Origin of the sequence: Paenibacillus sp. EKM212P, assembly GCF_011066115.1 — a bacterium.
In the GTDB taxonomy this organism is placed as follows: domain Bacteria; phylum Bacillota; class Bacilli; order Paenibacillales; family Paenibacillaceae; genus Paenibacillus; species Paenibacillus polymyxa_B.
Genome location: NZ_JAAMNR010000008.1, coordinates 1 through 214,551 on the forward strand (window position 1 = coordinate 1; position 214,551 = coordinate 214,551).

General features: G+C 46.1%; 199 protein-coding genes, 1 rRNA gene, 3 pseudogenes and 3 riboswitches. Of the genes and pseudogenes, 47 read left to right on the plus strand and 156 right to left on the minus strand.

Translation table 11 applies throughout. The features are described 5' to 3' along the window. Positions 1–512: 512 nt before the first annotated feature. Complete coding sequence (locus G9G54_RS20325) at positions 513–1,199, minus strand: TetR/AcrR family transcriptional regulator (protein ID WP_165179385.1); 687 nt, start codon at positions 1,197–1,199, stop codon at positions 513–515. A gap of 138 nt (positions 1,200–1,337) precedes the next feature. Here G9G54_RS20325 and G9G54_RS20330 point away from each other — a divergent pair, with 138 nt between their 5' ends. Beyond that, the gene (locus G9G54_RS20330) at positions 1,338–2,690 is read left to right on the plus strand and encodes an MATE family efflux transporter (RefSeq protein ID WP_165179386.1); all 1,353 of its coding nucleotides are present in this window, start codon (positions 1,338–1,340) and stop codon (positions 2,688–2,690) included. A 125-nt stretch (positions 2,691–2,815) separates the two neighbouring features. Here G9G54_RS20330 and G9G54_RS20335 read toward each other — a convergent pair. Next, a pseudogene (locus G9G54_RS20335) lies at positions 2,816–3,250 on the minus strand (SUMF1/EgtB/PvdO family nonheme iron enzyme); the annotation flags it as partial. Between the two features lie 282 nt (positions 3,251–3,532). Further along, positions 3,533–4,171, minus strand: coding sequence for a glycoside hydrolase family 11 protein (locus G9G54_RS20340; RefSeq protein ID WP_061831741.1), 639 nt, complete (start codon positions 4,169–4,171; stop codon positions 3,533–3,535). Between the two features lie 441 nt (positions 4,172–4,612). On the opposite strand from G9G54_RS20340, the gene G9G54_RS20345 reads away from it, so the two are divergent. Beyond that, positions 4,613–4,831, plus strand: coding sequence for a DUF6809 family protein (locus tag G9G54_RS20345; protein WP_165179387.1), 219 nt, complete (start codon positions 4,613–4,615; stop codon positions 4,829–4,831). A 167-nt stretch (positions 4,832–4,998) separates the two neighbouring features. Here the strand turns inward: G9G54_RS20345 and G9G54_RS20350 are convergent, their stop codons facing one another. The 5 genes from G9G54_RS20350 to G9G54_RS20370 form a co-directional block, all read right to left on the minus strand. Further along, positions 4,999–5,604, minus strand: a complete 606-nt coding sequence (locus G9G54_RS20350; RefSeq protein ID WP_165179388.1) for a TetR/AcrR family transcriptional regulator — start codon at positions 5,602–5,604, stop codon at positions 4,999–5,001. Between the two features lie 6 nt (positions 5,605–5,610). Beyond that, positions 5,611–6,216: a VC0807 family protein gene (locus G9G54_RS20355; RefSeq protein ID WP_165179389.1), complete on the minus strand. Its 606-nt coding sequence runs from the start codon at positions 6,214–6,216 to the stop codon at positions 5,611–5,613. A gap of 270 nt (positions 6,217–6,486) precedes the next feature. Further along, a complete protein-coding gene (locus tag G9G54_RS20360) occupies positions 6,487–7,239 on the minus strand; it encodes an amino acid ABC transporter ATP-binding protein (protein WP_023987213.1) in 753 nt (250 codons plus the stop codon). Positions 7,240–7,254: 15 nt separating this feature from the next. Further along, on the minus strand, positions 7,255–7,914 hold the full coding sequence (locus G9G54_RS20365) for an amino acid ABC transporter permease (RefSeq protein ID WP_023987212.1): 660 nt from the start codon (positions 7,912–7,914) through the stop codon (positions 7,255–7,257). Positions 7,915–7,954: 40 nt separating this feature from the next. Then, on the minus strand, positions 7,955–8,722 hold the full coding sequence (locus G9G54_RS20370) for an amino acid ABC transporter substrate-binding protein (protein ID WP_165179390.1): 768 nt from the start codon (positions 8,720–8,722) through the stop codon (positions 7,955–7,957). Between the two features lie 318 nt (positions 8,723–9,040). On the opposite strand from G9G54_RS20370, the gene G9G54_RS20375 reads away from it, so the two are divergent. The 4 genes from G9G54_RS20375 to G9G54_RS20390 all read left to right on the plus strand — a co-directional run bounded on the left by G9G54_RS20375 (position 9,041) and on the right by G9G54_RS20390 (position 13,139). Next, complete coding sequence (locus G9G54_RS20375; RefSeq protein WP_165179391.1) at positions 9,041–9,967, plus strand: ABC transporter permease; 927 nt, start codon at positions 9,041–9,043, stop codon at positions 9,965–9,967. A 1-nt stretch (position 9,968) separates the two neighbouring features. After that, entirely contained in the window at positions 9,969–10,919 is a 951-nt protein-coding gene (locus G9G54_RS20380) for an ABC transporter permease (protein WP_165179392.1), read from the plus strand. A gap of 196 nt (positions 10,920–11,115) precedes the next feature. Next, positions 11,116–12,759 (plus strand): peptide ABC transporter substrate-binding protein, encoded by a 1,644-nt coding sequence (locus G9G54_RS20385; RefSeq protein ID WP_165179393.1) that lies wholly within the window; start codon positions 11,116–11,118, stop codon positions 12,757–12,759. Then, a complete protein-coding gene (locus G9G54_RS20390; protein ID WP_165179394.1) occupies positions 12,759–13,139 on the plus strand; it encodes a DUF3899 domain-containing protein in 381 nt (126 codons plus the stop codon). Before G9G54_RS20385 ends, G9G54_RS20390 begins: the two co-directional genes overlap by 1 nt. A 326-nt stretch (positions 13,140–13,465) precedes the next feature. Here G9G54_RS20390 and G9G54_RS20395 read toward each other — a convergent pair whose 3' ends face one another. The 19 genes from G9G54_RS20395 to G9G54_RS20485 all read right to left on the minus strand — a co-directional run bounded on the left by G9G54_RS20395 (position 13,466) and on the right by G9G54_RS20485 (position 34,845). After that, positions 13,466–14,011 (minus strand): hypothetical protein, encoded by a 546-nt coding sequence (locus G9G54_RS20395; protein WP_061831749.1) that lies wholly within the window; start codon positions 14,009–14,011, stop codon positions 13,466–13,468. A 338-nt stretch (positions 14,012–14,349) separates the two neighbouring features. Next, the gene (locus G9G54_RS20400) at positions 14,350–15,450 is read right to left on the minus strand and encodes a toxic anion resistance protein (protein ID WP_165179395.1); all 1,101 of its coding nucleotides are present in this window, start codon (positions 15,448–15,450) and stop codon (positions 14,350–14,352) included. Positions 15,451–15,547: 97 nt separating this feature from the next. Further along, positions 15,548–16,228 (minus strand): hypothetical protein, encoded by a 681-nt coding sequence (locus G9G54_RS20405; RefSeq protein ID WP_165179396.1) that lies wholly within the window; start codon positions 16,226–16,228, stop codon positions 15,548–15,550. Positions 16,229–16,286: 58 nt separating this feature from the next. Beyond that, on the minus strand, positions 16,287–17,318 hold the full coding sequence (locus G9G54_RS20410) for an ATP-grasp domain-containing protein (RefSeq protein ID WP_134903222.1): 1,032 nt from the start codon (positions 17,316–17,318) through the stop codon (positions 16,287–16,289). A 17-nt stretch (positions 17,319–17,335) separates the two neighbouring features. Then, positions 17,336–18,172, minus strand: a complete 837-nt coding sequence (locus tag G9G54_RS20415; RefSeq protein ID WP_165179397.1) for an HAD family hydrolase — start codon at positions 18,170–18,172, stop codon at positions 17,336–17,338. Next, a complete protein-coding gene (locus tag G9G54_RS20420) occupies positions 18,169–19,320 on the minus strand; it encodes a cysteine protease StiP family protein (protein ID WP_165179398.1) in 1,152 nt (383 codons plus the stop codon). Before G9G54_RS20420 ends, G9G54_RS20415 begins: the two co-directional genes overlap by 4 nt. Further along, positions 19,317–20,663, minus strand: a complete 1,347-nt coding sequence (locus G9G54_RS20425) for a phosphoribosyltransferase family protein (protein ID WP_165179514.1) — start codon at positions 20,661–20,663, stop codon at positions 19,317–19,319. Before G9G54_RS20425 ends, G9G54_RS20420 begins: the two co-directional genes overlap by 4 nt. A gap of 52 nt (positions 20,664–20,715) precedes the next feature. Continuing rightward, positions 20,716–21,903: an HpcH/HpaI aldolase/citrate lyase family protein gene (locus G9G54_RS20430; RefSeq protein ID WP_165179399.1), complete on the minus strand. Its 1,188-nt coding sequence runs from the start codon at positions 21,901–21,903 to the stop codon at positions 20,716–20,718. Between the two features lie 167 nt (positions 21,904–22,070). Next, positions 22,071–22,805: a TerC family protein gene (locus G9G54_RS20435; RefSeq protein WP_023987196.1), complete on the minus strand. Its 735-nt coding sequence runs from the start codon at positions 22,803–22,805 to the stop codon at positions 22,071–22,073. Between the two features lie 26 nt (positions 22,806–22,831). Next, positions 22,832–24,088, minus strand: a complete 1,257-nt coding sequence (locus G9G54_RS20440; RefSeq protein WP_165179400.1) for a TerD family protein — start codon at positions 24,086–24,088, stop codon at positions 22,832–22,834. A 102-nt stretch (positions 24,089–24,190) separates the two neighbouring features. Then, entirely contained in the window at positions 24,191–24,772 is a 582-nt protein-coding gene (locus G9G54_RS20445) for a TerD family protein (protein WP_023987194.1), read from the minus strand. Between the two features lie 32 nt (positions 24,773–24,804). Continuing rightward, entirely contained in the window at positions 24,805–25,380 is a 576-nt protein-coding gene (locus tag G9G54_RS20450; RefSeq protein ID WP_013308970.1) for a TerD family protein, read from the minus strand. 46 nt (positions 25,381–25,426) lie between these two features. Further along, positions 25,427–26,020, minus strand: coding sequence for a TerD family protein (locus G9G54_RS20455; protein ID WP_013308969.1), 594 nt, complete (start codon positions 26,018–26,020; stop codon positions 25,427–25,429). Between the two features lie 28 nt (positions 26,021–26,048). Then, positions 26,049–26,495 carry a tellurite resistance TerB family protein gene (locus G9G54_RS20460; RefSeq protein ID WP_013308968.1) on the minus strand — a complete coding sequence of 149 codons (447 nt, stop codon included), beginning with the start codon at positions 26,493–26,495 and terminating at the stop codon, positions 26,049–26,051. A gap of 431 nt (positions 26,496–26,926) precedes the next feature. Next, complete coding sequence (locus tag G9G54_RS20465) at positions 26,927–30,139, minus strand: chromosome segregation protein SMC (RefSeq protein WP_165179401.1); 3,213 nt, start codon at positions 30,137–30,139, stop codon at positions 26,927–26,929. After that, positions 30,136–30,849 carry a hypothetical protein gene (locus G9G54_RS20470; protein ID WP_165179402.1) on the minus strand — a complete coding sequence of 238 codons (714 nt, stop codon included), beginning with the start codon at positions 30,847–30,849 and terminating at the stop codon, positions 30,136–30,138. Before G9G54_RS20470 ends, G9G54_RS20465 begins: the two co-directional genes overlap by 4 nt. Next, positions 30,803–32,203 carry a hypothetical protein gene (locus G9G54_RS20475; RefSeq protein ID WP_238808289.1) on the minus strand — a complete coding sequence of 467 codons (1,401 nt, stop codon included), beginning with the start codon at positions 32,201–32,203 and terminating at the stop codon, positions 30,803–30,805. The genes G9G54_RS20470 and G9G54_RS20475 overlap by 47 nt, the downstream gene beginning before the upstream one ends. Beyond that, positions 32,188–33,312 (minus strand): Toprim sub domain-containing protein, encoded by a 1,125-nt coding sequence (locus G9G54_RS20480; protein ID WP_238808291.1) that lies wholly within the window; start codon positions 33,310–33,312, stop codon positions 32,188–32,190. Before G9G54_RS20480 ends, G9G54_RS20475 begins: the two co-directional genes overlap by 16 nt. Positions 33,313–33,813: 501 nt before the next feature. Further along, positions 33,814–34,845, minus strand: a complete 1,032-nt coding sequence (locus G9G54_RS20485; protein ID WP_165179405.1) for a WXG100 family type VII secretion target — start codon at positions 34,843–34,845, stop codon at positions 33,814–33,816. 198 nt (positions 34,846–35,043) lie between these two features. Here G9G54_RS20485 and G9G54_RS20490 point away from each other — a divergent pair, with 198 nt between their 5' ends. After that, positions 35,044–35,826, plus strand: coding sequence for a Cof-type HAD-IIB family hydrolase (locus G9G54_RS20490; protein WP_165179406.1), 783 nt, complete (start codon positions 35,044–35,046; stop codon positions 35,824–35,826). Positions 35,827–35,915: 89 nt separating this feature from the next. Further along, positions 35,916–36,704: a formate/nitrite transporter family protein gene (locus G9G54_RS20495; protein WP_039272492.1), complete on the plus strand. Its 789-nt coding sequence runs from the start codon at positions 35,916–35,918 to the stop codon at positions 36,702–36,704. Positions 36,705–36,780: 76 nt separating this feature from the next. On the opposite strand, the gene G9G54_RS20500 is transcribed toward G9G54_RS20495, so the two are convergent. From G9G54_RS20500 to G9G54_RS20670, 35 genes are all read right to left on the minus strand, one after another. Next, positions 36,781–37,026 carry an HPr family phosphocarrier protein gene (locus tag G9G54_RS20500; RefSeq protein WP_023987189.1) on the minus strand — a complete coding sequence of 82 codons (246 nt, stop codon included), beginning with the start codon at positions 37,024–37,026 and terminating at the stop codon, positions 36,781–36,783. Positions 37,027–37,116: 90 nt separating this feature from the next. Beyond that, a complete protein-coding gene (locus G9G54_RS20505; RefSeq protein WP_165179515.1) occupies positions 37,117–38,031 on the minus strand; it encodes a DL-endopeptidase inhibitor IseA family protein in 915 nt (304 codons plus the stop codon). A 111-nt stretch (positions 38,032–38,142) separates the two neighbouring features. Then, a complete protein-coding gene (locus G9G54_RS20510; protein WP_023987187.1) occupies positions 38,143–38,376 on the minus strand; it encodes a hypothetical protein in 234 nt (77 codons plus the stop codon). 174 nt (positions 38,377–38,550) lie between these two features. Beyond that, positions 38,551–40,416, minus strand: coding sequence for a rhamnogalacturonan lyase (locus tag G9G54_RS20515; RefSeq protein ID WP_446723026.1), 1,866 nt, complete (start codon positions 40,414–40,416; stop codon positions 38,551–38,553). Positions 40,417–40,573: 157 nt separating this feature from the next. Further along, positions 40,574–41,131, minus strand: coding sequence for an SLOG family protein (locus tag G9G54_RS20520; RefSeq protein ID WP_165179407.1), 558 nt, complete (start codon positions 41,129–41,131; stop codon positions 40,574–40,576). A gap of 209 nt (positions 41,132–41,340) precedes the next feature. Then, the gene (locus G9G54_RS20525; protein WP_165179408.1) at positions 41,341–41,682 is read right to left on the minus strand and encodes an iron-sulfur cluster biosynthesis family protein; all 342 of its coding nucleotides are present in this window, start codon (positions 41,680–41,682) and stop codon (positions 41,341–41,343) included. Between the two features lie 217 nt (positions 41,683–41,899). Then, positions 41,900–43,822, minus strand: coding sequence for an IucA/IucC family protein (locus tag G9G54_RS20530; protein ID WP_165179409.1), 1,923 nt, complete (start codon positions 43,820–43,822; stop codon positions 41,900–41,902). Beyond that, positions 43,782–45,035, minus strand: a complete 1,254-nt coding sequence (locus tag G9G54_RS20535) for a type III PLP-dependent enzyme (RefSeq protein WP_165179410.1) — start codon at positions 45,033–45,035, stop codon at positions 43,782–43,784. The genes G9G54_RS20530 and G9G54_RS20535 overlap by 41 nt, the downstream gene beginning before the upstream one ends. Next, positions 45,032–45,808, minus strand: coding sequence for an HpcH/HpaI aldolase family protein (locus G9G54_RS20540; protein ID WP_165179411.1), 777 nt, complete (start codon positions 45,806–45,808; stop codon positions 45,032–45,034). The genes G9G54_RS20535 and G9G54_RS20540 overlap by 4 nt, the downstream gene beginning before the upstream one ends. Further along, positions 45,805–47,589 (minus strand): IucA/IucC family protein, encoded by a 1,785-nt coding sequence (locus tag G9G54_RS20545; protein WP_165179412.1) that lies wholly within the window; start codon positions 47,587–47,589, stop codon positions 45,805–45,807. The genes G9G54_RS20540 and G9G54_RS20545 overlap by 4 nt, the downstream gene beginning before the upstream one ends. After that, positions 47,577–49,292 (minus strand): IucA/IucC family protein, encoded by a 1,716-nt coding sequence (locus G9G54_RS20550; protein WP_238808294.1) that lies wholly within the window; start codon positions 49,290–49,292, stop codon positions 47,577–47,579. The genes G9G54_RS20545 and G9G54_RS20550 overlap by 13 nt, the downstream gene beginning before the upstream one ends. A gap of 82 nt (positions 49,293–49,374) precedes the next feature. Continuing rightward, positions 49,375–49,590, minus strand: a complete 216-nt coding sequence (locus G9G54_RS20555) for a hypothetical protein (RefSeq protein WP_165179414.1) — start codon at positions 49,588–49,590, stop codon at positions 49,375–49,377. Between the two features lie 9 nt (positions 49,591–49,599). Continuing rightward, the gene (locus G9G54_RS20560; RefSeq protein ID WP_165179415.1) at positions 49,600–50,625 is read right to left on the minus strand and encodes an ATP-grasp domain-containing protein; all 1,026 of its coding nucleotides are present in this window, start codon (positions 50,623–50,625) and stop codon (positions 49,600–49,602) included. A 330-nt stretch (positions 50,626–50,955) separates the two neighbouring features. Continuing rightward, positions 50,956–51,738 (minus strand): IucA/IucC family C-terminal-domain containing protein, encoded by a 783-nt coding sequence (locus G9G54_RS20565; RefSeq protein ID WP_238808296.1) that lies wholly within the window; start codon positions 51,736–51,738, stop codon positions 50,956–50,958. Continuing rightward, entirely contained in the window at positions 51,707–52,528 is an 822-nt protein-coding gene (locus G9G54_RS20570) for an ABC transporter ATP-binding protein (protein ID WP_165179416.1), read from the minus strand. The genes G9G54_RS20565 and G9G54_RS20570 overlap by 32 nt, the downstream gene beginning before the upstream one ends. Before the next feature lie 13 nt (positions 52,529–52,541). Beyond that, complete coding sequence (locus G9G54_RS20575) at positions 52,542–53,585, minus strand: FecCD family ABC transporter permease (protein WP_165179417.1); 1,044 nt, start codon at positions 53,583–53,585, stop codon at positions 52,542–52,544. Further along, on the minus strand, positions 53,582–54,595 hold the full coding sequence (locus tag G9G54_RS20580; RefSeq protein ID WP_165179418.1) for a FecCD family ABC transporter permease: 1,014 nt from the start codon (positions 54,593–54,595) through the stop codon (positions 53,582–53,584). The genes G9G54_RS20575 and G9G54_RS20580 overlap by 4 nt, the downstream gene beginning before the upstream one ends. 93 nt (positions 54,596–54,688) lie before the next feature. Further along, complete coding sequence (locus tag G9G54_RS20585) at positions 54,689–55,690, minus strand: ABC transporter substrate-binding protein (RefSeq protein ID WP_165179419.1); 1,002 nt, start codon at positions 55,688–55,690, stop codon at positions 54,689–54,691. Positions 55,691–56,038: 348 nt separating this feature from the next. After that, positions 56,039–56,167, minus strand: coding sequence for a hypothetical protein (locus G9G54_RS26080; protein ID WP_274597356.1), 129 nt, complete (start codon positions 56,165–56,167; stop codon positions 56,039–56,041). 315 nt (positions 56,168–56,482) lie between these two features. Then, complete coding sequence (locus G9G54_RS20595) at positions 56,483–58,000, minus strand: glycoside hydrolase family 30 protein (protein WP_165179420.1); 1,518 nt, start codon at positions 57,998–58,000, stop codon at positions 56,483–56,485. Between the two features lie 176 nt (positions 58,001–58,176). Then, a complete protein-coding gene (locus G9G54_RS20600; RefSeq protein WP_165179421.1) occupies positions 58,177–60,906 on the minus strand; it encodes a beta-glucosidase in 2,730 nt (909 codons plus the stop codon). 508 nt (positions 60,907–61,414) lie between these two features. After that, positions 61,415–62,398: a Gfo/Idh/MocA family protein gene (locus G9G54_RS20605; RefSeq protein ID WP_165179422.1), complete on the minus strand. Its 984-nt coding sequence runs from the start codon at positions 62,396–62,398 to the stop codon at positions 61,415–61,417. Between the two features lie 141 nt (positions 62,399–62,539). Further along, a complete protein-coding gene (locus G9G54_RS20610) occupies positions 62,540–63,034 on the minus strand; it encodes a GNAT family N-acetyltransferase (RefSeq protein WP_165179423.1) in 495 nt (164 codons plus the stop codon). A gap of 230 nt (positions 63,035–63,264) precedes the next feature. After that, a complete protein-coding gene (locus G9G54_RS20615; RefSeq protein WP_165179424.1) occupies positions 63,265–68,232 on the minus strand; it encodes a DUF4132 domain-containing protein in 4,968 nt (1,655 codons plus the stop codon). A gap of 15 nt (positions 68,233–68,247) precedes the next feature. Further along, entirely contained in the window at positions 68,248–68,667 is a 420-nt protein-coding gene (locus tag G9G54_RS20620) for a hypothetical protein (RefSeq protein ID WP_061830603.1), read from the minus strand. 345 nt (positions 68,668–69,012) lie between these two features. Then, complete coding sequence (locus G9G54_RS20625) at positions 69,013–69,870, minus strand: MetQ/NlpA family ABC transporter substrate-binding protein (RefSeq protein ID WP_165179425.1); 858 nt, start codon at positions 69,868–69,870, stop codon at positions 69,013–69,015. Positions 69,871–70,147: 277 nt separating this feature from the next. Further along, positions 70,148–70,819 (minus strand): methionine ABC transporter permease, encoded by a 672-nt coding sequence (locus tag G9G54_RS20630; protein ID WP_013308947.1) that lies wholly within the window; start codon positions 70,817–70,819, stop codon positions 70,148–70,150. Next, the gene (locus G9G54_RS20635; RefSeq protein WP_013308946.1) at positions 70,812–71,537 is read right to left on the minus strand and encodes a methionine ABC transporter ATP-binding protein; all 726 of its coding nucleotides are present in this window, start codon (positions 71,535–71,537) and stop codon (positions 70,812–70,814) included. The genes G9G54_RS20630 and G9G54_RS20635 overlap by 8 nt, the downstream gene beginning before the upstream one ends. Positions 71,538–71,676: 139 nt before the next feature. Next, positions 71,677–72,468 carry an energy-coupling factor transporter transmembrane component T family protein gene (locus G9G54_RS20640; protein ID WP_165179426.1) on the minus strand — a complete coding sequence of 264 codons (792 nt, stop codon included), beginning with the start codon at positions 72,466–72,468 and terminating at the stop codon, positions 71,677–71,679. After that, a complete protein-coding gene (locus G9G54_RS20645; protein WP_165179427.1) occupies positions 72,443–73,894 on the minus strand; it encodes an ABC transporter ATP-binding protein in 1,452 nt (483 codons plus the stop codon). Before G9G54_RS20645 ends, G9G54_RS20640 begins: the two co-directional genes overlap by 26 nt. After that, a complete protein-coding gene (locus tag G9G54_RS20650) occupies positions 73,894–74,490 on the minus strand; it encodes an ECF transporter S component (protein WP_165179428.1) in 597 nt (198 codons plus the stop codon). Before G9G54_RS20650 ends, G9G54_RS20645 begins: the two co-directional genes overlap by 1 nt. A 249-nt stretch (positions 74,491–74,739) precedes the next feature. Further along, positions 74,740–74,849: riboswitch (TPP riboswitch) on the minus strand. A gap of 43 nt (positions 74,850–74,892) precedes the next feature. After that, positions 74,893–75,690 (minus strand): TatD family hydrolase, encoded by a 798-nt coding sequence (locus G9G54_RS20655; RefSeq protein ID WP_165179429.1) that lies wholly within the window; start codon positions 75,688–75,690, stop codon positions 74,893–74,895. A gap of 19 nt (positions 75,691–75,709) precedes the next feature. After that, positions 75,710–78,319, minus strand: a complete 2,610-nt coding sequence (locus tag G9G54_RS20660) for a polynucleotide kinase-phosphatase (RefSeq protein ID WP_165179430.1) — start codon at positions 78,317–78,319, stop codon at positions 75,710–75,712. Further along, the gene (locus G9G54_RS20665) at positions 78,316–79,770 is read right to left on the minus strand and encodes a 3' terminal RNA ribose 2'-O-methyltransferase Hen1 (protein ID WP_165179431.1); all 1,455 of its coding nucleotides are present in this window, start codon (positions 79,768–79,770) and stop codon (positions 78,316–78,318) included. Before G9G54_RS20665 ends, G9G54_RS20660 begins: the two co-directional genes overlap by 4 nt. Positions 79,771–79,792: 22 nt before the next feature. Further along, positions 79,793–80,596: a nucleotidyltransferase domain-containing protein gene (locus tag G9G54_RS20670; protein WP_238808298.1), complete on the minus strand. Its 804-nt coding sequence runs from the start codon at positions 80,594–80,596 to the stop codon at positions 79,793–79,795. Between the two features lie 332 nt (positions 80,597–80,928). Between G9G54_RS20670 and G9G54_RS20675 the strand changes: the two genes are divergently transcribed. Then, positions 80,929–82,254, plus strand: coding sequence for a helix-turn-helix transcriptional regulator (locus tag G9G54_RS20675; RefSeq protein ID WP_165179432.1), 1,326 nt, complete (start codon positions 80,929–80,931; stop codon positions 82,252–82,254). Beyond that, positions 82,229–83,029 (plus strand): WYL domain-containing protein, encoded by an 801-nt coding sequence (locus tag G9G54_RS20680; protein ID WP_165179433.1) that lies wholly within the window; start codon positions 82,229–82,231, stop codon positions 83,027–83,029. Before G9G54_RS20675 ends, G9G54_RS20680 begins: the two co-directional genes overlap by 26 nt. Before the next feature lie 147 nt (positions 83,030–83,176). Here G9G54_RS20680 and G9G54_RS20685 read toward each other — a convergent pair whose 3' ends face one another. Both G9G54_RS20685 and cysK read right to left on the minus strand, forming a co-directional pair. Further along, a complete protein-coding gene (locus tag G9G54_RS20685) occupies positions 83,177–84,154 on the minus strand; it encodes an aldo/keto reductase (protein WP_165179434.1) in 978 nt (325 codons plus the stop codon). A 132-nt stretch (positions 84,155–84,286) separates the two neighbouring features. Continuing rightward, positions 84,287–85,210: a cysteine synthase A gene (gene cysK, locus G9G54_RS20690; RefSeq protein ID WP_028542041.1), complete on the minus strand. Its 924-nt coding sequence runs from the start codon at positions 85,208–85,210 to the stop codon at positions 84,287–84,289. 216 nt (positions 85,211–85,426) lie between these two features. Between cysK and G9G54_RS20695 the strand changes: the two genes are divergently transcribed. From G9G54_RS20695 to G9G54_RS25825, 3 genes and pseudogenes are all read left to right on the plus strand, one after another. Then, entirely contained in the window at positions 85,427–86,635 is a 1,209-nt protein-coding gene (locus G9G54_RS20695; protein ID WP_165179435.1) for an MFS transporter, read from the plus strand. A 195-nt stretch (positions 86,636–86,830) separates the two neighbouring features. Continuing rightward, a pseudogene (locus G9G54_RS26265) lies at positions 86,831–86,983 on the plus strand (DUF1036 domain-containing protein); the annotation flags it as partial. A 19-nt stretch (positions 86,984–87,002) separates the two neighbouring features. After that, positions 87,003–87,155 carry a hypothetical protein gene (locus G9G54_RS25825; protein ID WP_238808300.1) on the plus strand — a complete coding sequence of 51 codons (153 nt, stop codon included), beginning with the start codon at positions 87,003–87,005 and terminating at the stop codon, positions 87,153–87,155. 354 nt (positions 87,156–87,509) lie between these two features. Here G9G54_RS25825 and G9G54_RS20705 read toward each other — a convergent pair whose 3' ends face one another. The 3 genes from G9G54_RS20705 to G9G54_RS20715 form a co-directional block, all read right to left on the minus strand. Further along, positions 87,510–88,508: a glycosyltransferase gene (locus G9G54_RS20705; RefSeq protein ID WP_165179437.1), complete on the minus strand. Its 999-nt coding sequence runs from the start codon at positions 88,506–88,508 to the stop codon at positions 87,510–87,512. A 54-nt stretch (positions 88,509–88,562) separates the two neighbouring features. Then, entirely contained in the window at positions 88,563–89,600 is a 1,038-nt protein-coding gene (locus G9G54_RS20710) for an aminoglycoside phosphotransferase family protein (RefSeq protein ID WP_185156320.1), read from the minus strand. A gap of 146 nt (positions 89,601–89,746) precedes the next feature. Continuing rightward, positions 89,747–90,439 carry a pectate lyase gene (locus G9G54_RS20715; protein WP_061830632.1) on the minus strand — a complete coding sequence of 231 codons (693 nt, stop codon included), beginning with the start codon at positions 90,437–90,439 and terminating at the stop codon, positions 89,747–89,749. 554 nt (positions 90,440–90,993) lie between these two features. On the opposite strand from G9G54_RS20715, the gene G9G54_RS20720 reads away from it, so the two are divergent. Next, positions 90,994–91,566, plus strand: a complete 573-nt coding sequence (locus G9G54_RS20720) for a shikimate kinase (RefSeq protein ID WP_023987143.1) — start codon at positions 90,994–90,996, stop codon at positions 91,564–91,566. 103 nt (positions 91,567–91,669) lie between these two features. On the opposite strand, the gene aroD is transcribed toward G9G54_RS20720, so the two are convergent. From aroD to G9G54_RS20735, 3 genes are all read right to left on the minus strand, one after another. Further along, positions 91,670–92,434: a type I 3-dehydroquinate dehydratase gene (gene aroD / locus G9G54_RS20725; protein WP_160789095.1), complete on the minus strand. Its 765-nt coding sequence runs from the start codon at positions 92,432–92,434 to the stop codon at positions 91,670–91,672. A 103-nt stretch (positions 92,435–92,537) separates the two neighbouring features. Continuing rightward, positions 92,538–93,803, minus strand: coding sequence for an MFS transporter (locus tag G9G54_RS20730; RefSeq protein ID WP_165179438.1), 1,266 nt, complete (start codon positions 93,801–93,803; stop codon positions 92,538–92,540). 130 nt (positions 93,804–93,933) lie between these two features. Continuing rightward, positions 93,934–94,845 (minus strand): LysR family transcriptional regulator, encoded by a 912-nt coding sequence (locus tag G9G54_RS20735; RefSeq protein WP_165179439.1) that lies wholly within the window; start codon positions 94,843–94,845, stop codon positions 93,934–93,936. A 215-nt stretch (positions 94,846–95,060) separates the two neighbouring features. On the opposite strand from G9G54_RS20735, the gene G9G54_RS20740 reads away from it, so the two are divergent. After that, a complete protein-coding gene (locus G9G54_RS20740; RefSeq protein WP_165179440.1) occupies positions 95,061–96,251 on the plus strand; it encodes an MFS transporter in 1,191 nt (396 codons plus the stop codon). A 29-nt stretch (positions 96,252–96,280) separates the two neighbouring features. Next, a complete protein-coding gene (locus G9G54_RS20745) occupies positions 96,281–97,171 on the plus strand; it encodes a shikimate dehydrogenase (protein WP_165179441.1) in 891 nt (296 codons plus the stop codon). A 116-nt stretch (positions 97,172–97,287) separates the two neighbouring features. Here the strand turns inward: G9G54_RS20745 and G9G54_RS20750 are convergent, their stop codons facing one another. The 12 genes from G9G54_RS20750 to G9G54_RS20805 form a co-directional block, all read right to left on the minus strand. Continuing rightward, on the minus strand, positions 97,288–98,514 hold the full coding sequence (locus G9G54_RS20750; RefSeq protein ID WP_165179442.1) for an RtcB family protein: 1,227 nt from the start codon (positions 98,512–98,514) through the stop codon (positions 97,288–97,290). Positions 98,515–98,725: 211 nt separating this feature from the next. Continuing rightward, positions 98,726–100,159 carry a purple acid phosphatase family protein gene (locus G9G54_RS20755; RefSeq protein WP_165179443.1) on the minus strand — a complete coding sequence of 478 codons (1,434 nt, stop codon included), beginning with the start codon at positions 100,157–100,159 and terminating at the stop codon, positions 98,726–98,728. Between the two features lie 256 nt (positions 100,160–100,415). Further along, positions 100,416–101,624 (minus strand): M20 family metallopeptidase, encoded by a 1,209-nt coding sequence (locus G9G54_RS20760; RefSeq protein ID WP_165179444.1) that lies wholly within the window; start codon positions 101,622–101,624, stop codon positions 100,416–100,418. Between the two features lie 64 nt (positions 101,625–101,688). Beyond that, a complete protein-coding gene (locus G9G54_RS20765; RefSeq protein ID WP_165179445.1) occupies positions 101,689–102,576 on the minus strand; it encodes a MetQ/NlpA family ABC transporter substrate-binding protein in 888 nt (295 codons plus the stop codon). Positions 102,577–102,619: 43 nt separating this feature from the next. Further along, entirely contained in the window at positions 102,620–103,282 is a 663-nt protein-coding gene (locus G9G54_RS20770) for a methionine ABC transporter permease (RefSeq protein WP_069291173.1), read from the minus strand. Further along, a complete protein-coding gene (locus G9G54_RS20775) occupies positions 103,272–104,297 on the minus strand; it encodes a methionine ABC transporter ATP-binding protein (protein ID WP_165179446.1) in 1,026 nt (341 codons plus the stop codon). Before G9G54_RS20775 ends, G9G54_RS20770 begins: the two co-directional genes overlap by 11 nt. Before the next feature lie 325 nt (positions 104,298–104,622). Next, positions 104,623–105,624, minus strand: a complete 1,002-nt coding sequence (locus G9G54_RS20780) for a Gfo/Idh/MocA family protein (protein ID WP_061830653.1) — start codon at positions 105,622–105,624, stop codon at positions 104,623–104,625. 197 nt (positions 105,625–105,821) lie between these two features. Then, on the minus strand, positions 105,822–106,463 hold the full coding sequence (locus tag G9G54_RS20785; protein ID WP_013308920.1) for a deoxynucleoside kinase: 642 nt from the start codon (positions 106,461–106,463) through the stop codon (positions 105,822–105,824). After that, positions 106,460–107,083: a deoxynucleoside kinase gene (locus tag G9G54_RS20790; RefSeq protein ID WP_165179447.1), complete on the minus strand. Its 624-nt coding sequence runs from the start codon at positions 107,081–107,083 to the stop codon at positions 106,460–106,462. The genes G9G54_RS20785 and G9G54_RS20790 overlap by 4 nt, the downstream gene beginning before the upstream one ends. A gap of 145 nt (positions 107,084–107,228) precedes the next feature. Then, positions 107,229–107,828 (minus strand): response regulator transcription factor, encoded by a 600-nt coding sequence (locus G9G54_RS20795; RefSeq protein ID WP_025683815.1) that lies wholly within the window; start codon positions 107,826–107,828, stop codon positions 107,229–107,231. Next, positions 107,825–108,958: a sensor histidine kinase gene (locus G9G54_RS20800; protein ID WP_069291170.1), complete on the minus strand. Its 1,134-nt coding sequence runs from the start codon at positions 108,956–108,958 to the stop codon at positions 107,825–107,827. Before G9G54_RS20800 ends, G9G54_RS20795 begins: the two co-directional genes overlap by 4 nt. 67 nt (positions 108,959–109,025) lie before the next feature. Next, entirely contained in the window at positions 109,026–110,087 is a 1,062-nt protein-coding gene (locus tag G9G54_RS20805; RefSeq protein ID WP_165179448.1) for a fatty acid desaturase, read from the minus strand. A gap of 213 nt (positions 110,088–110,300) precedes the next feature. Continuing rightward, positions 110,301–110,385, plus strand: a riboswitch (ZMP/ZTP riboswitch). A 111-nt stretch (positions 110,386–110,496) separates the two neighbouring features. On the opposite strand from G9G54_RS20805, the gene G9G54_RS20810 reads away from it, so the two are divergent. The 3 genes from G9G54_RS20810 (at position 110,497) to G9G54_RS20820 (ending at position 113,691) form a co-directional block, all read left to right on the plus strand. Next, positions 110,497–111,363 carry a bifunctional 5,10-methylenetetrahydrofolate dehydrogenase/5,10-methenyltetrahydrofolate cyclohydrolase gene (locus tag G9G54_RS20810; protein ID WP_165179449.1) on the plus strand — a complete coding sequence of 289 codons (867 nt, stop codon included), beginning with the start codon at positions 110,497–110,499 and terminating at the stop codon, positions 111,361–111,363. Continuing rightward, positions 111,360–111,995 (plus strand): cyclodeaminase/cyclohydrolase family protein, encoded by a 636-nt coding sequence (locus G9G54_RS20815; RefSeq protein WP_165179450.1) that lies wholly within the window; start codon positions 111,360–111,362, stop codon positions 111,993–111,995. Before G9G54_RS20810 ends, G9G54_RS20815 begins: the two co-directional genes overlap by 4 nt. Positions 111,996–112,188: 193 nt before the next feature. Beyond that, positions 112,189–113,691, plus strand: coding sequence for a stalk domain-containing protein (locus tag G9G54_RS20820; protein WP_165179451.1), 1,503 nt, complete (start codon positions 112,189–112,191; stop codon positions 113,689–113,691). 120 nt (positions 113,692–113,811) lie between these two features. On the opposite strand, the gene G9G54_RS20825 is transcribed toward G9G54_RS20820, so the two are convergent. Together G9G54_RS20825 and G9G54_RS20830 are read right to left on the minus strand one after the other, a co-directional pair. After that, entirely contained in the window at positions 113,812–114,804 is a 993-nt protein-coding gene (locus G9G54_RS20825) for an ABC transporter substrate-binding protein (RefSeq protein WP_165179452.1), read from the minus strand. Positions 114,805–114,999: 195 nt separating this feature from the next. Next, complete coding sequence (locus tag G9G54_RS20830) at positions 115,000–115,392, minus strand: winged helix-turn-helix transcriptional regulator (RefSeq protein WP_165179453.1); 393 nt, start codon at positions 115,390–115,392, stop codon at positions 115,000–115,002. Between the two features lie 143 nt (positions 115,393–115,535). Between G9G54_RS20830 and G9G54_RS20835 the strand changes: the two genes are divergently transcribed. Beyond that, positions 115,536–116,210 carry an NAD(P)H-dependent oxidoreductase gene (locus G9G54_RS20835; protein WP_061831600.1) on the plus strand — a complete coding sequence of 225 codons (675 nt, stop codon included), beginning with the start codon at positions 115,536–115,538 and terminating at the stop codon, positions 116,208–116,210. Positions 116,211–116,317: 107 nt separating this feature from the next. On the opposite strand, the gene G9G54_RS20840 is transcribed toward G9G54_RS20835, so the two are convergent. The 4 genes from G9G54_RS20840 to G9G54_RS20855 all read right to left on the minus strand — a co-directional run bounded on the left by G9G54_RS20840 (position 116,318) and on the right by G9G54_RS20855 (position 122,381). Continuing rightward, a complete protein-coding gene (locus tag G9G54_RS20840) occupies positions 116,318–119,230 on the minus strand; it encodes an S-layer homology domain-containing protein (protein WP_165179454.1) in 2,913 nt (970 codons plus the stop codon). Positions 119,231–119,611: 381 nt separating this feature from the next. Continuing rightward, positions 119,612–120,334: a hypothetical protein gene (locus G9G54_RS20845; protein WP_165179455.1), complete on the minus strand. Its 723-nt coding sequence runs from the start codon at positions 120,332–120,334 to the stop codon at positions 119,612–119,614. Between the two features lie 299 nt (positions 120,335–120,633). Beyond that, a complete protein-coding gene (locus G9G54_RS20850) occupies positions 120,634–121,575 on the minus strand; it encodes a hypothetical protein (protein ID WP_165179456.1) in 942 nt (313 codons plus the stop codon). A gap of 389 nt (positions 121,576–121,964) precedes the next feature. Further along, positions 121,965–122,381: a MerR family transcriptional regulator gene (locus G9G54_RS20855; protein WP_028542028.1), complete on the minus strand. Its 417-nt coding sequence runs from the start codon at positions 122,379–122,381 to the stop codon at positions 121,965–121,967. A gap of 340 nt (positions 122,382–122,721) precedes the next feature. Here G9G54_RS20855 and G9G54_RS20860 point away from each other — a divergent pair, with 340 nt between their 5' ends. Further along, on the plus strand, positions 122,722–123,762 hold the full coding sequence (locus G9G54_RS20860; RefSeq protein ID WP_165179457.1) for an NAD(P)-dependent alcohol dehydrogenase: 1,041 nt from the start codon (positions 122,722–122,724) through the stop codon (positions 123,760–123,762). Positions 123,763–124,006: 244 nt separating this feature from the next. After that, positions 124,007–124,213, plus strand: a complete 207-nt coding sequence (locus G9G54_RS20865; protein WP_238808310.1) for a DUF3953 domain-containing protein — start codon at positions 124,007–124,009, stop codon at positions 124,211–124,213. A gap of 125 nt (positions 124,214–124,338) precedes the next feature. On the opposite strand, the gene G9G54_RS20870 is transcribed toward G9G54_RS20865, so the two are convergent. The 3 genes from G9G54_RS20870 to G9G54_RS20880 all read right to left on the minus strand — a co-directional run bounded on the left by G9G54_RS20870 (position 124,339) and on the right by G9G54_RS20880 (position 127,214). Then, positions 124,339–125,718 carry an amino acid permease gene (locus G9G54_RS20870; RefSeq protein ID WP_028542026.1) on the minus strand — a complete coding sequence of 460 codons (1,380 nt, stop codon included), beginning with the start codon at positions 125,716–125,718 and terminating at the stop codon, positions 124,339–124,341. Positions 125,719–126,251: 533 nt separating this feature from the next. After that, positions 126,252–126,698, minus strand: a complete 447-nt coding sequence (locus G9G54_RS20875) for a GNAT family N-acetyltransferase (RefSeq protein WP_165179459.1) — start codon at positions 126,696–126,698, stop codon at positions 126,252–126,254. A gap of 48 nt (positions 126,699–126,746) precedes the next feature. Then, positions 126,747–127,214: a MarR family winged helix-turn-helix transcriptional regulator gene (locus G9G54_RS20880; RefSeq protein WP_165179460.1), complete on the minus strand. Its 468-nt coding sequence runs from the start codon at positions 127,212–127,214 to the stop codon at positions 126,747–126,749. A 199-nt stretch (positions 127,215–127,413) separates the two neighbouring features. Here G9G54_RS20880 and G9G54_RS20885 point away from each other — a divergent pair, with 199 nt between their 5' ends. The 6 genes from G9G54_RS20885 to G9G54_RS20910 all read left to right on the plus strand — a co-directional run bounded on the left by G9G54_RS20885 (position 127,414) and on the right by G9G54_RS20910 (position 132,771). Continuing rightward, the gene (locus G9G54_RS20885; protein WP_165179461.1) at positions 127,414–128,289 is read left to right on the plus strand and encodes an SDR family NAD(P)-dependent oxidoreductase; all 876 of its coding nucleotides are present in this window, start codon (positions 127,414–127,416) and stop codon (positions 128,287–128,289) included. Positions 128,290–128,454: 165 nt separating this feature from the next. Continuing rightward, positions 128,455–129,135 (plus strand): hypothetical protein, encoded by a 681-nt coding sequence (locus G9G54_RS20890; RefSeq protein ID WP_165179462.1) that lies wholly within the window; start codon positions 128,455–128,457, stop codon positions 129,133–129,135. Further along, on the plus strand, positions 129,132–130,547 hold the full coding sequence (locus G9G54_RS20895) for a phage baseplate assembly protein V (RefSeq protein WP_165179463.1): 1,416 nt from the start codon (positions 129,132–129,134) through the stop codon (positions 130,545–130,547). Before G9G54_RS20890 ends, G9G54_RS20895 begins: the two co-directional genes overlap by 4 nt. A gap of 12 nt (positions 130,548–130,559) precedes the next feature. After that, positions 130,560–131,822, plus strand: a complete 1,263-nt coding sequence (locus G9G54_RS20900) for a pentapeptide repeat-containing protein (protein ID WP_165179464.1) — start codon at positions 130,560–130,562, stop codon at positions 131,820–131,822. Further along, the gene (locus tag G9G54_RS20905; protein WP_185156321.1) at positions 131,819–132,349 is read left to right on the plus strand and encodes a hypothetical protein; all 531 of its coding nucleotides are present in this window, start codon (positions 131,819–131,821) and stop codon (positions 132,347–132,349) included. Before G9G54_RS20900 ends, G9G54_RS20905 begins: the two co-directional genes overlap by 4 nt. A gap of 5 nt (positions 132,350–132,354) precedes the next feature. Then, positions 132,355–132,771 (plus strand): DUF4280 domain-containing protein, encoded by a 417-nt coding sequence (locus G9G54_RS20910; RefSeq protein ID WP_165179465.1) that lies wholly within the window; start codon positions 132,355–132,357, stop codon positions 132,769–132,771. Positions 132,772–132,875: 104 nt separating this feature from the next. Here the strand turns inward: G9G54_RS20910 and G9G54_RS20915 are convergent, their stop codons facing one another. Both G9G54_RS20915 and G9G54_RS20920 read right to left on the minus strand, forming a co-directional pair. Further along, complete coding sequence (locus tag G9G54_RS20915; RefSeq protein ID WP_165179466.1) at positions 132,876–134,354, minus strand: protein adenylyltransferase SelO; 1,479 nt, start codon at positions 134,352–134,354, stop codon at positions 132,876–132,878. A gap of 97 nt (positions 134,355–134,451) precedes the next feature. Next, entirely contained in the window at positions 134,452–134,901 is a 450-nt protein-coding gene (locus G9G54_RS20920) for a VOC family protein (protein WP_165179467.1), read from the minus strand. 112 nt (positions 134,902–135,013) lie between these two features. Here G9G54_RS20920 and G9G54_RS20925 point away from each other — a divergent pair, with 112 nt between their 5' ends. Next, complete coding sequence (locus G9G54_RS20925; RefSeq protein WP_165179468.1) at positions 135,014–135,952, plus strand: helix-turn-helix transcriptional regulator; 939 nt, start codon at positions 135,014–135,016, stop codon at positions 135,950–135,952. Between the two features lie 91 nt (positions 135,953–136,043). Here G9G54_RS20925 and G9G54_RS20930 read toward each other — a convergent pair whose 3' ends face one another. From G9G54_RS20930 to G9G54_RS20940, 3 genes are all read right to left on the minus strand, one after another. After that, the gene (locus G9G54_RS20930; protein ID WP_231109497.1) at positions 136,044–136,415 is read right to left on the minus strand and encodes a hypothetical protein; all 372 of its coding nucleotides are present in this window, start codon (positions 136,413–136,415) and stop codon (positions 136,044–136,046) included. 160 nt (positions 136,416–136,575) lie between these two features. Further along, positions 136,576–138,750 carry a 1,3-beta-galactosyl-N-acetylhexosamine phosphorylase gene (gene gnpA, locus G9G54_RS20935; RefSeq protein WP_165179469.1) on the minus strand — a complete coding sequence of 725 codons (2,175 nt, stop codon included), beginning with the start codon at positions 138,748–138,750 and terminating at the stop codon, positions 136,576–136,578. A gap of 12 nt (positions 138,751–138,762) precedes the next feature. Further along, positions 138,763–139,782, minus strand: coding sequence for a glycoside hydrolase family 88/105 protein (locus G9G54_RS20940; RefSeq protein ID WP_165179470.1), 1,020 nt, complete (start codon positions 139,780–139,782; stop codon positions 138,763–138,765). A gap of 317 nt (positions 139,783–140,099) precedes the next feature. Between G9G54_RS20940 and G9G54_RS20945 the strand changes: the two genes are divergently transcribed. Next, complete coding sequence (locus G9G54_RS20945; protein ID WP_165179471.1) at positions 140,100–141,041, plus strand: AraC family transcriptional regulator; 942 nt, start codon at positions 140,100–140,102, stop codon at positions 141,039–141,041. 305 nt (positions 141,042–141,346) lie between these two features. Beyond that, entirely contained in the window at positions 141,347–142,777 is a 1,431-nt protein-coding gene (locus G9G54_RS20950; protein ID WP_165179472.1) for a pyridoxal phosphate-dependent decarboxylase family protein, read from the plus strand. Between the two features lie 196 nt (positions 142,778–142,973). On the opposite strand, the gene G9G54_RS20955 is transcribed toward G9G54_RS20950, so the two are convergent. From G9G54_RS20955 to G9G54_RS20985, 7 genes are all read right to left on the minus strand, one after another. Then, a complete protein-coding gene (locus G9G54_RS20955) occupies positions 142,974–143,543 on the minus strand; it encodes an SF0329 family protein (RefSeq protein ID WP_165179473.1) in 570 nt (189 codons plus the stop codon). Positions 143,544–143,597: 54 nt separating this feature from the next. Then, complete coding sequence (locus tag G9G54_RS20960; protein WP_165179474.1) at positions 143,598–144,587, minus strand: tRNA dihydrouridine synthase; 990 nt, start codon at positions 144,585–144,587, stop codon at positions 143,598–143,600. 359 nt (positions 144,588–144,946) lie between these two features. Next, complete coding sequence (locus G9G54_RS20965; RefSeq protein WP_446723027.1) at positions 144,947–145,243, minus strand: N-6 DNA methylase; 297 nt, start codon at positions 145,241–145,243, stop codon at positions 144,947–144,949. 13 nt (positions 145,244–145,256) lie between these two features. Beyond that, positions 145,257–147,053 carry a 23S rRNA (uracil(1939)-C(5))-methyltransferase RlmD gene (gene rlmD, locus G9G54_RS20970; protein WP_165179475.1) on the minus strand — a complete coding sequence of 599 codons (1,797 nt, stop codon included), beginning with the start codon at positions 147,051–147,053 and terminating at the stop codon, positions 145,257–145,259. Positions 147,054–147,275: 222 nt separating this feature from the next. Continuing rightward, positions 147,276–148,157, minus strand: coding sequence for a diacylglycerol kinase (locus G9G54_RS20975; RefSeq protein WP_013308843.1), 882 nt, complete (start codon positions 148,155–148,157; stop codon positions 147,276–147,278). A 173-nt stretch (positions 148,158–148,330) separates the two neighbouring features. Then, complete coding sequence (locus G9G54_RS20980; protein ID WP_165179476.1) at positions 148,331–149,119, minus strand: sirohydrochlorin chelatase; 789 nt, start codon at positions 149,117–149,119, stop codon at positions 148,331–148,333. Then, complete coding sequence (locus tag G9G54_RS20985) at positions 149,119–149,409, minus strand: YerC/YecD family TrpR-related protein (RefSeq protein ID WP_007428885.1); 291 nt, start codon at positions 149,407–149,409, stop codon at positions 149,119–149,121. Before G9G54_RS20985 ends, G9G54_RS20980 begins: the two co-directional genes overlap by 1 nt. Before the next feature lie 228 nt (positions 149,410–149,637). On the opposite strand from G9G54_RS20985, the gene G9G54_RS20990 reads away from it, so the two are divergent. Further along, entirely contained in the window at positions 149,638–150,153 is a 516-nt protein-coding gene (locus tag G9G54_RS20990; protein ID WP_061830840.1) for a hypothetical protein, read from the plus strand. Positions 150,154–150,159: 6 nt separating this feature from the next. Here G9G54_RS20990 and corA read toward each other — a convergent pair whose 3' ends face one another. The 7 genes from corA to G9G54_RS21025 form a co-directional block, all read right to left on the minus strand. Next, the gene (corA, locus tag G9G54_RS20995) at positions 150,160–151,119 is read right to left on the minus strand and encodes a magnesium/cobalt transporter CorA (protein WP_061830842.1); all 960 of its coding nucleotides are present in this window, start codon (positions 151,117–151,119) and stop codon (positions 150,160–150,162) included. 171 nt (positions 151,120–151,290) lie between these two features. Next, positions 151,291–151,719, minus strand: coding sequence for a GNAT family N-acetyltransferase (locus tag G9G54_RS21000; protein WP_235307303.1), 429 nt, complete (start codon positions 151,717–151,719; stop codon positions 151,291–151,293). A gap of 316 nt (positions 151,720–152,035) precedes the next feature. Continuing rightward, on the minus strand, positions 152,036–152,764 hold the full coding sequence (locus G9G54_RS21005; protein WP_165179478.1) for an amino acid ABC transporter ATP-binding protein: 729 nt from the start codon (positions 152,762–152,764) through the stop codon (positions 152,036–152,038). Then, complete coding sequence (locus G9G54_RS21010) at positions 152,757–154,205, minus strand: amino acid ABC transporter substrate-binding protein/permease (protein ID WP_165179479.1); 1,449 nt, start codon at positions 154,203–154,205, stop codon at positions 152,757–152,759. Before G9G54_RS21010 ends, G9G54_RS21005 begins: the two co-directional genes overlap by 8 nt. A 239-nt stretch (positions 154,206–154,444) precedes the next feature. Then, positions 154,445–155,434: an inorganic phosphate transporter gene (locus G9G54_RS21015; protein WP_039272398.1), complete on the minus strand. Its 990-nt coding sequence runs from the start codon at positions 155,432–155,434 to the stop codon at positions 154,445–154,447. 14 nt (positions 155,435–155,448) lie between these two features. Further along, positions 155,449–156,063, minus strand: a complete 615-nt coding sequence (locus tag G9G54_RS21020; protein ID WP_007428879.1) for a DUF47 domain-containing protein — start codon at positions 156,061–156,063, stop codon at positions 155,449–155,451. Between the two features lie 188 nt (positions 156,064–156,251). Next, the gene (locus G9G54_RS21025; protein WP_165179480.1) at positions 156,252–157,346 is read right to left on the minus strand and encodes a DUF3048 domain-containing protein; all 1,095 of its coding nucleotides are present in this window, start codon (positions 157,344–157,346) and stop codon (positions 156,252–156,254) included. Between the two features lie 249 nt (positions 157,347–157,595). Between G9G54_RS21025 and G9G54_RS21030 the strand changes: the two genes are divergently transcribed. Continuing rightward, positions 157,596–158,114 (plus strand): DoxX family membrane protein, encoded by a 519-nt coding sequence (locus tag G9G54_RS21030; protein ID WP_023987083.1) that lies wholly within the window; start codon positions 157,596–157,598, stop codon positions 158,112–158,114. Between the two features lie 155 nt (positions 158,115–158,269). Here the strand turns inward: G9G54_RS21030 and G9G54_RS21035 are convergent, their stop codons facing one another. The 3 genes from G9G54_RS21035 to G9G54_RS21045 all read right to left on the minus strand — a co-directional run bounded on the left by G9G54_RS21035 (position 158,270) and on the right by G9G54_RS21045 (position 160,550). Continuing rightward, entirely contained in the window at positions 158,270–159,061 is a 792-nt protein-coding gene (locus G9G54_RS21035; RefSeq protein WP_061830852.1) for a dioxygenase family protein, read from the minus strand. Positions 159,062–159,153: 92 nt separating this feature from the next. Beyond that, entirely contained in the window at positions 159,154–159,978 is an 825-nt protein-coding gene (locus G9G54_RS21040) for an alpha/beta hydrolase (RefSeq protein ID WP_068938549.1), read from the minus strand. Positions 159,979–160,250: 272 nt separating this feature from the next. Then, on the minus strand, positions 160,251–160,550 hold the full coding sequence (locus G9G54_RS21045) for a hypothetical protein (RefSeq protein ID WP_165179481.1): 300 nt from the start codon (positions 160,548–160,550) through the stop codon (positions 160,251–160,253). 197 nt (positions 160,551–160,747) lie between these two features. On the opposite strand from G9G54_RS21045, the gene G9G54_RS21050 reads away from it, so the two are divergent. Further along, complete coding sequence (locus tag G9G54_RS21050; RefSeq protein WP_165179482.1) at positions 160,748–161,179, plus strand: hypothetical protein; 432 nt, start codon at positions 160,748–160,750, stop codon at positions 161,177–161,179. A 162-nt stretch (positions 161,180–161,341) separates the two neighbouring features. On the opposite strand, the gene G9G54_RS21055 is transcribed toward G9G54_RS21050, so the two are convergent. The 9 genes from G9G54_RS21055 to tlp form a co-directional block, all read right to left on the minus strand. Next, positions 161,342–162,289 (minus strand): ABC transporter substrate-binding protein, encoded by a 948-nt coding sequence (locus tag G9G54_RS21055; protein ID WP_165179483.1) that lies wholly within the window; start codon positions 162,287–162,289, stop codon positions 161,342–161,344. A gap of 129 nt (positions 162,290–162,418) precedes the next feature. Continuing rightward, complete coding sequence (locus G9G54_RS21060) at positions 162,419–163,444, minus strand: FecCD family ABC transporter permease (protein ID WP_165179484.1); 1,026 nt, start codon at positions 163,442–163,444, stop codon at positions 162,419–162,421. Beyond that, positions 163,444–164,529: a FecCD family ABC transporter permease gene (locus G9G54_RS21065; RefSeq protein ID WP_165179485.1), complete on the minus strand. Its 1,086-nt coding sequence runs from the start codon at positions 164,527–164,529 to the stop codon at positions 163,444–163,446. The genes G9G54_RS21060 and G9G54_RS21065 overlap by 1 nt, the downstream gene beginning before the upstream one ends. A 192-nt stretch (positions 164,530–164,721) precedes the next feature. Continuing rightward, entirely contained in the window at positions 164,722–165,696 is a 975-nt protein-coding gene (locus G9G54_RS21070) for a glycoside hydrolase family 43 protein (protein WP_165179486.1), read from the minus strand. A 220-nt stretch (positions 165,697–165,916) separates the two neighbouring features. After that, positions 165,917–167,203: a threonine ammonia-lyase IlvA gene (gene ilvA, locus G9G54_RS21075; RefSeq protein ID WP_061830889.1), complete on the minus strand. Its 1,287-nt coding sequence runs from the start codon at positions 167,201–167,203 to the stop codon at positions 165,917–165,919. A 332-nt stretch (positions 167,204–167,535) separates the two neighbouring features. Beyond that, a complete protein-coding gene (locus tag G9G54_RS21080; protein WP_029517136.1) occupies positions 167,536–168,375 on the minus strand; it encodes a carbohydrate ABC transporter permease in 840 nt (279 codons plus the stop codon). 3 nt (positions 168,376–168,378) lie between these two features. Beyond that, positions 168,379–169,341, minus strand: a complete 963-nt coding sequence (locus G9G54_RS21085; RefSeq protein WP_023987071.1) for a carbohydrate ABC transporter permease — start codon at positions 169,339–169,341, stop codon at positions 168,379–168,381. A gap of 27 nt (positions 169,342–169,368) precedes the next feature. Then, complete coding sequence (locus G9G54_RS21090; protein WP_165179487.1) at positions 169,369–170,661, minus strand: ABC transporter substrate-binding protein; 1,293 nt, start codon at positions 170,659–170,661, stop codon at positions 169,369–169,371. 240 nt (positions 170,662–170,901) lie between these two features. Continuing rightward, the gene (tlp, locus tag G9G54_RS21095; RefSeq protein ID WP_013308822.1) at positions 170,902–171,126 is read right to left on the minus strand and encodes a small acid-soluble spore protein Tlp; all 225 of its coding nucleotides are present in this window, start codon (positions 171,124–171,126) and stop codon (positions 170,902–170,904) included. 170 nt (positions 171,127–171,296) lie between these two features. On the opposite strand from tlp, the gene G9G54_RS21100 reads away from it, so the two are divergent. After that, entirely contained in the window at positions 171,297–172,505 is a 1,209-nt protein-coding gene (locus tag G9G54_RS21100; protein WP_165179488.1) for a chromate transporter, read from the plus strand. A 163-nt stretch (positions 172,506–172,668) separates the two neighbouring features. Here G9G54_RS21100 and G9G54_RS21105 read toward each other — a convergent pair whose 3' ends face one another. Beyond that, positions 172,669–173,295 (minus strand): alpha/beta hydrolase, encoded by a 627-nt coding sequence (locus G9G54_RS21105; protein WP_165179489.1) that lies wholly within the window; start codon positions 173,293–173,295, stop codon positions 172,669–172,671. 218 nt (positions 173,296–173,513) lie between these two features. Between G9G54_RS21105 and G9G54_RS21110 the strand changes: the two genes are divergently transcribed. Next, positions 173,514–173,825 (plus strand): autorepressor SdpR family transcription factor, encoded by a 312-nt coding sequence (locus G9G54_RS21110; RefSeq protein ID WP_165179490.1) that lies wholly within the window; start codon positions 173,514–173,516, stop codon positions 173,823–173,825. Next, positions 173,822–174,475 carry an SdpI family protein gene (locus tag G9G54_RS21115; RefSeq protein WP_069012871.1) on the plus strand — a complete coding sequence of 218 codons (654 nt, stop codon included), beginning with the start codon at positions 173,822–173,824 and terminating at the stop codon, positions 174,473–174,475. The genes G9G54_RS21110 and G9G54_RS21115 overlap by 4 nt, the downstream gene beginning before the upstream one ends. Positions 174,476–174,565: 90 nt before the next feature. On the opposite strand, the gene G9G54_RS21120 is transcribed toward G9G54_RS21115, so the two are convergent. Both G9G54_RS21120 and G9G54_RS21125 read right to left on the minus strand, forming a co-directional pair. Then, positions 174,566–175,390, minus strand: coding sequence for an aldo/keto reductase (locus G9G54_RS21120; protein WP_165179491.1), 825 nt, complete (start codon positions 175,388–175,390; stop codon positions 174,566–174,568). Between the two features lie 44 nt (positions 175,391–175,434). After that, positions 175,435–175,728 (minus strand): putative quinol monooxygenase, encoded by a 294-nt coding sequence (locus tag G9G54_RS21125; protein WP_069012869.1) that lies wholly within the window; start codon positions 175,726–175,728, stop codon positions 175,435–175,437. Positions 175,729–175,909: 181 nt separating this feature from the next. Between G9G54_RS21125 and G9G54_RS21130 the strand changes: the two genes are divergently transcribed. From G9G54_RS21130 to G9G54_RS21150, 5 genes are all read left to right on the plus strand, one after another. Next, positions 175,910–177,562: an ATP-binding protein gene (locus G9G54_RS21130; protein WP_446723028.1), complete on the plus strand. Its 1,653-nt coding sequence runs from the start codon at positions 175,910–175,912 to the stop codon at positions 177,560–177,562. Beyond that, complete coding sequence (locus G9G54_RS21135; RefSeq protein WP_023987065.1) at positions 177,555–178,283, plus strand: response regulator; 729 nt, start codon at positions 177,555–177,557, stop codon at positions 178,281–178,283. The genes G9G54_RS21130 and G9G54_RS21135 overlap by 8 nt, the downstream gene beginning before the upstream one ends. 201 nt (positions 178,284–178,484) lie before the next feature. Then, on the plus strand, positions 178,485–179,465 hold the full coding sequence (locus G9G54_RS21140) for an ABC transporter substrate-binding protein (protein ID WP_165179493.1): 981 nt from the start codon (positions 178,485–178,487) through the stop codon (positions 179,463–179,465). Beyond that, positions 179,462–180,466: a FecCD family ABC transporter permease gene (locus G9G54_RS21145; protein WP_069012865.1), complete on the plus strand. Its 1,005-nt coding sequence runs from the start codon at positions 179,462–179,464 to the stop codon at positions 180,464–180,466. The genes G9G54_RS21140 and G9G54_RS21145 overlap by 4 nt, the downstream gene beginning before the upstream one ends. Further along, positions 180,463–181,440, plus strand: coding sequence for a FecCD family ABC transporter permease (locus G9G54_RS21150; RefSeq protein ID WP_165179494.1), 978 nt, complete (start codon positions 180,463–180,465; stop codon positions 181,438–181,440). The genes G9G54_RS21145 and G9G54_RS21150 overlap by 4 nt, the downstream gene beginning before the upstream one ends. Positions 181,441–181,480: 40 nt before the next feature. Here the strand turns inward: G9G54_RS21150 and G9G54_RS21155 are convergent, their stop codons facing one another. The 16 genes and pseudogenes from G9G54_RS21155 to purM all read right to left on the minus strand — a co-directional run bounded on the left by G9G54_RS21155 (position 181,481) and on the right by purM (position 197,274). Beyond that, positions 181,481–182,734 (minus strand): serine hydrolase, encoded by a 1,254-nt coding sequence (locus G9G54_RS21155; RefSeq protein ID WP_165179495.1) that lies wholly within the window; start codon positions 182,732–182,734, stop codon positions 181,481–181,483. 183 nt (positions 182,735–182,917) lie between these two features. Continuing rightward, entirely contained in the window at positions 182,918–183,343 is a 426-nt protein-coding gene (locus G9G54_RS21160) for an OsmC family protein (RefSeq protein ID WP_023987060.1), read from the minus strand. Between the two features lie 54 nt (positions 183,344–183,397). Next, positions 183,398–184,147, minus strand: coding sequence for an amino acid ABC transporter ATP-binding protein (locus G9G54_RS21165; protein ID WP_013308809.1), 750 nt, complete (start codon positions 184,145–184,147; stop codon positions 183,398–183,400). A gap of 14 nt (positions 184,148–184,161) precedes the next feature. Continuing rightward, on the minus strand, positions 184,162–184,809 hold the full coding sequence (locus G9G54_RS21170; protein WP_069291124.1) for an amino acid ABC transporter permease: 648 nt from the start codon (positions 184,807–184,809) through the stop codon (positions 184,162–184,164). Positions 184,810–184,894: 85 nt separating this feature from the next. Beyond that, complete coding sequence (locus tag G9G54_RS21175; RefSeq protein WP_165179496.1) at positions 184,895–185,752, minus strand: transporter substrate-binding domain-containing protein; 858 nt, start codon at positions 185,750–185,752, stop codon at positions 184,895–184,897. Between the two features lie 99 nt (positions 185,753–185,851). After that, on the minus strand, positions 185,852–186,529 hold the full coding sequence (locus tag G9G54_RS21180; protein ID WP_069291123.1) for a TetR/AcrR family transcriptional regulator: 678 nt from the start codon (positions 186,527–186,529) through the stop codon (positions 185,852–185,854). A gap of 325 nt (positions 186,530–186,854) precedes the next feature. After that, on the minus strand, positions 186,855–187,853 hold the full coding sequence (locus tag G9G54_RS21185) for an NADP-dependent oxidoreductase (protein ID WP_165179497.1): 999 nt from the start codon (positions 187,851–187,853) through the stop codon (positions 186,855–186,857). Positions 187,854–187,963: 110 nt separating this feature from the next. Beyond that, positions 187,964–189,046: an alkene reductase gene (locus tag G9G54_RS21190; RefSeq protein ID WP_165179498.1), complete on the minus strand. Its 1,083-nt coding sequence runs from the start codon at positions 189,044–189,046 to the stop codon at positions 187,964–187,966. 49 nt (positions 189,047–189,095) lie between these two features. Next, positions 189,096–189,882 (minus strand): annotated as a pseudogene (locus G9G54_RS21195) (SDR family NAD(P)-dependent oxidoreductase). Then, complete coding sequence (locus G9G54_RS21200) at positions 189,879–190,580, minus strand: SDR family oxidoreductase (protein WP_025723270.1); 702 nt, start codon at positions 190,578–190,580, stop codon at positions 189,879–189,881. The pseudogene G9G54_RS21195 and the gene G9G54_RS21200 overlap by 4 nt, the downstream one beginning before the upstream one ends. A gap of 361 nt (positions 190,581–190,941) precedes the next feature. Next, positions 190,942–191,520, minus strand: coding sequence for a TetR/AcrR family transcriptional regulator (locus G9G54_RS21205; protein WP_165179499.1), 579 nt, complete (start codon positions 191,518–191,520; stop codon positions 190,942–190,944). Positions 191,521–191,932: 412 nt separating this feature from the next. After that, a complete protein-coding gene (locus G9G54_RS21210) occupies positions 191,933–192,388 on the minus strand; it encodes a DinB family protein (protein WP_069010461.1) in 456 nt (151 codons plus the stop codon). A gap of 216 nt (positions 192,389–192,604) precedes the next feature. Next, positions 192,605–193,870, minus strand: a complete 1,266-nt coding sequence (gene purD, locus G9G54_RS21215) for a phosphoribosylamine--glycine ligase (protein ID WP_165179500.1) — start codon at positions 193,868–193,870, stop codon at positions 192,605–192,607. Positions 193,871–193,941: 71 nt separating this feature from the next. Continuing rightward, positions 193,942–195,489: a bifunctional phosphoribosylaminoimidazolecarboxamide formyltransferase/IMP cyclohydrolase gene (gene purH / locus G9G54_RS21220; RefSeq protein ID WP_165179501.1), complete on the minus strand. Its 1,548-nt coding sequence runs from the start codon at positions 195,487–195,489 to the stop codon at positions 193,942–193,944. Positions 195,490–195,619: 130 nt separating this feature from the next. Continuing rightward, positions 195,620–196,234, minus strand: a complete 615-nt coding sequence (gene purN, locus G9G54_RS21225) for a phosphoribosylglycinamide formyltransferase (RefSeq protein WP_069012413.1) — start codon at positions 196,232–196,234, stop codon at positions 195,620–195,622. Beyond that, positions 196,234–197,274: a phosphoribosylformylglycinamidine cyclo-ligase gene (gene purM, locus G9G54_RS21230; RefSeq protein WP_165179502.1), complete on the minus strand. Its 1,041-nt coding sequence runs from the start codon at positions 197,272–197,274 to the stop codon at positions 196,234–196,236. Before purM ends, purN begins: the two co-directional genes overlap by 1 nt. A 90-nt stretch (positions 197,275–197,364) precedes the next feature. Here purM and G9G54_RS21235 point away from each other — a divergent pair, with 90 nt between their 5' ends. Beyond that, positions 197,365–197,658: a hypothetical protein gene (locus G9G54_RS21235; protein WP_238808303.1), complete on the plus strand. Its 294-nt coding sequence runs from the start codon at positions 197,365–197,367 to the stop codon at positions 197,656–197,658. Positions 197,659–197,728: 70 nt separating this feature from the next. Here the strand turns inward: G9G54_RS21235 and G9G54_RS21240 are convergent, their stop codons facing one another. Genes G9G54_RS21240 through G9G54_RS21265 form a run of 6 tightly spaced genes read right to left on the minus strand, consistent with a single transcriptional unit; the run spans position 197,729 to position 203,549 of the window. Further along, entirely contained in the window at positions 197,729–197,923 is a 195-nt protein-coding gene (locus G9G54_RS21240) for a hypothetical protein (protein WP_165179504.1), read from the minus strand. Positions 197,924–197,982: 59 nt separating this feature from the next. Continuing rightward, complete coding sequence (gene purF, locus G9G54_RS21245) at positions 197,983–199,464, minus strand: amidophosphoribosyltransferase (RefSeq protein WP_023987052.1); 1,482 nt, start codon at positions 199,462–199,464, stop codon at positions 197,983–197,985. After that, the gene (purL, locus tag G9G54_RS21250; protein ID WP_165179505.1) at positions 199,449–201,692 is read right to left on the minus strand and encodes a phosphoribosylformylglycinamidine synthase subunit PurL; all 2,244 of its coding nucleotides are present in this window, start codon (positions 201,690–201,692) and stop codon (positions 199,449–199,451) included. The genes purF and purL overlap by 16 nt, the downstream gene beginning before the upstream one ends. After that, positions 201,670–202,359: a phosphoribosylformylglycinamidine synthase subunit PurQ gene (purQ, locus tag G9G54_RS21255; RefSeq protein ID WP_165179506.1), complete on the minus strand. Its 690-nt coding sequence runs from the start codon at positions 202,357–202,359 to the stop codon at positions 201,670–201,672. The genes purL and purQ overlap by 23 nt, the downstream gene beginning before the upstream one ends. A gap of 4 nt (positions 202,360–202,363) precedes the next feature. Then, positions 202,364–202,609: a phosphoribosylformylglycinamidine synthase subunit PurS gene (gene purS, locus G9G54_RS21260; RefSeq protein WP_013308797.1), complete on the minus strand. Its 246-nt coding sequence runs from the start codon at positions 202,607–202,609 to the stop codon at positions 202,364–202,366. Between the two features lie 58 nt (positions 202,610–202,667). Further along, a complete protein-coding gene (locus G9G54_RS21265) occupies positions 202,668–203,549 on the minus strand; it encodes a phosphoribosylaminoimidazolesuccinocarboxamide synthase (RefSeq protein WP_025719826.1) in 882 nt (293 codons plus the stop codon). Between the two features lie 114 nt (positions 203,550–203,663). Between G9G54_RS21265 and G9G54_RS21270 the strand changes: the two genes are divergently transcribed. Both G9G54_RS21270 and G9G54_RS25830 read left to right on the plus strand, forming a co-directional pair. After that, complete coding sequence (locus G9G54_RS21270) at positions 203,664–203,801, plus strand: hypothetical protein (protein WP_165179507.1); 138 nt, start codon at positions 203,664–203,666, stop codon at positions 203,799–203,801. A 330-nt stretch (positions 203,802–204,131) separates the two neighbouring features. After that, the gene (locus tag G9G54_RS25830) at positions 204,132–204,305 is read left to right on the plus strand and encodes a hypothetical protein (RefSeq protein WP_238808305.1); all 174 of its coding nucleotides are present in this window, start codon (positions 204,132–204,134) and stop codon (positions 204,303–204,305) included. A 41-nt stretch (positions 204,306–204,346) separates the two neighbouring features. Here the strand turns inward: G9G54_RS25830 and purB are convergent, their stop codons facing one another. From purB to G9G54_RS21295, 5 genes are all read right to left on the minus strand, one after another. Then, entirely contained in the window at positions 204,347–205,645 is a 1,299-nt protein-coding gene (purB, locus tag G9G54_RS21275; protein WP_013308794.1) for an adenylosuccinate lyase, read from the minus strand. 2 nt (positions 205,646–205,647) lie between these two features. Then, on the minus strand, positions 205,648–206,823 hold the full coding sequence (gene purK / locus G9G54_RS21280; RefSeq protein ID WP_165179508.1) for a 5-(carboxyamino)imidazole ribonucleotide synthase: 1,176 nt from the start codon (positions 206,821–206,823) through the stop codon (positions 205,648–205,650). Continuing rightward, a complete protein-coding gene (purE, locus tag G9G54_RS21285; protein ID WP_165179509.1) occupies positions 206,820–207,305 on the minus strand; it encodes a 5-(carboxyamino)imidazole ribonucleotide mutase in 486 nt (161 codons plus the stop codon). The genes purK and purE overlap by 4 nt, the downstream gene beginning before the upstream one ends. Positions 207,306–207,452: 147 nt before the next feature. Beyond that, positions 207,453–207,554, minus strand: a riboswitch (purine riboswitch). A 350-nt stretch (positions 207,555–207,904) separates the two neighbouring features. Further along, positions 207,905–208,339 carry a universal stress protein gene (locus G9G54_RS21290; RefSeq protein ID WP_165179510.1) on the minus strand — a complete coding sequence of 145 codons (435 nt, stop codon included), beginning with the start codon at positions 208,337–208,339 and terminating at the stop codon, positions 207,905–207,907. A gap of 144 nt (positions 208,340–208,483) precedes the next feature. Then, positions 208,484–208,747 (minus strand): DUF1294 domain-containing protein, encoded by a 264-nt coding sequence (locus G9G54_RS21295; RefSeq protein WP_025719814.1) that lies wholly within the window; start codon positions 208,745–208,747, stop codon positions 208,484–208,486. 194 nt (positions 208,748–208,941) lie between these two features. On the opposite strand from G9G54_RS21295, the gene G9G54_RS21300 reads away from it, so the two are divergent. Next, positions 208,942–209,070, plus strand: coding sequence for a DUF4023 family protein (locus G9G54_RS21300; protein WP_081112528.1), 129 nt, complete (start codon positions 208,942–208,944; stop codon positions 209,068–209,070). A gap of 351 nt (positions 209,071–209,421) precedes the next feature. Then, entirely contained in the window at positions 209,422–210,588 is a 1,167-nt protein-coding gene (locus tag G9G54_RS21305; protein WP_165179511.1) for a type II asparaginase, read from the plus strand. A gap of 181 nt (positions 210,589–210,769) precedes the next feature. Here G9G54_RS21305 and G9G54_RS21310 read toward each other — a convergent pair whose 3' ends face one another. From G9G54_RS21310 to rrf, 4 genes are all read right to left on the minus strand, one after another. After that, a complete protein-coding gene (locus G9G54_RS21310; RefSeq protein ID WP_016819760.1) occupies positions 210,770–210,907 on the minus strand; it encodes a hypothetical protein in 138 nt (45 codons plus the stop codon). A gap of 97 nt (positions 210,908–211,004) precedes the next feature. After that, positions 211,005–213,140, minus strand: coding sequence for a DNA topoisomerase III (locus G9G54_RS21315; RefSeq protein ID WP_165179512.1), 2,136 nt, complete (start codon positions 213,138–213,140; stop codon positions 211,005–211,007). Between the two features lie 129 nt (positions 213,141–213,269). Next, positions 213,270–214,262 carry a ketoacyl-ACP synthase III gene (locus G9G54_RS21320; protein WP_165179513.1) on the minus strand — a complete coding sequence of 331 codons (993 nt, stop codon included), beginning with the start codon at positions 214,260–214,262 and terminating at the stop codon, positions 213,270–213,272. 214 nt (positions 214,263–214,476) lie between these two features. Then, positions 214,477–214,551: ribosomal RNA gene (gene rrf / locus G9G54_RS26270) — 5S ribosomal RNA — on the minus strand; the annotation flags it as partial.

Sequence of the window (214,551 nt, forward strand, 5' to 3'; positions counted from 1 at the left end):
ACGAGATAAAATATCTCTTGTTTGATTTTGCGAACAAAATCGTTTTACTCACTCGTTGTTCAGTTTTCAAAGATCAATCATTTCCGGCCATATCAACGCCCGGAATAATAATATATCATACTTCGATGATTCATGCTACTGGTAAATAATACCTCGTAGGTAATCCTTTGAATTTTTGAAGTCCATCTAACTATTACATCACAGCCTATCTTACGGCCGGATACATAATATATCATTTAGGTCTGCTGATTACTACATGTAAATTACACCAATTAATAACCAAGTTATCAAAATCAGTTCTATTACTGTACTGCTTATACTTTCGAATTTGTTTTTCTTCATTAAAGGTACCGTGAATCTTTGACCAGATCTACTGCATCCGATAAATGCTTTTCATGAATAGCGGTTAGATATCTTGCGACGACTTTTTGGGCATCTTACTCTTGTACTAACAATTTAGGGTAAACGTAACCTAATTGAAACCGCCCATCCAATAACCGGATGGGCGGTTTTTACATACTACTTTCCTGCTCCTTTATCACCTGCCCAATCCCCAACAGAATCAGCTTCAATCCGAACTCAAACGCTTCGTCGGTCCCCATCAGCTCGAACAGCCCATTCGTGAACATCCTCCGGAATAGTCCCACTTCTGTCTCGCTCATGGAATTCAGAAGGTGAACCATCTCCTCACCCGGAAGTGCTCCCTGATCCTTGAGGATAGCGGAGACATTACGCTCATGCTGATAATCGTCTAGGACGAAGTAGGAGACATAGTTCACAAGCGTAGTAACCACTTGCATTTTCTGCTCTTGCTCAAGCGGTGTCGACTCCACGCAGAGCAGCATACGGTTGGTAAACCGGATGATGTCCGGTTCGTGGGGCAGCGTCATCATCATGAGCTGCGTGGAGCAGGGGTATCGGTAGAGCACACTCCGCATTGTTACCGCAAGCCCCGTCAGCTGCTCCTTCCAGTCCCCCTCGGAATGAAACTCCTCCAGAATCATTTTTGATACCTGGTTGGCCAAGCGCTGATAGAGATTCTGCTTGCTCTTGAAGTACCAGTACAAAGAGGGAGCCTGAATCCCTAGCCGGTCGGCCAATCGTCTCATACTGAATTTCTCGATACCCTCCTCTCCAAGAAGCTCCCACGAGGCTTCCAAAATCTTATCCTCCGAAATTTGAGGCTGCTTTTTTTTCATCGGTATCCGCCCTTTTATCTAACAGTGTAAGTTTATGCTTTACAGGTTCATAGGTTCATGATATCATCTAACACTGTAAGGCACAACCTAACAGTGTTAGACTGAAGGACAAAATAAATAAAGAAAGTAGTGACTCGCATGGATGCAGAAAACCTCCATTACTTTGAAAAAGCACCGGTCGCAAAAGCCGTAGCTCACTTCGCTGTACCGATGATGCTAGGTACGTCAATGAATGTCATCTATTCCATCTTAAATGCCTATTTCCTTGGTACACTGGGCAATACTACCATGTTAACCGCACTCGCACTAACCTTGCCGTTATTCGCGATCATTATGGCGCTAGGCAACTTGATAGGCATGGGTAGCGGCACATTCATCTCTCGTTTGCTGGGAGAGAAAAAATATGACGATGTGAAGCATGTGTCTTCATTCGCCTTTTACAGCAGTTTAGTTCTCGGTCTTATCATGATGGCGGTCGGTCTCCCGTTGATTGATCCAATCGTTCATGGCCTCGGGGCAACAACTGACTCCTTCGGATTCACGAAGGACTATGTCACGATTATGCTTATTGGTTCACCATTCGTCGTATTATTCTTCACTCTGGAGAATATCGTGCGCTCCGAGGGTGCAGCAATCACGTCGATGATCGGTATGATTCTCAGTGTTGTCGTGAATATTATTCTCGACGCGCTAGTCATCTTCGTCTTCCATTGGGGCGTGATCGGCGTTGCGTCTGCTACGGTCATCTCTAACTTGGTTGCGAGTGCATTCTACGCCTTCCATATGGGATATAAGAGCCAATTCTTAACTGTCTCCGTTAAATGGTTTAAGGCTACCACGGATATTCTGAGCAATATATTCAAAATCGGAGTTCCCGTCTTTGTTATGAGTATCTTCTTGGGTGCAATGTCGCTCATCTTTAACCATTTTCTTGTCGATTATGGGGATCAGGCCGTAGCGGCTTACGGAATTTCATCACGCCTATTGCAATTTCCTGAGTTTATTCTGATGGGCTTATGCGAGGGAGTTGTGCCGTTGATTGCCTTCTCTTTTACAGCGAATAAATTACGCATGAAGCATACCATTGGATTTACAATCAAAGCTATTGTGGCGTTAGCAATCGTGTTTGGTGTTATCGTCTATCTGATTTCCGACCACTTAATTGGTTTATTTACGAGTGACCCGCAATTAATTGAAATGGGTAGCTACATTCTACATGTGACGTTCTTATCCTTGTTCATTACAGGAATGACCTCGCTGTTTACCGGTATCTTTCAAGCAACAGCGCAAGGAACCGCCGCGTTTATTATGTCAGTTATTCAAGGAGTTACTCTGATTCCTGTGTTGTATATTGCTAATCGAATGAACGGATTCCACGGGGTGGTCTGGTCGCTTGTCATTTCGGATGCCGTCGCGTTCCTTTTTGGTGCCATCATGCTGTATGTTCTGCGGACCAAATTGCAGCCGGATTTGGATAATTTAGTACAGTAGAAAACATATAACATGCAAGAAGGCAGGATAAGGACACTCCCCGACCCTGTCTTCTCGGTGGGGTAGAACTGTATTAACCTAAACTGCCCGTTAGTTTAACCTTCATTTGTTGTGCCTTGTTCCGACTATTCTCTACGAGCTATACGAAACCCTTGATCGGGACCAAAGCCATTCGCATCGAACTTACCTCGGAAAGATATCTCGTTGTTGCTGACGTTGCCGGACATATCGTAAATTCCTAACTCGTTGGGTTTCCGGGTACCGATCGATTTTGTTTTATTATAGTTGCTCTCTATGATAGGCCAGTTCCAGTCTCCAGATAAGTATTTGTCTCCGGCGTTTTTCCAATACCATGCGACCTCGTCGGCATTATTGCTTCCACTGTATGTGTAGCCCTTGCTCGCCTGACCTCCGCCTGCAGCATATTCCCACTCCACTTCTGTAGGCAATCGGTAACCGTTAGCTCCCTCATTAATCGTTACTGTCCATTTTATATTATCGTTATCATTCTTATTGTTGCTATTAAAATAAACATTAATAGCTTTCTCATGGATAGATCTCCTTTAAGCTGATAGGAAAAATAGTAGGCCGTGATGGCCTTGCAACTCGCCTCCAGCAGCGTCGAAGGCCGTTCGCCTGGCAGGAAACGGCCTTCAACGCATCCGCACTGACGGATAGACTGGAGGGGAACGGTCATCGGCCTGTCTACAATACTTAGGGCTCGGTGAGTCCTCCATGATCGATTCATTTAAACCCTATCTATCAGACAGCTCTCAAAACCCGCTTATCCCGTGAGACAGTCCCAACCGCGCCTGTTCGTTGAACAGCTTGCAGTTGAGTGGTTACCACACCGTTACGTTAGAGCTCCCGCTACTCTGATACCCCTCTGTCGCCAACACCTGGTAAGACCAGTTACTTCCCAGATTCATTCCTTTGCTCGCCCATGCTTTCACGTGGTTGCTGAAAGTGATTGTGGAGTTGCCCCCGGTCGGTCTCTTCGACTGTCGAACACTCCAGTACTGAATAAACGTCGTTTTTTCGCCTTCAATGGAAGGTGCGTCGTATCGCATTGTTGTGTAGATATCATATGTGCCCCCATCACTGGTCACCGTACCTTTATACGTACCGGTAGGTCGATAAGTACCCCAGCTATCAACGACGTAATATTCGATGAGTGAGTTTCTCGTCCACCCGTAGAGAGCCAAATATCCATTACCGGACGGCGCCCAGACACCGGCATTGTAGTTGATCGTTCTGTTTGGCGATCCAGTAGTCCAGCCTTTGCCGACAACAAAATTCCCGGTATCCTTCCATGTTACGCTGTAATTACCGCCTGATCCATTAACAGCATTGACCGTCCCACCACCATCGGTCCAATTTTGCCAATAGTCTGTCGCTGCACTTGAGGTTGTTGCAAATAATCCAAAACTCATGGAAGCTGCAAGAACTACCGTCATCATTTTCTTACTAAAATTAAACATACTCTACCTCCTAAAATTTTGTATTTGTCCCATACACTTGCTTGTTGGTTGATTCTCTTTGCAGTATATCACCTATACGTTCCATATTCCGTATTTTTTTACTTTAACCTCCTTTCTGAGTGAAATTATAGAATAATAGCGTTTGCATATAAACCTAGCAAATTAAAGCTTTAACTCTATTATGTTTAGCTCTCTTTGAATTTTATAAAATAATTCCAGTATTTCAGCGATGGGAAGCACCACCCGACAGCCTAGTGGCATCTCATGTACATTTTTAACTCAGCTTATATACTAAAAAAAATTTATGCAAATAACGCATAAATATCAATATGCATCCATCACATACAGTAAAATGTGCTTGGGTGATTAGCAGTGCATAATGGGAAATCTCGATTCACGTGAGGACAAACACTTAACTTTTCATAGGAGGTTTGATAAAAAATGATTTTAGAGGATATGTATTATGGGGAATGGCGTCCTAGTGAACAGATAAATTCAACCGACCCTGAATCTCAAAAAGTGAATCAAAAAATTAGTGATCTCATGGAGATGTTGAAAAGCAAATTACCAGCAGCATTCATTCACGGGTACCGGGCGGGGGCATTAACGATGATTGAAGTATTTAGCGAGGACAAAGGAATTGTTGATCCTAATAGATAGATAATGGAGGAGTTATGGTGGTGAGCCCGCTACGCATGCAGATTGTTCTTCCGATCGCTGTTATCCCTAGATTTCTCCTCAGTAGAATATAAACTTAAAGGTAAAATCCAGGGATAGCTGAACGAATGGAATACTTTAAGAGAATTTCAGACGAATGGAGGGGCTGCCTAGCCTCTTCCTGCGCCCAGCGCATTCATCAAGAACTCGTAAATTTCCAGTTCGTTGATTTTATCGCCATCGGTCACTATGTTATGCTGAACTTGCAGTCCGTTCTTGAACACGGTGAACATCCGAGCTGTCCTGTCCGCATCGATTGAAACAGGGATAGCTCCATTCTGCTGTCCGACTTCGATCCACGTTTTGGCAGTGAGGATAGATGCTTCATGATAACGTTTCAGAATGCCAGCCACGGCGGGCTTATCCTGTTGGCTGAGTAGATAAATAAAAATCAGGCTGGCAGCGCTGTCCCCACTACCGATGTTACGAAGCCGATCAGTTAAGGTGTTAAGCGGGGATTTGATTCCTTCTGGTCCTGCGGGAGTCCGGGCGACAGATTCAAAAAAGCGCTGATTGGTTTTCTCCATTCCCGCCTCCAGAATCATACCGAACAATTCATCTTTGCTTTTGACATAATGGTAAATGGCTCCTTTAGTCAGTCCGCTGCGATCCGCAATATCCTGTAGTGTCGTCGCCCGACAGCCTTTCTCCATAATCATCTTTTCGGCAATCTCAAGCAGCTTTTTTAGACTGTCGTTCATCGCTTTATCTTGCATAATCTTTTACCTCCCGTTTGTCTGTCTTTTTATTCGTTTAATGAAACCTATATTCCACCAGATCGTCAAACCAATAAGCCCGTAGGTGAAGAACGGCGATACGACCAGAAAGATCGGTATGGTCAGCGAATATACCAGCACTACTTTGATGAAGGCTTCCAGCAGCAGGCTGAGTCCCCACACCGCCGTTATCAGGCGGAAGTTAAAGCGATAGCGTGGAAGCTTCTCCCATTTATCGTTTATCTGAGGATTATGACCTGTGAATCTTTCCGCAAAATAATAAATTAATGGTCGACCAAAGAGCAGCGAGCCTAGAAACACCAACCCCATAATACCGGTTACATAAGACTCCCGTAGCAAAATGAAGCGTTCGTCACCGCCCAAGAGAACGGCCACCACGCCCAGAATCAGACCAAGAAAGATAAAGCCAGAGAACACATCTGCTTTGCGCGTCCGTATAAGATTGTAGAGTGAGTCGCATAGTGGTACAAGAGCAGCGAAAGACAGAGCCACCACACTGCTCGTATACGGAATTAGCAGGCGATAAGCCAAATAAGGCAATACAAGATTGATGATTAGCGTAAAGATGATTTCGTTGCGAGTTTTATTCATGGTCGACTCATCCTCTCATCATTTAAAACCTACCTTCGGTAGGTATCTTTCATTCTACATACCTTCGGTAGGTATGTAAAGATTAAAAATAATAATCTGTATACGAACCTCAATCTACATATTGCCCAAATGTGGTTACACAGTTCGCATACTCTATAACTACAAAAAGGAGATGGCGTTTGCCATCTCCCTTGCTTTTATTCTTCCCTCATACTTCCTGCTTAAAAACATATTGCTCACGGACACACACTCTAACAAGCAACTATATTTTTAATCCCCCACCCGATTCAAAAACACCTTCGTCCGTTCCAGCTGAGGATTGCCAAAAATCTGCTCTGGTGTACCGGATTCTGCAATTTCGCCATTATCCATAAAAATAACACGATCCGCCACATCTCTCGCAAAGTTCATCTCGTGGGTCACGATGACCATCGTCATATGTTCCTCAGCCAGCTTTTTGATAACTCGCAGCACCTCACCCGTCAGCTCGGGATCAAGGGCCGAGGTCGGCTCATCAAACAGTAAAATATCAGGGTTCATCATCATTGCCCGGGCAATCGCCACGCGCTGCTTCTGTCCTCCCGACAGTCGGGATGGATACGCATCTGCTTTATCTGCTAATCCAACTTTAGCCAGCAACTCAGCGCTTTGGCGACGTAGCTCAGCCTTGCTCACCTTCTTCACCAGCTTCGGAGCCAGCTCCAGATTATCCTGCACCGTCAAGTGAGGGAACAGATTAAAATGCTGGAACACCATGCCCATACCGGTGGTAATGCCTTTAATGTCACCTGCCGGAGCGTACTGACCGTTTTCCACCAGTGCTTTATCATGAATGCGGATCGTCCCGCCCGTCACATCTTCCAGGTGTACCAAACTACGGAGCATGGTACTTTTTCCTGAACCTGAAGGACCTATGACGGCTACAACCTCGCCCGCTTTAACGTTAAAGCTCACTCTTTTCAGAACGTCGAGCTTGCCGAACGATTTTTTCAAATCGGTTACTTCTATTGCATTAGTATTCATATCCCGACATTCCTTTTACTCGAATTTAAAACGTTTTTCCAGCGCCCTGAAGAATAGCGTCAGCACCAAAGCTAACAACAAATAAATAACCGCCGCTACAACATAAGGTACAATCGAGAAATCACGGTTTACAGCCGTATTGGCAAAATGCAGCAGTTCCGGTACCGCTACTGCATACAGTAGTGCCGTATCTTTTACCAGTGTTGTCGCTTCATTGGTTACCGCAGGCAAAGCGATCCGTACCATTTGCGGCACAATGACTCTAATCAGCGTCTGCGACTTGCTCAAGCCCAGCACTTGCGAAGCCTCGTATTGCCCTTTATCAATCGACAACATTCCGCCTCTAAAAATTTCTGCAAAATAAGCCGCATAATTCAGTACAAATGCCAGTACCGCAGCCGTTGTCCGGTCCAAGACCAGATACTCCCCAATGACAGGCAACATCGGCAGACCAAAACAAAAGAACAATAATTGCAGCAATAGCGGCGTACCGCGTATAACATAAATGTACGTATGCATCAGCCAGGCGATTGGCTTAATCCGGCTTTTGGCCAGCAACGTAACGATAAAACCCAATGGAATAGACAAGATGAGCGTGATGAAAAATAAAATAACCGTCATCTGTGCCCCTTCAAGCATAGGCTTCATAATTCGCAAAATATATTCCATACTCATGACCTTCGACTCCTAAACCCTTAGTTCAATACACTACGTATTAATTTAATACTTTATCTTCACCAAACCACTTTTTCGAAATTTCAGCAGCTTTTCCGTTCTTGTGCAGCTCATCCAAAGCAGATTGCAGCTGCATCAACAACTCTTCATTTCCTTTTTTCACACCGATGCCGTATTCCTCAGGGGCCAATGATTCATCAAGCAGCTTATACGTCCCTTGTTCCTTCGACATATAATACTTGGCTACGACCTCATCAATGACAACCGCATCCAGACGTCCGGTTTTCAAGTCCGTCAAAGCCAGAACATTATCCGGGAACTCGGACACTTGCTTCAATTTACTTTTGATCGGATTTGCATCCAATGCATCGGCTGCTGAAGACAGCGTCTGGAGTCCGACCGTTTTGCCCGTCAGATCAGCCAGCTTGGATAGACTGGAAGTAGCCGGAATGACAATCACCTGACTGTTTTTCAGATATGGCTTTGTGAACAGCACTTTTTCCTTACGCTCATCCGTAATGGTGTATCCATTCCAAATGAGATCAATACGTCCGCTGTTCAGCTCGGATTCTTTGGCAGACCAGTCAATCGGCTGAAATTCCACCTGTTTACCCATTTGTTCCCCGGCCGCTTTTGCATAATCAATATCAAAGCCGGTCAGCTCGTTATTTTCATCTCTAAAGCCCATCGGGGCGAATTTATCATCAATTCCAATAATCAATTTACTGTTATCCTTACCGCCGGAACATCCGGCCAACACGATCATCATCAATCCAATTAACATCGTAAACATGGCTGCTTTTCTCATCTTATTCCCCTCCAACAATGGTGACCCCCGTATCCAAGAACAGGTGGCAAACGCTTTAGTTCGTTAACACGTTATCAGAGTATCATCATAACATACCGCAGGATACTCGTCGAGAGGAATAAGCGGAATCTTAGCCTTATATAAATGGAAAACCTGTGACGAAAATTTGACCTGTGTTCTATAATGTAAAACCTTACCTTGACATGTCACCTAAACCGTCTTATCATTTCCTAGTATTCTTATATACTTTTATTTATTTTAAAATTTCAGCAGCCGTAGTATGTAAATCAGCTTGATAGACAGGAGAAATAAAACCCCATGTACATTTTAAAACGTCTCTTTACGATGTTCATTACGTTGTGGATTATCGTCACTTTAACGTTTATCATCATGCACATCATTCCGGGTGATCCGTTCTCGAACGATTCCAAAACCATTCCGGAAGCGGTATTGCAAAATATGCGTGCCAGATACAATCTGGACAAGCCGCTCGCTGTGCAGTATGTGTTGTATCTCAAAAATCTGCTAGTGCTGGACATGGGCCCGTCTATTCAATCGAAAACGACGGACGTCAATATGCTCATTGCCCGAGGTTTTCCACCTTCTGCATTGCTGGGTATTCAATCCATCGTGGTCGCGATTATTGCCGGTATTTCGCTCGGAACACTGGCTGCTCTACACCATAATCGACCACTGGATTATATCTCGATGTTTATCGCGATTGTTGGTATTTCCGTACCCAGCTTCATATTGGCACCGCTGTTAATCAAGTATGTTGCCGTCCAATGGCACCTGCTTCCGGTCGCCTCATGGGGAACCTGGCAGCATACGGTACTTCCGTCGCTGGCTCTCGCTGTTTCACCGCTTGCCGTTATCGCCCGCTTTATGCGGACGAGTATGCTGGAGGTCATGCATGAGGAGTACATACGCACTGCCAAAGCGAAAGGGTTGTCCTCTTGGGCAGTAGTCCTTCGTCACGGATTACGCAATGCGTTGATTCCGGTGCTTTCCTTTATCGGACCGCTATTCGCTTCCGTCATTACAGGTACCTTTGTCGTCGAAAAAATATTCGCCATTCCCGGCATCGGTAAATACTTCGTAGATAGTATCTTTAATCGGGATTATCCAGTGATTATGGGGACGACCATTTTCTACAGTGCTATTCTGGTCGTTACTTTATTTTTAATTGATATATCCTATCGCCTTGTCGATCCGCGAATCAAATTAGACAGCAAAGGAGATTAACATGAAAGCAGCACCTACTGTCGAAAAGGACAGCCTGTTCAGTCTTGTAGACCGTAGCCAGATCCCCACCTCCAAATTGACCAGACCCAAAGAATCACCCTGGCGGGATCGGCTACGCAGACTTTTTAACAACAAGCTTGCTCTGTTGGGGCTTTCCCTACTAATCATGATTATTGTGCTGGCGATTATTGGACCTTCCATGGTTCCCTATGCACCCAGTGATCAATCCCTTTTGAAGACGAATCTTTCTCCTTCGGGAGAGCACTGGTTTGGCACGGATGATCTGGGGAGGGACGTATGGGCACGGACATGGGCCGGAGCTAGAATTTCACTCATGATCGGCTTTGCCGCTGCCGCCATTGATTTGGTACTTGGTATTCTCGTCGGCTGCATTGCTGGCTATTGTGCCGGGCACGGCAAAACGGGCGACAGGATCGACAGCATTCTCATGCGTATTATTGAAATTTTGTATAGCATTCCTTATCTGCTGGTCATCATTCTGCTGCTCGTCATTATGAAGCCGGGACTGCTCACAATGATTATTGCATTATCCATTACTGGCTGGGTCGGTATGGCCCGTGTAGTGCGTGGGCAAATCTTACAGCTGAAGCAGCAAGAATATGTGTTAGCAGCCCGCAGCTTGGGGACATCTCATTCACGTATTATCTTCAGACATTTGCTACCGAACGCAGCGGCAATCATTATTGTAAATTTGACGTTCACTATTCCATCGGCTATTTTTGCCGAATCGTTTCTGAGCTTTCTCGGTCTGGGGATTCAGTCTCCTTCGGCCAGCTGGGGGACGATGGCTAACGATTCACTTGGCGTTATTTTAAGCGGTCAATGGTGGCGCCTATTCTTCCCCGGGCTGATGATATCGCTCACCATGCTGGCGTTCAATACACTTGGAGACGGGCTTCAGGATGCACTTGACCCGCGCTCACAACATTAACAATATAGAGATCGAAATTGGACAAGGAGGGGTGTCACCATGATCCGCAGCTTCTCGCCTAACCACAGGAAAAACGGCAGTTCCTTTATCGAAGTGCGCACACGCGGCATACCTGCGGGAAAGGAGGATGAATAAATCCCGGTACGGTGTACCTTATTTTTAGCATAACTAATCACAGTAATGGAGGAAAACCACGATGAAAAAAATGCATTGGATGACGATCATCTTACTTTTGGTCGTAACGGCTTTGGCTGGATGCTCTGGCACTGCGGACAAAACAGCAAGCAACGACCCGTCCGCTGCGCCTCAAGCAGATATCCCGCAAGAAATTACTGCCAACCTGGCAGGTGGCGAGCCTTATACGCTAGACCCTGCTTTCGCATCAGATACAACGTCCTACTTTGTGATTGATAACTTGTACGAAGGGCTGTATACATACGATAAGGCCGGTAAAATCGTAGAAGGCGCTGCCAGCAAAGTAGACGTATCTCCTGACGGCAAAACCTACACCTTTACGATCCGTGACGGTGCAAAATGGTCAAATGGTGACCCACTGACAGCTAAGGATTTTGAATACTCCTGGAAACGGGTACTGAATCCAAAAACAGCTGCCTACGATCCTTCTGCCCTCTACTACATCAAAGGTGCCGAAGCGTACAACACAGGCAAAGGTAAAATTGAAGACGTGGGTGTTACAGCCAAAGATGATAAAACTCTTGTAGTTGAGCTGAAATCACCGCTGAGCTTCTTCCCAACGATCGCAGTGGGTCATGCCTATCTGCCAGTAAACCAATCGGTTGTTGAGAAAAATGACAAATGGGCAGCTGAAGCGGGCACAATGGTCGGCAACGGTGCGTATGTAGCCAAGGAATGGAAACATAACGAGCAAATTACGCTGGCTAAAAACGATCAATTCTGGAACAAAGATGCTATTACGATGGCAACGATTAATTTTAAAATGGTTCAAGACTCCACAACTTATTATCAAATGTATAAAACGGGCGATCTGGATCTGATTTTGAGCCTTCCCGTGGATACACTGGATCAGGAAAAGAGCAACAAGGAATTCCTGTCGCATCCATCTTTCAGTGTGTACACCTATTCTTTTAACGTAAAACAAAAGCCGTTTGACAATAAAAAAATCAGACAGGCCATCGCCTACGCGATTGACCGCGAAGCACTGGCTACCAGCGTAACCAAAGGTGGCGAAACTCCGGCTTACGGTTATGTTCCATACGGAACAACAACGCCATCCGGCAAAGACTTCCGTGATGAAGCACCGAAAAAATACTATGAGTTTGACGCTGCAAAAGCGAAACAATTGCTGGCCGAAGGTCTGAAAGAAGAAGGTTTGACCAAGCTGCCACCGATTACCTTCAAATACAACACTTCGGACAAGCATAAAAAAGTAGCTGAAGCGATTCAGGAAATGCTGAAAACGAACCTGGGCGTTGCAGTGACACTGGAGAATCAGGAATGGAAAACGTACATTGATACCTTTAAACAGAAGAACTTCCAGATCGCCCGTATGGGCTGGGAAGGAAACTTCCTGGATCCACTTGGCGTATTGGGGCATTACACTTCCAAAAATTCGAACAACTTTACCAACTGGAGCAACCCGGAGTATGACAAACTGATCGAATCCTCAACCTTTGAGCTTGATCCGGCAAAACGCTTTGAACAGCTCCATCAGGCAGAAGACGTATTGATGGAAGATCTGCCGATTATTCCGATCCAGTTCTCTGCGGACACGGCATTAATCAGTCCTAAGATTCAAGGTATCGTATTTGATGCTCGTTCGAACCCAGACCTGCGCTTTGCGAAGCGGGTCGAAAAATAATGATTTTACGTTTCGGACTCACTGCCCTGATTGTCGGTACTTTAGGATTTCTGTACGCCATCCCCCATCTCTTGTATGGTCGTGAAAACATGGCTACTGCAAATCTGCTATTCCTGTTGGGGTTGCTGGGCTTGGTGATCGGTGCAATCTTCCACGTTCTGCAAAGCGGTTTTCTAACCCTCTTCCTGCGGGGATTTGCCGACATCAGACAGTTGTTCATTCGTCAATCCAAGGCATTACGGGAGGAAAATGAACGTTTGCGTTCCGATGAATCTCTGTCAGCCTGGAAAACATCCATGTTCCGCCACCTCAAGGTATATACTTCGGGGTGCGGGACGGGGCTTATCCTTTGCTCGATGATATTAATGGGGATAAGTTAGGGTGGTATGAGAAGCTTTCTTGCGGTTGATGGGCGCTGCGCGTGCAGATTGTTCTTCCGATCGCCACCGCCCTCGGATTTTTATTATTGTACACAACCAGTAAAGGTTAAAATCCGAGGACAAAAGCGAACGCTTCGCTTCTTCAGAACAATTCTGCCCGCTCCGCTGGCAACCGCCGTAGAGCTTCTATACGTTTTAGAGGTGTGCAGGAGTGAAAAGATTAGTGGGCCAAGTGATTTAACTTGGCCTAACCCCTAGACAATACAAAAAAGAGAGAGTACCGCGGAGTTAATTCGGGGACTCTCTCTTTTTTTGTTTCAATAAGTCTACCATCTGCGTCGTTCGTCGCCTCTCAGGGGAAAGTCGCTCAATTCTCCGAGTTGGTCATGTGCAGCCTTATAAATGCGAAGAATAGCTTGCACCTTGTTAAAATCATTGTCTTCCGGGCCGAATCCTTCCATATACATTTTTTGAATGATGTTTTGGAAGAAATCTATACGCTCGCGAACGGAATCCTGCTCGATTTGCAGTACCTCTTCAAAGCTGTGTGTCTCAGCAAAATCAGACAGCTCATCAAATTCCTGTTCCTGATATCGATCTCCCCGAGTTTCAGGATTGAGATCAATAGAGGTACGCAAGGTTGACAATAAAATATTTTCACGCGCCAGCATGACATGAAAATCTTTGTTCTTAAACAGATCCGTAACGATCAAACGGCACATTTCCTTGTTCTGCAGCAGAATCCCGTCAAAAGGATGCAGCGTCCACACACCGTAGTTAAAAAACAAATTAAAATTGAAGCTACTGCTTCCATACTGATATACAATGTTGATTTTCGATTCGTCGATGATTTCAAATGAAAATTCCAGCATGCATTCTCCTTTGGGATTCCAATATTTAACTCTATCCTATCAGAAAATGCATGATTTTCAATAAAAAAATTTATTTCACAGAATCATTTAACTCCACAATTGAATCTGCTTTTTCGCTACTGGCAGCCACAAGTAAATAGACAATCACACACCCGAAAATAAAGGACATCATACGCTCGCTCTCTCCTTTTGTCATTCGCTTTTTAAGAGTTTATGCACGAGAATGCTATGTATGTTCATCATGTCCTTTATTAGCTGCTGCCAAACCAAAAAAAGACGCCTTTCGGAGTCATCCTGGCGTCTTTTTCATAGATTGGGTCTATTATTCTACATTGTCATCAGTTCAAAAACGAGCTTAAACCCTCAGAGGAATTGCTATCCTTCAGCGGTTTGGATGGTTCTTTCCCTTCGATCCCCAGACGTTGGCTAAGGTTGGCATTGATTGCTGTCATTTTACTTGTATAATCGTGGCAGCTTTCAATAATCCGACGGTTTGATTTTTCAGACAGATCCAAAGCAGATACCAAATCACCAATCGCCTGATTCACAGCCTCCAGTGACATTGAAGGCTTACTAAGCAAATCTGTCGTTCTCTCGGTCGTCGTTTTGAGAAGCTTCGCATTTTCCTTGAATTGATCTTCAATCGTACGGTTGGTCGCATCGACGGCTGAAATGATTTTATCTTGATCCGCCAGCGCCATCGCGATCATAGCCGATACAGTGATCAGATTCGATGTTTTATCAATCGCATTATTTACAGAATCAATCAGTTTATCATTGTTATCATTAATAATATCCGTTGCTGCAATCGCCTGATTGTATAACAAAATCATTTCTGTCATTGACTGCGTACGAGTAACCACCTTGCGTAATCCCCGCTCCAGATGAGGCTTACGGTTTTCGTTTTCCGACTTGGCAATCTCGGTCTCAAACAGTTCTTTCAAGCGATTACCAAAGGCAATCTTCGTCTGTAAATTGTAGATTTCTTCAATGGAAGCCTTCTTCAACTGTCTCATGCTGACAATGTTTTCTTCCAGATTATCTTTACCATCTCTCAAGGCAGTAATGATTTTCTCGATGTTCGTCTTCACCGACTGATACTTGTAAATGTAGTTTTTTAACGGGCTTTTACGCAGAAGCTTGCCAAAAAAGCTCACATTTTTGCTCTGCTGGAGCGTTTCGCATTCATCACGCAGCTTTAAGATCATATTGGATACCTCAGCCCGATCACCGGACATGAGGTCGTTTACCGGACGATCCAGCATTTTTAGAGTCTGCCCCGCACGTTCCTGCGTTTTAACCCCCAGCTTACCGATATCATCCATTAAGGTATCCAGGCTCATGACATCGCTTTGTGATACCTTCTGAATCAGCTGTGAAGCCTCCTCAGTCACCTTTTGTTCATCTTCTTTTTTCAATTCAGCCCATGGGGTCGCCATACGCTACCTCCTATTCTGAAAACAACTGTTACCCAAATCTAATCGTTGTTATTCAGAGCAGCTATTCTGCTACTTTTTTATTTTCTCAAAAAATCGCCTACAATTCGGAACTGCTATATCGCTGGTGAATAAGCTCCGCTTTGCTCTGTAATTCCAGCAGATCCTTATGCTCCACCGTGGACACAATTACCGATATTTTGCTGTCCACATCCCGTAATCCGTTTAATAACGTCCTCCGGTTGGTCCGCTTCGCATCGCCGCTGAGCCGAAGAAACGGATTAATCAGTCCGTTCAAATCCTTCAAAATCAATCTCCGAACCGTATGATTCACTTCACTGTTGTTCAGTTCATGCAAAAGCGGAATGACCCGCTGCAAACGTGCAAATAGAGCCAGCGCCTTCTCGACAATCTCGTTATCAAGCGCATCCTTCTGTCCCTCGGAGATCACCATATCCTCCAGTACCTCCAAATACTCCATCACCTGAGCAAATTCACTACTCACCTGAACTGGTTGACGTACTTGTCCTGTTATAGCCTCCGGTCGAACGGCAGCTTCCTTTTCATGCTGCTGTGTCTCACCGACCTGCTCCTGCACCACCGGAATCACGGAACCGGTCAGATTGGGGCGAGGATGGCGAACAGCCATGATGGCGCTGTATCCTCCCAAACCAATGATCGGAATCGCCAAACACACAAACAGTGGCAACCAAAAACTTAGTAAAAGCGCAATCAGGTAGCTAACCACAGCAATCGTGGCACCCCACATTTTTGACGTCATAGCTTGTACCTCCTGACGTAAACCCTTACCATATTGTAGAAAACAATATTTGTGTGTGTCAATGTACGGATTTACGTATGGTGATTGGCTGCTCGATATGACTGGCTAAAATGTCGTATTGCGGATGAAGTGAACCGATCTCATGACCCAAAGCCGACTTCACCGCTAGATAAGGAAAATTGATACCCGACAAACATGATACATGAAGTCCTCCGGACATCCGCGGATTGATCTCTAGCAGCTTGGCATGCTCGCCGTTATATTTTACCTGAATGTTATAATTGTACGGAATGTGATACGCCTCAGCGACCTTCTGTGCCACCTCCAACAGCTCGGGATGCTGCTCCAGCAGCCGTAATCGTCCTCCTGCCTTCCTACGCGGAACTGCCGCTAGCAGCTTTCCGTTCCGGTCGGCCAGGCAGTCAATACTGTATTCGTATCCCTCCAGCAGCTCCATCACCATCAGATTGGGAAATGATTCTGTGGATGACAATACGCGATGTGCCTCCTCGAACGAAATATGATTCAGCGCATGGCCGAACAGCTCCTCCAGCGGATTACGTTCATTGTTAATGATACGAAAGCCCATCCCGCCTTCTGCATTACATGGCTTGAAGCATACCTTATGCCCAAGTGCTATTAACGACTCATAAGCCTGTTTAAACTGCTCGGCATTGCTGGCAATGGCATAGTCGGGAATCGTGACAATGTCCTTTTGACGAATGGATTCATAAAACAGATCCTTTTCCATCAGTTGCTCCAGCAGTTCGGTATCTTGGCATACCATCACTTTTGTCCCAATATCATCAAATAAATAAAGATGCTTGCTAATATCGAGCATATTCCACCGTGGGATAAAGACATCAATTCCGTGCCGCCTGCAAAAATCAGCGCAAAACCGTGCGTACTCCACACCACTGGTGCGAGGCTCTACTTCAGCTATATCACTGGCCTGTAGCGCCATGTGCTGCGGATCTGAGTGCGTCGCATAGATCTCGAACGGAATACCGTCCTCATTGTTACGAATAGCATTCATATAATGATACGCCACTGAAAACCAGCGGTTAAAATACACCTTAACCTTCTTCACAGAGCCACGTCCCCTATCTATTCTGAAAATGAAGTTTGAGCTGCGAATACACTCCGGTGTATTGCATGAACATACGCCATGATTTCGTCCGCTGCATAAACCCCCGACACTTCTGTAAAACGGTAATTGACCTCCAGCTTATCCCGTAGCTGTTCCCGATACAATTCACCATGACGCGGAGCAATCGCATAATCGGCATAGTCCAGCAGACAACGGTCTAGCAAAGAGTCACCGGACGCAACCACTGCCCCTCCATTCGTGAGATTGCGGATGTGCTCCACGGCTGCTTGTTTATTCACGGCCGCAGGTACCAAATACACCTTACGACCTTGAATGGATACCTCCCAGCCCATTTCATGCATGATTCGCGCCTTCTCCAGCACCTGTTCCAGTGGCATACGATCCCGTTCAATCATGAAAGCATAGAATAACTCATCGCAAAAGCGCTCGTTTACCACCCAGTCTTCATGCAGCACCTGTCCGAACACCTGACGTGCTTCTTCCGCATGAGCACCATCACGGCGTACTTGTTCATGAATACGCCGATTCCACTCTCGATCCACCTCGCCTCCAACGATAATGTTTCCACCATTACTCGTCACGGCATATGTGGGAACCAACTCCGTCTGAAACACAGTGATTCGTCTATACTGTTCTATCGTCCGAGTCGTCACGGGCATAAACATCACATCTTCAGGCAGTGTCTTTAACAATTGCAGGGCTTGTTCAGAAATAAAAGCCCACGTTGCCCCGTCTATCTGTTCCGCAGGCAACAGACCAGGGGACTCCAGCGGTACGCCAAGCGAACGTTTGGAGTAAATCAGTGTCTGATCGAGATCACTTGCGTAGATCATTCTTGTCCCCCCTTGAGCGGCTTGATAATTCCGCAGCAGGAATAAGTCAATCCTTCAAATACCTCTACAGGCACTCCACGGTCCTTGGCCAGCAGCATAATATGCTGAAGATTCGGATTATCTTCGCGGTCAATCAGAATTTTCCACGGCACCCTGCGCAGCAGTACACGAGTCGTCTCCCCCACTCCGGGCTTGACCAGATTGATATCCCGAATACCAAATGCCTGCTGAATCGCCTCTATATCCCGTAAGCCTTGCCATGTCACCGCAGACGGGTTCAATGTCATTTGTTCTGCATATGCAATGGCCGTTTCAGCCACGTCTTGAAAGTACCCGGATATCGTATCCACAAACGTATTGGACTGATCCACTGACCGCCAAGATTCATAAAATTTGGCCCCATGGAAATCGTCCGGGCCTATGAGATCGTCGCGTAATACCGTCCGACTCATCAAACCGGATACAGTCGAATTCAGACAAGCACTTGGAATCAAATAATCTTCTCGTGTACCAAAGGTTTCCGAACATCTGCCCGGATCGGCCAGCACCGCCAGATCATCATTTAGACGCAACCCGTAATCCGTGTTCATCTCACGACAGGCCTCAATCAATACCTGGCGAATCGCCCCTTTCCCCGTCCAGCCATCAACAAACTGAAGTTCAATCCCCAGCCCATGCTGCTGTAATATGTATAAAATCGCATTCCGGTCAATGCCTTTGCCACGAATAATAGAAATACTGTAATGCGGCAAAGATACGCCATACTTCCAGTCAATGTAACGCTTGATCAGGATACCAATGGGCGTCCCTGCTCTGGCAAGAGAAACAATCGCCGTGTTCAGGCCTCTTTTTCTCACAATCATCTCAGCCACAGAAGCTGCCGCTAATGCAACCTTTTTGGCAGATTGGGCAAGCGTTTCGTGAAACAATGCAATATACTCTGCTGTCGGCTCGTATTCTACTGGCAGCATTTCTGAATAATGGACTCCCGACTGAATCGCCTCTTCACGATCCTCCGTCCCTTTTTCCAACGTAACCCGGCTCAAATCCTTCAATAAAAAAGTGACATCCGAGGCAGGATAACTGCCCAGCGGTTCGGGCGGATGAATGTTCTTCTGCTGTATTTGCTCCATAAGTGCTTGCTTCATATCCGCGCTCCTTTACTCTCCTGTCTAGCTAAACCGTTAAAATAAACGACATGCACTTTATCGCAGCCCAGACGGGTCAAAGCTTCCTGCATGGGTTTCATCCGCCCTGGGTCTGACTCCCTTTCCATCAAAACGAATATTTCGTCATACTGACCGGGGTCTACATTATAAATAAAATTGCGTACCGTACTATCCTCAGGTGATGGGTATGTCACACCACAAGCGACGCCATACCCTTCTTCTCGGTGGGGATACACTGGACTGCGTGTCGTCGATTGAAAATACACATCCGGGCCTAACTCTGCTGCAATCCGCATTGGAATGTACATGAATTCCCCCGTGCCCATAACCAGCGTGCGTTGCCCAGAACGAAGTTGGTTCAGTCGTTCAGCTGTACGCGTGATTTCTGCATCCAAGGCTGAATTGTCAGCGGATTGTAGACCAAAACGGCCTGTATATTTTAGATAAGGAGCTGTATTGGCATACCCGTCTGTTGACATGGAACTGTGTACTATCCGCTCAAAACCGGAAGTATCCTTTTCAAAACGGTGGTCAATTATTCCAGAATCGTCTTTATTAACCTCTGCCATGCTAGTGGCTGCATGTTCTGAGTGCCCAGCCTGTCCGGCATATGCTGCGTGATCTAGGATCGGTACACCCTGTACCTCAATCTTTCCTTTGAGCAAGCTTAAAGGCGTAATCGTAATGCCTAGCTCTGCCTCCAGGTCGGTGAAAGCCTGCTCGTCGCTGTCTGTCCGCCAATCCAATAACGAAGCAATCACATACTGTTTACGCGGAAAATGCTCCTGAATATCCCGTATGATATTAAGCGTTGTTTTTCCCGTCGTAATTTCATCATCTACCAGCACAATCGGGCCATCTCCTGCAAAGGCATCTTCATCCAGTGCATAGCAACGATGATCAACAGCGTGCGAATGCTCTTCTTCAAACCGAATAATAGGCCGAAGGCCCGGGATATCCTCGCGCGTCGTATGAATATACGAGGCTCCGTCGTCAAACAACCGATACATGCTGTGTCCCAGTGCTGTAGCCGTCTCGGCAAAACCAACAAACTTGATCGGCTCTGTAAAAGCAAAAGCTAAACGTTCATCCATCAACTTTCGGTAGGCCTCTTTCGCATAGTCCGGGTCAAGAAGTCCTCTCACGGCCTCTCCTATCAGTTCATCCATCTGTTGTCCCGCTTGTGGGACAAGCTCCTTATATAGTAGAATCGCCAGCGCCGCACCACTGAGCAGAGAGGTGAATGGGTTTACCGGAATATGCTTGCCCAGCACCTTGCTGACAAATAAAAACGAACGCTTTTTATTGACCCGTGCCGCCATCGCAAACAGCTTGTCCACAGGAAGGCGGAATGGATTATGTGTCTCCGTAATTTTAACGCTGAACTGCTCCAGAATTGGCAGCACATGTGTTTTCGTGGTTGGGTAAGAGACTGACAAAATGTTGTTGTTCATGTAACACCCCGTATACTTTTGATCTATTGATAATACGATGAGCCCAATTCAAATGCGGCTTAATTTCATTCATTTTGTTGGCATAGGTACTTTTGAATACACCCAGACTACCGTCGTTACGCTCAACAATTTCAAGTGCATCCATATACTCTTCATGTGTCACCGCATACATGGCCTGTACCGGTTTAATATGGGAGGGATGAATAATCGTTTTGCCAATAATCCCATTCTCTTTGTCCATCATGACTTCTCGGATCAGTCCGTCTACGGCATCTGAGATGAAGTCCATCCGCAAGTGTCGTCCCGGCTTTCCAAGTGCATCTTCGAAAGGAGACACTCTTAATTGAGGTTTAAAGACACGTTCTCGGTGAGAGAAATATTCCCATACAGGACCGGAAATGACATAATTTGAGCCCACGCGTCCAAACAAGTTAATAATATCTGCGATGCAATCCCGAATGACGGCAATTTCATAAATCGTAATATCCGGGCTGCGTCTCAAGCCATATAGACTGGAGAAATCGGTTGCCCCAATTCGTACATTAAGCACATATTCCTGGTACTCGTCCAAAATTTCTTTAATCGACAGCAGCTCATTCCAGCGGGTTTCCCGATAAATGATTTTGGAGCTTTCAAGAATCGGTAATCCGTACAGCACAGGCATGTTGCTTGCGTTTCCTGCCCCTGTATGCATATTCCGGTTATATTCAGCAATGAGTGCAAAATACGCCCTTCCATTATCCGAAGAGAACTTGGGTAAGACAAAGCCCGTGAGCAGCGACAAAGATTCACCCAAACCGTTCAGTAGTCGTTCCAACTGCTCCACAGAGCGCACACGCACAAATAACAAAGGTAATTGCTGTTCACTCATCATCCCCGTCCGTACATAAGACAATAGTTGAAGCAGCTGCTGTGCCAGCGATTGTTCTGCCTGTCCGACCTGCTGATCCCCTATAGCATCCTCCAGATCCAGAATGACCGTAGTTAGTCCTTCATGTTTTCCATTTTTGATCTCTTCTGCTACTTCCGAGCGGGTCGCTGGCATGTACAAAGCCGCTCCTATCGCATAAGCCAATATACTTTTGGGAGAACGGTTATGAAACTCCAACGGTGGAGTATAAAAGATCGCTTCTACTTCCTCAGAGGTTAAATCATTAAAATATTTCAGGGCCCTTCCCCTCCTCTTGCTCTTTCTTGCCTGACTGAAGCCCTGTGCTTCGGGTATAAAAGAAATCCCCCCTTAGTTTCAGGAGGGATTTCGCTATACTTTGTACATTAAGCCTCTTTGTCGGCCTTTTTCTTTCTTTTCGCCGAGCTGATAACCATTGTGCCTACAAAGACAGCAATCAAAATGCCGAAGAATAAAACCTGCGACATATGAAAGCCAAAAGCAGCAGCCAGCATTTTACCCCCGATAATGGCGATCATAATAAAGGCTGTCTGTTCCAGTTCCGGAAATTTATCAATGAGCTTGAGGAACACTTGAGCAACACCACGCATCATCAGAACGCCGAGAATACCACCCAGGAACAGAACCCATACTTTCTCGCTCACACCGAAAGCGGCAATGACGCTGTCAATACTGAAGGCAATATCCATCAGTTCAACCATTAATACGGTTTTCCAAAAAGAAGTAGGTTTGTTTTTCACTTCTCCATCACCTTCGGACTTGAATAAGCCCTTATAAGCGATATAGAGCAAATAAGCCGCACCCAGTACCTTAATCAGGGTGAACTTAATCAGGAATGTACCCAAGCCAATAGCCAGGAACCTGAATATATACGCACCCAAAATCCCGTAAAATAAGGCTCTCTTCTGTTGTTCCTTAGGTAAGTGTTTAACCATAACTGCGAGAACCAAGGCGTTATCCGCCGATAAAAGTCCTTCCAGCAAAATGAGAGTTCCTATAATCCCCCAACTCACTGGATCAGTAAGCGTAGCTACAACATCACTCCATGAAAAGAAATGGCCGTAGTTTTCGCTGATATTTTTAAACAAATCATTCAACATGAAAAGAGTGCCTCCGATAATTCAATTTATTTGCTACCCTGCGACCAGCGCATGCCCCAGTTATATGCCCGATCCAACTCACGATGACCGCCATAGAACTGCACGAGTCTTTCAATGCTGAACGTTTCATCGTTTACATTTTGAATCATGGCAATCGCACACATCCCTTTGCGATTGTCATGTTCATTCATGTGAACGATAATGTCCGGCCCATCCTTCTGGTACAGCGTGACTACCCCGTCCGCTTGTGACCAGTTCGTGACTCCTTCATAGATGAAGGTAAACACCAAAATTCGCTTAATTTCAGAAATTTTAGCACCATTAATGCGAAGATTTTCCCCTGTTTTCACAGAGCCTGTACGGTCGTCGCCATCCAGAGCAATGTAGGGGAAGCGATTTAGAGAACCGAAAACTTCCCCGAGCGCCTGCACAACGCCTTTATCTCCGTTCTTCATCTCATACAAGCAGCCCAGATCCAGATCGACACCCTTGGAACCGCGATTGAAAAAGCCCTTGCTTTGCTGCACCTGATTCCAGTTTAGATTGATCAGGATTTCACCCAATCCGCCTGAGCCTTTTTTCAGGTTGATAGTGTCGCCCTTCTTCTTCAGCTCAATTTTCCGCAGATTCAGATTCACCGGTGTTGCAGATGGCTCTGGCTTCGGAGCAGGTGGTACTGGTGGCGGCGTTGGTGCTGGAGACGGAGGTGTAGGCACTGGCGTGGGAGGAGCCGGATTATTTTCCACTTCAATCCCAAAATTAACGCACAACGCATCCAATCCACCGGAAAAGCCTGCGCCAATCGCATTGAATTTCCATTCCCCGTTATGGCGGTACAGCTCACCAATGACAATCGCCGTTTCCACTGTAAATCCACTGTCCAAATTAAACCGCAAAACCTCTCCGCTAACCGGATGAGCAAAACGAATGAACCCACCTTGAACCTGTCCAAAATTTTGCTGTTTCTGATCCGCATCATAAATCGTCAGCGTAAACGCAATCTTCTCGATGTTTGCAGGAATTCGCGTCAGATCAAGGGCAAATTGCTTTTTGTCACCGGACTGTTGTCCGTCTGAATAGGTGATAAAGGGCGTGGTCGGATTGTTATAAAAAATTAAGTCCTCATCGCCCGATACTTTTCCTCCAGGACCCAGCAAAAATGCCGAAGTATCCAGCTCCAAAGACGCTAGGGACTCCCAGCCAATCCCTACGTTGACATGGGTCAGGCCAGGATTTGTTTTCGTCAAATCGGCCTTCTGTCCCTTTACTACGATAACAGCCATGATTGTGTCACCTTTCTGTCCGTTTGTCATGTGTCAGCGTACGCTAATGTAATAGCTTAAAAAGAAAGGGTAGCGCCCTATGGACACCACCCCAAGTGGATATTATTGAGCGTCCAAGCCATAGTTTTTAGCAAGCGCACCCAATCCACCAGCAAAGCCACTACCGATAGCCTGGAATTTCCAGTCCGCATTCTGACGGTAAAATTCACAGAATACGACGGCCGTTTCGGTGGAGAAATCTTCTCCCAAATCGTAGCGCAGCACTTCACGATCCGTTGCCGCATCTACCACACGTACAAAAGCATTGGATACTTGCCCAAAGTTTTGCGCGCGTGCCTCGTAATCATAAATGGTAACCGTGATCCCGATACGGTGGATGTTCGCAGGAATCTTCGAGAAATCAACGATGATTTGCTCATCATCCCCATCGCCCTCGCCTGTGCGGTTATCGCCCGTATGAGTAACCGATCCTGCTCCGCCTGTTGGATTGTTGTAAAATACAAAATCATCCGCAGCTTTGGCTTTACCGTCTTCATAAAGTAGGAAAGCCGAAGCATCCAGGTCAAAGTCCGCGCCACCACTATATTTATTCGTATCCCATCCAAGACCTACAACAACACGAGTCAAGCCAGGATTCGTTTTGGTCAGATCAATACGTTGTCCTTTGGAAAGGCTAATGGTCATTCCGCATACCTGCTTTCGTTGTATAGATTTTTTTATGCCAAACCGTAATCGCGCGTCAATCCTGCAAGACCATCTTGGTAGCCGCTACCAATGGCATTGAACTTCCACTCACCGCTATGACGATACAGTTCGCCTACAACAACGCCTGTTTCGATTGAGAAATCTTCTCCCAGATCAAAGCGGACCAATTCTTCATTGTTTGCTTCGTTTACGATACGAGCGTAAGCACGGGACACTTGTCCAAAGTTTTGGCTGCGTTCTTGTGCTTCATAGATTGTAATCGTAAAAGCGATCTTTTCAACGTTAGCTGGCACGCTACCCAAATCAATTTTAATTTGCTCGTCATCTCCGTCGCCATCACCTGTGCGGTTATCCCCTGTATGAACGACAGAACCGTTCTCATTTTGTGGGTTATTAAAAAAGACAAAGTTCTTATCGGATTCTACTTTACCTTCCGCATTAGCCAAAAATACGGATACGTCCAGGTCAAAATCTTTACCACCATCATATTTGTTTGTGTCCCAACCGAGACCAACTGTGATTTTGGACAAACCTGGATTTGTTTTCGTCAAATCAATTTTTTGACCTTTGGATAAGTTAATTGCCATGAGTAAGAACCCCTTTTCACATTAAGTTTTGTATGAGCAACTAAAATTACATATAACGCTGAGCCAGTACATCAATATGTACGGCATGGGTTCCTTCACCGATTGCAGCAAACTTCCATTCGTTGTTATGACGATAGAGTTCTCCACAGACCAGTGCGGTCAGCCCCTCATAATTATCAGATAAATTAAACGTCACCAGTTCCTTGGAATTAGCACCATCCAGAATGCGGATATACGCCTTTTCGATCATGCCGAAATCCTGTTTCCGGTTTACGCAATCATATATATTCACAACAACAAGCACTTTGTCGACATTGGCAGGAATACGTGCCAGGTCAATCGCAATTTGTTCATCATCACCGTCGCCTTGTCCGGTCAGATTATCACCGGAATGCACGACAGAGCCGCATGGACTTTTTTTATTGTGGAAACACACTACGTTATCTGACTGAGTCAGTTTTCCGTTGGCGTCCAGCAAAATGGCAGAAGCGTCACAATCAATATTGGGTTGCTTCTTGAAGCCAAAAAATCCTTTGGACTGTACAGGGTCCCATCCCAATCCTGCTATAACCTTGGTTAGTCCTGTGTTTCCCTTGGTCAAATCAATTTTCTGGCCCTTGACCAGATTAATTACAGCCACTGATTAACACACCTCCCTTCCGTAAAATTTACAGACTAAATTCAGACGGATTCAAACCAAGCGCGCCGCAAATCTCAGCCACAATTCGCTGCTCATTGGCATCAAAGTCACCATCAGCTGCGCCAATAGCGCTACATACGCCAACGACGAGTCGGCCTACTTCAGGCTTGCCATTCAATTTACCAATCGCCTTCAGTGCTTCCTGTTTACCGATTTGAGGTGAAAATTCAAAGTTCGCTACATAGTGATTGAAACGGTTAATGACCTCACCCATATCAAACACTTTCAATTCTTCACTGATATTTATGTATCCGGCCATTTTTGTTTTCTCTTCCGGACTAATCGTACCGTCAGCAAATGCTACTAATGCACAGCCTGCAACAACAGCTTCCATAAAATCTTTATTCTTAAACTTCTTAACTTGGTCTCCAAGTCCCTTTTTAGTTGTATTCAACCAATTTTTAAATGTACTCATGTTTCCCTCCACAATTACGTATTTGGGTAAAGGCATTCTAGTTAATTTCTTCCTTTACTATAACCTGAATTACGATCTTTTTCTACAATAATATACAAAAATACGGTAAATCCGATCTATTTATTATTGGTATCCTCTCTATCTTTAGCCCTATTTTCTACATAAAACCCTCTCTTCCATCATCCATCATTTGGTACCCCAATTGCAAGTCTGTAGCTGAATACAACCCTATTCTTCTAGATGGATTGACAGTTTGAGAGGAAAAAGATATTATTCTATCAAATTACGAGTATTTTTCCGGGAATAATACAAAATAGTAAATTTAATTTAAAAACGAAAAGGCACAGCCTTCCAATTCAACGGAATCCTTGCGCCTTTTACCATAATCCGCAGCCGCCCTATTTGTTATTTATAAGAGACACGGTCACCAATCACATACTTTTCTTAATACGAATTACCTCGCTCTTGGGAACGGAGGAGTCATGGTATACAACGAATGACTTATCAAAATGCTGCAAGTAATCAGCATTTTGCGATTTTGGTGAAAGGATAATCATTTTGCGTGTCAGTTCCTGCTCATACAATTCAAACACCTTTGCCTTGCGGCTCTCATCCAGGGCACTGTCAAATTCATCCAAAATAATATAGCCTGGATTGGTTTCTATGGTTTTTAACAAAGCCAGAGCAAACAACAGTGAACTAAGTGATTCTTCTCCGCCAGACACACCTTTACCTACTTTATTTCCTCGTCCCTTGAGGCTAACCTCCTCCAAAGGACCCCGATGTCCCTGCTTCCTAGCTCTTACGTTTAAAAAATACTTAAGCTCCCCATGTTTGCCCTCTTGATGGTGCCATGTAACTTCTCCATCAAAACCGAATAAATCCATATAATTAATGAATTTCTGATTGACGCGATGCACCTCGTTTTTAACAGTATTAAATAGCTTATCCTCCAACTCCTTAAGCTGCTCCTCCAGTTGTTCCATAAGCAACCTTGCATTTTGCACATCCTGAGCGCCTCTTTCAAATGCTTCTCGGATGCTTTCATAATTTTCAATGGAAAATTCATTAACCCTCTCATCACAAGCAAGCTGGAGTCGAGTACGAGCTTGCTCAAGCTCAGCTTGCAATGCGGGCTCTGTTCTCAATATCATATCTTCCGTTTCTATTTTTTCTTCCTCTATTTCATTCCATAAAAAATCCAGCTTTTCATGCCACTCTCCTAAATCCAATTTGATTTCAGCCTGCTGTCTCTGGAAAACATCACGTTTTTCAATGCTTTTTTCCTTTTGCCGATTAATCTGTTCAATGGTTCCTTCTGTATCTAGCATTTGACTCTTCTTATCCCGTAATCTGCGTTTAGTGCTCTCAATCTGGGTATCAAGATCTTGCAGACGTTTGTTCAAGTCCTTATCTGTCAATATTAACTCTTCTTTCTGACCCCGCAGTTCTTCTAATTCTTTATCTAACTGTTGAAGACGCTCAATCTGTTCCCGTTCATGCTCATATCGTTCATACACGTCTGCATATTCTTGAAGTCGCTCACAATCCTGATACAGTTTGGCAAAAGTTTCATTCAGACACTTGATCTCCGCTTCCACTACAGTCCGGCGCTCTTGCGCCACTGCGCTCTCCTCGTTGGATTGTTCCAACTGCTTCATTCGCAGCTCCCGGTCAGCACTGTCAGCTAAAAAGGTTTCAGCCTGCTGTACTTGCAGTTGAACAGAACGAAACACCCCTAACCGTTCCTGAACCTTATCCCAAGCGGTAATACAGCTATCATAATCCTGCTGTGCTGCTCTGATTTCTTCTTGAACCTTACGTTTGCGAATGAGAACGCCTTTCGTATGAAGCAGCGACTGCTTTTCTTCCTGCGGACCTCTCCGTACATATGGCTCACGCAGTATTCCATTCTCTATTCGGGTCCAGTGTACTCCTTGCTCCAGCTCATACAACCACCACATCGCTCGTTGCGCAGCTGCGTACATCTCATCATTCAGACCTTCCTTAACCTGAATATGAAACTTCTCCAGACGCTTTAGGGAACGTTCAGGAACAACCAAAGGTAGCTCAACATGGATCAGATCATTAGGTGGGGTAAAGGATTTACTGGCTACAAAAATACTGTACTTCACCGCTTCCAATTGAAATTCCTGTTCCAATGGTGCCTGCTCATTCATTTCTAGTAATTGCTGCATCGTGTACACTTGGATACCAAGCTGTCTGAACATGCGAACGGATTCTTCTTGTCGTTTAGACATGAATTTATTTGTGTTTAAAGAAGATTCCTCTTGCTTCAGATTTTCCAGCTTTCGGGATAGTTGCCTGGACTCATCTTGTAATACCAAATGCCTTTCGTCCAACTCTTCAATTTGCCTTTGCACATGAGAGCTTTCACCAAATTTCTGCAGTATTTCACGCGATCGTTTTTCTTCCTCCCGATCCTGCTCGGTGAGAGCAGATAATCTTCCTATCTCTCTTAACAACTTGTCTATACTCGCCTGTAGCTCAAGGTCCTCTATATTTGCTACGCTTCGCTTTTCTTCCGTTTCTTTCATTCTCTTTTGAGCATCAGCTAACAGTATATTTACTTCTTCCGCTGAATACTTAATCCCCCTTATCTCTTCAGCCAGTTCCTTCAAAAGATTGGTAAGCTTTTTATGTTCTTGATCTCGCTCTTTTGTGTCTGTCTCTACTTTTATGAGCTGTAATTCTACAGTTTGCAACCTTAATTCAATATCCTGTTTTTGCAATTGACGATCTGTCTGTGTTTCCTGCAGTCGTTCTATATCCGCGAGCAACATCACCCTTTTCTCCAGATGTTCTGCCTCATCAAACTCCAACTGCTCAATTTGGCCCTCTAGTAACTTCTGCTCATGTTGATACATGTCCTGGAGCTTCGTAGATGTTCGCACAAAAATCCGTAAGTTATCGAGCCTGCTCCGGTTGCGGTTCAACAATTTATCCCGCTCCTTTTGCCATCTCTCCAACTCAAAATTATGTTGAATCTGATTACGTTCCGCTTCCTCACGGGTCTTCATTCCATCCAGCAGCTGTTCCTTGGCTCCTTCCCAGGTACGCTGCATCTTGTCAATTTGCGTCATTTCACCAAAGATGCGAAACCGTTCCTCCGGTCTCATCGTTGCAAATTGATTCACGTCCTGTTGATACCAGATCAGATAAAATGCATCGGGATCAACTACATATTTATGCTGCAATTGAAAACGATACTCTTTAAAATTGTTCACACTGTCTCCAGAGGTAAAACGAGTCTCCTTGTCCCATACTCCAATCTGTTCACCTTCACGAATCCAATATTGTCGTTTAAGCGGCTCGAATGGCTTTTGTTCCACTTGTAATGTGAACTGGATATATGGAGCTGCATCAATCGGATTTGGACTTATATTAGCGAACATAAGCTGAATTTGAGCGTTCCAAACCTGATGCTGCTCTATATTTTTGGAACGAAGACCCTCCAACTCTACTTTAACTGAGTTAAGTACGGCACCCATACAAAATGTCAACGTCGACTTACCTGACCCATTGGGTCCTGTGATAAGAATATGCTCCATGTCCCCGCTCAGATCCAAACGTGTTGGCGGGTAATCGCGTATGCCGGAAATACTTATTTCCCAAGGAATCATCGTGCTTCTCCGCCCCCAAAATTATATCTTTTAAAAAATTTTAGCACTTCATCCATATGCAACTGTTGAGATTGACTAAACTCTGTAAAGCGCTTTAAGTAAGCATTGCCAAACATCCGGCTGCCGATGGCTGTAAGCTCATAGGCTTCCTCATCCGTATCACTGTTAAAAAGTGTAATAGCTCCGATTTTGAGTAATGGTTCAAGATTGGATTTCATTTTTCTACGAATATCTAATGTCTCATGACCGAACGTTTCGACCAATTGTTTGAATAAGGTAAATTCATTTTGTAGAACATCCTGATGATAAAAAATAAACATGAGTAGTGACAGGCTTTCAGCAGATAACATTTCCTTTGCTTGCTGTGCAGGAACGCGCATGAGCACAATGGTCTGATCCTTCCGCTTATCGTACACAAGTTGAAAATACCGGGCAACCGATTGATTAACACGCACGATAAATTGTTGAAAAGCCTCTATTTCTTCTGGCTTAAGCTTAAGCAGACGCATAACTTCCCGTCTTGAAAGACCAAAATTGTCTTTGCGTACCGTAGCCGAAGAGGAAAATATAATTTGCATAAATGCGTGTTCTTCTTCCGGTTTTAGCACAGCCGTCAAGGACGCCATTGCGGATAAAGATTGATAATTATCAACATAGTTATCATCACTCGTTTCGGGTTGTTCGAACAACATATCTTCGGTCTGATTCATCAATCCATTCCCACTCCTTTTCTCTAACCGACTCTTCCAAATCCGGCTCTTCTGCCTCAGAAAATTCTCTAAATATTTCAGCTTGCCGATTGGACACGACAGCCGATATCGCCAACAGTGCATTGATTGCATCTGTCCACTGTTCTGATCCAGCCTCTAATATGAGGGGCTCAATCCCTATTTGCTTGTGCAAGGAGAGAACGCGCTCCACATCCTCTGTGCGGATCATTGTCTTGGTCAACTGCCAAGCCGCATTCTCCATATGATCATTCAGTTCATGCTCTGTCCATTCTTTGGCATCCGTAAACTCCTCTATTATGTCCGACTCTATCGGGTCTATAGAAGGCTTATAATTTTCCAAATATTCAATTGCAGATGTGATCTGCCGTTCCGGTATAGGGGAAGCAAACTTCACAGGAATCCATAATCCGTCCAGACGTTCCCCCTCATCCCGATCCTGTTCCATAAAGCTCAAAATTTCCGTGCCGTTCGGTTGTGTAGAATCCGGTTTTTTATGAAAGGAGTCTATCACATACTGCTTAAAAGCCATCGAATCAATTTGTACACCAATTTCTGTTTCTCGAATATGGGCAAATTTTAATATTTTTTGCAGTGTAGACAAGCTGATTTGCGTACCTTGCAGCATAACGAATGTTCCTTTTTTGAATAAACGATCCCATTTAAGTCCTTCTTCAAATGTCTTCATTTTATCCATTCGTTCATTAAGGCGCTTGTCCAATTGTCCCATTAATTCCACAATAATTTGCACCTGCGGGAGAGCATGTCTGTCTGACAAAAATTCAAGCTGACGCTCCTGAAGCTTGTCAACGGCTTCTTCCACATTCCGAACCATACTGGCTAATCGATTTCCGCCTGATATTCCCTTATCATCATAAGCTTCGCTCAGATCCGCATCACGTGCAGCCTGAAATAACGATCTGGCAATTTCATCTCTCATGTAAAAAGCAAGGGAATCGTTGGCAAGTCGGATAAGCACATCCATCAACCGTTTACCAACATCCATCATTAAAATTCGGCGCTTTCCCCGCATAATCCAATTATATTTTTCCAGTACATTCAACAACCTGTCTACAGATACAGGCGGTTCTGTCCCATAACGGTTGCGATAACGATAATAAAGAGCACTGGCATTTTCAAGCGGTTGTTCCAGGCCCAAGGCCTCCTCGTGAATCAGATTAAGCAGTTGGAGCATATGCAGCACTTTTAGCGGTTCCTCAAAATATTCCCGCAGCTCATTCAACACACCCGACAGCTTAATCACATCCCGGAGTGATTCCCTGACAAGAGGTGTGTCAGCATTCTCATCAAATATTGAAACTAACCGTTGATCCATGTTTTCCATAGTTCTACTCCTCCAAGGAATTCCTCCTGTTCCATGAGCCTGCCCTCGAGCAGAACCTGTTGTATAGCCTGTTTATATTGCTCCCACGCGCTATAAACGCCCACTCGCCTGTTCATTGGCTCAGAAAGTAGCCATTTTACTTTTAGTCGCTGAAAAGGCTGTAACAGTTCCCTTACATGACCAGCTATCACTCCACCAGACTGATCTGTATCACACCAGACAAGTACCTGAGTAACGGACGGTGAATTGCGCATAACGTCCTGAATCAACTTGCGATGACCACTTCTGATCTGACCATCCAGTCCGATAACGAGGCTTCCACTGGAGCGAAGAAAAAGAGAATCTGCGCACAGCCGAGTGAGCAACGCTCTGTTTTCAACAAGCCAGATGACCCGACATGGAGTGCTAAACTCCATTTCAAACACCGTCAGATCTGTTGTGGCGTGCATAAAACCTGCCGGGTAGTAAAGTCCTGAACTTCCAGCCAGTTCACCAGCAAACAGGATTGGCGTGACTGCTCCCAGACTAACTAAACCAATAAAGTGCAATGGCATCCCCAAGTCTTCCTCCAACTTGCCCAGGAAGTCTTTTTTCTCCATATCAAAAGCTTTAGAGCCTCCGATTTGACCATAATAAGCAGCTCCAATCTGCTTCCAGTCAAATTGCTCATGCTCAATTCGCACAGTGGCAACAGCCAGCACAAAATGAATATACTTGCTAAGGCGGCTTTCTCTCCATTGCACTTCTAATGCAGCGCTAACTGGCTGGAAAGCTTGTTCTCTATAGCTGACCGTAAGGGCAGCGCGTAATTTTTCTATATATGTATACAGCTTGTTCAACGCTACATCCTGATATTTGTCCGCACTTCGAACATCTGGTAACTGGTTTAGCAGTGTTTCCGTCTGACTAATCCAGCCTGCCAATCGCTTAAGCATTTCCTCCTGTTCCGCTCTATAATTTTTCCTCTGCATACTGTAAAGTAAATATCCCATCACATAAAAAATTCTCTTCATTGTCTTGCCATCTTTTAAATATTCAGTCTTCCGATAAATCAGTCCTTTTTCAACCCAATCGCTAAGTCTCTCCTGAGTTATGTCCATCTCAAGGCTATAAAGCTGTTTTTCCGTCTTCTTCACAAGAGTACTGTGAAAAATCGTTAGCAACATACGAGAATCTTCACCCGATAGGATCAAACTCTCTTGTGGACAAGAGCCTTTTATATTACCTATTTTTTTATAAATCCTAGTGGAATATTTCATAACTTCTATATCAAAAGAGTTACCTGTAAAAAGATCATTTTGCAGTTCTTCTCCTTTTTTAACATAGTTCCCTTCTATGAATGACAACACTTCCAAACGCTGTATCTCCGATTCGTTCACTTTAATCTCCCGTTCATGGCTACATTTTTCAACCATTGTATCACATAGCACGATAGTTAGATGATGTTCTATCAACTAAACTCAAATTCATTAAACCCTAATATAACAGGGTACGCTTAACCTTCCAACATAAAAAGCACCGTACAAATCGCATAATACGAAATGAACGGTGCATCCGTAAACCCCAAACTATAAATTTCAAACTTTGGATTACACACTTCTTCAGTTATAATCCTCCCAATAGCGATACTCCATTTCATTCTCACCTTTGGTGACGATGATCATGTTCTCGATATGTCCGGTTTCTTTATTCGTTCGGTAGATCATGGTACGGGTTTCGCCCTCATCGGGTACAGAGAAAAGTACTTTGTCACTGAGCATGCCGCCACCAATGCCGACGACGTGTTCCCCCCAGCCGGAGGCTGCGCCAGAACCGATGCCCGAACCTGCTGCACTGACACCAGCCCCGCGCGACAAAATAAGACCTATTCCATATCCGGTGACGGTCTGGGCCGTTTTACCTAGAGCGTGCTCTCCGGCGGATTGGGTATGCTTTTGGACCCAGTAATCGTATTTATCCGTATTTTGCTCGTAACTCACAACATTCCCTTTTTTATCTATAGATATATCCGTTTTGCTTCCGTCTTTACCTGTCAGTTCGGTGACGGCGACAAGGGAATCGGATGTGATCTTGGAGGTCTCTCCTGTATTGTAATCTGTACGGGTAACTGAGTCCTCATATTGCAGCTGCAGGACATTCATCTGATCGTGAATTTTCTGCATAACCTGCTTGTCGCCGATGGCCTCGGCGTTTTTCAGTAGTTCCTCATATTGATGATATTTATCCGCGTCTGCCTGATCCCATTCGTCTATGTTTTTTGGCTGCTTGGCAATTTCTCCACCATGATCTCCAGCCTCTCCACTGCCTGCCAGCGCTGCGCTAGCGTTCATTGCCGCTGCTAGGGCTGTCCAGAAGCCACGTGTGCTTTCACCATCCGCATTTCTAAACTTCGAAGCGATGCTTTTCAGCTCAATTTCAATGGATTGAACCTTATTTAATACAGAAGAAAGTGTATATTTAGCCGTACGATAGTCATTATAAAAACGATTCCTCTCCATACCATCCCACTGGCTGTGAAGGCGGTTCATTGTGCTATCCAGGCCGTTTAACTGGTTATACAGTGTGCCGTGGGCATTGGCAAATTGGGAAGCCACGTTGTCCAGCTGCTCCGGTGTGACTTGGATTTTTGTCATGGTGATCACATCCCATCTAAGAAAATAGGAGATAGAAATTATATTTTACAGTAATCCTTATTTCATATTGTAAGCTATAGAGGTCGGACATTCATGAGGATTTATACGTATTTGTGTATTCAGAAGCAGTTCCTTTGATATAATGAATCCATATGAGTTCATTTCGACAATACATTATTGAAAGTCAGGTGTATGGACATGTCAGACAAAAAAATTATCTTTTTTGATATCGACGGTACGTTACTGGACGATGACAAGAAAATGCCGTTAACGGCAGAAAAGGCCGTCTTTGCTTTGAAAGATCTGGGACATGAGGTGGCCATCGCAACAGGCCGTGCGCCTTTTATGTTCAAAGATATCCGCGAGCAGTTAGAAATTGATTCCTACGTTAGCTTTAATGGGCAATATGTCGTGCTTCGCGGGGAAGTGGTCGCTACCAATCCGCTGAACAGAGAAGCGTTGCAAGCGATGACCGATCTGGCTCTCACACATAATCATGCTCTCGTATATATGGATCATATGGATATGAAGGCCAATATCCCTAACGATGAGCTTGTGGAGAGATCGGTCCAAACGCTTAAGGCCAAGATTTCAGTTGGATACGATCCACTCTATTTCCAGGGAAGAGATATTTATCAGACGCTGTTGATGTGTACAGCAGAAGAAGAGCCTTTCTATGAAGCGGTATTCAAAGCGTTTGACTTTGTGCGCTGGCATCCGAGTTCTGTGGACGTTGTTCCTCATTCTGGCTCCAAAGCGAAGGGCATCCGCGAAATTACGTCCAGACTGGGTATTGCCGATGAAAATCAATACGCCTTTGGCGATGGCTTAAATGATGTGGAGATGCTGACAGCTATACATAACAGCGTCGCGATGGGCAACGGCTGTGATGAAGCCAAAGCCGCAGCTAAAATGGTCACAAAACGCGCAGATGAAGACGGTATTTTGTACGGACTGCAAAAACTTGGTTTGTTAAGCTAACAGGATTGCTGATAGACTGGACATGTTTTGGAAAAAATAAAGTCTGTTTAAAGACTTACATATGAGAAAATAGGAGGTTGTCCTTAAATATGGAGACGGAAGGCTTACGCAATGTCGAACAGCTAGCCATGAAGAAGTACAAAATTTACAAGCAGAGCCTACTCCGGTATTTGGCACGTTCCATGCTGGCGAGTATGTTCATCGGGTTCGGCGTTATTGTAGCCTTCAAGACGGGCAACTTTTTTTACATGGAGCATTCTCCATTCACTTATCCCATGGCGGCACTCACGTTCGGAGCGGCCATCATTCTGATCGCATACGGCGGCGGGGATTTGTTTACAGGTAACACCTTCTATTACACTTATGCTGCGCTCCGTAAAAAGCTGCGCTGGGGGCAGGTGCTTCGATTATGGGCTGCCAGCTATGGCGGTAATTTGCTGGGTGCGGGGGTATTTGCACTCCTTATTTACTTGACCGGGCTGTTTGACTCCTCCAGCGTGAACAGCTTTCTACTGAGTGTGGTTGAGCATAAAATGGAAGCGCCTGCAATGCAGCTATTCTTCCGAGCTATTTTGTGTAATTGGCTGGTCTGTCTTGCCTTTTTTGTTCCAATGTTTATGAAGGAAAATGGCGCAAAGATGTTTGCCATGATGCTGTTTGTGTTCTGCTTTTTCATTTCGGGATATGAGCATAGTGTGGCTAATATGTGTACTTTCGCCATTGCGCTCGTGCTGGATCATCCGGGTACGGTTTCTGTCGCTGGTGTGATCCATAATCTCGTTCCGGTCACGCTCGGAAATCTGGTTGGCGGCGTGCTGCTTATGGGGGTTATGTACTATTCGGTGAATCTCCCGTTTTTAGACGAGGAAGAACACTAAAAAAAGAAGCCGTGGGACTTAGGTTCCACGGCTTGTTTGCGTTATTTTAGTAATAGAGCAGGTGCTTTCTTGCCTCTTATCCTTCTTGAGCAGGAAAATGGATAAATTCCTCCAACTCCTTGAACAGCTTCTTGGGATTAACATTGTCAGGTACAACCAGAGTTAGCGGTTCATCCAGCTTCAGCACATACATGCCTAAAATGGATTTGGCATCTGCCATGCCGCTTTTGCCATGAATCCAGATATCATAGGTATAATTCGAAACGATTTGATTGATTTTTTCAATATCCTTAACGTCTTTTACCTTGATGGGTGTCATCATTGCACAGCACTCCCCTGCATTGAATTGGGGCTTACGAAACAAGCCTTAACATCACTTTACCCTATATGAAGCTTGTTGCAAAATCTTAATTTAGAAAATGACATGCGGCGCGGAGCTGATTTTCCAGTAGCTGCCGACCTTTTCAAAATTCACGGTGATTTTCGCATTCGCCTGCTTGGTTTCTGCCGGATAAGGCACGGTCAGCAGATAGCTGCGCTTCACCGGAGTCATGGTCACCATTTTCGCCGTAGCCCGGTTGAACTCTAGCAAATTGCCACCATCTGCGTTCAACTGAGCTAGTCTGCCGTTAACTTCAACGAAAAATTTACCGACAAATTGCTCACTGGCCTGCTTTGTGTAGGCCTGCGTCAGATAGCTGATCAGCTTGGTCTTCGTGCCGATATCCTCGGACAGATAGCGGTAGCTTTTACCGTTCAACTGGAACGACTCACCCACCGGGCTGCCACCATTGATCGCATACTTATAGCGAGACTGCGCCTCCAGCACAAGCGGAACCGCACTCTCGTGATTCAGCTTGTCCAGCTGCGTCGGTTTCACGCTGGAAGCCGCGGCTGCTGGCGCCGAAGTGGACGGCTGTTGCGGCTTAGACGGCTTCACAGTCGACGGTACGGACGGAGCAGCCGCTGGTGCTACCGATGTAGATGGACGCTGTACTGGTGCAGACGGAGCTGCTGGTGTAGCGGCTTTGGCGGAACCTGCGGCTGCGGGCGGAGCTGCTGGTGTAGCGGCTTTGGCGGAACCTGCGGCTGCGGGCGGAGCCGATACAGCTGGAACCGACGGCGCTTGTGCCGGAGCCGGTGTCGTAACCGACGCAGACGCTGCTGGTGCTGGCACCTGGGCCGGGGCGGATGCGGACGGACTGGCCACGCTCGGTTGCGTCGTTTCCGCTGGAGCGGTCACAGCGGGCGCGGCTGCGGCGGCCTGTGCCACGCTCATAAGTGTGGCCGCAATGCACAATGCGGATAGCTTCGTATTTATTTTCATACTCATATACACCTCCATAATCATATGTCTGCATAAACTGCACACGTCTCTATTATAAGAATTTCACTTCTCGATTGGGTTGCTAAATTGTTTCTTTTTGCCTTTTTTTGTTCATTCTGCACGAAGTTTGTCCGTATTTGCCGGGGACGGTTGTTCTGACTGTTTCAACTGCTTTGCCTCCATCTCTTCCAAGGATAGCGACAGTTGCTTAACAGATCGGTCCAGCTCCTCCAATCTGCGACTCAAAGTGACGAGGATGTATTTTAACAGAATTAGACTTAATGCAGCAGGGAATCCGACATTAGTTACGAGCTCGATCATGCCTTCAGTCGTTAAAGAACTCACCGATTCCGCCTCCTTTTTCATACATATGTTCCACCAATAAGAACTAACGTTCCCATTTTTTATGGAAATCATACTATCTTGTGGGCTGTCATGGCAAAAAGAGCTCCAATTAGCTTGGAGCCCTCTCTGTTTTTGTTCATTCTACCTGCTTTCAGACCACTACCGAACGACATATCAAGGAGTATATATATTCTGCTGCTGGGGCTTGGACATCCCTTCTCCCAGATAAAATCCGGTGTGCGGCGGCTGATTATAAGCTACGTTCTGCCAAACAACACTCAGGCGATACACTGGATCATGCATAAGCGTGTAGAATCGATGTTCTGACTCGTATGGTGTTGTGTAGATACGCAGCGCCGAATTATCACTTTTGCGCCAAATGACTTCCTCACGCCAGTCACCGAACAAATCGGCCTGCAAGGACGGCGTTCCTTTGGTTCCGTTATTGGAACTCGTTCCTGTTGCCGTAAGCAAGTTGGAAGTAGTCGAGTTCGTATAGTTCCACTTGTCTATTTTTCCAGCGCTTGATGAGGTATGATCCAGCAGTTCACGGAGGAGATCCCCATCCCACCAGATGCCAAAATTAATGGAAGACGGTAGCGTGTTGGTAATGAGCTGCCCCTTAGCTGAACGCAAACCAATACCCGGTGCCCACTGCTCGTTCCCTTTGGTCCGCGGGTCAATGTCTGCCGACATGCCTCTTCCAGTATCCTTGCCTGTATTTACGCCCCATAAAATATTTCCATTACGCGGGTCGTACATGGCAGCTCCGTAGGTGGCATTTTTGTCCTCGTTCACCTTGAACACTTCATAACCTGAACGGTCGGGGTCCAGATCGCCAACATGAAGTGCATCTCCATGTCCCATCCCCGTGTTAGCCAGCTTCGCTCCGTTATCGTCTACAACCAGCGAGCCATACACGATCTCATCCTTATCATCTCCATCCACATCCGCCACGCTCAAACTGTGGTTCCCCTGTCCAGCCGTTCCAGCATTGGTGGAGCTGTTGCTGTCAAAGGTCCAGCGTCGGCTCAGGTTCCCGTTCCGCCAATCATATGCGACCAGAACGGTGCGGGTGTAATAACCACGTGCCATCACAATGCTGGGTCTCACGCCATCCAGATAAGCAACCCCGGCGAGAAAACGATCTACACGGTTACCATAATTATCTCCCCAGTTCGATACCGTTCCGCGCGGTGGCACATAGTCGATCGTACTAAGAGCCTTGCCTGTATCACCTGAGAACACAGTTAGAAACTCGGGACCTTTCAAAATATATCCACTCGTGTTTCGATGATCAGCCGAAGCGTCACCAATCTTCACACCTGCACCATCTACCGTGCCGTCTGCTGTTTTACATACGATCTCTGCTTTACCATCTCCATCAAAATCGTAGACGAGAAATTGTGTGTAGTGGGCTCCAGCCCGTATGTTCCGTCCCAGGTCGATCCGCCATTTGCGTGTTCCATCCAGCTCGTAGCCATCCAAAAATACATTTCCCGTATAACCGGATTGCGAATTATCCTTGGCATTGGAAGGGTCCCATTTTAACACAATCTCATACTCACCATCTCCATCGAGATCCCCTACGCTGGCATCATTGGCGTGGTACGTGTAGTTCACATTATCCGGGGTTGTGCCTCCCGCGGGCTGCTGGATCGGAACATCCAGATAGTTGTTGTTCCATACCTTCACCGCAGGGGAAGCGGCCTGCTCTGCTCCATTGACCACGGCACGAACGGTATACGAAGATGAGGTCGTACCTGCCTTGTCCAAAAAGTTGGTTCTCGATGTAATCGGCGCATCGTTCACCTTGCTTGTCCCTCTGTACAAATTAAAGCCGACCGAATCCGCTTCCGTGCCCAGCAAGCGCCAGCTCACCAGTACACCCTCAGGCACCTTAACAGCGACGGCTCCACGGTTTAGCTTTTCCATTTGCCTCGTAGAGGCAGCAGAGACCTGGCTATCCATCGGGGTGACCACTCCACTCAACATGACACCGAGACAGAGCAACGCAGCATACCGAAACCTTTTGTTCATCTGAATCATTAGCTCCTTTCATGGTTTGTATTTTCAATAAATTTATTTTATGTGACTGATAAGTTATTGTTGTTTAAATTTTATGATAGCGCTTACATCAATGTAAAGGGACGAGCACGTCCTTTTTGTTCAAAAATCCGGGCTAATGCTTTAAAAATCAGAGGTCCATGAATAATCTTTCTTCATCCGCGATGCTCTGGATATCCTCCGAGCTGATGCTGATATACTGATAGCCCTCTGCCTGTTGTTTTTTCAATGCAAGTTCCTTCATAAAACGTGGGCTGCCCTCTCCGGCATCTTCATCGTAAACAAGCAATAAACCGTCTGTTTTGCGGAAAAGGAGTTCATCCCGTGCCTTGAGTTGCCATATTCCCTGATAGGGCTGACGACTAACTACTCCCACATAGTCAACTTCGGCACAAATCTGCTGAAAATATTCCTTTTTGTCCTCTTTCCATTTCTCTTCCATATTTTGATAAGCCATCATAATAGAGCATTTTAGGTGGGGATATTGCAGTTTCAGTGCAGTAACGACCTCGCAGGCCCACAAGTCCACCCCGTATTGACCGGGGGTAATCACCCATTCCAACCCTTCTTCAATCAGGGGAATAAGCCTGCCTGCAATCGCCTTTTTAATGTATGGAATGCCTTCGTGCTTCTGACTGAAAATATTCAGTTCATGGGCACGATAGCCCGAAACGAGCAAGTTTTTCATCTTCTCAACGTCCTTCTCCGATTATCATAAAGGTTATTGTACCACTTCAGAGCAGATCACTAAACACTTCGTTTTTTGGAGGAACGAATTGAATATAACGCAAAAAACGAACCTCTTCCAATTGGGCTGGATCAGGTTCGTCTTTTGGAGTTTGGTGCTAGTTCTGAATGGATGGTTTACCCATCGCTATTATCCTTTTCCATTCCATATCACTCCTCAGACGATTTTATGCGGACATCTTTAATTCTAATGTTGCTACTAAATATACCGGCATCACTGGTTAGCTTGAATGACGGGTAACTAGGGTCTGCCTCAAGCCGCATTCTGCTATCGAACTGCTGCTCCTGCTGCTGATCTACCCAAAAAGAATAAGGCTCTGACTGAACTACTTTATCAGTTGCATTCGGTGTAGTGACAACCAAGATGACGAGTACGCCATTGCATCCACAATCCTCGGTGTCATAAAACAACTTGAACATTCCCGGTCGTCCTGAAAGGGCCAATTCTAGCCTGTCAACGGACAAGGAATCCAATTCTAAATGTATGCTCATGAGATAAATTCTCTCCTTTGTAAATGAGATGTTTGGAGCCGTCAGCTCCATAAAGACTAAATTTTAACTATGTGTTCATTATAGTCATGTTTTCGTATGTGTCTATGTGACTGCACTCACTGCTATCAATGAACTCTTACATAAAAAGGCAACCCGATTACACCGGGTCACCTCCGTCATCGCTCACCCTATCTAAACTAACATTCTAGCCACAACTCTATCCTTTGTAAAAAGGATTATGACCTGTGCCTTTGCCCGATGGCATCGCCCCAGGCACACCGTCCGCTTCCAGCAACGGACGGACAATGAGCTTCACCGGCCACTCCCTGCTCTCGAATACCGCTTGGAGCAGCTCGGCCCGGTCAGCTTCGGGAAGCGGCACCACCCGTAGCGCTTCCTTCCACGCCTGCTCGGTAATATTCCATAACTTCGCTTCCGGGATAGGATACACCTCGCTTAGCGCTTCCATAATCGCAGCCAGGTTCACCTGCGTGCCCAGCGACTGCACGTAGAAGATCAGCTTGTGGATCGTCTCATTATACAAGCTGTTCGAGTATCCTGGCCGAATATGATAACCCGGGTCCGCAATGCCGTGTTTGTCCAGATACGGCTGATGCAAACGTACGGAGTCGTGGTCACGGAATAACAGGCCGTTCACCTGTCCGTCCCGCAGGACCACGCAGCAGTTCTGACCGTGAATTTCGGGTACAACGCCTACCTTGAACAGCCGCATCACCACATCATAGAATAACGCCGTCAGATCGGTGTAGAATCCCATGACCTCTTCACTGGTTAACTCTCTGCCCAGCAGGTCGGATAACATATGGCGACCTTCCAGCGTCACCCCAAGCGCAGCCATGGGAATGACCTGCACACCTTCTTCCAGCAACTTTGGCGGATAGATGCGAATCTGGGCGGCCAGATGGCGAGGATGATCATCGAACAATCCCATGGATTCCGGCATGTATCCCCACCAGTTCCGTTCCTCGCAGAGCCACACTTTACCTGTGAGTGATTCATCACAGGCCACCGCCTGTCGTAACATCTTCTCCCCAGCCAGACCATTCAGCAGCTTCACCACCGGGAGATAGCGGGCGGCCCCGAGAGACAACACACTGACCGGAAGCTTGAGCATCTGTGTGGATTCCTCCATCGGAGCCATCGAGCGCAGGGACGATGTCGCCTGCACCTCTCCCAATTCGATATCCAGTACAATGATGGTACCGTCCGCGATCTCTCCGGTAAAACGCGGCAAGATGATATGCTCCATCTGCCATGGATGTACTGGCATGGGCATGTATTCTTGCAGATTCAGGCCCTTCCGAGCCAATTCTGCTTCCAGCCTGCTGCGCTGTTCTTCACCCAGTACATCCAGTGTGGACAGTCCTTCCTCACATCCCTGTTGTACGGCATCCCAACGCACCGCCACCCATCGCAGCGGAATCTCCTTCCTGAATTCCGCTGAATACCGGGTCACATCCGCTTCCGTGAATCCCACCTTGGCCTTGGAGCTGGGGTGAAATGGACGATCTCGCAGCGCTGCAACCTGCTCTCCCTTGATAAACCAATCGTATGCATTGAACGGAACTTGTTCTCCCAGTCCTTGCACCTGCTGGAGTCCCAGTGCCAATTGCTCGGTGGCTATTTCCACGCCTGCCAAGAATTCCGCAACCCCGGGATGCGCATATGCTTCATCGGAAAGCGTCATCCGAAGCACAGCCTGTCCTACGACTACTGGAGATTCAAGAAGCTTCCATCCTCCATCCGGTGTCTCTCCATAGACAGGTGAACCTTGTACCCATTGATATCCCTGCCTTTTGCCTGCTTCCACCAGAAACAAAATCCCTTTCCAATGCAGCATAAGCTGTCCACTATGCCTACCTGTTCCATTCTCATCCTGCTTATCCTTGCCTACGACATTGCCGTCGAGTTCGTCAGCTATTCCTCGTCCGCTCTGCGGAGGACCTCCATTGCCATCCCCCAGAACCATTCGGCGGAACGGTTCAGGTGAAGTAGAGAGTTCAATGAACGGATGCCCTTCCAGCGGAAGCAATTGCTCGGCCAGAAATGCATTGATCAGATCCTCCATAATCCGGCGCTCAGCGTCTTGCAGACTGGCACGCTTCATCATTGTTGACATGGTTGTTGTCCTCCGTCAAATAATGGAATGCCGGGTGCGGATGGCCCAGAAAATCATGATGCGAGATGGTCCAGCAATAAGCTCCTGACTTCTCAAACACAACAATATCGCCTACACGCAGCCGCTCTACTTCCGCATCCGAATGCATACGATCCTTGGGTGTACACAGTTCTCCGACCATGTGGACTTTGCTGTCCCGTACCTCTGGTCTTGCAAACGAATGCCCCCAACGGTCCGTAGACATAATATGAAACGGATGGTTGTGTCCCCATGATGCGGGTAGACGATTATGATGTGTACCTCCTCTTAACACGGCAAAATGCTGACCATGCGATGTTTTGATATCCGTAACCTCTGCCGCATAATAACCGTGGTCAGCGACAAGCATGCGACCCGGCTCGAAATACAACTGTATGCCGCGTGAAGCAAGGCGCCCTCTGGTTTCACTTCGCTCAATCAGGGATGTGAACAGGGACCAGTCGAACCCGGGGCTACCATCATATGTGACACCAAACCCGCCTCCGGCGTTAATTACTTCAAGATGCAGGTCATATGCCTGCTGCCACATTTCCACCTTTTGCAAATACAGCTCAATCATCTCGGCATGCAGTCTCGCGTCCACATTGTTCGATAACGAGTGGAAATGAAATCCGCATAAACGCACCGAGCCCGCGCCTTCCTCACGAATGACCCGGACTGCTTCCTCCACGCTCTCCTCATCCATGCCGAATGGACTCGGACCACCGCCCATTACAATCCGGGTCCGTGGCAATGTGCTACTTCTCAGATTGATCCGCAACAGAATGCGAACTTCCTCTCCTCTCCTTGTAGCAATGGCGATGACACGCCGCAGTTCCAGCAGGCTCTCCACATGAATAAAACTCACCTGATGCTCGATAGCCTGCTTCAACTCATTCTCCTTTTTCCCCGGACCGCCAAACAGGATTGGAACCTCGCTACTTACGCTCCTCACCTTGAGCAACTCGCCAATGGATGCTACCTCGAACCCGTGAACCCAGGGCAGAAAAGCCTCAATAATTCGAGAATCCGGATTGGCCTTTATGGCATAGAACAGCCGTATGCCTCCGGGCAGCGTGTGCAGCATGTGACGGACCTGCTTCTGAATACCAGCCAGATCGTAAACATAAGCACATACCGGGTCTTCACTATCTCTTTGCAGTTCATGGATCATATTCCATACGCTTGATTTCATATCAGTCCACCCGCATTTCCATAGTCATTCCGTTTCTGTTCGTATGCCCGAAAAGCCGTATTCCGGTCATCGCCCAACACGTATATGTATACCCCCCGTTCCGCCCACAGCGCCATGCCTTCCTTGCTTCTGGCCACCGTTGCATACGGTACCTGGCACTGCTTCGCGGCTTCATGTAATGCACCTAGCGAACGTTGCACGTCTGGATGTTCCGTCTGCCACGGTACGCCAAGTGATTGCGACAGGTCTGCCGCCCCCTCTAGTACCCAGCTCACCTGGGGATGAGATAGAATGCTCGCACTTTGCCGGACGCCCTCCACACTTTCGATCATCGGTACAACCATCACCTGTTCATTCGCTTCCTGAATATACCCGGTAAGTGGATACTTGCCGAATACCCCCGGTCGCCCACTGTTCAGACTCCGCATGCCAAGCGGATGATAATACGCATGACGAACTGCTTCCTCCACCTGCTCCCGCTGTTCCACATGAGGTATGACGATGCCTTGTGCGCCGCAATCCAATACCTTTAGAATCTCTACTCGCTCTACCTTTGAGATGCGTACCAGCGGGGTCATCCCTGCCAGTTCCGCAGCACGAACCAGCTCTTCCACCGATTCCATATTCGTTGCGGCATGTTCCAGGTCGATAATTACAAAATCATACTCCGCATGTCCAATCATCTCGATGATGACCGGATGCGGGATAGAGACAAAAAGGCCGAACACTGGCTGTTTACGTTCAATTTTCTCCTTCAGCGTGTTGGTTCTCATCCGAAAACATCCTTCGCCAACTTCAGCGGATTGCTGACCTTACGGAAATACAGCTCTCCGTCCCCATACAGGCGGCGCTTGGTCATCTCTTCAATCAGCGCATCCTCGGCAAAAAGATCAAACCACTCGAACCGCTCCTCATACTCCGGGTGCTCCCGCTGGTAGTCCACAATCGTAGCCGCGCACAGTCGCCAGAACGCTTCTTCTGTCAGACCGAACTTCTCCAGCGTCAGCGCAATATCCGTCATGCAGATAAAAAAGAACGCATCATACGTATAGTCCCGGACTTCCGACACATCACTTGCGTAGATAAAGGAATACCGATTGAACTTGTGATGGGTCTCCGGTTCGGGGTGCAGCTTCGGGGCTCTTTCCGGGTTCAGCAACTTCTCGGGTACATAGCGGACACCATCGTGAAGATCCTTGATGATGATCCGTTTCGGCAGATCATTTTCCAGCACCAGAATGATATTCTGGGCATGCGATTCCAGCGCAATGCCGTGTGCATAGAGCAGATGAATAATGGGCAGCGATACCGTTCGAACGAGGGCTTCACTCCACTTCTGAATGCCGTGACGCTCAACTGCACCCTGGATAAACGGTATCCCGTTCGACTGTACTAGCATAAGTGCATTTAAGGGCCAAGCTGTCTCGCCTTCTTGCAGATGAACAGATACATTTTCACGCCAGATCGCCCCGATTGTGCCATACGCTCGTCCATACTGGATTGCAGGCAAGTTCTCGTACCGGAGCGTGAGTCCCATGATTTCTTTCAGAATGGCAAACTGTTCCCGTTGCAGCAACTCATCCTCCCGAATCAGTGCTTCCAGCCAGTCGCTGATCAGCGGTGCATTCTGGGTCGTGTGTTGTGCGAGAATACGTGTACTGGACGTATTGGTAATACTCAGTGCCAGCTTGAGATAAGGCGCTTCTGGATTCATTCGGTTCGACAGGGAACGAATGGACTGCTGGGCGCGATAAGCTGATGCCGAAGGGCCGAGAAAAACGATATCTTTGTCCATTCGTTGCCGGGCAAACACCGATTCCAGCTGGTGTTCCCATTGCCATGGATGAACAGGAATGAATATATAGCGATTCCCCTCAGTATCTTCCGACTGAAGCATCAGATCAAATCGGCTGATATCCGCCTCTGTGAGATGTTGTCTCACCAACTGTTCTGACGTGTAGCCTGTGGAGAGAGCCGTTTGCACAAGTCCTTCTTTCACGGCAATCCAGTATACGGTCACATCCGAGTTAAACTCTGGACCGTAAGCAAGATTGTCTTTTAGGGTGAAGCCAAGCCTCGACTTGTAGCTTGGATGGTAAAGATGACCATCGCTCATATGGCTTTCGAGGGCATCATAGTGTCGGTCTTTATCCGGAATCTTCTCAGGCAGCAAAGCCCGGCACTGACTGTCCTTCGCCATCGTCTCCAGCAATTCCTGAATGAAGGCCGTCACATTCGCACCCTCCAGAAGGTTCAGTACCATTTCCTCCAGAAACAGATCCAGATCGGTGCAGGGCACGCCCTCTCTTCGAATCGAGCCCTTCACCACCTTCACTCGGCCAAATGAAAACTTCTGCTCCGCCTCACAGCTGTATGTCACAGCCTGCCCTGACGTATTCCGCCCCACAGTGCGCCATTCGTTCCCATCCACCTTACAGTCAAGGATACCCTCGAACCACATGGCTTCCAGCGTCTGCCGCATGATCCGTTCCTGTACATCCGTGTATACTGCCGTCTTGTGACCTTTCTCAGCCCTGTACCCTATGAACCCCACGCCACTTCACTCCCTATTCGGTTCATTATATTACTCACCGGCACATACGCCGGGGTCTGACTGATCCCCCTGAGACAGCTCACCAGATTTTGTTTCGCCAGAAAACTGTCCGCGGTCAGCAAATGCTGCACATATACGTTTCCAGTTCGGTCTAGTTCCTTCACCAGCACTTCGCGGACCTTTGTCCAGAAATGCTCCTCCGGTATGTTCACATCCCTTGCTATCGCATGAATGAGGGAACCCAGATGATTGATGATAAAGTAATAGGATGTCCTCGCCCAAGCCTTGTCCCGTGGATAAAACAACAATCTAGAGGGAGCGGTATCCACCTCATGGATCAGCTCCTCATCGACACTGACTCCTTCCAAGTCACGCACGATAAATACCTCAGGCATTCCGTCTCTTAGCGTCACGAGAGTATTTTGCAAATGAGCTTCAAAGTGAATGCCTCGCTCTCCGGCCGCTCGTACAATGGGCAGCAAAGACAAGGTCAGATAACGTGCAAACCAGCGCTCGGCTTCAGCACGTACGCCACCCAGCATCGTCATGAGTCGTGATTGCATTCCCGGCAAGGGAGCTTCTACCAGACTCGACAGGACATATGTACATTCCGGGTCAAACTCAATCGGTCTGTATGCGACAGTAAACAAACTCGTTAATTCCCCCTCCTGAAAATCACAAGTGGCTACACCTGTCTCATAGGCAATCTGTGTATGCTGATCTACACCGAAGCAATTCTGCTGCCTGACGTACCTGGAGGCATCCAGCGTCCTTCGCATCTGCTCCGCACTATTGGTGCGAATCATGTTGGTAATCTGTATGTTCAGCGACAGCTTGATATTGCAATTTAGCTCTGGAATATAGACGGTGCGTACCGAGGAGGTCGGATAGGCCTTCGGTCCACAGCTGCCTATCGGAATGAGTTTCTTGTCCAGAATATACTGCTGGACCTCAGACAAGCCCAGCACGTACGTATACTGCCAGGGATGGACAGGCAGCAGTTCATACTCATCCCCATGCTCACCGCACTCCGCTTCCCAAGCTTGTTCCACATGCCCGTGCAGGCTGGCATGCAGATTGATCCTGGTGGGATCATCTACCCATTCCTGCCTGTATACGTCCTTCCTGACAGCAACGTAACAGAGTTGGAACGAGGTACGCAGTTCCGGACTGTACATCCGTACGTCGTGTTCAGTGAAACCTTTTGAGTTTTTTGGAAACGGGTGAAAGGGATGACCATACACCAGAGACTGTTCGGAAGTACAGTAATCAAACATGCCAAGTCCAGCAGCCTGCTCGATATACAGCGCAAGATTATTCACGCTGTTATCTACCTTTTCCGCAAAATCACGCACAGTAGTCGCACGGGTCAATCTGCCTTGCTCATGCCGACTGTTTCCATACGCCGTGTCTTCACTCAGCTCCCGGGTGATCCAGCGAACCAGGTCCTGATAATGCACCGCTTGCCCGCGCTGTTGTACGCTTCGGTACTCATGCTCACCCATAGCCGAGTAATACGCTAATTGTCCGGTTATCGTCACCCTGCTGGCCTGAAAAGCAACTGCGTACGTCATCGCATCCGGATTAATCCGAATGTCGCCCTCCTTCTCCACCGCAAGCTCCCGGATATAACAATTGAGCAGCAGCTTGCAAGAGTGTATATTCGCCTGCTGCTCTGCTTCAGATCTGAGCCTGTTTTCCATCTCGAACAATGTTGCCAACCTTCTTTCGGGTTATAAATAAAACGAGGGGCAAGGTCAACAGGATGGCACAGCCGAGAGCCTACTAATCTCTTTCAGTGCCGCCCATCGGGCCATATTCGCTGGTGTTCCGACCCCGGCAAGTCATTAGCAGACCCATCATCCAGAGACCTACACTGCTGACCAGCAGCAGAATGCTGGATGGATGCCACCGCTTGCGGCGAGTGGGCACGCACATTCGAATATACCGACCACACCATAGGAGAGAGAACAAAGTAAGCGGGACATTGAGCCACAACATGAATTGCCCTTATTCTGCAATCGACTTTTCGAAATGATGTTCCATCTGAAAAAGATACTCCAGGTACAATCGGACGACATCACGTGTGGTCCCCCCAAAGGGAAAGACATGGTGCGTCAGGTCTGGCAATGCGTTGACTTCCAGAATGCCTCCCTGATCTGCTGTCAGCGGCTGGCGGATATCCTCACAACGGATATCAATGCCAGCCACATCAATCTGGAGAGCTTCTGCGGCCTCAACTGCCATTTGTGCATTGTCAGGAAGAATCGCTTCCGTACAGTCCACATAAAATTCACTGATGTTTCCGGCGGCCGAATTGCGAAGATCATATAGCTCGATCTCTCTTCCAGCCGCAGGTACCTCCTCCAGCGTGATTCCCTGTCCAAGCAGGACCTCTCGCAAAGGCTCTGCATCTTCATCAATCTTGGGAAAGGCCTCGAACTCCCCTATACTGGTATGCCGGATTCGCTGCTGATTCAACAATCGAATCAACGCCCGGATGGTTGAGGTGCCATCCCCTTTTACATAGACAGGTCGATACTCATTTACTGCCGCCACTTCCCCGTTAATGACCAGTACCCTGTAATCCACACCCGTTACGAATTGCTGCAGCATAATGCTGTTACTATGGGTACCCGCCCGGGCAATAGCCGTTTCCAATTCCTCGTTTGTTCGAACGTCCAGTGTCACACCTGCACTGCCGCTTGCGTCCAGCGGCTTCACTACAACAGAACGATGCAGTTTCAGAAACTGCGTTGCCTTGTCACCCATTGCCTCGATAACGATAAACGGCGGCATAGGCATCCCCCGCTCATGCAGCAGCATATTACATACCTGCTTGTTCTTAGCGAGCAGTCCAGCGATCAAGGGTAGACGATGCGATCTGGTTTTATTAATGACTCTGCGCTTGTCTCCATAGGACAATTCCAGAAAATCTTCACATTCTGCGAGAAGTGGCTCGCAGGTCATTCCCATTTCTCTTGCTTTGCTTATGATGAGTCGGTTTTGCAGATTATGAATTCCTTTCGGAAACAATGAGAATCCTCCCCGACCGAATGAAGGCGTTCGCTCCTGGTTGTGCTTTCATCGGATTGATTTGATGGAAACGATATTGATAATGATTATCAGTTTCAAACAAAATCTATTTTATGGCAATTTCAGTCACCTTGTCAATAATAAGCTTTTTAGGAAAAAAAAGATGTTTTTGCAGGGAGAGAATCCCCAAATGAAGGAATGTTCATGGAACAATGGGCACAACAAATAAGGCAAGCTCTGAATTTCGTTATGTCATAAGCTTGCCTGTGCTATTCGCTGTATGAGATGCAATGAAGTATAGGCTGGGGATGTGGATGATAATCATCGGTATTAATGCTTTAATTTGGGGCAGGTAGGGCAGTAATCTTCTGGATCATCTGCCGCGAGATAATAGTAACAACAAGTTTTGCGTACACGAATAGGTGTATCTGAGACAGCTGTTGCCCGTTTGGGCGTATTAAACTGCTTGAGCGGGTTACGGGATTCACCAAAGAGATGGGCAGGTGCATCACAAATTAGATAATGGAAGTCCTCTTCGACACGCTGCTTTTCTTCAGGCGTGGCTCCTTCGGCAAACTTGTTCTCATAGAGCCAGTATACGTAAATGGCCGTGTTCTCCCACAGGACTGAACGGGAAATCCGGGTTGCCTTGGACAGCGATTGCCATACCTTGGCCAGATTGCCGGCGAACATCTGTTCAATCACCTGATCTCTCCATACGTCACGCTGATCCGCCTCTGGTGAGGTCGTCTGCCAATCGGTCAGCCTAGCCTTGGGAAGCCATGCTTCTCCGTGATAACTGGATTCAATCGTGCCGTTGGCAATCTCATAATTCAGGCCTTTGTTGAAGCGTGACATGGCATAGAGACCCGAAGCTGTGATCAAGTAAGCATATCGTTTAGCAAAGAGCGATACAGTAGCCGTTTCGGAGTCCGTCTCAAAGATGTCTCTCACCCCTTGCAAATAGTTCAGGCTTTTGGACGGGTCCAGCAAGTCCGTAAATGGCATCGAAAATGTACGATCTGTCGAAGGCTCCCAGGTCAGACGGTATTCGGCAGCCAAGGCCTGCATCTCTTGATCATCAAGCCAAGTGGCTGTAGCGTGTGGTTTCATTTAACTTCCTTCCCTTCCCGTGCGGAATGCACATGGGTGTGCCAAACAGCGGATCAACCGCAATGTCGCACTCCATCTGGAAGACCGTACGGACCATGTCCTGCGTAACAATGTCTTCCGGTTTTCCTTCCGCGTAGATGGACTTGTTGTGGACAGCCACAATATGGTGAGCATAGCGACACGCAAGATTCAGATCATGAAGCACCATCACTATGGTGCGCCCCTCCTGTTCATTCAAATCGAACAGCAGATCCAGAATATCAATCTGATGGGTCATATCCAGATAAGTCGTTGGTTCATCCAGCAGCAGGGTTTCTGTTCCCTGTGCGAGTGTCATCGCAATCCAGGCGCGCTGGCGTTGTCCGCCAGATAATGCGTCCACGGGCCGATCAGCCAGAGCAGTCAGATGGGTGGATTCCAACGCAAGCCTGACCATGCGTTCGTCCTCACAGGACCACTGTTTCAGCCATGTCTGGTGTGGGTAACGCCCTTGCCGAACCAGTTGGTTTACCGTCAGTCCCTCTGGAGCAGAAGGACCTTGCGGCAGAATGGACATACGTCTTGAAATTTCCTTGGTAGGCAACTTCGCAATCTCCTCGCCATCCAGCAGTACCGAGCCTGAACTGGACTTCAGCAGTCGCGCCATCGTTCGCAGCAAGGTGGACTTCCCGCAACCGTTGCTGCCAATCAGGACAGTAGTTTTCCCCTTGGGAATAGTCAGGTTCAAATTCTCTATAATAGGCTCTGCGCCATAGGCGATCGTAAGGTCCTTGGCTTCCAGAATACTCACAGCATTCTCCTCCTCAAAACTGATTTCGATTCTTGAACAACAGATACAGGAAAAACGGTGCTCCTACCCCGGCGGTAAATACCCCTGCCGGAACATCGAGCGGCAGAAATACCGTACGGGCAATCAGATCAGCAGCAAACACAAGCAGGGCACCGACCAGTCCCGAAACGATGAGCATGCTGCCAAACATGCGCCCTACCAGCTTCCGGGCAATATGCGGCGCAATCAGACCGACAAATCCAATCGTCCCCGCGACAGCTACAGCAGCCCCGGCCAGCAGTACACTGCACAGTAGCAGTGCTGAACGATGACGCTGTACAGTGACCCCCAGCCCAGTGGCCAGATCATCCCCGAATTCCTGTGCGTTCAGACTGCGGGCAAACCAGATCGCCACCGGAAGCACGATTACAATCACCGGGATGATTGTTCTAACATCGGTCCACGATGCGCCATACACACTCCCCGTCAGCCAGATATACGCCTGACCAGCCGTATAGAATGGACTAAGGATCAGCATGAAGGTCGTCCCGGCCCCCGTAATGGCTGACACTCCGATTCCGATCAACACCAGCCGAATCGGGCTAACTCCTTTTTTCCAGGCAAGAAGATAAATGATGATTGCGGTAATCATCGCCCCCACAATGGCAAACAACGGCAACAGCTTGATACTGATGGTTCCACCCAGCAGGGTGACAAAACCTACAGCGGCAACGGCAGCTCCTCCCGTTATCCCGATCACATCCGGTGAAGCGAGCGGATTACGGATAATCCCCTGCAAGAGGGCACCGGACATGCCTAGTGCTGCACCCACAAGCAACGATAACAGCACACGCGGCAGCCTTAGCGTCAACACGACAAAGTCATGATCGCCTGCGCCCAGACCGAAAATCGTCTGCAGCACATTCAGCGGAGATATAAAATCATTACCCACACTGGTTCCTGTAATGGATGCAATCAATATCAAAACCATACAGATTCCGATAATGAGCAGCGATTTGCGCTCCATTTGCAAGGATAACGTATCTTTTTTATTGCGAAAAGTAATCATCTTCCTCATATCTTCGTCCCCCCTTTGCGGGCAATATAGACGAAGAAGGGACCCCCAATGAGCGCAGTCATAACGCCAAGCGGAACTTCCTGCGGCATGATGATCAGCCGTGCAACCACATCCGCCGCCAATAACAAAATGGCGCCGCCCAGAATACAGTAGGGAACAAGCCAGCGGTAGTCGTTGCCTACAAACGCCCGCATGATATGCGGTACGACTAATCCTACCAGACCAATCGAACCGGCCACCGCAACAGAACCACCGGCCAGCAATACTGTAACGGTTCCCATAAGTACCTTAACCAGTAGCACGTTCTGTCCCATGCCTTTGGCGATATCATCACCGGTCAAAAGCAGATTGATCGCCCGGCCCATAAATAGGGATATCACAGCGGCAACCGTCATATATGGCAGTACAGGATACAGCATGTCAAGTGTCCGACCGCTCACTGAACCTGCAAGCCAGAACAACACGTCCTGTAATCCCGTTCCATCCAGCACCAGGATTGCCTGTGTGAACGAAGCAAAAAGTGCAGAGATAGCGGTACCCGCCAGCACAATCTTGATGGGAGTCAGACCATCACGACCGATGGACCCAAGCGCGTACACAATCACTGTTGCGATGGTTGCCCCGGCAAAACCAAACCACATCATCGTACTGAGCGAGGACACCGACAGCACCACGATGGCAATAACGATAAAAAAGATGGCACCCGCATTGATCCCAAACACACTTGGTGAAGCGAGCGGATTACGAGTTAGCGCTTGCATGAGTCCTCCCGCCACCGCCAAACTTGCACCAACAACAGCGGCAATAATTGTGCGTGGCAAACGTTCCGTCAGAAGTACGACATGCTCCACTGAGCTTTCGTCATAGTGTTGTAGTGCATTCACTGCTATTTGAAATGTTATGTGTGTACGTCCCAGTATCATGCTGGCTACACAGGCGAGTAATAACAAAATGAATAAGCCGGATAGTCCATAAATTTTCGTACTTGCCTTCGTAAAAAGGGGAAACATATTCTCACTCTTTCATCCGTGAAATGCAAAAAGACCTGCCTGCCCATACGCTTCGTATACGAATGTCCTGGTACATGGCAGGTCTTGCTCCCATTAGTTCAGATTGAACTGCTTGTATAGGTCGTCCAGCATCATGTTGGCCGATGTGTATCCGCCCCCCATGTTCCAGGCCACTTCATCAACCTGTACTAGCTTATTATTCTTCACTGCATCGAGATTTTTCCAGAGCGGACTGCTGGTCCAATCCTTATAGTTTTTCTCAATAGCTTCTGTTTCCGTGCCTGAATTGAAGTTGAAGATCATATCTGCGTTCATATCCGGGATGTTCTCTTTCGAAGTCAACTCCACCCCCCAGGTGTCTTCATCATGTCCAGGCGGTCTGGTAAATCCAAGCTCTTTCAATATTTTTCCGGCGTATCCCATATAGAAAATGCGAACCTGATCGGCTCTAAAATTCGTAATAGTCGCTTCAATGGGAAGACGGTCACCCATTTTGCCTTTAAAATCCGCTACCCTTGCATCCCAATCAGCAAGCAACTTGTCCGACTGTTCCTTCATATTCATCGCTTCACCAGCCGTCTTTACCGTCTCTTTCCAGTCAAACAAAGTCTCGGTAACTACCGTTGGAGCAATCTGGGACAGTTGATCATAGATATCCTCATGTCTTGTTTTGGTGGCAATGATTAGATCCGGCTTCAACTTGTTGATCTCTTCCAGGTTCGGCTGTGATTCCTGACCTACTTGCGTCACACCATCCAGATCATCTCTCAAATATTTATATACGGGTTGCTGAACCCAGGATTCCACAACACCCGTTGGCTTAACACCAAGTGCAACAACAACATCATTGGCACCCTGGAACAAGGTTACAATCCTCTTCGGAGTTCCCTTAACTGTCGTTTCACCCATGGCATGTTTGATAACTCTGGTCTGCTCGTCCGCACCACTGCCTGCTGCATTGCTCTCATTACCACTTGCAGACTTACTTGAAGGGTCTGTTGTCCCTGTAGTTCCACCTGAGGCACAACCAGCCAGCACCGATATCATCAGAATAAGTGCTATATAAATATGTAGCTTTTTGGTCAATCCAAACATGTAGTCCAACTCCCCCTTTTCATCCTAATTGATATTAAAAATCATTATCAATTGTATTGTAATTCAGTTGAGTACATTGTTCAAGCATATTGATACTGCTGCGGAAGAACTCCCCATGCCCCTGGTTTCATGTTGAGAATCTCCTTGTACAGTAAAGGCTTGGATGAATACAATATGCTCAGTATACAAAAAGGCGTAACCCACGATAGTTGATGGGTTACACCTTTATAAGAATTCATGACCTGTCTTCAAAAGACAGCGAGCTCAGACAAACACACCGATTAAGGTGTATGCCTGCCTACATATTGATAAGTACCTTTCGGGTATGCAATCCACGCACCCTGCTGATTAAAAATGGGCAACATTCGTCACATCCATGAAATCGTAAAAGGAGCTATTTATGATCAGATACGGTATTACTGGATTAACCGGATATAGCGCTATGCTGGATACGTTCATACGGTTCGTGTTTTTCATGAATTGGTGAACCTCCAGCTCATATCCTTCCATCTTATGAGAGAAGTCACATTCTCGATTGTAAAACAATTGCAGCACGATGCGACCCGTCGATACGAGAAAGGATACCCGTCCGTTCACCCGATTGGAACACATTCACCAGAAAGGCTGCCAAACGGTTCATTCTTGTTATTAGTGAAAAGATCTTATCATCCGCCTCTGAACCAATTCTGAACAATATTAAATTTTTTTCGCAGTCTGGATTTTGTAGCAAATGGAAAAAGAACGCTCAGCCAGATGGGCTAAGCGCTCTAAAACGTTGATGTACAGGCCGTGTCAGGAAGCCGTAGGATTCCATTGAAAGGTAGCCGCGGACTTGGATGGAAGGGTAGATTTGAAAACCTTATTTCCATGCCGAACCTTAAATGTCTTTGTGTTCTCTCCCGTATTGGCGGCAATCAGGACAAGCGTACCGTCGGGGTTGCGATAGGCAACCGTTTCAATACTCCCACTATAATGTGTAGAATCAATACGCACCGCACCTGGACGGACGAATTTGCTGGCGTGCCCAATCGCATAGTACTCCACATTTTTCGTAACTGCACCGCTTAACGGGTCGATGGTTACTACACCTCTACAATTGGCGCAACCCCCATTGGTCGGACCCCCGGACGGGTCAAGTGCGATATTCCAAAAGAGGACATTTTGCGACCAGTTTCGGGGTGCACCAATGATCAGCTTGGACATATCCCAGCTCAAATTATCTCCAAAGCCCGGACTCCACGCTCCCCCACTACATTCTGTCATATATACAGGCTTATCAGGAAAAGCATTATGCACATCTGTCATCGCTGTGGGCTCTCCTTTGTAGCAATGAAAGGCCGTTCCGTGCGTATAGTTTCGAGCCTGTTCATCTCCTAACACGGTCTTGGCATATTCGCTCCCTGTATCCCAGTTATGGTCAAAGGCAATAATGTGAGTAGATAAATGGTTTCGATTTAGGGTGGGACCCAGATATTGTTTAATAAAATTCGCCTGTTCTGCTGCTCCCATACTCATGCTGGGATACTTGGGCGTCGTGAATTCCGGCTCATTTTGAATGGAAATCGCCTGAATCGGAATTCCCTCGTTCGCATAAGCCTGTAGATAACGAACAAAATAGTCAGCATACGCCTGGTAGACGTGCGGATCGGTATAATCCAAATACCAGCCGTTATAAATCTGCTCTCCATATTTCATCCAGGGCGGAGCTGTCCAGGGGGTTCCCATAATCTTTAAATCCTGGTTTCTTCTCAGGATTTGCTTCAACACATCGATCACATCCCGATCCTTGGCGATGGAGAAATGATTCAGCTCGTAGTCCTTGCCTGTTGCCACATCGTCATAGGTATAGCTACCAGGCTGTCCCTGTTCATCTACGGAATAATCTGAGGCTCCAATGGTATGGCGAATATAACTTAGTTGAATGCCACTGGCTGTAAACAAATCATTTAGCAGCTGATCACGCTGATTGGCAGACATGCCATGATTCATCAGGTATGCGGATGAACCGGACACCGCTGCGCCAAATCCCTCCATCGTCTGATAATGAATATCTGGCTTAATCTCAATCGTCAGTGTATCCGCATTCGCTGCATTTTCTTGACTGTTATCCTTATCCCAACGGATCGGGGTTTGTTGGGTTAGGCGATTCGCCGGGTCGGGTGTTGTTAGCCACATGTTGACGTTATTTTCTGCTTTCGGCCCCGGAACATTCCGTATAGCCATACTGGCCAGGACCGCACAGATCAAAATGGCTACTGCAGCTATAAGCAGCCAGATGTCAGTACGTCGTTGCTTTTGGAGTTTTTTCATCTAATATCCTCCTCCCCCCATCATTATCCTGTCCCCATCCTCCCTACTATTTCAGCTTTCACTTGGGTTTCCCTTTGCATACCTGTTGGACGTTTACATACCGATAGCAAAAAGAGAGCCGGTGCTTGTGCCCGTGCTCTCTTGAATATAACCATTTTAAAACAAATATAACGGGATTACTTTTTTGCCTTTTCTGTAGAGGTTGCCGGAATCGTAACACTTCCTGTCAGTCGTAAATCCTGTGAGGAGCTACCCACATAAATGGGCACTTCACCCGCTGGCATAACCCATGCTTTGGACTTTTCATCCCAATAAGAGAAAGCTTTCGGGTCGAGCTCAATGCGTACCTTCTTCTCTTGACCCGGCTTCAACTCTACCTTGGACCAGCCTGCCAGTTGACGGGAAGGAGTCTCTACGTTTGTCGGAAGCTTACCGCTGTACACCTGTACAACCTCAGCTCCGGCTGTTTTGCCAGTGTTCTTCAATTTTAGCGAAACTTCGACGGAACTCGTACGATCGGATTTTTTTCCACTCGCATGCTGTTTTGTTTTCAGATCGCTATATCCGAATGTCGTATAGGATAAACCGTGTCCAAAGGAGAACGCTGGTTGAATACCCGATTTCTCATACCCACGATAACCTACAAAAATACCATCTGAATAGTCACCTATACCGTTCACGCCTGGAAACTTCTCTGGTGAGGACACGGGTGTAGACTGCTCGTTAACCGGGAAAGTTACCGGCAATTTACCAGAAGGATTCACATCACCGAATAAGACACGCGCTATAGCATTTCCTTGCTCTTGTCCAGCAAACCATGCTTGTACGATGGAAGGGACTTTGTCCTGCCAGGTATCCATTTGCACGGCTCTGCCACTCATTTGTACGACAATGGTTTTCGGATTTGCAGCCGCAACCGCACGGATCAGCCGATCCTGATTGTTCGGCAGTTCCATATCGGAACGCTCAACATATCCTTCGCTCTCATACGTACGCGTAACAACAATCGCAACATCCGATTTTTTCGCCAATTTCACAGCGTTATCAATCAACTTATCTGACGTATCTGCCGGAGGTTCCCAGCCCAGACGAACCATACCACCGGAATCACGACCATTTGTCGGATAATCAGCGCGGTATTCAATACGTATCTTGTGCTTTTCACCCGCTTTAAGGGAGATGTTTTTCTTCGTAGTGCCCAGCTTTTCACCTTGATTATCCACGAATAGCTTATCGTCGAGATACAGCTTGCTTGATCCTAAACTGGTTAATGACAATGCATAGTCACCATCCTTGGGAGCTGCAATTGCCCCTGTCCAGCGTGCAGATATCAAGCCGTTCAGTGTCGTTGGTGTATTGGGAACTTTAGGGGACTTCGCATTGAAGCCCTGATAATTATAAAATCCAAGGTTCATATTGACTTGGTCATCATTGCGTACAAGAATCGGATTGCCTTCCATCTTGTTATTCTTCCAGTATTCGCCTCGAAGCCCCTGTTCGCCATCTCCATAAGTCGCATATCCAACACTGATATCCTCTTTCTGATCAGATGTAGTCAACAGTGAAGACGGAACAGCAGATGGCCCTGGCATAATGTCTCCTGCAGAGATCGGGTCTGTGCCCGGTGCATATTGGACGGTAACTCCTTTGCCGACACGATTGCGGATGCCCTCTAACGGACTCACGGTATACGTCGGGTTCACCAACGAACTGCCTCCGCCTGCCACAGTACCGTTATCTGCATCGGGGCCAATCACAGCAATGGACTTGAGTTTATCTTTAGACAACGGTAATGCATTGTTTTTATTTTGAAGCAGTACCATACTTTCCTCAGCCAATTGACGGGCTGTTTTGCCATGGTCACGGGCATCAATTTGATTATTTTGAGCCGGGCGATCGAATAAACCTTTGCTGAACATTTGCACCAGAATGCGTCCAGCCTTATCATCAATCGTTTTTTCACTTACCTTGCCATTCTTAACAGCAGCCAGCAGCTGTTCTCCCCATTTACCATATGGTGTACCCGGTGTTTCCAGGTCCAATCCGCTATTTGCTGATTCGACTGTACTCAGGTTCGCACCGTAATCACTCATCACGAAGCCCTTGAATTGCAGTTCCTTCTTCAAGAGGTCCGTCAAAAGAGTTTTGTTCTCACAAGCAGACTCGCCGTTGACCTTGTTAAAGGAGCACATTGCCCCTCCCAAATCTGCCTTGGCGATAACTTCTTGGAACGGGCGTATGTAAATCTCATGCAACGCACGGTCACTGACTTTGACATTCGTCGTGAAGCGCTCCGTTTCCTGATTATTCATAAGGTAATGTTTCGCAGTCGCCAAAACAGGGTGGCTTTGTATACCTTTGACATAAGCTGTCGCCATTTGCGATTGCAGTAGCGGGTCCTCACCCATAGATTCAAAGTTTCGCGATCCCCATGGAATACGGGCAATATCCATTCCCGGTCCAAGCGCAACATTATGAGTTGTATTAAAAGCCTCGTCTCCGATCAAATCACCATACTGTTTGGCAGCTTGGGTATCCCACGTTGCAGCCAACGCAATTGGAGCAGGCAACGCAGTAGATTGCTTGTCCTGCACATCTGGATTAGCGATGCGCACACCCGCAGGTCCATCTGCCATCGTCAGCGCCGGAATACCCAACCGCTCCATCGAATTATTATAAAATCCATAGTAATTGTTGACCTTACCAGTCACCAAATCTATTTTTTCTTCCAGCGTCATTTCTTGCAGCAGCAACGCTGTCCGTTTCTCAGCCGACAGGGCCGTGTTCATCCAAGGCCGATCTGTCTGGCTACCTGCCGCTCCTGCAATATTCATAGGTCCGATCACAACAGCCGCGATAACTGTCATCATCACCATACGGAACAACCATGTTGATTTCACTTTCACGTTTGTAATTCCTCCTTGATGTTAGGTCATGAGGTGAATGTCTATTCAACTCTCACAGGCTTGCTTTGGCTCTCGATCCTGCGAGCTCCGACAAGAATCCAGAGCCACGGGATAAGCAAGCAAGTCAGCAAAAGCCGCACTGGCTCAAGTGACACGTTTACCACCCTACCGTACATTTTCGAAAATTTCATTGAAAGTTTTTGGAAGTACAGCACTAGGACCTTCATTCTTCTCCATAAAAAGAGAGCGCTCACAATTCAGTTAACCGATAATAAAATTACACTTTTGTAACTTTTTAATGACGGTTTTTTAACTAATTAAAATCACAAAAAATGATTCATATGTCCCACTCTTGATTGACTCATATGGCGTTACCTATCGTGCGACCAAAGTCGCTATTTGGGAATTGGAAATACTTATGTATGAGGATTTTTCAAAATCCTGGTATAAAAAACGCCCACAAACAAAAAATTCCAGAGAACCTGAAAGGTCCCTGGAATTAACGTGATTATTCGAACGGATACCGAAGCCCCCACTGTGAACGAATCTGATCCATCAGTTTCATAATTCCTAATGATTCATCCAAAGAAATAGTAGAACTTTCGAGCAAGCCTTCGTTCAAGCAACGCCCGACTTCTTCTGCTTCAAAGGCATAGCCTGTAGAGGATCGGTCATCCTGAAAGTTTTGTGCCTCTTCACCGTCCACAACTAAAGTAGCCGATGTGCTGTTCAAGAATGACGGAATGTGGATATAACCCTTTGTTCCATGGATGTATGCTTCATTCGTCAATCCGAGACGGACTGCCCCGTTAAGCATAGCTGTGCGTCCTTTTCCATAATCCAGCAAGATCGAAAATGTCTCGTCAACGCCTGTCTCTCCGATATGAGCAGTGCTCCATACATGCTCAGGTTCAGGGCCGAAGACCATTGAAGCAAAAGAAACCGGATAAATTCCTGCATCTAATAGAGCACCTCCGCCCAGCTCAGGGTTCAAAAGCCGCCCCTCCGGGTTCCAATCTACTCGAAAACCAAATTCCGCCTTAACCAGCTTTACCTCACCAATGTGTCCCGCATGTATCCACTCCCGCACTTGGCGAATCGGAGGCAAAAAACGTGTCCACATTGCTTCCATCAGGAATAGCTTACGCTCACGTGCAAAGCCGATCAGTTCCTCCAATTCTTTACTATTGACGGTGAAGGGTTTCTCACACAAGACCGCTTTCCCCGCCCGAAGAGCCGTCAGAACATTTTCTTTATGAAAAGGATGAGGAGTCCCTACGTAAATAGCATCTATCTCGGGATCTTGTGCTAATTCCTCATAGCTCCCGTAAGCCCTTGATATTTGATGCTTAGCCGCAAATTCGGTAGCGCTTTCAATAGTGCGTGATCCAACAGCATACCCTTCTCCATTCGTAACATGCGCCAAATCCGCCACAAATTGATCTGAGATCCAGCCTGTGCCGACAATTCCCCAATTAATCTTTTTGCTCATACGTGTGTCCCTCCCAGCAATTTGGTTAACGTTGACTTACAACATACCCTTTTATTCTAGCAAACGCCTGTCCTAAACAAAAGAAGCATCTGCTAGACGACGGTTTCTTTTGTGGCCTAGCAGCATCTTCATTTATACCCATTATTGAATGACGTATCTGTAAAACTTTTTATCCACTTTCATGACTGGAAAACCAAGCGGCAATTCTCCAGGAGCTATACTAACAAAACCGTTCTTCTCATAAAAACGATGAGCTGCTACGAATTGTGGTGTTGTTCCAAGATAGATTTCTTCAATAGACCTTTCCCTAGCCCATCCTATGGCATGATGCAATAATTGATTCGAAACATTGAATGTTTTACCTCTATAGTTTTGTTTTACAAACATCTTTCTGAGTGCTGTCTTACGGTTCCCAATATCTAACAAAGCTATAGTCCCTACTACGTTTCCTTCACTAAGAGCCACCCAGAAGTTGCCGTTACCACGCTGATAAAAGTTTTCAATATCAAGCAAATCTGGCTGATCTTCTTTGGTTATGGCGATATCATATTCATCTTTTTGAATATGTAAAATTAAATCAACAACTTGTGATTGATACTCAGTTGAGTACTCTTTTAGGAAGATACTATTAAACATCGTTATGCTCTCCTATGATCGTCAATTGTTATACTGTTAGATTCCCATCAAACCACAGAACCTAAAATATTCCCCATATCTCCTTATTCGTGCTCGATAAACGCTCAATATTAAATAACTCAACCTCCGCAACTAAACTAAGTTTCCACCTACACAGTCGAGGATGCGAAATCATTGTTTAGGTGCGAACGTCGAGTTAATTATGAATCTATATATATCAGAATTCTATTCTACGCTTGAAGCTGTGTAAGAATTTGCGGGTCCTTGATCTTCTGATCCTCGGCCAACAACACAACTTTGGATAGAATCTCAGCTGTTCTTGGGTCCTCGTCCAGAAACGGCAGGAAGATGCGTCCACGATGCTGCGAATGCACCGGGATAATATGCAGTGCTCCCTTCGCTTGCTTGTAGACACCCCCGCTTCCCAGATGCACAGCATATTCGCCAAGAGTCCCATCTACACGTGCATAATTCCCATCCAAGCGTACATTGCTAATTTTCAGCAGGCGAAGTGATTCCTGCACAATAACCCTACGCATTTCAATGGTCGTCAGACTGGCCTCTGGATCAACGCCACCTACATGGGCAACACTGACGACCAGATCCACGTCCCGCATAACTTCGGAGAACAGAACAGGAGGAACTTCGTTCAACGGTACGCTCTTATACGTTGTCCGATCAAAGAACTGCACTGTCTCCAGTGTAGGAGCCTCGGTATCCGCTGGTGAGAACCAGTCCGCCATAGCATACAGGTTCGCAATCAGATTCTCAGCATAGTACACCTTCTGAAGTCCGTCCTCATAGCTGACTGTCCATTGGCGACCTTTCAATAGGGATACCGTTTTATTCGGCTGTACCTGGTGTCCTGCATATCGACGGGAAACGGTCGCATTTGCACGTTCATCAGCATTCAGCAAGTACAGCTCACGGAACACCTGCTTAAATGGCTGGCGTATCTGGCGGTCGAATAAGTCCTTCTGGAAGTCGCTCCAACAACCACTTTCGAACAAATGAAGGGGATGAGCAATAATCAGCTTATCCTCTTCTCCTATAGTATGCTGTTCAGCAAAAGGAGCCGTCAATACCAACGTTTCCTCATTAAAATATCCGAGGTGATCATCAGCCTTGAACACCAGTGTCCGCACCAACGGAGCAAGCACAGGATTACCCAGCAATCCTCTCAATTCCTTCACCATAAAGGTCGTACCAGACTCCATAGAGCGTTCCAATTCTTTGCGAGCTCTGCGGTACTGATCCACTAGATCTCCTTTAAGCTCCTTCAGCGACGTAACATACTCATCCTTCTTGAAACGAGCCGGAATGGATTTCAGCGTCTTGCCTTTGCTGACAATTTCAATATCTGCCGCTCCTTCAGTATCAATGACGAGCTGCACCGTTGTAGCCTCGTCCAAAGCATGTGGCTCAAAATAAGACCGAAGATCATCCAGCTTACGAGCTTCCATATCCCATACGAGACGGGTTACGTCATCATAGCCTGCGTTACGTGCCAAATTCCCGAGCGCAATCCGTGAAACGAGTGCCTCACTGGCCTTACGCTGTGCCCCGAATTTTTTGCTTTGTTCCAGAAACCTCTGGATAAAATCATAACGTTCGCGTATATCTGGTTCAGGCGGCTGAGCAAGTGGAATCAGACTGTAGGTCAGCAAATGGTCTTTGTTTCGCTTGTCCTCCACTGATTTTTCCATTTCACTCCGTTTGAGCTTACCCAGCGTCGCATCTGCAAACAACTGGGATCGACGATGATTGGCTCCAGCCGAAATATACTTGGCACAATCGTACAGCAGGTCAAAACGTTCCTCGCCCAACGTCTCATAGGCCTCATGAAACCAGTGAATATCGAAGGCACCATCATTAAAATCTTGTGGAGCAATCGGCGAGTAATGAGCTACAATCGTTTCCTTCTCGGCCGAAAAACCTTCATTGATATGCGCATGGAAATACCATGCCGCACTGCGAAGCCCTTCCCAACCGAGAAAGTCTGCTACAATCTCAATCCACTGCGGGGCATACATAGCCGCCTCCAGCAGACGTTTATCCGTAATTTTAGTGTTCTTCAGCTTTTCCTTGAGCAACGTGGCATCCTCGCCATCACTCGGATAACATGCCTTGAGCAAGTGGCTGAACGATTCCTTTTTGGTAATACGATCACCGTAGCCGTACACATAACCACGCACAAACGTTTCCTTGTCGAGACCCTCCAGAATACGGATGAAATAATCCATACCTTCAAATTGGCTCAAGCCCATAACCTTTGGCGTAGCCTCGGTAGGCAAATCGCCTCGAACCAATTCAACCTCTAGCAGTCGATCAATAACCGTACGACGTATCTCCAAAAATTCTGGTTTGCTAGAAATCCATGTATTGCGGGCATTGGTTAAGGAACTCATATGTCTTCTGCTTTCACTACCAGCCAGCAGCTCCCGATACACTTCACCTACACCAATCAACCCTTTTTCGTATGCTTTGAAGTAATCCTCCAGATCCAGCGGAGAATAAAAACGATTTTCCGCTCCTGGCAGTTCTGCGTAGTTCACAAAGGTATGGAAAAAGCGCTTAGAGGACTCATCATCATGGACCTGCCCCTTCTCCAGTGCCACCCACGGGCCAGACAATAGATGGACCATTCCCATATCCTCTTCAGGTCTGTCCTTAGGCATGCCTTGCATTAGTGAATTTAAAGCAAGGTCAATTACGTCAAATGTTTGGTCACCGGATGTGTCCATAAAATAAGCATTAACTAATGTGCTTACCTGATCGGAATAGGTCAGTTCTGCCATCCACTTCTGTACCTCGTTAATGCGATCCAACGGATACATTTGCTCAGCGAAATCTTTACGCCATCCTTCCAGCAGCTTGTGCTTGCTTTGTTCTGAATAGTCCATGTTAAAAGAAAAGTATCGATAATAGCGATCCAGCGTTCGGTCCATAGGCTCTAATCGGTCATAAAAAACAAGCTCCAGCAGTTCACGCGCTTCCATGCCGCTTTCCTGCAAATAACGGTCCCACTCCTCATAGAGAGGATATAAAGACAGTCTGGAATCTACTTCTTCATCGATCTGAACCAGCTGTAGAGGGCGAAGGTTCGTCCCAATAAGCAATGTATCTTTGTAGCCCGAATAATACTCCGCAGTATATTCCACATCACGATGATGATGAACAAGCTCGTCTAGTCCACTCAAGAACTGCTTGAGCTTCTCCAATGGACTAACAAAAACATCGGCCAATCGAAAATCACCCAGATCAACTTTCTCTTCCAACCAAGCTTCCTTGACATTCGGATCGTACAGTCCAAAACCATTAGCCCCTGTAAAAGCATCCTCCTGTCCCAGCTTGGACAGCAGTTGCTCCTCTTTGGCTGTAGGTTGCTGAATGATATCCGCCAAAGTCCGCAGGCTTTCATACTGTTCGGCACGATCCGGGTCTGCATATATCTTCGTCAATACTTCCAGTCCACCCAATCGTTGCAGCTCCGCCTTAGCACGCAGCAAGCGTTCCAATGAGCCAGCGAGCGGCTCTTCCGATTGTGAGAGCAGCACACCAATGACACTTTGGCGCAATGATCCCGTCTTGAGCTTTAATAAGGCTTCCATTTGTTGCATTTCTGGTTCCGACAGCGTCAGCTTACGTGCCTTGGCCACAGCGAACTCACGGATACTCATACTTTTGTCAGACAAACTGGAAAAAATAAAATCACGTTGTACCGCATCCTCAGGTTTTTGCACAAAATGGTTCAACAGTTCGCCACGCAGATTAGGGCTAATCTGTTCCTTTAAGGCTATGATTTCCCCAATCCAGGAAGCATCCATATCATAACCAGCGAGATACAGCATTTTTTGAATAGGTGCATCTGAGCGGTGATACAGATTAACAAAATCCAGCACCTTGGAGGGCTCGGTGGACTCACCCTTTTTCATATGTACAAACAGGTTATGAAGTCGTTCAAAATCCTTACGCCGCTCCTCTTTGCTCTCCAGCAAAGGAGTACGCACCACTTTAACGATCCGATCCGCGACCGTCCCGCCTTCTACCCATTCATAAAAATAATTGCTTGTATAGTTCGTCAGTATCCAATATTGAAGCTCTTGGTCCGTTTCATCCAGATATTCTCTCGCAATTCCGAGGCGCACATCCTTGTTGTCACTGTTAGACAGTACATACAGTGCTACGATCTTCTGGTAGGTTGCTCCTTGCTCCATGAGTTTTCGAACCTGTCCATACAAATCACGTTCCTCATGTACTGCCGTAGCCCACAAACTCATATAAACTTCATTAGCATTTGAGCTGATCAGCCATTCCTGGCGCAGTTCACTACGAGTCAATGCTTCATATGCCTGCTCGATCAGTTGGCGAACGACCCGCTGATTGGCGGATTCCAAGCCCATGCCCGTCCATACTGCAAGCGCCCGCACCACCGAACTGTAACGAATGAAGCCTTGGTCGATGATTACCTTCAACAGATATATTAGAGCCTCCGGGGTCCCTTCATCCATTTGTTCCACGATGCTTTGGCGCAATCCCTCCTGGAGTTTGGCGGCTGCCAAGAGCTCGCCGATCATGCGATAATTCTCCTCCTGATGACTCAGGAGCATGCCTTTAATCATATTGCGCGTAAGTAACGCCGCCTGATTATCCCCATAAATAATAGCTTTTAACGCCTCAAGCACCTGTGAATTACCGTGATCCAGCTCATAAGCAATCCAGTTACCAATCGTTTCCTGAATCCGGTAATCTCTGCCTGGTTCATAATCCTTTTTTGTTAAATAATCCATTACGGAGAACCCGATACAGTCCATTCGGATCAACTGCACCATTCTTTTATAAACCCGGGAAGTATGGGCCGTAATATCCGAAGTGCGAAACGGTTTGCGCGCATACCCTGTGCTGTATGGATATTCAGTCACATGCTCCGTTAGATGTGCGAATACATCGCCCGCTGTTTGTCCAATTAGAGCATGTAATACCTCTGTGAGTGGCTTAAACAGCGGTTCTCCGCTTTCTGTCGCCCGTTCTTTTAATATTCGCTGACATTCGTTAAATGGCTCCTCGTTCTCCTGTATGTAATGAAGCTTACCTAGTTCCACAACATACTGAGCCAACTCCTGTTGTGGTCCATCCAGTTGCGCCGCGCGCTCCTTCAGTGTGGTGAAATATTCTTGCTCATTGTTCTCTTGATGCATGTTTCGTTTCCCCCTCTACCATAGGCCTCCAGCCAGCATTGTGAAGCGTATAAATACAATCTCATTCCCATCCTTAAGTGACAAAGGAGCATCGAGTTCAATAGTTTCCTCGTCACACACAAAAACTCTGTATAAACCATCTTCAAATGCCTGCATCGCCGTGTTCACGGCATCCTTAATATCCGGGACACCATCATTATATATAGAACCGAATCCTACTTTGCCTATCTCGCCTTGTGCCTGAACTTCTTCTCCCGTAAGAAACGGAATCAGCGCGACACTCTCCTGCTTTTCCCGCAGCTTTTGAACATTCAGAGCAACGGTTGCAGTAATCAAATCTCGCAATGTTTCTGGAGCAGGACTCAGCTCTATTTCCTGTCGTGCGAGTGCGGGCTTGCGCTTTCCCAAACTTTTTACAGTTACAAACAGCTTCATGTCGTTCCCCTTCCTTTTTATTCACGCTTTTGGCCCGTTGTCAGCTGAATTTTTTGACCCATATAAAAACACCGTTAACGAAATCGAAAACGAATGTTTGTTCGTATTTTTATTTTAATATGTTCCTTATCATTACTCCATCGCCCTTTATGACCAAAATTCGCAGCGGTGCAACACCCTAAAACCTTAAAAAATAAGACTTTATACCCTGTTTTCGATAATTCCTTTCCATATTAAGGATGAAAAAAAGACCTGCACAAGGGAGACCATCTGCTCTTCACAGACTTCCTTCCATTATACAGGTCGTATTTCATCATAAAACGATGTTTCAACATACTTATTTATTTAAAATGCTGGAACAACGCTATCCTTGTAATTGTCCTCAAAAAATTTACGTACTTCCGGTCCAGTCATTCGCTTTGCCAGCTTTTGAATAGCATCGGAATCTGCATTATCCTTACGCGCTACCAGATTAATGGCAAAGTGCGTATCGTCTTTTTCGGTAATCAGCGCGTCCTTCTTCGGTGTCAGACCGAGCGGCTTGGCATATGCGGGATACATGGTAGCCATGTCCACATCATCCAGTGACCGCGCTAGCATCAACAAATCCACTTCTTTAAACACAAATTTTTTCTTATTTTCAATAATATCAGCCTGTGTAGCATTATAGCCTACGCCTTCTTTAAGCTTGATCAAACCGTTTTGCTCCATCATTACTAAAGAACGTCCAGTATTGGCCGGGTCATTGGCAATGGCAATAGTCGCACCTTCCGGCAGGTCTTTAACGTTCTTGTATTTTTTGGAGTACGCGCCGTAAATGGCGTTGTAAATAGGTTTTATCGCCACCAAATCAGACTTGTTGCTTTCATTATATTGTTGCATAAAAGGAGCATGCTGAAAGAAGTTAGCATCTACTTCCCGGCTTGCCAATGCGTTGTTCGGTTGGATATTGTCTGAAAGCACGACGATTTCCAGATTGACTCCGTCCTGTTTAAGCAGCGGCTTCACGATATCCAGCACATCTGTCATCGGTGGGATTAGCGTTGCTACTTTCAAGGTCACTTCTTTTTGGGAATTTGCTTCTTTAGACTGTGTTTCTGGAGCAGCCTGCTTTTGACCACCGCATCCGGCAACCAGTAGCATAACGACAGCAAATAGTGTAAGTAATTTCAAGTTCGTTTTCATGTTGTTTTTCCGACTCATTTGATGAGGAACCTCCAAGTAAATTGTGATTAGGAAGATAAAAAATGAGTTACAGTGGGAGCCGCAGCCGCTTCGCGAATGATTTGACCTTACGATCGCTGTTGAAACGGGATTCTCTCTGATTTGTAAAGTGATGTATAGGTTAGAATCCCATTTCAAAGGCGAACGCTAACGCTTCTTCAGATTCAAATTCTTCGCTCCGCTTTTGAGGTACTGTAAAGTCATTTTTATTTCCCATAGTGAGTTGTGCAAGTATAGTGAAAGTTACAATTCCACCTTACCGCTTGTCGATCCGGCGGGATATGGTGCTTCCGGTGAACTGGATCGTTTGTACGAAAATAATCATGACAACGATGGTGAACGCCATCAAGCCTGTTTCAAAACGCTGGTAACCGTAGCGGATGGCAAAATCGCCTACCCCGCCGCCGCCCACAATGCCCATCACCGTGGAGTAGGAGATGAAGCTAATGGTGGACGTGGTCAAACCCAGTACAAGCCCGGAACGAGCCTCCACGTACAGAAATTTAAAAATAAGCTGGAGGGTGGATGCCCCCATAGAAGTAGCGGCTTCAATTACACCCTTGGGCACCTCGAGCAATGATTGCTCCACCAGCCTCGAATAATAGGCGATGGCCACCACTGACAAGGGAACCGTTGCAGCCATCGTGCCCAGCGCCGTCCCTACGACCAGACGTGTAAATGGAATCATAAACACGACGAGCAGCAAAAACGGGAATGAGCGGATAACATTGACCACACTGTTCAATAGGGTGAACAGCAGTCGATTTTCATATTTTTGCCCTTTACCACACAAATACAAAATCGTTCCTGCCGGAAGCCCTAACAGTACAGCTGCTGCGATAGAAATCCCCACCATGATAAACGTCTCTCCGATGGCTTTCCATATCTCAGACTGATATTGCGCAATGATGCTCAGCATTTCATTCATCAGCTTCACCTGCTCCCGCTGTTGAACCTACCGCAGTGTCAGCTACACGCTGCGTTGAAAGTAGCTGCCCATCTCGCATTTCTGATACACGGGTACAAATATTGCGTACCACATCCATATCGTGCGTTACGATTACAATGGTAACTCCCAGTTCACGGTTGATCTCCCGTAACACGCCCAAAATATCCGCGGTCGTCTGCGGATCAAGCGCCGAGGTCGGCTCATCACACAGCAGCACCGCAGGTCGATTCGCCAGCGCTCTGGCTATCGCCACACGTTGCTTTTGGCCTCCGCTCAGTTGTGCCGGATACTGTTCTGCTTTATCAGCTAAACCGACGAATTGCAGGCATTCGCGCACACGTTCCGCTCTCTCTTTTTTCGCGACACCTGCCAGTTCTAACGGCATTGCCACATTTCCACTGACCGTCCGATTGTGAACAAGATGATAATGCTGAAAAATCATCCCTATGGATCGCCGCGCTTCTCGGAGACGTTTTTCCGGCATGCGAGTCAGATCTTCCCCGTTTACAACCACGTTTCCCTCATCCGGCCTTTCCAATACATTCATCAACCGGAGCAAGGTAGACTTACCGGCACCGCTGGCACCTATAATACCGTGGATTTCCCCCTCCTCCACTTGAAGGGACACGGATTGAACCGCATGAAATTGGCCGCTTGAGGTGGTATAATGCTTGCTTACCTGATGCAGCGTAATCATGAAACTTGGCCTCCTGATGATCCATTTCTCAGGGAAAATGTAATAAGCCCGCCAGCCCAGGCGGGTCTGTACGAGCCGTCAATTCCCATTGCATTAATATACCACAGAGCAGAAAACGGGCAAAGCCTTTTGACAACAATTAACGTACATCCCACACCCCCACATAAGGAAAGCAGATACCGAGTCCCCAAGCCAGCGTAAGCATTATGACAAAATAGAATATGAATACAATATCTACAGCCGAATAGCCAATCGCATAATAATACGTTCTCTTGGTTTCATTAGCAAAACCCTTGGCTTCCATGGCAATAGCAATTCGCTGTGCACGCCGGATACTTTGAGCGAGCAGCGGAATCGCATATCTGCGGAGTGTGGCATACATATTCCATTTGGACACATGCTGATGCAAGCCTCGAATGCGATGAGCTTGTCTCAATGACTGGAATTCCTCCACCATCATGGGCAATAACCGCATGGCTGCCAAAAAGCTATACGCATACTTCGGAGGGAGCCTCCATTGCTGCATCAGTGAATAAAAAAGGTCCACCGGACGAGTCGTTAAACCAAACAGCAACCCTACCGCAGCCATACTCAGCGCACGAAAGCCCAGATGCATGCCTCGGTAAAAGCTTTCCTGCGTCACATGGATCAAGCCCCATGTCCACCAGGTCGTCACCCCTTTGCCGAACATCATCATGCCCGTTGAAGTTGAAATAAACACCAATATAAAGGGAGATCCGTACAGCAGCAGCCTCTTCCATGGATGGCCTGACCAGACAAGCAGCAGCAGCATAGCACACGCAACATTAAACATGACATTCGGATCATGAATGACTATAACGACCACAAACAGTATGGAAAACATAACGAGCTTTAAGCCCGGATTCACGCGATGCAGCCATGTTTTATGATGGGGAAAGGACAGGTTCATACTGTAGTTCCCCTCTCTGAATCCGCCATATATCGGTACAATATCGACGGACAATTTCCGGGTCATGCGTGACCATCACAATGGCCGTGCCTGCCGCTCTCAGCTGCTCCAACATATCCAGCATGACAAAGGTATTACGCGCATCCTGCCCAAAAGTCGGTTCATCCAGCAGCAGCACCTCCGGCTCACGGATCATAGCCGTAGCAATACTCAACCGCCTTTTTTGGCCCAATGAAAGCTGATACGGATGACGCTCGTCCAGCCGCTCCAGTCCGAACTGTACGAGCATCCGATCGACCCGTTCCCGGCACTGTTCAACGGTGAACAAGCTCTTGGGTAACGAATACTCTAGTTCCTTTCGTACGGTATGCGCTACGAATTGCAGCTCGGGATTTTGAAACGCGAACCCGATACGCTCTGCCAGTTGTTCCGTACTGCCTGCCTCAATTCCGCGCATGCTATAACGTCCCTGTGTGCGAAGTAAGCGCATCATGGAGAGCAGCAGCGAGCTTTTGCCAGCCCCGTTTTCACCGACCACGCCAATCCAGTCGCCAGGCTTCACCTGCGCATGCTCCACATAAATCACTGAACTTAAACTACGGAGGCCGCTAAAATGTTCCAGCTCCAGCAAATCAATCCCCGTACCATTCTGCTGTGTCACTGATTCACTCCAACGTGGCGAAGACGATTCATTCCATACTGCCGGATACCACACGCCGTACTCAGACAATGCCTGCCGATGCACATGAAATACTTCTTCTGCCCTTCCATCCGCAATGATCTCCCCTTGAGCAGAAAGCACCACAATCCGATCCACATCATGGACAATTTCATTAATTTTATGCTCCACGATCACCAGTGTCTGGTCTACCGAAATGTTGCGAATGGTATCCCACACCTGTGTAGTGCCTTCCTCGTCCAACAAAGCCGTCGGCTCATCCAGAAAAAGCACTTCTGGCTCCATAGCCAGCACAGACGCAATCGCCAAACGCTGCTTCATTCCCTGTGACATGTTGCCAATGGGCATATGTATATCATCCGTCGATAGACCAACCTGTATCAGCAGCTCGCGAATACGGGATTGCATCTGTTCCCGGGGAACCTGATTATTTTCCAACACAAAAGCCAGTTCCTCGTCTGCATATGACATACAAAACTGCGTATCAGGATCTTGAAATACAATACCTGAGACACTTGGGATTACAGCAGCATCGCATTTCATAGGCACTTCTATCGTGCGTGGAATCAGACCGCTTAACACTTGGAGCAGCGTTGATTTACCGCATCCACTCGGTCCCAGTAGCAGCAGCTTTTCCCCCTTGTGGACAGACAAAGACATATTGTGAAAAAGCAGCTCTTGCTCACCGGGGAATTTCAACCGTAGACGGGTGATCGAAGCCACCACATCTTCGGTTGCCCGGCTCATCAATCCAGCCCCTTATAATCTTGTTCCGTTGCAGGTCTCAAACTTCGTGTAACTCCCGTTACCTCCAATGCCTTAGCCAGATAGAACGCGAATACCCCGGCAATCACAATACTGCCAATCATCCGAAATCCAATATACAAAACATAGTTCCAAGTCGATAGCTGATCAATATACCCGTAGCTGAAGTCTAAAATCAGAGAAGTGACAGCCGCCCCAGCCGCAGCTAGCGAAGCAACCCACAGATTTGCGTTCCGATACAGAAAAGCCGCAAAAAACAGCTCTGCCCCCAAGCCTTGCAGCAGGCCATAGTACAAGGTGGACATGCCCCATTCGCTTCCCAAAAAAGCACTGACCGTTGCCGCTGCCACCTCTGCCAAAATCGCAACACCCGGCTTGCGAATGATGAGATAAGCAAACGTACCTGCCATAAACCACATGCCATACATCAGTTGCTCGGCGTGTAGACCCAATGGTTTCATCAAATCATAGGCAGGCCCCCATATTTTATAGACCAAACCGAACACAACAGATATCACAATCGTGACCAAAATATCAGTCAGCTTCAACCCTTTGGACGCTCTTACAGTAGTATTCATTATTGCGTGCTCCCCTTTTTCCTATAATTGGCCTCTTGGCCATAAAAAAAAGCTTGTCTGGAGCTGAATCTCCAGGCAAGCTTTATGCGCAGTAAAAGGTGAAGCACCATACAAAACATCATTCGTCGATATGCCTTATATAACCAGTAGTCTAAGCTATTACACTGATACCAAGCCAAAGCCAAGGTCAAAGCAAAATGCTAGGACATACATTGAATCTATCGACAACCGCAAAACAAGCGGCATTCCTGTATAGTGTTCTTGGTTTCTCTACGCTGGCATTACCCAGATCAGATTTCACGGTCAGTGGCAAGGGCCACCCTCTCAGCCTGACTTTCTCAAGCTCCCGACAATGCTTTTTAATTCACTATAATATATACCACATCTATGGCTTTGACAATCCTATAATCCGAAGAAACGTCTGGCCGTCTCCGTCGTCGCGATTTCAATCTCCATCATACTTCGACCTGTACATTCGGCTACCGTAGCAGCAATATGAGCGAGATACATCGGCTCATTACGCCCCTCTTTGGGCTTCACGGGTAGATTACGCGGGGTCAAAAATGGAGCATCCGTTTCAATCATCAGACGGTCCAAGGGAATATCTCTGACCAGTTCACGCAGATGTTTGCCACGCCGTTCGTCGCAAATCCAGCCGGTGATCCCGATATACAGTCCCATTTCTACATACGTATGCAATTCCTGTTCCGTGCCGGTAAAACAATGCACTACCGCTTTATCGACAAGCCCTTGATACTCCCGAAGCATAGCGGCAAAGTCCTCATGTGCATCTCGTTCATGCAGAAATAACGGCATTTTCAGCTCACCCGCCAGTTGGATTTGCTCCGCAAACCATCGTCGCTGCACATCACGTGGCGAAAAATCACGGTTATAGTCCAGTCCGCATTCCCCTATGGATACAACCTGCGGCTGACCCGCAAGTTGGCGGAGTTGCTGAATCGTATCTGCGCTGCATTCTTTGGCATCATGGGGGTGTACGCCAGCTGTCGCATACAGCTTGCCCGGATAACGTGCTGCATACTGAGAAGCCTCCCGACTGCTGCGGACACTGGTCCCGGTAATAATCAGTGGTGAAATCCCTACAGCCGCGGCTCTCTCTACCACCTGTTCCCGATCCGCATGAAACGAACGGTGCATCAAGTTCACACCAATATCAATTAACGGTGTACCCCTTTCCATCTCAATCCCTCCTTCGCAACTACAATCTCGGATCAATCGGCTCCGATTCCAGAGATAGCGCGGCAAGGACGCATTCATGAATACGATCTACCGTATCCTTGCGGACAAAACGTTCCACGCCTTCCATACCTAGCGCTCCTTCCATCAGGGCATGACGTTCCTTTTTGTTCGTTCGACGCTGCTTCAGACGCTTTAAATTCTCAGGGGCAAGATAATCCATACCGTAAATGATGTGCAAATACTTCCGGCCTCTCACCTTGATTGCAGGCTGAATCATCTTGTCCCGATTTTTCATCAAAAAGCATTCTGGCTTGATCACAATCCCCTCATGACCATCCTCTGTCATCTCGTTCCACCAGCGAATGACCTCTTCCTCGCTTGCTTCGTCCGTGATCACGCGATACTCTGTCTCCATAAACAGGGAAGACAGCCCAGCTAGCTCCCGGTTTTGCTCCATATGCCAAATATGAGAATGGTCGAAAAAAGTCTTTCCACTGTGTGCCAGCGTATGAAACGGAGCGATACGAATTTCATCCAGACCGTCCACATCCCAGCAATATTTTTGAAAAGCCTCTTGAAACGTTACGGCATTCGCATATTTCCATTCCATTTCCTCCAGCCAGTCTCCAACCTCTCGGCCTGCAACCTTCGCCTGCTTCAGCTTGTCTACCAGCTTACTGCGATCCAGCAGAGCTGCTTCACCCACATGCGCATACTGTGCAGCAATCAGTTCCCGAGCCTTGAGATTCCACGGTACAATTTCCGCATCCAGCAACACAAAATCCGTCTGGTTCCGTTCAAAATATCCAGCAGTCCGTAGATCCACATTCAGCTTCTCCAGCACTTGCTTCCCAAGGCTTTGTTCAAAGAAAGCTCTCCCGCTCCGACTGTAGATCGTGCCCAATGTCGGGTAGCCTACATATTGAACAGCGGCTTGTTCGTTTTTGAATAATAGTAGAATCGCTCGGCTACCCATATGTTTTTTCTCGGCCACCATCGTTTGTACTCCTTGCCCGCGATAATAAGCCAGTGCCTCACGTGGATGCTCCAGATATCCTTCCTCTGCAGACACCGCTGGAGCAGGGCTCATCGTCGGTGGAATATACACCAGCTCCTCCACAGGTACAGTCACATGTGACACGGTATCTATAGCGGATTTGATCCATTCTCCTTGCACGTGCACTTCGCCATACGATTCCGTCAACACACTATAACCGGCGATGAGCTTGCGTAAATTCGGCGGGGAAAACCGTTTTCTCTGCCACCGGACAAGTGGGCTATCGGGATCATTCGCATAATTCTCATGTGCCGGAACGCTGACAAATTCCTTTTCCGGATAACGATAAGCGGTCAGCATACCGCCAAATACCACACCCTGATCAATATTCACCGTCTGGTTCACAAGGGTAGGCTGCGGTCTCGGATCATGTCCCCATACTACTATTTCTCCCGATTCATGGTCTACGAACCAATCCTTGCGGATCGGTTTTCCGTTCGCATCCTGCCCTTCCGTATCTCCATAGCGACAATAATCAGAAATACGTGCCGACTGTTTGCCGATAAAATGATCCTTAATCCCGGCATGAGCCACAACCACGTGTCGCAATCCATTTCTGCCAAAAATAAGATGAGAGGGTGCATGTAACAGAAAATCCCTCAACTCGCTTTTAAGCTGTTCCGCTGCTGCCTTGCCCGCTTTTTGTTCATATTGGGCCAGTTCCTCTGCAAATTGTTCATCCCCATGACTGAGAGTCACCTTTCTCCCATCGAGGTAACGGCCGATTTTCCATCCATGATTGCTGTCAATCATATACGCTAGTCCGGCATCCACGTGCTTTTTCCAGAACTGCACCGCTTGTAACGATTCTGGGCCACGGCTCATCACATCCCCGACAGATACCAGTCTTCTGCCTTCTGGATGATAGTATAGTCCTTCCATATCTTCCGTATATCCTAGCCGCTCTATCACTTCCAGCATCTCACGGTAGCACCCATGGATATCACCAATGATGTCAATACCTGAGCCAATCTCATGAAACAGTGGCTGCGCACTGCGAACAAAGTTCATTTCTTCTACATCCATAAGGATGTAGCAAGCGTTAAAGCCTTCCTCACGGATACCGCGCAGGTTCCGCTTTAACAGCTGCGCCTGCTGCTTGACCCGTTGGCGGCCACGCGGATGCTCCCTGCCTAAATCCCGTTCCAGCAGCATAGCTTCGGGTACATCCAATACCAAGGCCATCACAGGAACATGCGCCTTGGCTGCCAGCTGTACATATTTCTGGCGGTCCTCAGCATACAAATGGGTGGCATCCACAACCGTCAGCTTATTCAAGCGACAGCGCATAGCCAGAATCGTATCCATCGCCTCAAACGCCTTGGCTGACATCTGCTGATACTCATAGAACAGTACATCCGATTCCAGCCTTGGAAGTCCACTCCATTCTATAAATTCCGTATCTCCGACCAGCTTGCGAAAATGATCTGAGGATACCACTTCTGTCTCCAGTAGAACCCCTTCGCTCACCAGCCTGTCCAATAATGTGGTTTTTCCACTGTTGGAGGCCCCCACCAACACAACCAGTCCAGCGTGCGGTAAATGAATCGTACGTTTGGATGAATTGCTCATGTTTCCTTCTGCTCCTTTCTGCGCGTAAATATAGCCATTTGGGTCGGTTGTCCAAAGCCTTCGGCCTCTTCTCCGATCCCCTTCAGCGCTACCGAATAAGGAGCTTCCGCAATCCACTGCTCACATCGTTCCTGAAACTCGCTTCTACTCCATTCAAAACGGTGATCGCCATGCCGCAGCTCTTGCTGATTCATACGATACACTTCATTATATTCACGATTGGGAGTCGTCACGATCAGCACGCCCGGCTGATACTCCGTCACAATCGTCTTCATCACCCGGTTCAGACGATGCTCATCCACGTGCTCAATGACCTCACATAGAATCATCACATCTTTGCCCCGCAATTGTTCATCATAATAAAAGAGAGAGCCCATCATGGGTGTAGGGCTGATCGCGTCGGCATGCCTTTCCAGCTTGGCAAAACGCTCCATGGCTCTCACCTGTGCATACGCAGACGGCTCCACCGCCCAAATCTCTTCAACGCCCGTCATTCGAGCCAGCCGAGCCGAAAGCTTCCCTTCCCCTGAACCAAAATCTACGATTTTCTGTCTGTGAGGCAACTTGCGAATTACGTCCATAATGGCTTGATATCGCAGCTCATTTAGCCGTACTGTAGGTTGTTGCTTCCCTTCTTCCTGTGGCTGTTCTGGCTGTTGAATCTGTTCGTGCTTATCCTTTTGAGCTTGGACAGTATCCTTTTCAATATGTTTTTTTGTGCCTGTTGTTTTAGCAGAATCAGATTGCTCAAATTGCTCAATCAGATTGGTAAAACGAAGCGTGCGTCGAATGATAAGCTCGCGAAGTGGATGCTCTGGCAGCCAGCCTTCACCGTAACGTCTCAGCTTGTCAAACTCTTCTTCACTGATGTAGTAGTGCTTATAATTATCCAGCACCGGAATCAACAGTAATAACTGACGCAACGCATACTGCACCGTCTGATGACCACTTAACGTGACATATCTGACGGTGCTTCGATTTTTCAGCTGAAAAGAATAGTCCGCTTCCCCTCGTTCAATAGCCACTTGATAGCCCAGCGGAGCAAATAGTCCCTCCACTACAGCATCCGGCAAATTCGAAGCAACGGGCCCAAACGATAACTCCAGCGCAAAAGGGTGCGTCACCCATCCTGCATAGTCTTCCTTGGGTTTGCCGTTCAGGGCCGTGCCAAGCGAGCCACGAATATAGGTGCAAAATAAGCTGCTGGTTACAAACTCCCGGTCATTAATATATTGTGTAATATCATAGCTGTCTGGACTGTTTTTGACCAAATCAATCGAATCTGGCGAAGCCAGAATGACGATCTCAGCCTCTTCCTCGGTAAAAACGGTGTACACCATGCGTACACGTGCGCCTTTTTCTGTGCGATCATACGTATTGTAAGGATTCTTAGCAAGCAAATGCGAAATCATCCCTGCATGGGTTCCGGTTGCTTTTAGCGTGATGTGCATACTCCACTTCTCCTTCCCAGTCTTATGCTTTCCATACTTCATTCACCGCAGCGCGGAACAAATCATCCAACTGCTGATCACGTCCACTCTCCATATGCTGAAGCAAGGGCGCCTTCTGTTCAAAATAAGCAATTTGCTGCTGTATAAAATCATTCACCACCGAAAGCCGTGGCTCCATATCCAGTTCCTCACCCGCTTTTTTACGTTGCAGCAAATGCCCGATCACCTGATAAAGTTCTGTATCGGCCGGAATTAATTCCTCTAGCAAGTCTACGAATTCCATCGGAGGCATGCTGTTGTAACGTTCAATCCAGCCACAGGCCAGCAGTGGGCGCAGCACGTAAAAATACTTTTTAATCTTCACCTGTTCCCCTTGCAAATAATCCCGATAGTTTCCACGCGCCATATTCAGATAATGGTACATACAGGACTTCGGAGAGAAGGTTAACGGCGATATCGCACGAATCTGGTCAGCTACTGAATACTGCTCCAAATAGGGAATCGGAGATTGCAGCCATTCCAGCAAAGGCGGATTAGACTTGCGAAACAAATGGAGTGCCTTTTTCAAATCCCAGCCGTTTATATCCAGTAAATCGCTGATTGGCCGTTCAATCACATCCCGCTTATCAAAAATAGACAAATACCATTCTATGGGTCTTACATAGATAAATCGTACATCATAGTCACTGTCCTGTGAAGGAAACCCCCATGCCCGACTGCCTGATTCACAGGCGTATATAATACGTATTTGCTCCTCCTGCTCCAACGCGCGCAGTTCACGCAAAATCGTTTCGCGCATTTCTGGTTGAATGAAACCCCTGCCCATGCTTCACATCTGTCATGTTGTTCCCTCCCTTATCATTAAAGTATTTCCCGAATCTGTTCTCTAATCGAGTCATCCGTTACATCTATTAATAAGCGGCGAAGACGCATAGCCGTTTCCTCTCCCGTCCAAACATGTTGCATCACCCTTCTGTTAAGTATTGCTTCTTATTTCATCGTGCTATCTTATACTCCTATGATGCTTTATTTTGGAAGTCGTGAACATGGTGAAAGTATTACAAAGATGAATAATTTCCCTTTTTCCTGCATCCCTTCCCTGTTAGAATAAAGGGATACTTGCTTTCGGAGAACGGCAACAGAAACGGGGAATGCATCATGGCGAGAGAGAGTTTTGATAAAGAAATTCAATTCCTACGTATGCTCACATTAACAAGCGGCGCCTATAATCGGCAGCAATTTGCAGATAGACTGGGCATTTCAGTACATACCTTTGATAAAACAATCCGGCGTCTCAAGGAAATCGTCCAATCCGTACAACAGCAGTTGCCTGAGGACCAGGGACATGATTTTAATGAGATGCTGCGCTTTAATTATTACGAATCCGCTGATCCATTACTACTATTTTTGTTTCGGGCCAAATCGCTCAAGGAATCTGAAAGCGTCCGCTTATCTCTTCTGCTGACAGCGCTACAGTCACAGCCTATGACCACCATGGAACTATTGGATGCTTGCTGCAACGGGCTGCCTTCCGACAGTTCACTGCCGGATGAGAAAACGATTCGTTCCGATCTGAAATATCTGGTCGAAGTCGGCGTGGTTCGTAAAGAGTCCGGCGGCAGACCTTACCGCTATGCTGTCCGTAACGACCTGGTGACAGAACTGACGGACGAGGAATTACTGGACTTATATGATTTTGTGGACATTATGGCCAACACCCAGCTCCCCTCTGTACAGGGATATCTGTTGCGAGATCATCTAAAAAAAGCCATGCGCCGTCAGCTCGGAGATCGGGAGATGGCCGAGCCTTTTTTATATAAATACCATTATTATTCACGTATTCTGGACGAAGCCCATATTCATCCGCTTCTGCATGCCATTCGGCAACGTCGCTGTGTAACCTTTTTATATTTTTCGGCGTCCAAACGAAGCATGTACGGGTCACAGAACACAAACCCGCTGTTTGAAAAAGAGACGGAAGGCCGTGAACATACCATTCTGCCCCTGCAAGTCATCTATGACCATCAATATGGACGTTGGTATGTTCTGGGTCATGTAGGTGGTAAAGGAATCATGAAGTTTCGTATGGAGGGCATGACTCAATTGGTGGAGGGTAAGCCTGTCCCCGAGCAGTTTCATGCCGATCTGCTAGCGGTGTTGGAAGAAAAAATGCGGTACAGCTGGCTCGTTGATACCGGTCGTCCTGTGAAGGTACGTGTACGTTTTTTTAATCCTGAGGGCGCGAAGCGCAACTTTATTCGGGAACGTGTGCTGTCACAGGGACAGTGGGGTACGATCGCGGAGGAAGAAAGTGAATCCTTTATCTATGAAATCACAGTGAATGGAATCACCGAGATTAAACCGTGGATTCGCAGCTTCGGATCAAGCTGTGAGGTATTGGAGCCTCAGCGGCTACGGAAGGAATTCAGACAGGAATGGAAGGAGCTGCAAGCCTATTATGAGCCTGTTCGAGAAAATATTTAACTACCAGATCGTCTCTCGGCTGGATGAATCGGGCGCCTTTGCTACCACATCGCAGGAAAGAGTCTGGCTCCAATCTATGCTGGCGGACTCGGCAGCAATAGAGGCTTTCACCCCGTCTACGCTGGATAAGCTTCGGCAGATGCTCGCAGACGACGAGCCGCTGGAGGCTGATGGAAGTTTGCGGGAAAAAGCAGGTATCCCGGCTGTCTCGGTATACCATCCACTCTTGCGTGAATTGCGTCCCATTCTGCGATCCCGTTCAGGCATCTGTATAACCTACAAACTGCGCAACGGACGCATGCATGAGCGAATGTCCGGTTTTCCATATAAGCTGGAGTTCTCCATGGTCAAAAAAGAATGGAGCCTACAGTGGTATAACCGCAGACACCGCGCGCTCATGTCTACCAAGCTGTCTAATATCGTGAACATCACGGAAGATGAGCTTCTACCCGAAGAGGCCGAAAAATTCTCCCAACGTATACTCGGTATACTGGAGTCGCGCAAAGAGCAAGGCATCATCGAAATTATTCCTATATACAACGGTGAAATGTCTCGTATATTATATGCTTTTTCCTGCTTTGAAAAAGAGGTGGAATATGTTCAGGAAGCAGATACCTATCGTATTACACTCACCTTCCAGGCAGACGAATGTGAATATGTGCTATCCAAAATCCGTTTTCTTGGCAAACGTGTCAAGGTCGTCCAAGGCTCACGGCTGATCTCACGAATGAAGGAAACAACCGCCAAGGCCCTCGCACGATACGAAGAGGAATAGCTGCTGAGGCAATATGAGATGCATCCATGTAAATAGACCCTCCCTCCGTCTGTTAATGAAACGAAGGGAGGGTCTATTTAAACTAAGGTTCGTATAACAAGGACATACACTTACGCCTGCTGTAACATCCGGGTCTGCAGTACGAGTTTATGGCAAGGCTTGTCCGCGCGCACTGACGTACAATTCATACCATTCCTCGCGGGTCATCAGCTCGCTCTGGCGTTCCGCATCCTGACATGCTTTGATTCGTTCAGGATTGGCGCTGCCAATGACAGGCTGAATCCGTGCCGGATGCTTCATAAGCCAGCCAAGGACGATCGCTTCACGTGTCGTTTCCTTTTCAGAAGCCAGCTTTTGCACCAGCTCTGCCGTCTTAACGACATGCTCAGGCGCCCCTTCCAAAGAACCTCCGCTAAAACGTCCCTGCGCTAGCGGTCCCCAGGCTTGGAGCTGAATATCCTCGGTTTGGCAATATTCCAGCAAACCTTCGCCAAAATGTACATTCGTCCCCGCCTGCTGGTTCACATGTACGGTCTGATCTACAAAATGCAGATGCGCCAGGCTCATCTCCAGCTGATTAGCGACCAGCGGCTCCGTTAAGCTCCGCTCCAGAAAACGAATTTGGCTTACATTCATATTGGAAACGCCGAAATGCCTTACTTTGCCGGATGCTTTAAGCTCACTGAACGCCTTCGCTACTTCTTCCGGCTCTACCAGCGGATCAGGGCGATGCAGCAACAGGATGTCCAAATATTCGGTACCCAGACGCTTCAGGATACCATCCACGGACTCCATAATATGAGCATATGAGAAATCAAAGCGGCCCGGGAGCGTACCATCTGGCAGAAAAATGCCGCATTTGGACTGAATTACGATTTGTTCACGCAAGCCCGGCTGTCCCTTTAAAATCCGGCCGAAAATCTCTTCCGCTTTCCCCATACGATAGATATCCGCATGATCGAACATCGTAATCCCAATGGATTGTGCAGCTTCTACAGCTCTTTCCGCTTCAACGACATGCTCCTGCGTAAACGGTGCATGGCTCCATTCTCCACCAAAAGGCATACAACCGAGCGCCAGCCGACTATCGGAGATTCCACGTTTCTGTAAAGGCATAATCTTCATGCTGCTCCTCCTTCAACCCTCAAAATATTCCCTGCTTCATCCACATATGAATAGTTCGTGGAACCGCTATCACACACCTATTTTACCACTTACTTACGGTCGTGTATCACTTTGGTCCCCATCCACATCTTTTTATCCGAATATCCCCATGCTCAGATAACGTTCTCCGGTATCCGGGGCAATGCAAAGTACCCGTTTGCCTGCTCCCAAACGCCGCGCTTCCTGAATCGCCGTCCATATCGTAGCTCCGCTAGAGGGACCAACCAGAATCCCTTCCTGGGCAGCAATCGCTCGTGTCATTGCAATCGCATCCTCATCGGAAACCTGCACGATTTCGTCATACACTTCCGTATTCAGCACGGTGGGAACAAAGCCTGGACTGGTGCCAACCAGCTTATGTGGACCGGGTTTTCCTCCAGATAGCACTGGCGAACCCTTCGGCTCAACTACAACAATCCGCAGATCCGGCAAATGCTGACGCAGCACTTCACCTGTTCCCGTAATGGTACCGCCCGTTCCCGAAGAAGCGACGAACACATCCAGCTTCCCTTCCGTCTGTTCCAAAATTTCCAGTGCCGTCGTCGTACGGTGGATATCGGGATTTGCCTCATTTTCAAATTGATGCGGGATAAAGCTCCCTTCAATTTCAGCCCCCAGTTCGAGTGCCTTGCGAATCGCTCCTGGCATCCGTTCTTCCGCTGGTGTCAGTACGACCTCAGCCCCGTAGGCTTTCAGAATATTGATCCGTTCCTTCGTCATGTTCGAGGGCATCACCAAAATCGCACGGTAACCTCGGGCTGCCGCATTCATCGCAAGACCAATTCCCGTGTTGCCACTCGTCGGCTCAATAATGGTGCCTCCCGGCTTTAGATGTCCTGCCTTTTCAGCCTCGGCAATCAGGTTGCCCGCCGCCCGATCTTTAACACTGCCGCTTGGATTAAAATACTCCAGCTTCACATACACTTCCGCATCCTGCGGCCCTGTGAGCCGTTGGAGTCTTACACAAGGTGTATCTCCTATTAAATCTGTAATACTATGTACCACTTTAGGTGCCATCGTTGTATCCTCCTTAGATCGTTCCTTACAGCGTTATTTACAATCTTAATATCATACTACCAAAATAACATACTTGGCTCCTTCCTACCTGTCGCTTTTGTAAATTACATAAAACTCATCAACTTAGTATGTAAAATTCTTGCAAAATGGGTCGCCAGATATCGCCTGTAATGATATACTCGCATTACTATTTTTTCAGGAGGATACAAGACGCTTATGAGTAATCAAGAAAATATGACAGCAAACCGCTTCCCTCCCTCCTTGCTATGGTTGACCCTTGGTGCCTTCGCCATCGGCATGACCGAATTCGTCATTATGGGACTACTGCCCAATGTAGCCCATGATCTTCATGTTACGATTCCGCAAGCCGGGCAGTTAATCACCAGTTACGCGCTTGGTGTAGCCATTGGTGCGCCTGTGCTTACTGTATTAACCCATAAGGTTCCGCAGAAAAAGCTGCTATGCCTACTCATGACCATATTCATTTTAGGCAATCTTTTTTCCGTCATTGCTCCCAATTACGAATTTCTGATTGCGGCCCGTATGGCTACTGCATTATCGCACGGAACCTTTTTGGGAGCCGGTTCCCTGATCGCTGCCCGACTGGTTCGTCCTGACAAGCGCGCGGGTGCCATTTCTATGGTGCTGACCGGTTTGACCGTGGCGAACATTATTGGTGTGCCCTTTGGAACCTTTATCGGACAACAACTCGGCTGGCGTGCTTCCTTTGGAGCTATTGTGGTCATCGGCTTGATTTCTCTCTTTGGTATCATTCGTTACATTCCGGTAATTCACCAGGACAAGCCTTCCAGTCTCAAACAAGAAGTCAAAAGCCTGTTTAATCCAAAAGTGCTGCTGATGCTGCTCACAGGTGCAGTCGGTTGTGGTAGTCTGTTCACTGTCTTTACGTACATTACGCCTTTGCTTACGGACATTAGTGGCTTTGCCGAACATAGCATTACCTGGATTCTCGTCCTGTTTGGCCTAGGGGTAACGATCGGCAATATCGTTGGCGGCAAGCTTGCAGATTGGAAACTACTTCCATCTTTGATCGCAAACTATGCTATACTGGCTATTATTTTGGCCATTCTGACATTTACGCTTCAAAGCCAGGTATTGGCCGTCATCACTGTCTTTATCTGGGGCATTGCTGCGTTCGGCATCATGCCGGGTATTCAGGTTCGCATCATGAATCTGGCCTATGAGGCTCCTCTGCTTGCCTCTACCTCCAGCCATTCCGCATTGAATCTGGGTAACGCAGGCGGCGCTTTTATCGGTGGAGTCGTTATTAATCAAATGGGGCTAGCCGCTATTCCATGGGTTGCATCGCTAATCACTGTCGGCGGTCTGCTACTCATGATAGTTAGCTACATTGTGGATCGTAAGACGGCTCATACTGAAGCGACAGCGGAGATACAGTCATAGAATCGTTCTGTTTGTTGGACAGTGTACAGCTATCAACCGGAGAACAATGAATGGCGGCATATCTCTAAAAACAGCAAGTTGGACGTAAACGATTGGTTCATTTTTCATAGATTGAGAGATATTGTCCACTCTCTTCTTCTACATTCCTCATAGTATGCATTGCAATACAAATTTATGAGGAAAGAAGTGTGTATGATGAGCCTTTTTTTTACAAACAACACGAGTAACACGATCTTTGCTGCCTATGCTTATCCTGATTCCGACTGTCATCCCATGAATTATTCTAAAATGGGCTGGTATCGGCTAGAGCCTGGTGATACGAGAGAAATATGGAGCGGGTCTGTAGGGGGAACCACATTCTATTATTATGCTGAAGATCACTCCAGAAATACATGGCGTGGCACGTACCGCACATGGCTTCCGAGAAATACTAGCCATGATTTTCATTGGTGTTGGAACGAGAGCAGCAGATCATCCAGACGAGTGGGAATGCGCCGACTTGCCATTGATTCATCTGTAGACAATTACACTGTTGAGTTTAGCAGAACCAACCAAAGCTTACTCTCAACAAAGACAACTCGTAGAGCGTTACCTTCCAAATCGGAGGACTCCGGCATTAACAGAATTCCGAGAAGACCGACTCGATTTAAAAAAGGAACCCCAGTTCCAGTAAAGTCCAAACGATAAGTCAAAGAATTCGCCAATAAAAGGCGCAACCTGGTTGCAAACACTACAAAGCCCCTTTGAAAAAGCACAATGAACCGTAACCCGCAAGATGGACATTTTTTTAAAAAAGTGACTACCTTGCGGGTTATTTTCATTTCACTCTGGACATTCAAACGCTTGTTGCAACCCCAGTATTTTGCCTCGCCGTTCAGCTTAACCAGTGATCAAAAAAGTCCCGATAGCCCTGCTTCATCACCTGACTCGAAAACTGTTCCATGGCGTATGCCTGATTTTCTGTAGAAACCCGGCGTGGTGAGGCGGCAGCCATATTGACCAGCTCGAACCAGTTTTTCTCATTTCCTGAAAAAGAATGCGTAGAGCTGATATGTCCATAGCAAGGATGCTCTGGCTTCACGACGATTTTACCCATAGCGAGCGCTTCGGTCAGCGGCATCGCGAACGTATCGAATTTGGAGCAGCTCCAATACACCTTCGCCGTGTTCAACAGTGCAAACACCTCATCTTGCGTCAACGCAAATTGAAGTTTAACATTGTCCGGGATATCGTACTTCTTCATACTTTCCTTGTAGCGTTCACCGCCAAATACCATATAGACATCCTTGTCAGGATTATGCCTCGCATACTCCAGCACCAAATCTGGACGTCGGTTCTCCTCATCTCTACCAATCCACATCACCCGGTTCTCTACCACTTGCGAGGGATCAAAATGCTTTTCCACCAGTCGCTCATTAAATCCGATCGGGATGACTGTCACATCGGTTACGCCAAACTTCGAAGCCATCTCCTGCTTGAGAAAGGCAGTCTGTACGATAGCCTTGTTCACGATCTGATAAAAAGGCTTCATCATCTCATAGCCTGTAAGCGCCGGATCAGGAAAACTATGCGGAAAAAGCACGCTGTTTTTAAAAAACATGTTCAAATAGGTAAAGCCAGATACCGTATAAATAACGTGCTCAATCTGCTGCTCATGGAGTTGGTCCAGTACGATATCATAATTAACTAGGTCACCCTTTTCATGCTCATAACCCGGAAGCCAGTCATGGCTGCTCACATGACGCTCCGGTGATACAAATACAATATCTACGCCCAATTCAGCCCCAATCTGCTTCAGACGCTCTGCAAAAATACGAGGACCCTGGGCTTCAGCAAATTGTATTTTTCTCATGACCAAACCGACTTTTTTCATGGATATATTCCCTACCTTCTTTGGCGAACTAAATACAGTCTATGTCTTAAGCTACTATCTACATGGTTGGGCTTGTCCCCAATCCATCATTGCTGCACATTGGTTCAAACAGGCTAACGTTTCGTCCAACTGGGACTCTAATTGCTCTTTTGACCATTTGTCGCCGTTTCTATGCAGGTTCGTTCCAATCCTTTGCAAATCACTTGTGATTAATAACAGCATCCAGAGCGAAAATACCACCGCAAACATGCCATATTCCAGCATAAATGCCGTTCGATCCACTCTTATCCCCAACAGCTCCAGCTGCTCCACGTATGTGTCCAGCATACGAATACGCAATTCGGACGTCATGCGTCGGGGAAACAACGGATGGGACATGTCGATCAGGTGATATACATCCCACAGCGGTGTGTTCAGATGAGCATGCTCCCAATCCAGTACCATAAGCCGTTCCCCGCTCAGCGCATAGTTCCCCGGATGAAGATCACCATGAGACAGTACAAGCTGCTGTGAAAAAGATACATGCTCTAGCTGTACATATATACGTAGCATCTGTTGCTTAGATAAACCCAGTGAGCTGCAAAGCTTTAACACATCCGACTTGCGCGTGTACAGCTCGGACACCATCTCCTGAATGAGTGGCTTTGGTCCCCGCAGCGGCATCCCAGCAAAACGATCCGTCGGCAAAGCATGCCACCATGCTACAAGTCCAATAGCACGCAATAAAGTTTCGTCTGCGTGTAGATGATGTAACGGACCAAGGTCCTCAAAAACCATCCATTCTCCTCCGCCATCCGCACCTGCATCAGACCAGGCTAGCAATCGAGGATAGATCGGCGATAACATAGGAAGCACATGCTCATACACCCATCTTTCCCGCCCCTCCTGATCATCGTTGGTTAGCGGTTTGAATATATAACTTTCAGAGGAAGACACGTAAAAACGTTCCACATGTCGACCATTCGTACCTGTATATAAAATTTCACGATTCTGCACCAACGTATCATTCAAAGTGCCGTCAACATTCACATATTGATGAAAAGGATTCATAGCTACCCAACTTTTTTGTATAAAATGTAATAGCACGATCATATCACAGTCCTCGTTCTGAACGAAGCCCAGATCATCTTTAGGTATCTCGACGTACCAAAAAAGAGGCTTGTCCAATCAGATCCACACGACCTGTTGGACAGCCCCTTTCATATCCGTACTCCTATCCTTACTCTATTCTATACCGATTAATATTGAGTATTGCCGGACTCGCTCGTATTACCAGATTTAAAGCCTTTGAACAATTGTTTCACATTGTGATAACGAGTGTTCGTAATTTTAGCTTTGCTGTTAGGACCATCCGATCTCAGGATCGAGTCCTTTACATTGGAAATATCCGAGTTATCCAAAGTCATATTCACTCTGAATGTAGAGCCCCCAAGTTGGCGAACCAGTTTTCCGATATCATCAGCTCTAAAGTTTTTAATGTTAATCGTGCCTTCGGCATTAATTTGGAATACTTTATCGTACGCATGGAAAGCTCCACCGCCCGTAATGTTTACCGTGCCTGGTTCTTTAAGCGTCAAGGCATCTTCACCTACATCCTCCCACGTTACGTTGGAAATAGTTCCGTTGCCATATACATGCACACCATCCGCAGCAGGAGCAGCGATGGTCACATTTTTCAGAGTTGCATTATTTTCAAGCTTGAAAATAGGCTTTTGAGCCTCTTTCTGGCTTCCGTCTCCCAAGGTATCGGGATCAGCCACTACAGTCTTGCCTTTACCATCGTATACTTCTCCAGCTTTAACAAGTATGGTCTTATGAACGACTTCTGGTGCTGCATGTGCAGAATAATTGCCGACAAATAACGCGACCAACATTCCTGATAAAGCGATACTGATTCCCTTTTTCAATACTTTAGCTGTGTTTGTTTTCATTTCAATTCATCCCTCTCGTAGATATTTTTTATTGTTCCAATTCTTCGTTGACTAGAACGCGTAGACCGTATCACCACCTTCGTACAATGAACCCATTGACCGATACATGTCTATAAAGCATTATTATACTATTTGCATATGTATACTTGGTTTTTGGTTCAAAGTAACTTCATTCTATAAATTCAGGTGCACACAAATTGTAAATAGAGCGATTACATTTACAATTTGCATAATTCTATTATAATCCTACTTCCAGTAATTTCAATATATTTTTCGGCAAAATATGTGCTTATTTTCAATTAAGTACACAATTTTGCCTTTTTTATACTTGTACAAAGTTGTTTTTCAGCAATTTACGCATTACAAGACTTGAATATCTGGTCTCGTTGACTTACTCTAGATCACTATAATGGTATTCACAAGCTCTTTTCCGTCCTATACCTTATTTTTGATGTAATCTATACTATTGAATGACACGTTGGATGAACGTATAATGTATTTAGTGCTTTGAAGCGTTACATCTCAACATTACTGGTGAGAAAAGAGTGGTTATCGTGCAAAACAATAGTGAGATTCCATTAAAAGAACAAAATATTGTGCTCATCGGCTTTATGGGTGTAGGCAAAACAACGATCGGTTCCCATCTAGCGCGCAAGCTGTATCGCGATTTCGTGGATATTGACCAGGAGATTGAACGAGAATACAACATGCCAACAACAGAGATTTTCAAAACTTATGGAGAGAAGCGTTTCCGTGAGATTGAAAAAGAGCATATTTTGAAGCTATGCAGCAACACACGCCTCAAAATCATTTCCGTTGGCGGTGGTGCATTTTTACAGGAAGAGGTGAAGCAAGCTTGTTTGGCTTCATCGATTGTTTTCTTCTTGGATTTAAATTGGGATTCCTGGAAAGATCGGCTCAAGATGCTGATTGACACCCGTCCCAATCTACAAAACAAGACTTTAGGGGAAATTGAGGATCTCTTCCGTTCCAGACAGGACATTTACGCGGTGAATCACTCCAAGATCGATACGGATCAGTTGGATGCGGAAGAAGTCGCAGACTATATTATTCAAACGCTGAATCTAGGTTGGGAGTTGTATGAACCTACTCGGGGATTGAATTAAGAGTTACACAAAAAGGAGGGCTCGCATGCTTACCGCATGGGGGCCTTCCTTTTTGGTTCACTGCGGATATATTACTGACTAGCGAGTAATGCCTATCCATCTTTTAAGAATGGTTATGCAGCACCGTCAATATCTCTCTCAGTTCAGTGACAGGAATCTGCCCCGGTGCGGAAGCTTTCTTAGCAGCACCAAAGGTCAGAGCCGAACCAAACAGTTCTCCGGTCAGGCGGCTCACGACACCTTTCCCCGCCATCGACATCGTAATAATCGGCCGATCTGCATGCTCTTCTGCCATGGTACGCGTGGCATCCAGCAAAGTGAGCACATCGGCTGTATTGGTTGGCATCACTGCTATCTTGGGCAGATCGCCTCCCAATTCCTGCGCCTTACGTAACCGGGACACAATCTCCTCCTTCGACGGCGTCTTATGAAAATCATGATTAGATATAATCACATATACGTTATGCTTATGTGCTGCTTCTACCAGCGTCTTCACATCAGCTTCCTCATTAAAAAGCTCTACATCAATAAGTTCGACTTGCCCCGTTTCGGCTACTGTACGGTTCAATTCCACATAACTCGCTGCACTGATTTCCTTTTCTCCGCCTTCCCGAGCGCTACGGAACGTAAATACGAGCGGAACATTTGCTAAAATAGACCGAATTTCATGTAAGGCAACTTTAACCTTTTCCAGATCCTCCACATGCTCGAAAAAATCGACTCTCCACTCCACGATATCCAGGTCGAGCGTACGTAAATAAGTGGCCTCTTCCTTCAACTGCTCCAACGTTTCTCCCACCATGGGCACACAAATTTTTGGCGCTCCTTCACCGATCAGAACATCTTTCACCTTTACGATTTTAGCCATCTCTATCTCACTCCCAAATTACAGTTTCAAGTCGAACATGTACAATAATTCATAGTATAACGCATTCTGAATAAGCATGCAGATGATTAGGTCCAGTCGTCATTTATTTGGTATCAAGTACGATTTTAGGGGACAATTTGCGACTTGCTGGAAAAACTAAACTGTACCGAAAATTAACAAACACCGCCAGTACGATCCCTAGCACATTCACAATAATAGCTAGCATAAAAACACTCGATATCTGAGAATGTTTCAAAAGAAAGCCTGTAAACACGGGAATGACCGTGTATGACAGCGAGGTTGCTGTATACACAAACCCGGTAATCTGTCCTTTTCGTTGACTAAAAAATTCACTCATTACGGTTAATGTCAGCTGAAGTACACCTGATATTGAAAACCCAATGACGCTCGCACAAATAATGGCCGCAGCCCCTGACTTGAATAAGAGAAGCGCTCCAAAAGCCAACAGGGAAATACATGGATAAATAAGAATAATGTGAACAGGTTTAACCCATTTTCTTAACACAATTACCAATACAAACACGGAAATCAGTGAACCGACATTGTAATAAACTAATAATCTGAGAGACTCTGATTGGGTCATACCGATAAACTGTTGTCCAAAAGTAGGCAGCCATAACTGCACAATATAAAGCAAAGTCGGTCCGGTAAATCCGAGCAAGATAAGGCATAGCCCCTCCTGCCAAAACCGCGGCTTACTCCGGTCATTTGCCTCCAATTTTCCCGTTTGCTCAACGCTTGATACAGAAGTATCACCAACTGGCTCCTTCTTGGGTGACTGAACCCGCATGTCTGGGAACTTCATCTTGAACAAGTAAATTGCATTCAAAGCAAATATGAGGGCTGGTAAAAAGAAAGAGAATCCGTAGAAAATATCGTGATTCATAAAAAAGATAATCATTAACGGTAAAAATGCCGCCCCGATGGATATAAAACCTCTTACCAACACTGTAGCCGAACCAGAGGATTGGGGAAAAGCTTCGATCAGCGCTGGATAAGTACCTGAATCAAGAAAAGAATTCGCTACGCCTGCCAGTACAGCCAGTACGATCGCCATCTCAAAGCTGGGACTTAGCGGTATACCGACCAAGAATACAGCCATTAGTAGCCCTGCTACCACAATAAACGGCTTACGACCATAACGGTCGGAGAGCACCCCGGATATGTACAGGGTAAACAGCCTGCCAAATCCCATCGCAGAAACCAAGAGACTGATGCCCGCCTGATCTGTATGCAAATGCTCTGTTAAAAAGGACATGTGGGACGCCAGCATAATATTAAACATGCCGAACAAAAGATAGTTTACATAAAGGCCTGTCGCGACTGGAAAAGAAGAACGTTTCATCATGAATTCACCTGCTTTTGTAAGTAAGTCTTGTAGTATTAAAAATGTGAATCATTTCACATTACCTGTGTCGATGATGAAGTATAGAACACATTTTAAGATTTATCAAGTTTAAATATTGCGGGACCCCAACCTAGACGCGCTGATGCGTTTTCAGATAAAACTCCTTGCCGTAGCTTAGTGCAAAGTTCCGAAAGTCCACTACTGCCGGGGATAAATATCTATTTTTGATGCTGGCCAGGTAGATAAAACGCTCGTATTCTGGATTTACAATAGGCAATGTTTTGACGTTAAAATAATCTAACGATGAAATTCGAGGCATAACCCCAATTCCGTAATTGACAGACACCAGCCCTGCCATTGCTGTATCCTCTTCAATCTCGCAAATAATCTGTGGCGTGACGCCCGCTTTGGAGAACAGGTTTTCAATAATAGGCCGAATCCCACTCTTTTTGTTAAAGAAGATCACTGGATAATCCGCTGTATCCTTGAGATCAATTTGGTCTAGAGTGGCCAGTGGATGATCAGGCGAAACAATGACAACCAGTTCCTGCTGAGCCAACGGAATAAACTCCACATCCGGTTCATTTTCCATGTGAGAGCAGAACGCCACATCATAATGTTCCTGCTTCAGCCCCTGGATAATATCGTTCGTATTCCCTTGGTGAAACGAAAAGGAGATATCTTTGCGGGCATCCAGAGCTGAAAAGGCTTGAATGATCGCTGGAATGAAGTGTGAGCCTAACGTGTAAATGAACGCCAAATCTATATTTCCATGGCTTGGACTCACTAACTCCCGTAAGTTGTGTTCTCCCTTTTCCAATTCATCCATCGCGTGCTCCACATACTTCAGGAAAAATCGTCCGTATTTGTTTAACCGAATATTTCTCCCCTGCTTCTCAAACAGATGAACTCCCAAATCTTTTTCTAATTCTGAAATCGCATGACTTAAACTGGGTTGAGTAATACATAGTCGCACAGCTGCCTGGGTAAAATGCTCCATCTCTGCAAGTACACGAAAATATTGTAAGTGCTTCAGGTTCATAATGATGTACTCTCCTTCTTTAATTCATATTTTAAATTATAGACCCAAACTATGAAAAACGATAAAAATATGCATTGGATTTATAATAACACTCCTTATATAATAATGACATAGAAAGAATGTGAATAATTTCACTTATCTGTAGGCGTAATGTAATACAGCTGACGATGCCTACCTAGGCCATTGATCTAAAATTTAAGTTGGGAGTTACACTTATGAAAAATCCTTATATCAGAATGGCAGCAGGGCTTTACATCAACTATTTTCTTCTGGGTATGATCAATGTTATTCTATCGTCGAATATGAGCTTCCTGACCGTTCAATTGAACACGGATAAAGCAGCCATCGGCTATCTGGTGTCCGCGATTGGGATCGGTAAGCTGCTCGCTCTCGGGGTAGCCGGAAAAATGTCAGACAAATACGGAAGAAAACCACTCATTGTTATTGCATCATTTGCTTATTTAATCTTCCTGATCGGCATTCCGCTTGCGCCTAACTATACGTTGGCATTCGTGTTTGCTATTATCGCAGGGCTTTGCAACTCTATGATGGATGCAGGAACGTATCCTGCATTAATTGAAGGCTTTGGAAAAAAAGCCGGGTCTGCAACGGTACTGGTCAAAGCATCCATCTCGATCGGTGCTATTGTGATTCCGTTCATGATTGCATTCTTTATTAATCACGATATGTTCTATGGATATTCCTTCTTTATTCCAGCAGGGATTTATCTGCTGAACGGTATCTTCTTGTCGATGACAGCTTTCCCCAACCACAAAGCAGAGGAACAAAAGGCTCCAACCGAGGCTGCCCAATCCACAGATACTTTCCGCAGCGAGCCTAAGTTTTGGCAAGAAGGTTTATCTCTAATTATTATCGGTTTTACTTCTACTGTATTGTTCATGATCGTGCAGCTATGGCTTCCTACCTTTGGACAAGAGGCCCTGGGCATGGACAAAGCCAGTGCCATTAAACTGCTGAGCTACTATAGTATAGGTTCATTGGTTTCCGTTATTCTGTTAGCTGTGGTACTTGGTAAATTCATTAAACCGATTACTGTCATGATTGTATATCCGCTTATTGCCCTGCTTTCTTTGCTGGCTTTAATTACATGGCACAATCCTGTCACTACTTTGATCAGTTCATTCTTGATCGGCTTGTCTACCGCAGGCATATTCCAAATTGCCCTCACGGTTATGACGGAATTTTTCCGCAAGAACAAAGGCACTACGACTTCTCTCGTGAACATAGCAGCCAGTCTTTCGTTCATTCTGATGCCTTTGGCTACCGGGGGCATGTCCAAAAGTTTGGGAATTACCTCGGTATTCATTCTGGATATTGCGATTGCTGTAGTCAGTATTTTGCTGGCCGTGTTTGTTGCTTATCGATATAAAAAAGTATTTCATTAAACTACACAGATTACTTGGAGGCTTATATCATGAAAAATGCTGGACGTATTGACGGAAGAACACAACTAATCGGACTGCTTGCTACACCAATCGGACACTCTTTGTCCCCGGCTATGCATAATCTTGCGTTTGAAAAGCTGGGTCTAAATAACGTGTATATGGCCTTTGAAGTAGGAAATGAACAACTTGAAGAAGTGGTACGGGGGATGCGCGCTCTAAACATACGCGGTTATAACGTGTCCATGCCTAACAAAACAGCTATTCTACAGTATCTTGACGAGCTGGACGACAGCGCTAAATTTACAGGTGCAGTCAACACCGTCGTGAACACAGATGGTATACTAAAAGGCTACAGTACAGATGGATCTGGTTATGTTCGCAACTTGCGTGAACACGGCATTGATCTGAAAGGTAAGAAAATGACACTTGTCGGCTCTGGCGGTGCAGCTACACCGATTGCTATTGAAGCGGCTCAAGCAGGTCTGGCTGAAATTTCAATCTTTGCCCGTAACGATCAGTTCTTTGCTCGTGCAGAAGAGAATGTCCGTATTATTAATGAAGATATGAAACACACCCAAGTCAAGGCGAATATCTATCCATTGGAAAATCAAGAACAGCTACGTGAAGAGATCCGCACAAGTCATATTCTCGCTAACGGTACAGGTGTTGGTATGAAACCGCTGGAAGGCAAAAGTGTGATTGAAGATGTGTCCATGCTTCGTTCCGATCTGATCGTAACCGATGTAGTGTACAGCCCAGCTAAATCCAAGCTGATGGAACAAGCAGAATCCGTAGGTGCGACCGCCATTAACGGTCTGGGCATGATGCTGTGGCAGGGCGCATTAGCCTTCGAACTGTGGACAGGCCAAGAGATGCCAGTCGCTTATATTAAAGAACAGCTTTTTGCTGATAAGCTGTAGACATAGAGCTGCTAACAAGTGCACTAAGCAATGAATTCCTTCTATTATATACTCATGCATGTACTCAAAAGACTATGCTCGGCGAATGAACACTTCTGCCGGGCATAGTCTTTTGATTAATCCTTATAAGGGTCAAATTCATTGGCCCCAGCCATGCATACCCCAATAGGCTTCAGTTCATGCATAACTTCCACGGTCTCGGAATGAGCATCCAGTACCTCGCGCAGCTTACGGTAGACGAACGGGCTTTCATCTGTACCGGCTCCGCGCAGCTCGACACCATAGTTCCGAACGGCCTCCTTCATCTGTACGTCCGTGATTTGTCCACCACTCCGTGTACGGGTTTTCCAATTCATTTTACCGGCTGCCTGGGTACGACTCATAATACGACCTGCGCCATGGACTGTACTATAGTAGGAATCCCGATTTTCTACCGTATCTCTTCCACGCACAATTACCGAAATATCGCCCATGCTTCCTCCAATAAAGCCCATCTGGCCAGGTGCCGAGGGAGTGGCGCCTTTGCGGACCACAATGGTGTCACGCCCATCATGCTGTTCTTTCCATGCGTAATTATGGTGATTATGCACAGTAAAGTCTGCTTCGGTTCCCATAATACCAAGCACTTGTTCTATCACATAGTCACGTCCCGCATAGGCATAGCGTCCGGCAAGACGCATCGCACGATAGTACATGTCCCCCAACTCACTGTTCATATCCAGCAGCACAGGCGGTTGATCCATTTGCTCTCCCGGCGCCTTTCCGAGAAACTCTCGTCCAGCGGCCAAGTTTAGAAACCCACTTGCTGTTTTGTGTCCAAAGCCCCGACTGCCGAAATGATTGGCAATCCAGACCTGCCCTGTCGCTTCCTCCACAAATACATCAACAAAATGATTACCACTCCCTACTGTACCCAGCTGTTCCCTCGCCAAGGACTTCAGTTTGTCATGTTCTTGTTTCCCAATCGCCGCATATACTGCCCAATCCGGGTCATCGAACAGCTCATGGTCTACCTGAATCGCATTCACACGGCCTACGCCAAACGAAATATGACGTGCAATCTCATTCATCACGGCTGAAATACGCGGCATAATATCTGCTGCAAACAGCTTGGTTCTTACCGCCTTATTCCCGCAACCGATATCATACCCGACACCTGAAGGCGAAATTTGTCCGTCATACACCATCACACCGCCAATCGGCTGACTGTAGCCTTTATGATGATCTGCCATCAGCAGCGCCTGAATCACATTACCGTTTTCGGCACATGTACAGGCTTGAGATAATGCCCCTGGATCAGGTGCTCCCCATACTCGTACTCCATTGATTTCTTGATAAGCCATCGTCGTTTCATCCTCCTGTAAGTCACTCCATGATTAAACTTGTAAAGTCGTTAATTGCATTATGTACGTTTTACCAGCTTCCGAACAGGGCGTAAGTATTACAAGTACAATAGTAGATATCCCCTAAGAAAATGAAAAAGGATACCCATGCAGCCAACCAGACTGTAGGATATCCTTTTATGATCATTTAGAAACTATGAAATCAATTATACTAATCTTTTTTGATGACTCCGAATTGATCCACAATAAAAGGTTTGGCATCATTTTTGTTTTGATCAATTTCATACGTTACGGCTGTAAGTTTGTTGCCGTCTATGGTGATGCCAACAAAATTCTGTACCTGTCCTCGTGTAGGTCTACGATTGTCACTCGGATCTGGGCCATATACTGCCGCATGATTCTCTTCAGCTAATTCAAAGAGATTATAGTACTTATCTCCAAGTTTTTCACTTGGGTTTTTGTAGTAGACTTTGGGGCCAGCGGTTGCTGGGATGACATAGATACTTCCATCTGGATTCACACTATATTCAATCGTCTTATCATTTAATGTATCTTTTAATTTTGTTGGCGTTGTTGCTTTACCCTCTTGGTTGATTGGTTTCGTACGAGCGTAAATATGATCGTGCCCTTGCACAACAAAGTCGATATCAAGTTCGGCCATTAGTGGAGCGATTTGGTTACGAACTCCATTCTTATCCATGATGTCAGAATCTGTTGCATGATTAGAGGTAGTGTAAGGACCTTTATGAATGTTAACAATGATCCACTTTGCACCTGCCCTTTTGGCTGCTGCAGCATCTTTCTTTAACCATTCAACTTGAGCTTCAGAAAAATTGGCATATTTCTCTGAGTCCTCATTGGAGTTCAGTACGATAAAGTGAGCATTGCTGTAATCATAAGAGTAGTACGCTCCTGTTTTAGTAGCGGAACAAGAAGGTTCGTTAATATTAAAGTGATCATAAAAAGCGTAGTTCTCATCCTCGTGATTACCTGCTGAAGGAACAATGGTTGTATTCAAAAGGCTTTTTTGTGAATGCCCCAGCAGCCAGTTCCACTGCTCTTCTTTGGTACCCGTATCTACGATATCTCCGTTGTGGACTACAAACTGAGCATTTTCTACGGTTTGAAGTGCTTTTTCGAGCGTCTGTGAAGACAATATGGCTTCATCTTCGCTTTTTGCTTGTGTATCAGCTAGATCGATGAAGGTAAATTCACCGCTCTTAGGAGCCGTTTGAAACGTACCTGTTTCGCTCCATATCCCGCGCGCTGCATCACCCACACGATAATAATAAGTTGTGTTCGCTTGAAGACCTGTAGCTACGGCTTTATGGACAAGCTCTTCTGCAGAATTGGTCGATGGAGAGGAAGCGCCTTCAAATGCGATAGCACTCTTAAAATCAGCTTCTGAATCCGTTTTCTTTATTACTTGAACAGTGCTGTTCGTGAGAAGTTTTGAAGTATACCAGGTAAATCCTTTGGAGCCTTTAGTGTCTCCATAAAATGTAGCTGTAACTTTACTAATACCATGATCTGTATTCCCTGCTGACTCAGCATGGACAGGTAAGGCTGACATGCCAGTAATCAAACCTAGCATAAGAGCAATAGACATAGATGCTGCTGACCATTTTTGAAACTTCTTAAACATGTATACACTCCTCTTTGCGGTTAAATATGTAAAAGTTATAATTATAATCATAACAATCAATTGTTAATACGTTGTTTTTGGAAATATAGTACTTTGTAAAAATGAGGTTATGAGTGACCTAGCGATTGAGGAGCAAGGATAGCAGCTTATAAGAAAATGAAAAAGGATATCCATGTAGCCAACCAGACTGTAGGATATCCTCTTCAACTATAACACTCATATTAGACGGCTCTGCTATGCCCTGTGTGGATTTGGCTTACTGTGCCACTAAATGCGTACGCTTAAAATCTTCCTTCACCGCAACCAGCAGTGTTTCATTCACCAGCAGCTCCAAGCCTGACAAGGCTAACGCTTTGGCTCCAGTCACTAAGGCTTCCTCACCCTTCTCAGAGCCAGCCGCTTCCCTGAATTCCACCGTATGAGCGATGAGATCATCTGGACCGATCTTAATGTAAGCATGTGCAGTCGGGATAACATGGCTCACATTCCCCGCATCCGTCGAACCCAGTCCAGCACGAGGGCCACGATCCAGCTGTTCTCCCAGCGCTTCCAGTTCACGACCTACTACCTCGTCCAGCGTATCGTTCAGAATGAAATCACGCACTTCATTTTGAAAACGTTCGATTTTCACAGTGGCTCCTGTTGCCAAAGCAGCAGCATCTGCGATATGGCGAACTTTCGTGGAAACCTCCTCTGTGCGCTGCCAAGTACTTGCCCGAATGAAAAAGCGTGCCGACGCATAGTCCGGAATGATATTGGGCGCGTCTCCTCCATGCGTAATGATGCCATGAATACGCACATCGGTCGGCAGTTGCTGACGCAAAGCATTGATACCGCTGAACAACTGTAGCACCGCATCGAGCGCATTGATTCCCTGCTCTGGTGATCCTGCGGCATGAGCCGCTTTGCCGTAAAAATGAAAATCTAGCGGATCAACTGCCAGACTTGGTGAGGTCAGCCGGGTCACACCGGATGGATGAACCATCAGTGCAGCATCAATCCCTTCGAACAGCCTGTGCTTCACGAAGCTGCCTTTTGCACTGCCATTAGGACCGCCTTCTTCCGCTGGTGTACCGAACACATACACCTCACCTCCCGTTTCGTCGATCACCTGCGCCAAGGCGATGGCTGCTGCCGTGCTTGCGGTTCCGATAATATTGTGGCCACAAGCATGGCCCAGACCGGGCAATGCATCATATTCAGCCAAGTATCCGATTTTCGGACCTGGTCTAGCAGAAGCCTTACGTGCAACAAATCCGGTTTCGTGTCCCGCTACATTACGAGTTACCTCAAACCCCGCTTGCTCCAAAATACCCGTCAGTGCCTGGGAAGCTTGAAATTCTTGATTGCCGATTTCGGGATTAGCATGAATAAACCGGCTCGTTTCCGTGTAAAGCTGACGAGACTCCTCAATTTTCTCAATAATCCGCTGTCTATGTGTATCGACCTTATTCGTTGTACTCATCGCAATCTCTCCTCGTTTCGAAAATAGATTAGTATGCTTCCAACCCTACTTCTGTTCAACATTCTTATTTCTTTTGCGCTTTAACATCTGCTACCAGCTTATCCAATGTGGCCTGTAGCTCTTCGGCAGACTGGTCTACCACGACGTTAGCTCCTTTGGAATCCTGTTTTACCGCCTCGGCTACATCAGCATCATGGTACAAATCCACGATCGTTTTGTAAGTCGTATTATCCTTATCCTCCGCACGGGCAGCAAACACGTTCACATATGGCTTTGCTTCTTCGCTGCTTGCATCATCCTTGTAGATGGCTCCGTCCAGCTTGAGCCCAGCATCCGTAGCAACACCGCTGTTCACAGCTGAGGCGGCTACATCAGACAAGACGCGCGGCGTCTGCTGGGCAACAACTGGGACAATCTCCAGCTTTTTAGGATTACCTTCTATTTCATCCGTGGTTGGATACAGGCCCGCATCCTGCTTCAACTTAATCAACCCTGCAGACTGGAGCAGTTTTAAAGCCCGTCCCTGATTGGAGGGATCATCCGGTATAGCAATTTTTGAGCCGTCAGGAATATCCGATACGTTTTTGAATTTTTCAGAGTACAGTGCCATCGGAGCGATAATCGTTGCACCAATAGGGACGATATTCACATCATTTTCTACATTAAACTGACTGAGAAAGGCCAAATGTTGAAAGGAATTCAAATCTACCTCTTTATTGGCGAGCGCCTTATTGGGTAATGTATAATCCGAGAAACTGATCAGCTCAATTTCAATATTTTTGGCCTCTGCTTTCTTCTTGAGCACATCCCAATACGTGTCCTCAGATCCTGAAACCCCGATTTTAACATGTACTTTTTCATTTGCATTTGAGCCCGAACCGTTAGCCGAGCAAGCAGATAGAACCGCTACACTAAGAATAGCTAGTAAACCCAAGCGAAATATTTTTTTCATTTTCATTTCCCCTTTAATCGTTATGTATAATACGCTGTTCCCATCAGCGCCGTAGAAATTTACGAGACAAGTAGTTCCCCGCATATTGGGCGACCTGTACAAAAATAATCAGCAAAACAATCGTGACAATCATGACCGAGGTATCGAATCGTTGATAACCATAGGTCATTGCCAGATTCCCAAGGCCTCCTCCGCCCACCGTACCAGCCATGGCAGAGAAATCAATCAAGGCCACGGTAATAAACGTCAACCCAAGAATCAAAGGTCCCAGCGCTTCCCGAATCAACACACCCGTGATGATCTGAAATGGAGTCGCACCCAGTGCCTTGGCAGCTTCTATCATGCCCGGATCTATGGAGACCAGATTATTTTCCACAATTCTCGCTACAGCAAAGGCCGCTACAATAGTCATTGGGAAAATAGCCGCCGAGGTTCCAATCGTGGTTCCCATGATTAAACGCGTAAACGGGCTAATCGCCACTAAAAAAATGATAAACGGAATCGGGCGAATGATATTAATCAGTAAATTCAGAAACATAAACACAAATTTGTTTTCAAACAAGCTCCCTTTACGTGTCACATACAGTACTAAACCAATCATAAGCCCCAGAATACTGGCAAAAATCAGCGTGACAACAACCATCAAAAGCGTTTCCCCTGTAGCCTCCACTACCTTGAGCCAAAATGTATCCCAATTAACTCTCATGATCGACGACCTCCCTGACTTCCACCGTCGTTCGTAGTTCCTCCACGACTTTGTTAACTTCATCGTCTGCACCGATTAACTCGACAATTAAACTTCCGAATAGCGCTCCCTGTAGCTCATTAATACTTCCATATACAATGTTGTAATCCAGATTATGCTTCCGTGTCGCTCTAGAAAGCACCGGTTCACTGGTCGCCCCACCCCGAAAAACAAGTCTGTACAATCGGCCAGCGTGATGCTCCCGAATCTTGCTCAGCAGTTTGGGTGAAAGCTGATCATTCAGTACAGAGCGAATAAAATTTTTCGTCGTCTTCGTCTGTGGATTGGCAAATACATCGAACACACTGCCCTGCTCAATCACCCTACCATTCTCCATCACCGCCACACGGTCACAAATACTGCGAATCACATTCATTTCATGGGTAATGAGCAAGATCGTAATCTGGTACTCTTCATTTACTTTTTTCAGCAGCCTCAATATATCTTCTGTCGTTTCCGGGTCGAGGGCCGAGGTCGCTTCATCACAGATGAGAATATCGGGCGAATTCGCCAGTGCTCTGGCAATGCCGACCCGTTGCTTTTGCCCGCCAGATAACTGCTCAGGATAGGAATCCGCTTTGTCCTCCAATCCAACAAATTGCAGCAGCTCCTTAACACGAGCATCTATCTGTGTCTTGGGCAGTTTAGCCAGCTTTAGAGGATAAGCCAGATTCCCATATACAGTACGAGAGTTAAACAAATTAAAGGTTTGGAATACCATCCCGATCCGTCTTCTTAAATTCCTTAGTTCCTTAGGACGTATCTGAGTAACATCCTGATCATTAACGACAATTCGTCCCTCTGAGGGGCGTTCCAGTAAATTGACAAGCCGCAGCAGCGTACTTTTACCTGCACCGCTAAAACCAATCACGCCGAAAATTTCTCCTTTTTCAACCGATAACGAAACCTTTTCGAGAGCATTTACCTTACGATTGGGTAAGGTAAACATTTTGCTAACTTGTTCAAACTTTATCAAACTGCTTCCTCCTTACGTCTACAATGTATGTATTCCTCCATCCCTTTTTAGTAATCCAGTGGATTTAATCGGATTTATACCCTAAAAAAAACTCCCTAATCTTCGTTTGACCGAAAGTGGGATTATTTAACTGTATATTGCATTGTTAACACCTTAAGACAAGAAGGAGAATCTGTCAATAAAAAATGAATATAGCCTTCTGACTCCTGTCATCACAATTGCTTACACTTTTAGGGCTACAAAGCCAAATAAGGCTAACCGTATATTTGCAAAGTTTGCAAAACCGGCAGCCCTTTGTGCATTGCAATCTCGATCATTCCACAGACTAATGTGCAGAAGTATTTTTCAAATCTGCTTCATAACGAAGACCGAATTGTTGTCTTGCCTCCTCCATCACTTCAGCGACTGTAAGTGAACACTCCAAGGAGTTAATGGAACTGTTGCGTTCACCACTCTTGATCAAATCAATAAATTCCTGAATTTCATAATACATGGGCTCACGCGTCTGAGCTTTGGTTAGATCCTCAATTGTGCCGTCCCGATAATGAATTTTCACCTCATAGGGCTGACTAATTTTGTCAATCACCATCGTTCCATTCTCACCCTGAATTTCAGCAGGCAGATAAGAATCTGTAATTTTGGAATACATGACGATAGCATCCATATCAGGATACTTCATCACGATACTGCCCTCGCCATCGACACCAGAGGATAAAAGTACACCAACCGCCCGAACCTCCTCAGGTTTGCCGAACAAAGTCACCATAGGATACAAACAATACACACCAAGGTCCATCAAGGAACCATTGGAAAAGGCCGGATTAAACGCATTCAATACCTTACCTTGCTTAAAAGCATCAAAGCGTGAGGAGTATTGACAGTAGCTTGCAAAATAACGCCGAACCCGGCCTAATTTATACATATGATCCTTTATTATTTTAAAGTTAGGCATCAGTGTGGATTTAACGGCCTCCATCAGCAGAACATCGTTGTTGCGCGCGGCTTCGATCATGCTCTTCACCTCTGCTGCATTAGACGCAAAGGGTTTCTCACACAACACGTGCTTTCCGTGATTCATACATAAGATCGCCTGCTCCGCATGTAAGGAATTGGGGCTGGCAATATATACGGCATCGACCTGATCACTTGCGGCCATTTGCGCCAGGTCTGTAAAAACCTCCGGCTGGCTGTTATATTTGTCAGCAAAAGCTTTGCCCTTATCCTCTGTGCGTGAGTATACCGCCGTCAGGGAAAATTCGTCCGTCTCCATCGCAGCTTGAATAAACCTCTCTGTTATCCAGTTGGTTCCAACAATACCAAAACGCATCACAGTATCCCATCCTTCCCGTGAGTCATTACAATTCATATGTACCTATTCTCGCATTCCAGCCTAAACTTGTCCACTATACCGTTATTCATACCTCATGCCTCAACATGTTCATTCGACAAAAAAAGACTGTAGTCTATCAGCATAATTTATACTGATTGTACCACAGTCCCTGTCATTTATTTGGGGTTATATCTCTATTTTTTTGATATCACTTTTCCTACTTCTTCCAAAATGGCATCCATGGAAGCTGGGTCGTGTACATCATACTCATCAATATTCAGACGCAGTACAGGACAGGCATCAAATTCGTTGATCCAATTGGAATATCTGCGATGCATTTGCTCCCAATAAGAACGCTCGGTCTGGATCTCCATCTCGCGACCACGCTCCTCAATCCGACTCAGTATGGAAGGCAAGCTGCCTTCCAAATAGATCAACACATCAGGGTGCGGGAAAAACGGTGTCATCACCATCGCCTCAAACAGGCTAGTATACGTTTCATAATCGGTAGGGTTCATCGTTCCCTGATCGGCATGCATTTTCGCAAAAATGCCTGTGTCCTCATAAATAGAACGATCCTGTACAAAACCTCCACCAGACAAGAAAATATTCTTTTGTTCCTTGAAGCGTTCCGCGAGAAAATAAATTTGCAAATGAAAGCTCCATCTTTCGAAATCGTGATAAAATTTCTCCAGATAGGGATTATGATCAACCTGCTCCAAAGAGGTTTTAAAACCAAGACGTCCGGCCAAAGCACCAGTCAGTGTGGATTTACCTACACCCACTGTGCCCGCTACCGTAATCAGGGCATTCGCAGGAATATTGTAATTATTCACTTTATAAGCTCCTTTACATCGGAAACAATTTGTTTAAATTGTGCCTGATTTTCTACAAAATCAATTTCATTCCCGTTCACGGTCAATATACGAGGGGAAGGGGACTGTTCAGCGAGAAACTGCATGCCTTTATCATAATCTATGATCAATTGCTCCAGATAGGCGGGGTCCATCTCCTGCTCAAAAGAGCGTGCACGCTTGCGAATTCTCCCCAGCAAGGTATCCAAATCTGCTCTAATATAAATGATAATGTCCGGCTTAGGCATATCATCTGTGAGCAAATGATAGATTTGACGATATTTTTCGAGCTTCACACCCTTAAGCGTACGTTCGGCAAAAATTAAATTCTTGTAGATATGGTAATCAGAAATAACGGGCTGAGCTTTCTCGATATATTGCAGACCGGTATCCTCCAGCTGCTTGTACCGATTGCAGAGAAAGAACATTTCCAGCTGAAAACTCCACTCATCTATATTTTGATAAAATTTATCGAGAAATGGGTTCTCCTCGACAATCTCTTTGATCATCGGCAAATGTAGCTCGGTTGAAAGCATCGAAGCTAACGTCGTTTTACCTGCTCCGATTGGCCCTTCAACGGCTATAAATGGGGCTTGTTTCATGGGGTTCTGCTCCTCCTTGTACTCCAGTCCATCCTGTGGACAACTATCCTATTGTATCACAAGGTAGTACGCTAAAGGCATACCAAATCTATGGATAAAACAAAAAAACAGAGCGCTACATTTTGCTTCATAGCGTCCCTGTTTCTCATTTAAACCAACCTTTTTCGTTAAAACGTGTAATTGCCTCAATCCGGTTACTGACACCCAGCTTATCGAGAATGACTGAAATATAATTGCGCACCGTCCCTGTCGTTAAATACAGTTCACCAGCAATCTCTTTGGTGTTCTTTCCGTCAGCGATGAGCGCTAAAACGGTCTTTTCACGCTCTGTTAGCGGGTTGACTTCGGCATAAGCATCATCGACCAGTTCCGGGGCATAGATACGCCGACCTGCCATAATACTGCGAATGGAGGAAGCCAGCTCTTCACTAGGACTGTCCTTGAGCAAATAACCGTGTGTCCCCGCCTTGATCGCTCGTTCAAAATACCCGGGACGGGCAAACGTAGTTAAAATCAGCACCTTGCAGTTCAAACCTTTGAGTTCCTCAGCCGCATCCAATCCGCTCTTGATCGGCATTTCGATGTCCATAATGCATATATCGGGTTGATGCAGCTTCACCAGCTCTAAAGCTTCTTCCCCGTTGCTTGCTTTTCCGACTACTTTCATGTCCTCTTCCAAGTCCAGCAGGGAGGCTAGAGCACCCAGCAGCATACGCTGGTCCTCCGCGATGACAATTCGAATCATGGCCCCACCTCCTCATTCGGCTTTTCAGTGATATTGGGCACTTTAATGACCAAGGTCGTTCCCTGATCTGAACGCAGCTCCATACATCCGTTCACAAATTCAAGCCTTTCTTTCATACCTTTCAGGCCGTTTCCACGAAAGGTTCCATTTTCTCTCGTAATACCGACTCCATTATCCTGAATCCGAAGGGTTAATTCCTTACGAGACGGCTCAATGGTGATGGAACAAGCGGTGGCTCCACTGTGCTTAACCACATTTGTCACTGCTTCCTTCATACACATACTAAGTACATTTTCATTCATTAATGATGTATGCTCCAGCTTCGGGTCGCCCTCTAGAGTCAATTCAATGTGAGCAGCCTTTAAAATCTGCCGAATACGTAGCAGTTCATCCTCTAATCGCATACCGCGCATTTGAGTAACCATTTCCCGCACCTCTTTTAGTGCGCTTCTCGCCGTGAGACGAACATCGTTAATTTCAGCATGAGCCCGCTCCGGGTACTGATCCATCAGTTTACCCGCCAAATCGCTCTTCAGCCCAATGAGTGACAGCTTCTGACCTAAGGTATCGTGCAGGTCACGCGCAATTCTTTGCCGTTCCTCCAGCTTAATCAATTCCGATATTTTCTTATTGGCATCTTCTAATTGGACTTGGAGCCGATCGCTTTTGTTGCGATTAAAATTCGTAATCGGAAGGAGAATCACACCGATCAGATTGAGCAGGATAAAAGGAATCTGTTTAATAAAAACGGGATTCTGAGAAACAAAACCGTAATTGATCAATCCAATCGTAATAACCATTAAAATAATATACAGCGTCGTAAATGCAGCCTTACTTTTAATATTACCGATCAGATAGGCGATAAATATGGAAAAATACATATAGCTAAACAGCAGTGTCATGGTAATCGATATGGCAATTTGTACACTGGTCCAAAAGTATATGAGCCAGCCTTTCGAGACAAAAGCCAATACATAACATGCAAAAAACACCAAAATAATAGCAGTACCCAGAATAATATGACTTGTAGATGAAGAGCTAAAGTAGTAAAAGGGCAGGATATAAAAGACGACCCACACATAAGGGCTAAGTCCAGTATTTCTTTGAAAAATCTGATACCATTTTTGCATCCTGCCACCCTCTTCTACTTCACTTGACTTATATCTCTTATCATATCATACCAAGTTTTGTACAACGTTATTTTCTTTCTGTGCTTACAACAGGTGTAGGGATGGGTTTCGTGACTGCAACACGTTTGCTAAGGAGCGGCTTCACTTGTTTAAAGGTCAAAAAGGTTTTCGTATTTTCATCCCAAAGTCGGAACTTCAATGATTGCAGACTGCTACTTACTGTGATCGTGGTCGCCTTTTGAAGTAACGGTGTCGCTTCATGCGCTTTTTCCAAATTATAATTTGGCACTTTGGGGCTCAAATGATGAACGTGATGAAATCCGATATTCCCCGTAATCCATTGCAATACTTTAGGAAGCTTGTAGTAAGAACTGCCTTCTACGGCTGCATTAATATAACTCCACTCTTCATCGTGCTCAAAATACGAATCCTCAAATTGATGTTGTACATAGAACAACCAGATGCCCAACATACCGGATACAAAAAAGATAGGTGCCTGTACGAGAAGGAAGGCCTGCCATCCAATAGCCCAGCACAACAGTGCATACAATGCAACGATGGATATATTCGTCACATGAGTGTTTATTTTTTCCTTGCGTTTGGCTGTCTTGATATTAAAGCGATAGGAAATCAAAAAAGTATAGATCGGACCTAGTCCGAACATAACCCAAGGATTTCGATATATGCGATAGGCCAGCCGTGTCCATGTGGAAGCCTCTGTGTACTCTTCTACCGTGAGCACCCACATGTCACCTGTGCCTCTTTTATCCAGATTACTGCTGGTTGCATGGTGGATCGCATGACTATTTTTCCATTGATGATAAGGACAGAGCGTAATAATACCTGTAATCGTTCCCACAATGTCGTTCAGCTTGCGGCTTTTGAAGAAGGATTGATGACCACAATCATGAAAAATAATAAACGTCCGTACCACAAACCCCGATGCAACAATGGCAATGGGAAGCGTCAGCCAGTACGAAACCGACAGGCTAAGATAAGCAGCATACCACAATAGGATCAGTGGACCCAAAGTATTGATGAGTTGCAGAACGCTGGATTTCGTGTTTATTTTCTCGTAGGGAGCCATATTTTTTTTCAATTGGGCTAATGGGAGTTGTGTCATACTCATTATGATCCTCCTTTAAAATGACGCCTATACCTTGATCCTGTTAGGCGTACATGTTGATCTAATCTCAGTATAAGGTAAAGCCTCTAGGCGCTGTAGTCATAAACGTCAGCTCAGGTATATGACATTTGTCATATAGACAAGTAACACAACCCGTTTTCCAAATGTTCGCGGGTTTCTTTTCTGAGGATTATTTGTTAAAATATAAGACATAATAACGCTGTATGTGACTGGCGAAGTCAGTGGAATGAACCACGAGGGAGCATACAAAAAAAGCGTACCGTTCGCCTGGGAGAAGTATTTGCAGAGGATTCGTCTGTCTTGACGACCTTGTGCAAATACTTTTTTTCGTTTACAAGACCATGACACCCTGTTGATAAATCACGCGATAAATTCAGAGGAGGCTCGGACTATGGCTATTATCATGAAATCCAAAGAAGCAGCTGAGCAAGTATATGCAACGATCCGTTCACAGGTAGAAGAAATGAAGCAGCAAGGACACCGTCCCCATCTGGCGACCCTATTGGTAGAAGGTGATCCGGCATCTGCCTACTATGCCCGGACCAAGCAAAAAATAGCGGAGAAGCTGGGCATCTCATTTCATCTCCATACTTTTGATCGTCATGTTAGCGAAACCGAGCTACTGCACCTGATCAGCAGTCTGAACGATGCACCCCATGTACATGGCATTATGCTGGAACTCCCGCTTCCCCAACATCTTTCCGCCTCCGTTATTAAACAATCCATCGCCCCCTACAAGGATATTGATGGGATTACACCTGATAACAAGCTGGCTACCGTAACAGGTGACGCCGGACTATATCCCGCAACACCTCAAGCCTGTATCGAGCTGCTCAAGCATTACGGTCACACATTGGCAGGCAAAAATGTCACTCTCGTGGGCATCGGACAGACAGTGGGACTTCCCCTTTTCCACATGTTGCAAAGAGAAAATGCCACCGTTACCGCCTGTCATGCAGGAACACGTGATATTGCAGAGCATCTGAGCCATGCAGACATTGCCTTCGTCGCAGTCGGATGCCCTGATGTGATTACACAGGATATGGTTCATCCCGGTCTGATTTTGGTAGATGCGGGAATTAATGAGACGCTAGAGGGAAAAATAGTGGGGGATGCCGCTTTAGACGTTGGGGAGAAGGTGCATGCCATTTCTCCGGTTCCCGGCGGCGTTGGCACCTTGACGACTGCGATTTTGTACAAAAATCTGCTCAAAGCGATACATCTGCAACACTACTCCAGAGAGGTGGTTTATTCATGAGTGAACTGTCGTGGAACAATTCCATCGGACATTTTCTGAAAGAGGCTGCGAGTGCAGCGCCTACCCCCGGCGGAGGAAGTGTATCCGCACTGGCTGCGGCACTAGGCGCGGCTATGACCTCCATGACCGCCAACCTTTCACAAGGAGAAAAATATGCGCACATCCATGAACAAATCACGGACGTCATTAGCAGCATGGAAAGATTGTCTACACATTGTGAGGAACTAATGGTCGCAGACATGCAATCCTTTGAACAGTACATGACCGCGCTGCGTTTGCCCAAGGAAACCGACGAAGAAAAGCGCTATCGTACCCATTCCCTACAGACAGCGGTGATCGCTGCCATTGAGGTACCCATGCGCCTGCTGGAAGTATGCCGGGACGGATTGTCGCAAGCGTATAACATTGTGGAAATGTCCAATAAAAATGTGATTTCGGATCTTGGCATCGGCGCGATCCTGTTCGAAGCCGCCGCTCAATCTGCCCTGCTTACCGTCGACATTAACCTTGCTTCGCTGAAAGACTTGGATGTCAAATACTCCTATGAGACCAAGACAGCCGCACTCATCCGTGAAATCGGACAGATCAAAGAAAAAACCTTGTTGATGGTGCGCAGTCGAATAGCGAATTAGTCTGCTCATAACCGTGTATAACCTGTTCGAACCAACATATTCTGCTTACTCATTAAAAAATAGCCTCCAAATCCATCTCTAATCGTGGGTTTGGAGGTTATTTTATTGAAATTCATATATTTTGGAAAACTTTTCTATATAATCTACGTCTATGGATAGGGGGATACATTGATCAAGAAATGAGGAAAATCGTATGAAAAGACGGGCTCTATTACTCAGTATAATTACGTTATTGCTGCTCAGTCCCAGTGTATGGGCGGCCGGAGATAACTCCACATCCCATATTCGCTCCTATGATTCTGGAAGTTTAATTCAGTCTGATGGAAGCTTGTGGCTGTGGGGTTATAATCAATCCGTACCGACTCGTGTAGAGGGTAAGCCGGACGTTGTAAAAACATTTTCTAATATCATCAACGAGGGCGATCTGGTATTTACCTTACAAGACCACTCTGCTTGGTATGTGCCTAGAAATAATATTGCTGAATCCGTGAAATTCGTTCCTCTGGAAGGATTACAGAACCTCGCAGCTGTAAGTAATTTGAATGATCATGTGCTCGCTCTGAGCAGCGAAGGCAGCATATCTTCCGCTGAACGGCTCGACAATGGAAACATCTCTAGTCCTTTTCAAACCCTATCTGGCATCGACGAGGTTGCCAATATTGATAGTTACTATGAGGAAAGACCGGATTATGAGGAACGCTGGATATTTCTAAAGAAAGACGGCAGTGTATGGAAAAATACAAAAGCCTTGCAGGGCTTCAAACCTATTTCATCATTAAAGGATATTACGTCAATCGCTAAAAATATAGCCTTAAAAAAAGATGGCACCGTGTGGACGTGGCCCAAAGAATTTGATAAAAATGCAACTCCGTCCGAAACTCTATCCGTATCGCAAATTCAAGCCTTATCGGATATCAAGACAATCAAGGCCAATAGGTATTCCAATCTCGCAATTGATCAGCAAGGTCGGCTATGGTTCTGGGGTGCTACAGTTACAGGTTACTCAGATAATACAACCTATCACAACGAAAATACCCCTGTACTATTAACAGGAATAAAGGATGTTAAAGACGCCTTTTTCGCCGAACGCTCCATACTTGCCCTCACCACAGCTGGGAATGTATATGTTGCGTCTCTAGACGGTGAAAAGTTACCATCCAATGCACCCTTTACATTAGTTACTAAAAATATTCAAAGCATCAAAGCAGGTCCACGGCACGTAATTATGCAAAAAACAGATGGCGCCCTATGGGGCTGGGGTGTCAACAAACACGGGCAGCTCGGTATAGGGGACTATGAGTTTCTGTATAGTTCACCAGTTCCTGTACAAAAACCGATTCTTGTCCGTCTCAATGGTTCGCCTGTCTCTCTGAGTAATGGTGTCATTACCCGCAACGGGCAGGCGTTTATTCCCCTTCGTTCTGTTTTTGACAAACTGGGGGCCGAGATCGCTTATGATTTCAACAGCAAAATAGCGAAAATGAATCAGTCTAAGACAGAAGACCATCCTGTCTCTCTAGAAGTAAATTTCAAAACCAGCCAAACAAAAGTGAACGATAAAGCCGTAAAATTCACCAATCCGCCCTTCATGGTGAATGGTATTGGTTATCTTCCACTAAGGCTACTCAGCGAAACGCTAGGGGCCAAAGTAGATTGGATACAAAAAGAAGATACTATTGAAATTACGACGAAATAGTTAATAAAAAACCAGTCCAAACATGATTCATGTTGGACTGGTTTTTAATGCTATATACTGCGTATAATATGCGAATTCCTATCTGTTTTGGGCAATTCATTACAACGCAGAATCTCACATCTATTGTTTAGCTTTATTCTCTTTTTCTCTTTCGACCAGCATATCTACGATCATATCAATTTGCCCGGTAATAGCGATTGGATCATAGCGATAATACGTATCAAAATCGTTAAAGAACACTCTATTGTTCTTCACCGCAGGAAGATTCCCCCATACAGCGGACGACTTCAGTTGCTTGAGCGCCTCACCCTTTTTCTCGGGGTCATACGTAGTCAGGAACATATAATCTGCGTCATACTGCGGCAATACCTCCATCGAAAGCTGCACCGTTTGTTCCTTAGAGTTCACTGTTTTCTTTGGCATGTTCAGTTTAAGCGCATTGTATACAGCTTGGCCGCCGCGACCCGCATTGTCGCCAAAGATCCAAAGTGCGTGCTTGTCCGTCAGCTCATACAGACCGAAAGTTGCCTTTTCGTCAATCACACCTTTAAGACGTGCGCGACCTTCAGCGGCCTTTTTATCAAATGCAGTAATAAATTGCTCGGCCTTCTCCTTTTCCCCGGTGATATCGCCGAACAGCTTGACCGTATCATAGATATTAGTCGTCGTACCATACGGAATGTACAGAGTAGGTGCGATTTTAGAAAGAGCCTCATAATTCGTATCCTTCATAACCACGATCAGATCGGGTTTGAGTTCCAGCGTCTTTTCCAAATTGGTCGGATCACCCACCTCTTTGGTTCCTTTTTCCTTCAGCAAATCGGTCAGAAAAGGATTTTGAAACGCAGTCGGTTCCACACCCACCACGTTAGCACCCACGGACAGCAATTCTCCGCCGTAAAAATCCGTTACAATGCGCTGTGGCTTAGCAGGAATTTGAATATCCCCTTTAACCGTTTTAAAGCTTCTAGTCTCTCCAGTAGTAGCCGACTCTTGCTTATCTTCTGAAGATGAAGCCGGACTACTTCCATTATTATTTCCGCCGCAAGCGCTGATGAATACAGACAATACAAGTAACATAGCTGTCATCATAAAATACGATTTTCTTTTCAACTGATTAGCCCCCTATATATTGTGGAGATGATCTCCAATACAGATGATAATGATTATCAATATCGTAAGAAATATACCAAGCGTCGTCCTTGCTGTCAACTGAAAAACGAACTTTGCATCATTTCACTTTAAAAAACAAAAGACCTGCCAAAATGATGATGGCCAGGTCTTTTTTCGTGGATCCGTCTCAAAAACCTACACATTGGGGCTAGGCTGCTGAAGGCTGCTTTCTGATGATCGCTGTTTTGTTTTATATTCTTCTCCCCAATCCTTCATCAGGTTAATAATCGGGATCAGCGTTTTTCCAAATTCAGTTAGAGAGTATTCGACCTTAGGAGGAACCTGTTGGTAGACTTCACGGTGAACGACTCCGTCCTCTTCCAGCTCGCGCAATTGGAGTGTCAGCATACGCTGAGTAATTCCCGGACAGATCCGCCGAAAATCACTAAATCGCTTAGTCCCATACATGAGATGATATAGAATAATCCCTTTCCATTTGCCCCCAATCACGTCCAGCGTGAACTCAACTGGACACGCCTGATCATTTCCAGCGGTACATTCCCCAAAGCCGCCTTTCCGATTGCGCATAGGCCTTTCTCCTCCTTGGTATCATTTTATATACTACAGCACATTAATGTGCGTACTTCAAAAACGGTCATGTATATTCTAATATTAAGCATGTCACTTGGTAAGCGTCAATTTTAATCACATCCATAAGGAGTGGAATAACGATGGAAACCTTAACTACTACTAAAGATCAAATCTTATCTGCATACGAGTTCAGACATGCAACGAAGGAATTTGATAGTCATAAGAAAATTAGCGATTCCGATTTTGATTTTATTCTTGAAACCGGTCGTTTATCTCCAAGCTCATTTGGCTTTGAACCTTGGAAATTTGTTGTCGTTCAGAGTAAAGCTATGCGTGAGAAGCTGCTGCCTTACTCTTGGGGGGCGCAAAAACAACTGCCAACAGCCAGCCATTTTGTACTCATCCTCTCTAGACTTCCTGAAGATATGGTAGCCTCCTCCGATTATATCAAGAGTATGATGGAGAACGTACAGCAATTACCCGCTGAAGTGATTCAAGGCAGAGAGAAAGTGTATGATGCCTTTCTAAAATCTGATTTTGGGCTGGAGGAAAATAAAAGAGCGTTGTTCGAGTGGGGCTGCCGACAAACCTACATCGCACTGGGTAACATGATGACTGCCGCAGCTCAAATCGGCATTGATTCCTGTCCTATCGAAGGTTTTAATAAACAGGAAATCGAACGCATCCTCTCCGAAGAAGGCATCATGGATGCCGAGCATTTCGGTATTTCCTGTATGGTGGCATTTGGATACCGCCTGAACGAGCCGCGCGGCAAAACCCGGCGATCTGTAGATCAGGTTATTGAATGGGTGTAAAACCTTTACTCTAAAACAAAGAGGCGTCCCACAGCCATTTCTATGGCTATGGGCGCCCCTTTTTCATAAAATCTCAAGTCTTATAAAAAATCTGTCATTCAAAATCCTTACTGATAGTTTACTTCTTCTGCAAAGTAAATCTCCTTCAAACGATCCTTTACGCGCTGAATTTCATCTGCTGTTAACGGAGCTGTAGGATGCAGCTTAAAGTTCCTTCCAGTGACATAGCTTACATCCGTGTTCTTATCCAGATTGTATGCCATCTTCGGAACCGGACTTCGGGTATAGTCAGTAAAGTCAATAATGGACCATGCCGCATCTCCATCCTCCTTGGATAAAATAATCCGCTGTGAGGCGTTTTCAGTCCACAAGTAACGCAGATTGGCTGGTGAATTATTGGAGTCCATAACTGCCTTAAAGCCTGAGCCTCTAAACATGAGCGAAAACTCCGTATGATCATTACTCAATCCAGCTGCCGATTCATAAATCTGTTTCAGCCCGTCCACGCCCACAATCTCAACCTCACGGTCAACAGGGAAGTGATTCACAAAGTTCTCCCATATTTGAGACATGTTATGGTTTTTGGCAAGCCAGTTGACATCCAAAATAATGGACATGTAGTTTACTGTATTCAAACGTTGATACGGGTTATCTAAATACTGCTGCGCTATATACAGTTGTGGTGCCGCATCCGTTTCGGTCACATATGGATCGCCCGGATGGAGAGTCCAGCGTGAGGAATCTTTGGTATAACGTGATCCAATCGGATCAATCGTAATCGAGTTCATAAATACGATACCGCTATTATTTGTAAGCCCCTGTGCCGGAACAATCGGATTATCCTTATGGGACCAGTAAGGCATCAAAGGTGAACCCTCACCATACATGTTGTTCACATTATACTGTGTAGCCGACCACCCCATCGCTGAGGTGATCTTAAAATGATCCTTAAGCCATTGGGCCTGCTCAGGATTCACCGTAAAGCCGGTCAATGATTTAGGCAGATACTTCCGATATTGGTCTGTATCCATGCTTTCAAACACCGAAGGTGATCCCAACGAACCAGATTGGTGCAGCTCATTGAGTGCATTATAACGATACATATACAACCACTCGTTCATCTGTGCTTCCCATTCAGGGAGACCAAACAGATTATTCGGATATCCATCCAAAATCCCGACTTCATCGCCATACTGATCCACATATTCCAAAACCTTTTTAAGCTGCGGACGATTTGATTCCACAAAAATAAATCTATTTTCCATGGCCCACGTCACTTTTACGTTGGGACCAAAGTGATCCATCAGCAATTGACGTGACTGCTCAATTTGCTCTATCGTGGTCGTACTGCCCGCATCTTTTCCCTGCAACATCATGGAGATAGCAAAATATTGCTTTTTTCGTGCTCCTGGTACTACAGTTAACTCGGCATCGGATATGAAGTGAATTCCCTGAGAGGGTGACTCAACCTCAATCTTGAATGGTATGACAGAGTTCAATGCAGGTATCAGATGCAGATTGGCAATATGTCCATCCTCGTCAAATATCCCTCTGGAATCCTCAATCCGAAGCTTCAAGTCTGACGGCAATAGACCGGACGGTATGACCTCTCCCTTTGCATTTTGAAATACATAGGGCATGCTCCAGGCATCAGGGTCTAGAGTCGCGGCCTGTGAAATGGAGTACGTCGCCAAGTATACGGACCTGATTACACTCGGTTCCTCTACCGGAGGAGTCTTCCCTTTCACGATCAGCTTGGTCTGTGCTTTAAGTACCCGATAAGGTTTAGCAATGGTGACTTCCATCTCTACAGGAATATAACCATCAGCAGCAGGTATATTTTCGGAATGCGCAATTTTCCCATGTTCATCAAATACACCTAATGTATCACTAAATGTGTAGGTGACACTTGTGACGCTAACAGCGGGAATGCTTACCAAGTGCCCTTTATTGTAGAGATCAAAGGACAGCTGATACGAAGGATACGTTTCCGGTTGATTGACCAACTCGGGCGCCTTGATTACTACCTCATCCACCACGAAATTCGACGAATGATCCGGTGGTTCTGACGGAGTCACTGGCGGTATGATTGGTGGTATCACTGGCGGTGTCACTGGTGGTATCACCGGTGGTTTGGGACTAGGTTCTGGTCGTATAATTGGCGGTTCCGGCTTCGGCTCTGTTGGTGTTACCGGAGATACCGGTGGATCGGGTCTTGGACTATGGCTTTTAGGCTCTTCGATCTCCGGATTCGCACGCTGGTGACTGATTTCCGGCGCCAGGTCGACCACGATCTTCTTCGATTCCGTTGGGCTGGCTGGCTGATTCGTCATTGCAGTTCCATTTCCTAATGACTCCAGCAAACGCTTAGCACGTTCTCTCAGACCGTCACCGCCTAGCCATATCCGATATGCTACCAGTGTAGCATCCTGCCGTCTCACAGACTCTTTGGGATGGAAATAATGATTCGTATCCCCCTCGATCAGCTCCAACCGTTCCATCAGCCATACGCTCGTTTGTGCATAGTCTGATATATCAGCCTGATCCACAAAACTGGATCTATCGGAAGCGCGGGTATCTTCAGAAACGCCGAAATACCTGGCATACCACACCGCCATATCCTGACGGGTCATATTATGCTTTGCACCGAATAACTGATCACTAACTCCTTTGGTAATGTTCTCTGCTTGCAAGGTCTGTACATAGGGTAGAGCCCACGGTGACACATCACTAAAAGAAGCAACGCTTTTGTTAACCGAAGTTCGTTTTAAGGTTTTAACGAAAATGCTCGCCCATTCCTGCCTCGAAATAAAATGCACAGGTCGAAAACTACCATCCTGATAACCCGTAACATACCCTTGAGCAGCCATGGCTTCAATTGCATCAGCTGCGTAGGAATGTTCGATATCGTTAAAGACCCTGTCTGCAAAAACAGGCACAGTATGTATACAGAACAACCAAACAGCCAGTAAAGCAGCGATGTACTGCCTAATTTGTTTTAACTTTTTTTCACATTTCATATTATTTGGATCCTTGCACCTCCTTTACGATATAGCATCAGGTCACTTCCACCTGCACTTCTGTTTCAACTCTGAAAATTATCTCTTTTGTTTTCAAACGGATTTCATTTCAATTAACACCAAACTGTATATACTTGAATTATCGGAATAATATCCCTAGGATTGAATAAAGACAGCAAAAAAAGTAGTTATAGATTACGGTTCCATCCGTAAAATTGTCATTATTTTAAAGGCATATATCCCGATCTTTTAAAATGGTTTTCATTGGGAATTAAATTTCCAGCATTTTTTCATTACTAAATTTTCTAATGCGAGCATCACAATAAAAAAGATAACATCATGTATAAAGCACCATACACAATGTTATCTCTTCTTTTGTTTTTATTGGCTATCTCCATCAGCTGTTGATTCTTTGTTGCCAGCACCCTTAAAAACATAATAATAACCTTCTGAAATCCCATCTTGCGGATAAGCTGCAGGATCTTCGCTGGTTACTTGACCTACAAGCTCCTGATTCTTAAACGTGTGAGGACCTTCCTCTATTAGCGCCTCAGCAGACATCCCACTGATAAGTCTTACGGTACTGGACCAGAATGTAACTAAATATATATCGTTAGCATTAAATTGAAAGCGTCCTTCACTGGGTGTCCCCTCATAAAACAGCTCAGACAAAGAAGCCGCTTCTGACCCTCTCATAAAAATTTGAATATCACTAGTTCCATTCCATCTATGAGGAATTCCGCCTCTGGGATTTATATACTCTACAACCTCAGGCTCTTGATCGCGAAGAAAATCAGTAACTGTAAATTTGTACACATCATCCGTTATACTCTCGGTTACAACTCCAGTTGTTTTCCCTGTTTTATAGCCACTGAAATCTCCATACACATTTGGGGTTTGACTTAAAGCTGCAAAAAACCTTTCCTGATCCATATATTCGACTCTTCCAGGTACCGCAGTCAATCTATATGTCTTGACCTCAGTGCCCTTGTACTTATCCCAAGTATATTCTGTAGCTGCATAAGATACTCCACTGTTCCAGCTCACAGATGCCACCATGAGAATACCTATCATCAATAATAATGGCCATTTTTTCAACACCATACCCTCAACCTCTTTCTCAAAGTACACTCAAATCATTATTAGCATTATAGCTTTTCAACAGTTCTATTAACAGTTAAATATTAGAAAAAAGTGTGGATGATTTTTGTCACCTATGAGCTACAAAATTTCCTTGAAGAACTGGCAGCCCCTGTCCACTTTACTTTATGATGGATGGGTAGCAGAACATAATAAAGGCATTATGGAGAGAGAATACTGGGGTCTATACCGGCTTTATTTCAAGCTAGGATTTTCGGAAATTTATACGTATTGGTATCAAGTTAAAACATGCATTGAATAAGCTATTTCCCTGTATTCTGCTGATCGGTTGCTGCTTTGAGACGTTTTTCCATTTCCGTAGACACCATAATGTTTAATAGCCCCATAAGATTATTGGTCTCATCCCTTGCTTTTTGATAGGCCGCAGCGAAGGCTTTTTCATTCGCGGCAGGGTTTTTAATGTCACTTAGTTTCTTCCACTCGGGCTTAACGCGTTGATCGTACATATCGTACAAGCTGATGTCTGTAGGTGTCTGGGCAACAGGCATCATAGACTCAAATTTCGAGGCAACCTTAAAAAATCCCAGCGTATTTTGGACCGATGGACTAGAATAATCATGCGTCCTCATCGCTTCTTCTAAAATATGAAGTCCCTCGCGTGACAAATAGAGCATTTTGACGAGTCCTCTTTCTGTATTAGAGGTTTCCTCCCACTTCTTGTAGGACTCACCTGGAGCAACTCCCTCTGTAAAAAAATTATAAGCTTCATGAATAAATTCATCTGTATTCAGGTGGATGGGTTCTTCTGTATATAAATTCACGACAGAATCACTGTAATTTGCAATGTTTACATGTTTCCCGGTTGGATCGGAAACCCGCCGAATCGGATGATCCTGTACTCGTACCAGCCCATAACGATCTGCAAAGGTAAGAAGCTGCTCCTGCGTCGTATTTAACCCTATTTGTCCTGCTGGCCGATCGGGCTTCGTTGCTTCTTTAGCCACGTCGGAATACGTCTTCCCATTACCTTTTGTAGCTTGGTCTGTAGTATTGCTCACAACACCATCCACACCAGCCTGTTCCGCATTGTCCACCTTGGCATTCTGTGTAGTCGTAGTCGTTGCCGTTGCTGCTCCAGTCGTAGATTCACCTTCAATTTGCTTCTTGGAGTCACCGCATGCAGTCAGCAAAGCAGCTAAACTTATTACAGCAGTCAACAAAATAATATACGCTTTTGCCTTCATTAGTACCTTCCTCATTTCCTTATGTATCATTCTTTATACCTTTGCGGTCTGATTGTAACCTTCAATAATATGGAATTAATCTTATCAAAAATAAAAATGAGGGAATACTGGACCATACTCCTGATTATCTTCGATGATTCTATAGTAATTCGTTGTTTTCTGAACTAAAGTCGTGGCTCTCAACCTATATAATGGGCAAATTGCCCGTTGACTTTCGGAATACTTGATCCTCGGTACTACTCCTGCCTGTTCAAGTTACATTATAGTTGGTTCCTAGTTTTCAAAAGCCGATCGTGCTGTTTTAAATCAGTAGGTTGTGTAAATCGAATATTACAAACGAAAGCACCTGTAATTCATATAGAAATAGATGAATTACAGGTGCTTTTCTATTAGTTAGTAAAGAGACTCCCAATTTTATTGTTTTTATGAATATTTTCCGTTCCGGCTTCCAACGCAGTTTTGTAATATGAGCATTTATGTTCAATTACTTCCATTGTTTTTTTAAGTTCTTCCATTTGTACTTCTACAGTAGCTTTTCGTTCCATAAACATGTCATATCTTTGTTGTAGTGTGGAATCCCCACCAGAACACCAATCAATAAAATTTTTAATTTCTTTGATCGGCATCCCGGTGGATTTTAGACATTCAATTATTGTTAAAGCGTCGATATCGGATTCTTTAAATAATCTTGTTCCGCTAGATGTCCGTTCTACAAAAGGCATAAGTCCTTCCTTATCGTAGTAACGTAAGGTATATGCTGTAAGATTCAATTCTTTTGCAACTTCGCTGATAGAATATGTCTTCATCATGTATCTCCTATTCTTAATGACATAGACTTCGAGTTAACTCTATGATATAAGGGGGATTCTATCAAGTTATTTGTTGAATGTCAAAGTCCCCTTATAGGAAAAGTAGAATCAGATGCTATCTAACGAAATATAATTAGCAAGAAAACAACATTACTGGATAGAGGCTTATAAACCTGCGCTTGACTTAGAGTTAACTATAAGGATTAACATTGATTTGCAAGAGAAAAAGTATAAATGGAAATGAATGAAGGGCAACTTCAACCGACTTCAGCTAGTTTTCAATTTATACCGATATAACTGCATTCTCTTGAAAAATACAAATAACAGGAGGCTATTTATGATAACTGCTAAAGCACGAGCTGTCGATGGCCCAGACAAATCGTTTCGATCGGCTGAAATTAAACGACGGGATCTTGATTCATACGATGTTCTGATTGAAATTAAATATGCCGGAATATGCCATTCTGACATCCACACTGCTCACGGTGAATGGGGACCAGTGAACTACCCTCTCGTACCTGGACATGAAATTGCAGGGATTGTCACGGAGGTAGGATCTAAGGTTACAAAGTACAGAGTTGGTGACCGGGTAGGGGTTGGCTGTATGGTTGATTCCTGTGGCGAATGTGAGAACTGTCATAAAGGAGAGGAACAATACTGCCTTAAAGGAAATGTCCCTACCTATGCTGGTGTTGACAAATACGGCGAGCCTACACAAGGTGGATATTCTACCCACATTGTCGTAACTGAGGATTTTGTAGTAAAAATTCCAGATAACATTGAGCTTGACGTAGCTGCTCCATTACTTTGTGCAGGTATTACGACTTATTCGCCGTTGAACCGCTGGGGTGCTGGTCCAGATAAGAAAGTGGCCGTTGTGGGAATGGGAGGCCTTGGCCATATGGCTATCAAGATTGCACATGCTATGGGTGCTGAGGTAACCGTTCTATCACAAACATTAAAGAAAAAGGATGATGGCTTGCAATTTGGTGCGGATCACTATTATGCTACAAGCGAACCAGAAACATTTGAAAAGCTTGCTGGGCACTTTGATTTGATTATTAACACGGTAAGTGCTGCCATCGATATGGATGCTTATTTTGCACTACTCAATCTAGATGGAACTTTGGTGAATGTCGGTGCCCCTGGGGAGCCGTTGTCACTAAATGTGATGTCCCTTATCGGACATCGCCGTTCATTTGCTGGTTCAATGATAGGAGGCATCCGTGAGACACAGGAAATGTTGGATTTTTGTGCAAAACACAATATTGTTCCTAAAATTGAAGTGATATCGGCCGACCAGATTGACGAAGCCTACAAACGAGTGTTAGCTTCTGATGTGAAGTATAGATTCGTGATTGACATTAGCACAATGTAAGCTATGTAAATCATAAGTTGTACAAGTAATTTTAATTTTGAAGGTGTCCCCAAAGTATTACTTGGGACACCTTCACTTTATTCTGTCTACCATCTTATTGTCCATTTCCTCTTTTTGTATTTATTTGTAATCCAAAGATTCCACACTTAGAATACAATAGGTATATATAGGAGGGATGAACTTATCTATGTTTAAGAAAATGGATATTTACCGAATCCTCACTTTAATATTTGCTGTAGTTGTTATGATCTCGTCCTTTTTATCACTCGCATACCCAGACACCTATAGGGACTCATACAAAATCGCGCAATTTTTTCTAGGGTTTATATTTTTATTTTCTGGAATTACAGAGTTTAAGGCTAACCGTAAGAGTATAGCAATAATGAACTTCTTAGTTTCCCTTCTCACTTTTTTTGTCTCTATATTTACACTTGTAATGCGAACAGGCTAACCACACGGTTCTATACCTCAGTAACAACCCTTCCGTAGCTCCTCCCTCGTCATGTAAAAGAAAAGCCGAGCGAACTCAGGATCATCTGAATTGCGCTCGGCAAATGTTACGTATTTAGCAATCTTTTAGTTTTCCTCTAATTCTTCAATTCTCTGCCGCTTTCCTATGCCAAAGACAAAATATCCAACAATGACGATCGCCATGAATGATGCCCCGACAATCAACGACAAGCGTGTGTCTGGATTAAACCACATTCCAACGATCACAAGCAACAAAAAGATAATGGTAATGTAATTACTGATCGGAAAAAAACGAGATTTAAAGGTGTGATCCTTCATTTCGTCCTTCCACTTTTTCCTGAATTTAAATTGACTGATGGCTAATGCAAACCACGGTACCATGCCTGGAAGAACACTGGCGCTGTAAATATACAGAAACAGTTTGGAATCAGGCATTAAATAGTTAAATAACACGCCTACCAGCAGCAAGGAAATGGTCGTTATTATACTATTTCTAGGGACGCCACTTGGAGAAACTTTCCCGAAAAACTTGGGAGCTTGTCCGTTCTTAGCCAACGTGTATAACATTCTTCCCGCGCTGTAAATACCACTGTTACAGCCGGACATCGCTGCTGTAAGAACAACAAAGTTAATGATACCCGCAGCGGCCACAATTCCTACCTTGGCAAAAGTCAGAACAAATGGGCTGCCGATCTCGCCTATTTGGTTCCAAGGATAAATCGTAACAATGACAAAGATTGCACCTACGTAGAAAATCAAAATACGCCAGATGATGTTTTTAATGGCTTTTCGCAGTGTCATCTTCGGATTTTCAGCTTCACCTGCCGTAATACCTACCATCTCTATCCCTTGGTAAGCCGCTGTTACAATGCAGAGTGCAAATAGGAACCCTTTCAAACCACCTGCAAAGAAGCCTCCCTGGCTGTACAGATTGGATAGACCTATCGGTTGTCCACCGTTACCGAGTCCAAAGAAGATCATCCCCGTACCAACTACTAGCATGAAGATAATGGCGACAATTTTAATCATCGCAAACCAAAACTCAAATTCCCCATAAAATTTCACAGCCGCCAAATTGGCCAATGCAATAATAATTACACCTGCCAAAGCCGGCAACCATTGCGGGATATCTGGGAACCAGTAGCCCACATATACCCCAATCGCAGTGACTTCTGCCATCCCTACGGTAACCCATAAAAACCAATAGCTCCAGGCGGTCAAGAAACCGGCTAAAGGGCTGATATATTTATGAGCAAATGTAGCGAATGAGCCTGTCACCGGTTCAAGAATCAGCATTTCCCCCATGATCCGCATGACAAAAAACATAATAATCCCAGCTAAGAGATATGCCAACAGCACTGAGGGACCTGCCCATTTTATCGTACTTGCCGACCCCATAAACAAACCGACGCCAATCGTACCTCCAAGCGCAATCAACTCAACGTGCCGTGGCTTTAGCCCTCTCGTTAATTGTTTCGATTCCAAAAGAACGCTCCCCTTCGTATATGTTCATCATCAAACGCTAATGATCCGGAAAACTGTCCCCAAACATTATTAATTTTTCAGACTGACGTGGTCGTGAGCGAACGACTACAAAGTAGTTCCACGATTCGTAAATATACAAGGAAACCACGTCCTATTTACCGTCCAAACCTTACTGTTTCTAAGACCGAGTCCGTAGCATTAGATGCATTGTATGACAAAAAACGCCTAAATACAACTGCTAATTAGCAGACATTTTTAGGCATGAAATGGAAAGGAAGGCTATTCATATTTTCTGAACAATGGTCAATTTAATGCAATGCATTAGAGTGCTAAACATACATATTTCTTCAATGATAAATATCACAATATTAAGCCTATTTGAAATCTGTATTCATACAGTGGAAAACATGAATCCCGAATGAAAGAGCAACATTTCAAACATTGCCTTGTGATATAACTAGGCATGAATTCCAAACAAGGAGATGAAGATCAGGGTTTTGAACCCACTTATTCAATGATGAATGAATATGTATTTATTTGAGATTTTTTATAAAATTTTTTTGATCCTTGGTAAACATATAGCCACGTCGTTCGTAGAACCTGTGAGCCTGTATCCGACTTGGATGAGATAACAGTTTGATCCCGGAAAATCCATGGGACTTCCCCCACTGTTCAAGACGCTCAATCAACATGCTACCTACACCTTGATTTCTATACTTTTCTTTAACAACAAATCCTAGTACATTTACCAAAGACTCAGAAAAAAGTAATTCATGTGGGCTTCCATGAATATATCCTAACACCTCGTTATTTTCTTCATAAACAAAGATCACATCTTTTGATTTTTTTATAATCATTTCAATCTTCTCTTTTACTTTTTCTTCAGGAAATAGATATAGATTGGGGTTAAAATCTTGGTTCAACAAATAAATATCATGATAATCAGAGACTCTAATTTCCCTAACATTTTTTTCTTTCACTTTTAAAATGCCTCCTTTTTTCATCATACGATGCTTGATGTTGAATCATTAATCCTCGCAATCATACCCGTTAAAACACTTCAGCATCTCGATGAACGCTTCAAGTTTAGAATCCTCCCATGTTGAAATACGTTGATAAAACTCTTTTTCTTTTTCTTTTAAAGCTTCCAAGGCTTTTTCACGACCATTGGCTGTCAGGGATATCAACACTCCCCGACGATCCTCAGGATGAGTTTCACTTTTTACATAATTCAAGTGTTTAAGCTGAGTAACAAGACGGCTGACAGAGCTTCGATCCATAGCGGTGGATTCCGCCAAAAATGTAGCGCTTGCCGGACCGTATGACAGGAGACAACGTACAATCAGAAAAGCTGCAGGTTGTAATGAGGGATCGAAAAGTGCCGCAGTTTTTACATTGAGTGCATGCGACGCGCTTATAAGTGCATTAAGTTGTTCACCAAGATTCAGTTCTAATTGCTCTCTTGTAGAATTGGGATGTTGAGTTTTATGATCCATATGTCTCCACCTTATTTGAATGAGTTCGAATATATATTTGACATATATCAATCAAAATACATATACTTGATATATGTCAATCATATTTTTAACTTTGGTAAGTGTCAAGCAGAAGATCTACAGTATAAAGCATCTACAACCGTAATGCGTAGACATGAATATGGATGTAATTAAATCGAGAATTTGGAGGATGATCTATATGTCGACATACCCGATTATTGTAATCACTGGTGCTACTAACGGTCTTGGACAATGGGTAGCAATTGAATTAGCCAAACGTGGGGCACATCTAGTCTTAACAGCCAGAAATGAAAAACGTGCTGAAACGACTAAAAATATTCTAAAAGATCTGGCGCCAAATACAAAGGTAGACTTTTTTTTCGGGGACCTGTCTCTTATGAAAGATGTCAAACGTATTGGAGAGGAAATTAAGGCTAATTTCCCAAAGATTGATGTATTAGTGAACAATGCTGGATTACATGGATTTGAACAGCGAATAACCTCAGAGGGTTTGGCAGAAATGATAGCCGTAAACTATCTTGCCCCGTGGCTGTTAACGCATACACTACTCAATTCACTCATGGAATCCACAAATGCTAGGATCGTCAATGTGGCTTCTGAAGCGTCACGCAACCATGGTGAATTAAAATTACCGGAGGATTTAATAGATACATCTGCATTTACCGCAAGAGGTTCATCTAAGATATACGGAAAGACTAAACTTCTTAATATCATGTTTACAGAAGAACTTGCACGTCAGCTGGATGGAACCGGAATCGTAGTTAACGCACTTAATCCAGGCTTTAACGTTACCAGCCTTGGTCGCGAGTTAGGATTTTCTTCGGTTCTTGCAAAAATATTGAACGCTTTGCATATCGGAGACCCACGGAAAGGAGCGGACATCATTATTCGTTTAGCAACAGAATCCCAATATCAAGAAGTGACAGGCGGATATTTTAATGTTGGTACTGGTAAGCCGATTGTGCCGACATATCCTGGTGGGGATGCCCAGATGCAACGCCTACTTTGGAGTACTACAACCGAATTATTACGGCAAAAAGGCGTTATGGAATGAAATAGAATCTAAAATCGAACAATGTCCCCCCAACGAATGGTTCATTTTGTAAACTAAATCTCTCTTTTAACCGATAAATACATATGTTGGTTCTGTACTTAAATATCTCCTCCCATCTTTACATATTCAAGTACAAACGTGTATTTTTCTAAAAGGGGGCTTTCTATGAACTATCTAGACGAGCATATACTTAGCCTCAAAGCTAAAATGGTGGATCAGAAGACAGCTAATAACGATAATGTGAAATCCATCCCAGCTCAAACCCAGAAATCGGAACTGGACGGTTCCATGTTTGAAGAAACAAAGCTACTTCATGTTGAAAATGATTATCTCACGTTGGAGCCCATTACAATACTACACGGAGAGATTGGTTTCTACATCCCCAAGTCCTTCACTCCTATGCCAATGGAGCAAGCTATAATCAAATATCCTTCAGAGCATCGACCAAAGGTCATTTATACCTCATTTGAGGAGACCATCAATATCACTTTTAATCCTACAGATACCGCTCTGGAAGCGGAAGAGTTGCCCGATTTTGTAGAGCAAATGGCGGATATTCTACGGTCTGTACAACCGATTCGTAACTGGTTAGGTACCGAAATGGTCACCAACTGTTCCGGACTTTCAGTTGGGCAGATTCGTTTTGTGGCGGCGGGAATCGACGGGAATCTATACAACGAAATGCTGCTCTTCATCCACAATGGACGAGTTGTCATAGGTTCCTTTAGCTGTCTGGAGGCAGATCTCGAAGTATGGTTACCTGTAGCAGAATACTGGGTTCAATCCCTTTCCGTCCTTCCACCCTCCGCCTATTCTACAAATGAGAAAGGAATGACTACACCATGAGTCTGGGATACGATCAAATTCAAATTCACCCTTATGAACAAATTGATCTGGAGGAGCTTACCTTAACGAAAAAAATCAATGAGCATACTCGGCTTTATTTTACAGGTATTATCCCCGAAGACTTGCAAGACAGTTATGTGGAAACGACAGAAAAAAATACCATCATTGAAGTCAGCCAACAAGATGAATCTGGCGCAAGCAAGCCGCTATTTAGTGGGATTGCCCTCTCGATCGAGGTAAAAGTCGTGCGAGGTGTGTACTATCTGGAGGTGGAAGCTATTTCCCATACGTACCGGATGGACATGAAGCAGCGTACTCGTTCTTTTCAGTATACGAAAATGACGATTCCTCAAATGCTGGAGCACATAGGTAAGGACTATGAAGGACTGGATGTGATCGACGGGGCTACTAGGGGAGAAGCCATCGGGCGGCTTGCCATTCAGTATCAGGAGACAGACTGGGCGTTTTTAAGACGCATAGCCTCCCGTTATCATACGAGTCTGATGCCTGTAGCTCGTTTTGACAGTCCCAAATTTTATTTTGGTATTGAGGACAGCCCTGCACAGGCGATACTGGATCATACCCGTTATACCGTACGTAAGCAATTGCTTCCTTTTCGTTATTTTCAGGAGAATGAGCAAACCAAGCTGAGTGAACATGATTTTATTTTTTATGAGGTAGAAACGGATGAGGTACTCGACTTGGGCGCTCAGTTGAATTTTCAGGGGCATAACCTGTATGTGATGGAAGCCTACACCGCCATGAGTCAAGGACTGCTGCGGCATCAGTATGTGTTGGGTTCTTACCAGGGATTTCGGCAAAAAAGCTACTACCAGGATAAGCTGGCAGGAGCCTCATTAAGCGGTATTGTGCTGGACGTACGTCAGGATCAGGTGCGCATCCATCTGGATTGTGATGAACAACAGGACACAAACCAAGCACACTGGTTCAACTATTCTACTGTGTACAGTGGCGGTGGCCATACCGGCTGGTACGTCATGCCAGAAAAAGGCGATTCAGTTTCCCTCTATTTCCCCGGTAGTCGGGAAGAAGACGGCGTTGCAGGTAGTGCGGTGAGAAGGGCAGATCGCAAGAGTACGCATAACCATTTTTCCAATCCGCAAATGAAAATATGGCGTACCCCGCATGGCAAGGAAATTCGACTGGGACCGGATGAACTGGTCGTTACAGGTAAGGACGGCGCTATTTATATCAAACTGGACGATAAAGAAGGCATTCATATTGCGAGCAGCAAACAGGTGAATATTACGGCGGGAGGCAATCTCAGCCTGTCTGCGGGCAAGACGATGAGTCTGTCCGCAGGTAGTCAGCTCCGTATGAATTGTAATGGCAGTCATATCGAATTAAGTGGGTCGGCAGACATGAAAGGCAGCGAAGTGAAGTCGAATTAAGGATGATTAGAAATGGAAAAGCAAACAGATGTGTTAGATCAGCAACAAACAGCTCTTCATCAGGCTTGGTCTTTCATCCGCAAAGAATGGGCGTTGAAATGTAAATCAACACAAACACAAAGATTACAGCATATAGTAGAACATTTTCGCGCCTTTTGTGAGCTGGTTCGGCAAAAACAACTCACAGGTCGTAAAGGTCATATTGGTTACATCACCTACTCTATGCTGCGCACCACATGGCTTGAACAGAAGCCCGTTTATCTTGTTGAAGCTACGGATGCCTTATGGATGCTTGATGCTGAGCCTGTTCAGTTGGAGTACGATGCAAGTTGGATTTTTCTCTATTGGACTCAATTACGTGAACAGCTTGGGGCTGAAACTTTGAAGCAACAAGTCTCCCTTTCCGAGCTTGAACTGGAACAGATCATGCTGGAAGCAGCGGGATATCTTCATACGATGATCGTTAGTCTGGTTCGTCAGGCTATGAAGCAAGCAGTCGATCTACCAGAGTTTAAGGCGTTGGATCGTGAAGAAGCTTTTGAGATTCGCGTCGGAGAGTATATGGATCATAGTATCTCTGTGTACCGGGAAGATCGGAGACCCATGGATGCAAACATCATAAAGTCTTGGCTGGAGGAAAAAGAAGAATCGGCCTACAGCTACCAAGCACTGTCTCAAGTTCAACTGTCGGATGGAGATTACAGTTCCTTGGATTTTCGCTATACAGTCTTTCGCCAGATCGGGATGCAACAAAGTCGATTGCATCACTGTATCCTCGTAGGCACGGTATGGCAAGAAGCTCAGCTAGATGGAACCGACTTTTCGCACAGCCTGCTTCACGGAGCCGATTTCAGTGGCTGTTCTCTGCAAGAGGCTGTACTGGACGAAGTTATAAGCAATAGCGAATATGGATCGGATGCTTGGCTGGATTGGGAACCGTTAGGATTGGATGGAGTGAATTTTACAAGAGCTAATTTACAGGGAGCTAGTTTTCAACATGCACAGCTTCAAGGAGCTGCTTTCCAAGATGCCGCGCTGCAAAGAGCTTTATTTAACGGCGCGGATCTAACAGGTGCCTGCTTTGTAGGAGCCGATGTTACTGACGCTTCGTTTATAGGTGCATGTTTAGTAAAAGCTAATTTTACAGGAGCAAAACTACACCGGGTAATCTTTACAGATGAACAACTAAGTCAAGCTATTGGCCTTTCTGTTGTAGAAACGCCACTGGCTACACAGATAACAGATGCAGTGAGTAAAGGGGAGTGGATGTCATGAGGTATTACCGACTCATGGTGGACGAGCGCGTAAAGCATCGGGTGGAGACTGCGCCCCTAGCTCCCTTGCAGGTGGAAGATATCCTTTCGGGCCATACCATTCAGACAGAGGACACTCCCCTATTTTTAGCAGTACATACAGATCCACGAACCGTATATCCAGATTTTCTGGAGTTCCCTTTGCCGCTGGTTTCAGACTCCATGAAAGCCCTTTTGGAAAAATACATGCCAGAGCTGGAATGGAAGGCCGCTATACTTACCGATTTTCAGCAAGCCAGGCAGGATGTGTACTGGGTACTGCGTCCACCTGTGGTGGACTGTCTTTCCTCACAAACCGAGTGGTATCCCGACCATACCTTGAAGCAACTGGTACTTAAATACGGGAAAATCGAACCGTCTATATTTCGGATCGCCGGCTTGTTGGAAGCACATATCTATATCAATCTCGCGGTAGCGGAAAGTCTGCTGCGTCGTCCATTTACAGGTGTTCGTGTGCAAAAAGTGGAGATGGCCACAAAGGAGGAATAATCCGTATGGAACAAGCAAGTGTGCAGCCTGGAACAGGTGCGAAAAAAAGCTATGTCGTGGCAGGTGCGATTTTAAGCTGTAGTTACGGTACACAGCCTACGCGTTTGAAGCGCCCTTTTAGCCACGGGGTGTATGTTAAAAATAAAGCACAGATGAATATTGGAGATTATGTACCTGGAGTGAACATAAAATCTTTTGGGAATTGCTCCAGTCCGCTGAATCCGGCTGTGCAAGCCAGTGAGATGGTCGATATTTATGGGGTGAAAAAGGCCCCGTGTATTCCTGTCCTTACGATGCCTTGGTTGAACGGAAAAAGCGACATGCGCATCGAAGGCCAGCCTGCTCTTACGCAGAACTGTACGCATCAATGTCTTTATTGCGGGCACATACAGATCGAAAATGACGGTCAGGAACTGGATTAATCAGGTGCAACCTACCCCTATAAAAACAAAATGCGTTGGTGAGAGATTGGCTATCTTCTCCACCAACGCATAATATAGGTTATCTTCAAATCGTTCGCTCCACATCAGGTACCACAGTAGGTTCGATAAGGACAGGTGGATTCCTCAGGCAATGTAGAGTAAATTTCCTGTTCGGTAGAGTAGGCATAAGGGTTCAAAAGAACTTCAAGAAGCTGTTCCATCACACGGTAGTCTTCTCGTTCCACCGCAGCTTCTAGTGCTTCTTCTACCCGGTGGTTGCGTGGGATGATTGCAGGATTACTGCTGCGCATCAGCTGACGCGAGGAGGCTTGTGATTCCTGCTGTCTGCCCAGTCTCGCCTGCCATTGCCCGTGCCACTGGGTAAATTCCGCAGTGCTGAACAGAAGCGTATCTTCCAGCTGGTTCAAAGTTAGGGCACGGAAGGTATTGGTGTAGTCGGCACGATGCTTCTGCATGATACTCAGAAGCTCCTCAATAAGAGATTCATCCTCCTGCTCTTCGTTAAAGATCCCCAGCTTCGCCCGCATTCCTGCAAGCCAATGATGGTGAAACATTTTTACAAAATCTGAAATTGCATCCTCAGCCAGTGTGACAGCCTGCTCCCTGTTGTCATGCAGCAGTGGCAAGAGCGTCTCAGCAAATCTCGCGAGATTCCACGCAGCAATATGCGGCTGATTGGCATAAGCATAGCGTCCCTGCCTGTCGATGGAACTGAACACCGTCTCAGGATCATAGGTATCCATGAAGGCGCAAGGACCATAATCAATGGTTTCTCCGCTAAGGGTCATATTGTCGGTGTTCATCACCCCGTGAATAAAACCAACCAGCTGCCATTTGGCAATCAGCTCGGCTTGACGCTTAATCACTTCCTGAAGCAGTGAAAGGTAACGGTTTTCGTCATTGGCAACTTCCGGGTAGTGTCTTTCCAAGGTATAATCAGCTAGAGCACGGAGATCTTGGGACGTGCCCCATGCTGAGACGTATTGAAAGGTTCCGACACGAAGATGACTGCCAGCCACACGGGTCAGAATGGCTCCGGGCTGCTCGGTTTCCCGGATGATCGACTCACCCGTGGATACCACCGCCAAGCTGCGGGTGGTAGCAATATCCAGCGCATGCATCGCCTCACTGATGATGTATTCGCGAAGCATCGGACCAAGTGCCGCACGGCCGTCACCACCACGGGAGTATGGCGTTCTGCCTGAGCCCTTGAGCTGAATATCAACCCGTTCACCCAAGGGAGTGATCTGTTCGCCAAGCAGCAGAGCACGACCGTCTCCTAACATGTTAAAATGCCCGAATTGATGCCCTGCGTAAGCTTGAGCAAGAGGCGTAGCCCCTTCAGGAACCTGGTTGCCCGCCAGCTCCGCTACGCCATCATTCCTTTGCAGCGCCATGGCATTTAACCCCAGTGATGCTGCCAACGGATGATTAAGTATAATCAGCTTGGGTGAGCGGACAGGAGTCAGGTTGAGCTTTGTAAACAATGATTCCGGCAAACGAGAATAACTGTTGTCGAAGTTCCACCCTATTTGATCTGCTATTTCTTTTTTCTCCGTCATAGTGTCTCCTTTTCTGCTGCGGTATCTTGGGTTTCCCATTTTAGTTTTTACTTCTGTCCATTTATTATCCAATTATGAAACATGGAACATGCTTTTTTTATTGTAATCGATGATCAAACATTAATTGTATTTGAATACCGAACGGGTCTTCAATAATACCGTAGGCTTGGCTAAAAACATTATTTGATAAAGGCACAATAATTTTCACTCGATCATCCGTAATCAAGCTATTATAAAAACGTTTAATTTCTTCTAAATCAGCACTTTGAATACATAATGAAGTGTTATTACCCACTGTATATTTTTCACTGATGTTCATTGTATCTTCTGCTATCATTACTTTTGATTTTCCGATGGATAAGACAGAATGAGAAATATAATTTTTATTTTCATCAGTAAGCTGTATGGAGCTGTCACGTTGGGCCATGTCTTGATACGTAACAAGAAACAATTCCTTTGCGTTGAGATGTTTTTTGTAAAAATGTATAGCTTCTTTTGCCTTTCCTTTCATGGATAAGAAAATAGCTACTTCTAATGTTGTACTCATGGTATCAATCTCCTTTTATATGTGTAGATATCTTATGAATTTGATCTATTCCCTTGAACTTATTATCATATAAAAAGGTATCAAAACATGACACCTTTATAAGGAGATTTAGATGAAGAAATCGGAAAGATTAAATGACATGATCAGATACTTAAACAGTCGAGAATTCTTTAATTTAAATGATCTAATGGATAAATACCATATTTCAAAAAGCACAGCTCTACGCGATATTAATTCATTGGAACAATTAGGTATGCCTATTTTTTCGGAACATGGCAGATATGGACGATATGGTATCCTAAAAAATAGATTGTTATCCCCCATTATTTTTACGATGGATGAAGTGTATGCTCTGTACTTTGCAATGTTGACGTTAGAAGCTTATCAATCCACCCCCTTTCATTTAAGTGTTAATAAACTAAATGAAAAGTTTGAACACTGTCTTTCTAAAATACAAATAAACCAGATTCATAAAATGAAAAAGGTTTTACAATTTGAAACATATCAGCATAATCATGTTAGTCGTTATTTAGATAAAATTCTAACAAGCATTCTTAATGAGAGTACCTGTAAAGTTAAATATGTAAAAAATAATCAGAAAAAAAATTACTATATTCAATTTTTCAAAATTTCCGCTAAGTTTGGCCAATGGTATGCTACTGGAATAGAGTTACATACGAATAAATATAGAGTTTTCAGATGTGATCGAATCACCTTTGTAGAAGAAGAGGAGAACAATTCTCGCTTTTCTATAGATGAACTCCTTAACCGTTCATTAGAAATGTATCAAACTGAGAAGAGCATTGACTTTGAAGTAGAGATTGTAGAACAAGCCAAGGATATTTTTTATAAAGAACATTATCCTTCTATGAAAATAGAAAATGGTGATAAGACAGTCATTAAGGGATTTTATAATCCTGGAGAAGAGGAGTTTATCGCTCAGTATTTGATGAGATATGGTCATTATGTACGATCAGTGAAGCCAGAATCTTTAAAACGGATTATTAAAGATAGAGTTGAGCACCTCTTACACCACTATCAAAAATTATAAGATCATCGAAGGTTTGTTCAAAATTTTCTCTACATTTTAGCAAGGAAAAGAAGGCTCACGCTCCTTTTCCTTGCTAACGATGACATTTGAATTATGGCTTCCGTTTGGCGATAACAGCATAGGATACCGTTCTTGTGAATCCAGTTGGATTCCATGCAGTAAATACCCATCTGTCTTCGGCCGCGGAATAATTATTGAGAAGAAACCCTTGTTCATTTCCAGAGAAAGTCCATGCACCGCTAATCAGATTGTAGGCGTTACCGTTAATCGTAGTGCTTCTAAAGCTATTAGGAGAAATAGTGATCGGAGCGAAAGTGAAGCGTGCGAATCCATCTCCAAGTTGAGTTACACGAATGGCTTTTTTAAGATTCATAACCACGTGACTTCTTTTCTTTAGCTTTCTTCCCAACTTTGCTTCCGCATTTTTAATTTTCATTAAGGTTGCCTTTCTCAAAGAAATCATCTCCTTAATTGTTCTACTTATAGTTAATGATGGGGTAGATACTTTTGAATGGACAAAATCCCCGGTAAATTAGCTTGATTTTCTGGAGGTGCTGAAACAAAAAGCCCTTCCTTAAAATAAAGGAGGGCTTGATACCGCTACTTCTCATTATTTTCCGTTCCTATACCGATTTTGTTAAGCCGATATGGGTGATCATGGTGTCATACGGATCTAATTCCATGGTTTGTTTGCCATATTCCGTTTCAATCGTCGTTCTTTGAAGTTGATCGCTATTGTTAATAACAACCAATATTTTACTTTCTGGATAATAAGCACACTCTGTATATAGGTTATCTGTAATGTACTTCGTTTCATGTAACTCATTGCCTGCAAACCGAATTATGTTCAGCAGCAACCTTGTGTTTTCCCAGCTGAATTCAAAAGAAGGAAGGTAGATCCCCTTTCCTTTACCAAAGGCATGAGTAGACAATGCTATCATACCACTCGTTTCCTCCACTACCGCAGCTGACCCATCAGTGAGATAAATGCTATTCTTTGGCGTTATACTGGCTCCTTCAGGCACCAAACCATGCTCATCCCTAACCTCATAAGTCCATTTTCCATGACCTACTCTGGAGCCTGTATCCTCATCCAGTCCAAGAACATGTGCCATTCTGAAAAAGCTGTCGTGGCCTTCGACCGCAGAGGGCTGGTTGATGCCAATAAAGGTACCACCCTCATAAACCCATTGGGTCAGTAAGTCCACACACTTGTTGTCATTCCAGTGCTCCCCACCACTCCATGCTGAACCAGCAGAGCCGGCATTGATCACTACATCACAATCCTGTAGAATTCCCTGACGGATATCTTCAAAATCAATGAATTGCACTTCAATCGGCAATCCGGATAAAGCTTCATTGACATGAATCAAATCATGCATATACGTTTCATGGAAATGGCCGGACAATGTCCACGATCTCAATTTTCCCCAGCTATGCAGAATGGCTACCTTCGTCTTCATGTGATAGGGTTGGCCTTCATTATGCAGTTCCTTAATTTCTCTGAATTCATTGGCAATCTTTTCGATATAATCGCAAAAATCCGGGTAAGGCTCTACAAGGTGCAAATATCCCCCCAATCCAATCCGGTCAATAGGCTCCCGCAGCAAGGCGCGCCGGATATTAATCCAATACTTTTTGGCGTCCAGCGTGGGGTTTCCCCCTTCCATAAAGGTAGGAAGCCCGCCTAAGCCAACTGGAAATAAGTAAGGATGCAGCCGAATCTCATGCGTATTCACTTTTACACCTGAACAAAGCCTCGCCTCATAACCTGAGAATACACATTTAATCAACCCGTCAAATCCAAACTCTTGAAAACGGTCATTGTAAGGCTCCATGCCAACCCAACTGTCATCATAGAAAACATAGGCCAGCTTGTCGTGCCTATGCACAATGTCAATTAATTTCTTGCCAAATTCGATTACAAAATCATTGATAAATGCCATCCAATCCAGCTTGCGCTGCTCAGCCGGGATATGACTGACGCGGTATTTCCCGCCATTCACAAAATCCTCGGCTGTCATCGAATACCCGTATTTCTTGGCAAACAGATCAAGCGCTCTTAAACTTACCGTAAAATCGTATGAACCCCAGTCAGAGAACAGATGGCGATTGCGCTCATTACTGCCCCAGATCCAGGCGAAATTATAAAATAAGGAGGTAAACCGAACAACCGTGGTTTCCTTATGATGGAGACACCAATCTTCTATCCAATCCAGCAGATATTTTTGCGTTTCTGCATAGATGGGATCAATCTGCATCAAATGCTCTTTGTCCCAATGATTCGTTGTGTGATTGTACATGGAAATCTCTTCCCAGATCCGGTAGGCCATGAAGCTTACCGTGTATTTATGCCAAGGAACAATTCCGGTAATGACCACATTTCCGGATTCCCTTTCATAATTCCACTGTTCTCTTGGAACTTCCTCCCCGGTCGTTCTGTCAAAAACCTGCCAGTAGTTAAATGCCTCTTTGGAATCATTAACTTTGAATTGTTCAGCAAAAAAATCCTCCATCAGATAGATGGATACATAATCTTGTACAGCTACCTTCGGATTTGTAATTAAAAAACACTGCTGCAGCTTGTCAAGATTGTGGGACGCCCACTCGTTATGATCTCTGATGATACAGATTGTCGAATATATGCCGTACCCAGCGTTAATAATCTCATCGGACAATTGCGTGCCGTCACTATCACGGATGACATCGGCACCCCACCGTTCAGCTAATTTCAGGGTCAGCGCCTCATAACCGGATTCTCCCGGTAGTGTAAAGTTCCCCGTAGTTTGTTTGGACAACTTGGTTCCCTCCTAATTCAACATATCAGACAGAAAAGCCAATGCCAGGCCTTGACCCCAGCCCTGAATCCAGTCTTTTGGAATATTCCGATACCCATCCCGATCTTTCATAACCGCTGTGCCGCCCGACACACCTAGTACCCGTCCGTCCTCGCTAATATGGTTCAAGATGCCCTCCAATGCCCTTTGCACGTATTTGGTATGCAGCGGATTGCCGTTATTGATCATGGCTGCCGCGATTCCGCAAGATGCAGACACTTCTTCGTAGGACTCCTCGTCATCCAGTACCGTCCGCCACAGGCCGTTCTCCGTTTGAACCCCCTTCAGTGCCGCCAGTTGATCCCGAAGCGAACACTCCACGTCCATGCACTGCGGATATAAATACCAGTCTTTCAAATGAATTTTAACTTGCGACATGGTATATGCTCCCCAAGCATTCGCTCTCCCCCAGAAAAATCCGGACATATGGTCTTGCTTGACATTATTGTAGCCATGGTACCAGAAACCGCTACTAGGGTCTTGCAGGTATTTGATATGCCAGTAATATTGGTTTAAGGCGTCCTGGATCATTTCCTCATCCTTTAATTTGGTTCCTACACGGAGCAGAAAAAATGCCGCCATAAACAACGTGTCCGCCCATGCCTGTTCTGGAAAATCATTAGCAACGGATACCGTATGCTGCAAAACATGGTCTCCAAACCTGAGAGCATGGTTCCGAATATAATCCACCTTGCTCATCACAATATCCCAATATTTCTGGTCCCCTGTTTCTTCATACAATGTGATCAGCATATGGCCCATAGCACATGTGTTTACCGTCCAGTGCGGCAGGCCCAGCTCGATATATTCATCCGCCCACTGCTTAAGCATATTCAAATAGTCTTTATTTCCTGTTTTTGTATAGGCCGTGGATACACCATAATAAGCCACACCGCAAGGCCAGTCCCACGTCAAATCCATCGCCATTGTTTTTCTGACGACTTTGTCGATAACTTTTAATATCTCTTCCTTGTCACAATTCAATTGAAGCATCTTTATTCCCCTCTCCTAGCGCACACGCCCCCAAAGGCGCTTGAGAGCTGTTTGTCGCCGTTTTGAAAACGCTTTACTTACTACATTGTACGCAGTAAAATAGTCTCCATCTAAGCATATTCGCAACAAAACTGTGCAATTCCAATCATTTATGTGAGGATTTTGCAAAAATCCAATAAGCGACTTCCAATAAACAATATATAGATCGAAATGGTCTAGTTCGTCTATATATTGCATCTTAGAGCGATTGGAATCGAATTTTTCAAAATCCTGATGTATATCTGCTGGTTAAAATCAAAGTCATGGGGGTATTGAATATGCCCAGAAAAAAGAAGCCCGTTATAGAATATCGGCACTACAGCTTGCCTATAAATTTCCCTGTCTTGCTATTAAGCGGTGAGCGTTGGAAGATTTCAGATATTAAAAGTGAGCATCTCCATTTCCATAACCATTTGGAGATTGGTATATGCTATTCAGATAGCGGCATCATGGAGATCAAAGGAGAATCTGTACCCTTCAAAGCGGGCGATGTGACCTTCATCCCCAGGTATCTTCCTCATACCACGTATAGTTCGCCAAATACAGCCAGTCTTTGGTCTTATATCTTTTTTTCGCCAGAGGACCTCTTTCAACATTCATTTAAAAGTGCTTACAGCAACTTCGAGCCGAATTTGTGGGTGGTGAAGGGAATGAACTGTATATTGAATAAGGAGCAACATCCCAAGGTTTATACACTTGCGACTTCAATCGTAGAGGAATTAAATCAGCAGAATCCTTACTATCAGGAAAGTGCCTACGGCTTATTGCTATCCCTTTACATAGAACTCCTTAGAATTCATTCCAGGAATAAACTGTTGGCAGATCAAGAAACAGAGCATAGCCTGAAAAGCGATTTTGTCATTTCTCCAGTTCTGGAGTACATCACGAAAAACTATATGAATCCCATTACCATGGATTTTTTGGCCGATCTGTGCCATTTAAGTACAACTCATTTCCGAAGAAAATTCCATGAAATTATGGGGACGTCGCCTCTCGATTTCCTAAACAGCACCCGAATCGAAGAGGCTTGCAAGCAATTAAAAAGCACGGAGGATTCTATTCTTTCGATCTCCGAACAAGTCGGTTTTCACTCCATTTCCAGCTTCAACCGTTGCTTTTCCAGGCTTATGGGAAAGCCGCCCAAAGAATGGCGTAAAGGGGCACAATCCGAAGCGCAATCTGCGAAAGCGTCTATACTGGAGTTTACGGGGTGGGTTTAGCATTACAGCAGAAATAAACTTGATAAAACGAACTCAATATTCTGGATATCAAACTAGCCATTTTCTGCTTTATATGATTAATCACATTTTGCAATGGATCTAGAAAAAGCATAAAATTCAAATCTTTTAACAACTCCATTCCAGCAAGCCCCGTCATATAGCCATCTTCGACCTTGAAAATTAATTTATGTAATAGCAAAGTGCCTAAAAATAAATGTAATGATGAAATCGGTGAATCTCACAATATGACAACAGATGTTATATTATACTTTGGTTGAAGTTAAACAAAGGAGATGGAGATGCTTATGATGAATCAAGAACCAAATCAGCAATTAGGCGAGATTATTGAGCAGTTCATACATTCATTAATAGCAGAAAATAATAACATTCGATCTCAAAAAGTAATCAACATTGCAGATGAGGATACGATAGCTCATTTAAGGGGAATTGGTTTTCCGAAAAAAGGAAGACCGATACAAGAGGTCGTCGATGAAATGAGGAAAAACGTCTATCCTCACCAAACCTTCATGCAACACCCTCGCTTTTTCGCATTGGTTCCTGGTCCAATGTCTCTTTACTCGTGGTTAGGAGATATCATGACCAGCGCTTATAATACCCATGCCGGAAGCTGGATGCTGAGTTCAAGCGCAAGCCTTTTAGAGGGGGAAGTGATCCGATGGATGTGTGACCAAGCAGGATATCCCAATACTGCTGGAGGCTTATTTCTGTCGGGCGGATCGCTGTCGAATTTGACCGCTTTAGTGGCTGCGCGCAATGCAAGGTTATCCGAGCAGGAATATGCCATTGGAACTGCTTATGTGTCAGATCAAACTCATTCATCGGTCGCCAAAGGGTTACGCATCCTCGGATTCCGTGGTGATCAAATCAGAAAGGTTCCAAGTGATACAAATTTTCGTATGGATGTTTCAGCCTTAGAAAAAAAAGTAATGGATGATCATGCGGCTGGCATGAAGCCTTTTGCGATCATTGCCACGGCAGGCACAACCAATACGGGAAGCATTGACCCGTTAAACGAAATTGCTGACCTATGTGAAAAACATAACATTTGGTTACACGTGGATGGAGCTTACGGTGCATCGATTTTGGCTTCTTCGAAATATAAGCCCCTTTTGAGCGGGATATCGCGTTCAGATAGCATCACCTGGGATGCACATAAATGGTTAATGCAGACCTATTCCTGTAGTGTGGTTTTAGCCAAAGAAAATCAACAGCTCAGAAACTGCTTCAGCACCCATCCAGAATATTTGAAAGATGCCGAGACTAATGAAGAACATATGAATTATTGGGATCTGGGCCCTGAATTAACACGGCCTGCTCGAAGTTTGAAACTATGGGTGACACTACAAGCTTTAGGAACTAATGCTGTCGGTGAAGCCATAGAGCATGGAGTTCAACTCGCAGAATGGGCTGAAGATGAAATCAAAAAACATAATCATTGGGAAATTGTATCCCCCGCACAGTTAGCGATTGTTAATTTTCGATATGCGCCAACTGGATTATCTGAGCAAGAATTAGATTCACTCAATAAAAGGATCTCCCAAGAAATGATGACAAACGGATACGCCTCTGTGCTTACGACACAACTTAATGGAAAAACTGTTCTCCGAATCTGTGCAATTCACCCAGACACTACGGAACATGAGATAAGGAATACAATTCAGCTTTTATCGAATATAGCACGCTCATTGAATGAGAGAAAAGCCTTTTTACGATGAAAAATTATGAAACGAATTGCTACGATTTCTGTAAATAAGTGAAAACGCTCAGCATCACACAAATAAGAGGGGCATGCCGCCCCTCTTAACTTTTTTCTGTACATCTTCCAAACTATTTGCCATTGTGCAATACAGTAACAATGAACAGCACTCAATCCTAAAACGACGTGCCCCCATCAATGGAAGTTATTTATTTTCATAACGTACTACGCCGTAGTTCATAAAAATACTGCACACTGGGATGCTTTAACTTCATCTTCTCGGTCATGTTTAAAATTCGCTTTTTTCCTACTCGTCTGTCCACTAAAGCTAGAATATTCAATAAGATATCATTACTCTCTAAGCTGTCCTCTATAGAAGTAGTTAAAAACTTATTAGCTACAACATTAAAATTAGACTTGCTTAATGAGGCCTGTGCTGACAAAAGCTCCTTTGCATGTTCTGATATTTTTCTACCTCTTGCAATTACTTGTAGACGCTCCTCCGGAACATTCCCATTAGTATCTTTTCTAACCGCTTCAATTTCTTCATTGCTGAGAGGAACTTGGATATCTGGATCATTCTTGATTTCCAACTCCGTCTGATACCATTTGATTGGACTAGTGATATCATTCATATTGAGTACATTCTTTTTATCTACGGAAATATAACAAATTCCAGATTTATCAGGTAAATAACGGTAACTGGTCGCTCGGTATTCGACCCTTCCGTCTAACGCAGGACAGCGGAAGCTCTCCAGTTGTTGCTTCAATTTACTCCAGGACATATATCCTCCTATGTTTTCAATGCCTACTAACAGCCCGTCCCCCAACTTGGCAATTTAATTTCCACGTTCCTCTACCTCATCATGCTCCTTGCTTCCAAACTCATCAAGCAATGTACGCACTTCACTTGTTGATTTGGCGTTCATTAAGCTGTTTCTGAGTTCACTTGCCCCTCGGAATCCACGGACATATATTTTGAAGAAACGGGCGAGAGGGCTGAACGAACGTGGCTCCTGCGCTGAATAATGATCATGGAGATCTAGATGAAGCCGCAGCAGTTCAAGCAATTCCTCACTGCTGTGTTCCTTCGGCTCCTTCTCAAACGCAAATGGATTCTGGAAAATACCACGCCCAATCATAATGCCATCCACTCCATATTGCTCAGCGAGCTTCAAGCCGGTCTGACGGTCCGGAATATCTCCGTTAATGGTCAGCAGTGTATCTGGTGCCACCTCATCACGAAGTTTCTTAATCTCCGGAATTAGTTCCCAGTGAGCGTCTACTTTGCTCATTTCCTCTCTTGTCCGCAGATGAATGGACAAATTCACAATGTCTTGTTTCAAAATATGGGTCAACCAGTCGCGCCATTCGTCTACGGCAGTGAAACCGAGCCTTGTTTTTACACTGACGGGCAGTCCCCCGGCTTTGGCGGCCTGAATGATATCCGCTGCGATTTCGGGACGGCAGATCAGGCCGCTTCCCTTCCCATTCTCGGCTACATTCGCTACAGGACAACCCATATTAATATCGATGCCTTTGAAGCCTTCTTTCGCCATACCGATGCTCATTTCACGAAAATATTCCGGCTTATCTCCCCAGATATGGGCCACCATGGGCTGTTCATCCGCTGTAAAAGTCAAACGCCCGCGTACACTTTTGTTCCCCTCCGGGTGACAATAACTCTCTGTATTCGCAAACTCCGTAAAAAACACATCCGGTCTGGCTGCTTCACTTACGACATGGCGAAACACAACATCCGTCACATCTTCCATCGGTGCTAGTATAAAAAAGGGTCGTGGCAACTCACGCCAAAAATTATTCGTCATATCAAAAACTCCTCTATAAATACCAGGACAAATCTTTGGTCCCAAAATGGTAAATCTAACCTGTTCATGTCCTTGCTTCTTCTTCACATATAACATGTTTAAGCAACATAGTTCAAACGGCAGTATATGTTAAGCATAGACATCTAAATGAGTATATCATACCCAATAGAGGAGCATACTCCCCAAAAGACTCGCAAAAAAAGGAAGAGCGCAGCCCCTCCTTGCCATCTTCTATAACGTACTGCGCCGCAGTTCATAGAAATACTGTACGGCATAACTTCCCCCAGCTTACGCCGTTCCCAAGCGAATGGCTTAAAAAAGAGCCGAGGAATAATATCCTTGACCCTTTTCGTCAATTTCTACACATGAATACCCAAAATTTTCAGCTGTTCATTGATTTTGGCTTCAAGTTCAGCGATTTCTTGTTTATCTTGCTCTAAAAGCTTACTCACTTCGGCAAGGTCAATGACTTGTTCTTCTTCAAACGTATCCACGTAGCGAGGAATATTTAAGTTAAACTCGTTTTCTTTGATTTCTTCAAGTGATGCCACGTGAGCATATTTATCAACATCCACACGATTTCGGTACGTTTCGATAATCTTATTGATGTTTTTATCAGTAAGTTTGTTTTGATTTTTACCTTTTTCAAACGCCAATACACCTCAACTATTAGTCTTTTCTGACCAATAGTGAACAACACTCCACATGCACCGTATGCGGAAACATATCCACAGGTTGCACTTCAACTGTACTGTACCCGCCATCCTCCAATATCCTTAAATCCCGCGCCAGTGTGCTTGGATTACAAGATACATACACCACACGTTCTGGCTTCATCTCCAGAATGGTGTCGAGCAGGCGTGGATCGCAGCCCTTACGGGGCGGATCGACGACGATAACGTCGGCGGTGATGCCTTGCTCTTTCCACGCAGGAATGACGTCCTCGGACGCGCCTACCTCAAATTTCACATTGCGCATTTCGTTCAACAGCGCATTGCTCCGTGCATCATCGATGGCTTCTTTGACGATCTCGACCCCATACACCTGGTCCGCATGCTGAGCGAGGAACAAAGAAATTGTGCCGATGCCGCAATACGCATCAATTACCGTTTCTTTGCCCGTGAGTCCAGCATATTCGACGGTTTTGCCATACAGCACTTCTGTTTGTACGGGATTCACCTGATAAAAGGATCTTGCGGAAATCGCAAACTGTACGTTTCCAATGTAGTCGTAGATCACATCACGTCCCCACAGTACACGAGTCTCGTCGCCAAAAATAACGTTCGTTCGCTTCGTATTCACGTTCTGGCATATGCTTGCCACGTGTGGGATATGCTCACGGATACTGCCGATCCACGCATCTGCATGCGGAATATCTCGCCCATTCGTCACGAGCACCAGCATCATTTCACCCGTGCGAAAAGCAGTCTTTACAACGACATGGCGCAGCAGCCCGCGTCCGGTTTCTTCATTATATGCACTGATGCCCAGCATTCGGCCAATCTCTTTCACACGTGCGACAACTTCGTCATTACGCTCATCCTGAATGAGACAGGTGTTCATATCCACAATTCGATGGCTGCCACGTGCATAGAAACCGCCGACAAGCCCACCCTCGGTGACACCAATCGGCACCTGGGCTTTGTTGCGGTATCGCCAAGGCTCACTCATACCGAGTGTAGGATGCACGACTACGCCATGTACACGCGACATGCTATCAGCATTTCCATCCGCATTCATGGCCGAATCAGAAATCGTGACTGTATCGGCCTCACCATTTGTATCCGCAGAAGCAGCCAAAACCTGTGCAGTATGCTCACTGGGCTCTGTAGCCACACTCAGCTTCCCGATACGCTCCAGCACGTCCACGACATGCTGTCGCTTCCAGCTAAGCTGCGCTTCGTAGCTCATATGCTGGATCTGGCAGCCACCGCATTGATCGTAGATGGCGCACGGAGCTGCAATCCGGTCAGGGCTAGCCTGCGCGATATCCAGCAGCTTGGCATACCCATACTGCTTTTTCGTTTTTAACACCTTTACTCGAACCTTTTCACCCGGTAACGCACCTGGAACGAACAGCGTAAAACCCTCGACACGTCCTACACCCTCGCCATCGTGGTTCATGCCGATGATGTCTATCACGGCCTCATCGTTCTTTTGCACAGGCAGATCGCTACGCTCTGCACTAGACCGGTTACGATTGGAAGCATCATGACTTCGTCCACCGTTGGAAGAACGACGAGTATCTCGTCCGTTCTTTCTCTTCTTCCGATCCGAATCATTCACATTTCCATTTTTATGTTTGATTTCGGCTTGAAGTAGCCCATTTCCAGCTCTAACTTGAGACTGCTCCAGTTCTCTCTCTCTTGTCGCCTTCATAGTCTTTTTGTGCTGGTTTCCTTGAACAAGAGTTACTGTTGCTGCATTCCGGCGGCTTTTTCCACGTCCGCTACGGTTATTCGTCATGGTTGTCACTTCTTTCTGATCTTCTTTTTATGCAATATTTTCTTTCGGACGTCTAATTTGAATGTTCATCTAAACATACAAATATCAACTCGAAAATGCCGTTACTCCCCTCGGAGAACGGCAAGAACCAATATGTTCACAAAAAACAGCTACCTACTCTGCATTCCATACACTATAACACTGCGTTTCCACCCGGAAGCGGAATTATTTCCTCATCATCCCTCACCGGAAAACATTCAAATGATGAGGTAAATTCCGGAAAGTCGCTGGCAAGGTGCCCCCTAGTTCGCCATCCAGATTAAGCTGAACGTAGCCGGGTGAGGTCACTTCCATGTAATCTGTTTTGAAATAAACAATCTTCTTGTCCTGCAAATGCTCACCACGCAGTGCGAGTGTTACCAAACGAATCATTTCCGCCAGATTACATTTCCGTACAGCGATGACATCGAGCAGCCCATCATCTATTGTCGCCCCGGGAGCAAGCTTTTCAAACCCGCCGACCGAATTTGTATTCGCGATCAGGAAAAGCATAAACTCGTCGTGGATCACTTCCTGACCCGATGCCTTGATGATCAGCTCCTGTGGAGCAAGGCTGACCATCTTCTCCATACCTTTAAAATAGTACGCCAACTGGCCAATCATCGTTTTGAGCTTGCTCGGAACTTCATACGTAAGCTCGGTTAAAGTTCCCCCGCCTGCAATGTTGATAAAGTAGCGGTCGTTCGCTTTTCCGATATCCAGTGGCTTCGGATTTTGACGAATAACGAGGTCGCAATAATCCTCCCAGTGCTTGGGGATGCCCAGTGCTCTGGCGAAATCATTCGTCGTCCCCAGAGGAAACACACCTAGGGGCGGGCGGTTTTCTCTTTCAGCCATCCCGTTAATGACCTCATACAATGTACCGTCGCCACCAGCGGCGATAATCATATCATACCCACGCTCAATGGCCTCTATTGCGGCACGCGTTGCGTCCCCTTCACCCGTAGTTGCATGGCAAGAGGCTTCAATACCCCCTTCATCCAGGCGCTGCAAAACATCCGCAAGACGACGCTTCATTTCCTCACGCCCAGAGGTCGGATTATAGATTAATCTAGCTCTTTTCATTCCGTTACGCCACCCGTATATTTAATGATATTTATATTCACATAGCAGTTCATCACATTCAGTCTGTACAAAATATCATCATACTGGAAAAAGACCTCTTTTACAATAAAAGAAGCCAGACTTTGCCCAAATAAGGAAATTTAAGGCTAAGATGACGCTATAGCCGAACCAGACTACCTATGACTTGACCTTGCTTGCTTCTGCATGCTTTGCAATAATTCACGAATTTGCCTGTCCATCCAGCTTGTAAGCAAAGGATGCGGCAATAAAGGATCTCCTGAATAACGGTATTCGAGCCCCTGTAAGCGTTTAGGAATCATACGACTTGTAAAATATCCCGAACTTAAAAATAACGGGGCCACAATAACATCATGACCCCGCTCCTGATTCCAATACGCTGCCTTGTCGTACACACTTTCGGGATTTAGCAAAGCGTGGTCCGTGATAATACCGCTCACGCTCTGCACCGTACGGGCCAACGAAGAAATTCCCCGCTCCCAGCGCTGAAAAAAGCCGTTGTGCACACTGCCGTGACCTACGAGTAAAATAACCTCTCTCGCAGGGTCGGCTGATAGCGGGCGAACCTTGTCCCACACCATGCGGGCAACATCTTCTCCGTCATCCAGCGGGCTGCCAAAATGCACTCGCGCCTTCATTCGAAACGGCTCCAAATCTGTTTCTTTGTCCGGCGCATCTTTGACACCCAGCGCATAGCTAATCTCATCTACATGCGTACTGCCTGATGACACAAACAAAGGAATAATCAATATATCTGTTACACCCAAGGCTTCCAGACGGTCAATACCATCTTGAATCAATCTTTCTTTAACCGTTTCCAAAAATGAAACCTCTACCGGTATTTCTTCCGGCAAATGGAGCTTTGCAACTGCCTGATCCACCTGTTCCACCCAATAAGGCTCCCTAGAGCCGTGGCTGATTACCAGTATCCCAGGGCTCCGCATTAGCGTCCCAGACGTTCCAAAGTCATTTTATACCCATCATTACCATAGTTCAGGCAACGTTTAACACGTGAAATGGTGGCTGTACTGGCCCCTGTCTCTGCTTCAATCTGATTATATGTGCTGCCTTTGCCTAGCATACGGGCAACCTCTAGACGTTGGGAGAGGGATTGAATTTCATTAATCGTGCACAGATCATCAAAAAATACATAGCACTCTTCCAAATTTTTAAGAGTTAAAATAGCTTCGAACAATTGATCAATACTTTTATCATTAAGCTTTTTAAGCTGCATGGATTATCATCTCCCAAGGTTACGATCTCTCCTCATTGTACCCGAGGAATAGTCGGTTTTTCAAGCATTAACGGTTTCACGCATTACAGAACAACATTACATGACCATAGAAACGTACCGTACGAATGCCCAAATCCGCTTTTATACCTGATTTCGGGACACGCGCCTAAACCCACTGTGCGTTTGTAACATACAGTAGAGTATCAACCTGCAAAGGAATGTGATCTCATGCCTGGACACTACTATCATCGGAGGCCGCTACAGCGTTCCCTTTCCGATCCGTATAGTTCATCTCCTTATCCCGGACTCGATCCATACAACGAGGTTCCGCAAGCCGGTTCTTCCGGGCTGGTTCCTTACGAGGCGCCAGCGAGTATTACGGATTCTGCCGTGGTCACACCAGACCCGGTTCCAGCCAAAGGAGGACTGCTTGGGGGGCTTGGCAACCTCGGTAATCTTAACGAAATCAAAGGCTTCATTGACCGTATGGGTGGCATTGATGGAATTGTTGCTACGGTCGGCAAGGTGCAAAAGGTTATGTCTAGTGTGCAGCAATTTGCTCCAATGGCGAAGCTGATTATGGGCTCGCTCCCAGCATTCGGCAAATCCGCGAGCAAAAATTCTGCCACCGATATCACCGAGGAATTGGATGAATACACACCACCACGCCCACGCCGGAAAAAGACGCAGCGCAAAAGCACCACTACCCCGCGCAGACGTCCGCGCAAGCGCAAAAGAAAGTAGATTATACTATTTGAACCAGCCTCGGCGCATAAACCAGACCACCATTGCAACACTCAACAAAAACATGAAGAACAGTACGCCAAAATATCCATATTTCCAGGTCAACTCGGGCATATTCGAAAAATTCATACCATAAATTCCTGCAATCAGCGTCAAGGGCATAAAGACGGTCGTAATTACGGTCAGCGTCTTCATAATTGAATTCATACGATTGGAATTGAGCGATATATAACTGTCCCTCAGGTCGGCTGTCATCTCGCGGTCGGCCTCCAGCATGTCTGTCAGCTTCAATAAATGATCATATATATCGGTAAAATAAGCCATATGATCTCCTTGGCCCTGCACATGCTGCGAATTCAAAACTCGGTACATCAGATCACGCATAGGCACGATGGTACGGCGTAGCTTGAGCAGCCTGCCACGCAGGTCAAACACCTGCTTCATTAATTCCTCTACGGATTCGCGACCGCCCAAGCCCTCCAGCTCGGCCAATTCGTCTTCAATCATAAAAAGGCTCGGAAAATAGTTATCTACCAGCTTGTCCATCACCGTGTAGGCTGCAGACAGCGGCCCTCGCGACCATATTTTACGTTCATTCGCATGCTGGACAATCCGCTCCCAGGCTTGATCCAGCTCCTCTAACTCATGATGGTGATATGTAACCAAAAAACGACTGCTAATAAACATATCCACTTCTTCCGCAGCTAACGTATCTACATCAAGCGCATGCACGACCAGAAACTGCACATCCTCGTAATAATCCAATTTGGGACGTTGCAGAACATGCATACAATCCTCCACAGCCAATGGGTGAAAATGAAAATAACTCGTCAGCAGCTCCGTCTCTCGATCTGTAGGCTCGCTAAAATCTACCCACATCCATATGTAATCCTCCATGACGATCTGATCCAATGGTTTTCCCACTGTTACCTGATGATCATGACCTATAGTCAATGTACGTATCACCGTACGTCCCCCTCGCTTACACTTCGCGTCTGTTATGTTATTTATATTTTATATAAGCCAATTAACATTATACCAATCTCAAGTCCTGTATTCCTTTTAATAAAGAAAAGGATATCTCCGGGCCAACATACCTCCCAAGATATCCTTATAAAATAATCAATTCATTATAAATTAAATCTTTTTTACAAATCCTGTGCTTGTCGCTTCATATCCTAATCGGCGATAAAAATGATGAGCATCCTGTCGCTCACTTCGATTACCACTGTTCAAAGCAATGGCAACCAACCCGTTCTCTTTAGCCCAAGCTTCCGCTTCCTCATTTAACGCCTTGCCGATGCCTTTATTACGATGTTTTGAATCCATCACAAAAACGACGATACGCGCGTAATCTTCATTTCTTTCATAAAAGATATCAGCATGTAGTCCAACCATCCCAACGACTTCCCCTTCATCTTCAGCCACCAGAGTATGGTAGTTAGGGTCAGAAGCGATACGATCATATCTCATCTTCATATCTTCTACAGTCGTAGGATAACCAAGCTCCTCCATCAGATAAGCCAAAGCCGGAATATCCTCATGATGAGCAGTCCTTATCTTCAAAGCAAGCCCTCCACTTATGAAAAGAAACATCAAAAATGAAAAATCACTCGCGCCCTCTTCCCCTGCACCCACTCATTCAAAAGTGAGGCAGGCTCTTTGCACGAAAAGGGACTACTCAGCGAGCAGTAGCGTAGCGGTCCATTTGAATCTGTAGAAGCGGCAGCGTTCGCCTTTGCCTCTGAATTTTCACCTTATAAGGTCCTATACAATCCAAAAATTCAGGGGCAACAGCGATCGAAAGATCAAATGGATCGCGGAGCGTCTTACAACGAGATCCCCGCCTACAAACACAAACCCTGCCTCACTTTTAATCCTCTTACAATACCTTCTCCAAGAAACTAATGGTCCGCTCGTTTTTTGGATTACCAAATACCTCTTGTGGCGTTCCTTCTTCTACGATGTAACCACCGTCCATAAACACGACACGGTCGCTTACTTCGCGTGCAAAACCCATCTCATGCGTTACGATCATCATCGTCATGCCTTCACGCGCCAGATCATTCATTACACCCAGCACTTCTCCAACCATTTCAGGATCAAGCGCCGAGGTTGGCTCGTCGAACAGCATAATGTCCGGGTTCATTGCCAGCGCACGTGCAATCGCCACACGCTGCTTCTGACCGCCGGAAAGCTGTCCTGGCAGTGCATTTGCCTTATCGGCCAAACCTACACGATCCAGCAGCTTCATAGCCGTTTCCCGGGCCTCTGCCTTGGACTGTTTCCCCAGTTCAGTCGGCGCGAACATAATGTTCTTGAGCACGGTCATATGCGGAAACAGATTAAAGTGTTGAAATACCATACCTATATTTTCACGGACTTTGTTAATGTCCACGTTTTTGTCACTCAAGTTGTAGTCATCGACAATGACCTCACCTGCGGTAATTTCTTCAAGCATGTTCATACAACGCAAAAACGTACTTTTCCCCGAACCAGAGGGGCCAATGACACACACAACCTCGCCTTCACGTACTTGCATATCGATGCCCTTTAATACTTGATTACTACCATAGCTTTTTTTCAGGTTTTTAACGATAATTTTACCCACGGCGAACTCTCCCTTCAAGACGGTTGGAAATTTTGGTCAGGACTGTAATGACGATAAGATACATCACCGCTACTACCAGCCAAATATCAAAGGATTGGAATGTCCGCGCAATAATGATCTTACCCGATTGGGTCAACTCGACCAGACCGATAACAGACAAAATGGACGTATCCTTCAACGTAATAACCAACTGATTGATAAACGACGGGATCATGATTTTCACAGCTTGTGGCAAAATGATTTTAAGCATAGCCGTCCGATAGGGTAGACCAAGCGAACGAGCTGCTTCCATTTGTCCCGGATCAATGGACTGAATACCACCACGGATAATCTCAGTTACATACGCACCCGCATTCAGGGATAACGTCAGTACAGCCGCGACAAAAAGCGGCATTTTGAAATCCAGTGCCTGTGGAATACCAAAGTAAATAAAGAAAGCAAGCACGATCAGCGGAATACCGCGGAATATATCGACGAATACAGTTGCAATACCACGGAACACCTTGTTATGGCTTACTTTCATAAAGCCAAACACCAACCCAAGGATAAAGGCTACGAGTAAAGATACAAGTGTGTACAGCAACGTATTTCCCATGCCCTTAATCAGCGAAGGCAGCGAAGCGGAAATCAGTCCCCAGCGGCTGGTCTCTACAGGCGCCACACCTTTGCCCGATTCGCCAAGGTATTTAGCCAAAATTTTATCGTATTCCCCGCTATTGCGCAGATTAACAAGCCCTACATTAAATTTCTCCAGCAACTCCTGGTTCTTGCCTTGGTTAACAGCAAACCCGTAAGAAGCACCTTTTTCCTTATCTGTTACCAGCTTAAGGCCGTTATTCTGGTTTACACCATATGCCAGTACCGGATAGTCATCAAAGCAGGCAACCGAATTACCTGTTTTAACTTCATCATACATTTGAGAAGAATCGTCGAACGGTACTGTAGTAAAGCCGTATTTGGCCTTAATCGATTCTGCGAATGTATAACCTTCCGTTCCTGTTTTGACAGCGACACGCTGTCCTTTCAAGTCCTCATAGCGTTTAACCGTATCATTATCCTTGCGGACCGCCATGACGACGCCTGAATCAAAATAAGGCTCGGAAAAATCAAATTTCCGCTTACGTTCATCGGTAATACTCATCCCGGCAATGACACCATCCACTTGGTTCGTTTCAAGGGCCTGCACTGCCGCGTTAAAGCCAAGAGGCTTAATGGTATATTCAAAATTCTGATCCTTGGCAATAGCTGCCAGCAGATCCATGTCGATTCCGACAAATTTACCATCTACATCTTCAAACTCAAAAGGCGCGAACGTTGTATCCGTGCCGATATCATACTTTGTTTTATTTTCTGCATGTGCCACTACACCGAAATTACCGGCTAGGGCAACCACAAAAAACAAACAAATCATGAGTGCTATTAGTTTTCTAGATTTTTGCATAATTTCCTCCAGTCAGTTGAACGGTTCAAAGTTTTCTGTTTATTTTACAGGAGTTATTAAAAATTGACTACTTTGATGTCAGCTATTTTTGAAAAATGTTTCATGGAACTATCTGGAGGTGTAAACTTTGAAGAAGCCGTTTTGCCCCAGAATGCCAATAAGCCCCTGCCGCAAAAAACGGACGGAAGCTTATTGTGTATTCTATAGTGTGTACCTATTTTTCAAGAAATAATAATGAACTAGAAAAGAATTTTGAAAATCAATCCAGATAACAGCGCAGCAATCGGTATCGTTATAACCCAAGTAATAATAATTCGACCGGCCAGCGACCAACGCACAGCGGAAAAACGCTTCGCAGAACCCACACCCAAAATAGCCGAAGTAATGGCATGAGTGGTACTTACGGGCAAATGAAGCAATGTAGCTGTGAAAATAACAGAGGCTCCCGAAATGTCGGCTGCGAATCCGTTAATTGGCTCGATTTTAAAAATCTTGGTTCCCATCGTCTTGATGATTTTCCAGCCCCCGATAGATGTACCCAGCGCCATGGCTGTTGCGGCTGAAATTTTCACCCACATGGGTACTTCCAAATGGTCCTGATACCCCGCCGAAACGAGTGCGAATGTAATAATCCCCATCGCCTTTTGAGCATCATTCGTACCATGCGTGAACGACTGAAGCGCTGCCGTAATGACCTGCATTGTACGAAACCCTTTGTTTACCGTATGCGGACTACGACGAGCGAAGATGTATTTTAAAATTATCATCACGATGTAACCGACAACAAAAGCAATCAACGGGGAGAAAATAAGTCCTTCGACAATCCCGATGAAGCCGCTCCAGTTTAATTTATCCGATCCCGCACCTACATACACCGCTCCAGCCAATGCACCAATTAGTGCATGAGAAGAGGATGAAGGAATACCGAACCACCAGGTTAAGAGGTTCCAGATAATCGCAGCGATCAGCGTCGCAATGACGATATCAATTCCATTCGTAAGCTTGGTTGGATCAGCGACACTTCCACCAATGGTCTTCGCAACGCCTGTAAACAATATTGCCCCGAGAAAGTTCATGACCGCAGCCATAATAATCGCACGTCGCGGGGTCAATGCACGGGTCGATACCGAAGTTGCAATCGCGTTCGCCGTATCATGAAAACCATTAATAAAATCAAATGCCAGAGCAAGAAAAATAACAATACCCAATACCAGTAAACTTGTATCCATGTAAAAGGACTCCCTTACGAGTTACGCATAATGATGGATTCCAGCATATTTGCAACATCCTCGCATGAATCCGTTGTCGTTTCAAGGCGTTCGTACAATTCTTTGCGTTTAATCAGTTCAATAGGGTCGGTTACAGTTGCAAACAGGTTTTTGATGCAAATACGCAATAATTCATCCCCCTGATTTTCCAAATCATTCAGGCGAATAGTGTATTCACGAATGGCCAGCAATTTTTTCTGTGAAAGCAAATGTACAGCTTTCTGAATTTCGTAAGCTGATTGACGCAGAATATCAGCGAACTGCACAATATACTCGTCCGGCTCCGTAATGTTGTACATATAAAAACGAGAAGCCGTCGCTTCAAGACCGTCCAACACATCATCCATGGTTGTTGTCAGTTCCATGATGTCGTCGCGTTCCAATGGCGTAATGAAGGTCTTGTTCAGCTCAGTAATAATCGTGTGTGTGTAATCATCACACTTATTTTCATACTTCTTCATTTCATTTGTAAACAAAGTCACATCCTGAAGATTTGAAGTATGTTGGGCAAAATAATCGGCTGCTTGCACGATCGTATCTGCCATATTTTCCAACGTCTCGAAGAATATATCCTTTTTCTTCAATCTCATAACGATTACCCCTTTACGAAAATATCCGCAACCTGTTTCGACTGCAATAGACAACCTTTGCTATCTTATCACACTCATCAATGTTTTTGTAATGTTTGTAAAAGCAAATTTCATGACATACGTATACAGTGCCCGACAGCGAAGGTCATTATCCGACAATTTTTTCCTAAAAAGGTGTATTTTGTTTTCTAATTTGCTTCTATGGTTACATGTTCCTTTAGTGAAGTATCTGCAGGTACCACATGTATATAGGATGTACCTGGCGTTAACGGGATTTCAACCCCATTTTTCATAAAACGAATCGCATCGCCTGGTGTATGCTGCCACTCAGCCTGTATTAACTGTCCTTGTTGAAACACCATGGCCTCTCCACTGCCGTCCAGCTCAACACTTAATCTGCCTACATCATCTAACGTTCGATGTCTAGCGCTCATTACAATAACATTGGCTGCTGAGAGCTGTTGGTTATTATTTTGATCCATATGTGACTTTTCGTTCACAAAACGCTTATATTGTTGATTCGCTGGATTATAGGTATAAGATACCCGATAGCTTTTAAGCAAAAAACGAATTTGCAAAGATGCTGCTGTCTCGTCCACCATAACTGGGGTTTCACCGGATTTAAGGTAAGAATATACTGGAACGTCCGTATGCTTGGCATACCCTTTACTATCGCTTCCTTTGCGCAGTCTGTTCACGTCTGTGTATAAATTATGTGGAGGACGACGATCTTTGCTTCGCCAGAAGTAAGCCCCTCCATTTGAAATCTCATCCAGATGTTCCTTCCGCTGCTGCTGTAAAATCGCATAGGCATCTGTGCTTCCCCCTGCGTGTATAGGCAACGCACCATAGGTTTCGCCCAGCTCAATCAAATACGGTCGAATGCTACGGACCGGTCCGATCTTTACATCTCCACCATGACTTTGGAAAAAAGCGACCAGACGGGTAATCCCGCCTTCTGCAAGAACTTCATATACCATGTCTGCCTGGCTAAGTCCTGCCTGTGGACGTGCAGCCGGAGCATTGTTAATCATGACAGCGAGCGGCCGCTCCAAAACAGGCTGCTCCACCGGAAGACCGGTAAGCGGAGCTGTAAATGCCGGAATAGACTGCTCCTTCGGCGGTTCAAGTGCCTCCTTCTCTGTTACTTGCTTGGTCGGTTGGGGAACGGAATCAGATTCACCCGTATTCGACATAGCAGTACAAGACATCAGCGTCATGCATAACAGAGCTGAGGCCATCACACGCAACCAATGATTTCGTTGGGAAATGGGCCCGGACAAGTTCATCCCTCCACTTAGTTATTTTTCTCATTATAAGCTTTATTTCCTGTTTTTGTCTTGATTGAAGCGTAACCACTCTATAGAATACTTATCTAAAGACATTAAAATTTAAAAAATATTCATACTTTGTGATTTTTATCACAAATAACTGTAACTGAACCTACTACAATAAAGGTGTAGCAAAGATGATCATCCCCAACAAAATGAAATACAACCAACATTATAGATTAAGAAAGAGGAGTGGTTTGAATGTTTAACAGCTGGTTACGTGAAAACAAAGTCGCAATGTGGTTGCTGACTGTAGTACGGGTTTATCTAGGTTATGAATGGATGACCCACGGACTTGAAAAACTGACAGGTGGATTCGATGCAGGAGGATTTATCTCGGGGGCCATTGCTAAAACAGGTGGAGACCATCCCGCTGTACAAGGCTGGTGGGGATCGTTCCTGGAAGCCTTTGCCCTGCCGAATGTAGGTTTGTTCAACGTCCTGATCCCATTGGGTGAGTTCTTGGTCGGGGTTGGCCTGCTTCTCGGTACATTGACTACACTGGCTGCTTTGATGGCTATGGTTATGAACTTCTCGTTCCTGTTCTCGGGTACAGTAAGCACCAATGCAATCTACCTGCTGTTTGAAATCTTCCTTGTAGTTGCTGGTGCAAATGCCGGAAGAATTGGCTTTGACCGTTGGGTACTGCCCTTCCTGCGTGGACTGTTTCGTAAAAATAAAGATACCTTTCCAGCGGACCCTAGTCGAAAAATAGCTTAAACATTCCCAAAATAACCGTTATCCTCCGGGATAATGGTTATTTTTTGTGCTGTTATGCTCACGATACACGTGCCTTCTAATTAATAAAACGCAAAATACACAAAAGAACTTCCATTCCCACACACCATGTGGATTCGGAAGTTCTTTTTTTACATTTACGTATCACTTTCTTGACCAAAAGCCCAACAATTGAGACTTAACGAGCCAAGGACATACGATTGAAAAAGCTTACGCGCGGAGCGCTCATGATCCGCAGCCCCCATCGCATAAAACAAAGGTGAAAAATGCTCTATTCCATAAGAAGGTACCGCCTGTTTGGCATATGGAGCCTTCTTGTCATATTGGAATAGGTGACGCAAATTCCAGTCTTGAAGCTGCTGTGCAATCCAGTCATCATATTGAACGGCCCAATCGGCTGGCTCACTCGTCTGCTTGAGTGTCCGCAAGTTGTGTACCAATCCACCGCTACCGATAATCAAAATTCCTTGTTTTCGCAACGGCGCCAGCATCCGCCCAATCTCGTATTGCTCCTGAGGAGCGCGCCGAGAATCAATGGATAAGGGTACGACCGGTATGTCTGCATCAGGATATATATGCCGCAAAACCACCCATGCTCCATGATCCAGTCCTCGGTTCCGAACCGGCTGGTGGAACAGGTTATGCTGACTGAACAGATGCTCTATCTCCTCATACAGCTTTGGATCGCCTGGTGCAGGGTAATCAATTGAGTACATTTCTTCGGGAAAGCCATAGAAATCGTGCAACGCTGCATGCTGATCATCCGCGCCAATACATTGATCGGGGCTATCCCAATGCGCGGAAAAAATGACAATTCCTTTGGGTCGGGGCAGGCTCGCGCCCAGCTTTGCAAGAAAGCTGGTATATGCGTTATTTTCTACAGCCAGTGTCGGTGAACCATGCGCAACAAAAATTGAGGGTAATGTCATCGCTGCCAACCTCCACACGCCAGTATAGTGTTACTCTTCCATTTTACTCCGGCGGAGGCGCAATTTCCAATACAATCCGTTACACACTGAAATCAGATCATCCAGTGCTGCCAATCCCGTTGAATATTTTCCTGTTCATCCAGCCATTCAAGTGTTCGATCAATCAGCCGTTGCCGCTCTTTACCTGACGAGAAAGTGTGATCTCCCTGGAAAATAATCTCTTTATCACAGCGTCCCTCTGGACGCATCCAGAATATCTTTTGAAACAGAAATGCATAATCCACAGGAATAATATCATCCGAGGTGCCATGAACAACGAGCACATCTCCGTTAAATTTAACGGCCTCCTGGAACGGCTGAAATTGAGCTAACGACTCAAAATAAGCAGGCGTAAACTTATAGCCCAAATAGTCGGCATGACCGGTTTTAACAGACTCATCGTACACGCTTCGCTCCGTAATTTTGACGATGTCGTTGAACGGGTAGCCCACTGCGGACCAAAGAACCAGATTTTGTACTCTCTTGTCCCGTACGGCTGTGAGAAGGGCTACCGCCCCCCCCAGACTGTGACCGATCAGTGTCACCTTGGTCGGGTCAATGTCCGCGCAATTGACGGCGTAATCCAACACGGTACGTGTCTGATTAATCATTGATTCTAACCCCTGCTTGCCATATTCCCCCGTGCTTTCTCCACAACCGGCAAAATCAAAGCGCAGGACAAAGTATCCCCCTTCGGCCAGTTCACGCGCAGTCTTGACGAATAATCGATCTACTCCGATACGATTGCCTACAAAACCGTGACATATAACAACGAGAGGAACCCTTCTCTGACGATCTCCCTCATTTGTACGGTTTGGATAATGAATTGTTGCGGCCAGTTCTTCATGTTCAAAGCGAATTCCAATTTGCCGTTCCATCCTGATTCCCCCTGTTTCAAGCTTCACTACACATTTATGAATTCAAACTCATATCGTAACGTGGAATATCTATCCTGGATATTTATTCACTTTAATTCCGATAAGTTTAATAAGATTTTATAGTAAAGTCAGTCTATCATCGCCCTGCTTCCTTGTCAACCTGTCAGTTCACATCGTAAAAAAAGTAAACAAATAGCGCTCCCCGATGCGATTCCGGAGAACGCTATACTACACTTATTAGAGTGAATCCACTACATTAAAGTAGACATTCGTTATTCGTAGCTGTTCCTAAACATTTGGTGGGTCTCCGTTCGTCCCTCCCACTCCAGCTTACAAGAGGCGCCGTTATGTTCATCCTCATGCCACAGGCTGCGGTAGTTCTGTGCACCTAGTTCACCCGCAAATTCTGTATCCTCAGCCACTTCGATATCGTCCAGTATACGGTACGTTGGAGATGATCCTTGAATGCTCCGGTGACTCACATTTGTAGACGAGGCCACCCCGCTATTCCCGTTCGAAGCGTTTGCCAGTCGTTTTTGGACTGAATAATCTGCCTGGTTCTCCAGTTTCATGATGCCACACCCTCTTAACGTTTATATTCAGGTTGCTCTATGTGCTCACCCTGTATCCAGTTTGAGGAGAATGCAGCGGTAATATACATTTTATAGATAAAGTCTTTTGCCATCCGACGCTTCCTCACGTATACTGTCTTTGTTACGTAATGGCGGTTTCATCAGCCCGGGATACGCTCATAAAGCAGGAGGAAGAAATGAATAAAGCAAAAAATTATACGCTTATTGCATGGATTGCCTTGTCTATGTTTTTCTTGACACAGGCAATTATCGGATGGTTTGTCACCTTTACAGGTGGGGATATCAAACCCTTTGAAAAAATCAGCCTATCCACCCTTATCATCATCGCCGCAGGAGCCATTCTACTCGTTGAAGCTCTGATGAATTTTATGGACCGTCCTGAAGAAGGCGAGGAGACACAACAGCCAGACCATGCCCCTGTAAAGCCCCAGATGAATCTTAAATCCATCTTGATGTATGTTGTGTTAGTTGTCGTGATTCTTGTCGCCGGACTGGCGCTGCGCAGTGTACTGCCAGTATTCAGAATCTCACCTTGGGCGAATTTAATTCTCGCCGCCATTGGATTTATTGGACTCAAACCAATTTTTCTGCGTAAAAAACGTTCATAGCCCGCAATTTCTCATTATATGGAGCTGCCTCATTTTGGATCGAAGCAGCTCCTTTTCATTTCGATCAGGCAACCGACTTACAGCTGGGGTGTGCGCCAAAAAGCCGTATTCCTGGCCTGCAAGAAGCTGCATGGGGGAATACGGCTTGGTATACTTTAGAACTTATTTGGAAAATAGTTGTTCTGCATTATCCAGAGCAATTTTATGTCCCATCGCGGAGTAGTCCAGCCAAGGTTGTCCGTCCAACATGTAGACATGCCCTTGCTTCACCGCCTTGAGACCTTGCCATACTGTATTTCCTTCCAGCTGCTTGTATACCTTTTGGGCATCCGCGCCTTTACTGATGATAACAAGGATCGCATCAGCATCATAATCCGGTAAAACCTCTTGGGAAACAACCTGATAAGCCTTATTGATCTTTTCTACACCTTTGGCTGGCTTCAAGCCCAAGTCCTGATACAACAGCGGTCCTACGGGACGCTTCATCCCCATAACACGAACCTCTTTCGCCGTCACACGTACAGCCATAACCGTTCCGTCCCCAATTTTTGAATGAATCAGCTTTTTGACTCGTTCCTTCTGTGTATCATAATCTTTTAGAAATGTGTCTGCCTGTGCTTCATGTTTGACCATAACGGCTATTTTTTTTAATTGTTCCTTCCATGTGCCTTCATCCAGATCAAAAACTTCGGTCGGCGCAATTTTTTCAAATTTGGCCACATCGGTTCCCGAATATTTTTTGTCCAAGAAAATATGATCAGGTTGAAGCTCCAGTACCGCTTCCATATCCGGGTCTGTGACAACACCTAGCTTACGGGTATTTTGAAGACGATCTTTTACATGGGGCAGAAAATCCTTCACATCTCCGCCAATGACCGAACCAGCCGGAGTAATGCCCAATGCCAGCAGGTTGTTCGTCAAATGAATAGACATCGAAGCAATACGCGAATCCGCACTAATGGTTGTCTGCGCACTGCCAGCCGCTTTCGTATCGGTAGCCTGCTTGTCGGCTGCTTGTCCGCAAGCGGACAGCATGATCATGCATACAACAAGAGTTGTGACTACCCATGAACGTTTAAAACCTGAACCCTCAAATTTGTGCTTTCTCATGATTACTCTCTCCTATGCCACAGAAACTCTACATTATAATGATCAATATAGAAGGCTTCTACTTAGTTATTAATTTCAGCAGGTTGTATCATTTGCACCATATGATTTCATATGTACCTATTCCTTCTGTCATTTTGTTCGGGACAGCAGGAATAAAAAATACGGAGCTCCTACCACAGCAACCACCACACCTGCGGGAATCGCATTCGGCTGAAACACCGAACGCCCAATCGTGTCTGCGGTGACCAGAATGACGACCCCGACCAAACAAGCTACTGGCAGCAAATGCTGGTACATCGGCCCAACCAGACGGCGAGCCAGATGAGGTGCAATCAGCCCAATAAAACCGATGCCTCCGGCCATGGATACGCTGGCACTGGATAGAGCCACGGCTGCGCCCAGCAGTAATAGGCGCTGGCGCTTCACACTTGTGCCGATTCCAGCTGCGGTCTCGTCGCCCAACGACAGGTTGTTCAGACTACGCGTCTGCGACAGAACGTAGGGTAAAACAATGACTATCCAAGGCAGCAAAGCCGCTGCATGTATCCAGTCCCGGCCCCAAACGCTGCCAGCCAACCAACGTGCAGTAAATGCGTACGTATCCTCATCCAACCGCAACGACCAATACAGCGTTATGGCGCTAAGACCCGAGGCTACACCGATGCCGGACAAAATCAGACGCACGGGCACGATTCCTCTGGTGCGGCTATAGGACAACAAAACAATCAGCACGGCCGCAATGACACCTCCTGCAAAGGTAAACAAGGGGATCAGAACGGCGGCTGATCCGTCCAGATCGCGAAAAAAGCTAACGAACATTACCAGCCCCAACGCTGCCCCTGCGTGAAGTCCCAGAACTCCGGGATCAGCGAGTGCGTTCCGTGACAAGCCTTGCATGACCGCCCCGGCTGCACCTAGTCCCGCTCCAGCCAGCATCGTTACAGCAATACGAGGCAGACGATACTCGAACAGAACGATATGATCACGTCCACTGCCACCGCCAAACAACGTATCCAGCACGCGTAGCGGTGGAATACGAATCGTTCCGGTATTCAGACCCAAAACAAGGACGGCAAAGCTGATCCCCGCCAATACCAAACAAACGAGCCAAGCCTTTGTCGTCCTTGTATCCCCGGTCCCTGAAGAGCGTCTCACTATAAATCCCTCCTTTCCTTACGGGCGAGAAAGAGGAAAAAGGGTACTCCGATAAAAGACACCATAATTCCGATAGCTAGCTCCTCTGGTGGATTTGCCATTCTCGCTCCCAAATCTGCCAGCACCAGTAGCACGGCTCCCAATAACGCAGACAGCGGCACGATCTGGCGATAATCCACACCGATTAGCTTGCGAGCGATATGTGGGATAACCAAACCTACAAAGCCGATGGCTCCGGCAGCCGATACAGAGAGTCCAGCCAGTACTACTACAGTCAGCAGACCCAAAAGCCGGATACGCCTGAGATTCAACCCAAGGTTTAACGCCACCTCATCGCCCATCGATATCAGCGAAATGGAGCGGGCCAGCCCCATAGACCAAGCGATCACCATAAGTAAAATTGGTGCAAGAATCTCAAGCTGCGACCATTTGATTCCGGCAACACCACCCGCATACCAGAAGGCTAAATCCTGACTTAGATCAAAATAAATCGCAATCCCCGAAGTCATGGAACCTAACAAGGCAGCCGTCACAGCTCCAGACACCGTCAATCTCATAGGTGTCAATCCTCCCGGTGCAGATGCTCCCAGACCAAATACTAGTAAGGTACTCATCAGCGCCCCCAGGAACGACAATACAATTAACGTTCCATAAGGTAGATTGGGGAAAAAGGCAAAACTCACAGCAACTACAAACATCGCTCCTGCGTTAATGCCCAGCACACCTGTATCTCCCAGCGGGTTGCGTGTAATACCCTGAATCAGAGAGCCTGCCACCGCCAGCGCAGCTCCAATAACAGCTGCACCCAGTACACGCGGTAATCTCAGCTCGTGAATGATCTGATGTGTCATTAGCGAACGATCATAGTGAAATACTGCCGACCACACGGTGCTTACGGTCAAGTCCTTGGCTCCAAAAGAAATGGCGGCGAATATGGCCAAAGCCAACAATACAGCCGAAGCTGTGAACAACAACGCCTGCCGAATCCTACCCGCTCGAAGCACTGGAGGTGCTGTTATGACTACTTTAGGAACTTCCCTCTCTGTCAGATCTGTATGTTTGTCCATGCTGTCTTTAGACTGCATTTGGTGAGGTCACTCCCTCCGTACCTAAAATCATCACGTCTCTCATAACGATAATGATAATTATTATCAACTTGATACATAATATCATGTTTCTATGACATTGCAAGCCAAAAACTGTTCCCCTTAGGAGGAACAGTTTTTGAATATATCTATATGATTTTACTGCACAAATGACTTCAAACGGTCCTCTCTTTAGTACGTAGGCCAGCCTGCCGAATCCCATTTCAAATCACTAATCAGAAGCTTTGGATTTCCACCATCAGTGGCATCATAGGCATGACGTGCAATCACACTGTTGTTATAGACAGATTGTCCACCCGGTCCCTTCCAACGGTCATTCCCTGCATCCAGTATCGTTCCACCGCCATCCATCAGGCTTTTGCCGCTCTTGTCCACATACGGTCCGGTAATACTAGTAGAGCGACCGTAAATAATCTTATAATTACTGTCTACGCCTTTGCAGCAGTTATCAATGGAAGCAAACAGATAATAATAGCCGTCGCGGTATGTAACATGTGGCGCTTCCAAACCACCAGCCGTACGCTTGGCGATAGAATAGATCTGGCCCGTAGGCTTCATCGTATTCTTGTCCAATCGAGTCACTTTTAAGCCTGAATTCCATGAACCAAAGGAAAGCCATGGGTTACCGGAAGCGTCAATGACGAGATTGGGATCAATGGCATTATAATCGTTAGCATCCGTCGTACGCAGCACTAGTCCATCATCTCTCCAGCTCCCCGCGCCAATGCTCGTTGCGGAAGCTAGTCCGATAGCCGAGGTCCGGGCACCAAAAGTAGAAATGGAATAGTACAGCCATACCCGTCCATTGTACTTTTGAGCATCCGGTGCCCATACATCGTTAGTCTTTTGCTTAGGTACATACGTTTTCCACCATGATGGCGGTGACAGGAATATTTGCGGCAATCTGTAAAAATTGCGTCCGTCGTCCGATCTTTGAACCTGTATCCCCTGCCCTGTGGAGAAAATATACCATGCATTGCCTTCCTTCGTAATGGACGGATCATGCACTGCCACATCGCCAGTTAACGCCCAATGCTCTGCGGATGCAGATGGCATCACTGATAGCATTAAAGCAGCCGAGGTTACGGCAGCAAACGCCGTTCGGGTCAATTTACTCTGTACTGATTTTTTCCATGCTTCCAACATTCTTTCGCACCTCCGAATGAGTATCTTATAATGAAATTCAGGTGTCACACCTATTACATTAGTGTTTATACTTATGAAGTTACCCATATATTAACCTATCACATTCACTTTTGTAAACGCTTTATTTCAAATAAAAAGAAATTCATAAACTACGCATACCGCTATACATATGAGGATTTTGCAAAATGTTGATACAAAAAAGGAGCCTGTAGGCTCCTCTTCAAATTAGCATATTAAATAGATTTTCGTTTTTGTTCAGTTCCGTATATTTAAGCCCCTTGCGGTTCATTCGTTCAATTAAAGGAAGATAGTCTTCCTTGTGAAACAGCTCAATGCCGACCAGAGCTGGTCCATTTTCCTTATCATTCTTTTTCGTATATTCAAACCTAGTAATATCGTCGTCCGGTCCAAGCACATCCTGTAGAAACTCACGCAGTGCCCCGGCTCTTTGCGGGAAATTCACCATAAAATAATGCTTCAGTCCTTCGTAAATTAGGGACCGTTCCTTAATCTCCTGCATACGATCTATATCGTTGTTACCACCGCTGACGATACAGACAACCGTTTTGCCTTGAATTTGCTCGCGATACAGATCAAGTGCTGCCACAGGCAGTGAACCCGCAGGCTCCACAACAATCGCATTTTCATTATACAGTTCCAGAATCGCGGTACATGCTTTGCCTTCCGGTACCTTCACAATATCGTCCAAGGTGTGTTTACAAATATCGTATGTCAGCTGACCCACACGCTTCACCGCAGCTCCGTCAACAAACTTGTCTATTTGATCCAGTGTAACGACCTTGCGCAAACGCATGGCTTCCGTCATCGACGCCGCGCCGAGGGGCTCCACGCCAATTACCTTGGTGGACGGACTCACGGTTTTAACATACGTACCTACGCCTGCCGCCAAACCGCCGCCGCCAATCGTTACGAACACATAGTCCATAGGTGTATCTAGGCTCTCCATCACTTCCATCGCAATCGTACCATTGCCCGCAATAATTTTCGGCTGATCGAACGGATGGATGAAGGTCATTGCCTGCTCGCTGCACACCTTCATGGCCTCATCATAAGCATCGTCAAACGTGTCTCCGGTCAGAATGACCTCTACACTGTTACCGCCAAAGCGACGAACCTGCTTCACCTTCTGATTAGGCGTTGTACTCGGCATAAATATTTTACCGTGGATACCAAGTGCGTTACATGAAAAAGCCACACCTTGCGCATGATTCCCCGCACTCGCACACACGATGCCTTTTTCCATTTGCTCAGGGGTCAAGCTGCGGATCATGTTGTAAGCTCCACGGATTTTAAAGGACCGCACGACTTGGAGATCCTCTCTTTTCAGATACACATTACAGTTATATTTGGCCGATAGGACGGCATCCCTCTGTAAAGGTGTACGTACAATCACCTCACGCAGCATATGATGCGCTCGTACAATATCCTCCATGCCAACGGCTGACGCCATGGCCGGGTCAGTTTTCTGGGTTTCTGTTGGTTCCATAGGTTCTCCACGCTCCGCCTGAATATTTCTGTATTGAGCATTTTACATAAATCCCAAGAGCGATTTCAAACCAGCAATATATAATCGAAACGGTTTAGTTCGTTTATATATTGTACTTTTGAGCGTTAGGAATCAAATTATGCAAAGTGCTGTATTTGAAATCTTTCAAATATCATACCACGTTTACCCATAGCTTGTGCAGATGATAGTCATGAAAATGAGAATGAAAATCAATCGAATCTAAAAAAAGGCAGACCGGGACACTGCCCGATCAGCCTTTTTTGACGTTGCACATTTCTTGTACTCCGTTGCTCTATTTAATACCTTTCCGATTATCCTTTTACTCCGCCTGCCGTCATCCCTTCAATAAAGTAACGCTGGAAGAACAGGAACACGACGAGAATCGGTAAAATAGCCAAAACAGAACCCGCGATCAGCACATCATAATTGTTGCCATATGGCGTCAGCAGACTGGACAGTCCAATTGGCAGTGTCAGCATGTCGTTGGTACGCAATACAATCATAGGCCAGAGGAAGTTATTCCAACTGTTCATCGCCTGCAAAATAGCCATCGCTGCAAATGCAGGCGCCATCAGAGGCATCATAATCCGTACGAAAATGCCATATTCTGAACAGCCGTCAACCCGCGCAGCATCCATGAAATCCTTGGGAACACCACTCAAATATTGACGGAAGAAAAAGATCGGGATCGGCGCGACGACGAATGGTAGAATTACACCCCATACCGTATTGATCAGCTTCATGCCGATCATTAGCTTGTAGAGCGGCAGCATGATAATTTCTACCGGGATCATCATCACGACCAGCACCAGTGTGAAAATCACATTTTTCAATCTAAAACGGTACATCTCCAGACCATAGCCCACCATCGCGGACAATATCAGACATAACACCGTAAACAAGACGGTAATGACAATACTGTTCCAGTACCATTGAAAATAATCCGTCGTCCCCTGAAAGATGAACGCATAGTTTTTCAGGGACATGATGTCCCACTCCAGCTTAAGATTCAATCCGTAGCGCAATAGCTCCGTCGATGGCTTGAACGAGGCAAGCGTCACAGCAAATAGCGGAAACAGGGCAAACCCGGCAAACAGAATGAATAGGACAACGAGCAATGCGGATAACGAGCCTTTTTGTTTCTGAGCCATCGCTTAATCCTCCTTCCGGAACATGCCGAAAAATTTGAGCTGGATCAGGTTCAGCACTAGTGTAAATACGAGCAATACAATGCCCACCGCAGCTCCGAAGCCCATACTGTTCTGCTCCAGACCTTGGCGATAGAGATAGCCAACAATTGTTAAACCAATATCGTTCGGGGAGTTATTTCCGTTCCACAACATGTAGCTCTCCGTGAACATGGACAAACCCGCATAAATGCTAATCGTAAATACGTAGATCGTTACTGGTTTCAGCATAGGAATCGTAATCCGCCAAAATGAATCGAAACGACTGGCTCCATCAATCTGCGCAGCCTCATACAACTCAGGAGGAATGTTCTGGAGTCCCGACATGTAGTACAACATATTTACGCCCAACCATCTCCACAAGGCCAGCACAATCAACGCTAAAAAGCCGGTGTTCGCATTCATTAGCCATTTGTAAGGCTCCAGACCGAATACCCCCAACAGGGAGTTCATCAGCGAACCATCCAATTCACCGAACATGAGGCGGAAGATCGTTCCTGCTACCACCACCGAGGTTAGTGCAGGTATAAACATCACGGAGCGAAACAACCCTCTGCCCGGCATTTTAGGCGAATTCAGCAATACTGCCAATACCAGCGGCAGAGGGATCAGCACGACTAGTGTAAGCAACGTATACAGTACGCTATTCAATATCGCCTTTCCAAACGTAGGATTGATTAAGTCCTTATAATTTTCCAGTCCAACATAAGTTGTTATCCCTGGTAGGACTTCCTGAAAGCTCATAATGACCGTCGAGATGACTGGATAGGCAAAAAATAGCGCAAAGGACAGTAAAAATGGAAGGACAAACACATACGGTGCCGTACGGCTGGAATGAATAAAGCGACTCCATCGGCTTCTGGTCGGACGCTGAGGTTGTGGCGGCTGACCTGTCGGTACATTAGCGTTCGTATGAACGGGCGTTGCCATGAATCTCACTCCCTTTCCTGTTGGGGTCTATCTCAGTTCATCTGCCAGCTCATGTAGCACCGTGGCTGGATCTTCGCCATTCTGTAGTGTCCGATAAAGTATTTTATTGCGCACAGCACTGGCAATATCAGGTGTTTTCGGTCCGATATGCACCGCATTGATTTCATCTTTGACTTCGATGAGCGTATCAAAAATATTCGTTCCGAAATACTCCGTAAATTTATTCTTGGCTTTGGCTTCCGGCATGGTCCACACTTCACTGCGGATGGGATCAAAACCAAGCTGCTTCCAGATCTCCACATTCCCTTGCTTGGATAGCTTGGCAAAGGCTAGAAAGCGCATCGCCAGATCCTGGTGCTCTGATTGGTTCGTGACTACTGTTCCGGTTCCGCCCATACCCGCTGAGCGAAAACCGCCTTTTTCCCACGCTGGCATGGGTCTGATGATAATTTTACCTTTTAGGTCAGGCATGTAATCCGTAAAACGTCCCATATACCACATCGGCATCCATACCGAAGCGGCCCCACCTTTGTTCATAAATCCGTAGTATTCCTCCATGTGATGCCCGCCGCCCGGTGCGGGAACAGCGATTTTGTCTTTTATCATCTGTTGAAGAAACTCGAGTGTTTTAATATTGGTTTCGTTATCCAACGTCAACTCGCCCTTGTCATCCAGAAAATCTGAATTTTGCTGGGAGATCATCGGCCAATAGCTCCACAGGTCATTCGTTTCTAAGGTCGCCATCGGCTTGCCTGTTTTCGCCAGCACTTGCTTGCCTGCAGCAGCATAGTCTGCCCAGGTGACGATGGAATCCGGGTTTACCCCCGCCTGATCCATAATCTCTTTATTGTAATACATCACTTCGGCCCCAACGTGGAAGTCAATGCCGTAATACTTACCGTCTTTGCCGTAAATCTGTACTCTGGAAGGCACAATGTTATTGATCTCGGGGTCAATCACCGGATTGAGCGGGACCAGCTGCGGTATCCCTTTGAGGAAATTACCGATCTTGTTCACCTCGATATCCGCGATATCCGGCGCTCCCACCCCCGATTGCAGCGCAATCGACAGCTTGCTGTGGTGGTTGTCATAGGGGAATGTATTCGCTTTCAAATTAATCAGTTCATCAGGGTGCTGTTGGTTCCATTGGTCAGCCATTTGCAGAAAAAACTTCTCATGCAGTTCATTGAACGTCCATAATACAAGTTCTGTTCCCGGCCCATCCTTTTCATCGGTCTTGAAAGAACAGCCTTGCAGCAGTCCAGCCATCAAAACCACCGCCATAAGCATCAAAGCCATGCTTTTTCTTCGCAGCAGCATATCCTTCCCCCTTCGCATGATGAAATCCTAATTCATAAATGATTGCGCTTTCTTTTATTATTTAACATCAATACAAATTAGTTTACAACAACATTATTTATAAAATATTTATTTTCAATGCAGATTAGCGTCCCCCTTGCATTATAGGGGGAAAATGAATTGTATGAGGCTATGATGATTTTTGCATAAAAAAACGACCCAATTCCAATTAAAACTCGGAATTGGGTCGCGCTTTTTAAATTATTCTTGCGAATGTGCTGCTTCGTCCTTCACTTCTTCCCGAAATGATCTAATACTTTCTTTACGACGATTATTTTTTTCTTCGATCTGCTTACGCTCCTCGTTGCTGATTTCAGAGGAAAATTCGTTTAGATATCCTTCAGCTTCATGCAGGTTCTGCTGTGTGTTCTGAATACTTTGTTGCAAATGTTCAACATTGTCGGCTCGATTATCTGGTTTTGCCATTCGTTTATCTCCTCCTGGGTTATGGAATCGCTCACTGAGCGCTAAACCGTAGCTTGATCGCTATCGAATGATTTTATGCATTCTTGTAGCAATTAATAAATTAGAGTAACTTAGATTACATTATTCAGTTATATTGAAGTTGGAAAAAAGAAAAGGGAGCAACCTGTTATATGGAAACGAGTAAGCTAGACCCGCTAGAAGATATTCCAAAGGGACGATTAGCGACTCTTCTTGAAGTGCTGGGGGTGTCTACAAAGTTAGGTCTAACCTCCTTTGGAGGGCCGGTTGCACATCTAGGGTACTTTCATAATGAGTACATACGCCGTCGAAAGTGGATGGATGAACAAAGTTACGCCGATCTTGTAGCGCTCTGCCAGTTCCTCCCCGGTCCGGCCAGCAGTCAGGTTGGCATTGGAATTGGAGTTGTAAGAGCAGGATTACTTGGCGGATTGTTAGCCTGGATTGGTTTTACACTGCCGTCGCTCCTTCTGTTGGTTGCGTTTGCTTTCCTGCTTCAAGGATACGATATAGCGAGTGCGGGGTGGATTCATGGACTGAAGATCGTAGCAGTAGCGATTGTGGCCCATGCTATTCTGGGGATGGGACAGAAGCTGACGCCTGATCGGGATAGGGCGACAATTGCCGTGATTTCCGCCGTGATTACGTTGTCCTGGCATACAGCTTACAGTCAAATTCTAATCATTGTTGCTGCTGGTGTTATCGGGTTATGGCTTTTTCGAAAGCAAGAGGCGGAGATTACGTCCAATCTTCAAATTGCGATTAGCCGAACTTTTGCGGTCTGCTCCTTGATTGTATTTGTTGCAATGCTTGTGGCACTTCCGCTTCTTAGATCCTCAGAGGAAGTGGGATGGTTAACGCTGTTCGATAGCTTTTTTCGTTCAGGCTCTTTGGTATTTGGTGGGGGACACGTGGTATTGCCGCTTTTGGAGAGGGAAGTTGTTCCAACTGGATGGGTTAGCCGAGAGAATTTCTTGGCTGGTTACGGAGCTACGCAAGCCGTTCCAGGGCCGTTATTCACCTTTGCAGGTTACCTTGGAGCTATCGCCGGGGGAGTACCAGGAGCAGTGGTTGCCACTCTCGCCATTTTCTTACCGGCATTTCTTCTTGTTGTCGGTGCACTCCCGTTTTGGAATGGATTAAGAAACAACCCGAAAATCCAAGGAGCTTTAGTAGGGATTAATGCAGCCGTGGTTGGTATTTTGATGGCTGCGCTGTATGATCCACTTTGGACTACCGCCATCTTGAAACCGATGGATTTTACCCTGGCGATCATTTTGTTTATGATGCTGGTCTTTTGGAAGCTTCCGCCTTGGGTGGTTGTTCTTGCGGGCGCAGCGGGAGGAATGTTACTGGGGTAAGTGTAAGCCCAATAGGAGGCATGGCGGGCAAAAGTATCCGGGTCAATAGATCCGACCTTCTATGTGCGAGTGAAAAAGCCGACTGCTTGAAAGCAATCGGCTCTCTGTAGAGAAACCTTAGCCAGGTCACTCGCCCTATTCCCCACATTTTTATATTTAGTGCTTATACCTGCTCTCCAATCGGGTTAAAATGCTCCCCAAACCAACGTCCTGCGGCTTCGGCCTCAGTACGGGTCAATTGATGACCATTGCGTTCCCAATACGCATTCACCTGCGCACCAGCACCTTCCAGTAAAGCTTGCAGCTCACGGGATTCCGTGACCGGAACGATCGGGTCATTTTCACCGGAAGACAGAAATACAGGGATACCGTTTAAATCAGGCAAATTCAGCCCACGCAGCGGCACCATCGCATGATGTAAAATAGCTCCACGCAGCGCTTTTGCATCGTGAAAGAGCATGCTGGCGGCTATGTTTGCTCCATTGGAATAGCCAAGAGCCACAACGTTGTTACGGTCAAAATCGTATTGCTCCGCAGCTGAATCCACGAATTCGCTCAGCTCCTTGGTACGGAATACAAGATCCTCAATGTCGAACACTCCTTCTGCCAAACGGCGAAAGAAACGCGGCATCCCATTTTCCAGCACATTTCCTCTCACGCCTAACACAGAAGCTCCCGGTGCTACCATCTCAGCCAATGGAATCAGATCCTGTTCGTTCCCGCCGGTACCATGTAGCAGCAAAATAACCGGGGCTTGCGGATGATTTCCTTTACGAAATACGTGTTTCATATATATTCCCTCCTTCATTTTTGTTCTAAATTAAGATTCTTATTTTTGTGTAATTTGATTATAGCCAACTTCTCTACCTTTTACAAACACAATCAGCCTGATTTAAATCTTTTTTTCTAAAATGATGTATTGTTCCGTTGACATGTATTATAGCTTTAATTTAATATGATATTAGATATTTAGAATATTATCTAAATATCTAAAGGAGGAAATGAATTTTGAATGATGCCTTCAAAGCTTTGGCTGATCCGACCCGGCGTAAAATATTACAGCTTTTGAAAGAGAAAAGCTTGAGCGCGGGCGACGTCGCCGAGCATTTTCAAATCAGCAAGCCCAGCATATCCCACCACCTGAGTGTTTTGAAGCAATCTGGACTGGTGCTAGATGAACGACAGGGACAAAACATTATTTACACCCTGCATACAACGGTTGTGGCGGATGTCATCGGTTGGATGTTCAGTATCGCCCACTCCGATACCCCTGCGAAAAAAAATAGGAATCATATTAAGGATGGGGAGGAATCTGAATGAAATTTCGAACACCTTGGAGCTTGACGGATGTTTTGACAACTTTGATTGCCTTATCACCCGCCATAGGCGCTATACTGCTGTACGACCGACTTCCCAATGTTCTAGCCTCGCATATTAACTTTAACAATACAGCAGACGGGTATACGAGCAAAAGTGGTTCTATTATCATGCTCGTGTTGTTGGGCCTAGTCCCGCTGGTCATTCGATTGGCTCGCCACATGGACCCCAACAGAGCTAATTATGAGAAATTTTCAAAAGCCTATGAAGTTACGCGTGCAGGTGTTTCTGTAGTTCTCGCTGTAGCTGGATGGGGAATGCTGCTGTATAACCTGAATATACGACTGCAAATGAATGCTATAATTTTAGGGTTAATAGGCCTGATGCTGATGGCGATGGGGAATTATATGACTCAGGTACAGCCGAACTATACGTTCGGTATCCGCACGCCGTGGACTCTGTCTAATCCCGAGGTATGGCGTAAAACGCACCGTTTCGGTGGGCCTATGATGATGCTTGGCGGTGCTTCAGCGTTGGTGGCGGCATGGGTCGGTGGAATGGCGGGAGTAGTCATTTTCCTTACCGTGCTGATCATATCCGTTATCTCTCCTGTACTCTATTCTTACTTGTTGTATCGTAAGCTAAACAAGTAATTAAACAAAGCTACACCTGAACCTAAAAAGGAACCTCCCAAACCGCGATAAACGCAGAATGGGAGGTTCTTTTTACAAGTGAATATTTATTTAAAACAACAGTTTATCGGGATGGGTGCCTACACGCTCATCCAGATGAAGACCATTGATTCGGTCAATATCCTCAGTCGTCAGTTCAAAATCGAACAAATCGGCATTTTCGCGGATACGATGCGCGGTTACCGATTTGGGAATCGTCACAATCCCCCGATCCAGATGCCAACGCAAAATAACCTGCGAAGAGGTTTTACCGTATTTGGCAGCAATCTCAACGATGTCCGCTTGCTCGGTTAATTTCCCCTTCATCAGTGGACTCCACGATTCAAGCTGAATCTGGTGCTCCCGGCAGTATTGATGCAGTTCTTGTTGAGTCAGACGAGGGTGAAGCTCCACTTGGTTGATGACAGGAACCATATTGCTGTCTTTGAGGAGGTCTTCGAGATGGTGAACTTGGAAGTTACTAACTCCGATAGCGTGTACGCTTCCTTCTTCATACAGTCGTTCGAATGCCTTCCAGGTTTCCTTGTACTTATCCTTGCCAGGCCAATGAATGAGATACAGATCAATGATATCCAGACCCAGCCGCTTACGGCTTTCCTCAAAGGCACGCAGTGTTGAATCGTAGCCCTGATCCTGATTCCATAGCTTGGTAGTTACAAACAGATTTTCTCTAGACGTCCCACTATCACGAATGGCTTGTCCAACCAGTTCCTCGTTACCGTAGATCGCCGCTGTATCAATGTGACGGTAACCGACCTCAATAGCTGTTTTGACCGCTTCGTAGACCTCATTGCCTTCCGCCTTGTAAGTACCGAAACCGAGCCAAGGCATCTGAACTCCGTTATTCAGTACAGTTGTATCCGCAATGTTCCCCATGTCTATTCCTCCTGTTCCTGATTATGAATGATCCAACGGGATGATTACAGTTTAGTTGCATCCTGAAAAGCATTCACTTGAAGCGGAGCAGCCAACAATTCTTTAGCCGCGGCAACAAATGCCTGGAAATGGGCAGAATTATTATGGAAATCTACAGCAGCAGCATCTTTCCACTCTTCAACCATCGTAAATGCGTTGGAATCATTCAGATCCTGCATTAACGTGTAGCGTACATTGCCTTCTTCAGCTTGGGATGCGCTGACCAGCCCTTGGGTTTGTTGCAAAAAAGCCTCTCTTTTTTCAGGTAAAACTTTCATATCGGCATGAATAATAATCATATTATGTTCCTCCTCGTATTATGTAACTATTTCTATTATAGACCATTCTTTCGAAAGAATAAAAGTGCGGGCGTTTCTGTAATACAGTAAAATAGATCGTATGGGGGAGAGATCAACTGATCCGTTCCTCCTATATTTTGTTTAACGGCGGTGAAGGCATGTGCGTTTTCAGACAAAACTAATGGTATTTATATCCCTTTTAGTACTGGTAGTTACCGGGCTGTTGGGATTATCCTTTCGATATATGATCACCTCCGCTCTATATGATGAAATCGGAGAAAGGGCGCTCACCGTCGCCAATACCCTCGCCGTAGATGCGCAGGTCAGAGACGCTCTGGAGCAGACTGAGACGACGCAATTGCGTTCGCGTATCAACGAGGTCATAAAGCCTGTCCAAGCCAGCAGCGGCGCTGATTTTATTACTATTGCTGATCGTCATCTCATCCGGCAGTGGCATGTAAACCCGGAGCGCATCGGCACGCCTATGATAGACCCCATGAATGATAAGGTACTGCAAGGGCAGTCCTTTATCACTGAATCGACGGGCTCTCTCGGACCGTCAATACGCGCCAAAACAGCCGTTTATGATACGCAAGGTAAGGCCATCGGGCTCGTCTCTGTAGGTTTTTTAATGACAGATGTGCAGCAAAATATTCGTACATACACATATGCATGGCTCTGGTTTATGGTGGGCGCGCTGATGATCGGCATATTGGGAAGCCTGGTTATAGCGCAACGGGTACGCCGCGCACTGCATGGACTGGAGCCAGTGGAGATCGGACGGTTGTACCAGGAAAAGCAAGCCATTATTGAGTCCATCGGCGAAGGGATTATCGCGGTTAATAGTAAAGGACAAATCACACTTGCCAATCCACAGGCAGCTCGCTTGATCGGACTCCCGCCGGAAACCTCTATCTACGGATGCGACCTTCGTCACTTGACTGGTGTCCCGGATGTACTGGTTGATATGCTTGTTGCCGATTACACAGTAGAGCATTCAACGATGGGGCCAGATCAGGGACAGTACATATGGAATGAGGAAATTGAGGTCCAACAGCGAATTGTAGTCGTCAGCCGTGTGCCGATCCAGGATCGTTCCGGTCGCATCATGGGCACGGTTGCCAGTCTGCGTGACAAGACCGAACTGCTCCACATGACACAACAGTTGACAGAGGTCAAAGATTACGCGGAAGTACTGCGATCACAAACACACGAATACGCCAATCGGCTGTATCTCATATCCGGTCTGATTCAGTTGGAGTGTTATGACGAAGCGGTGGACTTTATCACCCAGGAATCAGAGGAATATCGTGTACACAGGCCGATTGCCACAGCTCTCCTGCCCGATTCAATCATCGCCAGCCTACTGATCGGTAAGAAGAAACAGGCGCTGGAAAAAGGGGTTTTACTCCATTCTGATATTAAAGGAGCATTCTCAACCCAGTCCCCTACGTTGGAGTGGTCCTTTCTCGCTTCCATAGCCGGAAACCTGCTGGACAATGCCATGGAAGCTGTTGCGATGTCCTCCATCTTTGACGGACAGGTCTGGTTCCGGCTTGAAGAAACGACTGAAGCCATCATCGTCGAAGTTGCGGATAACGGATCGGGAATTTCGGACGATATCCAAGAAAAGTTGTTTGTCAGAGGAGCTTCGACCAAAGCAGAAGCAGGACATGGATATGGCCTTGCTCTCGTGCTGGAGTACACTGAACGAATGGGCGGCTCTATAGAAGTGCACAAACGTCCTGGTGGAGGAAGTATTTTTGAGGTTTACATTCCTTTACATAGAACAGATACGAGTAATAATGCAAAAGGAGGTTATGCCCATGAATGAGCGGGTTTTATCGGACATTGAGGTTCTTATTATTGAAGACGATCCGCGAATTGCGGAGATTAACCGCCGATTTATTGAAAAGGTGGACGGGTTCACCGTATGTGCAATCGCGACGAACGAATTTGAGGCAAAACTTCAACTGGACGTGCTCCGTCCTCCTCTAGTCGTGCTGGATGTTTATTTTCCTGATACGGATGGTCTAACCCTGCTATCGTTCATCAAGCAACACTATCCGGGGACAGATGTTATTATGCTGACTGCCGCCAAAGAAGCTGAAACAGTGGTACAAGCCGTTCGAGCAGGCGTGTTTGATTTTATCGTAAAGCCGCTTATATTCGAGAGATTGCGTGCGACCTTGGAGGAATATGCCCGGTTTCGGCGACAAATCACAACATGGCAAGAGGAACAATCCACAGTCGAGCAATCTGAAATTGACAGTTTACTTCAAAGCGCGGGCACCGGTCGGATGGCGGGGAACGGAGTCGGAGAACTATGGGCCAAAGGCATCGATAAAGTAACTTGCGACAAAGTGCTAGATCTCCTGAATCGACGGGGTGAGGTGACTACAGGTACAGTGGGAATCGAGCTGGGTATGAGCCGTTCTACAGCCAGAAGGTATCTGGAGTATTTAGTGGAAAGTGGCGACGCGCACCACGATCAGGTGTACGGAACCGTCGGCAGACCGGAGCGTATCTATCGCCGACAGCGGAGGGATGCATAAATCGTCCAACTCTGCTGTCCTGGTACTTCCCCCTCCTCCTATTCATAATTTTATTGAATTTAATTCACTTAATCGATCAAAACGGTTTAAATAACCACATTATTTACGTCCTCCTTCCCGATTGCTAGAATGATCAACAGTTAGTTGATTGATAATGATTATCAGTTTCTCTGATAATCATACTGGAACGGGGGATAACATATGGCAACACCGAAACAACCACTGCGCACAGGTATGCTGCTTGCAGCGATCCTGGCACTACTGACGGTCATTATGGCGGGATGTGGAAGCCAGTCACAAGATAACAGCGCAGTAGCACCTCAAGCAACAGGCGACACTCGAATGATTAAACATGAGATGGGAGAAACCAAAGTTACAGGTGCACCCAAAAGAATCGTAACCCTGGAATTCTCTTTTGTCGATGCCACAACCCAACTGGGCGTAACTCCTGTCGGTATAGCTCAGGAAAATGACGATGATATTGATGGGCTGCTCGGCAAGAAAATCGACTTCACACCAGTAGGCACACGCAAACAGCCAAACCTGGAAACGATCAGCTCCTTGAAGCCGGATTTGATTATTGCTGATCTGAATCGTCATAAAAGCATATACAAAGAACTTAGTGAGATTGCTCCGACCATTGTTCTAAAGAGCCGCAATTCCTCCTATGAACAAAACTTGGCATCCTTCGGTGTCATCGCCGATGCGTTGGGTGAGAAGGAAAAAGGCGAGCAAATTCTCGCTACGCATAAAGCTACAATGGAAAAGTTGAAAGAAGGCATCAAAGCTGGTGAGCCACGCAGCGTATTGCTAGGGGTATTCCGTTCTGATTCACTATCGGCTCACGGCGCTTCATCCTTTGATGGACAACTACTGGAGCAAGCGGGTATCCACAATGCCCTTCAAAATACAAGCGAGCCTACCGTCAAGCTGACGCTGGAGCAAATTTCACAAGCGGATCCTGATGTGATCTTTTTGGTGGAAGCCGATGAGAAGCTGATTGCGGAATGGAAGCAAAACCCGCTTTGGCAAAACATTACGGCCGTCAAAAAAGGGGAAGTTTACGAAGTAAACCGGGCACTGTGGACCCGGTACCGTGGGCTCGGCTCAGCCGAAAAAATACTGGAGCAAGCCATTTCGCTTCTGTATCCCGCGCAAAGTAAAGGAGACGGCTCCCGTTGATCGGACAAGCCTCACGCGACCGGCTGAATAAGCCGGTCTTCTTTGCACTTATCGCTGCGTTGCTGGCTGGACTGCTGCTCAGCGTGGCGATTGGCCCAGTCAGGATGGACATCCCCACCATGCTGACTGCGCTGTTCACTGAGCATCCGTCTAAGGATCAGCTCATTGTCTTGACGGTACGCCTACCGCGTGCCGTTATTGGCCTAATCGTCGGGGCCGGGCTTGCCGTGGCTGGAGCTCTGATGCAAGCCATCACACGCAACCCGCTGGCTTCGCCGCAGGTATTCGGGGTCAGCTCAGGCGCTTCGCTGGCTGTCGTGCTGTCCGTCGTGCTGCTGCCGAATATCGGATCGTCCGGCAGCATTTATTTTGCTTTTGCCGGGGCCATCGCAGGCGGTTCCTTCGTATATGCGCTGGCCGGAACGGCGGGCATGACGCCGGTCAAGCTGGCCCTTGCCGGGATGGCCGTGCATCTGCTGCTGGCCTCCATCACCCAGGGACTGCTCGTGTTCAACGAGCAAATATCCGATGTGCTATATTGGCTCGCCGGAGCCATCGACGGGTCCACTTGGGCCGACACGCGTCTGGTGCTACCATGGTTCGCCGTGGGTATGATTCTTGCGCTAGCGCTGGCCCCCTCGCTATCTGTGCTGAGCCTCGGGACGGAGGTCGCACAGGGATTGGGACAAAACGTACGTCTTGTCCGTCTACTGGCCTCGGCCTCAGTGATTATGCTGGCAGGCTCTGCCATAGCGGTAGCCGGTTCCATCGGCTTTGTGGGCTTGATGGTACCGAATATCATCAAGATGTTTACAGGCGACAATTACAAACGGGTCATTCCCCTGTCTGCAATCTGCGGAGCTCTGCTGCTGACCTATGCGGACGTGCTTGGACGATTTATTGCATTTCCTTATGAATCACCCGTTGGCATTGTAACCGCGCTGGTGGGTGCGCCCTTCTTTTTATATCTGGCGCATAAGAACGGGAGGGCTTCACGATGAAAAAACTGTGGATTTTACTCGCGCTCATGCTGGGTGTTGCTTTTATAGCTATAGGCGTGGGCAGCACCTACATTACGCCCTCTGAGCTGATCAAGGCTCTGACGGACCGGAGTGCCTCTTCCTGGTTCATCGTTCATCATTATCGGCTGCCACGCGGTCTGCTGGCCATCATGGCCGGAGCTGGGCTGGCAGTAGCCGGTGTTCTGCTGCAAGGCATGATCCGCAACCCGCTAGCCTCGCCAGATGTGGTAGGTGTATCCAAGGGGGCCGGCTTTGCGGCGGTTCTCGTCATCGTGCTGCTGCCCTCATCCCCAGTGGCACTGCTGCCTGTAGCCGCCTTTGTCGGGGCTGGGCTAGCTGCACTGTTGCTCGTACAGCTTTCGATGAAGGGAGGCATGCGTCCCAATATGCTAGCCTTGACCGGACTGGCGGTGGGCGCTATTTTTCAGGCTGCGACCGATTATATACTGGTCAAGTATCCACTCGAAGCCAGCGACACGCTCACTTGGCTAGCTGGAAGTCTGTGGGGCAAAGGCTGGGACGAAGTGTATGGGCTACTGCCGTGGTTAATCGTGTTGCTGCCTCTCGCCTATACCCTACAGCGCAAGCTGGACATTATGAGCCTAGATGAGGAAAGCTCTGCTGGGCTGGGACTTAGCGTGAAGCGTGTGCGTATAGGACTGCTAGCCGTGTCAGTCGCCTTGGCTGCCTCCTGTGTCGCTGCCATCGGCTCCATCGGATTTATTGGACTGCTGGCACCGCATCTGGCACGGCGGTTATTTGGCAATCGCCACCGCTATCTATTGCCCGGTTCGGCGATGATCGGCGCCCTGATTCTCGTCCTTGCTGACGCGCTGGGACGAGGTCTGAAGCCGCCGCTCGAAATTCCCGCTGGCATCGTGACAGCCGTCATTGGCGCGCCATATTTTTTGTATCTATTGCTTCGGGAACGCAAACAAAAAGACAGCGGATAGGATGAGGATAAGAAGTTGCGCAGCGCAGCTAAACGCAGTACTATACCCTAGCGTTTAGCAGCGCTACCTGTACACCGATACGCCGATTAACTTCTTTTCTAAACGATTCATCATGCAGTAGCCTCTTTTTAAAATCATTTATCATTTCGGGAAAGCTGGCATTTGTGCTTGGGTCCAAATCGTTAAAAAAGACAGCTAGCTCTGTCGTATGCCCTTCCTTATCTGTCGCATACATGGCCAGTGTCAAAGCATAGGCCGTGGAGCCACCTTTTTGCCCAGTATGTTTCAGGGATTGCTGGTTTTCAGGAAGAACCATAAATGGTTCCTCCAAGACCTCGGACAATAACTTTTGCTCAGCTTTTGTGAACCCTTGACGACAATTCAGCTTACTCATTAAAGAGGCATACTCGGCTGTCGTTGAAGCTACAAAGCGATCCGTATTGATACGATCATAATCCTGATCATACCAAGTCGTAATATCTGCGTTTCTCTTGTAAGAACCACTCACATCACGGCGCAGCTTGTTATGAATCACGCGGGCATATCGGCGAAATTCCGTATCAGACATCGCCTGAATGGCTTCTTTGGCAGAAATATTATTCTTTGTATTATTCCAATTCTCACCTTGTCTCTCCCTCATCCATTCGTAGGGAATCAAAATGGAGGATACAAACGGATAAATGGGATCATGATTTTTCAGCCCCATTTTGGCTCTCGTCCGATTGATCGCACCCACCCCCAGTTTGTCCATTAAATACTCCGCATTGGCGTTGGAACTGAATTGAATCATCCCCTTGGCGACGTCTCGTACAGATACAGTTTCATTCTGTATCCGCCCTTTAGCCTCCATATTCTGTAGCCACGCCGTATGAGCACCCCCATCCAAACCCGGCAAATAAAACCTTTCCAGCGAAATCAGCTTCACTCTCCCGTCCGGGTTAATCTTACCCACCATCGCTTGCTTGGCATATTCGATCGCAATGATTGTTTTGACGGTGCTCGCCAAAGGCATCATCCGGTTTTCCTCTTGGCCTGCCAGCTTTTTTCCATCTCTCAGAATCGTAATCGAAACTTTTTCTGCATTCGCCTCCACAAAATGAAGTAAACGGCGGGCAGCATCCTGTTCCTTCGTTTCTTCCTTAACGTCAGCTGCAATCGCAGTTGTGGGCCGGACGGTATTCGGGGGATTAGCCACTTGATTCTGCATGAAAGATAGTAAGCCTGCCGCTACACCCATAACGATGAGTACTGTAGCCAAACTAGTTGCTACCACAATAAGGCGCTTTCGTTTCACTATTACCTCCCCCCGTATGCACTTCACACACAGGTTTATTTTCCCAGTTTTATATTTCAATTTCTATTTTAAACGAAAACACAGTACAAAAAGTTTCATTACGTGTCATATTTTCAAATAACATAAAAAAGAGAGCCTCCTGTATATAACACAGGCTGACTCTCTTTCACTATCCTTCGACCCTTATGCTGGATAGGGTACTTCGGTTCCATTCAATATGAGGTGCATCCGAATTTCCGCTTTTAAGGAGTCGGATACCGCACAATATTTTTCCTTCCCCATCTGAATCGCTTTCCATACGCGGTAATCTGGAATATCTCCATCTACGTGGAATGTCAGATCAATCGCTGTAAAGCCTGTCGGCATTTCTTCCTTGCGCGTACCTTCTGCGTCAATATCGATGCGAGTAATGTCCGACAAGAAACGATCCAAAATCATCGTAATATCAATGCCCATACATCCCGCCAGACCCGCCAACAGCAGTTCCATGGGTGTCATCCCTTTACCATCACCGCCATAAGCCGCCGTAGCATCCATCCCAACGGAATAACCGGATGGACCCTCCGAAGTAAACGCGCGTTTGCCGTGCCAAGTTGTAGATACTTTCATGTTCAAAGGCCTTCTTTCCATCTTAATAATCTATGATTTATCCTCGATCTTACTTTAAAATTCACTGATTTGACGTAAAAATTTCTGTGTTCTCTCATGCTGGGGAGTGTCAAAAAACGCCTGTGGCGCTGCCTCCTCCAAAATGATACCATCTGCCATAAATACGACCTTGTCCGCCACCTCGCGAGCAAATTTCATCTCATGAGTAACGACGACCATCGTCATTCCGTCTTGAGCCAACTCTCGCATAACACCCAGCACTTCCCCTACTAGCTCGGGATCAAGCGCCGATGTCGGCTCGTCGAACAGCATAATCGCCGGGTCCATCGCCAGCGCACGCGCAATGGCTACTCGTTGCTGTTGTCCACCGGACAGACGTGAAGGATGTACATCCTGCTTGTCCGATAACCCCACCCGCTCCAACAACCGTTGTCCGATGGACATAGCCTTGTCGCGCGGCATTTTTTTTACTGTCAGCAGTCCTTCAATGACATTGCCGATTGCGGTTTTGTGCGGATACAGATTGAATTGCTGGAACACCATCCCTGTCTGTTTGCGAATCTCACGAATGGCGGCTTGGCGGACACGAACGGGAGCCGTAGCATCGACCTCAATCCCATTCACCTCAAACTTGCCGGAAGAAAGCTCTTCCAGACCGTTCAGGCAGCGCAGCAAGGTACTTTTACCTGAACCGCTCGGGCCGAGTAATACGACGATTTCACGAGCGGCAACCTGAAAATCAATGCTTTTCAGAACCTCTACCTGTCCGAATCGTTTACCTAATCCGTTAGTTGTTATCATCATCTATCATCTCCACCTTAATAAGCTCGAGCCAGACGCTTTTCCACCCGCTCCAGTATAGCGGAGAATCCAATGCTCATAATCCAGTACATCAGGCCAATTTCGAGCAGAAACGGCATGTAAAGCAAATACTGCGCCTGTAAAAGCTGTGCCTGCCGCATCAATTCACTGACCCCGATAAACGACACCAGCGACGTTTCTTTAAGCATACCTACAAATGTATTCCCCATCGGTGCAATTGCGATCCGTACCGCCTGAGGAAGAATAATACGCCACATCGTTTGACCGGGCGACATTCCCGTTGCATAAGCTGCCTCGGTCTGTCCCTGGGGTACGGCTAAAATAGCTCCACGGAACGTCTCCGATAAGTACGCCCCTGTATTAATGCTAAGTGCCAGACAAGCAGCTGTCAGCGATCCGAATGATATTCCATAATCATCCAGTCCATAATAAATGACCGCAATCTGCACCAAAACCGGCGTCCCCCGAATGATCGATACATACATGCGCGCCAGCCATCGAACAGGTCGATTCCCCTTCAACCGGGCCACAGCAACAATCAAACCAATGATTAGGCCAAAAAACATAGAGACAATCGTAATATATAGCGTATAATAAGCACCCTTTAATAAAAAAGGGACGTTCTCCCACATTAATTCAAGCATTGGTTATATTCCCTTCTTTCAGACGAGTGGCCCCATGTCAGCATAAAAGGCAAGACTGGAGCCAGACGCCTCTAACAGGCTTACGTTATTCTTTTGGCTCCTCGCCAAACCATTTTTTGAAAATTGTTTTGTAAGTGCCGTCTTCCTTCATTTCCTTCAAAGCCTTGTTCAAGGCTTCTTTGAGCTCAGGAGTTTTCTGGTTAATGGCTACACCCGCTTGATCCGATTTAATTGGCTCGCCTACGGCTTTAATTTGGAACCCGTTTTTATCGATAATAGGCTTGAGAGCATACAGATTATTGATTGTTGCGTCAATACGACCAGAGTTTAGATCCTTTAAGGAAGTAATGACATCATCATACGTTTTAATCTCAAAATCGCCTACCTTCGGCAGTACTTCATTCCGCAGATAAGATTCATCATTCGTTCCCAAGCCGACACCAATGGTTTTGCCTTTAAAGTCCTCTAGCTTGGTAATATCATTTGTTTTGCTGTTTACGATAATATTTACATTGTTTGTGATATAAGGATCTGTGAAGTCAATAGCCTTCTTACGATCCTCTGTAATCGTCACCTGACTAATCACTGCATCGAATTTTTTCTTTTGCAAACTTGGAACCAGTCCCGAGAATTCTTGTGCCGTGAACTCCGGTTTCACTCCAATCCGCTTCGCCAATTCTTTAGCGATATCCACATCAAATCCGTCCAATTCCTTGTTATCGTTCAAGAAATTGTACGGCGGATAGGTGCCCATCATGCCTACATTAATTACACCGGCCTTCTTGATTGCTTCGAGCTGGTTACTCGCTGCCACATTACTGCTACCCGCTCCATTGCTAGTATTAGAAGCTTCTGGCTTAGTACCGCAAGCGCTTAGCACAAGGCTGAACAATGCCACAGCCATAAGTGTAGTTACCAAGAACCCTTTTTTACGTGTTTTCATGTATCCTTCTCTCCTGTCTGGATGTAAATGATTGAGTTCATATATGTGATTTGGCTATATTATTTGTTGCCAACTACCCATTCATGCGATGTTGACCCTCTAGCTTTGACCTAATAGTCCATAAAACTCAAAATTAGCCGCCTCTGCTGCCAATCTTTTAGCAGTTATCTGCGTGATGTGGTCGTATGTTCCCTCTGAACCGAATAGCCAGCGTGTAATGACACCTTCGATCATACTCATGAGTAGTGCCGCCCTTAATTCGACATCCAATTCAGCAGGCAACATGTTCAGCTCGATCGCTCTTTCCATATTGCGCCGGAATGCCAGCTCCATCGCGGCCCTTGTCTCTCGGATACTCTGGCGCACCGGTTCATCGACACCACTGCCGATCAGCAGCAAACCCATCAGATAGCGGTTCTCCAATGCAAAATCAAATAACCGAACAAACAGCGCCTCCGATGCCTTAACCATATCAGCCAGCGTTCCCGCATCACGGCGATATCCCTGTCCAATCGCTGACAGTAGTTGTTCACGACCGGTAGCGATAATCTCCAGCGCCAGTGCCTCTTTACTTTTAAAATGCCAATAAAACGTGCCTTGGGCTACTCCCGCCTCTACCACGATATCTGAAATCTTCGTTTGATGGTAACCCTGCTCGGCGAACCGCTTCAATGCAATGTGAAGAAGCTGTGTTCTGCGGTCTGTTTCTTCCCCCGCGTGCTCGGAAGGTTGGTCATTTGGGACGGTCTCGGACTGCTTCGCCTTTCGTGGCTGCATGGGTTTCCTCCTCCCGATTGATTAGTCAGTCAGTTTTGTATTTTTAATCCTATAGGATAAGTATACTTTTGTCAAAGAAAAAAGTGTCAGAAGAAAATAAAGTTTTGCTGCTCCAAGCGGCTTTTGAATTTTAAAAACCGACAGATCCCATAAAATAAGTATTAGACTGGCGCCAACAAAAAAGACAGCGGCAGTCTTAGACTACTGCTGTTTTATTAAACTAACGTTCTCCTTTAGCGTAATCAGCCAAATGCTACGAAGCGTGAATGTGGTGTTATGCCAAGGCACCTTTCGAGCGTATTTCCAAAATTCATATATCCTCTCCTTAGAAGGTTACTATCACTTTTCCTTCGGAGTGGCCAGTAGAAACTTTATTTAAAGCCATGTTAATGTCATCAAAATTATAAACTGAATCTATAGCGGGCTTAATATCTTCATCCTCAACTAGTTTCGTCAGTTTTTGTAATTGCCTGCCATTAGCGGACACGAATAAGAAGCGATATTCTTTATTCTGTTTAACTGCTAATCGATCTAAACGAGCACCTACTAAACCAAACAATAGCTTTTTCCATATTGGAAAGTTATTTTCAGCAGCAAAGCGGTAATTGGGTAAAGCCTTCAATGATACCAATTTCCCTTGGGGTTTGAGAATAGCAAGTTCCGTTTTAATTTCTTTTGCCCCCAATGTATCGATAACATAATCGATATTAGATAGCAAATCAAAATAATTTTCCTCTTTATAGTTAATGAATTGATCAGCGCCGATGGACAGTGTTCGTGATCTCCCTCTTTCACTGCCGCTCGTAATCACATATAACCCCATCGATTTGGCAATCGGGATAGCCATCGTACCAAAGCCGCCGGTTCCTCCAGAAATAAATAGTTTTTTATCGGGTTGAACATGAAGTACATCATGCAAGGCTTGATATGCAGTCAAAGCCGTGAGGGGTACCGCGGCGGCCTCAATAAAAGAAAGATTTTTAGGCATAACGGAAATCGCATCCTCATGGACTGCCGCATACTCAGCAAAAGCTCCGATTTTATTTATTGGCAGCCTCGTATAAACGGGATCTCCAACCTTGAATTTCACAACATCTTTTCCAACAGCCTCAATAACGCCGGATAGTTCGTTTCCTAAAGTTAAAGGGAAGTCATAATCGGCAATCATGCGAATACTACCATTTAAAATAAGAATGTCTAAGGGATTTACACCTGCAGCTTTTACTTTGATAAGAACCTCATGTTTATTGATTTCCGGTATTTTTATATTGTTTATTCCTAATTGGATTTGTTTTGAATATTTTTGCATTTGCGCAGCTTTCAATTCTTCATCTTCCCTTTTCTCATTTATCTTAATTCCACATTCGTTTATTGGAAAAATTGATGGCGTACTTTAACTTGTACGCCATCATAAAGCAATATCCATGTTATTCTTTACTGATGTTGAGATTGAAGTTCTTTCATCGTAGGATAATCTGTGTAACCCTCGCTTCCGTTACCAGAGTACAATGTTTTACGATCTGCTTCATTCAAAGGAAAGCCTTCTTTAAGACGTTCAACTAAGTCCGGATTAGCTAATGACCATACCCCGACTGGCGCCATATCAGCAAGGCCATTATCAATATCTACACTAAGATCTTCTAGAGCCCGTCCAGCTCTATTGACTAATAATGGATTTGGCCAGATGTTGCGAATTTCACGGAGCAGTGTTTCATTCCCTAAATGCATAACATGGAGGTAAGCTGAATTATATTGAGCTAATTCTTTTACAAGGTGAAGATAAACTTCAAGACCGTGTTCGCCCTCATCAATTCCGTTAAGAGGTGTTCCCGGCGAAATACGGAAGCCTGTTCGTTCTGCTCCAATTTCTTCAACGATTGCTTTCGTTACTTCAATTGCAAAGCGAGCACGGTTCTCTATCGATCCACCGTATTTATCCGATCGTATATTAGAATTCTCCCCAATAAATTGATTAATCAGATAACCATTTGCTCCATGAATTTCAACGCCGTCGGCTCCTGCTTTAATAGCTGCCGCTGCTGCTTTCCGGAAGTCTGCAATTGTCGTCTGGATATTTTCTTCACTTAACTCTCTTGGAACGGCTATTTCCTGCATCCCTTTAGCCGTAAACATTTCTACACCGGGTGCGATCGCAGATGGTGCAACGGGTTGACGATGATGTGGTGTATTGTCGGGGTGCGAAACACGACCGACATGCATTAATTGGATAAATATAAATCCACCTTCTTCATGTACCGCATCCGTAACCTTTTTCCAACCTTCAATATGCTTTTCCGTATAGATGCCCGGTGACCTTAAGTAACCTTGACCATCATCAGAAGGTTGTGTGCCTTCAGTAATAATTAAACCCATCGATGCTCTTTGAGCATAATAATGGGAAGTTAGCTCTCCCGGCGTACCATCCTCTTGCGCTCTACTACGTGTCATTGGTGCCATCGCTAACCGATGAGGTAATTCCAGGTTGCCAATTTTCGTTTTGCTCCACAGTTTTTCCATTTTAAACCCCCCTCTTTGAATTGAGTTTATCAACTCCAATGTCTTTCGATTATCGCTCCATTTTAGCCTGTGCGGATCTGACCGCATTTGTCATGAGCTTGCGAGGCAGCAACCGCGGCAAGAACGCCATGAACTTGTTGCGCCCCCCTGTTATGATTAAAGTCTTGCCCCGCAAGAATTCGCGATATCCTATGTCAGCCACCTGCCCAACCTCCATGACGCCGCTTCTAAACAGCTTTGAGGTGGCTAGCCCAGCACGATCGACAAAGCCAGTCGCTGTCGCTCCCGGACAGAGTGCGGACACAGTCACGCCTGTGCCGCGCAGCTCATTCTCCAAAGCCTCAGTGAACGATAGTACGTACGCTTTTGTCGCATAGTAAACTGCCATCAGTGGTCCAGGAAAAAAAGCCACCAACGAAGCCACATTCAGCACACCCCCTTGCTGCCTTTTGACCATATCCGGTAAGAACACCTTAGTCATTACAGTCAGAGCCTTGATATTAATGTCGATCATATTCATCTCTTGCTCCAACTGTGTCTCCAAGAATTCCCCGTACAAGCCGAAGCCCGCATTATTAACAAGAAAGTCGACGGTGATCCCTTTTTCTTTAAGCTCCCTGTAGATTTCCTCTGCCACGCCAGGTAATGCAACATCTTTGGCGATGTATGTCGTTTGGACACGGTACTTCTTCCGATATTCCCCCCGCGAGATCCACGAGCTTGTCCTCGCTGCGTGCGACCAGCACCAAATCGTATCCGTCTTTGGCGAAACGATCCGCCAGCTCTTTTCCAATTCCGCCCGACGCTCCGGTAATTAGTACAGTTTTGCTCATCATTTAAGCTGTGGGTAAATAGCAGCTACACCGCCAGCGAGAGCACGCTGGAGTTGACGGCTCGGTTCATCAGCAAGAATTTCAAAGCTATCGGACTCTATTCCATCAATTGCAATTTTTGCAATATCAGCAGGGTTGGACTTCGGAGCTTCAACGCCTGACGTCATGTCTGTATCCATAAAGCCCACATGCAAGCCAGCTACTCTTACATTTTGAGGATACAGATTTAAGCGCAACTCGTTCGTCATTGCCCACGCAGCCGCCTTTGCAGCCGAATAAGCGCCTTCACTCCCGCCACTACTGAACCATGATAATGCGGAAAGGATATTCAGTATGGATCCCCCACCATTATTAATAAGAATAGGTGCGAAATTGCGAATCATGGATAATGTGCCAAAGAAGTGCGTATTAAATTCCAACTGTATTTGATCGAGATCACCGTCAAGCAAAGTAGCTCCTGTAGCCGAGCCTGCATTGTTGATCAGAAGCGTAACATCTTGAGCGGCCATAGCAGCTGCCGCTACCTCTTGAGGGTTCGTAATATCAAGCTTTACAGGAATTGCACCGGGAATGTCAATGGACTGCGGATTTCTTGCTCCGGCATACACCTTAGCCCCTCTGGATAGAAGTTCAAGGGCAAGATGGCGACCAAAACCTCGGTTCGCGCCAGTGACAAATGCAACTTGTTGAGAAATATTCATTTTCATGTGCTCCTTTTATTGTATTTTGTTTATGAAATTGTTTTCTTGAAGCTATTTGGTCTGCGTTTTGATACGTAGTAATTACGGTAAGCGAGTTTTACTCGATACTTGTTTTCTAACGAGAACGGTCACTCTCAAAATCGTTAAAAAAAATGCTGAGTGCCTTACTCTGTTGTTTTTATGTGTTGTGTTGTTTGTTGTTTTAACTGCGCTGATAAACTTCATTGTAAACTATGCTTTAGAGCTTCTTTCGGCGTTTTTAGAATGTTCATTCTAAATTAGGCGTAAGATAACTCGATCGCAAAGAGCATGGATTAGCAGAAGGGACACTTCACATCTGAACTGACTACCACAATTACCCTTATTCTTCCAGGAGCTTCATCGAAATATGAGTAATACGGTGAAGCTTTTCTCTGGAAGCCGTGGTTCTTGCCATTACCCTTAACCCAATCCATACATTATGCAGGTATTCCGCCAATTCCTCAGCATTGTATGTGGAGGTGAATTCACCGTCACGTTGTCCCCAAAGAATAATCTCCCTGAGCAATTGCTCTGCTGTCGTGAATGCTTTCGTGGACTTGTTGTCCACCTCGACGTCACGCGCCGCCAATTCTACGGCCGAATTCACCATTAAGCAGCCGGCTGGCGAGTCCTCATCCCCGTCGATCATGAAACCAAAAATAAACTGTAATGCCTCCGATGCGGTCTTGGATCCTTTAACCGCTCCTGCAAGCACGGCGCTGATTTTGTCGTCAAACCGATCCATCGCTTTCAGGAACAGATTATGCTTATCTCCAAAAGTATCATACAAGCTTCTTCGATGAATACCCATATGCTCAACCAACTCGGTCATGGACGTTTTCTCGTATCCCTGCTCCCAAAAGAGCCGCATCGCCTTATCCAAGACTTCTTTCTCTTCAAACTCCTTGCTTCTCGCCATTCCAATCTCCCTCCCTCAATTAATATAACATATTGAGAACGATCAGTAAAGAATCGTTATGCTCTTTTTGAATGACATAATATTTCCATCGAGTTGGTTATCCTACAATTCTACATATTGTAACTCCCCTGCCCGTTAGCTTAAACAAGTACCGGCAGTCTAATGTAGTGCTTATGAAAAGTAAATAAGCCCATAACCGTATTTGGAAGCAAATTAATTTTCCAATTTATAAGGGTATGGGCTCTCTTTGATCCTAAATAAGGCAGTGTAGGTTCTTATCACTTATAAAACACCATCGTCTGCTAATATACATTAGCATGTTGCTCTTATATGGTAAAAGCAATTTGTTGAGCTTTCGTACCCGTCGTTCAATGCCAATCCCATTCCGAGTAAAGGTGATTATTAGGCTCTGTTAGAGCCTCGCGAACGTGATGTAATCGACTTGGGCAGGCTCTGCCGATTCGATCCGAAGCGACCGGTTGATCTGTCCCCGGTGATATTGCCCATGTAAGAGGACCTGCGACAGGATGTCCCGGACGGACGTTCGGAACGGAACCCCACTCTGGTTCGCATAGTCGATCATCTCGTCCAACTCGGATTCCTCGAGCCCTTCGATATAGACGCGATATTGCTCGGCGTTTTCTTCGAATATCGTCCGGATCGCCGTCAGGTCTTCTGCTTCCTCCCACAACGAATATTGCGCGCTGCCCTTGCCCTGCAATCGGGACAGCCAGACTCGTTCCGCGACCGCGACGTGCCGAACCAGCTTCAGAAGGTCCTTGTTCTTCGTCTCACTCTCCTCGAGCGCGTCCAAGATGCGTCCGTCCGCCCAGTACAGGTGGTCCATCATGCACTTGATCGTCTTCATTTCGGTTTCCCCCTCTTCGTCTCATCGATTACTTGAACCTAGTATTAACCGTTAGTTTAATCATGTGAATGAACTAAAACAACCTTTTTGGGGTGAATTCCTTGTTGCTGTAATATAAGCACTAAGAAAACGCTTTATTTTCTCAGTCTACAACTTAATTTCCTTTGAACAAAAAAAGAACCTCCACAGAGGTTCTCTTTATCCTTTATATCGCTGCTACAGCAAGGCTTTTGCCGCAATGTCCGTACGGTTTTGTTTACCTTCAAAGGTAATACGATCCGCCTGTTCGTAAGCTTTGTTCCGTGCCCCGGCAATATCACGTCCCAAGCCGACCACACCTAATACACGTCCGCCGTTCGTTACCCACTCGCCCTGTTCGTTGATGCCCGTTCCAGCATGGAACACGATAGCTTCGTCTACCTGTTCCAATCCGTGGATAGGTACACCTTTAGCGTAAGCTCCAGGATAACCTCCAGATGCCAGCACCACACATACCGCCGCTTCATCCTTCCACTCGATCTCCACCTGATCCAGCGTGCCATTTATAGCAGCAAGAAAAATATCGAGCAGATCGGATTTTAAACGAGGCAGAACCACTTGAGTTTCCGGATCACCGAAACGTGCATTAAACTCAATGGTCTTTGGCTTGCCATCCGGCGAAATCATCAATCCGGCAAATAATACACCTCGGAACGGGCGCCCTTCAGCAACCATGGCCTTGGCCGTCGGCTTGATGATCGTCTCAATTGCTTCCTCAATAATAGAATTGGCTATGTGAGGCAACGGAGAATACGTACCCATGCCACCTGTATTCGGCCCTTTGTCACCATCAAAAATGGGCTTGTGGTCTTGGGCCGCGGCCATCGGACGAACCGTTTCACCGTCGACAAAGGAGAGAATCGACATTTCCTGACCAGCCAGAAACTCCTCGATCACGACCTGTGCCCCGGCTTCACCAAACACCTTGGTCACCATTATGTCGGAGAGAGCCTTTTCCGCTTCCTCCATCGAGTAAGCGACCGTTACCCCTTTGCCTGCCGCGAGTCCGTCTGCCTTAATGACAACCGGAATCGGTTGTTCCTTCAAGTATGCATGTGCTTCCTCGTAAGTATAAAACTTGCGATAGGTTGCTGTCGGAATATGATATTTATGAAGCAAATCCTTCATGAAGATCTTGCTACCTTCAATTTCCGCTGCATTTTTACGCGGTCCGAATACTGGAATGCCTTTCGCTTCAAAAGCATCCACAATACCATCTGCCAGCGGATCATCGGGACCAACCACGACAAGTCCTACCCTTTTGGATTCCGCCAGCTCTGTCAGCGCGTCAAAGTCACTCACCGGAATCGGCACGCACTCCGCTAACTGTCCGATACCAGCATTGCCTGGTGCGCAATAGATCTGCCCGGCCTTGGGGCTTTTCTTCAGCGCCCACACAATTGCATGTTCGCGGCCGCCCCCTCCGATAACCAAAATATCCATTCAGGTGTTTCCTCCCGCTCCCATTAAGATTGTTCAGGTGAACATGCTGCTGCATCCTCAACTCATACAAGTTAGTGCTTGAAATGACGTACGCCCGTAAAGACCATGGCAATGCCGTATTCGTTAGCAACCTTGATGGATTCTTCGTCCTTGATGGAGCCGCCCGGCTGAATAACTGCCGTAATGCCTGCTTTAGCTGCCAGCTCCAGCGTATCGCCCATCGGGAAGTATGCATCGGATGCCAGGACCGCACCCTTTGCTTTTTCTCCAGCCTGTTCAATGGCAATCTTGGCCGCTCCGACACGGTTCATTTGTCCTGCGCCTACGCCAATGGTCATATTATCTGCCGCCAGTACGATGGCGTTGGATTTCACATGCTTAACCACTTTCCAGCTAAACAAAAGCTGTTTCAGTTCTTCCGCGGACGGCGCACGCTCGGTTACAACTGTAAGTGCATCCGGGTCTAAAGCATGAATGTCATTTTGCTGAACGACCATGCCACCTTCAATAGAAGTCACAACGAAACGGCTCTCCGGCTGTTCAGACGGGGACATCTCACCCATATCAAGCAAACGGATATTTTTCTTTTTGGTTAAAATTTCCATCGCTTCTTTCGTAAAGCCCGGTGCCAGTACAATTTCCAAAAAGATTTCGCTCAGTTTTTTGGCTGTATCACCGTCAATAATTCGGTTAGCCGCTACAATGCCGCCAAAAATGGAGGTTGGATCAGCCGCATACGCCTTGCTGTACGCTTCATAAATACTTCCGCCAATTCCCACACCACAAGGATTCATATGCTTAACTGCTACTACGGTAGGTTCGCTGAATTCTTTGACGATTTGCAAAGCGGCATTAGCATCATTGATGTTATTGTAAGACAACTCTTTGCCGTGAAGTTGTTTCGCTGTTGTTAGTGTACCCTTTGCCGCCAATGGCTCACGGTAAAATGCCGCCTGCTGATGCGGATTTTCGCCATAACGCAAGTCCTGAATTTTTTCATAGGTTACAGTGTAACGCTCAGGCAACGGCTCGCCTGTCACATTCGACAAATAATCGGATATCAAAGCGTCGTATGACGCCGTATGACGGAAAACTTTTGCGGCCAAACGCTTACGGGTATTCAGTTCCGTATCGCCATCCTTACGGATTTCCTCCAACACTGTGCTATAGTCATCAGCATCGACTACTACACTTACAAAAGCATGATTTTTTGCCGCAGAACGAAGCATCGTTGGACCGCCGATGTCGATATTTTCAATCGCGTCCTCATAAGTTACACCGGGTTTGGCGATCGTTTCCGCAAAAGGATACAGATTCACAACGACCAGATCAATATAACCCAATCCAAGTTCTTTCATCTGACGCTGATGCTCTTCATTATCCCGAACAGCCAGCAAGCCGCTGTGTACTGCAGGGTGGAGTGTTTTAACACGTCCATCCATAATTTCAGGAAAACCCGTTACCTCTGAAATGCCGATGACGGGAATGCCCTCCTTCGACAACAAGCTGCTCGTTCCCCCTGTCGAAACGATCTCCACACCCAATTTGGACAACTCGCGGCAAAATTCCACGATCCCCCGCTTATCCGATACGCTGACGAGCGCTCTTTTAATACTCACCCTGTCTCCTCCTTTAGCTCTTTCAGAATTTTGCAAAATTCTCTTTTATCATTTTATTTCCCGAGAAATATCGGAAAATGCCTGTACAGCATCCTTGATATGACAATGATATGACAAATTACAATCATTCTTAGAGAAGTGAAATCACTTTGCGACCATTTAATTGAATTTTACCTTGGGCCAATTTTCCAACTACCTCTGGATATAGCTGACGTTCCACGGATTGAATGGCTGCGGATAAGGATTCCGCTGTATCATGGTCGTCAACTTCCACGACACGCTGGGCAATAATGGCTCCCGTGTCCATGCCCCCGTCCACAAAATGAACGGTGACGCCACTTACCTTGACCCCATAGGTCAATGCCTGTCCAACAGCATCTTTCCCTGGAAATGCCGGAAGTAGTGACGGATGAATATTAATAATTTTTCCTGCGTAGGCATCGACCATGACGCTGGATAGCAAACGCATGTAGCCAGCTAACACGATGAGATCAATCGATTTCTGCTCCAGTAAAGCCACCAATTCACGCTCATAGTCTTCTCGAGAAGGATATTCCTTGGGTCGAAAAGTATGGCACGCAATTCCTGCTTTCTGTGCCCTAGCTACGGCAGGAGCCGCAGGCTTGTCACAGATGAGCAATTCTACCGAGGCGCCGCCCAGTTCTCCTCGCGCAGCCGCATCCACCAATGACTGAAAATTCGTCCCTTCGCCTGATGCAAAAACAGCAATCCGGTACTCGTTCATTACACCTCTGCTCCCGTAAAGGTCACGATAGAACTGCCTTCCGTTACTTTTCCGATCACATATGCGGCTTCGCCCTGTTCCTTCAGAACTTCCAGTGCAGTCTGTGCATGCTCTTCACCTACAACGATTACCATCCCAATTCCCATATTAAAGGTTGTGAACATGTCTTTGTTGGAGATTGCGCCTTTTTCCTGCATGAGCTGGAAGATCGGGAGAATCGGCCAAGTGCCGTATTCTATATCCACATTGACGTGATCCGGTAACACTCTAGGGATATTTTCAATAAAACCGCCACCTGTGATATGCGCCATGCCTTTTACTTTTACCTTGTCCAACAATGCCAAAACGGATTTCACGTAAATTTTCGTCGGCTCCAGCAGTACATCGCCCAGTTTGCCGTTCAAGCCTTCGATTTCATCGTGCAAATTATAGCCCTGCTGTTCCAATAATAGCTTGCGCACCAGTGAGAAGCCGTTACTGTGAACTCCACTGGAGGCCAGACCGATCACTGTGTCTCCGGGAGCAATGGAGCTGCCGTTGATAATTTTGCTTTTATCTACAATGCCGACAGTGAATCCGGCAATATCATATTCACCCTCGCTGTACATGCCTGGCATTTCTGCGGTTTCGCCGCCGACCAGCGCACAACCCGATTGGTGACAGCCCTCTGCTATTCCAGCGACTATAGCTTCAATTTTCTCGGGCACAACCTTGTCACAAGCGAGGTAATCCAGAAAAAAGAGTGGCTCCGCTCCCCCGACGACAATGTCGTTTACACACATCGCAACCGCGTCAATACCAATGGTGTCATGACGATCCATTGCGAAAGCAAGCTTCAGCTTCGTGCCGACACCATCGGTACCGGAAACGAGTACAGGCTCCTCATACTTATCCTTATTCAGGCCGAACAATGCACCGAATCCGCCCAAGTCCGTCAGCACTTCGGGACGGAAGGTACGTTTAACGTGCTTTTTCATCCGTTCTACTGCTTCATTACCGGCAGCGATATCTACCCCTGCGTTTTTGTATGCTTCGGACATTCATGAACACTCCTTCAAATGATTGACCCTCCTAAGTCCTCCCTAATAGGGAGGATTCCATGGGGCTGCTCCCCCTGGACCCCTCAAGAATTGGTCAGATGTGTAAGGTTGGGTGCTGCTTGGTGGTTGGTTCGTGCTGTGAGTCGCGTGTTGTCCTTTGTGAATTGCGGGTCATTCCCGCAATTCACAAAGACACGCTTTGGTGCGTGGCCGCCTTCACGGCGGCGGGCACGTCCCGGTCTGTTTGCTTCGCAAAGGCGGGGACGTGCCGGGCAAGAAGTGAACGGCGCCTACGAGCGGCTCGCTTCTTTGCCCTTTGAGGCAGGCAGCTTCGCCTTGCCTGCTGTTGAGCTTCGCTGGCTCAACCTTATAAGAGCAGGGTGACTTTTTATGAGTCACCGCTCCGTTAAAAACTCATGGCATGAAATAGTTATGCCATGAGTTTTTAACGACCTTACCTATCCTCTTCCCGGTGGGAACCAAAGAGGTACAGGCACTGCTGCAAAATGCTGCACATCTGAGGAACGGAGCGGGTGGAAGGATTCTGGAGAAGCGAAGCGTTCGCCTTTGCCGCTGGATTCCAACCCTCTAAGGGGTTATTCCAATCCAGGAATCCAGCGGCAACAGCGATCGGAAGAACCTTCCACACGCGGAGTGCCCCCTCAGAACCACCATCACTTGCTCATGCACCTCTTTTGTTCCCTTTTCTCAACAACTACATCCGAACTTTTCTTCACCTTTGAAATCTACCTGAGTCGGGTAATCATTATCGAAACAGGCTAGGCACAAGCCGCCTTTGTAATCCTGTTCGTTATATCCACCTACAGCGGCAATCAAACCTTCGGCGCTCATAAAGTAAAGCGAATCGGCGTTAATTTCCTCACGAATTTCCTCGACGGTTTTGGATGAAGCAATCAGCTCCCGGCGATCCGGCGTATCAATACCATAGAAGCACGGGTTTTTGAAAGGCGGCGAGGTAATACGTACATGTACCTCCAACGCGCCCGCATCACGCAGCATATTCACGATTCGGCGGGATGTAGTGCCCCGGACGATAGAATCGTCGATCATAATGACTCGTTTACCTTCAACAACACGTCGTACAGCGCTCAGCTTCATTTTCACACCCTGCTCGCGTAGCTCCTGACTCGGCTGAATGAAGGTACGTCCAGTGTATTTATTTTTAATCATACCCAGCTCATAAGGAATACCTGTCTGTTCAGCATAACCAATCGCAGCCGAAATACTGGAATCCGGCACTCCTGTCACCAGATCCGCATCGACAAAAGCTTCCAGCGCCATCTGGCTACCCATTCTCTTGCGCGCAGCATGAAGATTGGAACCATTCAAATCACTGTCAGGACGGGCAAAATAAATATATTCCATCGCGCACAGTGCTTTACGATGCTTGCCTTCACTGTAACGGTCTTCGTGCAGACCATTTTTGTCCAACACCAACAGTTCACCCGGCTCGATATCGCGCAACAGCTCTGCCCCAATCGTTTCCAAAGCACAGGTTTCAGAAGCAAACAAATATGCATCACCTAATCTGCCCATCGTCAACGGACGCAAGCCATTGGGATCAGAGGCGACCAGCAATTTATCGTTGGTCATAATCAGAAAGGCAAATCCGCCGACAATACGCTTCAATGCATCTTTCGCGGCCTCCACTAAATCCTTGGATGATCGTGCGATCAAATGCGCCACTACTTCTGTATCGCTGGTCGTTTGAAAAATAGACCCGCCCTGCTCCAGCTCATGCCGGATTTGCAAAGCATTCACAATATTCCCGTTCGTAGCTACCGCTAGATCGCCATCACGATACTTGAACACCAAAGGCTGTGCATTCGTTAGCTTACTGTCTCCACTTGTCGAGTAGCGCACATGTCCTATGGCAATATCGCCTGTCAGCGAAGCCATCAAATCTTTATTGAATACTTCTTTTACAAGCCCCATTCCACGATGATAATGGAACTCGTCGCCACTGCTCACACAGATGCCTGCACTTTCCTCCCCGCGATGCTGGAGTGCATGCAATCCGTAATATGCTAGGGAAGCGGCATCGGAGTGCCTATACACTCCAAACACGCCGCATTCCTCTTTTAATTTATCAAACAGCCCCTCTTTACCAGAGCCTTCATTATAATAATCTCCAGTCCACAACGTCCGTGCTGTTATTTCATCAGACATGGAATGACATCCTCCCAGATTTGCTTCAAACTGGCGACTGCCTCATTCAAAGCGGGTTGTCCGTTCACCTCAACTGTCAATTGTGATCCTTCAACTTTTCCTAATACAGTAACTGGCACTTCCAAACCACGCAGATGTGCTTCCAGAGCAGACGCTTTATCCGGCGATGCAGATAACAAAATCCGGGATTGGCTTTCGCTAAACAAAGCATGGTCAGGACGCAAAGTCGTTTCTACGTTGACCTGTGCTCCCAATCCGCTGCTAATCCCAGATTCCGCAAGCGCTACAGCCAATCCTCCCTCTGCCAAATCATGCGCAGATTGTACCAATCCGCCCTGAATCGCTCCCAGTACCGCAGTCAGCAGTCTTTTCTCTACGTTCAAATCCAGCTCAGGCGGGCGTCCCTCGGATACACCGTGTACGACAGCTTGGAACTCACTGCCTCCCAGCTCGGCCTTCGTGTCCCCCACCAGGAAAATCACATCGCCTTCGGCTTTGAAGCCTTGTGTCGTAATATGATCTGTATCATGTACCAAACCTACCATACCGACAACAGGCGTCGGATAGATGGAGCCTTTAGCATTTTCATTGTACAAGCTGACATTGCCCCCGATGACAGGTGTATCCAGTACACGGCAAGCTTCTGCCATACCGTCCACGGCTTTTTCCATTTGCCAGAAAATATCTGGCTTTTCAGGGTTACCGAAGTTCAGGTTATCCGTAATTGCCAACGGCTCGCCGCCGGAGCATACAATGTTACGCGCTGCTTCGCTGACTGCAATCCGTCCGCCTACCTCTGGATCAAGGTATACATAACGTCCGTTACAATCTGTCGTCATGGCGAGTCCCTTACGAGTTCCGCGCACAGTCACAACAGCTGCATCCGATCCCGGACGAACGGCTGTACTCGTGCGAACCATGTAGTCATACTGCTCGTATACCCATTTCTTACTGGCTACACTTGGTGATGACAGCACCTTTTTCAACGCACCGTTCAAATCCGTCACTTCTGCATAACGAAGTGTGTCAATAGCAGCATTTTGCTCATAATAAGCAGGGACTTCGGAAGGCTTGTCATAAATCGGACACTCGTCAACCAGCGCCGTCACTGGCATATCTCCGACCACTTCATTGTGATGGAACAAACGCAAACGACCGTCATCCGTCACTTTACCGACCTTTGCACAAATAACACCCCAGCGCTCGAAAATTTCCAGTGCCTGTGCTTCATCCTTAGGCTCTACTACGAACAGCATCCGTTCCTGTGATTCGGACAGCATCATTTCATAAGGTGTCATGCCCTCTTCACGCTGCGGTACCTGATCCAGATACAGCTCCAGACCGTTGCCAGCCTTACTCGCCATCTCCGCGCTGGAGCAGGTAAGTCCCGCGGCACCCATATCCTGAATACCCAGCACAATACCGCTGTCGATCAATTCCAGACATGATTCCATAACCAGCTTCTCCATAAAAGGATCGCCTACTTGAACCGCAGTCCGGTTCGCTTCAGATTCCTCTGTCAGCTCAACCGATGCGAATGTCGCTCCGTGAATCCCATCACGACCTGTCGGCGGTCCCACGTAGAACACCGGGTTACCGACCCCTTTAGCAACACCACGCTGGATTTTATCATGGTCAATCAGTCCGACACACATTGCATTGACGAGCGGATTGCCTTCGTAGCTTTCATCAAATACAACCTCGCCACCTACAGTCGGAATACCGATACAGTTCCCGTATCCCGCAATACCAGATACCACATGCTCGAACAAATATTTCACACGGTCGCTCTCCAGCTTGCCAAAACGCAGAGAGTTCAACACCGCAACTGGTCTTGCACCCATGGAGAAAATATCACGGATGATACCGCCTACCCCAGTCGCTGCCCCTTGAAAAGGCTCCACAGCGGATGGATGGTTATGACTTTCGATTTTAAATACAACCGCTTGGTTGTCACCAATATCTACAATGCCTGCACCCTCGCCGGGTCCCATCAGAACTCGCGGACCGCTCGTTGGAAAACGACGCAGCAACGGCTTGGAGTTTTTGTAAGCACAATGCTCTGACCACATGACACTGAACACGCCTATCTCCGTATAATTCGGCTGACGCCCCATGAATTCACAGATCAACGCATATTCGCTGTCCGACACACCCATCTGCTGATACAGTTTATGTTCGGCAACTTGTTCTGCCGTTGGTTCCTTAGCGGACACTTGCTGCGCCATGTCGATCCCTCCAAGCGTTCAAAATAGATGTAAACATACGTTTGCCGTCATCCGTCCCGAGCAGTGCGTCCACCGCGCGTTCCGGGTGGGGCATCATGCCCAGCACATTACCTTGCTCATTACAAATCCCTGCAATATCCGTCACGGAACCATTAGGATTATCTTTATACTTAAATACAATCTGATTGTTCGCCTGCAAACGAGCCAGCGTCTCATCATCACAGTAATAGTTGCCTTCACCGTGGGCGATCGGAATAATGATCTCTTCACCAGCAGCATAATCTCTTGTAAAAGGTGTTTGGTTATTCGCAACCTGCAACACCGTATCCCGGCATAGGAATTTCATCGACAGATTACGGCGTAAAGCCCCTGGCAACAACCCGGCTTCGGTCAGAATTTGAAATCCGTTGCAAATCCCTAAAATATATTTGCCCTCGGCAGCCGCTTTGGCAACTTCCTTCATCACCGGAGCAAACCGGGAAATCGCACCGCAACGCAGGTAATCCCCGTAGGAGAAGCCTCCTGGAACAAGAATACAATCATAAGGCGACAAATCCGTCGCAGTATGCCAAACATAATCGACAGGTTCACCGACCGTGTCCTCTACCGCCTTATAGCAGTCAATATCACAGTTGGAGCCCGGAAAAACCAGAACTGCAAATTTCATGGAATCAGCCCTCCAGTTCGTAGCGGTAGTCTTCAATGACCGTGTTGGCCAATAGCTTTTCGCACATCTCAATGATGCGCTTTTCAGCACTCTCGCGGTCTGTTGTATCCAGATTCAATTCCATATACTTACCAATTCTGACGCTGTCCACTTCTCCGAAACCCATAGAATGTAGTGCGCCTTGCACCGCAACCCCCTGCGGGTCCAAAACGCTTTGCTTAATCGTGACATAGACTGTTGCTTTCATCATGTTCCTTCAGTTCCTCCTCCGAATGAGTGAATCCTATTGGTTGAATTATGATTACTATTTACTGTGCCGTCAGACGCCGCCAAATATCCGTATATCTTGCAGTTGTTTCTTCTACGACCTCAGCAGGCAATGGATCGGGCTTGCTATTCTTGTCCCAACCGGATGATGCCAAATAGCTTCGTACCGGCTCCTTGTCCATGCTGTCAATCTCAACATCCAGCTCATACTTTTCCTGCGCCCAAAAACGGGATGAATCTGGAGTGAAAATTTCGTCAATCAAAATCACCTTACCGTTAACAAGACCAAACTCAAACTTGCAATCGGCTAAAATAATCCCCCGCTTCTCGCAGAAAGCACGTGCAAATTCGTACAACGCCAAGCTCTTTTCCTCAAGCTCACCTGTTAGTTCAACCCCGACCAGTTCTTTCATTTGGTGAAGGGAGATGTCCTCGTCGTGTCCAACATCATTTTTTGCAGCCGGTGTAAATAATGGCTTGGGAAAGCGCTCGTTTTTACGCAGCCCCTCTGGCAATGGAATGCCGTTCACCTCACCGTTCTGCTCATACTGACGCCAGCCGCCTCCGGTAATATATCCGCGCACCACACACTCAATGTCGATGCGTTCAGCCTTCAGCGTGACCATGATCCGGTCCTTCAGCAACTCTTTATTCTGTTCGTCGATCACATGCCCGAGCTTGTTCACATCAGTGTGCACGACATGGTTTTCCAACAAGTCTTTCGTCTGCTCAAACCAGAAAGCGCTGAGCTTATTCAGCACATTCCCCTTTTCGGGCACGGGTGGCTCTAACACATAATCAAAAGCCGAAATTCGGTCTGTCACCACAATCAGAAAATGCTCTCCGAGATCATACAGTTCACGCACCTTGCCTTTATACAAGAGCGGCGCATGGATCAGACCTTCGGCAGTAGACAATGACATTTCATTACACCTCTTCCAAAAGAGTATTCCCCCTCCTAAATCAACCTTGCCCCTCCTAAATCCTCCCCTCAGGGAGGACCCCCAGGGCTGCTGCCCTCGGGACTCCCGCAAGGGTTGGCTAGTGAGCAGGGGATGGCGGGTTACTGGAGCTACGGTGGAGTGAGCGCGTTCCGCTGGATGAAGGCTTGTTTGCACAAGCTTTCATCCAGCAACGCTTTTACGTTAGTACAGATCGACGTTTTTACGTATTAACAATGTATTAACGCTCCCGACTCTAAGCGACAAGTTTTATGCCGCTTACAGCTCGACCGTGGTTCAGCGTCTACATACCGCCAAACCATTCGGCCCGTGGCCGTAGCACGGCATGCCGTGCAGCGAGCATTGGGCTTTGCCCTGTTGTGCGCATGTGCTACGCTGCGCACGGATACGGTGGCTCAAGGCTTCGCTTCTTGAGCCTGCGCGTTCTCGGGAGGGCAGCGGGCTGTTTGCTACGCAAATTCGGCAGCCCTCACGAGAACGTTGCCTGCGATAGAAAGCAGTGGAACACGCTTTTCCATCGCCTTTGGGGAGGTGCGGCATCTTATGTGCCGCACCTTCCCTAGTTCTGCTCCCTCACGAAGGTTGGTGCTGGGTGCAGCGGAGCGGACGGAATCGTTCTGGAGAAGCGTCAGCGCTTGCCTTTGCCTCTGGATTCCAACCAATATCTGGTCTTATACAATCACAGGAATCCAGGGGCAACAGCAATCGGAAGAATGATCCGTTCGCGCAGCGGCCTCACCACGCAGCAACCTTCCCTCCTACTCCCCTAATCCCAGCTTTTTGAAGATCGTATCCACGTTCTTCAGATGCCAGGCTGGGTTGAACGCATCCTCGATTTCGTCTGCGCTGAGCACGGCAGTAATTTCCGGAGTTGCCTCGACGATTTCGCGGAATTGGCGTTGCTCTTCCCACGCCTGCATAGCACGCGGCTGCACGGTATCGTAGGCTTTTTCACGACTAAAGCCTTTGTCGATCAACTTCGTCATAATACGGCCGGAGAATGGTACACCATACGTACGTGCCATATTGCGCTTCATATTTTCAGGGAAGACCGTCAGATTTTTTACGATATTGCCAAAACGGTTCAGCATGTAGTTCAACAGCATTGTTGCATCTGGCAGGATAATACGTTCCACAGAAGAATGCGAGATGTCGCGTTCATGCCACAGGGTTACGTTTTCATACGCAGATACCATATGCCCACGAATCACGCGTGCCAGGCCAGAGATGTTTTCACTGCCGATCGGATTGCGTTTATGCGGCATCGCAGAAGAACCTTTTTGACCTTTGGCAAAAGCTTCTTCCACCTCACGGAACTCACTCTTTTGCAAAGCACGGACTTCTGTAGCAAATTTGTCCAACGATGTGGCGATCAACGCTAATGTTGCCATGTATTCGGCATGACGGTCGCGCTGAAGCGTCTGTGTAGAAATTGGTGCAGGCTTGGTGCCCAGCTTGCGGCATACAAATTCTTCTACGGCCGGGTCAATGTTGGCATATGTCCCAACTGCACCGGACATTTTACCGTATTGTACTTGGTCAGCCGCAAAACGAAAGCGTTCCAGATTGCGCTTCATTTCCTCGTACCACAATCCCATCTTCAGTCCAAACGTTGTTGGCTCAGCATGTACTCCGTGTGTACGTCCCATCATCGGTGTGTGCTTGTAAGCCAATGCCTTTTCCTTCAAAATTTCAATAAAATTCAAGATATCGCGCTCCAGGATTTCATTCGCCTGCTTTAACAGGTAGCCCAGTGCCGTATCAACTACGTCTGTGGAGGTCAAGCCATAATGTACCCATTTGCGCTCGTCTCCAAGACTTTCGGACACCGTGCGGGTAAAAGCAATGACATCATGTCTTGTCTCCTGCTCAATTTCATAGATCCGTTCAATATCAAAACTTGCATTCTTACGCAGAGCCACAGTATCCTCTTTTGGGATAACCCCTAATTCCGCCCAAGCTTCACAGGCACACAGCTCTACTTCCAGCCACGCTTTAAATTTATTTTCTTCCGTCCAAATCGCTCTCATTTCCGGTCTGCTATAGCGTTCGATCATGACTATTTATTCCCCCAAATATTGGTTTGTTCAATCCATTCCAGCGCTTGTTCCGCATCCTGGCACAATAGATTAATATGTCCCATCTTTCGGCCTGGCTTGGCTTCACTTTTTCCATACAAATGCAGCTTGGGTACAACATCCAATCTTTCAGCTTCAACATCCGATTGCGCAAACCGCCGAACCACATCCTCCAAATGCTCACCTAGCACATTGACCATCACGACGGAAGTCAGCAGCTTCGTGCTGCCCAAGGGTAAACCGCAAATCGCACGTATGTGCTGCTCGAATTGCGACGTCGCGCATCCCTCCATCGTGTAATGACCGGAATTATGCGGTCGTGGTGCTAACTCATTAACGTACAATTGTCCGTCTTCGGTGACAAACATCTCCACAGCTAGCAGTCCCACCGCACCCAGCGACTCAGCCACAGCCAGCGCCAACTTGCGTGCTTCCTCCTGGACAGGCTCTGGCACACGTGCAGGCACAATTGACGTGTGCAAAATATTGTTCACGTGAATGTTTTCGGCAGGTGGAAAGGCTTTGGCTTCACCGTTCGTGCTGCGAGCTACAATCACCGAGATTTCGCAGCGAAAACGAATGAACTGTTCCAATACCAGTTCCGCATCGCCTCCTGTCAGTTGTTCGTAGGCAGCCCTGGCTTGCTCTGGTTGGCGAATGACCACTTGTCCCTTTCCATCATAACCACCGACTGCTGTCTTGAGCACACACGGTACACCCAGTTCAGCTACCGCTTGAACCATATCCGCAAGACTGCTGATTTCACGATACGGAGCGACAGGGACACCAGCAGCTTCAATAGAACGCTTTTCTCTCAGACGGTGTTGTGTTGTGTACAAAAGACTGCTGCCTTGCGGCACACTGGATTCCTTTTCCAAAAGTGCAGCCACACCTGCGTCCACATTTTCAAACTCATACGTGATCACATCGCACCGCTCAGCCAGCTCTCTGGCCGCATGCTCATCATCATAGGCAGCGCGGATTTGTTCAGATACCTGCCCACAGGGGCTATCCGGTACAGGGTCCAGTGTCACAAAGCGATATCCTAGATTGGTTCCGGCCAGTACAAGCATTCTTCCTAATTGCCCGCCTCCTAAAAGTCCAATCGTTGTACCAGGAGGTCGGATACGGCCTGCGGGTTCACTTGCCCCATTCATAGCGAGTCACTGCCTTCCAGCACCTCATCACGAATACGGTCGCGTCTCGCCAAAACCCGCTGGCTTATCTTTTCGTCAAAAGCGCCTAATATTTGTGCTGCCAGCAGCCCTGCATTTGTAGCGCCTGCCTTACCAATTGCCACAGTGGCAACCGGAATACCACCCGGCATCTGCACAATGGAGAGCAGGGAGTCCAGACCGTTCAGAGCCTTCGACTGAACAGGCACACCAATGACCGGCAATGCTGTCTTCGCAGCCACCATTCCTGGCAGATGCGCAGCCCCACCCGCTCCAGCAATAATGACCTTTAGTCCACGCCCAGCGGCCTCTTCTGCAAAACGAAACATTAAATCCGGTGTACGATGGGCTGAAACTACTTTTTTCTCATATCCGATTTCAAGCTCGTCCAGCACAGCACATGCATGCTGCATGGTGTTCCAGTCTGATGTGCTGCCCATAATGACAGCGACCTGCACTGACATGTCCTTCACTCCCTGTTTATCAATAAGCGCCAAAAATCCGGCACTCGAAAATAAAGTTATTTTCAAGACACCGGACTACGAAAAAACAAACGACAGAGCCTCTTAAAGGCATGCAAAAGCAAGCCTCTTCCACCGCATCCAATGCGGCTTCAGCCGTATGTCTCCCGTAGTCCGGAAATTTAAGGTTTCCAGGTAGAAACTTCCGGGCCATATCCCCGGCATTATACGAGTTAGCATTGTGCCTATTCCATCCCAATCGATATTCTTTACAAGTATGATCGTGGTTTGTTTCGGCTCAAACATGTGTACCTTATTAAATTGCACCTTAAGTTCATTTTTTATCGACAATACACTTCCTAGTTTAACAATTCCCTACACCTTATGTCAACTTGAAAACGAACATTAGAATAATCATACAATAGAATGTTCGTGTTTAGTGAAATCAGTACCCTTATATACCCACAGGTCAGGACTATTGTATTATATTTAGCTATCGCTCCCCTCCCCTGATAACAGCGACCGCAACGCATCCCACTGAAAAAAATAAAAGTCGGCACTCCCTATACAGGCAGTAAACCGACTTTTACTTTTTTATTCAGTTATTTTACGACCAGCACAGGAATACGCGCATGCTGCACCACATTGTGACTTACGCTTCCCAATACAAATTCACGGATACCACCTAAACCTCGGCTGCCGATCACAATCGCATCGAAGCCATTCTCATTGGCATAATCCAAAATGACTTCAGCTGGAGAACCTTGAATCAGTTCCACCTTGGCATCTACACCCTGCTCAGCAAGTCGTTTTTTAACTTCATCCGTAGTTTGTTCGGCCAAATCGTAATATTCTTTATTTATTGAAGCCGGAATTGGAGCCAAACCTTCGCCCATAAAGATCCGAGGAAAATCGAATGCCGTTACCACCTCAAGCTTCGAGGACGGTGATGACTTGACCAATTCAGCCGCCTTTAACAAAGCCTTGTTGGATGCATCCGAACCATCATAAGCAAGCAATACTTTTGAAAATATCATAATATGCACCTCTTCCTCATTCAGTTTATTGATTCAAAGCCTGAAATATGTATTCCTGTGGTTGTTCATTCCATGTCACCGGATGGCTGGAATAGTCTTCTCACTCATCATTAAACTTCCCTATGAGAACCTAAACTCCTCCCTTTACCGTAAAAAATACCCATACAGCAATGCGTTCATGAATAGCAACGCAGGAATACCTAGTCTGAAGCTCATATGCCGTGTTTTATGGCGTTTACGGTACATGGCAATTAGAACGCCTAATGCTCCCCCGATCAGGGCCAGGAAAAACAACGTCCGTTCAGGTACACGATCGCGATGTTTACGTGCTCTCTTTTTATCCTCCGACATTACCAGATAGCCTACTGCATTGATAAACAGCAGCCATACCAACAAGCCTGTCTGCAATGTCTCTCCTCCTTTTGCACACCGTACCAAGTTCAGGTATTAGGCCTTATATAGCGCTCTCCCCCTCATTATAACCCCACCCCTTTTACAGAAACAACGCCTCTTCTGACTTGGATAGCGCTTTTGCGGAAATAGTAAGGTGGCATAAGGGCGATCCCCGAGTGCATCTATTTCGTCTTAAAGGAGGAACTGCGATGGAAAGCACCCATGAATACGTTGAAAAGCTGCGAGAAAATGCAAAAAAGGCAGAACGCAACCGTAAACGAGGAAAAGGAACTCCCAGCGCCAGCTTGCCGACAAAACAGCATTCTAACAATCCTTGATCAACGAATCTGCATTAAGCTGTATAGCCGCGTTATTAACCTAAAGTATCAACTTAACCCTGCAGCCTTTTATGCGAATTGATTACAGGGTAAAATCTGTTGTTTAGCTTCCACAATAACAGCAAGCAGACTCCTTATGAGATATCTGCTTGTTGTTTTGTTTTGCAAATGTCTTTTTTGAAATCGATTACATTTATAATAAATAAGTTCTAAAGTCATATTTCCTAACATAAGTGTTGACTAAAAGCAATTTTACACCCTATAATTCGTGATATTAACGTAATTCGACAAAATATTTGTCAGTTAATCTATCATTTATATTTGAGGTTTAAGATTGGAGAGGAGCTTTATATGACTAATATGAAAAAAATGACGATGATTCCCCTGTTGGCTAGCTTTATTCTCGGTAGTACTTTATGGAGTGGTGGATTTACCGCCAACGCTGCGGCTGCGGCAGCAGCTACAACCAGCACAACTGCACCTGCTTCTACCACTACAACGTCGGACAAATCCGAAAATCCTCAAACCAATCATTTACCCAATATTAAAATACTTGCCACAGGAGGGACCATCGCAGGATCATCTTCCGTCAATACGGATACAACCGGCTACAAAGCAGGCGCGTTGGGTGTGGAAACTCTGATCAATGCCGTTCCTGAGATGAAAAGTATTGCAAATGTCAGTGGTGAGCAAGTTGTTAATGTAGGTAGCCCCGACGTTAATAATGAGATCCTCTTAAAACTTGCCAAACGTACCAATGAACTGCTTGCCAGAGACGATGTAGATGGCATTGTCATTACACATGGTACAGATACATTAGAAGAAACAGCTTATTTCCTCAATCTTGTTATCAAAAGCGATAAGCCAGTAGTTGTCGTTGGCTCTATGCGTCCAGCTACTGCCATCAGTGCTGATGGTCCCTTCAACCTTTATAATGCAGTGAAAGTCGCCGGGGCTTCGGCCTCTAAAGGTCAGGGTGTACTCGTCCTGTTGAACGACCGTATCGGTGCAGCAAGATACATCACCAAAACGAACACAACAGCAGTTGATACGTTCAAGTCTGTGGAGCAGGGATACCTTGGAGCTGTTGTGGGCGATCAAGTGTACTACTACAACAAATCCACACACAAGCATACGACTTCTTCTGTATTCGACATCTCTAACCTGACTCAACTGCCACAAGTAGATATTTTATACGAATATCAAAACAATGGTCGTTATCTGTATGATGCAGCCGTAACAGCTGGTGCCAAGGGTATTGTCGTAGCTGGTTCCGGTAATGGTTCCTTGTCCAAGACCTCCTCAGAAGGCGCAGAGGCCGCAGGTAAAAAAGGAGTGATCATTGCCCGCTCCAGCCGCGTGGGAAGTGGAGTGGTGTCCCCGTCAACAAAAGACGCGGCATCGAACTTTGTATCGACCGATTCGCTTAATCCGCAAAAAGCACGGATTTTGCTCATGCTTGCTTTGACCCAAACACACGATGTTAACCAAATTCAATCCTTTTTCAATGAATACTAAAAGTAGTTATCCCAAATCAAATAAATCAACATTCTATTATGAAAAAGAAGCAGCGATTACGGTTGACCACCGTAACTGCTGCTTCTTTTTTTGCGAGACTGGTCTAGCATCAGTAACTACTTCATCTGACGTCCAATCGTCTTGGTTCTATACAGTAATTCGTTGTCCCTCCCACGCAGCATCAAGACTGCTGTTTGGGAATCCCATTCAAGCTTGGAGGATATTTCGCTTGCTTCTCTGGATGAGCAGCAATTTCCTCCTCCAGTATGCTTGATTTATTTTGCTGATTATTGATTTTAAGCGGTTTATGTTTGGGCATAAATACTCACCTCCTCGGCTTACCATGCCAAGGAGTGATCGTTTTTATACCGACGTATACCTGCTGATTATGTGACTGTAGAACTTTTGGTCATCCGTTATTTGCCCTGCTTTTGTTCCATCGCTGCTTTAAGCAAATCACCCAAACTGGAGCCAAAAGATTCCTGCTTTTCAAATTGTCTTACTAGCTTTTGCTGTTCCCGTTTGTTTACCCGTTGCTTGTCCTTATCCAACGTCTCGGTAATGCCACAGGGCAGGCATCTTACATACAATCCTGCTTTGCCCTCTTTCATTTCCATTTTCTTATGACACTGCGGGCAACGTCGATTGGACAAACGTTTTTCCCCTGAACGACGGTAACCGCAATCCGCACTTGGACATACAAGGAACTTGCCTTTCTTGCCCTTCTTCTCCAATAGCTTTGTACCACAATCTGGGCAATGACTATTCGTCACATTATGAGGCTTGTACTCCGCACTGCTATTTTTCACAGTGGAAACCAGCTCTTTCGCCATAGCACGAATAGAATTCAAAAACGGTTCCGGTTGTCCTTGACCACGAGCAATCCGTTCTAGCTCCGCTTCCCAACGTGCCGTCAATTCGGGCGTTCGAAGCTGTGGAGCCGCCAGATCAATCAATTGTTTACCTTTCCCGGTTGGATGCATCACGTTCCCCTGACGCTCAATCGTATCCGAGCTGACAAGCTTCTCAATCAAATCCGCACGGGTAGCAGGAGTACCCAGTCCATGCTTTTCCATTTGAGCGAGGAGGGCTGCTTCTGTATACCGCTTCGGCGGCATCGTTCGCCTAGCTCGTACAAGACAACGCTGTAACCGGACGGAATCTCCTTTTTGCAGCTCAGGTAAAATAACGCCTCGTCCATTGTTTTCCCGATCCTCTGCTTCTTCATCATCCATATCATAATGGTTCGCGTCATATACAGCACGCCATCCGCTATCTTTTACCGTTGTGCCTTTTACCTGAAACGTCTCCTGCTCCACCGTTACTGATACGGCTACAGCATCATAACGTGCAGGTGGATAGAATAGACTGATAAAACGTCGTGCAATCAGATCATACAGCTTACGTTCCTCTGGGCTCAACTGATTAAGCAATAATGTCTGCTCAGTAGGAATAATCGCATGATGATCCGTGACTTTACTGTCATCCACAATTCGCTTTGTGATTGGTAAGTTGTTACGCAATAGCGGACGTGCCAAGGAAGCATACGGACCTACTGCTACACTACTGAGCCTTTCCTTAAGTGTGTCCACCATATCGGATGTCAGATAACGGCTGTCTGTACGTGGATACGTCACCAGCTTATGCTGCTCATACAGACGCTGAAGCAGATTAGACGTCTGTTTAGCCGAAAAGCCATAGCGCTGATTAGCATCTCTTTGCAGCTCCGTTAAATCATACGCCAGCGGGTGAGGCTCGTTCTTTTCGCTCTTTTTAACACTCGCAACTGTGCCTTTGGCCCCCTCAAGTCTTCGGCGCAAAGCCTCTGCTTGAGTGCGGTCAAACATGCGTGAATCCCCGCTTTCTGCCCGCCAAGTTGCCTGAAAATCGCCAAAATCCACCGTCAGAGTATCATATTCCTGAGAACGGAACTCGGTAATTTCCTTCTCACGCTCCATAATCATCCCCAGCGTTGGTGTCTGCACTCTTCCAGCTGAAAGTTGGGCGTTATAACGACAAGTCAACGCGCGAGTTACATTGAGACCAATCATCCAGTCTGCTTCAGCTCTGCAGCGAGCCGATTCATATAAACGATCAAACTGCTGACCAGGCAATAGCTTTGCGAAACCTGCCTTAATCGCCTTGTCCGTCTGCGAGGAGATCCATAAGCGCCGGAAGGGCTTTTTCCAGTTTGCCATTTGGATGATCCAGCGTGCCAACAATTCACCTTCACGAGCAGCATCTGTTGCCACGATAAGCTCTCCAATGTCCTGCCGCTTCATGAGCTGCTGCACAGCTTTGAACTGGTGATTACTTTCGCGCAGCACCTTTAACTTTGAACTCTTCGGAAGAATAGGCAGGTCCTCCAAATTCCAGGTCGCATACTTAGAATCGTAATCCTCCGGCTCTGCTAAGCCGACCAAATGTCCCAGTGCCCACGTCACCACGTACTGGGGTCCTTCTATATAACTTTTATGCTTCCCGCGGCTACCCATCACACGTGCAATCTCTCTGGCCACGGACGGTTTTTCTGCCAATACCAGTACCTTCATGTTACGCTCCTTTCTCTCATAGTGTTAATTATACCATCCTGCCAACTTACGATAAATTCTAATGCCAACGGCTCTTATTAACATGATCGTACATACTAGTGCTATTGCTTCTACATGGGTTAGGATAACTTACAAATCAGGCACACTCCATTTTAATAGCAGACCCGCATAGGTGAGGCCTCCCCCAAATCCATATAACAACACATGTTGTCCATACCGTAAACGTCCATCATCCAAACCACACTGCAAAGCCAACGGGATGGATGCCGCCGATGTGTTACCATACAATTCTACGCTTGTCAGCGTTTTTTCCAAAGGTACTGTACTTCTTTCACATATGGACTCGATCATTCTCAAATTAGCGCTATGAGGTACAAACCAGTCAAGATCCTCCTTCTTCATATTTGCCTTATCCAATAATCGTTCTATTCCCGTTGGAACAGAGCGAACAGCCCATTTATAAACCTCACGTCCATTTTGAGCAATAAATCCATGGTCTTGCAGCTTCTCTCCATCCAAATGATCAGATAATCCCACACGGTAAAGATGTGCTCCCCCTTGCCCATAGGTACCTATATCTGAAGTTAAAAATGATCCTTCATCCTCGTCATATTCTACAAGTGCAACCCCTGCACCATCTCCAAAAAGTATACACGTCGTCCGATCCGTATAATCTGTAATTTTGGACAACGTTTCGGCTCCCACTACCAGCACCTTACGATGCAGACCACTCGTAATAAGGCCATTTGCCAAATGAAGTCCATAGGAAAAACCTGCACATGCTGCACTAATATCTATTGACCCTGTGTTTGGAATATCAAAATGAGCCTGAATACGTGAAGCCGTGCTTGGAAAGTAGTAATCAGGTGTACTCGTCGCTACAATAATCATCTCAACATCGTTTATATTTACGTCATACAGGTTAATCATACGAGTAATAGCTTGTATACATAAATCAGATACATATTGATCTTCAGCCGCAATGCGTCTTTCATGCATACCCGTTCTCTGTACAATCCACTCGTTACTCGTATCCACAAGCTTCTCCAAGTCAGCGTTCGTCAAAATCCGTTCAGGTACATAAGTGCCAAAGGCGGTAAGCTTAGCTTTTGAATTCAACAATCTGATCACTCTCCTTTGTAATCCTTATTCATATTATAACACCAGATACTAATACCTGGTACTAAATTATTTTAAAACCGTCTTCTTATTTATTAGTTAATATCCACTTATCCAGTTGAACTTATAACAAACTCACTTTAAATAAAATCCCAGTGCCTTATAACGCAAAAAAGAGACCAAGATCTTCAGAAGATCTTGGTCTCTTTTACTTGTTGCTTGGCGACGTCCTACTCTCCCAGGACCCTGCGGTCCAAGTACCATCGGCGCTGGAGGGCTTAACGGTCGTGTT

Bases quoted from the DNA above. Each gene is read 5' to 3' on its own strand.
- G9G54_RS20325 (WP_165179385.1), bottom strand. From the start codon at position 1,199: ATGAAAAAAAAGCAGCCTCAAATTTCGGAGGATAAGATTTTGGAAGCC.
- G9G54_RS20330 (WP_165179386.1), top strand. From the start codon at position 1,338: ATGGATGCAGAAAACCTCCATTACTTTGAAAAAGCACCGGTCGCAAAA.
- G9G54_RS20340 (WP_061831741.1), bottom strand. From the start codon at position 4,171: ATGTTTAATTTTAGTAAGAAAATGATGACGGTAGTTCTTGCAGCTTCC.
- G9G54_RS20345 (WP_165179387.1), top strand. From the start codon at position 4,613: ATGATTTTAGAGGATATGTATTATGGGGAATGGCGTCCTAGTGAACAG.
- G9G54_RS20350 (WP_165179388.1), bottom strand. From the start codon at position 5,604: ATGCAAGATAAAGCGATGAACGACAGTCTAAAAAAGCTGCTTGAGATT.
- G9G54_RS20355 (WP_165179389.1), bottom strand. From the start codon at position 6,216: ATGAATAAAACTCGCAACGAAATCATCTTTACGCTAATCATCAATCTT.
- G9G54_RS20360 (WP_023987213.1), bottom strand. From the start codon at position 7,239: ATGAATACTAATGCAATAGAAGTAACCGATTTGAAAAAATCGTTCGGC.
- G9G54_RS20365 (WP_023987212.1), bottom strand. From the start codon at position 7,914: ATGAGTATGGAATATATTTTGCGAATTATGAAGCCTATGCTTGAAGGG.
- G9G54_RS20370 (WP_165179390.1), bottom strand. From the start codon at position 8,722: ATGAGAAAAGCAGCCATGTTTACGATGTTAATTGGATTGATGATGATC.
- G9G54_RS20375 (WP_165179391.1), top strand. From the start codon at position 9,041: ATGTACATTTTAAAACGTCTCTTTACGATGTTCATTACGTTGTGGATT.
- G9G54_RS20380 (WP_165179392.1), top strand. From the start codon at position 9,969: ATGAAAGCAGCACCTACTGTCGAAAAGGACAGCCTGTTCAGTCTTGTA.
- G9G54_RS20385 (WP_165179393.1), top strand. From the start codon at position 11,116: ATGAAAAAAATGCATTGGATGACGATCATCTTACTTTTGGTCGTAACG.
- G9G54_RS20390 (WP_165179394.1), top strand. From the start codon at position 12,759: ATGATTTTACGTTTCGGACTCACTGCCCTGATTGTCGGTACTTTAGGA.
- G9G54_RS20395 (WP_061831749.1), bottom strand. From the start codon at position 14,011: ATGCTGGAATTTTCATTTGAAATCATCGACGAATCGAAAATCAACATT.
- G9G54_RS20400 (WP_165179395.1), bottom strand. From the start codon at position 15,450: ATGGCGACCCCATGGGCTGAATTGAAAAAAGAAGATGAACAAAAGGTG.
- G9G54_RS20405 (WP_165179396.1), bottom strand. From the start codon at position 16,228: ATGACGTCAAAAATGTGGGGTGCCACGATTGCTGTGGTTAGCTACCTG.
- G9G54_RS20415 (WP_165179397.1), bottom strand. From the start codon at position 18,172: ATGATCTACGCAAGTGATCTCGATCAGACACTGATTTACTCCAAACGT.
- G9G54_RS20420 (WP_165179398.1), bottom strand. From the start codon at position 19,320: ATGAAGCAAGCACTTATGGAGCAAATACAGCAGAAGAACATTCATCCG.
- G9G54_RS20425 (WP_165179514.1), bottom strand. From the start codon at position 20,663: ATGGCGGCACGGGTCAATAAAAAGCGTTCGTTTTTATTTGTCAGCAAG.
- G9G54_RS20435 (WP_023987196.1), bottom strand. From the start codon at position 22,805: ATGTTGAATGATTTGTTTAAAAATATCAGCGAAAACTACGGCCATTTC.
- G9G54_RS20440 (WP_165179400.1), bottom strand. From the start codon at position 24,088: ATGGCTGTTATCGTAGTAAAGGGACAGAAGGCCGATTTGACGAAAACA.
- G9G54_RS20445 (WP_023987194.1), bottom strand. From the start codon at position 24,772: ATGACCATTAGCCTTTCCAAAGGACAACGTATTGATCTGACCAAAACG.
- G9G54_RS20450 (WP_013308970.1), bottom strand. From the start codon at position 25,380: ATGGCAATTAACTTATCCAAAGGTCAAAAAATTGATTTGACGAAAACA.
- G9G54_RS20460 (WP_013308968.1), bottom strand. From the start codon at position 26,495: ATGAGTACATTTAAAAATTGGTTGAATACAACTAAAAAGGGACTTGGA.
- G9G54_RS20465 (WP_165179401.1), bottom strand. From the start codon at position 30,139: ATGATTCCTTGGGAAATAAGTATTTCCGGCATACGCGATTACCCGCCA.
- G9G54_RS20470 (WP_165179402.1), bottom strand. From the start codon at position 30,849: ATGAATCAGACCGAAGATATGTTGTTCGAACAACCCGAAACGAGTGAT.
- G9G54_RS20475 (WP_238808289.1), bottom strand. From the start codon at position 32,203: ATGGATCAACGGTTAGTTTCAATATTTGATGAGAATGCTGACACACCT.
- G9G54_RS20480 (WP_238808291.1), bottom strand. From the start codon at position 33,312: ATGGACATAACTCAGGAGAGACTTAGCGATTGGGTTGAAAAAGGACTG.
- G9G54_RS20485 (WP_165179405.1), bottom strand. From the start codon at position 34,845: ATGACAAAAATCCAAGTCACACCGGAGCAGCTGGACAACGTGGCTTCC.
- G9G54_RS20490 (WP_165179406.1), top strand. From the start codon at position 35,044: ATGTCAGACAAAAAAATTATCTTTTTTGATATCGACGGTACGTTACTG.
- G9G54_RS20495 (WP_039272492.1), top strand. From the start codon at position 35,916: ATGGAGACGGAAGGCTTACGCAATGTCGAACAGCTAGCCATGAAGAAG.
- G9G54_RS20500 (WP_023987189.1), bottom strand. From the start codon at position 37,026: ATGATGACACCCATCAAGGTAAAAGACGTTAAGGATATTGAAAAAATC.
- G9G54_RS20505 (WP_165179515.1), bottom strand. From the start codon at position 38,031: ATGAAAATAAATACGAAGCTATCCGCATTGTGCATTGCGGCCACACTT.
- G9G54_RS20515 (WP_446723026.1), bottom strand. From the start codon at position 40,416: ATGAACAAAAGGTTTCGGTATGCTGCGTTGCTCTGTCTCGGTGTCATG.
- G9G54_RS20520 (WP_165179407.1), bottom strand. From the start codon at position 41,131: ATGAAAAACTTGCTCGTTTCGGGCTATCGTGCCCATGAACTGAATATT.
- G9G54_RS20525 (WP_165179408.1), bottom strand. From the start codon at position 41,682: ATGAGCATACATTTAGAATTGGATTCCTTGTCCGTTGACAGGCTAGAA.
- G9G54_RS20530 (WP_165179409.1), bottom strand. From the start codon at position 43,822: ATGTCAACAATGATGAAGCGTGCCAGTCTGCAAGACGCTGAGCGCCGG.
- G9G54_RS20535 (WP_165179410.1), bottom strand. From the start codon at position 45,035: ATGAAATCAAGCGTATGGAATATGATCCATGAACTGCAAAGAGATAGT.
- G9G54_RS20540 (WP_165179411.1), bottom strand. From the start codon at position 45,808: ATGAGAACCAACACGCTGAAGGAGAAAATTGAACGTAAACAGCCAGTG.
- G9G54_RS20550 (WP_238808294.1), bottom strand. From the start codon at position 49,292: ATGGAAAACAGGCTCAGATCTGAAGCAGAGCAGCAGGCGAATATACAC.
- G9G54_RS20555 (WP_165179414.1), bottom strand. From the start codon at position 49,590: ATGTTGTGGCTCAATGTCCCGCTTACTTTGTTCTCTCTCCTATGGTGT.
- G9G54_RS20565 (WP_238808296.1), bottom strand. From the start codon at position 51,738: ATGAAACCACACGCTACAGCCACTTGGCTTGATGATCAAGAGATGCAG.
- G9G54_RS20575 (WP_165179417.1), bottom strand. From the start codon at position 53,585: ATGAGGAAGATGATTACTTTTCGCAATAAAAAAGATACGTTATCCTTG.
- G9G54_RS20580 (WP_165179418.1), bottom strand. From the start codon at position 54,595: ATGTTTCCCCTTTTTACGAAGGCAAGTACGAAAATTTATGGACTATCC.
- G9G54_RS20585 (WP_165179419.1), bottom strand. From the start codon at position 55,690: ATGTTTGGATTGACCAAAAAGCTACATATTTATATAGCACTTATTCTG.
- G9G54_RS26080 (WP_274597356.1), bottom strand. From the start codon at position 56,167: ATGAAAAACACGAACCGTATGAACGTATCCAGCATAGCGCTATATCCG.
- G9G54_RS20595 (WP_165179420.1), bottom strand. From the start codon at position 58,000: ATGAAAAAACTCCAAAAGCAACGACGTACTGACATCTGGCTGCTTATA.
- G9G54_RS20605 (WP_165179422.1), bottom strand. From the start codon at position 62,398: ATGAGCAAAAAGATTAATTGGGGAATTGTCGGCACAGGCTGGATCTCA.
- G9G54_RS20610 (WP_165179423.1), bottom strand. From the start codon at position 63,034: ATGTTTAATAGTATCTTCCTAAAAGAGTACTCAACTGAGTATCAATCA.
- G9G54_RS20615 (WP_165179424.1), bottom strand. From the start codon at position 68,232: ATGCATCAAGAGAACAATGAGCAAGAATATTTCACCACACTGAAGGAG.
- G9G54_RS20620 (WP_061830603.1), bottom strand. From the start codon at position 68,667: ATGAAGCTGTTTGTAACTGTAAAAAGTTTGGGAAAGCGCAAGCCCGCA.
- G9G54_RS20625 (WP_165179425.1), bottom strand. From the start codon at position 69,870: ATGAGTCGGAAAAACAACATGAAAACGAACTTGAAATTACTTACACTA.
- G9G54_RS20630 (WP_013308947.1), bottom strand. From the start codon at position 70,819: ATGAATGAAATGCTGAGCATCATTGCGCAATATCAGTCTGAGATATGG.
- G9G54_RS20635 (WP_013308946.1), bottom strand. From the start codon at position 71,537: ATGATTACGCTGCATCAGGTAAGCAAGCATTATACCACCTCAAGCGGC.
- G9G54_RS20640 (WP_165179426.1), bottom strand. From the start codon at position 72,468: ATGAACCTGTCCTTTCCCCATCATAAAACATGGCTGCATCGCGTGAAT.
- G9G54_RS20645 (WP_165179427.1), bottom strand. From the start codon at position 73,894: ATGAGCCGGGCAACCGAAGATGTGGTGGCTTCGATCACCCGTCTACGG.
- G9G54_RS20650 (WP_165179428.1), bottom strand. From the start codon at position 74,490: ATGAATACTACTGTAAGAGCGTCCAAAGGGTTGAAGCTGACTGATATT.
- G9G54_RS20655 (WP_165179429.1), bottom strand. From the start codon at position 75,690: ATGGAAAGGGGTACACCGTTAATTGATATTGGTGTGAACTTGATGCAC.
- G9G54_RS20660 (WP_165179430.1), bottom strand. From the start codon at position 78,319: ATGAGCAATTCATCCAAACGTACGATTCATTTACCGCACGCTGGACTG.
- G9G54_RS20665 (WP_165179431.1), bottom strand. From the start codon at position 79,770: ATGCACATCACGCTAAAAGCAACCGGAACCCATGCAGGGATGATTTCG.
- G9G54_RS20670 (WP_238808298.1), bottom strand. From the start codon at position 80,596: ATGGGCAGGGGTTTCATTCAACCAGAAATGCGCGAAACGATTTTGCGT.
- G9G54_RS20675 (WP_165179432.1), top strand. From the start codon at position 80,929: ATGGCGAGAGAGAGTTTTGATAAAGAAATTCAATTCCTACGTATGCTC.
- G9G54_RS20680 (WP_165179433.1), top strand. From the start codon at position 82,229: ATGAGCCTGTTCGAGAAAATATTTAACTACCAGATCGTCTCTCGGCTG.
- G9G54_RS20685 (WP_165179434.1), bottom strand. From the start codon at position 84,154: ATGAAGATTATGCCTTTACAGAAACGTGGAATCTCCGATAGTCGGCTG.
- cysK (WP_028542041.1), bottom strand. From the start codon at position 85,210: ATGGCACCTAAAGTGGTACATAGTATTACAGATTTAATAGGAGATACA.
- G9G54_RS20695 (WP_165179435.1), top strand. From the start codon at position 85,427: ATGAGTAATCAAGAAAATATGACAGCAAACCGCTTCCCTCCCTCCTTG.
- G9G54_RS25825 (WP_238808300.1), top strand. From the start codon at position 87,003: ATGCTGAAGATCACTCCAGAAATACATGGCGTGGCACGTACCGCACAT.
- G9G54_RS20705 (WP_165179437.1), bottom strand. From the start codon at position 88,508: ATGAAAAAAGTCGGTTTGGTCATGAGAAAAATACAATTTGCTGAAGCC.
- G9G54_RS20710 (WP_185156320.1), bottom strand. From the start codon at position 89,600: ATGATCGTGCTATTACATTTTATACAAAAAAGTTGGGTAGCTATGAAT.
- G9G54_RS20715 (WP_061830632.1), bottom strand. From the start codon at position 90,439: ATGAAAACAAACACAGCTAAAGTATTGAAAAAGGGAATCAGTATCGCT.
- aroD (WP_160789095.1), bottom strand. From the start codon at position 92,434: ATGGCTAAAATCGTAAAGGTGAAAGATGTTCTGATCGGTGAAGGAGCG.
- G9G54_RS20730 (WP_165179438.1), bottom strand. From the start codon at position 93,803: ATGATGAAACGTTCTTCTTTTCCAGTCGCGACAGGCCTTTATGTAAAC.
- G9G54_RS20735 (WP_165179439.1), bottom strand. From the start codon at position 94,845: ATGAACCTGAAGCACTTACAATATTTTCGTGTACTTGCAGAGATGGAG.
- G9G54_RS20740 (WP_165179440.1), top strand. From the start codon at position 95,061: ATGAAAAATCCTTATATCAGAATGGCAGCAGGGCTTTACATCAACTAT.
- G9G54_RS20745 (WP_165179441.1), top strand. From the start codon at position 96,281: ATGAAAAATGCTGGACGTATTGACGGAAGAACACAACTAATCGGACTG.
- G9G54_RS20750 (WP_165179442.1), bottom strand. From the start codon at position 98,514: ATGGCTTATCAAGAAATCAATGGAGTACGAGTATGGGGAGCACCTGAT.
- G9G54_RS20755 (WP_165179443.1), bottom strand. From the start codon at position 100,159: ATGTTTAAGAAGTTTCAAAAATGGTCAGCAGCATCTATGTCTATTGCT.
- G9G54_RS20760 (WP_165179444.1), bottom strand. From the start codon at position 101,624: ATGAGTACAACGAATAAGGTCGATACACATAGACAGCGGATTATTGAG.
- G9G54_RS20765 (WP_165179445.1), bottom strand. From the start codon at position 102,576: ATGAAAAAAATATTTCGCTTGGGTTTACTAGCTATTCTTAGTGTAGCG.
- G9G54_RS20770 (WP_069291173.1), bottom strand. From the start codon at position 103,282: ATGAGAGTTAATTGGGATACATTTTGGCTCAAGGTAGTGGAGGCTACA.
- G9G54_RS20780 (WP_061830653.1), bottom strand. From the start codon at position 105,624: ATGCGTTTTGGTATTGTTGGAACCAACTGGATAACAGAGAGGTTTATT.
- G9G54_RS20790 (WP_165179447.1), bottom strand. From the start codon at position 107,083: ATGAAACAAGCCCCATTTATAGCCGTTGAAGGGCCAATCGGAGCAGGT.
- G9G54_RS20795 (WP_025683815.1), bottom strand. From the start codon at position 107,828: ATGATTCGAATTGTCATCGCGGAGGACCAGCGTATGCTGCTGGGTGCT.
- G9G54_RS20800 (WP_069291170.1), bottom strand. From the start codon at position 108,958: ATGCAAAAATGGTATCAGATTTTTCAAAGAAATACTGGACTTAGCCCT.
- G9G54_RS20805 (WP_165179448.1), bottom strand. From the start codon at position 110,087: ATGAGTATGACACAACTCCCATTAGCCCAATTGAAAAAAAATATGGCT.
- G9G54_RS20810 (WP_165179449.1), top strand. From the start codon at position 110,497: ATGGCTATTATCATGAAATCCAAAGAAGCAGCTGAGCAAGTATATGCA.
- G9G54_RS20815 (WP_165179450.1), top strand. From the start codon at position 111,360: ATGAGTGAACTGTCGTGGAACAATTCCATCGGACATTTTCTGAAAGAG.
- G9G54_RS20820 (WP_165179451.1), top strand. From the start codon at position 112,189: ATGAAAAGACGGGCTCTATTACTCAGTATAATTACGTTATTGCTGCTC.
- G9G54_RS20830 (WP_165179453.1), bottom strand. From the start codon at position 115,392: ATGCGCAATCGGAAAGGCGGCTTTGGGGAATGTACCGCTGGAAATGAT.
- G9G54_RS20835 (WP_061831600.1), top strand. From the start codon at position 115,536: ATGGAAACCTTAACTACTACTAAAGATCAAATCTTATCTGCATACGAG.
- G9G54_RS20840 (WP_165179454.1), bottom strand. From the start codon at position 119,230: ATGAAATGTGAAAAAAAGTTAAAACAAATTAGGCAGTACATCGCTGCT.
- G9G54_RS20845 (WP_165179455.1), bottom strand. From the start codon at position 120,334: ATGGTGTTGAAAAAATGGCCATTATTATTGATGATAGGTATTCTCATG.
- G9G54_RS20850 (WP_165179456.1), bottom strand. From the start codon at position 121,575: ATGAAGGCAAAAGCGTATATTATTTTGTTGACTGCTGTAATAAGTTTA.
- G9G54_RS20855 (WP_028542028.1), bottom strand. From the start codon at position 122,381: ATGAAGACATATTCTATCAGCGAAGTTGCAAAAGAATTGAATCTTACA.
- G9G54_RS20860 (WP_165179457.1), top strand. From the start codon at position 122,722: ATGATAACTGCTAAAGCACGAGCTGTCGATGGCCCAGACAAATCGTTT.
- G9G54_RS20865 (WP_238808310.1), top strand. From the start codon at position 124,007: ATGATCTCGTCCTTTTTATCACTCGCATACCCAGACACCTATAGGGAC.
- G9G54_RS20880 (WP_165179460.1), bottom strand. From the start codon at position 127,214: ATGGATCATAAAACTCAACATCCCAATTCTACAAGAGAGCAATTAGAA.
- G9G54_RS20885 (WP_165179461.1), top strand. From the start codon at position 127,414: ATGTCGACATACCCGATTATTGTAATCACTGGTGCTACTAACGGTCTT.
- G9G54_RS20890 (WP_165179462.1), top strand. From the start codon at position 128,455: ATGAACTATCTAGACGAGCATATACTTAGCCTCAAAGCTAAAATGGTG.
- G9G54_RS20895 (WP_165179463.1), top strand. From the start codon at position 129,132: ATGAGTCTGGGATACGATCAAATTCAAATTCACCCTTATGAACAAATT.
- G9G54_RS20900 (WP_165179464.1), top strand. From the start codon at position 130,560: ATGGAAAAGCAAACAGATGTGTTAGATCAGCAACAAACAGCTCTTCAT.
- G9G54_RS20905 (WP_185156321.1), top strand. From the start codon at position 131,819: ATGAGGTATTACCGACTCATGGTGGACGAGCGCGTAAAGCATCGGGTG.
- G9G54_RS20910 (WP_165179465.1), top strand. From the start codon at position 132,355: ATGGAACAAGCAAGTGTGCAGCCTGGAACAGGTGCGAAAAAAAGCTAT.
- G9G54_RS20915 (WP_165179466.1), bottom strand. From the start codon at position 134,354: ATGACGGAGAAAAAAGAAATAGCAGATCAAATAGGGTGGAACTTCGAC.
- G9G54_RS20920 (WP_165179467.1), bottom strand. From the start codon at position 134,901: ATGAGTACAACATTAGAAGTAGCTATTTTCTTATCCATGAAAGGAAAG.
- G9G54_RS20925 (WP_165179468.1), top strand. From the start codon at position 135,014: ATGAAGAAATCGGAAAGATTAAATGACATGATCAGATACTTAAACAGT.
- G9G54_RS20930 (WP_231109497.1), bottom strand. From the start codon at position 136,415: ATGATTTCTTTGAGAAAGGCAACCTTAATGAAAATTAAAAATGCGGAA.
- G9G54_RS20940 (WP_165179470.1), bottom strand. From the start codon at position 139,782: ATGCTTCAATTGAATTGTGACAAGGAAGAGATATTAAAAGTTATCGAC.
- G9G54_RS20945 (WP_165179471.1), top strand. From the start codon at position 140,100: ATGCCCAGAAAAAAGAAGCCCGTTATAGAATATCGGCACTACAGCTTG.
- G9G54_RS20950 (WP_165179472.1), top strand. From the start codon at position 141,347: ATGATGAATCAAGAACCAAATCAGCAATTAGGCGAGATTATTGAGCAG.
- G9G54_RS20955 (WP_165179473.1), bottom strand. From the start codon at position 143,543: ATGTCCTGGAGTAAATTGAAGCAACAACTGGAGAGCTTCCGCTGTCCT.
- G9G54_RS20960 (WP_165179474.1), bottom strand. From the start codon at position 144,587: ATGACGAATAATTTTTGGCGTGAGTTGCCACGACCCTTTTTTATACTA.
- rlmD (WP_165179475.1), bottom strand. From the start codon at position 147,053: ATGACGAATAACCGTAGCGGACGTGGAAAAAGCCGCCGGAATGCAGCA.
- G9G54_RS20975 (WP_013308843.1), bottom strand. From the start codon at position 148,157: ATGAAAAGAGCTAGATTAATCTATAATCCGACCTCTGGGCGTGAGGAA.
- G9G54_RS20980 (WP_165179476.1), bottom strand. From the start codon at position 149,119: ATGCGGAGCCCTGGGATACTGGTAATCAGCCACGGCTCTAGGGAGCCT.
- G9G54_RS20985 (WP_007428885.1), bottom strand. From the start codon at position 149,409: ATGCAGCTTAAAAAGCTTAATGATAAAAGTATTGATCAATTGTTCGAA.
- G9G54_RS20990 (WP_061830840.1), top strand. From the start codon at position 149,638: ATGCCTGGACACTACTATCATCGGAGGCCGCTACAGCGTTCCCTTTCC.
- G9G54_RS21010 (WP_165179479.1), bottom strand. From the start codon at position 154,205: ATGCAAAAATCTAGAAAACTAATAGCACTCATGATTTGTTTGTTTTTT.
- G9G54_RS21015 (WP_039272398.1), bottom strand. From the start codon at position 155,434: ATGGATACAAGTTTACTGGTATTGGGTATTGTTATTTTTCTTGCTCTG.
- G9G54_RS21020 (WP_007428879.1), bottom strand. From the start codon at position 156,063: ATGAGATTGAAGAAAAAGGATATATTCTTCGAGACGTTGGAAAATATG.
- G9G54_RS21030 (WP_023987083.1), top strand. From the start codon at position 157,596: ATGTTTAACAGCTGGTTACGTGAAAACAAAGTCGCAATGTGGTTGCTG.
- G9G54_RS21035 (WP_061830852.1), bottom strand. From the start codon at position 159,061: ATGACATTACCCTCAATTTTTGTTGCGCATGGTTCACCGACACTGGCT.
- G9G54_RS21040 (WP_068938549.1), bottom strand. From the start codon at position 159,978: ATGGAACGGCAAATTGGAATTCGCTTTGAACATGAAGAACTGGCCGCA.
- G9G54_RS21045 (WP_165179481.1), bottom strand. From the start codon at position 160,550: ATGAAACTGGAGAACCAGGCAGATTATTCAGTCCAAAAACGACTGGCA.
- G9G54_RS21050 (WP_165179482.1), top strand. From the start codon at position 160,748: ATGAATAAAGCAAAAAATTATACGCTTATTGCATGGATTGCCTTGTCT.
- G9G54_RS21055 (WP_165179483.1), bottom strand. From the start codon at position 162,289: ATGAGAAAGCACAAATTTGAGGGTTCAGGTTTTAAACGTTCATGGGTA.
- G9G54_RS21065 (WP_165179485.1), bottom strand. From the start codon at position 164,529: ATGCAGTCTAAAGACAGCATGGACAAACATACAGATCTGACAGAGAGG.
- G9G54_RS21070 (WP_165179486.1), bottom strand. From the start codon at position 165,696: ATGTTGGAAGCATGGAAAAAATCAGTACAGAGTAAATTGACCCGAACG.
- ilvA (WP_061830889.1), bottom strand. From the start codon at position 167,203: ATGGAACCAACAGAAACCCAGAAAACTGACCCGGCCATGGCGTCAGCC.
- G9G54_RS21080 (WP_029517136.1), bottom strand. From the start codon at position 168,375: ATGGCTCAGAAACAAAAAGGCTCGTTATCCGCATTGCTCGTTGTCCTA.
- G9G54_RS21085 (WP_023987071.1), bottom strand. From the start codon at position 169,341: ATGGCAACGCCCGTTCATACGAACGCTAATGTACCGACAGGTCAGCCG.
- G9G54_RS21090 (WP_165179487.1), bottom strand. From the start codon at position 170,661: ATGCTGCTGCGAAGAAAAAGCATGGCTTTGATGCTTATGGCGGTGGTT.
- tlp (WP_013308822.1), bottom strand. From the start codon at position 171,126: ATGGCAAAACCAGATAATCGAGCCGACAATGTTGAACATTTGCAACAA.
- G9G54_RS21100 (WP_165179488.1), top strand. From the start codon at position 171,297: ATGGAAACGAGTAAGCTAGACCCGCTAGAAGATATTCCAAAGGGACGA.
- G9G54_RS21105 (WP_165179489.1), bottom strand. From the start codon at position 173,295: ATGAAACACGTATTTCGTAAAGGAAATCATCCGCAAGCCCCGGTTATT.
- G9G54_RS21115 (WP_069012871.1), top strand. From the start codon at position 173,822: ATGAAATTTCGAACACCTTGGAGCTTGACGGATGTTTTGACAACTTTG.
- G9G54_RS21120 (WP_165179491.1), bottom strand. From the start codon at position 175,390: ATGGGGAACATTGCGGATACAACTGTACTGAATAACGGAGTTCAGATG.
- G9G54_RS21125 (WP_069012869.1), bottom strand. From the start codon at position 175,728: ATGATTATTATTCATGCCGATATGAAAGTTTTACCTGAAAAAAGAGAG.
- G9G54_RS21130 (WP_446723028.1), top strand. From the start codon at position 175,910: ATGGTATTTATATCCCTTTTAGTACTGGTAGTTACCGGGCTGTTGGGA.
- G9G54_RS21135 (WP_023987065.1), top strand. From the start codon at position 177,555: ATGAATGAGCGGGTTTTATCGGACATTGAGGTTCTTATTATTGAAGAC.
- G9G54_RS21140 (WP_165179493.1), top strand. From the start codon at position 178,485: ATGGCAACACCGAAACAACCACTGCGCACAGGTATGCTGCTTGCAGCG.
- G9G54_RS21150 (WP_165179494.1), top strand. From the start codon at position 180,463: ATGAAAAAACTGTGGATTTTACTCGCGCTCATGCTGGGTGTTGCTTTT.
- G9G54_RS21160 (WP_023987060.1), bottom strand. From the start codon at position 183,343: ATGAAAGTATCTACAACTTGGCACGGCAAACGCGCGTTTACTTCGGAG.
- G9G54_RS21165 (WP_013308809.1), bottom strand. From the start codon at position 184,147: ATGATGATAACAACTAACGGATTAGGTAAACGATTCGGACAGGTAGAG.
- G9G54_RS21170 (WP_069291124.1), bottom strand. From the start codon at position 184,809: ATGCTTGAATTAATGTGGGAGAACGTCCCTTTTTTATTAAAGGGTGCT.
- G9G54_RS21175 (WP_165179496.1), bottom strand. From the start codon at position 185,752: ATGAAAACACGTAAAAAAGGGTTCTTGGTAACTACACTTATGGCTGTG.
- G9G54_RS21180 (WP_069291123.1), bottom strand. From the start codon at position 186,529: ATGCAGCCACGAAAGGCGAAGCAGTCCGAGACCGTCCCAAATGACCAA.
- G9G54_RS21190 (WP_165179498.1), bottom strand. From the start codon at position 189,046: ATGGAAAAACTGTGGAGCAAAACGAAAATTGGCAACCTGGAATTACCT.
- G9G54_RS21200 (WP_025723270.1), bottom strand. From the start codon at position 190,580: ATGAATATTTCTCAACAAGTTGCATTTGTCACTGGCGCGAACCGAGGT.
- G9G54_RS21205 (WP_165179499.1), bottom strand. From the start codon at position 191,520: ATGGCGAGAAGCAAGGAGTTTGAAGAGAAAGAAGTCTTGGATAAGGCG.
- G9G54_RS21210 (WP_069010461.1), bottom strand. From the start codon at position 192,388: ATGAAGACGATCAAGTGCATGATGGACCACCTGTACTGGGCGGACGGA.
- purD (WP_165179500.1), bottom strand. From the start codon at position 193,870: ATGGATATTTTGGTTATCGGAGGGGGCGGCCGCGAACATGCAATTGTG.
- purN (WP_069012413.1), bottom strand. From the start codon at position 196,234: ATGAACGAGTACCGGATTGCTGTTTTTGCATCAGGCGAAGGGACGAAT.
- purM (WP_165179502.1), bottom strand. From the start codon at position 197,274: ATGTCCGAAGCATACAAAAACGCAGGGGTAGATATCGCTGCCGGTAAT.
- purF (WP_023987052.1), bottom strand. From the start codon at position 199,464: ATGTCTGATGAAATAACAGCACGGACGTTGTGGACTGGAGATTATTAT.
- purL (WP_165179505.1), bottom strand. From the start codon at position 201,692: ATGGCGCAGCAAGTGTCCGCTAAGGAACCAACGGCAGAACAAGTTGCC.
- purQ (WP_165179506.1), bottom strand. From the start codon at position 202,359: ATGAAATTTGCAGTTCTGGTTTTTCCGGGCTCCAACTGTGATATTGAC.
- purS (WP_013308797.1), bottom strand. From the start codon at position 202,609: ATGATGAAAGCAACAGTCTATGTCACGATTAAGCAAAGCGTTTTGGAC.
- G9G54_RS21265 (WP_025719826.1), bottom strand. From the start codon at position 203,549: ATGTCATTGTCTACTGCCGAAGGTCTGATCCATGCGCCGCTCTTGTAT.
- G9G54_RS25830 (WP_238808305.1), top strand. From the start codon at position 204,132: ATGTGCCGCACCTTCCCTAGTTCTGCTCCCTCACGAAGGTTGGTGCTG.
- purB (WP_013308794.1), bottom strand. From the start codon at position 205,645: ATGATCGAACGCTATAGCAGACCGGAAATGAGAGCGATTTGGACGGAA.
- purK (WP_165179508.1), bottom strand. From the start codon at position 206,823: ATGAATGGGGCAAGTGAACCCGCAGGCCGTATCCGACCTCCTGGTACA.
- purE (WP_165179509.1), bottom strand. From the start codon at position 207,305: ATGTCAGTGCAGGTCGCTGTCATTATGGGCAGCACATCAGACTGGAAC.
- G9G54_RS21290 (WP_165179510.1), bottom strand. From the start codon at position 208,339: ATGATATTTTCAAAAGTATTGCTTGCTTATGATGGTTCGGATGCATCC.
- G9G54_RS21300 (WP_081112528.1), top strand. From the start codon at position 208,942: ATGGAAAGCACCCATGAATACGTTGAAAAGCTGCGAGAAAATGCAAAA.
- G9G54_RS21305 (WP_165179511.1), top strand. From the start codon at position 209,422: ATGACTAATATGAAAAAAATGACGATGATTCCCCTGTTGGCTAGCTTT.
- G9G54_RS21310 (WP_016819760.1), bottom strand. From the start codon at position 210,907: ATGCCCAAACATAAACCGCTTAAAATCAATAATCAGCAAAATAAATCA.
- G9G54_RS21315 (WP_165179512.1), bottom strand. From the start codon at position 213,140: ATGAAGGTACTGGTATTGGCAGAAAAACCGTCCGTGGCCAGAGAGATT.